213 protein-coding genes, 4 tRNA genes and 1 riboswitch (2 of these 218 running past the window's edge) are annotated in these 225,896 nt (G+C 62.2%); of the genes, 148 read left to right on the top strand and 69 right to left on the bottom strand.

The window, feature by feature from the left end; all coding sequences use genetic code 11:
• The 3 genes in view from HV765_RS17120 to HV765_RS17110 are tightly spaced (at most 47 nt apart) and all read right to left on the bottom strand, a layout consistent with a single transcriptional unit that may run on beyond the window.
• Positions 1-408 carry the 5' portion of an ABC transporter permease subunit gene (locus HV765_RS17120; protein ID WP_054420866.1) on the bottom strand. Its footprint begins 1,275 nt before the window's first position, so 408 of the gene's 1,683 nt are visible here — the first part of the coding sequence; the start codon lies at positions 406-408; the stop codon falls past the left edge of the window.
• Positions 409-430: 22 nt separating this feature from the next.
• Complete coding sequence (locus tag HV765_RS17115) at positions 431-1,438, bottom strand: ABC transporter ATP-binding protein (RefSeq protein ID WP_175170422.1); 1,008 nt, start codon at positions 1,436-1,438, stop codon at positions 431-433.
• 47 nt (positions 1,439-1,485) lie between these two features.
• Positions 1,486-2,496: an ABC transporter substrate-binding protein gene (locus tag HV765_RS17110; protein ID WP_054420864.1), complete on the bottom strand. Its 1,011-nt coding sequence runs from the start codon at positions 2,494-2,496 to the stop codon at positions 1,486-1,488.
• 152 nt (positions 2,497-2,648) lie between these two features.
• On the opposite strand from HV765_RS17110, the gene hisN reads away from it, so the two are divergent.
• The 17 genes from hisN to rpoC all read left to right on the top strand — a co-directional run bounded on the left by hisN (position 2,649) and on the right by rpoC (position 21,463).
• Entirely contained in the window at positions 2,649-3,455 is an 807-nt protein-coding gene (hisN, locus tag HV765_RS17105) for a histidinol-phosphatase (RefSeq protein WP_054420863.1), read from the top strand.
• Between the two features lie 57 nt (positions 3,456-3,512).
• Positions 3,513-4,898, top strand: coding sequence for a glutamine synthetase family protein (locus HV765_RS17100; RefSeq protein WP_054420862.1), 1,386 nt, complete (start codon positions 3,513-3,515; stop codon positions 4,896-4,898).
• Between the two features lie 30 nt (positions 4,899-4,928).
• Positions 4,929-6,317 (top strand): aldehyde dehydrogenase family protein, encoded by a 1,389-nt coding sequence (locus tag HV765_RS17095; RefSeq protein ID WP_175170421.1) that lies wholly within the window; start codon positions 4,929-4,931, stop codon positions 6,315-6,317.
• 24 nt (positions 6,318-6,341) lie between these two features.
• Positions 6,342-7,505: an iron-containing alcohol dehydrogenase gene (locus HV765_RS17090; protein WP_175170420.1), complete on the top strand. Its 1,164-nt coding sequence runs from the start codon at positions 6,342-6,344 to the stop codon at positions 7,503-7,505.
• A gap of 112 nt (positions 7,506-7,617) precedes the next feature.
• Positions 7,618-7,704: transfer RNA gene (locus HV765_RS17085), tRNA-Tyr, on the top strand.
• 145 nt (positions 7,705-7,849) lie between these two features.
• Positions 7,850-7,923, top strand: a tRNA-Gly gene (locus HV765_RS17080).
• A gap of 12 nt (positions 7,924-7,935) precedes the next feature.
• A tRNA-Thr gene (locus HV765_RS17075) sits at positions 7,936-8,010 on the top strand.
• 56 nt (positions 8,011-8,066) lie between these two features.
• Positions 8,067-9,257: an elongation factor Tu gene (gene tuf / locus HV765_RS17070; RefSeq protein ID WP_054420859.1), complete on the top strand. Its 1,191-nt coding sequence runs from the start codon at positions 8,067-8,069 to the stop codon at positions 9,255-9,257.
• 164 nt (positions 9,258-9,421) lie between these two features.
• Positions 9,422-9,497, top strand: a tRNA-Trp gene (locus tag HV765_RS17065).
• Between the two features lie 64 nt (positions 9,498-9,561).
• On the top strand, positions 9,562-9,942 hold the full coding sequence (gene secE / locus HV765_RS17060; protein ID WP_054428143.1) for a preprotein translocase subunit SecE: 381 nt from the start codon (positions 9,562-9,564) through the stop codon (positions 9,940-9,942).
• 9 nt (positions 9,943-9,951) lie between these two features.
• A complete protein-coding gene (nusG, locus tag HV765_RS17055) occupies positions 9,952-10,485 on the top strand; it encodes a transcription termination/antitermination protein NusG (protein ID WP_006216576.1) in 534 nt (177 codons plus the stop codon).
• Positions 10,486-10,547: 62 nt separating this feature from the next.
• Positions 10,548-10,979, top strand: coding sequence for a 50S ribosomal protein L11 (gene rplK, locus HV765_RS17050; protein ID WP_046806050.1), 432 nt, complete (start codon positions 10,548-10,550; stop codon positions 10,977-10,979).
• Between the two features lie 2 nt (positions 10,980-10,981).
• Positions 10,982-11,683: a 50S ribosomal protein L1 gene (gene rplA, locus HV765_RS17045; RefSeq protein ID WP_054428142.1), complete on the top strand. Its 702-nt coding sequence runs from the start codon at positions 10,982-10,984 to the stop codon at positions 11,681-11,683.
• 274 nt (positions 11,684-11,957) lie between these two features.
• Positions 11,958-12,482, top strand: a complete 525-nt coding sequence (gene rplJ / locus HV765_RS17040; protein ID WP_054428141.1) for a 50S ribosomal protein L10 — start codon at positions 11,958-11,960, stop codon at positions 12,480-12,482.
• Between the two features lie 82 nt (positions 12,483-12,564).
• Complete coding sequence (gene rplL / locus HV765_RS17035) at positions 12,565-12,945, top strand: 50S ribosomal protein L7/L12 (protein ID WP_006216571.1); 381 nt, start codon at positions 12,565-12,567, stop codon at positions 12,943-12,945.
• A 161-nt stretch (positions 12,946-13,106) separates the two neighbouring features.
• Positions 13,107-17,219: a DNA-directed RNA polymerase subunit beta gene (gene rpoB, locus HV765_RS17030; RefSeq protein ID WP_054428140.1), complete on the top strand. Its 4,113-nt coding sequence runs from the start codon at positions 13,107-13,109 to the stop codon at positions 17,217-17,219.
• On the top strand, positions 17,219-21,463 hold the full coding sequence (gene rpoC / locus HV765_RS17025; protein WP_054428139.1) for a DNA-directed RNA polymerase subunit beta': 4,245 nt from the start codon (positions 17,219-17,221) through the stop codon (positions 21,461-21,463). The genes rpoB and rpoC overlap by 1 nt, the downstream gene beginning before the upstream one ends.
• A 128-nt stretch (positions 21,464-21,591) precedes the next feature.
• Here rpoC and HV765_RS17020 read toward each other — a convergent pair whose 3' ends face one another.
• On the bottom strand, positions 21,592-21,984 hold the full coding sequence (locus HV765_RS17020) for a TssQ family T6SS-associated lipoprotein (protein WP_054428138.1): 393 nt from the start codon (positions 21,982-21,984) through the stop codon (positions 21,592-21,594).
• Positions 21,985-22,139: 155 nt separating this feature from the next.
• Here HV765_RS17020 and HV765_RS17015 point away from each other — a divergent pair, with 155 nt between their 5' ends.
• On the top strand, positions 22,140-23,438 hold the full coding sequence (locus tag HV765_RS17015) for a serine/threonine-protein kinase (RefSeq protein WP_175170419.1): 1,299 nt from the start codon (positions 22,140-22,142) through the stop codon (positions 23,436-23,438).
• Between the two features lie 36 nt (positions 23,439-23,474).
• Here the strand turns inward: HV765_RS17015 and HV765_RS17010 are convergent, their stop codons facing one another.
• From HV765_RS17010 to HV765_RS17000, 3 genes are read right to left on the bottom strand one after another with little or no spacing between them, the layout of a single operon-like run.
• A complete protein-coding gene (locus HV765_RS17010) occupies positions 23,475-25,817 on the bottom strand; it encodes a CHASE2 domain-containing protein (protein WP_175170418.1) in 2,343 nt (780 codons plus the stop codon).
• Between the two features lie 10 nt (positions 25,818-25,827).
• Positions 25,828-26,937: a FecR domain-containing protein gene (locus HV765_RS17005; protein ID WP_175170417.1), complete on the bottom strand. Its 1,110-nt coding sequence runs from the start codon at positions 26,935-26,937 to the stop codon at positions 25,828-25,830.
• Positions 26,938-26,973: 36 nt separating this feature from the next.
• Positions 26,974-27,681 carry a response regulator transcription factor gene (locus HV765_RS17000; protein ID WP_175170416.1) on the bottom strand — a complete coding sequence of 236 codons (708 nt, stop codon included), beginning with the start codon at positions 27,679-27,681 and terminating at the stop codon, positions 26,974-26,976.
• Positions 27,682-27,948: 267 nt separating this feature from the next.
• Here HV765_RS17000 and HV765_RS16995 point away from each other — a divergent pair, with 267 nt between their 5' ends.
• From HV765_RS16995 to HV765_RS16915, 17 genes are all read left to right on the top strand, one after another.
• A complete protein-coding gene (locus HV765_RS16995) occupies positions 27,949-28,650 on the top strand; it encodes a response regulator transcription factor (protein ID WP_054428134.1) in 702 nt (233 codons plus the stop codon).
• Positions 28,651-29,195: 545 nt separating this feature from the next.
• Positions 29,196-29,573, top strand: coding sequence for a 30S ribosomal protein S12 (rpsL, locus tag HV765_RS16990; protein WP_005017264.1), 378 nt, complete (start codon positions 29,196-29,198; stop codon positions 29,571-29,573).
• Between the two features lie 166 nt (positions 29,574-29,739).
• A complete protein-coding gene (gene rpsG, locus HV765_RS16985) occupies positions 29,740-30,210 on the top strand; it encodes a 30S ribosomal protein S7 (RefSeq protein WP_050450091.1) in 471 nt (156 codons plus the stop codon).
• An 18-nt stretch (positions 30,211-30,228) separates the two neighbouring features.
• Positions 30,229-32,331 carry an elongation factor G gene (gene fusA / locus HV765_RS16980; protein WP_054428133.1) on the top strand — a complete coding sequence of 701 codons (2,103 nt, stop codon included), beginning with the start codon at positions 30,229-30,231 and terminating at the stop codon, positions 32,329-32,331.
• Positions 32,332-32,406: 75 nt separating this feature from the next.
• Complete coding sequence (gene tuf / locus HV765_RS16975) at positions 32,407-33,597, top strand: elongation factor Tu (protein WP_054420859.1); 1,191 nt, start codon at positions 32,407-32,409, stop codon at positions 33,595-33,597.
• A 74-nt stretch (positions 33,598-33,671) separates the two neighbouring features.
• Positions 33,672-33,983, top strand: coding sequence for a 30S ribosomal protein S10 (gene rpsJ, locus HV765_RS16970; protein WP_003806903.1), 312 nt, complete (start codon positions 33,672-33,674; stop codon positions 33,981-33,983).
• Positions 33,984-34,462: 479 nt separating this feature from the next.
• Positions 34,463-35,152 (top strand): 50S ribosomal protein L3, encoded by a 690-nt coding sequence (gene rplC / locus HV765_RS16965; protein WP_054420858.1) that lies wholly within the window; start codon positions 34,463-34,465, stop codon positions 35,150-35,152.
• A gap of 4 nt (positions 35,153-35,156) precedes the next feature.
• Positions 35,157-35,777, top strand: coding sequence for a 50S ribosomal protein L4 (gene rplD, locus HV765_RS16960; RefSeq protein WP_054420857.1), 621 nt, complete (start codon positions 35,157-35,159; stop codon positions 35,775-35,777).
• Positions 35,774-36,070 carry a 50S ribosomal protein L23 gene (gene rplW / locus HV765_RS16955; RefSeq protein ID WP_006216557.1) on the top strand — a complete coding sequence of 99 codons (297 nt, stop codon included), beginning with the start codon at positions 35,774-35,776 and terminating at the stop codon, positions 36,068-36,070. The genes rplD and rplW overlap by 4 nt, the downstream gene beginning before the upstream one ends.
• On the top strand, positions 36,071-36,898 hold the full coding sequence (rplB, locus tag HV765_RS16950; protein ID WP_006216556.1) for a 50S ribosomal protein L2: 828 nt from the start codon (positions 36,071-36,073) through the stop codon (positions 36,896-36,898). It begins immediately after the preceding gene.
• Positions 36,899-36,910: 12 nt separating this feature from the next.
• Entirely contained in the window at positions 36,911-37,186 is a 276-nt protein-coding gene (gene rpsS / locus HV765_RS16945; RefSeq protein WP_006216555.1) for a 30S ribosomal protein S19, read from the top strand.
• Between the two features lie 3 nt (positions 37,187-37,189).
• Positions 37,190-37,519 carry a 50S ribosomal protein L22 gene (gene rplV / locus HV765_RS16940; protein ID WP_006227021.1) on the top strand — a complete coding sequence of 110 codons (330 nt, stop codon included), beginning with the start codon at positions 37,190-37,192 and terminating at the stop codon, positions 37,517-37,519.
• 9 nt (positions 37,520-37,528) lie between these two features.
• The gene (rpsC, locus tag HV765_RS16935) at positions 37,529-38,323 is read left to right on the top strand and encodes a 30S ribosomal protein S3 (RefSeq protein ID WP_006216553.1); all 795 of its coding nucleotides are present in this window, start codon (positions 37,529-37,531) and stop codon (positions 38,321-38,323) included.
• Between the two features lie 2 nt (positions 38,324-38,325).
• The gene (rplP, locus tag HV765_RS16930; RefSeq protein ID WP_006216552.1) at positions 38,326-38,742 is read left to right on the top strand and encodes a 50S ribosomal protein L16; all 417 of its coding nucleotides are present in this window, start codon (positions 38,326-38,328) and stop codon (positions 38,740-38,742) included.
• An 11-nt stretch (positions 38,743-38,753) separates the two neighbouring features.
• The gene (gene rpmC, locus HV765_RS16925) at positions 38,754-38,945 is read left to right on the top strand and encodes a 50S ribosomal protein L29 (RefSeq protein ID WP_003806912.1); all 192 of its coding nucleotides are present in this window, start codon (positions 38,754-38,756) and stop codon (positions 38,943-38,945) included.
• Between the two features lie 2 nt (positions 38,946-38,947).
• Positions 38,948-39,229, top strand: coding sequence for a 30S ribosomal protein S17 (gene rpsQ / locus HV765_RS16920; RefSeq protein WP_006216549.1), 282 nt, complete (start codon positions 38,948-38,950; stop codon positions 39,227-39,229).
• Positions 39,230-39,335: 106 nt separating this feature from the next.
• Positions 39,336-39,932 carry a hypothetical protein gene (locus tag HV765_RS16915; RefSeq protein WP_254600615.1) on the top strand — a complete coding sequence of 199 codons (597 nt, stop codon included), beginning with the start codon at positions 39,336-39,338 and terminating at the stop codon, positions 39,930-39,932.
• Between the two features lie 30 nt (positions 39,933-39,962).
• On the opposite strand, the gene HV765_RS16910 is transcribed toward HV765_RS16915, so the two are convergent.
• From HV765_RS16910 to HV765_RS16885, 6 genes are read right to left on the bottom strand one after another with little or no spacing between them, the layout of a single operon-like run.
• On the bottom strand, positions 39,963-41,030 hold the full coding sequence (locus HV765_RS16910; protein WP_175170415.1) for a branched-chain amino acid ABC transporter permease: 1,068 nt from the start codon (positions 41,028-41,030) through the stop codon (positions 39,963-39,965).
• A gap of 10 nt (positions 41,031-41,040) precedes the next feature.
• Positions 41,041-42,051: a branched-chain amino acid ABC transporter permease gene (locus HV765_RS16905; RefSeq protein ID WP_054420855.1), complete on the bottom strand. Its 1,011-nt coding sequence runs from the start codon at positions 42,049-42,051 to the stop codon at positions 41,041-41,043.
• On the bottom strand, positions 42,048-42,800 hold the full coding sequence (locus tag HV765_RS16900) for an ABC transporter ATP-binding protein (protein WP_054420854.1): 753 nt from the start codon (positions 42,798-42,800) through the stop codon (positions 42,048-42,050). The genes HV765_RS16905 and HV765_RS16900 overlap by 4 nt, the downstream gene beginning before the upstream one ends.
• Positions 42,797-43,567: an ABC transporter ATP-binding protein gene (locus HV765_RS16895; RefSeq protein WP_175170414.1), complete on the bottom strand. Its 771-nt coding sequence runs from the start codon at positions 43,565-43,567 to the stop codon at positions 42,797-42,799. The genes HV765_RS16900 and HV765_RS16895 overlap by 4 nt, the downstream gene beginning before the upstream one ends.
• 14 nt (positions 43,568-43,581) lie before the next feature.
• Positions 43,582-44,754 (bottom strand): substrate-binding domain-containing protein, encoded by a 1,173-nt coding sequence (locus tag HV765_RS16890; RefSeq protein WP_175170413.1) that lies wholly within the window; start codon positions 44,752-44,754, stop codon positions 43,582-43,584.
• 16 nt (positions 44,755-44,770) lie between these two features.
• Positions 44,771-45,667, bottom strand: a complete 897-nt coding sequence (locus HV765_RS16885; RefSeq protein ID WP_175170412.1) for an alpha/beta fold hydrolase — start codon at positions 45,665-45,667, stop codon at positions 44,771-44,773.
• A 161-nt stretch (positions 45,668-45,828) separates the two neighbouring features.
• On the opposite strand from HV765_RS16885, the gene HV765_RS16880 reads away from it, so the two are divergent.
• Positions 45,829-46,788, top strand: a complete 960-nt coding sequence (locus tag HV765_RS16880; protein WP_054420850.1) for an AraC-like ligand-binding domain-containing protein — start codon at positions 45,829-45,831, stop codon at positions 46,786-46,788.
• Between the two features lie 56 nt (positions 46,789-46,844).
• Here the strand turns inward: HV765_RS16880 and HV765_RS16875 are convergent, their stop codons facing one another.
• Both HV765_RS16875 and HV765_RS16870 read right to left on the bottom strand, forming a co-directional pair.
• The gene (locus HV765_RS16875; protein ID WP_175170411.1) at positions 46,845-49,013 is read right to left on the bottom strand and encodes a metallophosphoesterase; all 2,169 of its coding nucleotides are present in this window, start codon (positions 49,011-49,013) and stop codon (positions 46,845-46,847) included.
• Positions 49,014-49,199: 186 nt separating this feature from the next.
• The gene (locus HV765_RS16870; RefSeq protein WP_050728383.1) at positions 49,200-50,627 is read right to left on the bottom strand and encodes an NAD-dependent succinate-semialdehyde dehydrogenase; all 1,428 of its coding nucleotides are present in this window, start codon (positions 50,625-50,627) and stop codon (positions 49,200-49,202) included.
• A gap of 203 nt (positions 50,628-50,830) precedes the next feature.
• On the opposite strand from HV765_RS16870, the gene HV765_RS16865 reads away from it, so the two are divergent.
• From HV765_RS16865 to rplQ, 19 genes are all read left to right on the top strand, one after another.
• Complete coding sequence (locus HV765_RS16865; protein WP_254600614.1) at positions 50,831-51,598, top strand: aspartyl/asparaginyl beta-hydroxylase domain-containing protein; 768 nt, start codon at positions 50,831-50,833, stop codon at positions 51,596-51,598.
• A 354-nt stretch (positions 51,599-51,952) separates the two neighbouring features.
• Positions 51,953-52,321 (top strand): 50S ribosomal protein L14, encoded by a 369-nt coding sequence (rplN, locus tag HV765_RS16860; protein ID WP_046807446.1) that lies wholly within the window; start codon positions 51,953-51,955, stop codon positions 52,319-52,321.
• A gap of 11 nt (positions 52,322-52,332) precedes the next feature.
• Entirely contained in the window at positions 52,333-52,653 is a 321-nt protein-coding gene (gene rplX, locus HV765_RS16855; RefSeq protein ID WP_054420847.1) for a 50S ribosomal protein L24, read from the top strand.
• 12 nt (positions 52,654-52,665) lie between these two features.
• Positions 52,666-53,205, top strand: a complete 540-nt coding sequence (rplE, locus tag HV765_RS16850) for a 50S ribosomal protein L5 (protein WP_054420846.1) — start codon at positions 52,666-52,668, stop codon at positions 53,203-53,205.
• Positions 53,206-53,217: 12 nt separating this feature from the next.
• Positions 53,218-53,523, top strand: coding sequence for a 30S ribosomal protein S14 (rpsN, locus tag HV765_RS16845; protein ID WP_006216527.1), 306 nt, complete (start codon positions 53,218-53,220; stop codon positions 53,521-53,523).
• A gap of 10 nt (positions 53,524-53,533) precedes the next feature.
• Positions 53,534-53,929, top strand: a complete 396-nt coding sequence (gene rpsH, locus HV765_RS16840; protein WP_006216525.1) for a 30S ribosomal protein S8 — start codon at positions 53,534-53,536, stop codon at positions 53,927-53,929.
• 12 nt (positions 53,930-53,941) lie between these two features.
• Positions 53,942-54,475, top strand: a complete 534-nt coding sequence (gene rplF / locus HV765_RS16835) for a 50S ribosomal protein L6 (RefSeq protein WP_050728385.1) — start codon at positions 53,942-53,944, stop codon at positions 54,473-54,475.
• A gap of 21 nt (positions 54,476-54,496) precedes the next feature.
• The gene (gene rplR / locus HV765_RS16830) at positions 54,497-54,862 is read left to right on the top strand and encodes a 50S ribosomal protein L18 (protein ID WP_054420845.1); all 366 of its coding nucleotides are present in this window, start codon (positions 54,497-54,499) and stop codon (positions 54,860-54,862) included.
• Between the two features lie 15 nt (positions 54,863-54,877).
• The gene (rpsE, locus tag HV765_RS16825; protein ID WP_006216521.1) at positions 54,878-55,399 is read left to right on the top strand and encodes a 30S ribosomal protein S5; all 522 of its coding nucleotides are present in this window, start codon (positions 54,878-54,880) and stop codon (positions 55,397-55,399) included.
• Between the two features lie 3 nt (positions 55,400-55,402).
• A complete protein-coding gene (rpmD, locus tag HV765_RS16820; protein WP_006216520.1) occupies positions 55,403-55,588 on the top strand; it encodes a 50S ribosomal protein L30 in 186 nt (61 codons plus the stop codon).
• Between the two features lie 9 nt (positions 55,589-55,597).
• Positions 55,598-56,038, top strand: coding sequence for a 50S ribosomal protein L15 (gene rplO, locus HV765_RS16815; RefSeq protein ID WP_013397002.1), 441 nt, complete (start codon positions 55,598-55,600; stop codon positions 56,036-56,038).
• 14 nt (positions 56,039-56,052) lie between these two features.
• A complete protein-coding gene (secY, locus tag HV765_RS16810) occupies positions 56,053-57,378 on the top strand; it encodes a preprotein translocase subunit SecY (protein WP_054420844.1) in 1,326 nt (441 codons plus the stop codon).
• An 8-nt stretch (positions 57,379-57,386) separates the two neighbouring features.
• Positions 57,387-57,605, top strand: coding sequence for a translation initiation factor IF-1 (gene infA / locus HV765_RS16805; RefSeq protein WP_003806927.1), 219 nt, complete (start codon positions 57,387-57,389; stop codon positions 57,603-57,605).
• A gap of 34 nt (positions 57,606-57,639) precedes the next feature.
• Positions 57,640-57,753 (top strand): 50S ribosomal protein L36, encoded by a 114-nt coding sequence (gene rpmJ, locus HV765_RS16800; RefSeq protein ID WP_003806928.1) that lies wholly within the window; start codon positions 57,640-57,642, stop codon positions 57,751-57,753.
• A 43-nt stretch (positions 57,754-57,796) separates the two neighbouring features.
• On the top strand, positions 57,797-58,162 hold the full coding sequence (rpsM, locus tag HV765_RS16795) for a 30S ribosomal protein S13 (protein WP_006216517.1): 366 nt from the start codon (positions 57,797-57,799) through the stop codon (positions 58,160-58,162).
• Between the two features lie 15 nt (positions 58,163-58,177).
• Entirely contained in the window at positions 58,178-58,579 is a 402-nt protein-coding gene (rpsK, locus tag HV765_RS16790) for a 30S ribosomal protein S11 (RefSeq protein ID WP_006216516.1), read from the top strand.
• Positions 58,580-58,590: 11 nt separating this feature from the next.
• Positions 58,591-59,214: a 30S ribosomal protein S4 gene (gene rpsD / locus HV765_RS16785; protein ID WP_054420843.1), complete on the top strand. Its 624-nt coding sequence runs from the start codon at positions 58,591-58,593 to the stop codon at positions 59,212-59,214.
• A gap of 214 nt (positions 59,215-59,428) precedes the next feature.
• Positions 59,429-60,415: a DNA-directed RNA polymerase subunit alpha gene (locus HV765_RS16780; RefSeq protein ID WP_006216514.1), complete on the top strand. Its 987-nt coding sequence runs from the start codon at positions 59,429-59,431 to the stop codon at positions 60,413-60,415.
• A 184-nt stretch (positions 60,416-60,599) separates the two neighbouring features.
• The gene (gene rplQ, locus HV765_RS16775) at positions 60,600-60,992 is read left to right on the top strand and encodes a 50S ribosomal protein L17 (RefSeq protein WP_006216513.1); all 393 of its coding nucleotides are present in this window, start codon (positions 60,600-60,602) and stop codon (positions 60,990-60,992) included.
• Positions 60,993-61,138: 146 nt separating this feature from the next.
• Here the strand turns inward: rplQ and HV765_RS16770 are convergent, their stop codons facing one another.
• The gene (locus tag HV765_RS16770; RefSeq protein WP_054420842.1) at positions 61,139-61,576 is read right to left on the bottom strand and encodes an HIT family protein; all 438 of its coding nucleotides are present in this window, start codon (positions 61,574-61,576) and stop codon (positions 61,139-61,141) included.
• A gap of 122 nt (positions 61,577-61,698) precedes the next feature.
• Here HV765_RS16770 and cutA point away from each other — a divergent pair, with 122 nt between their 5' ends.
• The 3 genes from cutA to HV765_RS16755 all read left to right on the top strand — a co-directional run bounded on the left by cutA (position 61,699) and on the right by HV765_RS16755 (position 64,985).
• Positions 61,699-62,046 (top strand): divalent-cation tolerance protein CutA, encoded by a 348-nt coding sequence (gene cutA / locus HV765_RS16765; protein ID WP_054420841.1) that lies wholly within the window; start codon positions 61,699-61,701, stop codon positions 62,044-62,046.
• Between the two features lie 59 nt (positions 62,047-62,105).
• On the top strand, positions 62,106-63,974 hold the full coding sequence (gene dsbD, locus HV765_RS16760) for a protein-disulfide reductase DsbD (protein WP_175170512.1): 1,869 nt from the start codon (positions 62,106-62,108) through the stop codon (positions 63,972-63,974).
• A 129-nt stretch (positions 63,975-64,103) separates the two neighbouring features.
• Positions 64,104-64,985, top strand: a complete 882-nt coding sequence (locus tag HV765_RS16755; RefSeq protein WP_054421365.1) for a DMT family transporter — start codon at positions 64,104-64,106, stop codon at positions 64,983-64,985.
• Positions 64,986-65,043: 58 nt separating this feature from the next.
• Here the strand turns inward: HV765_RS16755 and hemB are convergent, their stop codons facing one another.
• Positions 65,044-66,060 (bottom strand): porphobilinogen synthase, encoded by a 1,017-nt coding sequence (gene hemB / locus HV765_RS16750; protein ID WP_175170410.1) that lies wholly within the window; start codon positions 66,058-66,060, stop codon positions 65,044-65,046.
• Positions 66,057-66,680 carry a ribosome biogenesis GTP-binding protein YihA/YsxC gene (gene yihA / locus HV765_RS16745; RefSeq protein WP_006216506.1) on the bottom strand — a complete coding sequence of 208 codons (624 nt, stop codon included), beginning with the start codon at positions 66,678-66,680 and terminating at the stop codon, positions 66,057-66,059. The genes hemB and yihA overlap by 4 nt, the downstream gene beginning before the upstream one ends.
• A 223-nt stretch (positions 66,681-66,903) precedes the next feature.
• On the opposite strand from yihA, the gene HV765_RS16740 reads away from it, so the two are divergent.
• From HV765_RS16740 to ccsB, 3 genes are all read left to right on the top strand, one after another.
• Entirely contained in the window at positions 66,904-67,605 is a 702-nt protein-coding gene (locus HV765_RS16740; protein ID WP_100857537.1) for a c-type cytochrome, read from the top strand.
• Between the two features lie 119 nt (positions 67,606-67,724).
• The gene (locus tag HV765_RS16735; protein WP_054420839.1) at positions 67,725-69,803 is read left to right on the top strand and encodes a cytochrome c biogenesis protein ResB; all 2,079 of its coding nucleotides are present in this window, start codon (positions 67,725-67,727) and stop codon (positions 69,801-69,803) included.
• An 8-nt stretch (positions 69,804-69,811) separates the two neighbouring features.
• On the top strand, positions 69,812-71,179 hold the full coding sequence (gene ccsB, locus HV765_RS16730) for a c-type cytochrome biogenesis protein CcsB (protein WP_054420838.1): 1,368 nt from the start codon (positions 69,812-69,814) through the stop codon (positions 71,177-71,179).
• Between the two features lie 107 nt (positions 71,180-71,286).
• On the opposite strand, the gene lysA is transcribed toward ccsB, so the two are convergent.
• A complete protein-coding gene (gene lysA, locus HV765_RS16725) occupies positions 71,287-72,579 on the bottom strand; it encodes a diaminopimelate decarboxylase (protein ID WP_175170409.1) in 1,293 nt (430 codons plus the stop codon).
• The gene (lptM, locus tag HV765_RS16720) at positions 72,576-72,731 is read right to left on the bottom strand and encodes an LPS translocon maturation chaperone LptM (protein ID WP_082386926.1); all 156 of its coding nucleotides are present in this window, start codon (positions 72,729-72,731) and stop codon (positions 72,576-72,578) included. The genes lysA and lptM overlap by 4 nt, the downstream gene beginning before the upstream one ends.
• A gap of 55 nt (positions 72,732-72,786) precedes the next feature.
• On the opposite strand from lptM, the gene cyaY reads away from it, so the two are divergent.
• Positions 72,787-73,116 carry an iron donor protein CyaY gene (gene cyaY / locus HV765_RS16715; RefSeq protein ID WP_054420836.1) on the top strand — a complete coding sequence of 110 codons (330 nt, stop codon included), beginning with the start codon at positions 72,787-72,789 and terminating at the stop codon, positions 73,114-73,116.
• A 127-nt stretch (positions 73,117-73,243) separates the two neighbouring features.
• On the opposite strand, the gene HV765_RS16710 is transcribed toward cyaY, so the two are convergent.
• Positions 73,244-73,924 (bottom strand): GntR family transcriptional regulator, encoded by a 681-nt coding sequence (locus HV765_RS16710; protein WP_054421363.1) that lies wholly within the window; start codon positions 73,922-73,924, stop codon positions 73,244-73,246.
• Positions 73,925-74,242: 318 nt separating this feature from the next.
• On the opposite strand from HV765_RS16710, the gene hydA reads away from it, so the two are divergent.
• The 6 genes from hydA to HV765_RS16680 all read left to right on the top strand — a co-directional run bounded on the left by hydA (position 74,243) and on the right by HV765_RS16680 (position 82,398).
• On the top strand, positions 74,243-75,691 hold the full coding sequence (gene hydA / locus HV765_RS16705; RefSeq protein WP_175170408.1) for a dihydropyrimidinase: 1,449 nt from the start codon (positions 74,243-74,245) through the stop codon (positions 75,689-75,691).
• Positions 75,692-75,739: 48 nt separating this feature from the next.
• Entirely contained in the window at positions 75,740-77,182 is a 1,443-nt protein-coding gene (locus tag HV765_RS16700; RefSeq protein ID WP_054420834.1) for an amidohydrolase family protein, read from the top strand.
• Between the two features lie 69 nt (positions 77,183-77,251).
• The gene (locus tag HV765_RS16695) at positions 77,252-78,889 is read left to right on the top strand and encodes an ABC transporter substrate-binding protein (protein ID WP_254600613.1); all 1,638 of its coding nucleotides are present in this window, start codon (positions 77,252-77,254) and stop codon (positions 78,887-78,889) included.
• Positions 78,890-78,895: 6 nt separating this feature from the next.
• Complete coding sequence (locus HV765_RS16690; RefSeq protein WP_175170407.1) at positions 78,896-79,837, top strand: ABC transporter permease; 942 nt, start codon at positions 78,896-78,898, stop codon at positions 79,835-79,837.
• A 10-nt stretch (positions 79,838-79,847) separates the two neighbouring features.
• Positions 79,848-80,744, top strand: coding sequence for an ABC transporter permease (locus HV765_RS16685; RefSeq protein ID WP_054420832.1), 897 nt, complete (start codon positions 79,848-79,850; stop codon positions 80,742-80,744).
• A gap of 1 nt (position 80,745) precedes the next feature.
• Positions 80,746-82,398 carry an ABC transporter ATP-binding protein gene (locus HV765_RS16680; protein ID WP_254600612.1) on the top strand — a complete coding sequence of 551 codons (1,653 nt, stop codon included), beginning with the start codon at positions 80,746-80,748 and terminating at the stop codon, positions 82,396-82,398.
• A gap of 58 nt (positions 82,399-82,456) precedes the next feature.
• On the opposite strand, the gene HV765_RS16675 is transcribed toward HV765_RS16680, so the two are convergent.
• Positions 82,457-84,904 carry a penicillin-binding protein 1A gene (locus HV765_RS16675; protein ID WP_054420830.1) on the bottom strand — a complete coding sequence of 816 codons (2,448 nt, stop codon included), beginning with the start codon at positions 84,902-84,904 and terminating at the stop codon, positions 82,457-82,459.
• Positions 84,905-85,018: 114 nt separating this feature from the next.
• Between HV765_RS16675 and HV765_RS16670 the strand changes: the two genes are divergently transcribed.
• Genes HV765_RS16670 through HV765_RS16660 form a run of 3 tightly spaced genes read left to right on the top strand, consistent with a single transcriptional unit; the run spans position 85,019 to position 87,884 of the window.
• Positions 85,019-85,660, top strand: a complete 642-nt coding sequence (locus HV765_RS16670) for a shikimate kinase (RefSeq protein ID WP_420840123.1) — start codon at positions 85,019-85,021, stop codon at positions 85,658-85,660.
• A complete protein-coding gene (gene aroB, locus HV765_RS16665; protein WP_054420828.1) occupies positions 85,657-86,733 on the top strand; it encodes a 3-dehydroquinate synthase in 1,077 nt (358 codons plus the stop codon). The genes HV765_RS16670 and aroB overlap by 4 nt, the downstream gene beginning before the upstream one ends.
• A 23-nt stretch (positions 86,734-86,756) precedes the next feature.
• Positions 86,757-87,884 (top strand): deoxyguanosinetriphosphate triphosphohydrolase, encoded by a 1,128-nt coding sequence (locus tag HV765_RS16660; protein WP_175170406.1) that lies wholly within the window; start codon positions 86,757-86,759, stop codon positions 87,882-87,884.
• A gap of 33 nt (positions 87,885-87,917) precedes the next feature.
• Here the strand turns inward: HV765_RS16660 and HV765_RS16655 are convergent, their stop codons facing one another.
• Positions 87,918-88,580, bottom strand: a complete 663-nt coding sequence (locus HV765_RS16655) for a glutathione S-transferase family protein (RefSeq protein WP_054420827.1) — start codon at positions 88,578-88,580, stop codon at positions 87,918-87,920.
• Positions 88,581-88,716: 136 nt separating this feature from the next.
• A complete protein-coding gene (gene uvrA / locus HV765_RS16650) occupies positions 88,717-91,575 on the bottom strand; it encodes an excinuclease ABC subunit UvrA (RefSeq protein WP_054420826.1) in 2,859 nt (952 codons plus the stop codon).
• Between the two features lie 179 nt (positions 91,576-91,754).
• Between uvrA and HV765_RS16645 the strand changes: the two genes are divergently transcribed.
• The 11 genes from HV765_RS16645 (at position 91,755) to HV765_RS16595 (ending at position 104,772) form a co-directional block, all read left to right on the top strand.
• The gene (locus HV765_RS16645) at positions 91,755-92,939 is read left to right on the top strand and encodes an MFS transporter (protein ID WP_054420825.1); all 1,185 of its coding nucleotides are present in this window, start codon (positions 91,755-91,757) and stop codon (positions 92,937-92,939) included.
• A 325-nt stretch (positions 92,940-93,264) separates the two neighbouring features.
• Positions 93,265-93,786 (top strand): single-stranded DNA-binding protein, encoded by a 522-nt coding sequence (gene ssb, locus HV765_RS16640; protein WP_046802916.1) that lies wholly within the window; start codon positions 93,265-93,267, stop codon positions 93,784-93,786.
• 134 nt (positions 93,787-93,920) lie between these two features.
• Complete coding sequence (locus HV765_RS16635; RefSeq protein ID WP_175170405.1) at positions 93,921-95,177, top strand: tyrosine-type recombinase/integrase; 1,257 nt, start codon at positions 93,921-93,923, stop codon at positions 95,175-95,177.
• On the top strand, positions 95,152-96,696 hold the full coding sequence (locus tag HV765_RS16630; RefSeq protein ID WP_175170404.1) for a site-specific integrase: 1,545 nt from the start codon (positions 95,152-95,154) through the stop codon (positions 96,694-96,696). The genes HV765_RS16635 and HV765_RS16630 overlap by 26 nt, the downstream gene beginning before the upstream one ends.
• Positions 96,693-98,702: an integrase gene (locus tag HV765_RS16625; RefSeq protein WP_175170403.1), complete on the top strand. Its 2,010-nt coding sequence runs from the start codon at positions 96,693-96,695 to the stop codon at positions 98,700-98,702. The genes HV765_RS16630 and HV765_RS16625 overlap by 4 nt, the downstream gene beginning before the upstream one ends.
• Positions 98,699-99,133: a hypothetical protein gene (locus HV765_RS16620; RefSeq protein ID WP_175170402.1), complete on the top strand. Its 435-nt coding sequence runs from the start codon at positions 98,699-98,701 to the stop codon at positions 99,131-99,133. Before HV765_RS16625 ends, HV765_RS16620 begins: the two co-directional genes overlap by 4 nt.
• 565 nt (positions 99,134-99,698) lie before the next feature.
• Positions 99,699-100,178: a hypothetical protein gene (locus HV765_RS16615; RefSeq protein ID WP_175170401.1), complete on the top strand. Its 480-nt coding sequence runs from the start codon at positions 99,699-99,701 to the stop codon at positions 100,176-100,178.
• A 20-nt stretch (positions 100,179-100,198) separates the two neighbouring features.
• Positions 100,199-101,548, top strand: coding sequence for a protein kinase domain-containing protein (locus HV765_RS16610; protein WP_175170400.1), 1,350 nt, complete (start codon positions 100,199-100,201; stop codon positions 101,546-101,548).
• A gap of 17 nt (positions 101,549-101,565) precedes the next feature.
• Entirely contained in the window at positions 101,566-102,729 is a 1,164-nt protein-coding gene (locus HV765_RS16605) for an ATP-binding domain-containing protein (protein ID WP_175170399.1), read from the top strand.
• A complete protein-coding gene (locus HV765_RS16600; RefSeq protein ID WP_175170398.1) occupies positions 102,726-104,078 on the top strand; it encodes a hypothetical protein in 1,353 nt (450 codons plus the stop codon). The genes HV765_RS16605 and HV765_RS16600 overlap by 4 nt, the downstream gene beginning before the upstream one ends.
• A gap of 490 nt (positions 104,079-104,568) precedes the next feature.
• A complete protein-coding gene (locus tag HV765_RS16595; RefSeq protein ID WP_175170397.1) occupies positions 104,569-104,772 on the top strand; it encodes a hypothetical protein in 204 nt (67 codons plus the stop codon).
• 12 nt (positions 104,773-104,784) lie between these two features.
• Here HV765_RS16595 and HV765_RS16590 read toward each other — a convergent pair whose 3' ends face one another.
• Positions 104,785-105,054, bottom strand: coding sequence for a type II toxin-antitoxin system TacA family antitoxin (locus tag HV765_RS16590; protein ID WP_175170396.1), 270 nt, complete (start codon positions 105,052-105,054; stop codon positions 104,785-104,787).
• Between the two features lie 1,127 nt (positions 105,055-106,181).
• Here HV765_RS16590 and HV765_RS16585 point away from each other — a divergent pair.
• The 4 genes from HV765_RS16585 (at position 106,182) to HV765_RS16570 (ending at position 115,924) form a co-directional block, all read left to right on the top strand.
• Positions 106,182-107,660 (top strand): type I restriction-modification system subunit M, encoded by a 1,479-nt coding sequence (locus tag HV765_RS16585; RefSeq protein WP_175170395.1) that lies wholly within the window; start codon positions 106,182-106,184, stop codon positions 107,658-107,660.
• The gene (locus tag HV765_RS16580; protein WP_175170394.1) at positions 107,657-108,832 is read left to right on the top strand and encodes a restriction endonuclease subunit S; all 1,176 of its coding nucleotides are present in this window, start codon (positions 107,657-107,659) and stop codon (positions 108,830-108,832) included. Before HV765_RS16585 ends, HV765_RS16580 begins: the two co-directional genes overlap by 4 nt.
• 35 nt (positions 108,833-108,867) lie before the next feature.
• A complete protein-coding gene (locus HV765_RS16575; protein WP_175170393.1) occupies positions 108,868-112,323 on the top strand; it encodes a DEAD/DEAH box helicase family protein in 3,456 nt (1,151 codons plus the stop codon).
• Positions 112,324-113,113: 790 nt separating this feature from the next.
• Complete coding sequence (locus HV765_RS16570) at positions 113,114-115,924, top strand: two-partner secretion domain-containing protein (RefSeq protein ID WP_175170392.1); 2,811 nt, start codon at positions 113,114-113,116, stop codon at positions 115,922-115,924.
• Between the two features lies 1 nt (position 115,925).
• Here HV765_RS16570 and HV765_RS16565 read toward each other — a convergent pair whose 3' ends face one another.
• Positions 115,926-116,825 (bottom strand): LysR family transcriptional regulator, encoded by a 900-nt coding sequence (locus tag HV765_RS16565; protein ID WP_175170391.1) that lies wholly within the window; start codon positions 116,823-116,825, stop codon positions 115,926-115,928.
• Between the two features lie 112 nt (positions 116,826-116,937).
• Here HV765_RS16565 and HV765_RS16560 point away from each other — a divergent pair, with 112 nt between their 5' ends.
• Entirely contained in the window at positions 116,938-118,104 is a 1,167-nt protein-coding gene (locus HV765_RS16560; RefSeq protein ID WP_175170390.1) for a mandelate racemase/muconate lactonizing enzyme family protein, read from the top strand.
• 62 nt (positions 118,105-118,166) lie between these two features.
• On the opposite strand, the gene HV765_RS16555 is transcribed toward HV765_RS16560, so the two are convergent.
• Positions 118,167-120,389: a TonB-dependent siderophore receptor gene (locus tag HV765_RS16555; RefSeq protein ID WP_175170389.1), complete on the bottom strand. Its 2,223-nt coding sequence runs from the start codon at positions 120,387-120,389 to the stop codon at positions 118,167-118,169.
• Positions 120,390-120,634: 245 nt separating this feature from the next.
• Here HV765_RS16555 and HV765_RS16550 point away from each other — a divergent pair, with 245 nt between their 5' ends.
• The 5 genes from HV765_RS16550 to HV765_RS16530 all read left to right on the top strand — a co-directional run bounded on the left by HV765_RS16550 (position 120,635) and on the right by HV765_RS16530 (position 124,182).
• A complete protein-coding gene (locus HV765_RS16550) occupies positions 120,635-121,612 on the top strand; it encodes a helix-turn-helix domain-containing protein (protein WP_175170388.1) in 978 nt (325 codons plus the stop codon).
• 51 nt (positions 121,613-121,663) lie between these two features.
• Positions 121,664-122,395 (top strand): class I SAM-dependent methyltransferase, encoded by a 732-nt coding sequence (locus HV765_RS16545; protein WP_175170387.1) that lies wholly within the window; start codon positions 121,664-121,666, stop codon positions 122,393-122,395.
• 337 nt (positions 122,396-122,732) lie between these two features.
• Positions 122,733-123,041, top strand: coding sequence for a DUF4148 domain-containing protein (locus HV765_RS16540; RefSeq protein WP_054420818.1), 309 nt, complete (start codon positions 122,733-122,735; stop codon positions 123,039-123,041).
• A gap of 101 nt (positions 123,042-123,142) precedes the next feature.
• Entirely contained in the window at positions 123,143-123,451 is a 309-nt protein-coding gene (locus HV765_RS16535) for a DUF4148 domain-containing protein (RefSeq protein WP_175170386.1), read from the top strand.
• 128 nt (positions 123,452-123,579) lie between these two features.
• The gene (locus tag HV765_RS16530; protein ID WP_054420816.1) at positions 123,580-124,182 is read left to right on the top strand and encodes a TetR/AcrR family transcriptional regulator; all 603 of its coding nucleotides are present in this window, start codon (positions 123,580-123,582) and stop codon (positions 124,180-124,182) included.
• Between the two features lie 90 nt (positions 124,183-124,272).
• On the opposite strand, the gene HV765_RS16525 is transcribed toward HV765_RS16530, so the two are convergent.
• The 3 genes from HV765_RS16525 to HV765_RS16515 form a co-directional block, all read right to left on the bottom strand.
• Positions 124,273-125,130, bottom strand: a complete 858-nt coding sequence (locus tag HV765_RS16525; RefSeq protein ID WP_175170385.1) for a cysteine hydrolase family protein — start codon at positions 125,128-125,130, stop codon at positions 124,273-124,275.
• A gap of 245 nt (positions 125,131-125,375) precedes the next feature.
• Entirely contained in the window at positions 125,376-125,993 is a 618-nt protein-coding gene (locus HV765_RS16520; protein WP_054421360.1) for a TetR/AcrR family transcriptional regulator, read from the bottom strand.
• A gap of 127 nt (positions 125,994-126,120) precedes the next feature.
• Complete coding sequence (locus tag HV765_RS16515; protein ID WP_175170384.1) at positions 126,121-128,295, bottom strand: malate synthase G; 2,175 nt, start codon at positions 128,293-128,295, stop codon at positions 126,121-126,123.
• A gap of 239 nt (positions 128,296-128,534) precedes the next feature.
• On the opposite strand from HV765_RS16515, the gene glcC reads away from it, so the two are divergent.
• The gene (glcC, locus tag HV765_RS16510; RefSeq protein WP_054420813.1) at positions 128,535-129,299 is read left to right on the top strand and encodes a transcriptional regulator GlcC; all 765 of its coding nucleotides are present in this window, start codon (positions 128,535-128,537) and stop codon (positions 129,297-129,299) included.
• A gap of 73 nt (positions 129,300-129,372) precedes the next feature.
• On the opposite strand, the gene HV765_RS16505 is transcribed toward glcC, so the two are convergent.
• From HV765_RS16505 to HV765_RS16485, 5 genes are all read right to left on the bottom strand, one after another.
• Positions 129,373-130,491: a saccharopine dehydrogenase family protein gene (locus tag HV765_RS16505; RefSeq protein ID WP_175170383.1), complete on the bottom strand. Its 1,119-nt coding sequence runs from the start codon at positions 130,489-130,491 to the stop codon at positions 129,373-129,375.
• A 201-nt stretch (positions 130,492-130,692) separates the two neighbouring features.
• Positions 130,693-131,085, bottom strand: a complete 393-nt coding sequence (locus HV765_RS16500) for a DUF4148 domain-containing protein (RefSeq protein WP_175170382.1) — start codon at positions 131,083-131,085, stop codon at positions 130,693-130,695.
• A 316-nt stretch (positions 131,086-131,401) separates the two neighbouring features.
• Complete coding sequence (locus HV765_RS16495; protein WP_175170381.1) at positions 131,402-131,806, bottom strand: DUF1090 domain-containing protein; 405 nt, start codon at positions 131,804-131,806, stop codon at positions 131,402-131,404.
• 151 nt (positions 131,807-131,957) lie between these two features.
• On the bottom strand, positions 131,958-132,884 hold the full coding sequence (ubiA, locus tag HV765_RS16490; protein ID WP_054421359.1) for a 4-hydroxybenzoate octaprenyltransferase: 927 nt from the start codon (positions 132,882-132,884) through the stop codon (positions 131,958-131,960).
• Between the two features lie 133 nt (positions 132,885-133,017).
• The gene (locus tag HV765_RS16485) at positions 133,018-134,220 is read right to left on the bottom strand and encodes an aminotransferase-like domain-containing protein (protein WP_054420809.1); all 1,203 of its coding nucleotides are present in this window, start codon (positions 134,218-134,220) and stop codon (positions 133,018-133,020) included.
• A 158-nt stretch (positions 134,221-134,378) separates the two neighbouring features.
• Between HV765_RS16485 and HV765_RS16480 the strand changes: the two genes are divergently transcribed.
• The 12 genes from HV765_RS16480 (at position 134,379) to clsB (ending at position 147,528) form a co-directional block, all read left to right on the top strand.
• Positions 134,379-134,864 (top strand): GAF domain-containing protein, encoded by a 486-nt coding sequence (locus HV765_RS16480; protein WP_054420808.1) that lies wholly within the window; start codon positions 134,379-134,381, stop codon positions 134,862-134,864.
• Between the two features lie 384 nt (positions 134,865-135,248).
• Complete coding sequence (dapA, locus tag HV765_RS16475) at positions 135,249-136,142, top strand: 4-hydroxy-tetrahydrodipicolinate synthase (RefSeq protein WP_054420807.1); 894 nt, start codon at positions 135,249-135,251, stop codon at positions 136,140-136,142.
• A 134-nt stretch (positions 136,143-136,276) separates the two neighbouring features.
• The gene (locus HV765_RS16470) at positions 136,277-137,053 is read left to right on the top strand and encodes a sterol desaturase family protein (protein WP_054420806.1); all 777 of its coding nucleotides are present in this window, start codon (positions 136,277-136,279) and stop codon (positions 137,051-137,053) included.
• Positions 137,037-137,942, top strand: coding sequence for a fatty acid desaturase (locus tag HV765_RS16465; RefSeq protein WP_082386896.1), 906 nt, complete (start codon positions 137,037-137,039; stop codon positions 137,940-137,942). The genes HV765_RS16470 and HV765_RS16465 overlap by 17 nt, the downstream gene beginning before the upstream one ends.
• A 33-nt stretch (positions 137,943-137,975) precedes the next feature.
• Complete coding sequence (locus tag HV765_RS16460) at positions 137,976-139,967, top strand: iron-containing redox enzyme family protein (protein ID WP_175170380.1); 1,992 nt, start codon at positions 137,976-137,978, stop codon at positions 139,965-139,967.
• On the top strand, positions 139,964-140,860 hold the full coding sequence (locus HV765_RS16455) for a DUF6999 family protein (protein WP_175170379.1): 897 nt from the start codon (positions 139,964-139,966) through the stop codon (positions 140,858-140,860). Before HV765_RS16460 ends, HV765_RS16455 begins: the two co-directional genes overlap by 4 nt.
• A 157-nt stretch (positions 140,861-141,017) precedes the next feature.
• Positions 141,018-142,301, top strand: coding sequence for a putative Na+/H+ antiporter (locus HV765_RS16450; RefSeq protein ID WP_054420802.1), 1,284 nt, complete (start codon positions 141,018-141,020; stop codon positions 142,299-142,301).
• A gap of 211 nt (positions 142,302-142,512) precedes the next feature.
• Positions 142,513-142,830, top strand: coding sequence for an FmdB family zinc ribbon protein (locus tag HV765_RS16445; protein ID WP_054420801.1), 318 nt, complete (start codon positions 142,513-142,515; stop codon positions 142,828-142,830).
• A 15-nt stretch (positions 142,831-142,845) separates the two neighbouring features.
• On the top strand, positions 142,846-143,511 hold the full coding sequence (locus HV765_RS16440) for a DUF502 domain-containing protein (RefSeq protein WP_054420800.1): 666 nt from the start codon (positions 142,846-142,848) through the stop codon (positions 143,509-143,511).
• A gap of 40 nt (positions 143,512-143,551) precedes the next feature.
• A complete protein-coding gene (gene aspS / locus HV765_RS16435) occupies positions 143,552-145,339 on the top strand; it encodes an aspartate--tRNA ligase (RefSeq protein WP_054420799.1) in 1,788 nt (595 codons plus the stop codon).
• Between the two features lie 114 nt (positions 145,340-145,453).
• Entirely contained in the window at positions 145,454-146,320 is an 867-nt protein-coding gene (locus HV765_RS16430; RefSeq protein ID WP_054420798.1) for an endonuclease/exonuclease/phosphatase family protein, read from the top strand.
• The gene (gene clsB, locus HV765_RS16425) at positions 146,317-147,528 is read left to right on the top strand and encodes a cardiolipin synthase ClsB (RefSeq protein WP_054420797.1); all 1,212 of its coding nucleotides are present in this window, start codon (positions 146,317-146,319) and stop codon (positions 147,526-147,528) included. The genes HV765_RS16430 and clsB overlap by 4 nt, the downstream gene beginning before the upstream one ends.
• On the opposite strand, the gene HV765_RS16420 is transcribed toward clsB, so the two are convergent.
• From HV765_RS16420 to HV765_RS16405, 4 genes are all read right to left on the bottom strand, one after another.
• Positions 147,525-148,397, bottom strand: coding sequence for a DMT family transporter (locus HV765_RS16420; protein ID WP_175170378.1), 873 nt, complete (start codon positions 148,395-148,397; stop codon positions 147,525-147,527). The two genes, clsB and HV765_RS16420, sit on opposite strands and share 4 nt — an antisense overlap.
• Positions 148,398-148,444: 47 nt before the next feature.
• Positions 148,445-149,797, bottom strand: coding sequence for an MFS transporter (locus tag HV765_RS16415; RefSeq protein ID WP_054420795.1), 1,353 nt, complete (start codon positions 149,795-149,797; stop codon positions 148,445-148,447).
• Positions 149,798-149,895: 98 nt separating this feature from the next.
• Positions 149,896-150,465 (bottom strand): SRPBCC family protein, encoded by a 570-nt coding sequence (locus tag HV765_RS16410; protein WP_175170377.1) that lies wholly within the window; start codon positions 150,463-150,465, stop codon positions 149,896-149,898.
• Positions 150,466-150,520: 55 nt separating this feature from the next.
• Positions 150,521-151,798, bottom strand: a complete 1,278-nt coding sequence (locus HV765_RS16405) for an O-antigen ligase family protein (protein ID WP_175170376.1) — start codon at positions 151,796-151,798, stop codon at positions 150,521-150,523.
• Positions 151,799-152,476: 678 nt separating this feature from the next.
• On the opposite strand from HV765_RS16405, the gene HV765_RS16400 reads away from it, so the two are divergent.
• From HV765_RS16400 to galE, 10 genes are all read left to right on the top strand, one after another.
• Entirely contained in the window at positions 152,477-153,604 is a 1,128-nt protein-coding gene (locus HV765_RS16400) for an MraY family glycosyltransferase (RefSeq protein ID WP_175170375.1), read from the top strand.
• The gene (locus tag HV765_RS16395; protein ID WP_175170374.1) at positions 153,601-154,725 is read left to right on the top strand and encodes a glycosyltransferase; all 1,125 of its coding nucleotides are present in this window, start codon (positions 153,601-153,603) and stop codon (positions 154,723-154,725) included. The genes HV765_RS16400 and HV765_RS16395 overlap by 4 nt, the downstream gene beginning before the upstream one ends.
• A complete protein-coding gene (locus tag HV765_RS16390; protein ID WP_175170373.1) occupies positions 154,715-155,500 on the top strand; it encodes a glycosyltransferase family 2 protein in 786 nt (261 codons plus the stop codon). The genes HV765_RS16395 and HV765_RS16390 overlap by 11 nt, the downstream gene beginning before the upstream one ends.
• A 19-nt stretch (positions 155,501-155,519) precedes the next feature.
• Positions 155,520-156,347 (top strand): ABC transporter permease, encoded by an 828-nt coding sequence (locus HV765_RS16385; protein ID WP_175170372.1) that lies wholly within the window; start codon positions 155,520-155,522, stop codon positions 156,345-156,347.
• Positions 156,337-157,638, top strand: coding sequence for an ABC transporter ATP-binding protein (locus HV765_RS16380; RefSeq protein ID WP_175170371.1), 1,302 nt, complete (start codon positions 156,337-156,339; stop codon positions 157,636-157,638). The genes HV765_RS16385 and HV765_RS16380 overlap by 11 nt, the downstream gene beginning before the upstream one ends.
• Positions 157,635-159,176, top strand: coding sequence for a glycosyltransferase (locus HV765_RS16375; protein WP_175170370.1), 1,542 nt, complete (start codon positions 157,635-157,637; stop codon positions 159,174-159,176). Before HV765_RS16380 ends, HV765_RS16375 begins: the two co-directional genes overlap by 4 nt.
• 135 nt (positions 159,177-159,311) lie before the next feature.
• Positions 159,312-160,499 (top strand): glycosyltransferase family 4 protein, encoded by a 1,188-nt coding sequence (locus tag HV765_RS16370; RefSeq protein WP_175170369.1) that lies wholly within the window; start codon positions 159,312-159,314, stop codon positions 160,497-160,499.
• A 1-nt stretch (position 160,500) separates the two neighbouring features.
• A complete protein-coding gene (gene glf / locus HV765_RS16365; protein WP_175170368.1) occupies positions 160,501-161,679 on the top strand; it encodes a UDP-galactopyranose mutase in 1,179 nt (392 codons plus the stop codon).
• Positions 161,676-162,767 (top strand): glycosyltransferase family 2 protein, encoded by a 1,092-nt coding sequence (locus HV765_RS16360; RefSeq protein WP_175170367.1) that lies wholly within the window; start codon positions 161,676-161,678, stop codon positions 162,765-162,767. The genes glf and HV765_RS16360 overlap by 4 nt, the downstream gene beginning before the upstream one ends.
• Before the next feature lie 23 nt (positions 162,768-162,790).
• Positions 162,791-163,840 carry a UDP-glucose 4-epimerase GalE gene (gene galE / locus HV765_RS16355; RefSeq protein WP_175170366.1) on the top strand — a complete coding sequence of 350 codons (1,050 nt, stop codon included), beginning with the start codon at positions 162,791-162,793 and terminating at the stop codon, positions 163,838-163,840.
• A gap of 44 nt (positions 163,841-163,884) precedes the next feature.
• Here the strand turns inward: galE and wecB are convergent, their stop codons facing one another.
• Positions 163,885-165,018, bottom strand: a complete 1,134-nt coding sequence (gene wecB, locus HV765_RS16350) for a non-hydrolyzing UDP-N-acetylglucosamine 2-epimerase (RefSeq protein WP_175170365.1) — start codon at positions 165,016-165,018, stop codon at positions 163,885-163,887.
• A 194-nt stretch (positions 165,019-165,212) separates the two neighbouring features.
• On the opposite strand from wecB, the gene waaC reads away from it, so the two are divergent.
• Together waaC and HV765_RS16340 are read left to right on the top strand one after the other, a co-directional pair.
• The gene (waaC, locus tag HV765_RS16345; protein ID WP_175170364.1) at positions 165,213-166,250 is read left to right on the top strand and encodes a lipopolysaccharide heptosyltransferase I; all 1,038 of its coding nucleotides are present in this window, start codon (positions 165,213-165,215) and stop codon (positions 166,248-166,250) included.
• A gap of 1 nt (position 166,251) precedes the next feature.
• Positions 166,252-167,550: a 3-deoxy-D-manno-octulosonic acid transferase gene (locus tag HV765_RS16340; RefSeq protein ID WP_175170363.1), complete on the top strand. Its 1,299-nt coding sequence runs from the start codon at positions 166,252-166,254 to the stop codon at positions 167,548-167,550.
• 88 nt (positions 167,551-167,638) lie between these two features.
• Here the strand turns inward: HV765_RS16340 and HV765_RS16335 are convergent, their stop codons facing one another.
• Genes HV765_RS16335 through HV765_RS16325 form a run of 3 tightly spaced genes read right to left on the bottom strand, consistent with a single transcriptional unit; the run spans position 167,639 to position 169,470 of the window.
• On the bottom strand, positions 167,639-167,803 hold the full coding sequence (locus HV765_RS16335) for a hypothetical protein (protein ID WP_175170362.1): 165 nt from the start codon (positions 167,801-167,803) through the stop codon (positions 167,639-167,641).
• Between the two features lie 12 nt (positions 167,804-167,815).
• Positions 167,816-168,622, bottom strand: a complete 807-nt coding sequence (locus HV765_RS16330; RefSeq protein WP_175170361.1) for a type III pantothenate kinase — start codon at positions 168,620-168,622, stop codon at positions 167,816-167,818.
• The gene (locus HV765_RS16325; RefSeq protein ID WP_175170360.1) at positions 168,619-169,470 is read right to left on the bottom strand and encodes a biotin--[acetyl-CoA-carboxylase] ligase; all 852 of its coding nucleotides are present in this window, start codon (positions 169,468-169,470) and stop codon (positions 168,619-168,621) included. Before HV765_RS16325 ends, HV765_RS16330 begins: the two co-directional genes overlap by 4 nt.
• A gap of 95 nt (positions 169,471-169,565) precedes the next feature.
• On the opposite strand from HV765_RS16325, the gene HV765_RS16320 reads away from it, so the two are divergent.
• The 10 genes from HV765_RS16320 to HV765_RS16275 all read left to right on the top strand — a co-directional run bounded on the left by HV765_RS16320 (position 169,566) and on the right by HV765_RS16275 (position 178,150).
• Positions 169,566-170,696, top strand: a complete 1,131-nt coding sequence (locus tag HV765_RS16320; RefSeq protein WP_175170359.1) for an MlaE family ABC transporter permease — start codon at positions 169,566-169,568, stop codon at positions 170,694-170,696.
• Positions 170,696-171,535 carry an ABC transporter ATP-binding protein gene (locus HV765_RS16315; protein WP_054420772.1) on the top strand — a complete coding sequence of 280 codons (840 nt, stop codon included), beginning with the start codon at positions 170,696-170,698 and terminating at the stop codon, positions 171,533-171,535. The genes HV765_RS16320 and HV765_RS16315 overlap by 1 nt, the downstream gene beginning before the upstream one ends.
• Positions 171,522-172,478 carry an MlaD family protein gene (locus HV765_RS16310; protein WP_054420771.1) on the top strand — a complete coding sequence of 319 codons (957 nt, stop codon included), beginning with the start codon at positions 171,522-171,524 and terminating at the stop codon, positions 172,476-172,478. Before HV765_RS16315 ends, HV765_RS16310 begins: the two co-directional genes overlap by 14 nt.
• Positions 172,475-173,176, top strand: a complete 702-nt coding sequence (locus tag HV765_RS16305; RefSeq protein WP_175170358.1) for an ABC-type transport auxiliary lipoprotein family protein — start codon at positions 172,475-172,477, stop codon at positions 173,174-173,176. The genes HV765_RS16310 and HV765_RS16305 overlap by 4 nt, the downstream gene beginning before the upstream one ends.
• 33 nt (positions 173,177-173,209) lie before the next feature.
• Positions 173,210-173,866, top strand: a complete 657-nt coding sequence (locus HV765_RS16300; protein WP_054420769.1) for an alpha/beta hydrolase — start codon at positions 173,210-173,212, stop codon at positions 173,864-173,866.
• A 153-nt stretch (positions 173,867-174,019) separates the two neighbouring features.
• The gene (locus HV765_RS16295) at positions 174,020-175,282 is read left to right on the top strand and encodes a D-alanyl-D-alanine carboxypeptidase family protein (RefSeq protein WP_156336314.1); all 1,263 of its coding nucleotides are present in this window, start codon (positions 174,020-174,022) and stop codon (positions 175,280-175,282) included.
• A gap of 130 nt (positions 175,283-175,412) precedes the next feature.
• The gene (locus HV765_RS16290) at positions 175,413-176,279 is read left to right on the top strand and encodes a D-amino acid aminotransferase (RefSeq protein WP_175170357.1); all 867 of its coding nucleotides are present in this window, start codon (positions 175,413-175,415) and stop codon (positions 176,277-176,279) included.
• A 161-nt stretch (positions 176,280-176,440) separates the two neighbouring features.
• Entirely contained in the window at positions 176,441-176,713 is a 273-nt protein-coding gene (locus HV765_RS16285; RefSeq protein WP_006216435.1) for a YbeD family protein, read from the top strand.
• An 11-nt stretch (positions 176,714-176,724) separates the two neighbouring features.
• The gene (gene lipB, locus HV765_RS16280; RefSeq protein ID WP_175170356.1) at positions 176,725-177,444 is read left to right on the top strand and encodes a lipoyl(octanoyl) transferase LipB; all 720 of its coding nucleotides are present in this window, start codon (positions 176,725-176,727) and stop codon (positions 177,442-177,444) included.
• Positions 177,431-178,150: a tetratricopeptide repeat protein gene (locus HV765_RS16275; protein WP_054420766.1), complete on the top strand. Its 720-nt coding sequence runs from the start codon at positions 177,431-177,433 to the stop codon at positions 178,148-178,150. Before lipB ends, HV765_RS16275 begins: the two co-directional genes overlap by 14 nt.
• 76 nt (positions 178,151-178,226) lie before the next feature.
• Here the strand turns inward: HV765_RS16275 and HV765_RS16270 are convergent, their stop codons facing one another.
• Positions 178,227-179,039, bottom strand: a complete 813-nt coding sequence (locus tag HV765_RS16270; protein ID WP_054421356.1) for a substrate-binding domain-containing protein — start codon at positions 179,037-179,039, stop codon at positions 178,227-178,229.
• A gap of 327 nt (positions 179,040-179,366) precedes the next feature.
• Between HV765_RS16270 and lipA the strand changes: the two genes are divergently transcribed.
• Complete coding sequence (gene lipA, locus HV765_RS16265; RefSeq protein ID WP_175170355.1) at positions 179,367-180,377, top strand: lipoyl synthase; 1,011 nt, start codon at positions 179,367-179,369, stop codon at positions 180,375-180,377.
• On the opposite strand, the gene rfbC is transcribed toward lipA, so the two are convergent.
• Genes rfbC through HV765_RS16240 form a run of 5 tightly spaced genes read right to left on the bottom strand, consistent with a single transcriptional unit; the run spans position 180,378 to position 184,375 of the window.
• Positions 180,378-180,920 carry a dTDP-4-dehydrorhamnose 3,5-epimerase gene (gene rfbC / locus HV765_RS16260; protein ID WP_175170354.1) on the bottom strand — a complete coding sequence of 181 codons (543 nt, stop codon included), beginning with the start codon at positions 180,918-180,920 and terminating at the stop codon, positions 180,378-180,380.
• A complete protein-coding gene (gene rfbA, locus HV765_RS16255; protein ID WP_054420763.1) occupies positions 180,920-181,804 on the bottom strand; it encodes a glucose-1-phosphate thymidylyltransferase RfbA in 885 nt (294 codons plus the stop codon). The genes rfbC and rfbA overlap by 1 nt, the downstream gene beginning before the upstream one ends.
• A complete protein-coding gene (gene rfbD / locus HV765_RS16250; protein WP_175170353.1) occupies positions 181,801-182,709 on the bottom strand; it encodes a dTDP-4-dehydrorhamnose reductase in 909 nt (302 codons plus the stop codon). Before rfbD ends, rfbA begins: the two co-directional genes overlap by 4 nt.
• A 1-nt stretch (position 182,710) precedes the next feature.
• A complete protein-coding gene (rfbB, locus tag HV765_RS16245; RefSeq protein WP_054420761.1) occupies positions 182,711-183,772 on the bottom strand; it encodes a dTDP-glucose 4,6-dehydratase in 1,062 nt (353 codons plus the stop codon).
• 48 nt (positions 183,773-183,820) lie between these two features.
• Positions 183,821-184,375: a cob(I)yrinic acid a,c-diamide adenosyltransferase gene (locus tag HV765_RS16240; RefSeq protein ID WP_175170508.1), complete on the bottom strand. Its 555-nt coding sequence runs from the start codon at positions 184,373-184,375 to the stop codon at positions 183,821-183,823.
• 211 nt (positions 184,376-184,586) lie between these two features.
• Here HV765_RS16240 and HV765_RS16235 point away from each other — a divergent pair, with 211 nt between their 5' ends.
• The gene (locus tag HV765_RS16235) at positions 184,587-184,892 is read left to right on the top strand and encodes a copper-binding protein (RefSeq protein ID WP_006216414.1); all 306 of its coding nucleotides are present in this window, start codon (positions 184,587-184,589) and stop codon (positions 184,890-184,892) included.
• Positions 184,893-185,132: 240 nt separating this feature from the next.
• On the opposite strand, the gene hslU is transcribed toward HV765_RS16235, so the two are convergent.
• The 5 genes from hslU to HV765_RS16210 all read right to left on the bottom strand — a co-directional run bounded on the left by hslU (position 185,133) and on the right by HV765_RS16210 (position 189,800).
• Positions 185,133-186,467, bottom strand: coding sequence for an ATP-dependent protease ATPase subunit HslU (hslU, locus tag HV765_RS16230; protein WP_175170352.1), 1,335 nt, complete (start codon positions 186,465-186,467; stop codon positions 185,133-185,135).
• A gap of 82 nt (positions 186,468-186,549) precedes the next feature.
• Positions 186,550-187,089 carry an ATP-dependent protease subunit HslV gene (gene hslV / locus HV765_RS16225; protein WP_006216412.1) on the bottom strand — a complete coding sequence of 180 codons (540 nt, stop codon included), beginning with the start codon at positions 187,087-187,089 and terminating at the stop codon, positions 186,550-186,552.
• A 132-nt stretch (positions 187,090-187,221) separates the two neighbouring features.
• The gene (gene dksA / locus HV765_RS16220; protein WP_006216410.1) at positions 187,222-187,686 is read right to left on the bottom strand and encodes an RNA polymerase-binding protein DksA; all 465 of its coding nucleotides are present in this window, start codon (positions 187,684-187,686) and stop codon (positions 187,222-187,224) included.
• Positions 187,687-187,811: 125 nt separating this feature from the next.
• Positions 187,812-188,933, bottom strand: a complete 1,122-nt coding sequence (locus HV765_RS16215; protein ID WP_175170351.1) for a CobW family GTP-binding protein — start codon at positions 188,931-188,933, stop codon at positions 187,812-187,814.
• Positions 188,934-189,296: 363 nt separating this feature from the next.
• Entirely contained in the window at positions 189,297-189,800 is a 504-nt protein-coding gene (locus HV765_RS16210) for a Fur family transcriptional regulator (protein WP_054420757.1), read from the bottom strand.
• Positions 189,801-190,238: 438 nt separating this feature from the next.
• On the opposite strand from HV765_RS16210, the gene HV765_RS16205 reads away from it, so the two are divergent.
• The 5 genes from HV765_RS16205 to HV765_RS16185 are packed head-to-tail and all read left to right on the top strand — an operon-like array spanning position 190,239 to position 194,619.
• The gene (locus tag HV765_RS16205; RefSeq protein WP_054420755.1) at positions 190,239-190,961 is read left to right on the top strand and encodes a metal ABC transporter ATP-binding protein; all 723 of its coding nucleotides are present in this window, start codon (positions 190,239-190,241) and stop codon (positions 190,959-190,961) included.
• Positions 190,958-191,824: a metal ABC transporter permease gene (locus HV765_RS16200; protein WP_175170350.1), complete on the top strand. Its 867-nt coding sequence runs from the start codon at positions 190,958-190,960 to the stop codon at positions 191,822-191,824. The genes HV765_RS16205 and HV765_RS16200 overlap by 4 nt, the downstream gene beginning before the upstream one ends.
• Before the next feature lie 19 nt (positions 191,825-191,843).
• Complete coding sequence (locus HV765_RS16195; RefSeq protein ID WP_175170349.1) at positions 191,844-192,896, top strand: metal ABC transporter substrate-binding protein; 1,053 nt, start codon at positions 191,844-191,846, stop codon at positions 192,894-192,896.
• A complete protein-coding gene (locus tag HV765_RS16190) occupies positions 192,857-193,540 on the top strand; it encodes a DUF1007 family protein (RefSeq protein ID WP_175170348.1) in 684 nt (227 codons plus the stop codon). Before HV765_RS16195 ends, HV765_RS16190 begins: the two co-directional genes overlap by 40 nt.
• A complete protein-coding gene (locus HV765_RS16185) occupies positions 193,531-194,619 on the top strand; it encodes a nickel/cobalt transporter (protein WP_254600610.1) in 1,089 nt (362 codons plus the stop codon). The genes HV765_RS16190 and HV765_RS16185 overlap by 10 nt, the downstream gene beginning before the upstream one ends.
• A gap of 4 nt (positions 194,620-194,623) precedes the next feature.
• Here HV765_RS16185 and xerC read toward each other — a convergent pair whose 3' ends face one another.
• Genes xerC through HV765_RS16160 form a run of 5 tightly spaced genes read right to left on the bottom strand, consistent with a single transcriptional unit; the run spans position 194,624 to position 199,095 of the window.
• The gene (gene xerC / locus HV765_RS16180) at positions 194,624-195,613 is read right to left on the bottom strand and encodes a tyrosine recombinase XerC (RefSeq protein WP_054420751.1); all 990 of its coding nucleotides are present in this window, start codon (positions 195,611-195,613) and stop codon (positions 194,624-194,626) included.
• 60 nt (positions 195,614-195,673) lie between these two features.
• The gene (locus tag HV765_RS16175; RefSeq protein WP_175170347.1) at positions 195,674-196,351 is read right to left on the bottom strand and encodes a DUF484 family protein; all 678 of its coding nucleotides are present in this window, start codon (positions 196,349-196,351) and stop codon (positions 195,674-195,676) included.
• 4 nt (positions 196,352-196,355) lie between these two features.
• Positions 196,356-197,267 (bottom strand): diaminopimelate epimerase, encoded by a 912-nt coding sequence (dapF, locus tag HV765_RS16170; RefSeq protein WP_175170346.1) that lies wholly within the window; start codon positions 197,265-197,267, stop codon positions 196,356-196,358.
• A gap of 32 nt (positions 197,268-197,299) precedes the next feature.
• Complete coding sequence (locus HV765_RS16165) at positions 197,300-198,190, bottom strand: lysophospholipid acyltransferase family protein (protein ID WP_175170345.1); 891 nt, start codon at positions 198,188-198,190, stop codon at positions 197,300-197,302.
• Between the two features lie 32 nt (positions 198,191-198,222).
• Entirely contained in the window at positions 198,223-199,095 is an 873-nt protein-coding gene (locus tag HV765_RS16160) for a lysophospholipid acyltransferase family protein (protein ID WP_175170344.1), read from the bottom strand.
• A 275-nt stretch (positions 199,096-199,370) separates the two neighbouring features.
• Here HV765_RS16160 and metK point away from each other — a divergent pair, with 275 nt between their 5' ends.
• On the top strand, positions 199,371-200,534 hold the full coding sequence (gene metK / locus HV765_RS16155) for a methionine adenosyltransferase (protein WP_054420746.1): 1,164 nt from the start codon (positions 199,371-199,373) through the stop codon (positions 200,532-200,534).
• A gap of 82 nt (positions 200,535-200,616) precedes the next feature.
• On the opposite strand, the gene HV765_RS16150 is transcribed toward metK, so the two are convergent.
• Together HV765_RS16150 and HV765_RS16145 are read right to left on the bottom strand one after the other, a co-directional pair.
• The gene (locus HV765_RS16150) at positions 200,617-202,047 is read right to left on the bottom strand and encodes an amidase (RefSeq protein ID WP_175170343.1); all 1,431 of its coding nucleotides are present in this window, start codon (positions 202,045-202,047) and stop codon (positions 200,617-200,619) included.
• 75 nt (positions 202,048-202,122) lie between these two features.
• Positions 202,123-203,442, bottom strand: coding sequence for an MFS transporter (locus HV765_RS16145; RefSeq protein ID WP_054420744.1), 1,320 nt, complete (start codon positions 203,440-203,442; stop codon positions 202,123-202,125).
• Positions 203,443-203,524: 82 nt separating this feature from the next.
• Here HV765_RS16145 and HV765_RS16140 point away from each other — a divergent pair, with 82 nt between their 5' ends.
• Entirely contained in the window at positions 203,525-204,529 is a 1,005-nt protein-coding gene (locus tag HV765_RS16140; protein WP_175170342.1) for an Lrp/AsnC family transcriptional regulator, read from the top strand.
• Positions 204,530-204,615: 86 nt separating this feature from the next.
• Here HV765_RS16140 and HV765_RS16135 read toward each other — a convergent pair whose 3' ends face one another.
• From HV765_RS16135 to HV765_RS16125, 3 genes are read right to left on the bottom strand one after another with little or no spacing between them, the layout of a single operon-like run.
• Positions 204,616-207,105, bottom strand: coding sequence for a branched-chain amino acid ABC transporter ATP-binding protein/permease (locus HV765_RS16135; protein ID WP_175170341.1), 2,490 nt, complete (start codon positions 207,103-207,105; stop codon positions 204,616-204,618).
• Positions 207,105-207,983: a branched-chain amino acid ABC transporter permease gene (locus HV765_RS16130; RefSeq protein ID WP_175170340.1), complete on the bottom strand. Its 879-nt coding sequence runs from the start codon at positions 207,981-207,983 to the stop codon at positions 207,105-207,107. Before HV765_RS16130 ends, HV765_RS16135 begins: the two co-directional genes overlap by 1 nt.
• 27 nt (positions 207,984-208,010) lie before the next feature.
• On the bottom strand, positions 208,011-209,201 hold the full coding sequence (locus HV765_RS16125; RefSeq protein ID WP_175170339.1) for an ABC transporter substrate-binding protein: 1,191 nt from the start codon (positions 209,199-209,201) through the stop codon (positions 208,011-208,013).
• Between the two features lie 371 nt (positions 209,202-209,572).
• On the opposite strand from HV765_RS16125, the gene HV765_RS16120 reads away from it, so the two are divergent.
• The 3 genes from HV765_RS16120 to HV765_RS16110 all read left to right on the top strand — a co-directional run bounded on the left by HV765_RS16120 (position 209,573) and on the right by HV765_RS16110 (position 212,107).
• Positions 209,573-210,502, top strand: coding sequence for a polysaccharide deacetylase family protein (locus HV765_RS16120; RefSeq protein WP_175170505.1), 930 nt, complete (start codon positions 209,573-209,575; stop codon positions 210,500-210,502).
• 155 nt (positions 210,503-210,657) lie between these two features.
• Positions 210,658-211,464 carry a GntR family transcriptional regulator gene (locus HV765_RS16115; RefSeq protein WP_175170338.1) on the top strand — a complete coding sequence of 269 codons (807 nt, stop codon included), beginning with the start codon at positions 210,658-210,660 and terminating at the stop codon, positions 211,462-211,464.
• Position 211,465: 1 nt separating this feature from the next.
• Positions 211,466-212,107, top strand: a complete 642-nt coding sequence (locus tag HV765_RS16110) for a flavin reductase family protein (protein WP_054420737.1) — start codon at positions 211,466-211,468, stop codon at positions 212,105-212,107.
• A gap of 7 nt (positions 212,108-212,114) precedes the next feature.
• Here HV765_RS16110 and HV765_RS16105 read toward each other — a convergent pair whose 3' ends face one another.
• Positions 212,115-213,038 carry a LysR family transcriptional regulator gene (locus tag HV765_RS16105; RefSeq protein ID WP_175170337.1) on the bottom strand — a complete coding sequence of 308 codons (924 nt, stop codon included), beginning with the start codon at positions 213,036-213,038 and terminating at the stop codon, positions 212,115-212,117.
• 135 nt (positions 213,039-213,173) lie between these two features.
• Between HV765_RS16105 and HV765_RS16100 the strand changes: the two genes are divergently transcribed.
• The 9 genes from HV765_RS16100 to metF all read left to right on the top strand — a co-directional run bounded on the left by HV765_RS16100 (position 213,174) and on the right by metF (position 221,943).
• Positions 213,174-214,154, top strand: a complete 981-nt coding sequence (locus HV765_RS16100) for a tripartite tricarboxylate transporter substrate binding protein (RefSeq protein WP_175170336.1) — start codon at positions 213,174-213,176, stop codon at positions 214,152-214,154.
• Positions 214,155-214,339: 185 nt separating this feature from the next.
• Entirely contained in the window at positions 214,340-215,761 is a 1,422-nt protein-coding gene (gene leuC / locus HV765_RS16095) for a 3-isopropylmalate dehydratase large subunit (protein ID WP_175170335.1), read from the top strand.
• On the top strand, positions 215,758-216,423 hold the full coding sequence (gene leuD, locus HV765_RS16090) for a 3-isopropylmalate dehydratase small subunit (protein WP_175170334.1): 666 nt from the start codon (positions 215,758-215,760) through the stop codon (positions 216,421-216,423). The genes leuC and leuD overlap by 4 nt, the downstream gene beginning before the upstream one ends.
• A gap of 26 nt (positions 216,424-216,449) precedes the next feature.
• Complete coding sequence (locus HV765_RS16085) at positions 216,450-217,337, top strand: alpha/beta fold hydrolase (protein WP_175170333.1); 888 nt, start codon at positions 216,450-216,452, stop codon at positions 217,335-217,337.
• Positions 217,338-217,415: 78 nt separating this feature from the next.
• Complete coding sequence (locus HV765_RS16080) at positions 217,416-217,652, top strand: DUF1289 domain-containing protein (protein ID WP_054420731.1); 237 nt, start codon at positions 217,416-217,418, stop codon at positions 217,650-217,652.
• Positions 217,653-217,868: 216 nt separating this feature from the next.
• The gene (locus tag HV765_RS16075; protein ID WP_175170332.1) at positions 217,869-218,909 is read left to right on the top strand and encodes a glycosyltransferase family 4 protein; all 1,041 of its coding nucleotides are present in this window, start codon (positions 217,869-217,871) and stop codon (positions 218,907-218,909) included.
• Between the two features lie 74 nt (positions 218,910-218,983).
• Positions 218,984-219,122: riboswitch (S-adenosyl-L-homocysteine riboswitch) on the top strand.
• A gap of 100 nt (positions 219,123-219,222) precedes the next feature.
• The gene (gene ahcY / locus HV765_RS16070) at positions 219,223-220,641 is read left to right on the top strand and encodes an adenosylhomocysteinase (protein ID WP_175170331.1); all 1,419 of its coding nucleotides are present in this window, start codon (positions 219,223-219,225) and stop codon (positions 220,639-220,641) included.
• Between the two features lie 124 nt (positions 220,642-220,765).
• Positions 220,766-221,101, top strand: a complete 336-nt coding sequence (locus HV765_RS16065) for a phage holin family protein (RefSeq protein WP_006224804.1) — start codon at positions 220,766-220,768, stop codon at positions 221,099-221,101.
• Positions 221,101-221,943 carry a methylenetetrahydrofolate reductase [NAD(P)H] gene (metF, locus tag HV765_RS16060; protein ID WP_054420728.1) on the top strand — a complete coding sequence of 281 codons (843 nt, stop codon included), beginning with the start codon at positions 221,101-221,103 and terminating at the stop codon, positions 221,941-221,943. The genes HV765_RS16065 and metF overlap by 1 nt, the downstream gene beginning before the upstream one ends.
• A gap of 116 nt (positions 221,944-222,059) precedes the next feature.
• Here the strand turns inward: metF and HV765_RS16055 are convergent, their stop codons facing one another.
• The 4 genes from HV765_RS16055 to HV765_RS16040 form a co-directional block, all read right to left on the bottom strand.
• The gene (locus tag HV765_RS16055; protein WP_054420727.1) at positions 222,060-223,058 is read right to left on the bottom strand and encodes a tripartite tricarboxylate transporter substrate-binding protein; all 999 of its coding nucleotides are present in this window, start codon (positions 223,056-223,058) and stop codon (positions 222,060-222,062) included.
• A 128-nt stretch (positions 223,059-223,186) separates the two neighbouring features.
• On the bottom strand, positions 223,187-223,978 hold the full coding sequence (locus HV765_RS16050; protein ID WP_175170330.1) for a DUF3800 domain-containing protein: 792 nt from the start codon (positions 223,976-223,978) through the stop codon (positions 223,187-223,189).
• 323 nt (positions 223,979-224,301) lie between these two features.
• The gene (locus HV765_RS16045) at positions 224,302-225,165 is read right to left on the bottom strand and encodes a proteasome-type protease (RefSeq protein WP_054421354.1); all 864 of its coding nucleotides are present in this window, start codon (positions 225,163-225,165) and stop codon (positions 224,302-224,304) included.
• 78 nt (positions 225,166-225,243) lie between these two features.
• A protein-coding gene (locus tag HV765_RS16040; RefSeq protein WP_054420726.1) for a transglutaminase family protein crosses the window boundary here: on the bottom strand, positions 225,244-225,896 show its 3' portion. Its footprint extends 151 nt past the window's final position; the window shows 653 of its 804 coding nt (coding positions 152-804); its start codon lies off the right edge, out of view — the gene reads right to left on this strand; the stop codon is at positions 225,244-225,246.

Below are 225,896 nucleotides of genomic sequence, written 5' to 3'. Positions count from 1 at the left end.
GATGAAGATCAGGCCCAGCCCTTGTACGAGCGACGGCGCCAGTAATGGCAACACGAGCGCAAGCCGCACGATGCCCTTGCCGCGCATGCAGCTGCGGTCCAGCCCATACGCGATGGCGAAGCCCGCGGTGATGCTGATAAGCGTCGTCGCCGCGCTCATCACAAGGCTATTCACCGTGGCGGTCAGGATGCCGCGGGTCGCGAAGACCTCGGCGTAGTTGCCCAGGCCGATTGAGCCGTCTTTTTCGACCAGGCTGCGCCACGCGACGGTGGCCAGCGGATACAGGAAGAAGAGCGCCAGCCCGGCTAGCGGAATGGCGACGCAGGTCCATAGCAACAGCCGGTCGGCGGACCAGGGCGCGCGTCCGGCGGGCGTGGCGATGGCGGCGCCGGCTTGTAGCGTGCTCATGCGGACATTCCGCTTGGCGAAGTCATACCGCCACCCAGGCGCAGTGGCCGGGCTCCATGTCCAGCCGCACGGCTGCGCCGCGCGACAGGCCGGCCGCGCCATGTTGTTCCACCACCAGCTCACGGCCCAGCCAGGCGACGCGCAAGCGGGTCAGATTGCCCATGAACGTCATGTCCTGTACGCGTCCGGGGCCGTGCGCATCGGCGGCGATGCGCAGGTTCTCGGGCCGCAGGCAGGCCTCGTAGCGTTCGCTGGCGCCGTCGGGCCGCGTTGCCAGCAGTTGCGGCATGGCGTCGCGCACCCAGTCGGTGGGCAGCAGATTGCTCAGCCCCACGAAGTTGGCCACGAAACGGGTGCGGGGCCGCAGATACAGATCGGACGGCGACCCCACCTGCTCGATGCGCCCATCGTTCATGCAGACAATCTTGTCGGCAAGCGTCAGGGCTTCCTCCTGGTCATGCGTCACCATGATTGTGGGAATTTTCAGGCGGCGTTGCACCTCGTGTATTTCCGCGCGCATGTCCGTACGCACGCGGGCGTCCAGCGCCGACAGCGGTTCGTCCAACAAGATCAGCGCCGGGTCCACTGCCAGCGCGCGCGCCAGTGCCACACGCTGCTGCTGGCCGCCCGACAACTGGTGTGGATAACGCGCCGCATAGTCGGGCAGCTTGATGAGCGTCAGCAATTCGTCCACACGCGCCGCGATGCGGTCGCGCGGCTCGCCTCGGATGCGCAGCCCGTAGCCCACGTTTTCGGCCACCGTCATGTTGGGAAATAGCGAGTACGACTGGAACACGATGCCAAAGCCGCGCTTGCGGGCAGGCAGCCCGCTTAGGTCGCGTCCGCCCAGCGTGATGGCGCCGCTGTCAAAGGGAAGCAGCCCGGCCACGATGCGCAGCAAGGTCGTCTTGCCGCAACCGCTAGGCCCCAGCAGGCAGACGAATTCGTGCTCGCCAACGGACAGGTCGATATCTTCCAGCGCCACGGACGCGTCGAAGGTTTTCCGTATCCCGCGCAATTCCAGATACATGAGGTCTCCCGGGCGGATGGCGGCGGGCGGCGCCCGCCGCGCAGGCGTCAGCGCTTGATGGTGTTTTGCCAGGTCTTGATGGTGGCGTCGCGCTCGGCGGCAGACGTCTGGAAGTTCACCGGATACAGCACCGTCGTCAGATCTTTTGGCAAGCCCGCGGCCTCGGCCGCTTTGTTGGGGGCGGCGCCGGGCAGGGTGACGAGCTCCTTGTACTGGCTGTACAGGGCGCCAGCTTGCGGCGATAACGTCCAGTCCAGGAAGCGCTTGGCGTCGGCGGGATTCTTCGCCGCCTTCATCAGCCCGGATGCCTCAAGCTCGTATCCGACCCACTGTTTGGGAATCACCATCTTGACGGGGTAGCCCTCGTCGATGGATTGCATGGCGGGGAAGGCGAACGACACGCCGATGGCATATTCACCGGCGCGCGCCATCTTGCAGGGGCGGGACCCGGATGGCGTGTATTGCGCCACGTTCTTGTCCAGGTCCTTCAACAATGCCCAGCCTTTCTCCTGGCCCAGTCCTTGCAACAGGGCGACGATCTGCAAGTAGCCAGTGCCGGACGCAGCGGGGCTGGGGATAACGATTTCGCCCTTGTAGACCGGCTTGGCCAGATCCTCCCAAGACGTCGGCATCGGCAGGTTCTTGGATTTCAGCCGATCAGTGTTCACACAGAATGCGGCGACGTAGCCGGTCGCGGCGAACCACTTGTTGTCTGCGCCTTTGTACTGGGCGGGCAGGGCGTCGATGCCCTTGGCCGCGTAGGGCTCCAGCAGATTCTGCAAGCGCGGGTCCAGCATGTTGCTGACGGCAAAGCCCCAGATCAGATCCTGCTGGGGGTTGGCCGCCTCGGCGATCAGGCGCGCGCCCAGGTCGCCGGTGGACAAGCGCAGCACGTTGACCTTCACGTCCGGCATGGCCGCGTTGGCCGCCTTCAGGTAGGCGGCAATCTCGTCTTCTTCCAGCGCGGTGTAGACGGTGATGGCGCCGGCGTGGACCGCCTGTGCACAACTTAGGGAAATTACTGCAACCACAACGCTAAGCTTCTTCATACATTGCATGATGGAACTCCGGTAGGGAATACACGGCAACGGTGGCGAGCTGCGAATGCGTACGGCGACTTCATATGACAACGGTGAAGTTGCAGTTTTAGGTATATTTGCAAATTTGGGGCAACGTGTCTAGACTGGAAAAACCCCCTGGGAGCTCACTGATGCAAACGTCCGCCGCCCTGTCGGCGCAGCAATTGGCCGAATATTCCTCGTTCGCGCAAACCCTCGCGGATCAGGTTCGGCCGTTGTCCCGCAAGTGGTTCCGCCACCCGCTGTCTATCGACACCAAAGCCGACGAAAGCCCGGTCACGCAAGCTGACCGCGAAGTCGAGTCCGCCTTGCGCGAGGCCATCGCGCAGCACTATCCCCAACATGGCATCTTCGGTGAAGAGTTCGGCGCCCAGCATGCCGAAGCCGATTTTGTGTGGTCGCTCGACCCCATCGACGGGACCCGTGCCTTCATTTCGGGCAACCCGTTGTGGGGCACGCTGCTGGCGCTGCTGCATCGCGGCCGCCCGGTGTTGGGCCTGATCGACATCCCCATGCTGGAAGAACGCTGGATCGGCGCGTCCGATTCGCCCGCCCGTCTGAACGGCGAGACCTGTCAGGTCAGTGGCTGCACCGAATTGCGCAACGCCATCCTGTACGCCACCTCGCCCGATATCTTCGAAGGCGCCGAACTGGCGGCGTTTGACGCCCTGACCGGCGCCGCGCGCATGCGCCGCTACGGGGGCGACTGCTACAGCTATGGTTTGCTGGCCAGCGGCCATGTCGACCTGGTGGTCGAAGCCGGCTTGCAACCGTATGACTATCTGGCGCTGATGCCCGTGATTGAAGGCGCGGGCGGCGTCATTACCGATTGGTCGGGGCAGCCGCTCAGCCTCGAATCGCAGGGCCGCGTCGTCGCGGCCGCCACGCCGCAGCTGCATCGCCAGGCGATGCGGGTGCTGGGGGCGGCCATGACCTGAACGCCGCGCCGCCCGCCCGCAGTTCAACGCAACGCTTCAGCCACAAGGTGAACAAGCATGCATGCACTTGGGGTAGCAACGGTGGAAGACGCGGAGCGGCTGGTGCAAACCAGCCCGCTCTCGCATATCAAGGTGGGCCTGTCCGACGTCGACGGCGTCATGCTGGGCAAGTATTTGCGGCGCGACAAGTTTCTGGGCGCGTTGCGTTCTGGCCTGGCGTTCTGCGATGTGGTGTTTGGCTGGGATCTCGATGACCAGCTCTACGACAACACCAAATACACCGGATGGCACACCGCCTATCCCGATGCGAAGCTGCGCATCGTGCCGCAAAGCGCACGCCGGTTGCCGCTTGAGCAAGGCCCGGGCGGCGAAGACATGCTGCTGTTCCTGGCCGAGTTCGAAGGCGATGCGGGCAACATCTGCCCCCGCCGGCTGCTGCATCGCACGCTGGATCGCGCGGCAGGTATGGGTTTTGACGTCTATGCCGCGCTGGAATACGAGTTCTTCATGTTCCGCGAAACGCCCCACTCGGTGCGCGCCAAGCACTACCGCAACATGGAAAACTGGACGCCCGGCAATTTCGGCTATTCCATGTTGCGCAGCACGGTCGAAGGGGACTTCTACCGCAAGCTGCTGGATATGTGCGAACGCATGGATATGCCCATCGAAGGGCTGCACACCGAGACCGGCCCGGGCGTGCTGGAAGCGGCCCTCGCCGTGGATCAGGCGGCGGATGCTGCCGACAAGGCCTTTCTGTTCAAGACCTTTACCAAAGCACTGGCGCAGCAAAACGGCTTGATGGCGACGTTCATGGCCAAGTGGTCGCACGACCATCCCGGGCAAAGCGGCCACATCCATCTTTCGCTGCGTGACAAGAAGAGCGGACGCTCGGCGTTCTATGACGAATCCCAACCGCATGGGATGAGCGCGGCGCAGGTCTCGTTCATGGCGGGCGTGCAGCGCTATCTGCCGGAGTTCATGGCGCTGTATGCGCAGACGATCAACAGCTATTCGCGCCTGGTGCCTGGCTACTGGGCGCCGCTGGACGCGACCTGGGGCATGGAGAACCGCACCACTGCGTTGCGGCTGATTCCAGGCAGCGACAAATCCCAGCGCGTCGAAGTGCGCATCGGCTCGGCGGACGCCAACCCCTATTTGGCGCTGTCCGCCGCGTTGGCCTCGGGACTGTATGGCATCGAACAAGGCCTGAAACCCGAACCCATGGTGCAAGGCAACGCATACACACAGCAGTTTCCCGCCCATCTGCGTTTGCCCACGACGTTGTGGGAGGCTGCGCAGCGCTTGCGCGAGTCCGAAGCCGCAAATCATCTGTTTGGCGCGCCGTTCGTCGAGCACTATGTTGCGACCCGTGAATGGGAAGAACGCCAGTTCCGCCGCCACGTGACCGACTGGGAGCTGGCGCGCTATTTCGAAATCATCTGATCCCCGTCCACCTGTTTGCATAGGGCCGATATGACCCAGGAACTCATCACCATCAGTCCCATCGACGGGCGCGAGGTTGTTCGGCGAGCCTATGCCAGTGAAGCGCAGATTGCGCAGGCGCTGGCGCAGGCTAAGGCTGCGCAGCCCGCGTGGCAGGCGTTGGGCATTGCGGAACGGGGGCGCATCGTGTCGGCGGCGGTCGACCGCTTTGTGGCCGCACGCGATGACATTGCGCGGGCCATCACCATCCAGATGGGCAGGCCGTTGCGCTATACGCCGGGCGAGGTCAGCGGCTTCGAATCGCGCGCGCGCCACATGATCGCGATTGCCGAGGAGGCCCTGGCCCCCATTCGTGTGCCTGAACAAGCCGGCTTTACCCGTTTCATCAGCCGCGAACCGATCGGCGTGGCGCTGACGATCGCGCCGTGGAACTATCCCTTGCTGACGGCGGTGAACAGCATCGTGCCGGCTCTGATGGCCGGCAACACCGTAATCCTGAAGCACTCGGATCAGACGCCGTTATGCGCCGAGCTGATCGAACGGGCGTTTAGAGACGCTGGCGCGCCCAAGGGCGTGTTCCAGTACCTGCATGCGAATCACGACACGGTGCAGCGCCTGATCCGCGCACCCGAGATCGGCTACGTGTCCTTCACGGGTTCCGTGCGCGGCGGCCGCATCATCGAAGAAAGCGCGGCGGGGCGATTTATCGGCGTGGGACTCGAGCTGGGCGGCAACGATCCGGCGTATGTGCGGGCGGACGCCAAACTGGAACACGCCGTCGAGACCTTGGTGGATGGCGCATTTTTCAACTCGGGCCAGTCTTGCTGCGGTATTCAGCGCATTTACGTCGCGCGGCCGGTGTTTGACGAGTTTGTTGAACGCGCCGTGGCGTTGACGAACGATTACGTGCTGGGCAATCCGCTGCATGCCGATACGACCTTGGGGCCGGTGGTTCGCGCCCGCGCGGCGGCTGAGATTCGCGAGGTTATTGCCGAAGCCGTTTCGGCCGGCGCCCAAAACCTGATTGATCCCTCACATTTCAAGAATGCGAGTGAAAGCTCGCCTTACGTTGCACCCGCTTTGCTTACGCGAGTAAACCATCGCATGCGCATCATGAGTGATGAGTGCTTTGGTCCGGTGGTTGGCATCATGCCGGTAGAGACCGATGATGAAGCCGTGGCGTTGATGAACGACAGTCCCTATGGTTTGACGGCGGCGGTGTTCACGCAGGACGAAAGCGCCGCGCTGGCGCTAGGCCGCCAAGTGCAGACCGGCACCTTCTTCATGAATCGCTGCGATTACCTGGACCCGGCGCTGGCCTGGACTGGCGTGAAGAACACGGGGCGGGGCGTGTCTCTGTCCGTCGTCGGCTACGAGCAACTTACGCAAGCGAAATCCTTCCATCTGCGCAGCGTCTGACACGACGCATTCAGGAATCGAATCATGACTGTGCCCAGCGTCAATTGGAACTATCCCACTGCCATCAAGGCCGGCCCCGGCCGCGTTAAAGAACTGCCTGATTGGTGCCGCGAGCTAGGCATGCAGCGGCCGCTGCTTGTCACGGACCCAGGCTTGGCCGCTTTGCCGATGGTGGGCGACACCGTGCGTGCTTGCCGCCAATCCGGGCTGGAATGCGGGCTGTTCCACGAGGTCAAGGGCAACCCCACCGGACGCAACGTGGAGGACGGTGTGGCGGCTTATCAACAGGGCCGGCACGATGGCGTCATTGCATTTGGGGGCGGGTCGGCGCTGGATGCGGCCAAGGCGATTGCATTGATGGTGGGACAAAAGCGTCCCTTATGGGACTTCGAAGACATTGGCGACAACTATCAGCGCGTGAATGTGGCCGGCATGGCGCCGGTCGTGGCGGTGCCGACCACGGCGGGTACGGGGTCGGAAGTGGGGCGGGCGTCGGTCATCACGGACGAGGCCGCCGAGGTCAAGCGCATCATTTTCCACGCGCGCATGCTGCCCGCAATTGTGATTCTTGATCCGGAACTTACGGTGGGCCTGCCGCCCAAGATCACCGCCGCAACCGGCATGGATGCGCTGTCCCACAATCTGGAGGCGTACTGTTCGCCGTTCTTTCATCCGATGGCGGCCGGCATCGCCATTGAAGCCATGCGGATGATCAAGGAATACCTGCCGCAAGCGGTGGCTGATGGCGCGGATTTGCAGGCCAGGCAGCAGATGCTGGTTGCGTCCTGCATGGGCGCCACGGCATTTCAACGCGGCTTGGGCGCCATGCACGCGCTGGCGCATCCGCTGGGCGCGCTGTACGACGCGCATCACGGCATGTTGAACGCGATCCTCATGCCCTATGTGTTGAAAGCCAACCAGCATGCGGTCGCGCCGCGGCTGGAAGCGCTGGCGCGGTACCTGGATCTGCCGGCGACGGGGCCGGGGGCCGTGCTGGATTGGGTGCTGCGCCTGCGCGAGACGGTGGGCATCCCTCATACCCTTGCCGAGATCGGCATCGACGAGGGCCAGGCCGAGCGGGTAGGGCGCATGGCCAGTGAAGATCCGTCAGGCGGAACCAACCCCATTATTTTCACGGCCGACGACTATTCGCAGCTTTTGCGTGCATCAATTCGCGGAAACCTGTAAGATTCGGCCCCTCTGCGCGGAAACGCGAGTGGTTGAACAAAAGTTTTGAATATTTTCATCCGAAGGGTTTGACACCGGATTCGAAAGTGTTCATAATCTCAAGTTCTCCGCTGGAGGGGTGCCCGAGTGGTTAAAGGGGGCAGACTGTAAATCTGTTGGCCTTGCGCCTACATTGGTTCGAATCCAATCTCCTCCACCAGAGACCCAACTCTATATCCAGGCGATGTCTGCCTGGATTTTAAAATTAGGCCTAGGGAACTGGGCGGCCTTTGCAAAAAAGGCTGTAAGGTTCCCCAGGCCTTGATTTTGAAGAGTCTGGGATGAGAGAAGGTGATGGGTATGCCGCGGGTGTAGCTCAATGGTAGAGCAGAAGCCTTCCAAGCTTACGACGAGGGTTCGATTCCCTTCACCCGCTCCAAGATTTTTAAATGCCCATGTGGCTCAGTGGTAGAGCACTCCCTTGGTAAGGGAGAGGTCGCGCGTTCGATCCGCGCCATGGGCACCACAAATTTCCAAGTTCTTTTCTTCAGTCTGAAGCGCAATCCAGGTCAGGAGTCAGCCATGGCAAAAGGCAAGTTTGAACGTACCAAGCCGCACGTGAACGTGGGTACGATTGGTCACGTTGACCACGGCAAAACGACGTTGACGGCAGCTATCACGACCGTTCTGTCGAACAAGTTCGGTGGCGAAGCCAAGGGCTACGACCAGATCGATGCGACTCCTGAAGAAAAGGCTCGCGGCATCACGATCAACACCGCCCACGTCGAGTACGAAACGCAAGCGCGTCACTACGCGCACGTTGACTGCCCGGGCCACGCTGACTATGTGAAGAACATGATCACGGGCGCCGCTCAAATGGACGGCGCTATTCTGGTTGTGTCGGCCGCTGACGGCCCGATGCCGCAAACGCGTGAACACATCCTGCTGAGCCGCCAAGTTGGCGTGCCGTACATCATCGTCTTCCTGAACAAGGCTGACATGGTTGACGACGCCGAGCTGCTCGAGCTGGTGGAAATGGAAGTTCGCGAACTTCTGTCGAAGTACGACTTCCCGGGTGATGACACCCCGATCGTCAAGGGTTCGGCCAAGCTGGCGCTGGAAGGCGACAAGGGCGAACTGGGCGAGCAAGCCATCATGGCTTTGGCCGATGCGCTGGATTCGTACATCCCGACGCCTGAGCGCGCTGTGGACGGCGCGTTCCTGATGCCGGTTGAAGACGTGTTCTCGATCTCGGGTCGCGGCACGGTGGTTACCGGCCGTATCGAACGCGGCATCGTGAAGGTCGGCGAAGAAATCGAAATCGTGGGCCTGGTGCCGACGGTCAAGACGACTTGCACCGGCGTTGAAATGTTCCGCAAGCTGCTGGACCAAGGTCAAGCTGGCGACAACGTGGGCATTCTGCTGCGCGGCACCAAGCGTGAAGACGTCCAGCGCGGCCAAGTTCTGGCCAAGCCGGGCTCGATCACGCCGCACACGGACTTCACGTCCGAGGTGTACATCCTGTCCAAGGAAGAAGGCGGCCGTCACACTCCGTTCTTCCAAGGCTATCGTCCCCAGTTCTACTTCCGCACGACGGACGTGACGGGCACGATCGAGCTGCCGGCCGACAAGGAAATGGTTCTGCCGGGCGACAACGTGGCCATGACGGTCAAGCTGTTGGCTCCGATCGCCATGGAAGAAGGTCTGCGTTTCGCCATTCGTGAAGGCGGTCGTACCGTCGGCGCCGGCGTCGTCGCCAAGATCCTGAAGTAAGCAATACCCAAGTGGGTAGAGAGGACGAAAAGTCCCTCTACCCATTTTTGCCGTAAAAGTGGTATGATGTTTGGCTCCGTAACCTTTCGCAGTGAACAGCGCTAGAAGCTGATCATGTGAAGGCCCGGAAAGCCAGTGAATGTAGTGCAAGCCAGTAGTGTTTTAGGGGCATAGCTCAATTGGCAGAGCGTCGGTCTCCAAAACCGAAGGTTGTAGGTTCGATTCCTACTGCCCCTGCCACCGCCAGGATAAACCCGCGGGAGATCATCGCGAGTTACGCATTCACGGCGGCTCGCGTCGCAATATGTCTAATACCAGCGTAGAAACCGTAACCAGTACCGCCGACCGGCTCAAGCTCGGGCTGGCGGTTCTCGTCGTTATTGCTGGCATCGTCGGGTTTTCCGTGCTTAGCGCACAGCCGATGCCTGCTCGTATCGGCGTGTTTGTCGGTGGCCTCGTCATCGCAGCCGTCATTGCCTGGTTCAGCGAACCCGGCCGCCGCACCTTGAGCTTTGCCAGCGAGTCCTACAACGAAGTCAAGCGTGTCGCATGGCCCACCCGCAAGGAAACGACCCAGATGACGGGTATCGTTTTTGCGTTCGTGGCTGTCATGGGCATTTTCATGTGGGTGCTCGACAAGGGCATCGAATGGATTCTTTACGGCCTGTTGTTGGGCTGGAAATAAGGACGGCGAATGAGTAAGCGTTGGTATGTCGTCCATGTGTACTCCGGCATGGAAAAGAGCGTTCACAAGGCCCTAGTCGAGCGCATCGAGCGCGCGGCCTTGCAAACCTCTTTTGGCCGAATCCTTGTGCCCTCCGAAGAAGTCGTCGAGGTCAAGGGTGGACAGAAGTCGATCACCGAACGCCGCATTTTCCCCGGTTATGTCCTGGTTGAAATGGACCTGACCGACGAAACGTGGCATTTGGTCAAAAATACGAACCGCGTCACCGGCTTTTTGGGTGGCTCGGGTAACCGTCCGACCCCGATTTCCGAGAAGGAAGTCGAGAAGATCCTCTCCCAGATGGAAGAGGGTGTCGAGAAACCCCGCCCCAAGATTCTGTTCGAAGTGGGCGAGATGGTTCGGGTCAAGGAAGGTCCGTTTGCAGACTTCAACGGCAACGTCGAAGAAGTCAATTACGAAAAGAGCAAGGTGCGCGTGTCGGTCACCATTTTTGGTCGCGCCACACCCGTCGAACTCGATTTCAGCCAGGTCGAAAAGACCTGATTTCAACCCCGGGGAGCCCAGGCCAGTAAGGCCGGGGCGTTATAACCCGCAAGGAGCAAAGCATGGCGAAGAAAATCGTCGGCTTTATCAAGCTGCAAGTACCGGCTGGTAAGGCTAACCCCTCCCCCCCGATTGGCCCGGCACTGGGTCAACGTGGCCTGAACATCATGGAATTCTGCAAGGCGTTCAACGCCAAGACCCAAGGCATGGAGCCTGGTCTGCCGATTCCGGTGGTGATCACCGCTTTCGCGGACAAGAGCTTCACCTTCATCATGAAGACCCCGCCCGCGACGGTCCTCATCAAGAAGGCTGCTGGCGTGCAAAAGGGTTCGCCCAAGCCGCATACCGACAAGGTCGGTACGCTGACGCGCGCTCAAGCTGAAGAAATCGCGAAGGCCAAGGGCCCCGATCTGACCGCCGCTGATCTGGACGCCGCTGTGCGCACGATCGCTGGCAGCGCCCGCAGCATGGGCATCACGGTTGAGGGGATCTAATCATGGCAAAACTGTCCAAGCGCGCCGCCGCTATTGCACAAAAGATCGACCGTACGAAGCTGTACCCGGTCGCTGACGCCCTGACCCTGGTCAAGGAAACGGCTGTCGCCAAGTTCAACGAATCGATCGACGTTGCTGTGCAGCTCGGCATCGACCCGAAGAAGTCGGACCAACTGGTTCGCGGTTCGGTCGTTCTGCCCGCCGGCACCGGCAAGTCGGTCCGCGTGGCCGTGTTCGCCCAAGGCGAAAAGGCTGAAGCTGCCAAGGCTGCTGGCGCCGACATCGTTGGCCTGGACGACCTGGCTGACCAGATCAAGGCCGGTCAAATGGACTTTGACGTGGTCATCGCTTCGCCCGACACGATGCGTGTCGTGGGTGCCCTGGGTCAAATCCTGGGTCCCCGTGGCCTGATGCCGAACCCGAAGGTCGGCACCGTGACCCCGGACGTCGCTACCGCTGTGAAGAACGCTAAGGCCGGTCAGGTTCAGTACCGTACCGACAAGGCTGGCATCATCCACGCAACGATCGGCCGCGCGTCGTTCGACGTGGCTCAGCTGCAATCCAACCTGGCTGCTCTGGTCGACGCCCTGCAAAAGGCCCGTCCCGCAGCTGCCAAGGGCATTTACCTGCGCAAGCTGGCCGTCTCGTCCACGATGGGCGGCGGTGCTCGCGTTGAAATTGCCTCGCTGTCGGCTTCCAACTAAGCCAACAGCAGTAAACGTACTTTGGGCTGCATCCGGATTCCTCCGGATGTTGCTGTCAAAGACCGCTGGAGCAAGGGTAGTGGAAGGGTTCTCCCTTCTGTACAGAAAGCAGCATCCCCGCTGCCCTGCTTAATCCCGAAGCTCATCTAGTTCGGATCCAGCGTAGACGGCGTCCCCAGGAAGATTTCTTTACAAGAAGAACTCGACCAGGCGCCGCATTCGGTTGACGCGCAAGGCTCAGGCCCCAGGCGTCTTTTGATGGAGTGTTCAAACCGTGAGTCTCAATCGTCAAGAGAAAGCGGTGGTAATCGAGGAAGTCTCGGCTGAAGTCGCCAAGGCCCAATCGATTGTTATCGCTGAGTACCGTGGTCTGGACGTCGCCTCTGTCACCGTACTGCGCAAAACTGCGCGTGAATCGGGCGTGTATCTGCGTGTTCTGAAGAACTCGCTGGCCCGTCGTGCTGTTGCCGGCACGGCTTTCGAGCCGTTGGCTGAGCAACTGACCGGTCCGCTGATCTATGGCATCAGCACTGATCCGGTTTCGGCGGCCAAGGTCATCGCAGGTTTCGCGAAAAGCAACGACAAGCTGGTCATCAAGGCGGGCGCATTGCCCAATAACCTGCTGACCGAAGAGGGTGTGAAGGCCTTGGCCACCATGCCGTCCCGCGAAGAGTTGCTGTCGAAACTGCTTGGCACCATGCAAGCCCCCATCGCGCAATTCGTGCGTACGCTCAACGAAGTTCCGACCAAGTTCGCCCGTGGCCTCGCGGCTGTGCGCGACCAAAAGGCAGCGGCCTAATCGCCCTGCTTGTCCGGAATTCGCTGAACGACGAAGCGACACCCAAACCCTGGCATTACCAAAATATTTGGAGTTCTGAAAAATGGCACTTAACAAAGCTGAAATCCTTGACGCCATCGCTGGCATGACCGTGCTCGAGCTGTCCGAGCTGATCAAGGAAATGGAAGAGAAGTTCGGCGTGTCGGCTGCTGCCGCTGCTGTCGCTGTTGCTGCTCCCGCCGCTGGTGGCGCTGCCGCCGCTGCTGAAGAGCAAACCGAGTTCAACGTCGTCCTGCTGGAAGCCGGCGCGAACAAGGTTAGCGTCATCAAGGCCGTGCGCGAGCTGACCGGTCTGGGTCTGAAGGAAGCCAAGGACCTGGTTGACGGCGCTCCGAAGCCCGTCAAGGAAGCTGTGGCCAAGGCTGACGCCGAAGCCGCCAAGAAGAAGCTGGAAGAAGCTGGCGCCAAGGTCGAAGTCAAGTAAGACCTGCGTCAACTGCCCGGGGACAGCACAGTTTGCAGTCCCCGGGCTTTTGCGTTTCCAGGAAACCCCTACTGGGGTCATGCCCTTTCAGAGGGGTTTCCTGGAGTCGTATCACCTAGGGCCGTGGTTGACGGCCCATGCAACCTCGAGTCGGAGTGCTCATGCCTTACTCGTACACCGAAAAAAAGCGCATCCGCAAAAGCTTCGCCAAGCGTGAAGACGTTCAAAACGTTCCTTTCCTTTTGGCGACACAGCTTCAATCCTACCTAACTTTCCTGCAGGCGGATACCGCCCCGTCCGATCGCGTAGCCGACGGTTTGCAGGCGGCGTTCTCGTCGATTTTCCCGATCGTTAGTCACAACGGTATGGCGCGCTTGGAGTTCGTGAGCTACGTGCTCGGCGAACCGGTGTTCGATGTCAAGGAATGTCAGCAACGTGGTCTGACCTATGCCTCGCCCCTGCGAGCCAAGGTCCGCCTGGTGCTGCTTGACCGCGAAGTCAGCAAGCCGACCGTGAAGGAAGTGAAGGAACAGGAAGTCTACATGGGCGAAATTCCGCTCATGACGGGCACGGGTTCCTTTGTCATCAATGGCACCGAGCGTGTCATCGTGTCGCAGCTGCACCGTTCGCCTGGCGTGTTCTTCGAACACGACCGCGGCAAAACGCACAGCTCCGGCAAGCTCCTGTTCTCGGCCCGCGTGATTCCTTACCGCGGTTCGTGGCTGGACTTCGAATTCGACCCGAAGGACGTCCTGTTCTTCCGCGTCGACCGTCGTCGCAAGATGCCTGTCACGATCCTGTGCAAGGCCATCGGCATGACGCCGGAATCCATCCTGGCCAACTTCTTCGACTTCGATAACTTCGAACTGAAGAGCGAAGGCGCGATGATGGAATTCGTGCCCGAGCGTTGGAAGGGCGAAATGGCCCGCTTCGACATCTCGGACCGCGATGGCAAGGTCATCGTCGAAAAAGACAAGCGCATCAATGCCAAGCATTTGCGCGACCTGGCTGCCGGTGGCATCCAGCGCATCTCCGTGCCGGAAGACTTCCTGTACGGCCGCGTGCTGGCCAAGAACATCGTTGACGAAGATACCGGCGAAGTCATCGCCAACGCCAACGACGAAATCACGGAAAGCGTGCTGGGCGCTCTGCGCGCAGCCAACGTCTACGACATCCAGGCGCTCTACACGAACGATCTGGACCGTGGTCCGTACATTTCGCAAACGCTGCGCACCGATGAAACCGCCGACCAGATGGCCGCGCGTGTTGCCATCTACCGCATGATGCGTCCTGGCGAGCCGCCCACGGAAGAAGCGGTGGAAGCGCTGTTCCAGCGTCTGTTCTATAGCGAAGAGACGTACGACCTGTCGCGCGTTGGCCGCATGAAGGTCAACAGCCGTCTGGGCCGTGGTGAAGACATCACCGGCCCGATGACGCTGACCAACGAAGACATCCTTGAAACCATCAAGGTGCTGGTTGAGCTGCGTAACGGCCGTGGCCAGATCGATGACATCGATCACTTGGGTAATCGTCGCGTGCGTTGCGTGGGCGAACTGGCCGAAAACCAGTTCCGCGCCGGTCTCGTGCGTGTCGAGCGCGCCGTCAAGGAACGTCTGGGCCAAGCCGAGACCGAAAACCTGATGCCGCACGACCTGATCAACTCCAAGCCGATCTCGGCAGCCATCAAGGAGTTCTTCGGTTCGAGCCAGCTGTCGCAGTTCATGGACCAAACCAACCCGCTGTCGGAAATCACGCACAAGCGTCGTGTTTCCGCACTGGGCCCGGGCGGTCTGACCCGCGAGCGCGCCGGCTTTGAAGTCCGTGACGTGCACCCGACCCACTACGGCCGCGTCTGCCCGATCGAAACGCCGGAAGGCCCGAACATCGGTCTGATCAACTCCATGGCGCTGTACGCTCGTTTGAACGAGTACGGCTTCCTGGAAACGCCTTACCGCAAGATTATCGACGGCCGCGTCAGCGAGCAGATCGATTACCTGTCGGCCATCGAAGAAAGCCACTACGTCATCGCGCAGGCTAACGCCGCGCTGGACGAGGAAGGCGCTTTCGTTGACGACCTGGTCGCTTGCCGTGAAGCAGGCGAAACGATGTTGACCTCGCCGGCCAACGTGCACTACATGGACGTTGCCCCGTCGCAGATCGTGTCGGTTGCTGCTTCGCTGATTCCGTTCCTGGAACACGACGACGCGAACCGCGCACTGATGGGCGCCAACATGCAACGTCAGGCCGTGCCTTGCCTGCGTCCGGAAAAGCCGGTCGTGGGTACGGGTATCGAGCGCACCGTGGCCGTTGACTCGGGCACGACCGTGCAGGCACTGCGTGGCGGTCTGGTCGATCACGTTGACGCCGAGCGCGTCGTGATTCGCGTGAACGACGAAGAAAACGTCGCCGGCGAAGTCGGTGTCGATATCTACAACCTGATCAAGTACACGCGTTCCAACCAGAACACGAACATCAACCAGCGTCCTATCGTCAAGCGTGGCGACAAGGTTGCCAAGGGTGACGTGCTGGCTGACGGCGCATCGACCGACCTGGGCGAACTCGCCCTGGGTCAGAACATGCTGATCGCGTTCATGCCGTGGAACGGCTACAACTTCGAAGACTCGATCTTGATCTCCGAAAAGGTTGTGGCTGATGACCGCTACACCTCGGTGCACATCGAGGAACTGACGGTTGTTGCTCGCGACACGAAGCTGGGTCCGGAAGAAATCACGCGCGACATCAGCAACCTGGCTGAGACGCAACTGAACCGTCTGGACGATTCGGGCATCACGTACATTGGCGCCGAAGTCAGCGCCGACGACGTGCTGGTCGGCAAGGTCACGCCGAAGGGCGAAACCCAGCTGACGCCGGAAGAAAAGCTGCTGCGCGCCATCTTCGGTGAAAAGGCGTCCGACGTTAAGGACACCTCGCTGCGCGTGCCTTCGGGCATGACCGGCACCGTGATCGACGTGCAAGTGTTCACGCGTGAAGGCATCGTGCGCGACAAGCGCGCCCAGTCCATCATTGACGATGAACTGCGCCGCTATCGCCAAGACCTGAACGACCAGCTGCGCATCGTTGAAAACGACCAGTTCGACCGTATCGAAAAGATGCTGGTCAACAAGACCGTCAACGGCGGCCCGCGCAAGCTGGCCAAGGGCGCCACGATCACCAAGGCTTACCTGGCTGATCTGGACCGCTGGCAGTGGTTCGACATCCGTCTGGCCGATGAGCCGCACGCTGTCGTGCTGGAGCAAGCCAAGGAATCGCTGGAGCAGAAGCGTCACCAGTTTGATCTGGCCTTCGAAGAGAAGCGCAAGAAGCTGACGCAGGGCGACGAGCTGCCCCCGGGCGTGCTGAAGATGATCAAGGTCTACCTGGCCGTGAAGCGTCGTCTGCAGCCGGGTGACAAGATGGCAGGCCGTCACGGTAACAAGGGTGTGGTCTCGCGCATCACCCCGGTGGAAGACATGCCGCACATGGCTGACGGCACGCCGGCCGACATCGTTCTGAACCCGCTGGGCGTGCCCTCGCGGATGAACGTTGGCCAGGTGCTGGAAGTGCACTTGGGCTGGGCTGCCAAGGGCGTGGGCCACCGCATTGCCGATCTGCTGCGCGACGAGCGCACGGCGCAGGTCAAGAACGTCCGTGCTTACCTGGACAAGGTCTACAACACGACCGGTTCCGGCGCCCGCATCGACGAGCTGACCGACGAAGAAGTCATGGAAATGGCCCAGAACCTCAAGAACGGCGTGCCGTTCGCGACGCCCGTCTTCGACGGCGCGACCGAAGAGGAAATCACCACGATGCTGGAGCTGGCCTATCCGGACGACGTCGCCGAGCGCATGGCACTGACGCCTTCGCGTACGCAGGCATGGCTGTTTGACGGCCGCACGGGCGAGAAATTCGAGCGCCCCGTGACCGTCGGCTACATGCACTACCTGAAGCTGCACCACTTGGTCGACGACAAGATGCACGCGCGTTCGACGGGTCCGTACTCGCTGGTCACGCAGCAGCCGCTGGGTGGTAAGGCGCAGTTCGGTGGTCAGCGTTTCGGGGAAATGGAAGTGTGGGCGCTGGAAGCATACGGCGCCGCGTACACCCTGCAAGAAATGCTGACGGTGAAGTCGGACGACATCACTGGCCGTACGAAGGTATACGAAAACATCGTCAAGGGCGACCACGTCATCGACGCCGGCATGCCGGAATCGTTCAACGTGCTGGTGAAGGAAATCCGCTCGTTGGCCCTGGACATGGATTTGGAGCGTAACTAATGAAAGCGCTACTCGACCTATTTAAGCAAGTCTCGCAAGACGAGCAATTCGATGCCATCAAGATCGGCATCGCCTCGCCCGAGAAGATCCGTTCGTGGTCTTACGGCGAAGTTCGCAAGCCCGAGACCATCAACTACCGCACGTTCAAGCCTGAGCGTGACGGTTTGTTCTGCTCCAAGATCTTTGGCCCGATCAAAGACTACGAGTGCTTGTGCGGCAAGTACAAGCGCTTGAAGCATCGTGGCGTGATCTGCGAAAAGTGCGGCGTTGAAGTCACCGTCGCCAAGGTTCGCCGTGAACGCATGGGCCACATCGAGCTGGCCAGCCCCGTCGCGCACATCTGGTTCCTGAAGAGCCTGCCGTCGCGTCTGGGCATGGTGCTCGACATGACCCTGCGCGATATCGAACGCGTTCTGTACTTCGAAGCCTGGTGCGTGATCGAACCTGGCATGACGCCGCTCAAGCGCGGCCAGATCATGTCGGATGACGATTTCCTCGCCAAGACCGAAGAGTACGGCGACGACTTCCGTGCCCTGATGGGCGCGGAAGCCGTGCGCGAACTGCTGCGCACCATCGACATCGACCGCGAAGTGGAAACGCTGCGCGGCGAACTGAAGGCCACCAGCTCGGAAGCCAAGATCAAGAAGATTTCCAAGCGCCTGAAGGTGCTGGAAGGCTTCCAGAAGTCGGGCATCAAGGCCGAGTGGATGGTCATGGAAGTGCTGCCCGTGCTGCCGCCGGACCTGCGTCCGCTGGTGCCGCTGGACGGCGGCCGCTTCGCGACCTCCGACCTGAACGACCTGTACCGCCGCGTCATCAACCGCAACAACCGCTTGAAGCGCCTGCTGGAGCTCAAGGCGCCGGAAATCATCCTGCGCAACGAAAAGCGGATGCTGCAGGAAGCCGTTGACTCGCTGCTGGACAACGGCCGCCGTGGCAAGGCCATGACGGGCGCCAACAAGCGCCAGCTGAAGTCCTTGGCCGACATGATCAAGGGCAAGAGCGGTCGTTTCCGTCAGAACTTGCTGGGCAAGCGCGTCGACTACTCGGGCCGTTCGGTCATCGTGGTGGGCCCGCAGCTGAAGCTGCACCAGTGCGGTCTGCCCAAGCTGATGGCCCTGGAACTGTTCAAGCCGTTCATCTTCAATCGTCTGGAGATGATGGGCCTGGCCACGACCATCAAGGCTGCCAAGAAGCTGGTGGAAAGCCAGGAACCGGTGGTTTGGGACATCCTGGAAGAAGTCATCCGCGAACACCCGGTCATGCTGAACCGTGCGCCTACGCTGCACCGTTTGGGCATCCAGGCGTTCGAGCCGGTCCTGATCGAAGGCAAGGCCATCCAGCTGCACCCGCTGGTTTGCGCGGCGTTCAACGCCGACTTCGACGGTGACCAGATGGCTGTTCACGTGCCGCTGTCGCTGGAAGCCCAGCTGGAAGCGCGCACGCTGATGCTGGCGTCGAACAACGTGCTGTTCCCGGCCAACGGCGAACCGTCGATCGTGCCGTCCCAAGACATCGTGTTGGGTCTGTACTACACGACGCGTGAGCGCATCAACGGCCGCGGCGAAGGCATCTTCTTCACCGACGTCGCTGAAGTGCAACGCGCCTACGACAACGGCGAAGTCGAGCTGCAATCCCGCGTGACCGTGCGTCTGAAAGAGCACGAGCGCGACGAGGCTGGCGAATGGCAACCGGTTATCCGCCGTCACGAGACGACGGTTGGCCGCGCGCTGCTGTCCGAAATTCTGCCGAAGGGCCTGCCCTTCACGGTGCTGAACAAGGCACTGAAGAAGAAGGAAATCTCGCGCCTGATCAACCAGTCGTTCCGCCGTTGCGGCCTGCGCGACACGGTGATCTTCGCCGACAAGCTGATGCAGTCCGGCTTCAAGCTGGCCACGCGCGGCGGTATCTCGATCGCCATGGGCGACATGCTGATCCCGACCGCCAAGGAAGGCATCCTGGCTGAAGCCAGCCGCGAAGTGAAGGAAATCGACAAGCAGTACTCGTCGGGTCTGGTCACGTCCCAAGAGCGCTACAACAACGTTGTGGACATCTGGGGCAAGGCTGGCGACAAGGTCGGCAAGGCGATGATGGAACAACTGGCTACCGAGCCGGTTGTGAACCGTCACGGCGAAGAAGTTCGCCAGGAATCGTTCAACTCGATCTACATGATGGCTGACTCGGGCGCCCGCGGTTCGGCCGCCCAGATCCGCCAGCTGGCTGGTATGCGCGGCCTGATGGCCAAGCCGGACGGCTCGATTATCGAAACGCCCATTACCGCGAACTTCCGTGAAGGTCTGAACGTGCTTCAGTACTTCATCTCGACTCACGGCGCGCGTAAGGGTCTGGCTGATACGGCACTGAAGACCGCAAACTCGGGTTACCTGACTCGTCGTCTGGTCGACGTGACGCAAGACTTGGTGATTACCGAGGACGATTGCGGTACGTCGCTGGGCTACAACATGAAGGCCCTGGTGGAAGGTGGTGAAGTCATCGAACCGCTGCGCGACCGCATCCTGGGTCGTGTTGCCGCCGTGGACATCATCAATCCGGACACGCAGGAAACGGCTATCGTCGCCGGCACCCTGCTGGACGAAGATCTGGTCGACACCATCGACCGCATCGGCGTGGACGAAGTCAAGGTCCGCACCCCGCTGACGTGCGAAACGCGTCACGGTCTGTGCGCACACTGCTACGGCCGCGATCTGGGTCGCGGTTCGCCGGTCAACCAGGGCGAAGCAGTTGGCGTTATCGCTGCTCAGTCCATCGGTGAACCGGGCACGCAGCTCACGATGCGTACGTTCCACATCGGTGGCGCGGCGTCGCGTTCGGCTCTGGCCAGCGCGGTGGAAACCAAGTCCAGCGGTCTGGTCGGTTTTGCCAGCACGATGCGCTATGTCACGAACGCCAAGGGCGAACGTGTGGCGATTTCGCGCTCGGGCGAACTGGCGATCTTCGACGACAACGGCCGCGAACGCGAACGCCACAAGATCCCGTACGGCGCGACCGTGCTGGTGGGCGATGGCGAAGCCGTGAAGGCTGGCGCACGTCTGGCGACGTGGGACCCGCTGACCCGTCCGATCGTGTCGGAATACGGTGGCGCCGTCCGCTTCGAGAACATCGAAGAAGGCGTGACCGTTGCCAAGCAGGTGGACGAAGTCACCGGCCTGTCGACGCTCGTCGTCATCACGCCGAAGACCCGTGGCGGCAAGATCGTCATGCGTCCGCAGATCAAGCTGGTCAACGAGAACGGCGAAGACGTCAAGATCGCCGGCACCGATCACTCGGTGAACATCTCGTTCCCGGTGGGCGCGCTGATTACCGTGCGCGACGGCCAGCAGGTTGCCGTGGGTGAAGTTCTGGCGCGTATTCCGCAAGAATCGCAAAAGACCCGCGACATTACCGGCGGTCTGCCGCGTGTGGCCGAACTGTTCGAAGCCCGTTCGCCGAAGGACGCCGGCATGCTCGCCGACGTCACTGGTACGGTCTCGTTCGGTAAGGACACGAAGGGCAAGCAGCGTCTGGTCATCACCGACCTGGAAGGCGTGAGCCACGAGTTCCTGATTCCGAAGGAAAAGCAGGTTCTGGTGCACGACGGCCAAGTGGTGAACAAGGGCGAAATGATCGTGGACGGCCCGGCCGATCCCCACGACATTCTGCGCCTGCAAGGCATCGAGAAGCTGGCGACGTACATCGTCGACGAAGTGCAGGACGTGTACCGTCTGCAGGGCGTGAAGATCAACGACAAGCACATCGAAGTGATTGTTCGTCAGATGCTGCGCCGTGTGAACATCGTTGATGCTGGCGATACCGAGTTCATCCCGGGCGAGCAAGTCGAGCGCTCCGAACTGCTGAACGCCAACGACCGTATGACTGCCGAAGAGCGTATCCCGGCTACGTACGACAACGTGCTGCTGGGTATCACGAAGGCCTCGCTGTCGACCGACTCGTTCATCTCGGCCGCATCGTTCCAGGAAACCACTCGTGTCCTGACCGAAGCCGCCATCATGGGCAAGCGCGACGACCTGCGTGGCTTGAAGGAAAACGTCATCGTCGGCCGCCTCATCCCGGCGGGTACCGGCCTGGCTTACCACCATGCACGCCGCGACAAGGAAGAGCTGGAGGCAGCGGAACGCGAAGCCGCTCGCCAGCAGGCCAACCCGTTCGAAGACGCACCGGTTACGGTGGGTGCGGACGAGCAAGCCCCGGCTGCCGACCTTGGCACCGAGGACTCCGCCGAATAAGCGGAATTCCGGACCCTTACCGATCCCCGCGCGCCGTACCGGCGTGGGGACGGTAAACAAAAAGGCCGCTGATGCGAATCAGCGGCCTTTTTTTTGCCCGATTTATGGGCGAGTGTCGCGCGCGTAGACTACTTCGCGGTTTGCGCCCGGGCGCGCTGAAAGGCGGGGCCCCAGGACGGATGGCCCGCTTCGTTCGGCGCAAGTTCGAATGAGGAGTCCAACGTCAGAATGCGCACGAAGCTGTCTTCGCACAACTGCGCGTAGCGGGTGACGCAATAGCTGAACGCTTGCAGCTTGTACGCTTCGATACGCACCGCTTTGGTGGATGTTGCCAAGGTGTCCGAGGTGGCGACAGTGCGAATGACCTCGCCGTAACGCCCGGCGCCGTAGGTGTCGCGGACTTGTTGCAATTGCGCCAGCGCTTCGGGCGTGGCGGGGGTTTCCGGTTGCTGTTGGACGCCGGCGCAGCCCGCCAGGACCATCGACGCGCCGAGCAGACTGCTCAGAAGGCGAATTTTCATAGCTTATTAGGGGAAATAGGGGGGTGGGCGATGCGCTATCGTGCCACAGCCTGATGCGCTCGGACATTTTCGGCAATGTCCTGGTGTTGCGGATTGGATAATATTCAACCTATTCAACCTTTGCACGATTTTCGCGCATGAGCGCAATTCCGATCATGTCCTCCCCCACCGGCCTGCTGACGCCGCGTGGCCCCTTCTCAGGAGCCGCGCCGTTAGCGCTGCGTCCATTGAGCGCGATCGCCGCCAGCACGGCGGGCGGCGTGCCGGAAACGCGCATCAAGCGGCTGCTGTCCGATTTACTGCCGTCGCTGATCGCCTTGCATGCACAGGGTGAGATCTGTGGGGATATTTCGCTGGATACGGTGGGTATGGATGAGGGCGCTCGCGCCCACCTGCTGCCCGAGCTGGTCGTTGCGCGGTCGCGGCGCTCCAGCCGCAGCCCGACGCCCGGTTTCGCGCCGTTCGAGCTGTATACCGATTCCATTGATTGGCCGCGCGGCCCCTGGAGCGACATCTACGCGCTGTGCGCCGTGATGCACGCACTGGTGACCGGGCACCGCCCGCCGCCCGCGCCCGAACGCCGCGCCACCGATACCTACGAGCCCTTAACGTCGCTGGGCCTGTCCAAGTACAGCCCGGAGTTCTTGCGCGTCATCGATGCTGGCCTGGTCATGACGCCGGCCGACCGGCCGCAAACGCTGGCCGAACTGGCTGCCTTGTTGGGCGTTGCCGCCTATATCGAGCCTGCACCCGCCGAAGCGGATACTGCCGCTGGTGGCGCCTATGCCGCCCCGGCTGCCTCTGCACCGGTACGCAGACCCGTTCGACGAAGTCGTCCCCTGTTGGCGCTGCTGGGCTTGGTGGCGTTGATCGGCATCGGCACGTATGGGTGGTTTCAGTGGGGTGTGCATACGCCCAACGCACTGATCACCCGTTCTGAGGTCGTGACGCCAAATCCACCGGCGGACCATCCCCTTGCGCCACCCGCCGTCACGACGCCACCGCCTGCTGCGCCGCCTGTCGTTGCCGCGACCTCGTCGTTGCCAACCGCGCAGTGGCAACCTCCGGCGTCACCTGCGGCGCAGGGTGAGTCTTCGTCGTCCACGCAGTTGGCGGCGCAAAATGGCCTTGGCGCGTCTGCCGACCCGTCGGCGTTGCGCAGCGAGCCGGCAGCGCCTGCCGTGCAAGAGCCCGCGATTCCCGTCGCGCCCACGGAGGACGTCGCCAAACCCAAACCCTTGGCTGTGCCGGTCACGGTGCGGTTGGACATTCGCCCTTGGGGTGAGGTCTGGGTAAACGGCATTGCGCGCGGCATCAGCCCGCCCGTCAAGGAATTGCGGCTGATCCCGGGCAAGTACCAGGTGGTGCTGCGCAACGCGGATTTGCCGCCGTATCGAGGCACGCTGGAGATCAAGGCGGGCAAGCCCGCAGTGATCTCTCACGTCTTCCAGTAGGCATCCAAAGCGAAGCAAGGATAGGCAGGCGCGGCGTCAGCCCGCTTGCGCGGCTTCCTGCGGGTCTTGCGATTCGGGCGCGATGGGCAGGCACAAGGTGAAGACTGAGCCCGCGCCTAGTTCACTTTGCACTTCCACTGATCCGCCATGGCGTTCGGCCACCGTGCGCACAAACGCCAGGCCGAGTCCCGCCCCGCCCACGTCGCCCTTGGTTTCAACCGCGACTCGGGCGAAGGGCTCGAACAACTGCGCCAGATCGGCATCGGCAATACCCTGACCCTGGTCTCGGATGCTGACGCGCCAGAAGCCGGCCGCTTCGTCGATGCCGCATTCGATACGCGTGTGCGCGGGGCTGTATTTGATGGCGTTGTCGATCAGGTTGCACAACGCGCGCATCAGCAAGGTCTGATCTCCGCGCGAGTAAGCCGCGGGCAGCGGCATCCGCAAGCCGAGCGTGATATCGCGCTTGTGGGCCGACGCCCAGAATTCGTCCACACCGTCTTGCAGCAGGCTGCCCAGATCCAGCTCGACCGCGCTGATCGTCATGGATTCCGCGCGCGTCAAATGCACGAAGTCATCGACCAGATGCAGCGTGCGGTTGGCCAGCATGGCAATGCGCGACAGCGTCTCGCTCTGGCCATCCGGCGCGCCGCTTTCCTGCTTCATTTCCACCAGCGCAAGAATGGAGCTTTGCGGCGCGCGCATGTCGTGCGAGATGAAGCGCAGGGTCTCTTCGCGCTGGCGCTCGGCTTGCCGGATGCGGGAAATATCGGTCAGGGTCGCGACGGTGCCTGCGAACCGGCCTTCGGCGGTATGGATGGGGGCGCACTTCAGGATCAGGTCGCGGCCCGCGTAGTCACGCACTTCCAGGTCAGCGGTCCAGGGAGACGAGTCCTCCGTCGAACGCTGGCCATTTAGTGCTTCGGCCACGCGCTGCCGCGTCAGGTCGTCAGAGATGGTTTTTTCCAGCAAATGGGTGGCCGGGTGGCCGACGCGCGGCGGCCGCATGCCCAAGCGCTGGAAATACATCACCGCGGCCTGGTTGCGGAATTGCATGCGGCCGTCTTGATCGAAGACGAGCGTGGCGTCGGGCATGCCGTCCAATCCATCGGCCAGGAAGCGGCGCAGGTTGCGTACGCGTTCCAGCGCACGCTGCAATTCGCCGACCCGGCTTTCCAGCGATGCGCTCGGCCCGGTTTGCTGTGCGCGTGCTTCGTTCAGCACCGGCGGATATTCCCGTTGAAGGCGCCGCAGTTCGTGATCCATGTAGCGCAGCGCGGCCTCTTGGCTACGCCAGCTCCAAAGCGGGTAGCAGAGGGCGACTCCCACTAAGGCCGAGGTCGGCGCAAACCACAAATAGGCGTAAGCCAGCAGCAGCCACGACACGAGCAGGATGCAGGCAAACAGCGCAATGCTGACAAGCAGCGCGCGCTTGGGCGACAAGCGCCACAGCGCCAGGCAGGCCAGCAGCACGGGCAGGGCGGAGAACAGCGCGTTCCAAGGCGCGGCGGGGCGCTGGTATGAAATGTCGTCGCGCGCCGCTTGCAACAGGTTGGCGATGATCTCCACACCGGACATGCCGCTGAGATCATGCGATACCGGCGTGGGGTAGGCATCGCCCAGTCCCGTCGCCCAGGCGCCGACCAGCACGTATTTTCCCCGCAGCTCGTCGGGCGAGACCTCGCCGCGCAGCACCGACAGATACGAAACCGTGCGCATGTGCGCGGTGGACCCGGAGTAGGGAATGAGGATGGTGCCGTCGGGGCCTGCTCGTTGCAGCAGCCGTTGCGCTTGTTCGCTCTGGCCGCCGACTTCCAGCATGGAGATGGCCAGGTGATATTGGCGGTCACTGGCGTAGTGCGTCATCAGCGTGGCTTCGCGGACGACGCCATCCGGGTCGATTCGCGCATTGATGAAGCCGCTGCCCGCCGCGGCATTGGCCAGGCCGGGGATGGGCGCACCGATCGCCGAGGGATGATTGAGCCGGTCCAGCACGATCGGCAAAACGGTTTTCCCGTTGCGCCGGATGCTATTGGCAAGGATCAGGTCGTCGTTGGGATTGACCGTATCGCTTTCCGCGAAGATCAGGTCCAGCCCAACCGCGCGGGCGCCTTGCAGCCGGTCCAGTATCGCTGCGTGGATGGCGCGGCGCCACGGCCACCGTCCCAGCGTGTCGATACTGGTGTCGTCGATGGCGACGATCAGAATGTCGGGGTCGGCGGGGCGCCCGGTCAGGGTCACGGCGCGATCGTAAAGAATCTGATCGACCCGGCCCAGTCCATTGAACGAGCCCAGCACGGCCGCCAGCACTGCCAGCATCACCGTCAGCCACAGCCCTGAGCGCGAGGTCCGGTCAAGGGCGTCGGTGGCGTCGGCCATGAGGCGGTCTCTAGTACTCGGTCAACGTAATGAGTCCGCCCGTGCCGCTGGCGACTCCCAGGCCGAATGAGGTCATCAGCTGGTTCGCGCCCTCAAACGTGGCGACGGCGTCCTGGCCGCTCAAGCCCAGGTCGTCGATGGCGCGCACCGACACGTAGTAGGTGCCGGGGCCGGGGGCGGTGAAGTGGATGGCATTCGTGGGAAAACTCACGGACGAAACGGGCAGGGCGCCCTCGGCGTCGCGCGATACACGCACCACATAACTTTGCGCTCCGGCAATGGGGGCGAAGGCGCTGGTCCATGCGCCGCCGCCCGAGCGTTCGGGCGTGCCCAGTTGCGGCGCGGCCAGCAGCTCGCGCACGCCTGCCACGCTGCCGTCATTGTGGACCGCTGCGCCATAGCCGCGCGCGACGGCAACCGGTTTGGCGGGGGCGGTGCCTGGCGCGTGAGCTTGCAGGCGCACACTGCCTTCCAGCACTTCGCTATGCACGCCGCCCGCACCGCTTTGCACACGGAAGCGGGTGCCGCGCACGCCGGTCACCGCGACCGGTGTGCGCACTTCAAAGCGGCCCACGCCTTGCCCGGTGGGCGCGACGGTGGATTCAACGCTGCCGCGTTGCACGTGAATGACGGAGTCGGTCAGCTCGGTGCCTTCAAACTGGCGCAGGCGCGTCAATTCGACGGAGCCGCCGGCGGGCAGGGTGAGCTTCGATCCGTCGGCCAATTCCAGCGTCACAAAGCCGTTGGGCGACGTCACCACGGTGCTGCCTTCGGCCAGGTTCGCGCCCGCTTGCAAGGCCTTTCCATCGGTGTTGGCCTGGCCGCTGACGTGAACCACGCGCGCCTGCGCGGCGCGTTCAGGAATCATCGACAGCGGAATACGCAGTTCCAGCCCGATCGGCAAGCGTTCCGGCGTAACCACCTTGTTTAACGTTTGCAATGACGCCCAGTTGGCCTGGTTGCGCGTGTACTGCGTGGCCAGGTTGATCAGCGTGTCGCCTTGGCGGACGCGATAGATGAAGTCTTCACCCAGTGCGCCAGCGGGCTGGCTGAGCGCGGGCGCGGAAAGCAGTGCGCAAGACAGCAGGACAGGCAAAGAAAGCGCGCGACAGCGGCTCATAACGATCGGTTCTCCAGAGGGGGGCGCGCGTCGTGTTCAGGACGGGCTGTCTTCGGTGGCGCTGATCAGCTCAAGCCGATATCCAAGGGCATAGGACGAACTCAGGCGCACGCCGTTTTCGGGACGCAGTTGCAGCTTCTGGCGAATGTTCGACAAGTGCGTATCCAGCGTCCGGGAGGTGGCGGGAATTTCCCGGTTCCACACGCATTCGGCCAACACATCGCGCGACATCAAGCGGCCCAGATTGCGGAAGAACAGCAGCGCCAGTTCGAATTCTTTTGGCGCGAGCGTGACCGCATTTCCATCAAGCGAGATCGTGCGTGCCGCAGGTTCGATGCGGTAGCGCGCAATGTCGAAGGTATCGTTGGCCGGTTCGGCGATCTGGCTGCGGCGCAGCAGCGCCGCGACGCGCGCCAGCAACTCCAGGGGGCGCAGCGGCTTGACGATGTAGTCGTCGGCGCCAGCGCGCAGGCCTTCCACCAGATCGTCCTCGCTTGCGCGATTGGTCAGAAAGATCACGGGAATGCGGGGTCCGATATTGGCGCGCAACCAGCGCACCACATCGTCGCCATCAATATCGGGCAGATGCCAGTCCAGCAGCACGAGATCGAAGCTCTCAGTGCGCAACGCGGCCAGCAGGTCACGGCTCTGGTGATAACTGGTGCAGGTGTATCCCGCGGCGGTCAGCACTTGCTGGATGCGCCGGGCTTGATCAAGGTCGTCTTCCAGCGACGCGATTTTCATCAGACGTGTTCTCGCGAAGGCTTGCTACGCAAGCGCGCCCTGTGGCGCCCTACTGCAAGAGGGGTGAGCAAAATTGTGTAAACGAATGATAACTCGCAGAAAGGCAACGCTGGCAACGTTATGGCAAGAACTGTCAAACATTGCAAAGTTAACGAATCTTGACTGGAGTTGTTGCGTAACAACGCGCCACACTGTCTCAACTGTCCTGCCCGCTGATGTCACAAATTGGCGACGCGGTGCAGTTTCGGGTTAGAGGTGGAAATAGCTATGAATCAATTGCGCATACTTATGATGTCGCCGGACGAAGTGGTTCGAAACGCCGCTGTGTCCGCCCTGTTGCAAGCAGGGATCTCCGCTCGGGGCTGTTCGACATCGCTGGAGCTGTTCGGATTGCTCAATAGCGGCACCTACGATGCCGTGGTCCTGGATGTGGGGACGTTGGGCGAAATTGGTTATGCGCTGGTCGCGCGGCTGCACGGCTCGTCCTCTATGGGAATTGTGGTGACGGGCCGCTCCATGACCGTGGACAGCCGTCTGCGCTGCCTGCAAAGCGGCGCGGACGCTTGTCTGACTGAACCGCAGGACCCGCGTGAACTGGCGTGCATTCTGCTGGCCCTGGCGCGGCGCTTGCCCGCCGGCCAGGACGCGCCGATTCCCGAAGAAGCCATCAGTGGCCAATGGGAATTGCGGGATCAGGGCTGGACGCTCGTCGCGCCGTCGGGGGCGACCATCTCACTGTCGGCCAATGAACGGCTGATCGTGCGTTCCCTGCTGGAAGTGGCGGGCCGCGCCGTCGGGCGTTCGGAATTGGGCGACGAACTGCGGGTGGAGGGCGGCGGCGTGCGTTCCAGCGGTTCGCGCAGCATTGATGTGATCGTCAGCCGCCTGCGCCGCAAGGCCGAACTGGCGGGCGTGATGTTGCCGATCCGCACGGTGTACGGCAGCGGTTACTTATTCGCTGACCAATAGCCGGGCCGCGCGCGTAAAATTCCGCGGGTGCGCCTCCAGCACGCCTTGCGCAATCCGCCAGGGATTACCCGGGCCGGCGCCCTGAATGCCGCCTTGGCAGGTTTCCGGATCTGCACGGATACGTGGCCCCATTTTTCACGACCCGCGCCTAATTGCCCGCTTTCTGCCGGCAACGCGCGGCGTCGTGGGGCTTACAAATTTCTTTGACAGTGCGCCCAGATCTCAGTTATGCTAAAGGGCTTACTGCTTTATTTCGCGCGCAAAATCTGTACGCTAAAAGGTAAACAGTTCAAGACCTGTCCAGGGCCTGGAACCAAGGTGCGTCACGAGCCTTTGTTTTTGGGTCCATCTTTCCCGATATGTCCTGACTGCCCCGGCCGCATCCAGTTTTGTGCGTTTGTCATAGTTTGTTGGCAAGCCCGCTCTTTTACGTATATGAACGTTTGAGGCGGTTTTGCGCGAACTGCCTTCTCCGAAAGATCACTGCTTGAGGAGACGAGTACGTAAGTACTTACCAGTGGTACGTAAAAGGGATTTCAAAGGTCATGCCTACCATTAGCCAACTCGTGCGCAAGCCGCGCGAAGTCAGCATCATCAAAAGCAAGAGCCCCGCGCTCGAAAACTGCCCGCAACGCCGCGGCGTGTGCACTCGCGTGTACACCACCACCCCCAAGAAGCCGAACTCCGCTCTGCGTAAGGTTGCCAAAGTGCGTCTGACCAACGGTTACGAAGTCATTTCGTACATCGGCGGTGAAGGCCACAACCTGCAAGAGCACTCGGTGGTTCTGGTGCGTGGCGGTCGTGTGAAGGACTTGCCCGGTGTGCGTTATCACATCGTGCGCGGTTCCCTCGACCTGCAAGGCGTCAAGGATCGTAAGCAAGCCCGCTCGAAGTACGGCGCCAAGCGCCCGAAGAAGGCTTAATAACGAGTCAGCAGTACCCCCGTGTGGCGGAAGTCCGTCACTAGGGAAGTGCGACCGCGCCCTCCGGTTTCTGGGATGGAGCGCGGCACGTAAGGGGTCGTCCCAATGGGCGGCCATGGCCGTGTAATGAAACACGGTTCAACTGAACAGACACAAGGAAGCAACAATGCCCCGTCGTCGCGAAGTACCCAAGCGCGAGATTCTGCCCGATCCCAAGTTCGGCAGCGTCGAACTCGCCAAGTTCATGAACGTCGTCATGCTGGACGGCAAGAAGGCCGTCGCCGAGCGCATCGTTTACGGCGCCCTCGAGCAAGTGCAAACCAAGACCGGCAAAGAGCCGATCGAAGTTTTCAGCCTGGCGATCAACAACATCAAGCCGATCGTCGAAGTCAAGAGCCGCCGCGTTGGCGGTGCCAACTACCAAGTGCCGGTTGAAGTGCGCCCCGTGCGCCGCCTGGCCCTGGCTATGCGTTGGCTCCGTGAAGCCGCTAAGAAGCGTGGCGAAAAGTCGATGGATCTGCGTCTTGCTGGCGAACTGATCGACGCCGCTGAAGGTCGTGGCGCCGCGATGAAGAAGCGCGAAGACACGCACAAGATGGCAGAGGCCAACAAGGCCTTCAGCCATTTCCGCTGGTAATTTAAGGACTAATCCACCATGGCCCGCAAAACCCCGATCGAGCGCTATCGCAACATTGGTATCTCTGCGCACATCGATGCAGGGAAAACCACCACGACCGAACGTATCCTGTTCTACACCGGCGTCAATCACAAGATTGGCGAAGTGCATGATGGCGCAGCCACCATGGACTGGATGGAACAAGAGCAAGAGCGTGGCATCACCATTACGTCGGCAGCTACGACGGCGTTTTGGCGTGGCATGGCGAAGAACTATCCCGAACACCGCATCAACATCATCGACACCCCGGGTCACGTGGACTTCACCATTGAGGTGGAACGTTCCATGCGCGTCCTGGACGGTGCTTGCATGGTTTACTGCGCGGTGGGTGGTGTTCAGCCCCAGTCCGAAACCGTGTGGCGCCAAGCCAACAAGTACGGCGTGCCGCGTCTGGCCTTCGTCAACAAGATGGACCGCACCGGCGCCAACTTCTTCAAGGTCTATGACCAGCTGAAGAACCGCCTGCGCGCCAATCCCGTGCCGATCGTGATCCCGATCGGTGCCGAAGACACGTTCCAAGGCGTGGTCGACCTGGTCAAGATGAAGGCGATCATTTGGGACGAAGCCAGCCAAGGCATCAAGTTCGACTACCACGAGATTCCCGCTGAGCTGGAAGGTCTGGCCAACGAATGGCGTGAGAAGCTGGTTGAAGCCGCCGCTGAGTCGTCGGAAGAGCTGATGAACAAGTACCTGGAAACGGGTTCCTTGGACGAAGCCGAAATCAACCTGGCCATCCGTCAACGCACCATCGCTGGCGAAATCCAGCCGATGCTGTGCGGCACCGCCTTCAAGAACAAGGGCGTGCAGCGCATGCTGGACGCGGTCATCGACTACCTGCCTTCGCCCGTGGACATTCCCGCGGTTGACGGCCAGGACGACGATGGCAATCCCGTCACGCGTGAAGCCAACGACGACGAGAAGTTCTCGGCGCTGGCATTCAAGCTGATGAGCGATCCGTTCGTGGGTCAATTGACCTTCGTGCGCGTTTACTCGGGCGTTCTGAAGTCGGGCGATACGGTCTACAACCCCATCAAGGGCAAGAAGGAACGTATCGGCCGCATTCTGCAGATGCACGCGAACAACCGCGAAGAAATCAAGGAAGTGTTGGCAGGCGACATCGCCGCTGTGGTGGGTCTGAAAGACGTGACCACCGGCGAAACGCTGTGCGACATCGACTCCCACATCTTGCTCGAACGCATGATTTTCCCCGAGCCCGTGATTTCGCAGGCCGTGGAACCGAAGTCGAAGGCTGACCAGGAAAAGATGGGTCTGGCGCTGTCGCGTCTGGCTCAGGAAGATCCGTCGTTCCGCGTGCGCAGCGACGAAGAATCCGGCCAAACCATCATTTCCGGTATGGGCGAGCTTCACCTGGAAATTCTGGTCGACCGCATGAAGCGTGAGTTCGGCGTTGAAGCCAACGTCGGCAAGCCGCAAGTGGCCTACCGTGAAACCATCCGCAAGACCTGCGAAGAAGTTGAAGGCAAGTTCGTCAAGCAGTCGGGCGGCCGTGGCCAGTACGGTCACGTGGTGCTGAAGGTCGAGCCGTTGGCTCCTGGCGGTGGCTACGAATTCGTGGACGCCATCAAGGGCGGTGTGGTTCCTCGCGAATACATCCCCGCGGTGGACAAGGGCATCCAGGAAACGCTGCCTTCGGGCGTGTTGGCTGGCTACCCGATCGTCGACGTCAAGTGCACGCTGTTCTTCGGTTCGTACCACGATGTGGACTCGAACGAAAACGCGTTCAAGATGGCCGGCTCCATGGCATTCAAGGAAGGTCTGCGCAAGGCCAGCCCCGTGCTGCTGGAACCGATGATGGCCGTTGAAGTCGAAACGCCGGAAGACTACGCTGGTACCGTGATGGGCGATCTGTCCTCGCGTCGCGGCATGGTCCAAGGTATGGATGACATGGTTGGTGGCGGCAAGACCATCAAGGCTGAAGTGCCCCTGGCCGAGATGTTCGGTTACGCCACGAACCTGCGTTCGCTGACGCAAGGTCGTGCCACGTACACGATGGAATTCAAGCATTACTCCGAGGCCCCCAAGAACGTCGCTGACGAAGTCATCGCCGCTCGGGCCAAGTAAATAACCCTAGCCAGGTCCGCTCATCCGGGCGGCCTGGCAGATTCAAGTTTCCTTGAAAGTTAAAGGATAGAGATCATGGCAAAAGGCAAGTTTGAACGTACCAAGCCGCACGTGAACGTGGGTACGATTGGTCACGTTGACCACGGCAAAACGACGTTGACGGCAGCTATCACGACCGTTCTGTCGAACAAGTTCGGTGGCGAAGCCAAGGGCTACGACCAGATCGATGCGACTCCTGAAGAAAAGGCTCGCGGCATCACGATCAACACCGCCCACGTCGAGTACGAAACGCAAGCGCGTCACTACGCGCACGTTGACTGCCCGGGCCACGCTGACTATGTGAAGAACATGATCACGGGCGCCGCTCAAATGGACGGCGCTATTCTGGTTGTGTCGGCCGCTGACGGCCCGATGCCGCAAACGCGTGAACACATCCTGCTGAGCCGCCAAGTTGGCGTGCCGTACATCATCGTCTTCCTGAACAAGGCTGACATGGTTGACGACGCCGAGCTGCTCGAGCTGGTGGAAATGGAAGTTCGCGAACTTCTGTCGAAGTACGACTTCCCGGGTGATGACACCCCGATCGTCAAGGGTTCGGCCAAGCTGGCGCTGGAAGGCGACAAGGGCGAACTGGGCGAGCAAGCCATCATGGCTTTGGCCGATGCGCTGGATTCGTACATCCCGACGCCTGAGCGCGCTGTGGACGGCGCGTTCCTGATGCCGGTTGAAGACGTGTTCTCGATCTCGGGTCGCGGCACGGTGGTTACCGGCCGTATCGAACGCGGCATCGTGAAGGTCGGCGAAGAAATCGAAATCGTGGGCCTGGTGCCGACGGTCAAGACGACTTGCACCGGCGTTGAAATGTTCCGCAAGCTGCTGGACCAAGGTCAAGCTGGCGACAACGTGGGCATTCTGCTGCGCGGCACCAAGCGTGAAGACGTCCAGCGCGGCCAAGTTCTGGCCAAGCCGGGCTCGATCACGCCGCACACGGACTTCACGTCCGAGGTGTACATCCTGTCCAAGGAAGAAGGCGGCCGTCACACTCCGTTCTTCCAAGGCTATCGTCCCCAGTTCTACTTCCGCACGACGGACGTGACGGGCACGATCGAGCTGCCGGCCGACAAGGAAATGGTTCTGCCGGGCGACAACGTGGCCATGACGGTCAAGCTGTTGGCTCCGATCGCCATGGAAGAAGGTCTGCGTTTCGCCATTCGTGAAGGCGGTCGTACCGTCGGCGCCGGCGTCGTCGCCAAGATCCTGAAGTAATTCGGATCACTTAAGCAGCAAACAAACAGCGAGGGCGCCTCGTCGCCTTCGCCTCTCGTTCTTTAGGAAACGCCATGAAAAACCAAAAGATCCGTATCCGCTTGAAAGCCTTCGATTACAAGCTGATCGATCAATCGGCCGCTGAAATCGTCGACACCGCCAAGCGTACGGGCGCCGTTGTCCGCGGCCCGGTGCCGCTGCCCACGCGTATCCGTCGTTACGACGTTCTGCGTTCGCCGCACGTCAACAAGACGTCGCGTGACCAGTTCGAAATCCGTACCCATCAGCGCTTGATGGACATCGTTGATCCCACCGACAAGACCGTTGACGCTCTGATGCGTCTGGACCTGCCGGCCGGCGTCGACGTCGAAATCGCGCTGCAGTAAGGCGTACCGAGCCTGCCACCTTCGCCGGTAGGCTCGAAAAAAATGGCCGTATTCCTCAGGGAGTGCGGCCATTTTGTTTTGGACGGTGCCAGTGTTGTAGATGCGTCGCCTGGCCGTCACTTGGCCGTCGCTAGGGGTGAGCGAACACTTACTGTTCGGCTGACGTCCGCCCGCTTGGCGGGGCAGTTCCGCGACGAAGCCAGTGTCGCAAAATTGCCTGCTTGCGCTGAGCCAAAGTGCGCTAAGTACTTGTACCGCCTGAAAAAATCATGCTAATATGTAAAGCTTGCCATTTTGTGGCAAGTCTAACTATGGGCGGAATGACCTGAACCATAACGCTGTACCGCAGATTCACGCGGGGATTTACAGCTACGACGGGCTCAGGCAATACCAACCAGGTTGAACATAGTCGTAGGGCAAAGGCCGTTACCTTTTGCCTGATTAGCCCTGACCAATCGCAGTCAGGAATGGAGAAAACGATGTCGAATTCGACACCCACGCCCGCCGCTCACCGGCTGGGGCTGGTGGGTCGCAAGGTCGGCATGACCCGCATTTTTACCGAGGAAGGTGAATCCATCCCGGTAACCGTGCTGGACGTGTCTAACAACCGCGTGACCCAAGTTAAGTCGCTGGAAACCGACGGCTACGCCGCGATCCAAGTGACTTATGGCACTCGTCGTGCCTCGCGTGTGGCTCAGCCGCAAACGGGCCACTACGCCAAAGCCGGCACTGAAGCCGGTAGCATCCTCAAAGAATTCCGCCTTGATCCCGCTCGCGCTGCTGAATTTGCAGCCGGTGCCGTGATCGCCGTGGAATCCGTGTTCGAAGCCGGCCAACAGGTCGACGTGACGGGCACGACCATTGGTAAAGGCTTTGCCGGTACCATCAAGCGTCACCACTTCGGTTCGCAACGCGCTTCGCACGGTAACTCCCGTTCGCACCGCGTCCCCGGCTCGATTGGTCAAGCACAAGATCCGGGCCGCATTTTCCCGGGTAAGCGCATGGCTGGTCACCTGGGTGATGTCACCCGCACCGTTCAAAACCTCGACGTCGTTCGCGTTGACGTTGAGCGTGGCCTGCTGCTGGTCAAGGGCGCTGTCCCCGGCCACGCTGGCGCCGACATCGTCGTGCGCCCGGCCATCAAGGCCCCGGCCAAGAAGGGAGCGTAAGTAAATGGATCTCAAGCTCCTGAACGACCAAGGTCAGGCCGCTGCTACGTTCAGCGCGCCCGATACGATCTTCGGCCGTGACTTCAACGAAGCGCTGATTCATCAGATCGTGGTGGCTTTCCAAGCCAATGCCCGTGCCGGCAACCGCGCTCAGAAGGATCGCACTGAAGTTAAGCACTCGACCAAGAAGCCCTGGCGCCAGAAGGGTACCGGCCGCGCACGCGCTGGTATGACTTCGTCGCCGCTGTGGCGTGGCGGTGGTCGGATTTTCCCGAACTCGCCCGAAGAGAACTTCACCCAGAAGGTCAACAAGAAGATGTACCGCGCCGGGATCCGTTCGATCTTGTCGCAACTGGCCCGTGAAGACCGCATCGCTGTTGTCGAATCGTTTGATCTGGAATCGCCCAAGACCAAGGCTGCTGCTGCAAAGCTGAAGAGCCTGGGCCTGGACTCGGTCCTGATCATCACCGACAGCGTTGATGAGAATGTTTACCTCGCCACCCGCAACCTGCCGCACGTTGCTGTTGTCGAGCCCCGTTATGCCGATCCGTTGTCGCTGGTCCACTACAAGAAAGTGCTGATCACCAAGCCGGCCATCGCTCAACTCGAGGAGATGCTGGGATGAACGCTGAACGCTTGATGCAAGTCATTCTGGCTCCGATCGTGACCGAAAAGGCCACGTTCGTCGCTGAGAAGAATCAGCAAGTCGCTTTCCGTGTCGTGGCTGACGCTACCAAGCCGGAAATCAAGGCTGCCGTCGAACTGCTCTTCAAGGTGCAGGTCGAGTCCGTGCAGGTCCTCAACCGTAAGGGCAAAGTCAAGCGCTTTGGCCGATTCGTTGGCCGTCGCCGTAATGAGCGCAAGGCTTACGTGTCGCTCAAGGACGGCCAGGAAATCGACTTTGCGGAGGTGAAGTAAATGGCCCTCGTAAAAGTTAAGCCGACTTCGGCTGGCCGCCGTGGCATGGTGAAGGTTGTTAGCCCGAACCTGCACAAGGGTGAGCCCTACGCGCCGCTGCTGGAAAAGAAGACCCGTGGTTCTGGCCGTAACAACAACGGTCACATCACGATCCGCCATCGCGGCGGTGGTCACAAGCAACACTACCGTGTCGTCGACTTCCGTCGCGACAAGGACGGTATCCCGGCAAAGGTTGAGCGTCTGGAATATGACCCCAACCGTACGGCGCACATTGCTCTGCTGTGCTACGCCGACGGCGAACGTCGTTACATCATCGCTCCGCGTGGTCTGGAAGTGGGTGCAACCCTGCTGTCGGGCACCGATGCTCCGATCCGCGCCGGTAACACGCTGCCGATCCGCAACATCCCGGTGGGTACGACGATTCACTGCGTTGAAATGCTGCCTGGCAAGGGTGCTCAGATGGTCCGTTCGGCCGGCGCTTCCGCCGTCCTGCTGGCTCGCGAAGGCATCTACGCTCAAGTGCGTCTGCGCTCGGGTGAAGTCCGCCGTGTGCACATCGAATGCCGCGCCACCATCGGTGAAGTCGGTAACGAAGAACACAGCCTGCGCCAAATTGGCAAGGCCGGTGCAATGCGTTGGCGCGGTATCCGCCCGACGGTTCGTGGCGTTGCCATGAACCCGGTGGATCACCCGCACGGTGGCGGCGAAGGCCGTACCGGTGAAGCACGCGAACCGGTCAGCCCGTGGGGTACTCCGGCGAAGGGTTTCAAGACCCGTCGCAACAAGCGGACGAACAATATGATCGTCCAACGGCGCAAGCGCAAGTAAGAGGCGAACACTATGTCACGTTCGATCAAGAAAGGCCCGTTTGTCGATGCTCACCTGATCAAAAAGGTGGACACGGCCGTCGCGGGCAAAGACAAGAAGCCGATCAAGACCTGGTCGCGTCGTTCCACGATCCTGCCCGAGTTCATCGGTCTGACGATCGCTGTGCACAACGGCAAGCAACATGTCCCCGTGTACATCAACGAGAACATGGTCGGTCACAAGCTGGGCGAGTTCGCGCTGACCCGTACGTTCAAGGGCCACGCTGCGGACAAGAAGGCGAAGAGGTAAGCGATGGAAACTACTGCCATTATCCGTGGGGTGCACATCTCGGCACAGAAGACGCGTCTGGTTGCGGACTTGATCCGTGGTCAGAAGGTCGGCCGTGCCCTGGAAATCCTCACCTTCTCGCCGAAGAAGGCTGCCGTCATCCTGAAGAAGGCTGTCGAGTCCGCCATCGCCAACGCCGAGCACAACGACGGCGCCGATATCGACGAACTGAAAGTCACCACGATTTTTGTGGACAAGGCTCAGTCGATGAAGCGCTTCTCCGCTCGCGCCAAGGGCCGCGGCAACCGTATCGAGAAGCAGACCTGCCATATCACGGTCAAGGTCGGAGCTTAAGGAGTCACGATGGGTCAGAAAATTCACCCCACTGGGTTCCGTCTCGCGGTCACCCGTAATTGGTCCTCGCGTTGGTTCGCCGACGACAAGGCCTTCGGCACGATGCTTGCCGAAGACATTCGCGTTCGCGAGTACCTGAAGAAGAAGCTCAAGAGCGCCTCCGTTGGTCGCGTGATCATCGAGCGTCCGGCCAAGAATGCCCGCATCACCGTCTACTCGGCTCGTCCGGGCGTGGTGATCGGCAAGCGCGGCGAAGACATCGAAAGCCTGAAGGCTGATCTGCAGCGTCTGATGGGCGTGCCTGTGCACGTCAACATCGAAGAAATCCGCAAGCCGGAAACCGATGCTCAACTGATCGCCGACTCGATCTCGCAACAGCTCGAGAAGCGCATCATGTTCCGTCGCGCAATGAAGCGCGCGATGCAAAACGCGATGCGTCTGGGTGCCCAAGGCATCAAGATCATGAGCTCGGGCCGTCTGAACGGTATCGAAATTGCTCGCACCGAGTGGTATCGCGAAGGCCGTGTGCCGCTGCACACCCTGAAGGCCAACATTGACTACGGCACCTCCGAAGCCCACACCACGTATGGCGTGATCGGCATCAAGGTCTGGGTCTACAAGGGCGACATGCTGGCTAACGGCGAATTGCCGCCGGAAACCGCTGCCCCGCGCGAAGAAGAACGTCGTCCGCGCCGCGCTCCGCGTGGTGATCGTCCGGACGGTGCTCGCACCGGTCGTCCGGGTGGTCGTGGTCGTGGTGGTCCCCGCAAGGCGGACGCTGCTCCGGCGCCTGAAGGAGAATAACCATGCTGCAACCCTCTCGCAGAAAGTATCGCAAAGAGCAGAAGGGCCGCAACACCGGTCTGGCGACTCGTGGTACCCACGTGTCGTTCGGCGAATTCGGTCTGAAGGCCACCGGCCGTGGCCGTCTGACCGCTCGCCAGATCGAAGCCGCTCGTCGTGCTATCAATCGTCACATCAAGCGTGGCGGCCGTATCTGGATTCGCATTTTCCCGGATAAGCCCATCTCGCAAAAGCCTGCCGAAGTCCGCATGGGTAACGGTAAGGGCAATCCGGAGTACTGGGTCGCTGAAATTCAACCCGGCAAAGTGCTCTACGAAATGGAAGGTGTGAGCGAAGAAATCGCACGTGAAGCTTTCCGTCTGGCCGCTGCCAAGTTGCCGATCTCGACGACGTTCGTCGCTCGTCACATCGGTGCTTAAGGAGACCTAACATGAAAGCTAGCGAACTCCGTTCGAAAGACGCCGCCGAGCTCGGCAAAGAGCTCGAAAGCCTGCTGAAGGCACAATTCGGTCTGCGTATGCAGAAGGCCACGCAGCAACTGGCCAACACCAGCCAGCTGCGCAACGTGCGTCGCGACATCGCGCGCGTTCGTACCTTGCTGACCGAGAAGGCAGGGAAATAAACATGAGCGAAACTCAAAACACCCAAGTGGCCAAGCGCCAGCGTACGCTGGTTGGCAAGGTCGTCAGCAACAAGATGGACAAGACTGTCGTTGTGCTCGTCGAGCGCCGCGTCAAGCACCCCATCTTCGGCAAGATCATCATGCGCTCCGCGAAGTACAAGGCGCACGATGAATCGAACCAATACAACGAAGGCGATACGGTTGAAATCGCTGAAGGCCGTCCCATCTCGCGCTCGAAGTCGTGGCGTGTGGTGCGTCTGGTTGAAGCCGCACGTATCATCTAAGTAAAGCAGTTCATCGGAACGGTTCGCCGTTCTGATATAAAACGGCAAGGGCTAAACCCCTTGCCGTTTTTTTTCGCGTTTCGAAAGTGGAGGATCACACGACATCATGCGCCGCTTTATGACGGGGCTCTGGTTGGGCTTGTTGAGCGCGGGCAGCGTGGCGCAGCCGCAGCCGCAAACACCCGCGCAGGTGCAAGCGCAGCCACAGACGACCCATGCCGACGCAACCCCTCGCGCTCCAAGCACTGCCGAGGCCGCGCCTGCCGCTACCGCTGCGACACCAGCTGCGGCCGCGCCCATTACGGACCATGCCTCGCTTGGACGGGCGTTGCTGAATGCGGGACCGGACGCTCGTGTGCGCCTCGATGGCTCGTCACGCGATCACGCCGCCATCTTTGGCACCGACGACGAAAATGAGCAGGCGCTGATGGACCAGGAACGGTCGCTGCAAACCCAGCGTGACCAGTTGCGCATGCTTGAGAAGCTGCTGACGGAAAGGCCCGCCGCAGCAGATCCGCATCCCCCAGCAATGATTCCGTTGAACGCCGGCGCGCCGATGAACATGCCGAAGCTAGCGCCCACGCCTTCAGGCTCGCAACTGGATCGTACCGGTAGCGATACCCGGCGCAGCGTTGACGAGATGCAACGGCGCGTCAATGGCCTGAGGCGTGATGCCGACGACTTGGGTAACCGTGGCCGTTGACGCCAGCGGCGCCGGGCAGGCGACGGCTATTCAGCGCCGCCGCGTAAATTCCCGCAGCCGCCCGGCAATACCCGTCGGGAAGTAATACACCGACACCACGAACAAAATCCCCAGCCACAGCAGCCAGCGGTCGGGTTCGAACAGCAGCGCCAGGGGTGCCACGCCCGTCACCGCATCGTGAATGATGTGCAGGCCATCTTGCAGATAGCTTTGTGCGAACACGAATAGGCTCGCGCCGACCACTGCGCCGTACATCGTGCCCATGCCGCCAATCACCAGCATCAGCAGGATGTTCAGCATGATCTCGAACGACAGCGTGGTATCCGGCCCGTCGTAGCGCAGCCATAACGCGTACATCGCGCCCGCCAGCGTGGCGAAGGCGGCGGCAAGCAGGTTTGACAGGCTGCGATACAGCACCGTGCGATAGCCAATGGCCTCGGCTCGGAACGGGTTCTCGCGGATGGCTTGCAGCACGCGGCCAAACGGCGAGTTCACGATGCGCAGCAGCATCAGGAACAGCACGACGCACACCGCGGCGATCAGGTAGTACGTGATGATGCGGCCGTCGATCGTGACGCCGAACACCGGCTCGGAAAATGGCCGGAACGCCGGTCGCAACATCTGCGGCACCTTGAAGTTCAGGCCATCTTCGCCACCCGTCAGATCTGACAACTGCGACACCAACGTCTGGAACGCCGCCGCGACGGCTAATGTGATCATTGCGTAGAAGATCGCTCGCACGCGCAGGCTGGCCAGGCCGATCAACAACGCGAACGCCAGCGACACCGCAAGGCCCGCACCCACACCCGCGAACACGGCGGTCCAGCCCGGCTCCATGCGGATGCTGGCAATCGCGACGCCATAGGCGCCGATGCCGAAGAACATGGTGTGCGCAAAGCTCACGATGCCGGTGTATCCCAGCAGCAGGTCATAGCTTGCGACCAAAATCACGAACACCAGAATCTTCGCGGCCACCGCCAGCGACTTCGGGCCGGGAAAAAGGAAGGGCGCCGTGGCAAGCAAGGCGACAATCGCGATCAGCGCCAACGCCAATAGCGGGCTGCGGGGCGGGTCGCCGGAGAGCAGGCGGAAAGACATATCGCGGCTCCTAGCGGTTCGTGACCGGATACACGCCTTGCGGCCGCCACAACAGAATGGCGACCATCAGCGCAATGTTTGAAAAGAGGGCGGCCTTGGGCAGCAGGAAGCCGGTGTAGTTGGCCATCAAGCCGACCAGCAGCGCACCGATCAGGCAGCCTACCGTCGACCCCAGCCCGCCGATCATGATGACGATGAAGATCAGCACATTGACCTGCGCACCCAGCTGCGGCACAACCGATTGCTGATACATCCCCCACAGCACACCGCCCAGCCCGGCCAGCATCGACCCGGCCACAAACACGCCGACGAACAAATGCCGGATGCGGTAGCCCAGGCTTTCCACCATTTCCCGGTCTTCGACGCCCGCGCGGATCAGCAGGCCCAGCTTGGTGCGGTTCAGCAGCCACAGCATGCCGCCCAGCACCAGCACGCCCACCACCAGCGCCACGATGCGGAATTTCTCGATGGCGGCATCGCCCAACAGGAACGCGCCGCGCAGCGCCTCGGGCAGCGGCAAGGATAGCGTCTGCGGACCCCAGATCATCTTGATGATTTCCTCACCGATGATCATCCCGCCCATCGTGATCAGGATCTGCTTCAGGTGCTGCCCATACACCGGCCGCACGATCACGCGTTCGAATGCCAGCCCGACAGCACCGGCCACGAGCATGCCGACGATCATCGCAGGCAGTACGGCCGCCAGGTTCATCCACAGGCTGCCGGATTGTGTCCAGTCGGCCATGCCGCTCAGTACCGTGGCCGCCATGTAGGCGCCGATGGCGATGAAGAGACCGTGCCCGAAGTTCAGCACGTCCATCAGCCCGAACACGAGTGTCATGCCAGAGGCCACGATGAAGATGATCATGCCCATGGCCAGGCCCGCCAGCGTCAGCGTGACCCAGGTCGACAGCGAGCCGACCAGCGGCAGCGCAATGGCGGCCAGCGCCAGCACCAGCAGCACGGGCCGCAGGTCCGCGCGCACGCGCGGCAGCGGGGTATCAATATCCACGGTGCTCATTGATGGCTTCCCAAAGACAGGCCCAACAGACTGGTTTGCAGCGCGTCGTCGTCCGCCAGCTCGCGCATGCCGCCGGCATGCACGACACGGCCGTTGTCCATGACGGCGACGTGATCGCCGACCTGCCGTGCGAAATTGAAGTTCTGCTCAACCAGCAGGATGGTGGTGGAAGCCTGCTTGAGCTCGATGAAGGCGTCGATCATGTTCTGGATGATGGCGGGCGCAAGGCCCTTGCTGGGTTCGTCGATCAACAGCAGCCGGCGCGGCTCGATGATGGCGCGCGCCACTGCCAGCATCTGCTTCTGTCCGCCCGACAGCTTGCCTGCCGGATGCAGCCAGAATTTTTTCAGCGCCGGGAAAAAGCCGAAGATCCATTCCAGCCGGGCGGTGTCGAGCTGGTCCGCGCTGCGCGCCTGGCGCGCGGCGAGCAAGATGTTTTCCTTCACCGACAAATCCGCAAAGATGCCCATGTTTTCGGGCACATAGGCCATGCCCATGCGAGCCATGTCAGGCGGTGATTTGCGTGTGCCCGGCCCGCCAATCGGGGTGCCGTCAAACGTCACCTGGCCTTGCGAGGCCCGCCACAACCCCATGATCGTGCGCAGCGTCGTGGTCTTGCCGGCGCCGTTGCGGCCCAGCAGCATGGTGACCCCAGCAGACGGCACCGCCAGGTCCACGCCGTGCAGGATGTGGTACGCGCCGATGTGGGTATGCACGCCTTGCAGTTCCAGCAGCAGCGGGGCGCTCATGCCGGCGTCTCTGTCGGGCTGATGCCCAGATAGGCCTGTTGCACGATGGGAGACGCGATGACGGTGGCCGGGTCGCCGTCCGCCATCAGCTGGCCGTTATGCAACACGACGATGCGGTCAGCCAATTCACGCACCACATCCATCTTGTGCTCCACCAGCAGAATCGTTTTCGATGAATCCGTCTTGATTTCGCGGATCAGCTCCAGCACCACGGGCACGTCGTCCACGCTCATGCCGGCCGTGGGTTCGTCGAACATGAACACTTGCGGTTCCAGCGCAATCAGCATGGCGATTTCCAGCTTGCGTTGATCGCCATGCGGCAGGTCGGCGGCGGCCTGGTCACGCCGCGCCGACAAGCGGGTGCGTTCCATTAACGCATCGGCGCGCGCGAGCAGGTTGCGGTCATCGTCCCACGTGCGCCAGAAGCGGATGCGGCGCCAGCTCATGCCTTGCTGGCGCGATTGCAGCGCCAGCCGCACGTTCTCATGCACGGTTAGGCGAGGGAACAGTTGCGTCAATTGAAAGGCGCGGCCCAGGCCGGCATGCATGCGAGCCGGGGCTGATAACGATGTGAGGTCGCGCCCGTTCAAACTCACCGAGCCTGCGCTTGCGCGCAGCTGGCCCGAGATCAGATTGAAGTAGGTCGTTTTGCCCGCGCCGTTGGGGCCAACGATGGCCGTCAGCGTGCCAGGCGCATAGCGGCAACTGACATTGTTGACGGCCACGTGCCCGCCGAAACGGATCGTGAGCGATTGGGTTTCCAGCATGTTGGTGGCGGCGTTCAGCGTTTGTTCTGGATCGGCACGTTCATCTGGTCAGGCGTGATTTCCTTGACCAGATCCTGCACAGCCCATGGCACCGACGGATCGTTCTTGATGCGGAAGTGGTACATCGATTGCATGGCTTGATGGTCTTCGGGGCGGAAGGTCATCTTGCCCTTGGGCGTGTCGAAGCTCATGCCTTCCATCGCCTTGATGAGCGTGTCGGTGTCGGAGTTGCCTGCGGTCTTGTTCAGCGCGGCCACGATCGCAATGCCCGACGACATACCGCCCGCTGTGAAGAAGTCCGGCGGCTGGCCGTAGCGCTTCTGGTGTTCGGCAACGAGCCAATCATTGATCGGATTCTTGGGGATACCGTAGTAGTAATAGGTGGCGCCTTCCATGCCCGCCAGCGACTTCAACGGCGTCATCGCGGCCAGCGTATTGCCGCCCGTGGCGATCTCGATGCCGAAGCGCTTGGGGTCCAGATCGGCGATCTTGAACGGGTTGCCCGCACCCGCCCACAAGATGAAGATGATCTTGCGGCCCGGCTTGTCTTTCAGCGCATCGAACAATCGCTGCGCGCCAGCGGTGAAGTCGGTGGCGTTGGCGGGCAGATATTCCTCGTGCACGATCTTGGCGTTCTTCAGCGCGCCCTTGAAGGCCTTCACGCCGTCGCGGCCAAAGGCATAGTCTTGCGCCAGCATGGCGATGGACGTGCCTGCCTGGTCGAACGCCACCGCGTTGGCGATGGCATCCTGCGACGAGTTGCGGCCTGTGCGGAAGATGTACTTGTTCCACTTTTCGCCCGTGATGGAATCGGCCACGGCGGGCTCCACCAGCAAGATTTTTTCGTACTCTTCGGCGATCGGCAGCATGGCCAGCGCCACACCAGACGAGGTCGGGCCGACGGCGATGTCGGCGTTATCGTCGGCGTAGGCGGACGCCAGCTGCGCACGCGCCACATCGGGCTTGCCCTGGTTGTCTTTTTCGATCACGCGAATCTTGCGGCCGGCAACCGTCATCGTGCCTTGGGTTGCGTATTCCAGGCCCAGCATCAGGCCGTTCTGCGTCTGTTTGGCGTAGGCCTCCAGCGGGCCCGTCTTGTCGTAAACATGGGCCACGACGAAGTCCTTCGCCGCGACGGCCGAATTCATGCAAAGGGCCGCCAGCGCGGCAAGCAGAATGCGATTCATGGGGAGTCTCCTGGTATCAGTGGGCGCGCGTGTCTGCCGGGGCGGCGGGCGTGGCAAGGAAGTGGCGGATGGCGTCGATCTGCGACGCCACGTTCAAGGCGGGGGCGTGGCCGCAGTCCGGGAAGTCGATGCGTTGGGCGCGCGGGCCGCGTTGCGTCATGGCGTGGGCGACGTCGGGCAACAGCAAGTCGGAATCCGCGCCGCGCAAGAGCAACAGCGGCATGCGCAGCGAGTCGTAGCCGCTCCAGCGGTTGTAGTCGTTGGGGTGGTGGCTGAACTGCCCGGCGATGGCCGGGTCGTAGTGCGCGGTGACGCGCCCATCAGGCAGGCGCCGCACCGAGGTCTCGGCCATGCGCCGCCATTGCGCATCGCTTTGCCAGCCATAGGGCTTGTAGGCAACGCGCAGCCACGCTTCCAGTTCGGTGACGGTGTCGAAGGCGGGCGGGTTGCCGACATAGGCCAGGATGCGCTCGATGGCCGGCTGCGGTAATTCCGGGCCGATGTCGTTGACCACCAAGTGCGAGATGCGGTTGCGCAAGGTTGTGGCGGCGGCGTGCATGCCGGTGGCGCCGCCCATTGACGTGCCCACCCAGCGCAAGTGGGCAAGCTGCAAGCCATCGACGAACGCTCGCGCCAGGCGCGCGTAGAAATCCAGCTGGTATTCGGCCACCGGGTCGGGACTCCATTGCGACAGGCCGCGCCCGATCGTGTCGGGACACAGGATGCGGTAGTCATCCGCCAGCGCTTGTGCCAAGTCGTCGAAATCGCGGCCGGTGCGGGCTAGCCCGTGCCACATGACGATGGGGGGCGCGTCGGGCGTACCCCATTCCATGTAGTGCAGCTCGCGACCTTCGCAGCGCAGATAGCGCGAAACAGGCGTGTGGCGGCCTGCCGTTACGGGCGCGTTTGCCATGAGTCTCCTCCCGGGTTGTCCAGGTTGTGTGCTTATCGGGCTGACTATAGACTTGCGCCAGATGCATCCACAATGCGTCGCGCACCCCAGAGCAGGGTGAGTCAAAAGGTTGTAGACGCAAGATCAAATTGCGCTTCCCGCCGCGTACAGGAGACCGCGACATGCCCGATACGGAATTCGCCATTTCGGCCAGCGCCGGCGCCGACGGGCGTGAGCAATGGCGCGCGGCTTTGTCGGACGCGTTCGGCCCGTTTGAAGTGCACCGCGGCAAGCCGGATCATTTTGCGGGACACGTGCGCTACGCCCGCCGCGCCAGCCTTCAATTCAATGACCTGCACTATCAGGGACAGAAGCTGGAGCGCACGGTGGGAAATGTGTCGCGGCTGGACCAGGAGTTCTACACCTTTGGCCTGCCGTTGTCCGGCCCGCTGGCCGTGCGCCAGCAAGGCCGTGAATTCCAGGTCGAACCGGGGTGCGTGTACCTGATGAACCAAAGCCTGCCGTATCAGGCGACGGCGTTGGGCTCATCGGGCTATCGCAGCCTGAGCGTGTCGTTTCCGCGCAGCGCCTTGTCGCAGCGGGATTCGCGTATCGGCGCGTTCCACAAGCTGCGCATCGACGACGGCTCCCCGCGCGGTGCGATGTTGGCCAGCTACATGGACCATCTGTTCAAAGGCATGGGCGGCTGGTCGGACACCGAAGTCACCGAGCTTGGCGAGCGCTTGATCGATTTGATCGTGCTGTTCCTGGTGCAGCCGGGGCAGGGGCATGCGTCTGAATCGGATAGCAGCGTTACCTTGGCGCATCGGCAGCGGGTGCTGGCGTATATCCGACAGCATCTGGCCGACCCAGCACTGTCGCCGCAACACGTGGCGCAGGGCTGTGGGGTGTCGGTGGCGTATCTGCATCGCATCCTGCGGGCAGGCGGCTTGTCGGTGGAGTCCTTCATCTTCGATCAGCGTCTGGATCGCTGCCGCGAATTGCTGCTGGACCCCAGGCATCAGCATCGCGGCATCGGCGAGCTGGCGTATCAGGTGGGCTTTACCCACCCGTCGCACTTCAGCCGCCTGTTCAAGAACCGGTTCGGCATGACACCACGGGACATGCGCGCTCGCGGTTAAGCAAACGGCTCACTGATCGTGAGCCGTTTGCCATCAACGCGCGCTTGTTGTCGGTGTTAGAAGGGTGAAGGCTGGGTCGACAGATTGACGATGCTGTTGCTGCTCAGGTCCAGCCGGATGTGTTCCGACGGAGCACCCGCAGCCAGCTTCAGCATGATCGCCATCAGCGGCTTGAAGCGCGCCTTGAACAGGTCAGCCAGCGTGTTGGCGTTGCTGACGCTGTTGCCGTTCATCTGCACCGACGCGTTCGTGTTGGCAAGCGCCTGGGCCAGCAGCTTGTACTGATTGGCGCGTTGCGCGGGGATGTCGGCAAACGCCAGGTCGCCCGCGTTGGCAATGCGCACGAAGTCACCCGCCATGTCCAACGCCTTCCACTGCGCGAAGTCCGACAGCTGCATGCCGTTGGCTTGCGCCAGCGCTTGTGCACGGGCTTGGGCGTCCGCCAGGTTGCCGGCATACGCTGCATTGCTGGCGCCGCTGCCGCCTCCGTCGGAGAGGCAAGCGAAGAAGGCGGAAGTCAGATTGTTCTGATTGCCGGTGTTCGCCAGTTCCTTCAGCGTGACGGTGGTTTGCAGTTGCGACAGCGTCAGCAGATCAGCGCCGGTGAGCGGACTCTTGACCAGTTCACGCATCTCGCAGCGCCAGTCGTCATTGAGCAGGCGCAGGCGCACCAGTTCGCTCATGTAGCGATAGGTGAAGTCGCCGTAGTCCTTGGCGTCCAGAATCGACACGTCCCAGCGCGCGGGCGTTGTGTAGGCGTTCTCGGCGCGGTACAGGTCGAACAGTTCGTCAAAGCGCGGCACCTTGTCCAGACGGATGGTTTGCACTTCGATCTCGTCCGCGCTTTGCAGCGTCATCAGCTTGTAGGCCGGCACGTAGGCCGCCATGGACGGCGCCTGGATGTTGAACAGCGCCGTGTCCGCGCCGTAGTTGCGCGCCGCCATGTCGTTGAAGTGCATGTGGCCGCCCACGTGCACCTTCAAACCGGTTTCGGCCAGCGCGCGCGTGGTGTTCTCGGCCGGGCGGCGGATCATCTGCATCTTGTTGGCGCCCAGCAGCGCTTCGATATCGTCCGACGCACCGTTGAAGAATTCCGACATCGGGAAGTGGCTGAAGGCGATGACCTGCTTGCCCTGCGCCTTGCCGCGCGCAACCACGTCCTTCAGCCATTTGATGACGTGCGCCTTGTGCGTGAGCATCTTGTTGTAGCCCTGGTCGCCCGAGCCGGTGAAATCATTCGCACCGGTACCGGTGGGCACATAGACGTTGGCGTCGATGCCGACCAGCCACACGCCCTTGACCGGTTCCACCACGTAGGACGTATCGGGCACCATCTTGCACAGCATGTAGTTCTGCGGCTTGTTCGGGCCGCCCGTGCCTTCGGCGCAGATTTCGTACTGGCGATTGATCCAATTGGCCTGGTCTCGCGCAGTGGTGTAGTCGTAGTCTTCGTACTTGTAGGTGCTGTACGGCGTTTCGTAATAGACGTTTTGCGGCTGCGGCATGAAGCCGTGCTGCTTCAATGCGTCGGTGATGCCCGCGTACCCCATGTGCAGGACTTCTTCGGTGCAGTACGTGCTGCCGACCAGCGCCCAGTCACCGCTGTAGGGCGTGCTGCACGCGGCATTGCCGCCGCGGCTGTAGATCGGTTGCGAGAAGCCGATGGCGCCGGTGGCCGGGTCCAGGCCCAGGTAGTCGCTCTTGCCGGCGGCCTGGTTGAAGGGGCGGTTGGGGTCATGGTTGCCCGGGGCCGCAAAGAACTGGATGCCATGCTTCTTCGAATACTCGTCCATGATCTTGACCAGGCCCCGCATGTGCACGGGCTGGCCATCATCCGAGAAGTCGCCGGGCAGGGCGATGTACTTCACGCCGCGCGATACGGCGTCATCCAGCGCGGCCAGGAACGCGAAGTAGTTTTCGTTGAACAGGCGGGTCGACGTCAGTTGCGCGTACATCGTCCGGATGGTGGCGTTGTCGCCATGCTTCGGATTCGGAATGCCAGGAAACGAGCCATCTTTGAAGTCGGCGTAGACGTCATGAAAGTGGATGTCGGGCATGAACGCGACTTGCACGGGGGCGGGCGGTGCGGCCGGCGTTTCCGTGACAGGCGGGGGCGTCTCGGCGACGGGGGAGTTGTTGTCGTCATCGTCGCCGCCACAAGCGGCGAGCAGCGCCACGAGGGTGGCGGCGCCGGCCGTGCGGGCGAAGCGGGAGAGGGCATTCATTGCGCGTACATTTCCGGGAAAGTGGGCCAGGCAGTGCCTTGCTCAAGGTCAGCTGCCTGTCAGCGAGGCGCAATGTTCCCGGACGCCTGTGACACCATCATGAAACGCATCGCCGTGCATGCCGCCGCTTGGTGCGGGGCGAAAAAAAGCCCCTTGCGGGGCTTTTTGGCTGACGGTCGGAACCGGTCAGATGTGCGTGATGAATTTCGTGACGAGGTAGCCGTCAAACGTTTCCAGGCCGCCTTCGCTGCCGATGCCGCTGTCCTTGATGCCGCCAAACGGCGTCTCGGCCAGCGCGCTGCCGAAGTGGTTGATGTTGACCATGCCGGCTTCCAGGCCGTTGGAGACCTTCGTGGCCGTCTTCAGCGAGTTCGTGAACACGTAGGACGACAGGCCGAACGGCAGGCTGTTGGCGCGGCGCAGGACTTCGTCAGTGTCCTTGAAGCGGACGACCGGTGCGACGGGGCCGAAGGGCTCTTCGGTCATCAGCATGGAGTTGTCCGGCAGATCGGTCACGACGGTGGGGGCGAAGAAGAAGCCCTTGCGATCCAGCGGGCCGCCGCCAACCACGACCTTGCCGCCGTGCTTCTTGGCGTCGTCGATGAAGGCGCTCATGGCGGGCACGCGGCGTTCGTGCGCCAGCGGGCCCATGTCGGTGCCGGCTTCCAGGCCGTCGCCGACCTTGATGTTCTTCAGCACGTCCGAGAAGCGGGCCAGGAACTGTTCGTAGGCGCCTTCCTGCACGTAGAAGCGGGTGGGCGACACGCAGACCTGACCGGCGTTGCGGACCTTGAACTTGGCCAGCATTTCAGCGGCGCGGTCGATGTCGGCGTCGTCAAACACCAGCACGGGCGAGTGGCCGCCCAGTTCCATCGTGACGCGCTTCATGTGCGCGCCGGCCAGCGCGGCCAGCTGCTTGCCCACCGGCACGGAACCGGTGAACGAAACCTTGCGCACGATCGGCGAACGGATCAGGTAGTCAGAGATCTTGGCGGGTTCGCCCCAGACGATGTTCAGGCAGCCCTTGGGCAGGCCGGCATCGTGGAACATGCGCGCAATGGCCATGACGGCGCTGGGCGAATCTTCCGGACCCTTCAGCACCACCGTGCAACCGGCGCCAAGTGCGGCGGCGATCTTGCGGATGGCTTGGTTGTACGGGAAGTTCCACGGCGTGAACGCGGCGCAGACGCCGATGGGTTCACGCACGACGAACTGGCGCACGTCCGGGTTGCGCGGCGGGACCACGCGGCCGTAGATGCGGCGGCATTCTTCGGCGTGCCAGTCGGCGTGTTCAGCGCAGGAGGTGACTTCGCCCACGGCTTCGGCCAGCGGCTTGCCCTGGTCCAGCGTCATGTTGCGGCCGATTTCCTTGGCGCGTTCGCGCGACAGCGTGGCGACCTTGCGCAGGATGGCCGAACGATCCATGGGAGAAGATTTCTTCCACGATTCGAACGCGCGCTGGGCGGCGGCTAGCGCACGGTCCAGATCCGCTTCGGTGGCGTGAGGCAGCTGGCCGAGCACTTCCAGCGTGGCCGGGTTGATGACGTCCTGGGTGCGCCTGCCCTCGCCGGAGATGAATTCGCCGTCGATATACAGCGCCAACTGTTCATACATGCCTGTCTTTCCTTGCGAAATGGGAATGGAATGCGGGAGTGGAGTGCGATCGCGTATCGCCCACGCCAGTCTAAACCTTCTTTCCCGCGGCGGGGAGGTCCAATCGGCATCGCGGCCTTGGAGCCAATAGGCGTTCGTGCGCGCGGCCCGGCCGCCTTGCCAGTACGAGTCCGCTTGGACACAATAAGGCGTCCTTGGCTGCTATGTCTGAATCTATCGTGCAACCCGTTGACGCGCGTCCCGCCGGCAAGTCCAGTGTTTACTCCCGCGTGTTCTTCCGCTTCATTGATTGGTTGCGTCAGCGAATTGCGAGTGCATCGCTGGTGGGCGACCGGCCCATCTTCCAGAACAGCCAGTTTCCGTGGATTCCCGCGCTGGAAGCGCAGACGCCAGCCATCCGCGCCGAGCTGACCGAGCTGCTGGCCGAACGTCAGCACCTGCCTGCGTTCCATGAGATCTCGCCGGATGTCGGCATGATCACGTCGGACGATCAATGGAAGACCTTCCTCTTTATGGGATACGGGCTGCGTTCCGAGCGCAACCTGGCGCGCTGCCCGGCCACCGCGCGGGCGCTGGAAGGCATTCCGGGCATACGCAGCGCGTTCTTCTCCATCCTTGAACCGGGCAAGCGGATTCCGCTGCACACGGGTCCGTACAACGGCGTGCTGCGCCTGCACCTGGGCCTGGTCGTGCCAGAGCCCGCCGATCAATGCTGGATCGAAGTGGGGGGCGAACGGTACAGCTGGCGGGAAGGGCGGGCCGTGGTGTTTGACGACCTGTACCCGCACCAGGTCCACAACGACACGCCCGGGCTGCGGGCGGTGCTGTTCGTCGACTTTGAACGGCCTTGCCGCGTTCCGGTAAAATGGCTGAATCGCCTGGTGCTCAGAGCGGCCCCGTTCACGGACGAAATCCGTCGCGGCAAAGCCAATCATGACGCCTGGGAGAAGGGCTACTACCGCCAGAAATAGGGGGCAGATAGCCCGCAAACCGTTCCCCTTATAGGGGAGCGTGGTCTTTTGTGCGCCGTTCCAACAAAGTACTTGCGCTCAAAATTTAACCACGCTAGAATGATCAGCTTTCCCAGATTGTCGATTGAGTTAAGGAAAAATTAGCTCATCGAGTTGGGGGAATACCCGCAGGATTTCAACCCAGGGTCGTTGCGTTGCCAACCCGTTGCAGAGGTAGAGCGAAAGCTCTAGGTCTGCAACACAAAAGCAGGGCGGCAGACCTGACGGGACCAAAACTGGCAGGAATTGCAGAGTTCCTCGGGGGGAAAACCCCGGGAAAACAGTATTTCCAGTTAAGTTGGAACAGGAAAAATCATGATCCAAATGCAGACCACGCTGGACGTGGCCGATAACACTGGTGCGCGTCATGTCATGTGCATTAAGGTGCTCGGTGGCTCCAAGCGCCGTTATGCCGGTATCGGCGACATCATCAAGGTGAGCGTCAAAGATGCGGCTCCGCGCGGACGCGTCAAGAAAGGCGAAATTTACAATGCCGTGGTGGTTCGTACCGCCAAGGGCGTGCGCCGTAAAGACGGTTCGCTGATTAAGTTCGGTGGCAATGCCGCCGTATTGCTCAACGCCAAGCTGGAGCCCATCGGCACCCGCATCTTCGGACCCGTTACGCGTGAACTGCGTACCGAGAAGTTCATGAAGATCGTGTCGTTGGCCCCGGAAGTGCTGTAAGGAGCCCTACGATGAACAACATTCGTAAAGGCGACGAAGTCATCGTCCTGACCGGCCGCGACAAGAAGCGTCGCGGTACCGTGCTGGCTCGCGTCGATGCCGACCACGTCCTGGTCGAAGGCGTCAACGTTGCCAAGAAGCACGTCAAAGCCAACCCGATGGCTAACAACCCGGGCGGGATTGTCGAAAAGACCATGCCGATCCACATCTCGAATGTGGCGCTCTTCAACCCCGCAACCGGTCGTGCCGACCGCGTGGGCGTTCAAGAAGTCGAAGGTCGCAAGGTCCGCGTGTTCCGTTCCAATGGTGCCGTTGTCGGCGCCAAGGCGTAAGGGGCGATAGACATGTCTCGTTTGCAAGATTTCTACAAGAGCAAGGTCGCTGCCGACCTGCAGGCCAAGTTTGGCTACAAGAGCGTCATGGAAGTGCCGCGCATCACCAAGATCACCCTGAACATGGGTGTCTCGGAAGCCGTGTCCGATAAGAAGGTTATCGAACACGCGGTGTCGGACCTGACCAAGATCGCTGGCCAAAAGCCTGTCGTGACGAAGACCAAGAAGGCTATCGCCGGTTTCAAGATCCGCGAAAACTACCCGATTGGTTGCATGGTCACGCTGCGTGGTCAACGCATGTACGAATTCCTGGATCGCCTCGTTGCGGTCGCGCTGCCTCGCGTGCGTGACTTCCGTGGTATCTCGGGTCGTGCGTTTGACGGCCGCGGCAACTACAACATCGGGGTGAAAGAGCAAATCATTTTCCCCGAAATCGAGTACGACAAGATCGACGCGCTGCGTGGGCTGAACATCAGCATCACCACCTCCGCGAAGACCGACGAAGAAGCCAAGGCGCTGTTGACGGCCTTCAGCTTCCCGTTCCGTAACTAAGGGGCTGATGACGTGGCTAAACTTTCCCTCATCAATCGCGACATCAAGCGCGCCAAGCTGGCTGACAAGTTCGCTGCCAAGCGCGCTGAGTTGAAGGCGATCATCGACGACCAGTCGAAGACCGACGAAGAACGTTACCAAGCTCGGCTCAAGCTGCAACAGCTGCCGCGCAATGCCAATCCGACGCGCCAACGTAACCGTTGCGTGGTCACCGGTCGTCCGCGCGGCGTGTTCCGCAAGTTCGGCCTGACGCGTCACAAACTGCGTGAAATGGCGATGAAGGGCGAAATCCCCGGCATCACCAAGGCCAGCTGGTAGGAGATACATTATGAGCATGAGCGATCCCATCGCCGATATGCTGACCCGCATTCGCAATGCGCAGCAAGTGGACAAAGTTACGGTGAGCATGCCCTCCTCGAAGCTGAAGGCAGCTATTGCTGCTGTGCTGAAAGACGAAGGCTACATCGACAGCTTTGAAATCAAGGGCACCCAGGCCAAGCCTGAGCTCGAGATCACCCTGAAGTACTACGCTGGCCGTCCGGTTATCGAGCGCATTGAACGCGTTTCGCGCCCCGGTCTGCGTATCTACAAGGGCCGTACCAGCATTCCTCAGGTCATGAACGGCCTGGGCGTGGCTATCGTTTCGACCTCGCGCGGCGTCATGACCGACCGTAAGGCTCGCGCCAACGGCGTCGGCGGCGAAGTGCTGTGCTACGTGGCCTAAGGAGAAATTCGAATGTCACGTATCGCTAAGTATCCGGTCGAACTGCCCAAGGGTGTCGAAGCTGACATCAAGCAGGATCAGATCACTGTCAAGGGCCCGTTGGGCACCCTGACTCAAGCCCTGACTGGCGACGTCACGGTTGCGATGGACGAAGGCAAGCTCACGTTTGCCGCCGCCAACGAAACTCGTCACGCCAATGCCATGTCGGGTACCGTGCGCGCTCTGGTGGCCAATATGGTTACCGGCGTGAGCAAGGGCTTCGAGCGCAAGCTGACCCTGGTTGGCGTGGGTTACCGCGCCTCGATCCAAGGCGATGCCGTTAAGCTGCAGCTCGGTTTCTCGCACGACGTTTTGCATCAGTTGCCGGCCGGTATCAAGGCCGAATGCCCCACCCAGACGGAAATCGTCATCAAGGGCGCCAACAAGCAAGTCGTCGGTCAGATGGCCGCTGAAATCCGCGCGTACCGCGAACCCGAACCCTACAAGGGCAAGGGTGTGCGTTACTCGGACGAACGCGTCGTCATCAAAGAAACCAAGAAGAAATAACGGCGCACGCAAGGACGAATCATGGACAAAAAAGTTTCCCGTTTGCGTCGTGCGGTTCCGACCCGCCGGAAGATCAACGAGCTGCGCGTTCACCGCCTCTCGGTCTTCCGCTCGAACCAGCACATCTACGCCAACATCATTTCGCCGGAAGGCGATCGCGTTCTGGTCAGCGCCTCGACGGTGGAAGCCGAAGTGCGTGCGCAACTGGCCGGCCAAACCGGTCAGGGTGGCAACACTGCCGCTGCTTCGCTGGTTGGCAAGCGCGTGGCCGAAAAGGCCAAGGCTGCCGGTATTGAACTGGTCGCTTTCGATCGCTCGGGCTTTCGTTACCATGGCCGCGTGAAAGCGCTGGCCGATGCCGCGCGTGAAGCCGGCCTGAAGTTCTAAGCGAGGATCTGTCAAATGGCTAAAGTACAAGGCAAGAACGCCGCGGAAAAAGAGAACGATGACGGCCTCCGCGAAAAGATGATCGCGGTCAACCGCGTGAGCAAAGTGGTCAAGGGTGGTCGCACCATGAGCTTTGCCGCGCTGACCGTGGTTGGCGATGGCGATGGTCGCGTCGGCATGGGTAAGGGCAAGGCGCGTGAAGTGCCGGTGTCCGTTCAGAAGGCAATGGAACAAGCCCGCCGCGGCATGTTCAAGGTTGCGCTGAAGAACGGCACGCTGCACCACACCGTGGTTGGCAAGCATGGCGCCGCTACCGTGCTGATCTCGCCCGCTGCTGAAGGTACTGGCGTTATCGCCGGCGGCCCGATGCGCGCTATTTTTGAAGTGATGGGTGTGCGTAACGTGGTTGCCAAGAGCCTGGGCTCGAGCAACCCCTACAACATGGTTCGCGCCACGTTGAACGGTCTGCGCGCTTCCCTGACCCCGGCCGATGTTGCTGCCAAGCGCGGCAAGTCGGTCGAAGAAATCCTGGGGTAAATCATGGCTCAGAAGCAGATCAAAGTGACCCTCGTGCGCTCGGTGATCGGTACCAAGCAATCGCACCGTGATACGGTTCGCGGTTTGGGCTTGGGCCGCATCAACAGCAGCCGCGTGTTGGTCGATACGCCCGAGGTGCGTGGGATGATCCGTAAGGTGGATTATCTCGTTTCCGTCTCGGAAGCCTAAGGAATCACCATGTCGGATATGCAACTTAATTCGCTGAAGCCCGCTGAGGGCAGCAAGCACGCCAAGCGCCGCGTCGGCCGTGGCATCGGTTCGGGTCTGGGTAAAACCGCCGGCCGTGGTCACAAGGGCCAGAAGTCGCGCTCGGGCGGTTTCCATAAGGTTGGCTTCGAAGGCGGTCAAATGCCGCTGCAGCGTCGTCTGCCCAAGCGTGGTTTCACCCCGCTCGGTCAACACCTGTACGCCGAAGTTCGTCTGTCGGACCTGCAAGCCCTGCCCATCGACGAAGTCGACGTGCAAGTGCTCAAGGCGGCTGGCGTGATTGGCCAGGCGGTTCGTTACGCCAAGGTCATCAAGTCGGGTGAACTCTCGCGCAAGGTCGTGCTCAAGGGCATTACCGCGACGGCCGGCGCTCGCGCCGCCATCGAAGGCGCGGGCGGCTCGCTTGCTTGATCATGAGGTGACGAGTGGCTAACGCGCAGGCATTAGGCAAAACCGGAGCACGGTACGGTGATTTGAAGCGCCGTCTTGTGTTCCTGGTGCTCGCCCTGGTGGTTTACCGTTTGGGTACACACATCCCCGTACCGGGTATTAATCCGGATGCGCTGGCGGACTTGTTCCGTCAGAACCAGGGCGGGATCCTGGGCCTGTTCAACATGTTCTCGGGCGGGGCGCTCTCGCGTTTCTCGATTTTTGCCCTGGGGATCATGCCGTACATTTCGGCATCCATCATCATGCAGTTGATGTCGGTGGTGGTGCCGTCGCTGGAAGCGCTCAAGAAAGAGGGCGAGTCCGGACGTCGGAAGATTACCCAATACACCCGCTACGGCACAGTCGTGCTGGCGCTGGTGCAAGCAGTGGGCATTTCGGTAGCGTTGGAGTCCCAGCAGGGACTGGTGATCGATCCGGGTATGCTGTTTCGCTTCACGACCATTGTGACCCTGGTCACTGGCACCATGTTCGTCATGTGGCTGGGTGAACAGATCACTGAACGTGGTCTTGGCAACGGGATTTCCATCCTGATCTTCGCAGGTATCGTTGCGGGTCTGCCCGCGGCGCTGGCTGCACTGTTGGACCTGGTCCGCACCAACGCGATGTCCGTGCTTTCGGCACTGTTCATTGTGGCTCTGGTGGTGCTGGTTACCGCTTTTGTGGTGTTCGTGGAACGCGGACAGCGCAAGATCACGGTGAACTACGCCAAGCGTCAGGTCGGCAACAAGGTCTACGGTGGTCAAAGCTCGCATTTGCCGCTGAAGCTGAACATGGCAGGGGTGATTCCGCCGATCTTCGCATCGTCGATCATTCTGTTCCCGGCCACGATCACGAGCTGGTTTTCCAGCAGTGAGAACATGCGCTGGCTTAGCGATCTGGCTGCGGCCCTGTCGCCTCGTCAACCGCTCTACATCACGCTGTATTCCGTCGCGATTATTTTCTTCTGCTTTTTCTACACGGCTCTGGTGTTCAACAGCCGCGAAACGGCGGACAACCTGAAGAAGAGTGGTGCGTTTGTTCCGGGTATTCGTCCGGGCGAGCAAACGGCGCGCTACATCGACAAGATCCTGATGCGTCTGACGCTCGCGGGTGCCTTGTACATCACTTTGGTGTGCCTGTTGCCTGAATTCTTGGTGATGCGCTGGAACGTTCCTTTCTACTTCGGTGGTACGTCTCTGTTGATTATTGTGGTGGTGACGATGGATTTCATGGCACAGGTTCAGGCCTACATGATGTCTCACCAGTACGACTCGTTGCTCAAGAAGGCTAACTTCAAGGGCGCGGGTTTGCCGATGCGGTAAGCAAAAGAATGTCCAAGGACGACGTCATTCAGATGCAAGGCGAGGTTCTTGAGAACCTCCCGAACGCGACATTTCGCGTCAAGCTCGAAAACGGCCACGTGGTGTTGGGCCATATTTCCGGCAAGATGCGTATGCATTACATCCGGATCCTGCCGGGTGACAAGGTCACAGTGGAGCTCACGCCCTATGATCTGACGCGAGCCAGGATAGTTTTCCGCTCCAAATGAGCGGAACCGGATTACGGAAAATTAGGAGTCAACCATGAAAGTAATGGCATCGGTTAAGCGGATCTGCCGCAACTGCAAAGTTATCAAACGTCACGGCGTGGTGCGTGTTATCTGCACCGACCCGCGTCACAAGCAGCGTCAAGGCTAACTCGGGTTAGCGACTACGCAACAGATTTATTCAAGGAATAGTCATGGCCCGTATTGCTGGCATTAACATCCCGCCGCAACAGCACGCCGAGATCGGACTGACCGCCATTTTTGGCATTGGTCGTACGCGCGCTCGCAAAATTTGCGAAGCGGCAAACGTACCCTTTGACAAAAAGGTCAAGGATCTGAACGACGCTGAATTGGAACGCGTCCGCGAACATGTTGGTTTGTTCACGGTTGAAGGCGACCTGCGTCGTGAAGTACAGCTCTCGATCAAGCGTTTGATCGACCTGGGAACCTACCGCGGTATGCGTCACAAGCGCGGTTTGCCCGTGCGCGGCCAGCGCACTCGCACCAACGCCCGGACCCGTAAGGGCCCGCGTCGTGCTGCTGCGTCCCTGAAGAAATAATCGAGGAACTGGATTATGGCGAAAGCTTCCACCAGCGGCGCTTCGCGCGTGCGCAAAAAGGTTAAGAAGAACGTCTCGGACGGCATCGCGCACGTTCACGCTTCGTTCAACAACACCATCATCACCATCACCGACCGTCAGGGCAACGCTTTGTCGTGGGCCACTTCGGGTGGTGCTGGTTTCAAGGGTTCGCGTAAGTCGACCCCGTTTGCCGCGCAAGTCGCCGCTGAAACGGCTGGCCGCGTCGCGCTGGAATACGGCATCAAGACGCTGGAAGTGCGCATCAAGGGCCCCGGTCCTGGCCGCGAATCGTCTGTCCGCGCTCTGAACGCGCTGGGCATCAAGATTTCGTCCATCGCCGACATCACGCCCGTTCCGCACAACGGCTGCCGTCCGCCGAAGCGTCGTCGTATCTAAAGGGAATCCACATGGCACGTTATATTGGACCCAAATGCAAGCTCTCGCGCCGCGAGGGTACTGACCTGTTCCTGAAGAGCGCCCGTCGCTCGCTGGATTCCAAGTGCAAGCTGGATTCCAAGCCTGGCCAACACGGCCGCACTTCGGGTGCCCGCACTTCCGACTACGGCCTGCAGCTGCGCGAAAAGCAAAAGCTGAAGCGCATGTACGGCGTGCTGGAAAAGCAATTCCGCAAGTACTTCGCTGAAGCAGAGCGTCGCCGTGGCAACACCGGCGAAACCCTGATCCAGCTGCTGGAATCGCGCCTGGACAACGTCGTCTACCGCATGGGCTTCGGCTCGACGCGCGCCGAAGCTCGCCAGCTGGTCAGCCACCGCGCCATCGAACTGAACGGCCACACGGCTGACATCGCTTCGATGCTGGTCAAGGCTGGTGACGTCATCTCGATCCGTGAAAAGGCCAAGAAGCAAGGCCGTATCAAGGAATCGCTCGACCTGGCCACCAGCATCGGCATCCCCCAATGGGTGGAAGTCGACGCGACCAAGCTGACCGGTACGTTCAAGTCGGCTCCCGACCGCGCTGACGTCGCTCGCGACATCAACGAATCGATGGTCGTCGAACTGTACTCGCGTTAATCAGGTCGGCCGGCGCCTCCTTCGCAGGTGTGCCGGCTACTGGTCCCGCGACCCGTTTGCACGTCTCGCAGCAGCCCGCTTTCCGCCTTTTGGTGGGGCGGGCTTTGCGGTAAGTATCGGCTGGCGTTTTCGCGCCGCCCGAGTTTCATGTTTCACCCTGTCCATCAGCCTTATCGGTGTAACGAGCCGAGGGTATTGAAAAGGAACACAGTAAATGTCCACTCAAGGTTTCCTGAAGCCGCGCTCCATTGAAGTCGAACCGGTCGGCACGCACCATGCCAAGATCGTGATGGAGCCGTTCGAGCGTGGCTACGGTCACACGCTGGGCAACGCCCTGCGCCGCATCCTGCTGTCTTCGATGACCGGCTACGCGCCGACCGAAGTCCAGATGACGGGCGTGGTGCACGAATACTCGACCATCCCGGGCGTTCGCGAAGATGTCGTCGACATCCTCTTGAACCTGAAGGGCGTGGTCTTCAAGCTGCACAATCGCGACGAAGTGACCCTGGTTCTGCGCAAGACCGGCGCGGGCACCGTGCTGGCCAGCGACATCGAACTGCCGCACGACGTCGAGATCATCAACCCCGGCCATGCCATCTGCAACCTGACGGACGCAGGCAAGCTGGAAATGCAGATCAAGGTTGAAAAGGGCCGCGGCTACGTGCCGGGCAACGTGCGTGCGCTGTCGGAAGACCGCACCCACACCATCGGCCGCATCGTTCTGGACGCTTCGTTCAGCCCGGTTCGCCGCGTCAGCTATGCGGTGGAAAGCGCCCGCGTGGAACAGCGCACCGACCTGGACAAGCTGGTTCTGGACATCGAAACCAACGGCGTGATCTCGCCCGAGGAAGCGGTGCGCCAGTCGGCTCGCATCCTGATGGACCAGATTTCGGTCTTCGCCGCTCTGGAAGGTGCTGGCGATTCGTACGAAGCGCCGGTCCGCGGCACGCCGCAGATCGACCCGGTCCTGCTGCGTCCGGTCGACGACCTGGAACTGACCGTGCGTTCGGCCAACTGCCTGAAGGCCGAAAACATCTACTACATCGGCGACCTGATCCAGCGTACCGAAAACGAGCTGCTCAAGACCCCGAACCTGGGTCGCAAGTCGCTCAACGAAATCAAGGAAGTTCTGGCTGCACGTGGTCTGACTCTGGGCATGAAGCTCGAGAACTGGCCGCCCCTGGGCCTGGAGCGTCCCTAAGCTTTAAACGGGTGGCGCCTCAGAAATGGGGCGTCTCCTGCAACGCCCGGCAACCCCGCCGGGCGGTTTGCGAATTCGTCGTAAAATGCACCGTTTTCTACCGGACCGCGGCCTGATTGCAGGTTGATAGAAGAGCCGGCAACCCGATGGCGAACGCCATCTTTAGATTCAAAGGAAACTTATCATGCGTCACGGTAATGGCTTGCGTAAGCTCAACCGCACCAGCAGTCACCGTCTTGCCATGTTCCGCAACATGGCCGTTTCGTTGATCACCCACGAAGCCATCAAGACCACGCTGCCGAAGGCGAAAGAATTGCGCCGCGTCATCGAACCCCTGATCACGCTGGGCAAAGAGCCCACGCTGGCGAACAAGCGTCTGGCATTTGCCCGTCTGCGCGATCGCGATGCGGTGGTGAAGCTGTTTGCCGAAATCGGCCCGCGCTACGCGGCCCGTAACGGTGGCTACACCCGCGTGCTGAAGATGGGCTTCCGTCAAGGCGACAACGCTCCCATGGCTTTCATGGAACTGGTTGACCGTCCGGAAGTTGATGAAGCCGCTGCGGACAGCGCCGAGTAATTCTCGGTAGCTCGATAAGCGACAAGGGCGGGTCTTCGGACCCGCCCTTGTTTTATTTGCGCGTTCGATCCGCACGCGCGATCTGTACGAGCGATCCGTACGAGCGATTTGCTCACCCGATCTGCACGCCCGCCACGGGCTTCAAATCACGAAGCGTGCAACTCCCCCCGCAACTCGGCTGCGGTAGCCGCCAAAGCCTCCTGAGGCGGTTGGGGCGGCATCTTGAACGTCAGGTTCTGCTGTTCGATGTATTGCGTGGACGTGACGTCCTGCGTGTGATGCATCGGGATGACGTGCGCGTGCGTGTGCGCCACGTGGATGCCGGTGAACGCAAACCCTACCCGTTCCACGCCATAAAGGCGCTTCATGTGGCGCCCCAGCTTCTGCCCCAGGTTCACGATATGCCCCGCCAGGTCGGCCGGCATATCTTCGTAGTACGGGTAATGCTGTTTCGGAATGATCAGCGTATGGCCGGGACGCACGGGCTGGATGTCCAGGAAGGCCATCAGGCGGTCATCTTCGTGAATGATGTGCGCGGGAATCTCGTGCCGGGCGATCCGGCAGAACAAGCAGTTATCGGTCATGCAAGCCTCGGTGAAAACGGGTGGCATGGAGCTGAACGCGCTTCCGGCAGTTCCGGACGGCGGCGGCAATACCGATAAAATACCTCGACTACCATCCCACACGGGTATCCCAAGGAGGCTCCATGTTGCGCGATGACGACGTCGTGCTGGTCATCAGCAATGCGCCGGATCTGTTGCTGGCCAAGCGCATCGCGCATGTGCTGGTCGAAGACGGATTGGCCGCTTGTGTGAACCTTGGCGCGCCCGGCCTGTCCATCTACCTGTGGAATGGAACGGTCGAGGGGACGGAAGAAGTCCCCATCCACATCAAGACCACTTACGCGCGCCATCAAGCTGTTGTTCAGGCCCTGGCGCAGATGCATCCCTATGATGTGCCCGAAATCATCGTGCTGCCGGTCATTGGCGGCGCGGCGCCCTACCTGGATTGGGTGCGCGAGCAGACGGCCGTCACGAATAACAAGAGAGACTGATGTTGCAACTTGCCGGTATTGTCGGCGCGCCCTCGCGCCCGATTCACGCCACGCGCGCGATGCGCGCCCTGCTCAGGCACTGCCTGATGTTTTTGGCGACGGCGCTGTTGCTGCTGGGCTGGCAGGCGGCCGCCCAGGCCGACACCGAATTCCTCGAACCCGAAAAAGCCTTTGTGTTCAGCGCCCAGATGGCCGCGCCCGACACGCTGGAGCTGCGGTACAAGGTCGCCCCGGGCTACTACATGTACCGCGAGCGCTTCGGCATCACGATCAGCCCGGCTGGCGCCACGACACTGGGTGAGGCCGTCTACCCCAAGGGCGAGGTCAAGTACGACCCGACCTTCGAGAAAGACATGGAGGTCTTCCATAAGGACGTCGTGATCCGCGTGCCGGTGGGCGCGGGCAATCAACCCTTCACGCTGACCCTGACCGGGCAAGGCTGTGCGGACGCGGGCTTGTGCTATCCGCCGATGGACAGCAGCGTCAAGCTCACGCCGGTGGCGGGGGGCTACGCGGTGGCGGGCGGGGCCGCAACAGGCGGGGCATCATCGTCTGCCTCAACATCGAGCACATCGTCGGGCGGACTTGGCGCACTGTTCACCGCAGGCGACACCGGCTTGGCCGATGCGCTGGGTGGCCTGGGCTGGATCAAGACCGCCGGCGTCTTCCTGGTGCTGGGACTGTTGCTGGCGTTCACGCCCTGCGTGTTGCCGATGATTCCGATCTTGTCGTCGATTGTGCTGGGCGGCGTGGCGCAGCCCAGGCCCTCGCGCGGCCGCGGGCTGGCGTTGGCCGCCACGTATGTGCTGGGCATGTCGGTGGTTTACACCGCGTTGGGCGTGGCTGCGGGCCTAAGTGGCGCGGGGCTGGCTGCGTGGTTGCAGACGCCCTGGATTCTGACGCTGTTCGCCTTGTTGCTGACGGTGTTGGCGCTGGCGATGTTCGACGTTTTCACCTTCCAGATGCCCTCGGGCATCCAGGCCAAACTGTCTGACCGTTCCTCGCGGGTGCCTGGCGGCCGCTACACGGGCGCGCTGGTGATGGGCGCCTTGTCCGCACTGATTGTCGGGCCTTGCGTGGCCGCACCCTTGGCTGGCGCACTACTGTATATCTCGCAGACGGGTGACGTCGTGCTGGGCGCGGCGGCGCTGTTCGCCATGGCCTGGGGCATGGGCGTGCCGCTCTTGATCGTGGGCGCATCGTCCGGCGCCTTGCTGCCCAAGGCGGGCCCGTGGATGGATGGCGTCAAGCGCCTGTTCGGCATGCTGCTGCTGGGCACCGCCTGGTGGATGCTGATTCCCGTGGTGCCGACGTGGGTGCAGATGACCGGCTGGGCGTTCCTGGCGATCGTCTCCGCGGTGATGCTGCGCGCCTTTGACGCCTTGCCCGTGGGGGCAGGGGCCGCGCGTATGTTCGGCAAGGGCCTGGGCTTGCTGCTGGCGCTGGCTGCCGCAGCGTGGCTGATCGGCGCGGCAAGCGGCGGACGCGATGTGCTGCAACCGTTGTCGCACTTCGCCGCGCGCGCGGATGGCGCGGCGGGCGTGGCGGGCGCCACCGCCACAAAGGGCGATGTCCACTTTACGCGCGTGCGCAACAACGCCGAGCTGGACGCGCTGCTGGCGCAAAGCCGCCAACCGGTGATGCTGGATTTCTATGCCGACTGGTGCGTGTCGTGCCGCGAGATGGAGCGTTTCACGTTCACCGACCCCGGCGTCGCGCAACGCATGTCGGGCATGCTGCTGGTGCAGGCTGACGTGACGGCCAACAATGCGGATGACCGCGCTTTGCTCAAGCGCTTCCGCTTGTTCGGCCCGCCCGGAATCATGTTCTTCGAACCCGGCGGCAAAGAGCTGCCCGATGCGCGCGTCGTGGGTTTCCAGGACGCCAAGCGCTTCACGGAATCGCTGGATAAGGTGCTGGTGCGCTGACGCGCGGACGTATACCATGGCTGCTGCGCCGCGTGGGCGGCGCATCACCCTCCCATCAGGCCGGCGCCCGTGACGTCCCCAACAGTTGATGCAAGCCAGGACCCGCAAGGTCTTATCTACCTTCAATTGATGTTCGTCATGGCCACCTGGGGCCTGAACATCGTCTCCATCAAGTACCTCACGCAACACATGGACATCCAGGCGCTTGCCGCCGTTCGGATCGTCATTGCGTTCATCACCGTCACCCTGATCATCAAGGCGCGCCGCGGCCGCATCCCCAAGCTGGGCCGCGTGCAACTGGGCTGGGTGGCGCTGGCGGGCTTTCTGGTGGTGTACGCGCACCAGGTTGCGCTGGTGTCGGGGCTGCGCTTTTCATCGGCGGCCAACGGCACGCTGATCATGGCCACCAGCCCCTTGCTGTCGGCGTTGCTGGCGGCGCTTTTCTATCGCGAAAAACTCACGCTGGTGCGCATCTCGGGCGCCTTGCTGGGCCTGCTTGGCGTGGGCATGGTTGTGGCCGGTAGTGGCGCGCAATTCGGCCTGACGGGCTGGGGCGACGCCATCGTGTTCGTGGCCGTGCTGGTGTTCGTATTCGGCGGGCTCGTGATTCAACGCATGTCGCGTTCCATGGACCCGCTGGGCATGCTCTGGTACATGTACCTGGCGGGCGGGCTGATGCTGGTTGTGCATGCGGCGATCACGCCGTCGTCTTACCAGACCGATACGTGGCAGATGACGGGCTGGCCGTGGATCGTGCTGCTGTTCTCGGCGGTGATCGCCTCGGGGGTCAGCAACATCATCTGGAATGCCGGCATCGCGCGGCTGGGCATCAGCCGTGCGGCCTTGTTCGTGAACTGGCTGCCGATCTTCGGGCTGCTGTTTGCGTCACTGTTTCTGGACGAACACGTCACGCTGACCCATGTGATGGGCCTTGCTTGCGTGCTGGGCGGAACGTATCTGGGATTGCGCCGCAGTGCGCCTGTGGCAAGCCAGCCAGGCGACGTGCGCTGATCCCGCGCGATGACGGGACAGGCCCGGACCGCACGCCCGAGCCTGTCTTGCCGCGCAATCAGCGCTGCGCTTTCAGCAGCTTGGCCGCTTCGATCGCGAAGTAGGTCAGGATGCCGTCGGCGCCCGCGCGCTTGAACGCGAGCAGCGCTTCCATCATGACCTTGTCGTGGTCCAGCCAGCCATTGGCGGCAGCGGCCTTGATCATCGCGTATTCGCCGCTGACCTGATAGGCGAAGGTCGGCACGCGGAACGTGTCCTTCACGCGGCGCAGCACGTCCAGATACGGCATGCCGGGCTTGACCATGACCATGTCGGCGCCTTCCTGCAAGTCGGCGGCGACTTCGCGCAGCGCTTCGTCGAGGTTGCCCGGGTCCATCTGGTAAGCCATTTTGTTGGACTTGCCCAGGTTCGTCGCCGAGCCCACGGCATCGCGGAACGGGCCGTAGAACGCGCTGGCGTACTTGGCCGAGTAGGCCATGATCTGCGTGTGGATGTGGCCGTTGTCTTCCAGCGCGCGGCGCACGGCGCCAATGCGGCCGTCCATCATGTCGCTGGGCGCAACCATGTCAACGCCGGCGGCGGCTTGCGTCAGCGCCTGCTTGACCAGGATTTCAACCGTGATCTCGTTGATGACGTAGCCGTTTTCGTCGATGACGCCGTCCTGGCCGTGGCTGGTGTAGGGGTCCAGCGCCACATCGCACAGGATGCCGAGCTCGGGGAAACGCTTTTTCAGCTCACCGACCACGCGCGGAATCAGGCCGCGCGGATTGGTCGCTTCGATGCCGTCGGGCGTCTTCAAAGACAGGTCGATGACGGGAAACAACGCCATCACCGGAATGCCCAATTCCACACATTGCTCAGCCACCGGCAACAGCGTGTCCAGCGAATAGCGGACCACGCCGGGCAGCGACGGCACGGCTTGCTGCACGCCCGTGCCATCGGCGACGAAGACGGGGTAGATCAGGTCATTGACCGTCAGCGCGTTCTCGCGCACCAGGCGGCGGGTGAAGTCGTCGCGGCGCAGGCGGCGAGGGCGGGAAACCGGAAACTCGGGGGTGATGATCTGCGGGTTCATGATTCGACCTTGGGGGAAATCCAATTTTCGATATGGGCGCCGGCCTCTTCCAGACCGATGCGCTCGGGCGCCGAGAAAGGAATGGTGTGCAGGGCGCCGATATCCGCCAGGTCCTTGCGGACCGAGAAGACGGTGCGCATGCGCTGGCCATAAGGCAGTTTGTCGGCCTTGGTCAGCAGCGCCAGCACGGGGCGTCCGGTGGGGGCGATGAAGTTGGCCAGGCGGCGGTCAAGCTCGGTGACGCCGCGGCGGATGTCGATCAGCAGCACGATGCCCGCGAGCGATTCGCGGTCGCGCAGATAGCCGCCGAGAATGTCCGCCCACTTTTCTTTTTCATTGCGGGCGACAGACGCGTAGCCGTAGCCGGGCAAGTCGACGAGAAAACCGATGTGACCTTCCGGGTCCAACGGGTCGGGCAAGCCGAACATATTGATCAAGCGCGTGCGGCCCGGCGTCTTGCTGGAAAACGCAAGACGGCGCTGGTTGCACAGCACGTTGATTGCCGTGGATTTGCCGGCGTTCGAGCGGCCGACAAAGCAGACCTCGGGAGCGCCGGCGGCCGGCAACTGGTCGAGGCGAGCTGCGGAGGTAAGGAAGGAGGCGCGATGTAGGAGGGACACGGATGGGCTTTGGATACGGTTGGTTTCGAGCCCTATTGTATAATCCGGCGTTTGCAACAGTGGTCCCCGTGCGCGGAGCCGTCTTTTTTGCTTACTGTTTAGGTTGTTTTCCGCAACTTGGCAGGCAGAACGGGCAAATGAGGTTCGATACGGTATTCCAGGGTGTGCGGGGCAGGCGTGGGCGCCTTTTTGCGCCTTGATCGATGTGATCGTCGAGGTCTTCATGAAGCGTGTGCTGTCCCGGATGTTGGTTGCGAGCGGGCTGTTGCTCGGCGCCTCCGCCTTCTCTACACCCAGTTTCGCCGCTGACGGCGCTGCGGGCCCGGCCAAGCCAGATGCCGCCAAGGGCGGTCAGCTGTTTGACCAAGGCGACGCCTCAAGAGGCATCATCGCCTGTGCGTCCTGTCATGGCGCGGCGGGCAACAGCACCATCCCGGTGAACCCCAACCTGGCCGCGCAACCCCACGAATACCTGGCCAAGCAATTGGCGGATTTCCAGATCAAGCAGGGTGCGAAGCTGCCGGTACGTAACGGCGCGGGCGGCAACCCCACCCCGATGACGGCCATGGCGCAGAACCTGACGCCGGCCGACATGCAGAACATCGCGCTTTACCTGGCGCAGCAGCCTCTCAAGGAGCCCGCCACGGCAGGCCAGGAGAAACTGGTTGATCTGGGTCAGAAGATCTGGCGCGGCGGTTTGCCTGAACGCAACGTCCCGGCTTGCGCGGCGTGCCACTCTGCGAATGGCGCGGGCATGCCCGCCCAGTACCCCCGCTTGTCGGGGCAGTTCCCCATGTACATCGAAGAGCAGCTCAAGCTGTTCCGCAGCGGCGACCGCAAGAACGACATCATGTTCGCGATCGCGGATCGCATGTCGGACGCCGATATCAAGGCGGTGTCGGACTACGCGGCCGGCCTGCGGTAGGCGAAAGCCCGCAACACGCGCGGCTGGTCCGCGTTCATGCAACTTGGGCGTGACGGAACCTGATTCCGTTGCGCGCTGTCTATGAGGGGGGTAGCCGATTGCGCGGCCCCCCTTTTTTCATGAATTCAACACGAACCCATACCCGACCCTCCCTGCGCAGCCTGCCCCGCGACTTCTTCGAACTGCTGGGTTCGATGCGTTTCGCCGTCAGCCTGCTGATGTTCATCTGCGTGGCGAGCCTGGTCGGGACCGTGTTGCAGCAGAACCGCTCGTCCAACAACTACATCGATCAATTCGGCCCGTTCTGGTACGAAGTGTTCGACAAATTCTCGATCTGGCACGTCTACAACAGCTGGTGGTTCTTGGTGATCATGGGGTTCCTGGTCGTGTCGACCTCGGTCTGCCTGATCCGCAATGCGCCCAAGATGCTGCGCGATGCGCGTTCGTTCCGCGAGCATGTGCGGGCAAGCAGCCTGCGCGCCTTCCCGCATCGCGTGGAAACCCAGGAACCCACCGATGTGCCGCAAACCGCGGCCGGTTTGAAACTGCTGCTGGAACGCTTGGGTTACGCGGTGCGCCAACGGCAGGACAACGACGGCGTGCTGCTGGCGGCCAAGAAAGGCAGCGCCAACCGCCTGGGCTATGTGTTTGCGCACGCAGCCATGGTCATCATCTGTATCGGCGGCTTGCTCGATAGCGAATTGCCGGTGCGTTTGCAGGTGATGTTCGGCGGCAAGCAGCCGATTGTCGACAACATGCTGATTTCCGAAGTACCCGAAAGCGGGCGCCTGTCGGTCAATAACCCGAGCTTTCGCGCCAGCGTGCTGGTGCCTGAAGGCGGCCAGGCCAGCACGGCGGTCGTGATGGTGGGTGATGGCGCGCTGGTGCAGCCGATGCCCTTCACGCTGAAGCTGAAGAAATTCGTTGTCGACTACTACTCCACCGGCATGCCCAGCCGCTTCGCCAGCGAAGTGGAAGTGACCGACCCCGACACCGGCAAGACGTTCGATTCCACCATCGAGGTCAACGAGCCGCTGCGCTTCAAGGGCATGACCGTTTATCAGTCCAGCTTCGATGACGGCGGCAGCACGGTCGTCTTGAAGGGCTACCCGCTGGTAGGTTCCAACGCCGCCACGTTCAACGTCAACGGCACCGTGGGCAAGACCAGTGAAGTCACCGCCAGCACCACGGGCGGCCCGCGCAGCATGGGCGTCGAGATCACGGCCATGCGCCCGATCAACGTTGAAGACCTGACGCGTGGCGACCCCAAGGGCGCCAACCAGAGCTTTGCCGAGCACGTGGCGTCGGTCTCCGGCAGCGCTGCGGGCAAGAAAAACGAGAACCTGCGCAACGTGGGTCCCAGCGTCGAATACAAGCTGATCGACGACGCGGGCCAGGCGCACGAATTCCAGAACTACATGCTGCCCATGCAGCTGGATGGCGCCAGCGTGTTCCTGGCTGGCGTGCGCAACAACGCCGCCGAACCGTTCCGCTACCTGCGTATTCCGGCGGACGACGACAGCTCGATCGCCGAGTTCATGCGCCTGCGCGCCACTCTCGCCGACCCGGCAGCACGCCAGGAAGCCGCGCGCCGCTTCGCCGAGCGCAACAGCCCGTCGGGTGCCGACCGCCAGCCCTTGCAGACGGCCGCCGAGCGCGCGCTGGAAACCTTCGCATCGGGTGGCCTGCAAGCCGTGGCGGCTTTCCTGCAAGCCAATACGCCCGCCGCCGACCTGGAGCGCGCGGCGGACGTGGTGATCCGCCTGATCGGCGCCAGCATGAATGAATTGCGCGCCATTGAGCGCGAGCGCGCCGGCCTGCCCGCCGTGGCGGTCGAAGGCCCCGAAGGCGAACGCGCCGCCGTGTGGTCGCGTCTGGCCGTGGCGGCGTTGTCGGACCTGACGGTCTACCCCGCGCCCGTCTTCCTGTCGCTGGCGGATTTCAACCACGTGCAGGCCAGTGTGTTCCAAGTGAGCCGCACGCCGGGCAAGAACACGGTCTACCTGGGCAGCCTGTTGCTGGTCCTGGGGGTGTTCTCGATGTTCTATATTCGAGACCGCCGCGTCTGGATCTGGGTCAAGCCGCAAGGTAACGGCAGCAGCGTCCTGGCGGCCATGACGTCCCAGAAGCGTACACTCGACTTCAATCAAGAGTTCGAACGCTTCAAGCAGGCGCTGCTGCGCCAGAACCGGTCTTAAGGTTTTTTATGTCGACGACGACCACCACGCATCCCTCCTCACCGGACACGCTCGCCGCGTCGCCCGACACGCTCTGGCAAGACAGCTTGTCGGAAACCGGCGACAGCCGCGCCCGGCGCGGCAAGCCCGACTGGACCGATGTCGTTTTCTTCCTGTTGCTGGCAGTGGGCGCGGGTTTCGCGCTGACCCGCTACGGCAACGCGATGGATTACTACGAGAAGATCATTCTCTGCGGCACCGTGCCCGCACTGGCCTGGATGGGCTGGCTGTGGCGTCCGATGCGCCACCTGATGATCGCCTGTGCGATCTCGTCGGGGCTGGCGTTGATGCTGTACGGCAACGACCTTGCCCGCGCCGAGCAGGTGTTCTTCCTGAAGTATCTGTTCTCGTCCCAGTCAGCCATTTTGTGGATGAGCGCGCTCTTCGCGCTGGCCATGGTCTGCTACTGGATCGGCGTGTTCAGCCCCACGGCCGCATGGCTGGGGACGGCGCTGACCTGGGGCGCAGTCTTCGCGGGCGTCACCGGCCTCTTGGTGCGTTGGCGCGAAGGCCATCTGATGGGCCCGGACCTGGGCCACATCCCGGTCAGCAACCTGTACGAAGTGTTCGTGCTGTTCTCGCTGATCACGGCGCTGTTCTACCTGTACTACGAACGCAAATACGCGACCCGCGCGCTGGGCGGCTTCGTGCTGCTGGTGGTGACGTCCGCCGTCGTGTTCCTGCTCTGGTATTCGTTCACGCGGGATGCGGGGCAGATCCAGCCCTTGGTGCCCGCGCTGAAAAGCTGGTGGATGAAGCTGCACGTGCCAGCCAACTTCATCGGCTATGGCACGTTCTCGCTGGCGGCGATGGTGGGTTTCGCGTACCTCGTCAAGCAACATGGTCAGACCACGTCATGGGCCAAGCTGGCGCCGCTGTTTGTGTTGGGCGTGCTGCTGTGCGCCGAACCGATGGTGTTTCGCACCGATGGCCTGTCGGCCACCTGGATGCTGTACTTCGGCGTGGGGGCGGTGATTGTGGGCGCCATCTTGCTGGGCCGCCGCCGCATTGCGGCCGCGCTGCCCTCGCTTGAGGTGCTGGACGACATCATGTATCGCGCCATCGCGATCGGCTTCGCCTTCTTCACCGTCGCAACCATTCTGGGCGCGCTGTGGGCCGCGGATGCCTGGGGCGCGTACTGGCAGTGGGACCCGAAGGAAACCTGGGCGCTGATCGTGTGGCTGAACTACGCGGCATGGCTGCACATGCGTCTGATCAAGGGCCTGCGCGGCACCATGGCGGCCTACTGGGCGCTGATGGGGCTGCTGATCACCGGCTTCGCATTCCTGGGCGTGAACATGTTCCTGTCGGGCCTGCACTCGTACGGGCAGCTGTAATTCCGGATCGCGTCTTGCGGCTTGCCGCAGATGACGGAAAGGGAAAAGAGAAAGGCCCCGCGAGGGGCCTTTTTCATTGGGGGCAACACGCACTGCGCGGGTTGCGTTCAAGGCAGTGTGGATTCGCCGCGCAGCAGATCGTCCAGCGTCTCGCGTTGGCGCACCACGTGGTAATTGGCCCCGTCCACCATCACTTCAGCGGCGCGAGCACGCGTGTTGTAGTTGCTGGCCATCGCCATGCTGTAAGCGCCTGCGGATTCCACCGCCAGCACATCGCCTTGCTGGATGGCCAGTTTGCGCTGCCGGGCCAGCCAGTCGGCGCTTTCGCACACCGGGCCGACGATGTCGTATTCCACCTGATCGCCGGCGCGCGGGCGCAACGGTTGCACGCCATGGAACGCCTCGTAGAGCGCAGGGCGCAGCAGGTCGTTCATGGCGGCGTCGACAATGGCGAAGTTGCGCGCTTCGGCGTGCTTCAGATATTGCACCGTAGTCAGCAGCACCCCCGCATTGCCCACCAGCGAACGGCCCGGTTCCAGCACCAGGTGCAGATGCCCCTGGCCGCGCGCGTTCAGGCGTTCAAACACGCGGTCAAGCAGCGCCTGGGGTGACGGGGGCGTCTCATCCGTGTAGCGGATGCCCAGGCCACCGCCCAGGTCCAGATGGGCGATGCGGATGCCTTCCTGATCCAGCGCGTCGATCAGGTCCAGCAACTTTTCCAGCGCATCGAAATAGGGGCTGATGTCGGTCAGCTGTGAACCGATATGGCAATCGACGCCCACGATGTCCAGGCCCGGCAAAGACTGCGCGACGCGATAGACGTCCAGCGCGGATTCAATGGCAATGCCGAACTTGTTTTCTTTCAGGCCGGTGGAAATGTAGGGATGCGTCTGCGCGTCCACGTCGGGGTTCACACGCAGCGACACCGGGGCGCGCACGCCCAGTTCTTCAGCCACGTCGGACAAGCGGTGCAGCTCGGCTTCGGACTCGACGTTGAAGCACTTCACCTGGGCCGCCAGCGCAGCGCGCATTTCCCAGGCTTGTTTGCCTACGCCGGAAAACACAATCTTGGAGGGCTCGGCGCCCACCGCCAGCGCGCGCTTGAGTTCGCCGCCGGACACGATGTCAAAGCCCGCGCCCAGCCGTGCGAATTCCTTCAGCACCGCCAGGTTCGAATTGGCCTTCATGCCGTAGCAGACCAGGACGGGGCGTTGCCCAATGGCGCTGCGGTAGGTTTCCCAGGCGCCTTTGAGCGCTGCGCGGGAATAGACGTAGAGCGGTGTGCCTAGCCCATGCGCCAGATGGTCCAGCGGCACATCCTCGGCGTACAGTACGTTGTTGCGGTACTGGAAGTAAGGGTGGCCGGCCAGCTCTGGCGGCGTGGGGAAGGCGGCGGTCATGGGATCGATGGCGCGGGCGGGATTTGCGATGCCGGCGTTTGCGACCGCGTGGGCGGCTTGCCGTCAGGGGTCGGCATATACAAAGGCCCCTTGTACCCGCAGGCCGCGACCATGCCGGAGGCCACGAGCGTGGCTACAATGCGAAGAGCCATGCGGCTGAATGCCAATTGGAACACTGGGAACTCCGTAATTCTTGCAGGCTCGATTATGACCGAAACCGAATTTCTTGCGTTGATCGACCAGGTGCTGGACAGCATCGAAAGCCAGGCCGATGACTGGGCGGCTTCGCTCGACGTCGACGTTGAAACCAGCCGCAGCGGCAATGTGCTGACGATGGTTTTTGAAGACAATACCCACGTCGTCGTGAACAGCCAGGCTGCCATGCAGGAGCTGTGGGTCGCCGCGCGCAGCGGTGGCTTTCACTACCGCTATGACGGCCAGCACTGGAACGATACCCGAGGCGGCCCGCAGATGCCGGACGCCTTGTCTCAAATCTGCTCCGCCGCGGCGGGCGTGCCCGTTACGCTGAAACTATAAAGCTGGCGTGTCCGGTCAGTAAAAAATAGGCCGGCCGCCATAGTCCGGCTTTTCAGGTGCCAAGAAGCCCCGGGTTTTACACCCCGGGGCTTTTCGTTATTTTCGCTGGGGCATGGGTCAATGTGGGTCAGAATTTGAAGACTTCTTCCAGATCCACCGATTCTTCCACCGATTCCAGCTTCACGCTTTGTTCGATGTGCTCCAGATGATGCAGCGTCAGTTCCTCGGCGCGCTGGGCGTCACGCGCAGCGATGGCTTCGGTAATGAGCTCGTGTTCGTCGTCGCGGCAGCTGGTGGCGGTGGGCAGGTTGTACAGAAAGATGACCAGGCAGGTCAGCGTGGACAGCTCGCGCATGGTGCGCGCCAGTTCACCGTTGCCCGCCAGCTCGCTCAGCAGAATATGAAATTCGCCCGCCAGCCGGATGATGGCGCGCTTGTCGTCGCGCTTGCGGGCATCGTGTTCCAACAGGACGTGCTCGCGCAGGCGCGCCAGCTTCTCGGGCGTAAGGTTCTGCGTCAGGCGCCGCACGACGGCAGGCTCTATCAGCCGGCGCGCCTCGAAAACGTCACGCGCTTTTTCGATGGACGGCTTGGCGACGTAGGCGCCGCGCTGGGGGAATAGTTCGACGATCTGTTCGTGGGCCAGGCGCGCGAGAACCTCGCGGATGCGCGGCCGGCTGACTTCAAAGATTTCGGCCAGACGCTCTTCGACCAGCTTGGTGCCGGGCTTGAGGCGGTTGTCCAGGATGGCGCGGTAGATGCGCTCGTAGATGCCGGTGACCGAGTTTTCGCGTTTGTCTGATGCCATGGGCTCGTTCTTGGTTTGCGCGTGAGAAGCCAGGGCGGGATCGCCGCCGTGGGTAATGAGCGGTCGCTTGCCGCTTGTAGGCCGCATGTTGCCAGCAACATGGCGGATGAACGTGAAGATACCCGATCAGCCGCCGCCGTTGGACAAGGCCCGCCAGCCAGCGCCCAAAATAATGTTAACAATTCAGCCGTGAAATGTATATTTCAGGGTAATCACTAGCGTAATCATTTTTGTATTCGGCCTAGAATCCGCTCACAACATGCCCATCCCGCCACGCCTTCGCGGCAGGGGAAGGGCGGATCAGACGGGCTGACGCATATGACGAAGCAAGGTTTTGATCTGGTGCTGCGTGACGCGGTGCTGGCAACGGCTGGCGATACCTGTCGCGCGGATCTGGGGATCGTGGACGGCCGCATCGTGCAGATCGGCCGCGGCTTGGCGCCGGGCATGTGTGAAATCGATGTGGCCGGACGAGTGGTCACGCCCGGCGGCATCGATGCCCATTGCCACCTGGACCAGCCGATGGCGCCGCCCGTGAAGTTGGCGGATGACTTTTTTACCGGTACGCGCTCGGCCGCCTGCGGGGGCACGACCACCGTGATCCCCTTCGCGGCGCAGCGCAAGGGCGCGACGGTGCAGGCGGCCATCGACGATTACCACCAGCGCGCCGGCGGCCGAGCCTGCGTGGACTATGCGTTTCACCTGATCCTGACCGACCCTACGCCGACCGTGCTGGCTGAAGAGCTGCCGCGCCTGATAGAGGCCGGCTACAGCTCGTTCAAGCTGTATATGACGTACGACGCGCTGAAGTTGTCCGACGCCCAGATCCTGGACGTGCTGGACGTGGCGCGCGTGCATGGCGGCATGGCGATGATCCATGCCGAGAACTCCGACTGCATCGCCTGGCTGACGCGCCGGCTGGAGGCGTCGGGCCGCACGGCGCCGCGGTTTCATGCCGTTTCGCGGCCGATGCTGGTGGAGCGCGAGGGCGCGCATCGCGCGATCGCTCTGTCCGAGCTCATCGACGTGCCCATCCTGCTGGTGCACATCTCGGGCGGCGAAGCGGTTGCGCAAATCCGCGAGGCGCGCGCCAAGGGCCTGAATGTCTATGCCGAAACCTGCCCGCAGTACCTCTTGCTGACCGCCGCGGATCTTGGCACGGACGACAGCTATTTCGGCGCGCGCTGCGTGTGCAGCCCGCCGCCGCGCGACAAGTCCAGCCAGGAGCAGATCTGGCAGGGGCTGGCAGACGGCCTTTTCACGGTGTTTTCGTCTGACCACTCGCCATTCAACCTGACGGGCGAGGACGGCAAGATGCCCGGCGGCCAACAGGTGGCATTCCGTCATATTCCGAATGGCATCCCCGGCATCGAAACGCGCATGCCGTTGCTGTATTCCGAAGGGGTGTTGGCCGGTCGCATCAGCCTGAACCGCTTCGTAGAGCTGACCGCCACCCAGCCGGCGCGCGCCTATGGCCTGTACCCGCGAAAGGGCACGCTGGCCATCGGCAGCGATGCCGACCTGGTGATCTGGGAAGAGCGTGAATTCACGCTCGCCAATGAACACCTGCACCACGCGGTGGACTACACGCCGTACGCGGGCATGACGCTGCGGGCGTGGCCCGCGATGACGCTGCTGCGTGGACAAGTCGTTTGGGACGGCAAGCGCTTTACGGGCGCGCCGGGTCAAGGAAAGTTTTTGCCGCGCGGGCTGCCCAGCCTGGCGCCGCCAAGCGCCCGCAAGGGCACGCGGCCAGACTGGCGCTAACGCAACGCGCCACATGGACACTCGAAAATCATTTCGGAGGAAATTGCGTTGAAGACTACCTTGATCAAGAACGCCGAATTCGTGGTTGCCTGGGACGACACGCGCCAGCAGCACGTCTACATGAAGAACGCCGACGTGGCGTTCGCGGACGGCCGTATCACGCACGTCGGGGCGGGGGCGCAGGCGGCCACGCCGGATGCGCAAATCGTCAGCGGCAGCGGCATGATGGTGATGCCGGGTCTGGTGGACATCCACAGCCATCTGGTGCACGAACCCATCAACAAGGGCTACACGGACGAAACCGGGTCACCGGGCCTGTACAACTCGAATCTGTACGAGTACATGCCCACGATGGAAGGCGACGACGAAGCCGCGCCCGCGCAGCTGACGCTGGCCGCCGCCGAACTGCTGATGTCGGGCGTGACGACCGTCGTGGACATGTCGGTCGCGCACGAGCACTGGATCGACATCATGGTGCAAAGCGGCCTGCGGGCTTATATCGCGCCCATGTTCCGCTCGGCGCGCTGGTACACGCGCAACGGCCATGTGGTGGAGTACGACTGGAACGAGAAGGCCGGCGAGGCGGGCATGGAGCGCGCGCTGGCGCTGATCGACAAGGCCGAGGCGCACGAGTGCGGCCGCCTCACGGGCATGCTGGTGCCCGCGCAGATCGACACCTGCACGCCCGAACTGCTGAAGGCCAGTCATCAAGAGGCGAAGCGTCGCGGCATTGGCTGGCAGACACATGCCGCACAGTCGCTTCCGGAATTCCACGAAATCACGCGCCGCCATGGGCTTACACCCGTTCAGTGGCTGCACAGCCTGGGCGTGTTGGACCCCGGCAGCATCGTGGGACACGGCATCTTTGTGGACGACCATCCGAATACGCACTGGGGCACGGCGACCGACCTGTCCATCCTGTCCGAAACGGGCGCCAGCGTGGCGCATTGCCCCACGGTGTTCATGCGCCGGGGCATGGCGCTGCGCGACTTTGGGCGCTATCGACGCGCGGGCATCAACCTGGGTATCGGCACGGACACCTATCCGCACAACATGATCGAGGAAATGCGCCACGTGGGTTACCTGGCTCGCTTGATGGCGCAAACACCGCGCGCGGTCACCACGGGCGAAGTGTTCCACGCCGCGACGGTTGGGGGCGCGAAGGCGCTGGGCCGTGAAGACCTGGGCCGCATCGCGGTGGGTGCGCGCGCCGACCTCGTGATGGTGGACATGACGCATCACTTGATGCGCCCGTCGCGCGATCCGGTGCGCAGTCTGGTTTACGCCGCTGCGGACCGCGCCGTGCACACCGTGTACATCGACGGCCGCCGCGTGCTGCACGAAGGGCAGGTGCATTCGCTGGATTACCGCAAGGCCGCCGAGCAGGTGGACGAGGCCCAGCGCCGCGCCGAGGCGTTGGTGCCTTCGCGCGATCTGGTGGCCGGCCGCAGCGCCCAACAGATGTCGCCGCTGTCATTTGACGTTGTGTGACCTGATCGCAACTCCATCCGAAGGGCCGGCACAGGCCCCGTTCTTCCATAAAAACTTCAAGGGAATGACATGGCTTTTCTGAACGCTCAAAGAGTTGAATCGCGCTACGGCCTGGGCCACCTCGGCGCCGCGCTGGCTTGCGCCGCTGCCCTGGCCTGGGCGCCCGCGCTGGCTTGCGCCGCTGCCCTGGCCTGGGCGCCCGCGCAGGCGGAAACCCTGACCGTGGTGATGGCCAGCAAATTAACGGTGCTGGACCCCGTGCTGACGGCGTCGCACCAGACGCGCAACCACGCCTACATGATCTACGACACGCTGCTGGCGACGGACGCGAACAACAAGATCCAGCCGCAGATGGCGGACAAATGGGAAGTCTCGCCGGACGGCAAGACCTATACGTTCACGCTGCGCGATGGGTTGAAATGGCACGATGGCACCGCCGTGAAGGCCGAGGACTGCGTGGCTTCGATTCAGCGATGGGCACAGTCGGACAAGACCGGCCGCCAGCTCATGCCCTTGGTTGCATCGATGGACGTCATCGATGACAAGACTTTCAAGATCGTGCTGACGGCGCCGGCGGACGTGCTGTCCGCACTAGGCAAACCCAGCGGCCTGCCCAGCTTCATGATGCCCAAGCGCGTGGCGCAAACGCCGGTGGCGCAAGCCATCAGCGATTACACCGGGTCCGGGCCCTTCAAGTTCGTGCAGAAGGAATTCCAGCCGGGCGTGAAGACGGTCTACGAAAAGAATACCGACTACGTGCCGCGCAAGGAAGCGCCCAGCTGGACGGCCGGCGGCAAGGTGGTCAACGTGGACCGAGTGGAATGGGTGGCCATGGCCGACCCGATGACGACCGTCAATGCCCTGCTGGGCGGAGAGGTCGATTACATCGAGACCGTGCCTTTTGACCTGGTGCCGATGGTCAGAAGTGCACCGGACGTGACGTTGCGCGTGCTGGACAAGATGGGCTACCAGCCCATGTACCGCTTCAACCAGCTTAATGCGCCCTTCGACAACAAGCTGGTGCGCCAGGCCGCCATGTATGCGGTCGGGCAGGGCGACATCCTGAAGGCGCAGGTGGGCGATCCGGAGTTCTTCAAGACTTGTGGCGCGGTGTTCGGCTGCGGCCTGCCGTATTCCAGCGATACCCGTGCCGACATGATCGTGCCGTCCAATATCGACAAGGCGAAGGCGCTTCTGAAGGAGGCCAAGTATGACGGCGCGCCCGTCGTGATCCTGCATGCCACCGACATCGCCATGGCGTCCGCCATTCCCGTGGTGATGGCGCAGCAGTTGCGCCAGGCGGGCTTCAACGTTCAATTGCAGGCCATGGACTTCATGACCATGCTGTCGCGCCGCGCCAACCGCGACGTGCCCGCCAAGGGCGGCTGGAGCATTTTCGTGACCACGTGGCACGTCAGCGAAATCATGGACCCGCTGCGCAACTATGGCGTGTCGGCCAACGGCGAGAAGGCCTGGTTCGGCTGGCCGACCGTGCCGAAAGTCGAGGCACTGCGTGATCAGTTCCTGGTGGCGGCGACGGAACCGGAACGCAAGCAGATCGCCGACCAGCTTCAGGACGTGATGCTGGACGAAGGCGTAGCCGTCACACTGGGCCAGATCGAGACCGCCGCCGCCTACAGCAAGAAGCTGTCGGGCGTGTTGGAATCACCCGCGCCGGTGTTCTGGAACATTAAGAAAAGCCGGTAAGCCAGCATGTTCAGCTACCTACTCAGACGCATCCTTGCAACCGTTCCCGTGGTGCTGACGGTGGCCGTGCTGGTGTTTTGCCTGCTGCGTCTGACGCCGGGGGACCCGGCGCTGATGCTGGCAGGCGATGCGGCCACCGAGACGCAGCTGGCCCAGATTCGCGAGCACATGGGGCTGGACAGGTCGCTGGCCACCCAGTTCCTTCTTTGGAGCGGCCAGGTGCTGCAAGGCGATCTGGGCGTGTCGCTGCATTCGGGCACGCCCGTCACTGCGATGATCAGTGCCCGCGTGGGGCCGTCGCTGGCGCTGGCGCTGTCGACCATCCTGCTGTCCACGCTGATCGCGGTGCCGCTGGGTGTGTTCTCGGCGTGGCGGCGCGGCACCCGCACAGACCGGGCGGTGATGGCATTTTCGGTGCTGGGTTTTTCGGTGCCCATCTTTGTCACCGGCTACGCGCTGATCCTGCTGTTCGCCATGAAGCTGGGCTGGCTGCCTGTGCAAGGCTATAAGTCGCCGTCGGCGGGCTTGCTGGCCTTCGGCCTGCACCTGCTGCTGCCCACCATCGCACTGAGCACGGGCTTTGTCGCCTTGATTGCGCGCATTGCACGCAGCAGCGTGCTGGAGGTGATGGGCGAAGACTTCATTCGCACCGCGCGCGCCAAGGGCATCACCGAACGGGCCGTGATGATGGCGCATGCGCTGCGAACCGCGGCCGTTCCCATCATCACCGTGATCGGCGTGAGCATCGCGTTATTGATCAGCGGCGTGGTCGTCACGGAATCGGTGTTCAACCTGCCCGGCCTGGGCCGGCTGGTGGTCGAGTCCGTGCTGGCCCGGGATTATCCGCTGATCCAAGGGCTGATCCTGCTGTTTTCACTGGTCTACATCGGTGTGAACCTGACCATCGACGTTCTGTACTCGGTGTTCGATCCGCGCATCCGTTATTGAAGGAACTTGCATGTCCACTTCCATACACTCGATCGCGGGTGGGGCCGGCGCTGCGCCTGCCATCCGCAAGCGACCCGCGTCCGCGCTGGTTCGCACGCTGTCCACCTGGCCGGTCATGGCGGCGCTGGCTGCGCTTGCGCTTATCGTCCTGGCCGCTGTCTCGGCCAACCTGCTGGGCCTGGCTGACCCGATGGCCATCAATCCCATGCAGCGCCTGAAGGGCTTTTCCGCCGAGCACTGGTTTGGCACCGACGCCTATGGCCGCGACGTGCTGTCACGCGTGGTCCATGGCGCACGCATTTCACTGATGATCGGGGCGGGCACGGCCGTGGCCGCGTTGATACCCGGGCTGGCGCTGGGCGTGATCGCGGGCTACTTTCGCACGGCGGACATGGTCATCATGCGCGTCATGGACGGCATCATGTCCGTGCCGAGCATCCTGCTTGCCATCGCGCTGGTGGCGGTAACCGGCGCCAGCATGTTGACGGTGCTCATCGCCATTGCCGTGCCTGAGTTTCCGCGAGTGGTGCGCCTGGTACGCGGCCTGATCCTGAGCCTGCGTGACGAGCCTTATGTGGAAGCCGCTATTTCGCTGGGCACGCCCACGCACGTGCTGATGCTGCGCCATCTGGTGCCGAACACGGTGGCGCCGCTGATCGTGCAGGGCACCTTCATCTTTGCGTCCGCCATGCTGTCCGAGGCGGTCATGAGCTTCCTGGGCGTCGGTATGCCGCCAGAGTTTCCGTCCTGGGGCAACGTGATCGCCGAAGGCAGGATGTACTTCCAGATCAAGCCGGAGCTGATTCTGCTGCCAGGCGTGTTCCTGGCGCTGACCGTGCTTAGCGTGAACATGCTGGGTGACGCCATGCGCGATGCCCTTGATCCCAAGATGGCGAGAAGGGTCTGACATGAACGATTCCACAATGCCCGTGCTGCAAGTGCAGAATCTGTCGGTGTCGCTCGTAGGCGCGCCGGTGGATGAGCCACGCCGCGTGGTCGAAGGCATCAGCTTCGACATACACGCCGGTGAAACACTGTGTGTGGTCGGGGAGTCCGGATCGGGCAAATCCGTAACGTCATTTTCGGTAATGGGCCTGTTGGCGCCGGATGCGCTGCGGCCCAGCGCAGGGCGCATCCTGCTTGACGGCGAAGACGTGCTGGCGTGCACGCCGGAGCGCCTGCGCGAACTACGCGCGACCCGCATGTCCATGGTCTTCCAGGAGCCCATGACGGCGCTCAATCCGGTGCGCACGGTGGGCTGGCAGATCGACGAGGTACTGCGCACCCATAGCGCCATGGACGCGGCCTCACGCAAGCGCAAGATCCTGGACATGCTGGCGTCGGTGCGGCTGCCGGACGTGGAACGCATCTACCAGTCCTATCCTCATCAGCTTTCCGGCGGACAACGCCAACGCATCGTCATCTGCATGGCGCTGATTCTGAACCCCAAGCTGCTGATCGCCGACGAGCCCACCACCGCGCTGGACGTGACTACCCAGAAGCAAATCCTGGCGTTGATTCTGGAGTTGCAGAAGTCGCACAACACTGCGGTGCTGTTCATCACGCATGACTTCGGCGTGGTGGCGGAAATTGCCGATCGCATTGCGGTGATGAACCGCGGAAAGCTGGTCGAGGTGGGTACGCGCGACGAGGTGCTGGCGCGTCCGAAAGAGGCTTACACCCGCATGCTGGTGTCATCGGTGCCGGGGCTGGCGCCGTCGGCTCGGCAGGCGCCCACGGGCGAACCTGTGCTGGTCGTCAACGGTCTGCAAAAGACCTATAGCGAGCGCGGCTTCTTCAAGGCAAAGCGCGCGGTGCACGCGGTGCGCGATGTCAGCTTCACACTGCGCAAGAAAGAGATCGTGGGCATCGTGGGCGAATCCGGTTCGGGCAAGTCCACCCTGGCGCGCTGCATCGCTCGCCTGATCGATCCCAGTTCCGGCAGTGTGCGCCTGGATGGCACCGAGATCGCCACGGCCAGCAAACGGGCATTCCATCCTGTGCGCAAGCGCATCCAGGTGGTGTTCCAGGACCCGTACCGGTCGCTGAATGCGCGCCTTCGCGTCGGCGATTCGATCATCGAGGGCATGCGCAACTTCGGCGTGCCACAAGACGAGGCGCAAGCGCGGGCGATAGAGCTGCTGGATATCGTCGGGCTGGGCGCGGACACCATGGAGCGCTATCCGCATCAGTTCTCGGGCGGGCAACGCCAGCGCATCTGCATTGCGCGCGCCCTGGCCCTGCGGCCCGACATCCTGATCGCCGACGAGGCGGTCTCCGCGTTGGACGTGTCGGTACAGGCGCAGGTGCTGGAACTGATTGAAGACATACGCACCCGTACCGATACGGCCGTGCTGTTCATCACACACGACCTGCGCGTGGCGGCGCAGATCTGCGATTCGATTGTCGTGATGAAGTCGGGGCAGATCGTCGAAGCGGGGGAGGCGGCCGCGGTGCTGACCCGGCCGCAGGATGGCTACACGCGCCAGCTGCTGGACGCCGCGCCGGGCCGGCATTGGGATTTCAAGCGGTTCAGGCCGGCCGAAGCGGTGCTTCAGTAGAAAGCCGGCTGCCCATCAGCAACTGAAGGCCGGCCCATCACAGGCCGGCCTTTTTTCATCAGAACGGGATCTTCTGCGACCACGGGGCCGCGTTTTGCGTTCCCACGCCCGGCGCTACCTTGATCTTCGTATCTTCGTTGCTGCTGCTGCCCAAGCCATGCAGGAACTCGCCCAGCGTGTCGGCCTCGGCCAGGCCCAGGCGGGCTACGGCTTGCCCAGGCGGGAATTCCGAGAAATAGAACTCGCCGTTTTCCACGATGATGCCGTCGGGGCGCGCGCGCGGCTTTTCTTCCGGCACGCCCTTGAGCACGTCTTGCATGTAGTCGACCCAGATCGGCATGGCGACGCCGCCACCCGTTTCGCGCGAGCCCAGCGACTTCGGCTGGTCAAAGCCCAGCCACGACGTCGCAACCAGGTTCGGCGTGTAGCCCGAGAACCAGGCGTCCACGGATTCGTTGGTCGTGCCCGTCTTGCCGGCGATGTCGTTGCGCTTGAGCAGCACGCGTGCACGCGCCGCGGTGCCGTAGGTGGCCACGCCGCGCAGGATGTCGTCCATGACCCAGGCGGTGCGCGGGTCGATCGCGCGGGCAGCGGCGTCGCCCGCCACCACCGGCTTGGATTGCATGATGACCTTGCCGTTGCTGTCGGTCACGCGGTCGATCAGATACGGGGTGACGCGGTAGCCGCCGTTGGCGAACACCGAGAACGCGCCGGCCAGTTGCAGCGGCGTGACGGAGCCTGCGCCCAACGCCAGCGGCAGCACGGCCGGCTGGCGGGCCTTGTCAAAACCGAAACGGGTCAGGTAGTCCTGTGCGTACTGCGGGCTGATGGCTTGCAGGATGCGGATCGACACCATGTTCTTCGACTTGTACAAGCCCTGGCGCAACGTCAGCATCGGTTCGTACTGGTTGCCGTAGTTCTTGGGGTTCCAGGCTTTGGAGCCGGTTTGCGCGGCGGTCAGTTCGAACGGCTGGTCAGAGATTTGCGTGGCCGGCGTCAGGCCGCGTTCCAGCGAGGCGGCGTAGATGAAGGGCTTGATGTTCGAGCCCGGCTGGCGCCACGCCTGCGTCACGCGGTTGAAGTTGCCGCGATAGAAGTCGAAACCGCCGACCATGGCGCGGATGGCGCCGTCTTGCGGCGACAGGGCCACGAACGCTGCCTGCACCGAAGGCAGGTTGATGATTTCCCAGTTGTCGCCGAACTTGCGGATGTAGACCACCGAGCCGCGCTTGATGCGTTGTTCGGGCTTGGCCTTGTCGTTCAGCGCGCGGGCGACAACGCCCAGCACCTTCTTGTCGGTCACCGTGATGATTTCGCGTGAGCTGCGCGCGAGCTTCACTTCGGTGGGGCTGGCCGACAGGACCAGCGCGGTGAGCAGGTCGCCGCTATCGCTGAACTTGTCGAACACGCCGTCCAGGAATTCGTCCAGCGCCGCCGGATTGTTTTCGGTGCCGGGGGGCAGGTCCAGCTGTTCCTCGGGGCCGGGGTAGGGCGCGCGGCGCGTGTATTCCAGCACGCCTTCACGCACGGCGCGGTATGCCGCTTCCTGGTCCTTCGACTGCACGGTGGTGTAGATGTTGATGCCGCGCGAGTAGACGTTGTCTTGGTAGACGTTGAACAGCAGCTGGCGCGCCAATTCCGCCACGTATTCGCCATGAATGGAATAGCCGCCGGCCGGCGTGCCTTCCGCCGACTTCATGACGATCTGCTGTGCCATCGCCTGCTTGTATTCCGGCTCGGTCAGGTAACCCAGCGACTGCATGCGGCCCAGCACATAGCGCTGGCGCAGTTCGGCGCGGGGGCGGTTCGAAATCGGATTGAAGCGCGAAGGCGCCTTCGGAATGCCGGCCAGCATGGCGGCTTCGGCCGGCGTCACTTCCGCCAGCGGCTTGCCGAAGTACGTGCGCGAGGCGGCGGCGAAACCGTAGGCGCGGTGGCCCAGATAAATTTGGTTCATGTAGAGCTCAAGGATCTGGTCCTTGGTGAGCTCGGACTCGATCTTGAACGTCAGCAGCAGTTCGTAGAACTTGCGCGAATACGTTTTTTCCGACGACAGGTAGAAGTTGCGCGCGACCTGCATCGTGATCGTGCTGGCGCCCTGCGTCTTCGACATGTTGATCAGGTTCGTCAGGCCCGCGCGCGCAACGCCCATCCAGTCGATACCGCCGTGCTGATAGAAGCGGTCGTCTTCGGCCGCCAGCACCGCGGACTTCATGACGTCCGGAATTTCATTGAAACGCAGCACGTTGCGGCGTTCTTCGCCAAATTCGCCGATCAGGACGCGATCCGCCGTATAGACGCGCAGCGGCACCCGCGGGCGATAGTCCGTCATGGCGTTCAGGTCTGGCAGGTTGGGCCAGGCCAGCGCCAGCGCCATTCCCGCCAGCAATACGCCGCACAGGAACAGGCCGGCAAAGAGGATGCCGGTTTTTACGAAGAATCGCAGGATCGGGGAGCCGCTCTTGGCGGGCTTGTCTTTCTTGGAGGAATTCTGGGGCTTGCTCATCGCGGCGATTTTACGGGTAACTCCGGTCCCGGCTCAGCGCTCGGGATCGGTTTCTGTAACAAGATAGTTCTGTGTGGTACGCGGGCAACTGGCGGCAGATGTGATAATGCCGACATGAACTTTTCCGCCCACTCATGTCCGGAGGCTGACCCGGACCCAGCGCCCTCCGACGAGGCGCCTGAAAACTTGCCTTGCGCCATGGAGTGCACAGGCAAGACCGTGTCGTTGCCGCACGACCTGCCCGTCTTCCTGGTCGGGATGATGGGCGCAGGCAAGACCACCATCGGCCGTAGCCTGGCGCGTGCGCTGGGGCGCGAGTTTATGGATTTGGATCATGAGCTCGAGGCGCGTTGCGGCGTGCGGGTGCCGGTTATCTTCGAAATCGAGGGCGAAGCCGGTTTTCGTCGCCGAGAGTCCGCCGCCTTGGAAGAGTGTACCCAACGGCGCAACATTATTCTTGCAACCGGCGGGGGCGCGATCCTGGCGGCCGAAAATCGTCAGCGGCTGCACGAACGCGGAATCGTCGTGTATTTGAGGGCCAGTGTGGACGAATTGTTCCGCCGTACTTGCCGCGACCGTAACCGCCCCTTGCTGGCTACGGCGGACCCCCGCGGCACCCTGCGCGACCTGATGACCCTGCGGGAACCCCTCTACAAGGAAGTCGCCGACCTGGTGGTGGAAACGGGCGCGATGCCCATCCACACCCTGGTCAAGGCGTTGCTGCCGCAATTACAAGCCTTTGAGAAGCGTATATGAACGTTGTTGACGTCGACACCCCGGGCGGAAGCTATCCCATCCACATCGGCCCCGGCCGCATCGATGCCCTGGACCAATGCATCCCCGCCGACGCCACCGCGATTGCGGTCGTCACCAACCCCACGGTGGCGGCGCTGTATGGCGAACGCGCCGAAGCCGCGCTGGCTCGCACCGGTAAACGCGTGCTGCGCATTGAACTGCCCGACGGCGAGGCCTACAAAGACTGGCAGTCGCTGAACCTGATTTTTGACGCCTTGCTGACCCACCGCCTGGACCGCCGCTGCGTGCTGGTGGCCCTGGGTGGCGGCGTCATTGGCGACATGACCGGGTTCGCCGCCGCCGTCTATATGCGTGGCGTGCGCTTCCTGCAAGTGCCCACGACGTTGCTGGCGCAGGTGGATTCATCGGTGGGCGGCAAGACGGCCGTGAACCACCCGCTGGGCAAGAATATGATCGGCGCGTTTTACCAGCCGGTTGCGGTGGAAATCGATACCGATGTGCTGAACACGCTGCCTGCGCGCGAAGTGTCGGCCGGGCTGGCTGAAGTCATCAAGTACGGCCTGATCCTGGACCCCGACTTCTGGACGTGGTGCGAAGACAATGCGCAAAAATTGCGCGCTCTGGACCCGCAGGCAGTCGCCTACGCCATCCGCCGTTCGTGCGAGCTGAAGGCGCAGGTGGTGGGCAAGGACGAGCGCGAGTCCGGCTTGCGCGCCATCCTGAACCTGGGCCACACCTTTGGCCACGCCATCGAATCCGGGCTGGGCTACGGCGCCTGGCTGCACGGCGAAGCCGTGGGCTGCGGCATGGTGCAAGCGGCTGAGCTGTCCGCCGACGTGGCGGGCTTTGCCCGGGCCGACGTTGAACGCGTGCGCGCGCTGGTGGCGGCGATTGGCTGCCCGGTCGTGGCGCCCGACCTGGGCGCGGATCGCTGGCTGGACCTGATGCAGGTCGACAAGAAGACCGAAGGCGGCTCAATCCGCTACGTGCTCATGCCCCGCATTGGCGAAGCGTTCATGCGCGCCGCCCCGGACGACGCGGTGCGCGCCGTCCTGGCACGAACCACTCAGTAACCGTGATGGAGACGGTGTTGCAGATGAAAGAACTGGCTTCCTACGCATCCGACCCGTCTCAATCGCGCGGCCGGACTTATTCTGAACCGCCGCCTGAAAACCGCACCGAGTTTCAGCGCGACCGGGACCGCATCGTTCATTCCGGCGCGTTCCGCCGCCTGGAATACAAGACGCAGGTCTTCGTGAACCACGAAGGCGACCTGTTCCGCACCCGCCTTACGCACAGCCTGGAAGTGGCGCAGATTGCGCGTACGCTGGCGCGCAGCCTGGGGCTGTCGGAAGACCTGACCGAAGCCATCTCGCTTGCCCATGACCTTGGCCACACGCCGTTCGGCCATGCCGGGCAAGACGAGCTGAACGCCTGCATGCGCGAGCTTGCGCCCGAGGCGGGCGGCTTCGAGCACAACCTGCAAAGCCTGCGCGTGGTGGACGAGCTTGAGGAACGCTATGCGGACTTCAACGGCTTGAATCTTTGCTTTGAAACGCGTGAAGGCATCCTGAAGCATTGCTCGGTGGCGCACGCGCGTCAGCTGGGTGATGTGGGCGAACGCTTCCTCTCCCGAACGCAGCCGTCGCTGGAAGCGCAGTTGGCCAACCTGGCCGACGAGATCGCCTACAACAATCACGATATTGATGATGGGCTGCGTTCCGGGCTGATCACGCTTGAGCAACTGAAAGACGTGTCGATCTTCGAGCGCCATCACGCTGAAGTGCTCAGCCGCTATCCCGGGCTGGCCCAGCGCCGCGCCGTGGCCGAGACGATCCGCCGCATGATCAACACGCTGATCGTTGACCTGACGCACACTTCGCTTGCGCGCATCCGCGACGCGGCACCTGCCAGCGTGGATGATGTGCGCCGCTCACCGCCGTTGGCGGGGTTCTCGGACGAGATCCGCCGCGAAGCCGATGCGTTGAAGAAGTTCTTGTTCGACAACCTGTACCGGCACTATCAGGTGCTGCGCATGACGGCCAAGGCGCGCCGCATCGTGCGCGAACTGTTCGCGGCGTTCCTGGATGATCCGCGGTTGCTGCCGCCGGATTACCGCAGGCCCGCCTTCAATGAGCAGGCACGCGCCATTTCCGATTACATCGCCGGCATGACCGACCGCTACGCCATCCGCGAACATAAACGCCTGTTCGACATGGGTTGATCGCGGCCGGCCTGCCGCCGGCATCGCCGCGGGCTAGCGGTGCTTGCGGTACGGTTCGTCTTCGGGCACGAACGTGGCTTCGGCGCGCGCATCGCGCATCCAGTCCTGCATGGCGGGCAGCGCCAGCACCGCATCCATGTAGTCACGCACGGCACCCGCGGCGGGGATGCCATAGGTGGTGAAGCGCGACACCACCGGCGCAAAGAACGCGTCGGCAATGGAAAACGCACCGAACAGGAATGGGCCGCCCCGGCCGAATTCTGCGCGGGTGTCGTGCCAGATGGCTTGCAGCCGCGACACATCCTGCTGCGCGGCTTCCGGGAACTTGATGCCGGGCAGATGCGCTTCGATGTTCATCGGCATGGCGTTGCGCAATGCGCCGAAGCCGCTGTGCATTTGCGCCGCCAGCGAACGGGCGCGGGCACGCGCATGCGCGTCCTTCGGCCACAACTGCGCCTCGGGGCGCTGCTCGGCCACGTACTCGCAAATGGCCAGCGAATCCCAGACGGCGAAATCACGGTCCAGCAGCACGGGCACCAGGCCGGCTGGCGACACCGCACCTACCTTGCGTGAAAACTCTTCCGTGAAAAACCCGAGCTTTTGCTCAGTAAAGGCAATGCCGGTTGCGCGCAGGGCCAGCCATGGCCGTAACGACCACGAGGAATAATTCTTATTGCCGATGATCAGGGTGTACATGCCAGTCCTTACGCAGGGATTATCCAAGTCGACGTGCTGAATCACCGTTCGGCAGGTTCACCTTCTGGCAGGTTCACCTTCCGGCAGGGTCATCCTTTGCAGGATGACCTTCCAGAAGGATCATCTTCCAGCAGGATCATCTTCCAGCGTTTCGGCGCAGCAGCTTGCCCAGGTATTGCCCGGTGTGGCTGGCTTGCGTCGCCGCGACGTCTTCCGGGGTGCCTTGCGCCACCACGTAGCCGCCGCCGTCGCCGCCTTCCGGACCCATATCGATCAGCCAGTCCGCCGTTTTAATGACGTCCAGGTTGTGTTCGATGATGAGCACGGTGTTGCCGCTGTCGACCAATTGATTCAGTACTTGCAACAGTAGCTCGATATCGCGGAAATGCAAGCCGGTGGTGGGCTCGTCCAGGATGTACAGCGTGCGCCCGGTGCTGCGGCGCGACAGCTCTTGCGACAGCTTCACGCGCTGCGCTTCACCGCCCGACAAGGTGGTCGCGCTTTGGCCCAGCCGAATATAGGACAGACCGACATCGATCAACGTGTGCAGCTTGCGCGAAATGGCCGGCACCGACTCGAAATATTCCAGCGCCTGTTCGACCGTCAGCTCCAGCACTTCGCTGATGTTGCGGCCGCGATACCGAATTTCGAGCGTTTCGCGGTTGTAGCGCTTGCCGTGGCAGACGTCGCAAGGCACGTACATGTCGGGCAGGAAGTGCATCTCGACCTTGACCACGCCGTCGCCCTGGCAGGCTTCGCAGCGGCCGCCCTTGACGTTGAAGCTGAAGCGGCCGGGGTCGTAGCCGCGCGTGCGGGCTTCCGGCACGCCCGCGAAGAGTTCGCGGATGGGCGTGAACAGGCCCGTGTAGGTCGCGGGGTTGCTGCGCGGCGTGCGGCCGATGGGGCTTTGGTCCACGCTGATGATCTTGTCGAAATTCTCCAGCCCTTGCATCGACACATAGGGGGCGGGTTCGCTTTGCGCGTGGTGCAGCTGGCGCGACACGGCGACCGCCAGCGTGTCGTTGATGAGCGTGGACTTGCCGGAACCCGACACGCCCGTCACGCACACCAGCCGGCCCCCGGGCAGGCGCAGTTCGACGTCTTTCAGGTTGTTGCCGCTGGCGCCCGTCAGGGTCAGCCAGGGCAATTCGTCGTTGACCGGACGGCGGGCGGGGATGGCGATCTCGCGCGCGCCGCTCAGGTATTGGCCGGTCAGCGAGTTCGGGTCGCGCTGCACCGTTTCGGGATCGCCTTGCGCCACGACTTCGCCGCCGTGTTCGCCGGCGCCCGGGCCCATGTCCACCACCCAATCGGCCATGCGGATCATGTCTTCGTCGTGCTCGACGACGATGACGCTGTTGCCCAGGTCTCGCAGGTGCTGGAGGGTGCCGATCAGGCGGTCGTTGTCGCGCTGGTGCAAGCCGATTGAGGGCTCGTCCAGCACGTACATCACGCCCGTCAGGCCTGAGCCGATCTGGCTGGCCAGCCGGATACGCTGGGCCTCGCCGCCCGAAATTGTGTCGGCGCTACGGTCCAGCGACAGGTAATTCAACCCGACGTTGTTCAGGAAGCTGAGCCGTGCTTCGATCTCGCGCACGATGCGCTGCGCGATCTCTTGCTTGGCGCCGGTCAGGTTCAGGTTTCGGAACCAGGCCAGGCAGCTCGACAAGGGCATGGCCTCGACTTCGTAGATGGCCTGGCCGTGGCGCTCGCCGCCGCGCGGGTCGTGGCCGATCAGCACATTGCGCGCTTCGGGGCGCAGGCGCGAACCGGCACAGTCGGGGCAGGTCTTGATATTGCGGTACTTGCCGAGTTCTTCGCGCACCGTGGCCGAATCCGTCTCGCGCCAGCGGCGCTCCAGGTTCGGGATGACGCCTTCGAAGGCGTGGCGCTTGACGGTGCTGCGGCCTTTTTCGTTCAGGTACAGGAACGAGATTTCTTCTTCGCCAGAGCCATAGAGCACCTTGTCGCGCAGCGCTTCGGGCAAGTCTTCGAAGGGCGCTTCGATATCGAATTCGTAATGCGCGGCCAGGCTCGTCAGCAGCGAATGCGTGAAGGCGTTGCGGCGGTCCCAGCCTCGGATTGCGCCGGCGGCCAGGCTCAGTTCCGGGAAAGCCACGACGCGCTTCGGGTCAAAGAAGCCCACTTGTCCGATGCCGTCGCAACTGGGGCAGGCGCCCATCGGGTTGTTGAAGCTGAACAGACGCGGTTCGAGTTCGGGCAGGCTGTGGCTGCATACCGGGCAGGCGTAGCGGCTGGAGAACACCTGTTCCCGTTCGCTATCCATGTCCAGCGCCAGCGCGCGGCCATCTGCCAGCAGCAGGGCGGTCTCGAAGCTTTCCGCCAGACGCTGCTTGCTTTCCGGCTTGATGCGCAGCCGGTCGATGACGACATCGATGTCGTGCTTTTCGGTTTTCTTCAACGGCGGCATGCCGTCGATTTCCACCAATTGCCCGTCCACCCGCAGCCGCACATAACCCTGGGCTTGCAAGCTGGCGCATTCGTCTTCGAAGCTGCCCTTCTTGCCACGAGCAATCGGCGCCAGCACGGCCAGACGCGTTTCGGGCGTCCAGCCCAGCACCGCGTCGACCATCTGGCTGACGCTTTGCGCTTGCAGCGGCAGGCCGTGATCCGGGCAGTAGGGCGTGCCGACCCGCGCGTACAGCAGGCGCAGGTAGTCGTGGATCTCGGTGATGGTGCCGACCGTGGAGCGCGGGTTGTGCCCCGCGGCTTTCTGCTCGATCGAAATGGCCGGCGACAGCCCTTCGATAAGGTCCACGTCCGGCTTGTCCATCAGCTGGAGGAATTGGCGGGCGTAGGCGGAAAGGCTTTCCACATAACGTCGTTGGCCCTCCGCGTACAGCGTGTCGAACGCCAGCGAAGACTTGCCCGAGCCGGACAAGCCGGTGACGACCACCAGTTTGTGGCGCGGCAGGTCCAGCGAGACGTTCTTAAGGTTGTGGGTGCGTGCACCCCGAATGCGTATCGCGTCCATCGGGCTCTTTTAAGCGGTTTCAAAGGCCAACTTGGTACTATAGCGCGCCGAATCCCTCAGCGTTCGGGGCAGTCCGTCAAGATTGACTGAACCGGGTCCGGCGCCGCACCGCTAGATCAGACCGTGAGCGTGTGACATCCACGCGCGCGCACCGCCCTTGTCATTGTTGAAATTTCCGCATGCCGGCAGACACCAAACTGAAATTGACCCCTTCCGAGCGCCGCGCGAGCGTCGCGCTGGCCGGCTTGTTCGCTGCGCGGATGCTGGGGCTGTTCCTGTTGTTGCCGGTTTTTGCCGTCGCCGCCGCCGGCATGCCGGGCGGGGACGACCCCGCGCGCGTCGGCCTGGCGCTGGGCATGTATGGCCTGACCCAGGCGTTCATGCAGATTCCCTTCGGGCTGGCGTCTGACCGCTGGGGCCGGCGGCCCGTCGTGCTGTTCGGCCTGCTGCTGTTCGTGGCGGGCAGCATCGTCTGTGCGCAGGCCACCGATGTGTACTGGATCACCATTGGCCGCGCCATCCAGGGGGCGGGCGCCATTTCGGCCGCGGTCACCGCGTGGCTGGCCGACGCCACCCGCGACGAAGTGCGCACGCGCGCCATGGCCATGGTGGGCGGATCAATCGGCTTGTCTTTCGCGGTGTCACTCGTCTTGTCGCCCGTGCTGGTGGGGTGGTGGGGGCTGTCCGGCCTGTTCTGGACCATCGCCTGCCTGGGCGTGATCTGCCTGGCCGTGGCGCGTTTTGTCGTGCCGGTGGTGCCACGCACGCAAGCCCGGACGATGCAGTCGGCCAATCCGCGTGAAGTGCTGACCCACCGCGATCTGCTGCGCCTGAACTTCGGCGTGTTCGTACTGCATTTGATCCAGGTGTCGTTGTTTGTCGTGGTGCCTGCCTTGCTGGCCAAGGTCGGCGGGCTGGACGCGCGAGACCTGTGGAAGGTCTATCTGCCCGTCATCCTGGTGTCGTTCGTGCTGATGGTGCCGGTGGTGTTCGTGGCGGAAAAGCGCCGCGCTCATCGCGGCGCCCTGCGCGCAGCAGTCGCCGGGCTGGTGCTGGTCTGCGCCTTGCTGCCGGCGGCCAGCCATGGCTTCTACACGCTGGCCGTGGCGCTGACCGGCTTCTTCGTCGCCTTCAACGTGCTGGAAGCCTTGCAGCCGTCGCTGGTGTCCCGCGTGGCCCCGCAAGCCTACAAAGGCTTGGCGCTGGGCTTCTACAACACCGCCCAAGCGGCTGGCCTGTTTGCGGGCGGCGCGCTGGGCGGCTGGCTGGCGTCGCATTCGGGCGCAAGCGCGGTTTTCATCGGCGCGGCTATCCTGTCGGCCGTCTGGCTGGCCGTAACCTGGGCGTTGCGGCCGCTGGCTTAGGGGTCGCGGGGATGCGTCCCCGAAAGCCCGGGAAAGTCGTTGATCGCGCCGTGAACGGCGCTCAACGGATCGCAATTCGGATCACCACCAGGATCGCTTTGTCACCATTGGCGTTTGGCGCGGCAGGCGCTTTTCGTCGATAATACGTACCAAATTAGGGCTTCAAGAATTCGGGTCCGCCTTCGGGCTCCCAGGCGTCGCCGGTCATTGTCATGATGACCGGCGTGTTTCATGAAGCCGGTCTTCAACATCGCTTTTTATGTTGTTGCCGGCGCGCTCGCGGCAACGCACAGGCGCAGGCTGTCAACAACTGAGGGACATCGGCATGGCATCGGTTAACAAAGTCATTCTCGTGGGCAATCTGGGGCGCGACCCGGAAGTCCGCTACAGCCCGGAAGGGGCTGCAATCTGCAATATGTCCATCGCCACGACCTCCACCTGGAAGGACAAGGCTTCCGGCGAGCGCCGCGAAGAAACCGAATGGCACCGCGTCGTCATGTACAACCGCCTGGCTGAAATCGCCGGCGAATACCTGAAGAAGGGCCGCTCGGTCTACATCGAAGGCCGTCTGAAGACGCGCAAGTGGCAAGACAAGGACACCGGCGCTGATCGCTACAGCACCGAAGTCGTCGCCGACCAGATGCAAATGCTGGGTGGCCGTGAAGACGGCGGTGGCGGCGGCGCCAGCTACGGTGGTGGTGGCGGCTACGACGACGCTCCGTCGCGCCCGCAACAGCAACGCGCCCCGGCGCAACGCCCGGCGCCGCAACAGCGCCCGGCCCCCGCAGCGGCCCCGGCCAGCAGCGGTGCGAACCTGGCGGATATGGACGACGATATTCCGTTCTAGTTCCTACCATCCCTTATTAATGTTGATTAAGGCCTCTTCTCCTTTGGAGGGGGGCCTTTTTCTTTACCCACACCTGTTTTCGTGCTGTAGTGCCCATGTGGGCTAAACCGTACATACACAGCAGTTGTGGGTAGATGACCAAATTTGTTGCTCAACGCATCACGTTCCGAAACGGCGAGCGGCACTCCCTCTTACAGAGGGTCAATGGACTTCCGGTTCAGGAGGTCACCCTATTTCTAGGGAAGTACCGAAACAAGGGACGTGCGGCTAACACGATTCACTTCGTTTGCTGCTGCTTGGCGCTTCTGTATCGTGAGCTAGATGCAGCCGGCGTGGATCTGCTCGAGCGGCTTTTGAGTGGGCAATTCCTCACCGCCCCTGAGTTGGATCGCCTCGTGTCAGCCGCTCGCTATCGGTCCGAGGACCTTGAAGTTGCGCCGGCCAAAGGCAAATCGAATGTCATCGACATCCGGCGCATTGGCATCCGGAGGAGCCAGAAGCAGGCCGAACGCCAACCGGTCGACACTCAAACGTGCGCGTCTCGACTTCGATACATGGCGGACTACCTATCGTTCATCTCAGGCTACGTAGCAGCCTCGCTACCTCGTGGTGACCGGCGGGACCTAGAGGCTGACACCACACGTGCCATAACGGCGTTCCGGACGCACATTCCAGAAATTTCCAGGCGTGCAAAGCTGGGCGCGCGGGTGGGGCTCAGTATTGAAGAGCAGAATCGAGTGCTTGCTGTGGTTCACCCAGACTCTCCTGATAACCCCTGGGTTCGTGGTTTTGTCCGGCAGCGCAATTGGCTCATCGTGGTGCTTCTCCTTGCCAGCGGGATGCGAAGGGGGGAGCTTCTAGGCCTCCAGATCGGCGACATCCACTCGAACCAGCCAAAGCTGAACATTTTGCGTCGCTCCGACGCCGTTGAGGATCGTCGTCTCCGACAACCGAACACGAAAACCTACGACCGGACTGTGGAGCTTTCACCGTCCGTAATGAGGGCCTTACAGGCGTACTTGAAGGAGCGTCGAGGTATCAAGGTTGCACGGTCTATCCCACAGATCATCGTCTCGGAAGATGGGAATGCTCTGTCAATGCAGGCCGTGGACAAACTCTTCAAGGAGCTGCGAGCTGCGATTCCTGAACTTCCGGTAACCCTCACCAGTCACGTGATGCGTCACACGTGGAACGAGCGCTTTTCGGAACAGGCCGAGGCCATGAACCTGCCCGAGGTCGCGGAACAGCGGGCTCGCAATAGCCAGCAGGGCTGGAGCGACAACTCGAAGATCGCAGCTACCTATACGCGTCGGTACACCGACAGAAAGGGCAGGGAACTAGCCCTCAGGCTCCAGGAAGAACTCGATGACAAGCTCCGCGACGACAAATAAGAAGCAAACAGGGACACTAGCGCGCACCCTGCCAGCACGTGCTCATACGCGCAGCGGCATAGGATTCAACCCGAACGACGATCTCTGGCACTGGGTCGACGGAGTGTTCCGCATCCGGCTGGACTTTTCACGGTTGAGCATGGCGGCGACATTCCCCATTGCTTCGCTCAAGTACACCCTGCACGTCTTTGTGAAGCTGAACGCTCCAACATACGCGGGGAATCTGTTCAATGCGTTCGTACACTTCCTCGCGCTTCGTGACGGCCAAGCTCCTTTGAAGTCCGTGAGCGTCGCGGAGGTGTCCAACTATGCTGCGCGGCTTCAGGAGCATGAGAAATGGCGGCTCGGGCATCTAAACGTCCTGCTGCAGAAGTGGCATGCGCTGGATCTTCCCGGCGTCGAGGCGGATTGCGTTCAGTACCTCCGTGAACGTCGCAAGCCGGGCAATGTGAAGGGTGCGGCTGTGCGCCAGCGCGATCCGGTCGATGGGCCTTTCAGCGAGGAGGAGTACATCACCCTCTACAAGGCGGTAGACGCGGCTTACGGGACTGGTGCCATTCCGCGTTGGATCATTGTTCTTTTCCGCCTCCTGTTTGTTGCCGGGGGCCGAATTTCTCAGTACGCCTCTCTTAAGTTGAAGGACTTGGATGGAAGCACTGGCAAGTTCGTTCTTCGCTTGCCTCGCGTGAAGACTGGGCTTGAGCATTCGCGCGCGAGCTTTCTCACGTTTGACCTTTCTCCGCAGACCGGTCGCTTGGTGATGGAGCACATAGAGAGCCAGCGAATAGCTGGCCGGGACGCCGCCGCTCCGCTTTTTCCAGTTGCCGACGTCTTGACCCGAGGACCACGAGAACAACTTCGAGGTAAAGATGACATATTCTATGGGCACTGCACCAGGGACCAGTTGTCCCACACTTTCTCGCGCATTCTGAGCGAGATAGCGCCCGCAACCCCAAGGCTTGATTACGAGCAGATGCCGGTTAGTCCTAAAAGATTCCGGCCGACATTCGGCACTCGGCTCGTCGATGAGGGGGCCAGTAGGACCGTTGTCGCGCACCTTCTGGGGCACGTTGATCTGCAAAACGTAGACGTCTACTTTGAACAATCCCCCACCGGCCTTTCGAACATGAACAAGGCGATGGGCCCTAACCTTGCACCCGTTGCTCGCTGCTTTCAAGGACGCCTTATCGACGGTGAAGAGCAGGCGACCCAAAAGGACGTGCCGGGCAGCACTATCATTGACTTCAGGGTGTCGACAAAGGGTCTCGCGAGCTGTGCCGGCTCGACTCAGTCCTGCGCGTTCGACAAACCGGTCGCGTGCTATACGTGCTTTCGATTTGAGCCGTGGTTGGACGGCCCCCATGAGGCGGTCCTCGCTCGATTGGAGCAGGAGCGAAAAAAGTGGTCTGCCGACCCCAAGATGGCAACTATCAACGACGCAGCCATCATCGCGGTAAGGGAGGTCATCGCTGAGTGCGCCATGGTGCGGACCCAGCGGGCCGAAGGGAGCACCTCGTGAGCGGGACTATCCTCCATTTCGTCCCACGCGCTGAGCTCGAACCCCAGGAGAACCTTGACGCCTTCGTCGAGCTCTGCCGCCAATCCGAGGTCCTAGGAGCCCGCCTCCAGTTTGACGAGAACGTCTGGGACGCTGGGAACCGTAAGGGGCATAACGGCAGGCTTCGAGCCATATTCAGCACCATGGAGGCCGCCAGTCAGGATAAGCCGGAGCCCTCAATGCCTCCGCAGTTTCTCGATTTCGCCAAGGCCGTCCTGGTCTACCTGCAGGACAGTCGTCCGGTCACCTCGCAGGCGGTCCGAATCTCCGCGCTGCGGTACCTCGAGGCGTCGTTGCGCGAGTGGGGAAAGGGTTCGCGACCTATGGGGGTCAATGAAGAAGTGCTAGATACGGCTGTCGAACTGGCCCATAAGAACGTTTCCGCTGGTGTCGCGTATAGAGTTGCAGGCCAGCTCAAGATAGTCGCAGATCTGATGGGCTCGAAGGGCTTTATCACCCTCCGACAGCCATGGGAGCATGGGCTAAAAAAGCCACGCGAGCTGGGCTCCAGAATCTCAAAGGAAGCGTTGACAGCGCGACAATCGAAGATGCCCTCCGCCGCTGCCTTGCGGGCCCTTGGTGGCATTTTTCAGGACGCGGTTGCAGTGCGTGACGTGCTGGTATCGAGCGGCACTGCTCTCATGACTTGTGCCCCGGAGCGAATCAATGAGGTACTGCGGCTGACCCGGAACTGCGTTGAAAAGGGGGACGGTCGCTTCGCGGGCCACGTCGGGCTGCGATGGGCGGGTTCCAAGGGCGCCAACGATACCATCAAGTGGCTCCCAACCGTGATGGCTTCGGTGGCGGAGCAAGCCGTTGCGAACCTTCTGGCGGTAACCCGGCCTGCTCAAGAGATCGCAGCTTGGTACACCGAGAATCCGACGTCCATGTACCTCCATGAAGATGTAGCCCACCTTCGTGGTCGCGAGTTGCTATCGACGGCGGAGATTGGGGCCATTCTGTGGGGCGAGGACGCCCCTAGAGTCTCGACCAGCACGTGGGCGCGGAAGACGCACAAGCTGCCGAAGCACCAGCTGGATGCCAGACGTATCGCCTTCACCTTCAAGGACGTCGAGCAAGCTGTTTTGTCGATGCTACCTGATACGTTTCCCTATGTGCCAGGAGCCCCGCAGTTGCTCTGCAAGGATTCGTTGGTCGTCGTCCGGGTCGACGAGATGCACGTGACGAATAGGACCTGCCGGTGCATGTTCACTTGCGCTGACTACGGCACGATCGCCAGTGCATTGGTGCGGCACGATGGGCGGCCTAGCATCTTTGACCGATTCGGGTATACGGAGGACGATGGCTCCCCTATCGAAATGAATACCCACAGCCTTAGACACTACCTGAACATGCTTGCCCAAATGGGTGGCATGAGCAGCGCCGAAATCGCCTTGTTCTCTGGGCGGAAGGACGCGGCCCAGAACAGAGCCTATGACCACATGACTTCCGATGAGGTTCAAGCCCCCATCAGTGATGCCTTGAGCCAGGGATTCATGGGTGGGTTAGTTGCAAGGGAGCCACGCCGGTTGGTGGCCCGCACGCAGTTCTCTGAGCTGGGTGCTACAGCCGCTCACACAACGGACTTTGGGTACTGCTTGCATGACTTCGCCAGCGAGCCATGCCAGATGCACCGCGACTGCATAAATTGCGAGGAGCACGAGTGTGTCAAGGGCGAAGCGCACAAAGAGGCGAACCTTCGCGCCAGTAAGGCCGAGACGGAACAACTCCTGGAGGTGGCAAAGCAGGGGCTTACAGATGATGAATACGGGGCTGACTCGTGGGTAGCTCACCAGACGAAGACGCTCGAGCGTATCGACTCACTGCTGTCCATATATGAGGACCCCTCGGTCCCGCGCGGTGCCCAGATTCGGTTGAACGTCACCAATCCTGCCCTCATCACGCAGGAGCCAGCATCTCAACCCATCCATTTCGTCCAGACCGCAAAACGGAAATTGTTGTCATGAAGAAAACTCGCGCGCCAGATCTGACTGACGAGCGCATTCAGGCAGTCCTCGCTGCCCTGGACGGCTGGAAAGGCAAACTCACATGGGACTTGCTCATTGCTGCGGTGAAGGACTCAACAGGCATTGCTTACTCTCGATTTACCTTCTCCGGCTACCCGGAGATCGCCAACGCGTTTGCCTTCAAGAAGGAAGCCCTGAGGGGAACCTGGAGTGGCACGCCTGCCACGCCTCGCGATGAGCGGGTACGAGCGGCATTGGAGCAAGTCAATCGGCTGCAGGGCAAGGTCGACCGACTGACACAAGAGAACCGATTGCTTAAGGAGCAGTTCGTGACTTGGGCGCACAATGCAGAGCGCAAAGGGGTGACCATCATGATGCTCAACACGCCGCTGCCAAAACCGGAGCGTGAGCGATCGAAGCGCCCGAAGTAACGGCCAAGTGGCCTGCAGGGGTGGACCATCGCCCGCACGCCATATAGCTCGAACTAAGGTGGGTCGTAATGCCCGGCGTACGGCGCATTACGGTGGACATGTTGAACGTCCCGCTCCCAAAGCCGGAACACGGCGAGTCGAAAGGCATAGAAGATGCTCACTCTGCAAGCCGTTAAGTAACGCGCTGAGGTCAAAGCCTCTTCGCGAGTTCTCTTCAAGCGAATTTCGCCTCATCGCCTCATTAATTGGAAAGTGCTGGGCCAGTTTAGGCATTCCTTTATGCACCTTCCCTCAAAACTATATCGCCTGTTGTTCCTCTTCAAAAGCCAACGCAGAGTGGATCAAAATCCGTGTTTTTGTTACTTTACGTTATAGACTTCGCCTTTTCCGTCACGGGCTACGGCTCGGATGTACCTAGGGTGTTCGAAACGTAGTGGCCAATCGAGTTCGGACAATCGCACGAGGTGCTCGAAAAATTGTCGTAGCGAAGTCGGTGCGGGATAAGCTGGAAGTAAGTTCCTACTTAGGTGGCCGAAATTTCGATTATTTTCGATGTGAGAGAAAGATGAATGTAGGCGCTTCAATGCTCTTTCGAGCACATTCTAAAAAATATCTTTCAGGGATAAATGGGATTATCGCCAATCCGAACTTACAGAGAGCCAGGCAACCAAGAGATACACCCGTTGCCGTGCATGAGGTTTTAAAAGGATGGTTTGAGGACCGTTTTGGAGTCGACTATCGCGGAAGCTCGTTGTTTTGTACGGGGGACGTCGCCATTGCTGCGGGATACAAAACTCAAGCATCGGTGATAATTGCGATAGAGCCAATAGGTAATTACTCGTTGTGCTACAGCACAAAATGCAAAGATTTGTTTGCCTACTATCAATTTTATTGGCGCATAACTGATGCATCGCCAGATAAAATGCGGGCTGATATGGATTTGCTTGGGTTCATTCACCACCATAATGATGGTTTGGAAGCAGCGGCTGCCAGTGGCAATGAGGTCATGCTTGTCGCGGAAAAATTCCGGTACAGCTTAAGATAATTCTGTCTTGTGGGGGGGGGATGGACTTCGCAGAAGCAAAAGTATTCTCGGATTCGCTGTTGGCCGGCGGGGCGGTAGCTGGTTGGGAGCTAGGGAATTACTGTTCACATGGTAAGTCAGCTGTAGTGCTTCACGTCAGTAAGGGTGAGGCTAAAGCGGTTTTAAAAATATTTCATCCAGGTTTGATGGAGCAATACGGGCGGGAAGCCCAGCTAATTAGGGTTAATCGAGAGCGGGAGCTCATCGATAAGAATCACCCTAATTTGGTGCGCGTGCTCGATGCGGGTGTTTGCGAAGACACGGGACATATATTTGTCGCCATGGAAGTTGCTCCGGGCAGAAGGTTGTCCGAAACTCTCAATTTGATACCTCGCGAAAACATAGCTTCGCTTATTGAGCAGTTGGCCAGCGCAGCTATGCAGCTTGAGAATTGGGGGTTTACGCATCGTGACATCAAGCCGGACAATATTCATGTGAGTGAGGATTTAAGCTCGCTAAAGTTGCTTGACTTTGGCGTGTTGAGGCCGCCAGGCGATGATTCGGCGACTCTTCTACAGGTTTCAAAAGCTTTCGTTGGCACCCATCAGTACAGCCCAACCGAAATGATTCATGGCTGCGAAGAAGACACCTTGGATGGATGGAGAGCTATTACCTTCTATCAAATTGGAGCAGTCTTGCATGACTTGATCGTAAGGAAGCCGATTTTTCAATACGCAACCGCCAGGCACGCCGACTTAGTGAGAGCCATTGACAATGATTCTGTCGTTGTGAAGTCGGATGACGTTGATTCCCGACTTTGCAACTTAGCCACCCGGTGTCTTTTGAAAAAGCCTATCGAACGGCTCGAACTGATCCGATGGGAAGACTTCAAGCGGTCGGACTCGGTATCGCACCGGCCCACTCTTCAGGCCCGGAAAGACGCGCTGCAGCGGCAGCTTTCAATTGGCGATATCCTTGGTCGCGTTGATGCAATCGAGGACGCAGAGGCGCGGCGCCTCAAAGCCATCGCTTTACGCACGATAGTACGTGCCACTAGGGCTCAATTCGACAATGCGCTTGCCGAGCTTGGAAGGATTGTGCCAACGAGATCGACCGACCTCGTTGGCGGGCTGTATCCAAATCCCGCGATAACTTATACCTTCGTCGCCGCTCCAAACTTGGGTCTGACTCTACCATTTCGCATTCAAGTTGCTGTCGCTCTGAAAGAGGATAGTAGTCTTATCGACGTTTACGCGAGGGCATCGAAAGGCTTAGCTGAAACGGAAATCGGCTGGAATAGTCTTGGTCCTGCCATGCAGAGCCTTGATGGATTCGCCGACGTGTTTCAGGCTTGGATGCTTTCAATAATTGAAGAACTGATTAGACGGTAGAAAGGGAGGCGTTGGAAATGTCAGGGACTTGGTGGGTTGATGAGAATGATTTGCTCGAGGAGCAGCTCAAGATTCTCGGAGAAGATCTCGATAAGGATATTATTCTTTCTGGCCCTCCGGGGAGCGGTAAGACGAATCTTCTACTCCTTCGCGCCAATCATTTGTTTTTGGCGTCTCCGGATGCAGAGTTCTACATAATTTGTTTTACGAATTTATTGCAAAATTTTATTCGAACGGGGGCTGACTTATATGCATTTCCCGTCAATAGGATCATCACACAGAGAAAGTTACTGGAGCAAGTTCTAGGTGATCATGGCTGTCTGCCAGAACGAAGGGATGGCGAATCGTACAAGGAGCGAGATTCGGCATTGAAATCGGCAATGAATACCATGATGCGTTCTGGCCTGGGTCGAAATTCGTACCCGCTGTTATTCATCGATGAGGCGCAGGACTATTCAGATGAGGATCTCGAGATATTTAAGTATCTTGCAAAGAATCTTTCTTGCGCTGCAGATTTGCGACAAGGGATCTACAACATTGGATCACAGGACGGTGGCTGGCTTCAATCGCACGCGTGGAACGCATCTGTTAAGCTGAAGTATCACTATCGCGTGGCTCCAGCAATTCTGGAAGTGGCCGATAAGGTCATGGCAGGTAAATTTGGTCACGAACCTATGCTGGGGACTCACCAATATAAAGGTGACCCTGGCAATGTAGAAGTAGTGCCAAATATTCAGTTGCCTGACCAAATAGTGGAATTGATCCCCAAACTGGTTAAGCAATTGGCTGTATATCCTGGGCAGCTAATAGGCGTTTTAGTACCCGAAGATCGAAGCTTTGTTGCGACCTTGGTTGAGCAGCTTCGTGCAGTACCTGATCTTGCTGATCAAGTGACAAACGCTATGTCTAGAACTATGTTCGATCCAAAACTGCCCGTGTGGGTAAGCACAGTTCATTCGGCGAAAGGACTTGAGTTTCGGAGTGCGCATGTTATCGCAGCGGATCTTTTTCCGAAATATCAAAAGCATGAAAGGCGGGTTGTATTTATGGCAGTGACGCGAGCGAAAACTGCGCTAACTATATACCACGATAAGCCGCTTCACCCTTTCTTTGCGTCTGCACTCGCAAAGCCCAATCCGACAAAAATTGCCGTAAAGAATTTGTTTGGAAAAAAATCATGAAAGATTTCTTGATTGCGGATATTGACGCTGAAAATCTGATGCGAAATTTTGGACGGCTGGGAGAAGTGCGTGCACTCGCTCGCCCGGCTCAACGTCAAGAGGTTTGGCAAATGCTATACCCGCATCAGGTACGCGTGGTGTGGACCCGCAATAAAGGGGGGAGTGCTGACACCCCGGCGATACTTATTGGCCCGGAAGCTGTCTTGACGAAATTTTTGCCAAAGATGCTCGCGTTCCCTGGGGGGATTAGTCCAATAACGTCAGTCATGCGGACTTGGTTCACGGAGGACTTCGATAAAGCCGGTGCGTTGATTGAAAGGCCCTTAGGCACAATGGCTGCATTCGGATTTGTCGGTCTTATCATGGGGGAACTCTTGATGACTGGCGGCGGTGATACCGACTTGCGGTTCGTTGGTGGGGATGGAGTGCGCCGCACTTTGTCGTTTGTCTGCGCTCAGGCGCTTATGAGAGGCTGGCCGAGCGAATTTATCGCCGACATTCTCGGCCGTTGGCTTGAAGCGAGCGTATTGACCGCAAATGAGGTCGATGTCGAGGCACGGGTTCATATCGCCAGAATGTGCGGATTCTTGCAATCAGTTTCGGACCTGGAGGATCGTAAGGGGGCTACGGAGAGGTTTCTTGCAGAGCAAATTCAAGCATGGGCTGAGTCGCAAGTAAGTTCTAGTCAAAGGGATTTTCTTCAAAGGTCGCTTCCGCAGGTCGTACAGTCGCTAAACGGGATTCAGAGTCGAGAAAAGAGATTCGACATAATAATGGAAGCGCTTAAGCGCTCGGACGGCGAAACGCGCAACCCTTTGGAGCAAGGTTTTTTAATTAGCCTAATTGAACCGGGTTCATTTGAGTTTCTTGAGCTATCAAAGAAGTATGATGATAAAGGAGGGGCGGTCTCTGTCGCCTATTGCGCGTTTACGGTAATGTTTGGCAAAGAAGTGGCTCTTCGGCAGTTCAATGGCTTTGGCTTGGCCGTGTTGAACAATAGTCTTCAGCTTAACGGCGATGAGAATTCAGATATTTCGATATCAGAACTCCGAATCCTCCATGATATAAGACGCGCTGATCCCATTGTCTTTCGTACGCGATCACCGTGGCTGGTTGACGTAGAACTCGCGCCGATGGTTTCAGGGAGCTTTGGAAACGTCATAAAGCGAAGGGCTGCCGCCCAGAGATCGGAACAACGGTCGGACGCAGCAGAGCGTGAGGAGTTATTGCGTGAGAATCTCGGAACAGCTTTGCGTGCCCTGGAAAGTGCATACGGTCTGATTGAAGTAAGGCGGTCAAAGCCAGATTCCGCGGCAAGCTCGCGGCGGCGGCCAAAAGATATTCGTTAATATGGGAGGGGTTGATCATCACGTGGGACGGATGCTTGGGGCATAAAGCTCGAATTCATCCCGGCGGATAAGCCACAACATAACGTCCACGTCGAACGCTTCAACACCACCCACGTTAGTTCCATGTATATTGCGTCGGACGAGCGAGCGTGAATACGCGCGTCGCCCTCCTGGGCATTTACGAATCGCCCGTGCGTTAATCAATGGGACCGGTAGGAATGTAAGCGGCGGGCATCGTTGATGCTCACTCGCGTGTCGGCTGCAGCGTTAATATCGGCAAACTAAAATGCCGGGAAATCGAGGATTTTTGAGTGGTCACCTTACGAGGCCTAAACGCAGAATGTTCTTTTCCGGTTTGGCTGCGCGCGTACCGCTATAGAGGTAGTATTTATAGCGCCCACGGACGGACTTAATCATGGGAAAAAATTCTGCTGCCGCGTATCGTACGAAGGTCATTGCTCGGTACTCGAAGGTTGGCTCACGAGCCTCATTGACCGCGAAGCAGTCGGGCGCCCCCGATTTGGATCGCGAGACGGTATTGCGTGAGCGACGCCTACCTGTTCGTATTAAAGTTCTCGAGGTGGAGGTTCCAGCAGATAACCCTTACGACATTGGCATCGAAAAAACCCTCGAGGCGTTGCGACGGTCTGGTGTGCTCACCAAAAGCGGAAAGCTGGGGAAACCCTTTCGTTGACGAGCCTTCGGACTAATACCCAAAAAGTTTCTTGTGTTGCTGGGACGCCTTTTTTAAGGCTGCGTTTGGTGGAGGCGGGTCGAGCAATGACTCAACGAGCGCCTCTTGACCCGCTTTAGACAGAAAAATTAAATCATTTTTAGGCATTGCTGCCTCAGCGACACGTGTTAGCGTTTGAGCGACAAACTCTTCTAAAGTGTTGCCCTTCAGCGTGGCCGCACGTTCCAGAAGGGCATGGAGTGCTGGTGTTATTTCAATTCTGAACTGATCCGATTCGCGCATGTTTAACCTTTCGAGGTTGGAGCGGCTCCCGCAGTGTAAGCTTATCGGGTCGCTAGCCAGAAGATCGTCTGGCGCGGACGCTTCAAACCCTTCCGCGCGTCTGGGAGTGCCCGTCCGCTGGGTTCGCCTAAACGGCTACTTTCATGGCCAAACTAACGTTCGGTTGTGAATTTCCAGACTAATGCTGTGGTCGAAATGGTTAGTTCGTAGGTAGCGCGTATATCAAAAGAGAGGCTGAAAAAAATGTTGAGGCAGCAGGGGGCCGGCGGAGCATGAAGATTCCGGAAATTTTGGGAGAGGGCGGATTGGCCTCTGGCGAGCAAGGGGACCTGGGTCAAGCCTTCGAAGCTGCAGTGGATCCCAAACTTGCCTACACGACCAGGTGGAAAAGCCCATTTGGGCGAACTGACGTAAAGGAGCCAAGAGCGACAGAGGAGGCTGCGGCCGAGAAATCTGATCGGCACTCTGCGACCACGTTGCCGTAGCGTACCCATAAGCTGACGCTAGCCGTGTGGTTTCAAGGCTACCGGGGTGCCTAACTTTCGAGTTGGTGGGTGCGTATACGCAGAGGCCGTTGGACAGGGGCGGGAGCGGGTGGTGCACTTCAAGAATCGACCTTTTTGCCCAGCCCTACTTTGGCGTGTTCCATTTCTCGGCAAAACTCAAGGTGGCGTACATTGTGCAGGCCGGGTCGAGGGTTGAGAGCATGCTTTACTCCAAACTTACAGAATCGATGGATGCCGGAGTGCGGCACTTGGCAGATCGGCCGAACGTCGGTCGAGTCAGGGCGATGTCACGAATGCAGTGACACGACGCGCTCTGGTCTCGTGCGTGACTTCTAGCCATCACCCCCCTCCATCGGCGTTGTGCATGCCGTATATGTTGTGCCCATTGCGTGAGTGTTTCGTTCGTCTAGGTGCGGACCGGACGCGATCCCCTCATTGCTCTGTAGCCTGCGGCTAATCCCTCGCGCCAGCGGACGGGCGCATTAACGCGCCTAGAAGCACATCAACGTACACCGACGCCATGCACTAAGATACTTGGCCGTGAATGGCGGTAGCCCCACCCCTTGCCAGTTAATGCGCCCGCTCGCGCCTTCCGTGCGGGGCCAGTTCAGTAGAGATTAGATGATTACAGGCACTATCAAATCGCAGGTCGACCGCATCTGGGATGCATTCTGGAGCGGCGGCATCTCCAACCCCTTGGAAGTCATCGAGCAGATGACCTACCTGCTGTTCATCAAGCGCCTGGACGAAATCCACAGCGTGCGCGAGAAAAAGGCTGCGCGACTGCGCAAGCCCATAGAAGAGCCGGTTTTCGGCCCCGAGCTGCAGAACCTGCGTTGGTCGGTGTTCAAGCAACTGGGCGACGCAGCCACGCTCTACGACGTGGTTGCCAACCAAGTCTTCCCCTTCATCAAGACCTTGGGTGAGGCCGATTCCACCTACGCCACGCACATGAAGGATGCGCGTTTCACCATCCCCTCGCCCGCGCTGCTGGCCAAGGTGGTGGACATGCTGGACGCTATCCCCATGGATGACCGCGACACCAAGGGCGATCTCTACGAATACATGCTGGGTAAGATCGCCAGCGCGGGGCAGAACGGCCAGTTCCGTACGCCGCGTCACATCATCAAACTGATGGTGGAGATGATGGCCCCCAAGCCTACCGACCGCATCTGCGACCCGGCCTGTGGCACGGCGGGCTTCTTGGTGGCGGCAGCAGAGTACCTGCAGCACCATCACAGCAACGAGATCTACACCGACCAAGCAAGCGCCAAGCGCTTCAACCACGATACCTTCCACGGTTTCGATTTCGACAGCACCATGTTGCGCGTGGGCAGCATGAATATGCTGCTGCACGGCGTGGAAAATCCCGCCATCGAAAACCGCGACAGCCTGAGCGAAAGCCATGCCGGGGTAGAGGGGCAGTTCAGCCTGATCCTGGCCAATCCGCCCTTTGCTGGCAGCCTGGATTACGAAAGCACGGCTCAGGACTTGCAGCGCGTGGTCAAGACCAAAAAGACCGAGCTGCTGTTCTTGGCTTTGTTCCTTCGCCTGCTCAAGCCGGGTGGACGAGCGGCGGTGATCGTGCCTGATGGCGTGCTGTTTGGTTCCAGCAAGGCGCACAAGACCCTGCGCAAGATGCTAGTCGAAGAGCAGAAGCTCGACGCCATCGTCTCCATGCCCTCGGGCGTGTTCCGCCCCTACGCCGGCGTGAGCACGGCCATCCTACTGTTTACCAAGACCAACTCCGGTGGAACGGACAGGGTGTGGTTCTACGACATGAGCGCCGACGGCTATTCGCTGGATGATAAGCGCAATGAGCTGGGTCATGCCAAGCACGAGAACGATAACCTGCCGGATATCCTGAGCCGCTGGCAGAACCAGGCCGGGGAGGTGGGGCGCGAACGCACCGAACAGAGCTTCCTGGTACCCAAGGATGAGCTTACAGGGAATGACTATGATCTGAGCATCAACCGCTATAAGCAGGTGGTGCATGAGGTGGTCGAGTATGAGTCACCGGCGAAGATTATCGGGGAGTTGCGGGCGTTGGAGGCAGAGATCTCCAAGGGGACGGAGGAGCTGGAGGGGATGCTCGCATGAGTTTTCCACGCGTTCCATTGGGAGAAATTTTTGACATTGCACGCGGTGGTTCGCCGCGGCCTATTGATGCTTACATTACAGATGCATCTGATGGTGTCAATTGGATTTCAATTAAGGATGCATCCAATAGCTCAAAGTACATAAAGAAAACAAAAAAGAAAATTCTTCAGTCAGGAGCTCTCAAGTCTAGACGAGTAAAGCCGGGGGATTTCTTACTAACAAATTCAATGAGTTTTGGTCGACCATATATTCTTCAGACCGATGGATGTATTCATGACGGATGGCTGGTCCTTAGTGGTGATGAGAGGATTGTTGATCAAGATTTTTTCTATCATGTGCTAGGAAGCGATCATACTTATCGCCAGTTCTCGTCCATAGCAGCAGGTGCGGTAGTAAAGAATCTTAATACCACGTTGGTCAAGACGGTATTGGTTCCCTTACCACCGCTTTCTGAACAACGTCGCATCGCCGCCATCCTCGACAAGGCAGACGCCCTGCGCGCCCAGCGCCGCACCGCCATTGCAAAGTTAGATGAACTGCTGCAATCGGTGTTCGTCGAGATGTTTGGCGATCCGGTGACGAATCCGAAGGGTTGGCCGATACGTAAGATTGCCGATCTGCTCGACTCCGTGAAATATGGTTCTTCCGATAAGGCTACGCAGGAGGGTGAAATTCCCATTCTGCGCATGAACAATTTGACGTACTCGGGCCAGATTGAGTTGTCTGAGCTGAAGTACATCACGGCAAAGCAAGCAGATGAAAAGTATCTTGTTGAGCCCGGTGACATACTTTTTAATCGTACCAACAGTAAAGAGTTAGTCGGAAAAACTGCGGTTTACGAAGGCCCGATTCCGATGGCATATGCAGGTTATCTGGTTCGTGGAAGAGTCAATCAAAGCAATGCGCCGGAATATATTTCTGCTTTTTTGAATTCAGTCTGGGGCAAGGCTATCCTGCGTAATATGTGCAAAAACATCGTTGGCATGGCGAACATCAACGCTAGAGAGTTCGGCACAATAGAGTTGCCGGTTCCACCGAGCGAGTTGCAACGAAAATTTCAGCACTATGTTCGAGCGGTTAGGGCGCAAAAGCAGAGGATGCAGGAGGGGGCGAAGAAACTAGATGAACTCTTCGCCAGCCTGCAACAACGCGCTTTCTCTGGCAAACTCTGACATATCGAGTTACCAGTCCAGGCTTTCACTAGGTCATGAGCAACTTCCAGTTTCTCCGCGCGGAATTCGAATCGCTATACGATCCGGCAGTAAGCGCCGAGCATTTGGTGTATTCCGACCCGCGCGCAGCCTGCATGCGCACTCGCCACGCGCTGGAGCAGGTGGTGCACTGGTTGTACGAGCATGACCTGACCTTGCGCCTGCCGTATGACGACAGCCTGGGCGTGCTGCTGACCCAGCCAGCGTTCGAGGCCCTGGTACCACCCCAGATACGGCAAAAGACCCGCTTAATTCAGAAACTGGGGAATCGGGCCGTGCACGGCAGCGCACCCATTCGCCATGGCGACTCGCTGCATTTGGTGCGCGAGCTGTTCCACGTGATGTACTGGCTGGCGCGCACCTTTACGCGTGCCAGCGATCCCAAATCCCTCGTCGCCGACTGGGACGAAAAGCGTATTCCGCACCTGGTTAACGCCGATGAGGCAGTCGCTTTCACTCGGGACGAGCTTAAAAAGCAGGAGGCCCAGTTCAAGGAGCGCCTGCAGGCGCAGACCGCCCAGATCGAGGCGCGCGAGAAGCAGATCGCCGTCGTGGCGGCTACTTCCTCTGAGTACGAAGCGCGGCTGGCCCAACTGGATGCCGAACTGGCGCGGGCGCGTGCCGAGCTGGCCATGGCCAAGGCCGCCAATATCGCCGTCCCGGACACACACGACTATTCCGAGGCCGAGACTCGCAGACGCTTTATTGACGTGCTCCTGCGCGAAGCCGGGTGGGTAGAGGGCGACAATATGGGCGTCGAGGTGCCGCTGGTCGGCATGCCCAACAAGCCTGGCGGAGGCTTTGCAGATTACGTCTTGTGGGGGCAGAACGGCAAGCCGCTCGCCGTGGTGGAGGCCAAGCGCAGCTTCAGCGACCCGGAAGTCGGGCGGCAGCAGGCCAAGCTCTACGCCGATTGCCTGGAACAGATGAAGGGCCAGCGCCCGTTGATTTTTTATACCAACGGCCACAAGACCTGGCTGTGGGACGACAAACGCGCCGCGCCGCGCGAAGTGTCCGGCATTTACTCCCGTGACGAGCTGGAGCTGGCCATCAGCCGCCGCTCCCTGCACCAGGACCTGCGTGGTCTGGATATCAGCAGTAGCATCGTCGAGCGCGCCTACCAGACACGCGCCATCCGCGCGGTGGGCGAGCATTTCATGGCGGGGCATCGCGCCGCTTTGCTGACTATGGCTACCGGCACCGGCAAGACCCGCACCGCCGTGGCCCTGATCGACCTTCTGATGCGTGCCAACTGGGTCAAGCGCGTACTGTTCCTGGCTGATCGCGTGGCGCTGGTGCGGCAGGCCACCAATGCCTTCAAGGCGCACTTGCCGGACTCCAGCCCGGTCAACCTGGTTCAGGACAAAGACGGCCAGGGGCGCGTGTTTCTCTCTACCTATCCGACCATGATGGGTCTGATAGAGGAAATGGACGGGGTGCAGCGCAAGTATGGTGCGGGGTATTTTGACCTGATCGTCATCGACGAGGCACACCGCAGCGTTTACCAAAAATACGGCGCGATCTTTCGCTATTTTGATGCCTACCTAGTCGGCTTGACCGCCACGCCGCGTGATGAGGTGGATCGCGATACTTACCAGCTGTTTGGCCTGGAAAAGGGTGTGCCTACGGATGCCTATAGCCTGAATGAGGCGGTGGCTGACGGTTATCTGGTCAAGCCCACCATGCAATCAGTGCCGTTGAAGTTCGTGCGTGAGGGCATCAAATACGACGAGCTTTCCGGCGAAGAAAAAGACCACTGGGAGTCGTTGGATTGGGGCGACCTCGAAGCGCCCGACGAGGTGCAGGCCTCGGATGTCAACAAAAAGCTCTTCAATACCGATACCGTGGACAAGATGCTCCAGCATCTGATGCTGCACGGCATCAAGGTGGAAGGTGGGGATAGACTGGGCAAAACCATCATCTTCGCGGTGAACCAGGAGCATGCTAAGTTCATCGCCAAGCGCTTTGACCACAACTATCCGCAGTACCAGGGGCACTTTGCCCGCGTCATCACCCACGCGGTGACGTATGCCCAATCGCTGATCGATGACTTCAGCGTAGCCGCTAAGCTGCCGCAGATCGCTATCTCCGTGGATATGCTGGACACCGGTATCGATGTGCCCGAGGTAGTGAATCTGGTGTTTTTCAAGGCAGTGCGTTCCAAGGTCAAGTTCTTGCAGATGATCGGGCGTGGCACGCGCCTGTCTAAAGACTTGTTTGGCCCTGGGCTGGACAAGACCGAGTTCGTGATCTTTGATTTTTGCGGGAATTTCGAGTTTTTCAACGAAAACCCCGCTGGCGCGCCGTCACCTATGAGCGAGCCGCTGGGCAAGCGCCTGTTCAAGCGCCGCCTGGAGTTGTTGTCTCTGCTGCCTGACGCGCCACGAAGTGGAAGAGATACGCTGCAACAGGGGACGGTTGCTTACAACGCCTTGGAAGGCCTGCAAGCAGCCTTGCAGACGCAGTTGCATGATGAAGTGGCGGCGATGAACCTGGATAACTTCCTCGTGCGTGAACAGCGCGAGCACGTTAACAAGTTCACCGACAGAGGGTGTTGGAACACGCTCGGCGCAACGGATTATGTCGAACTACGTGACCACGTCGCGGGCTTGCCCAGTCAACTGCCCGAAGAAGACATCACCGCCAAGCTGTTTGACATGACTTGTTTGGGCCTGCAAATCGCCATTGTCCAGCGCAGCCAGGATTTCGTCCGTCATCGTGACCGGGTGATTGAATTAGCCATGGCGTTGGAAAACGTGCAGAGCATCCCGGCAGTCAAGCAGGAGCTGCCTTTGATCCAGGAAGTGCAGACCGAAGCCTACTGGCAGGACATCACTCTGGCGATCATTGAGCATCTGCGTAAGCATCTACGCGGCCTGATTCAGTTTATCGAGCGTAGGTCCATCGGGCCGGTCTACACCGATTTGCAGGATGTCCTCGGCGCCGCCAGTAAGGCCGAACTGCGGGATTTCAGCACGGGCATCAACACCGCGCAGTACAAGCGCAAGGTCGAGGCCTGGATACGGGCCAACGAGAATCACGTCGCCATGGCCAAGCTACGCTTTGCCAAACCCTTGACGCCGACGGATCTGACCGAGTTGGAGCGATTTGTCTACGAAGCTGAAGCGGTTGGCGGCCGGGATCGTTTTGTGCAGGAGTTTGGCGAGGTGTCGCTACCGCAGTTTATACGCTCTCTGGTAGGCCTGGATCGCAACGCGGCCAAGGAGGCCTTCGGCATCTTCCTGGATAGCACGCGTTACAACAGCCAGCAGATCCGTTTTGTGGAAATGATCATCGAGCGGCTTACTCGGCAAGGAGCCGTCGATCCCGGCCAACTTTATGACGCTCCATTCACCAGTATTCATCATGAAGGATTGGATGGCGCGTTCCGTGATGCGGACGCGGAGGCGATCGTTGGGATCCTGGATGAGCTTGCTCGGAAGGCCGCGTGAGCAAACTTATGTTGAATCGACAACGAGCCCCACTGAAGAGCTTTTAAGCGGAGACGTACATGCCCCAAGAGCCAAAGTCCCAGAATGTGTACAGAATGTTGGTGGTTAGGGGTGACAGACTTCTCTATCTCACGATGGACCCTGCCACAGGTGAAATGGGACTGACGGATCAACTAGCTGGCGCTGCACAGTTTCACCCGTCTGCAGAGTTGGCAGGAAGCAAGGTCAGGAAACGGATCGAATATCGAGCCAAGGAAAAAGGGCTGTTGCTCCCCGACGAGAAGCTATTGATGAAGCCCAAAGGGAGCATCTTTGTACGGAGAGACGCCGAAAGGTCACGTGGAGCAGACCGCGAAGCATCGGTTGACCGAACATCTACCTAAAGTAGGCTTGGTCTGCCAGTTGTGGAGGTTGGTTGTGGGGACAGCGGTGCTAGCTACCCACAAAACACGGAGAAACCCCTTAAAACGACTGAGATTGGATGGTGCTAGGCATCCTTACCAACAGTTTCGTTCAGCGGGCTCGGAATTTTTAAAGGACGTTTTGGTTTCAATCAACATTTTTTTGTGGGTATAACCGTTCTGATATTTCCGAACGAGTAAGTTGTTATTCAAATCCCCCGCAAATGCGGGGGATTTTCATTTTTAAGTCATTAAATCAATGAGAGGAATACTAAATAGTCGGCATTAATAATCATATTTTGCCGCGAAATTTTTAATCGGTATTCGGCTTTATGTGCCGTGCTAGCCTCGTCTCAATCATTTCTAATAATTCAGACGAGGAGAGAGAAATGAACCATCGCCGCCGGGTTTCCGAAAATAAAGCAGAACGACGTGAGCGTCGCGCGTTACGGAAATTAATCGTGTTGTTAGGGGGCGTCTCGTCGTGCGCATTGCTGCTTGCCGGTTCAGCCTACGCTCAGAACCTGCCCGTGGGCGGCAAGATCACCAGCGGCCAAGGCAGTATCTCGGAGCCCAACCGCCTATCAAAGAAAATCCAGCAGACCAGCTCCAAGCTGTCCATCGACTGGAACAGTTTCCATATCGCCTCGGGCAGCCGCGTGGATTTTCAGCAGCCCGACGCCAACGCCATTGCCTTGAACCGGGTTGCCGGCACCGAAGGCAGCAAGATCATGGGTCAGCTGAACGCCAACGGGCGTGTCTTCATCATCAACGCGAACGGCGTGCTGTTCGGCAAGACTGCGAAGGTCGACGTAGGCGGCTTGGTGGCGTCCACATTGAACCTGAGCAATGAAGATCTCCAAGAAGGCCGATTCCGATTTGTTGGCGATGGCCGCGCGACGCCGGCAGGCGTTATCAACGAAGGCGTGTTGATTGCCGCAGACGGCGGAACGATTGCGTTGCTGGGCGGACAGGTTGAGAACAAGGGCGTCATCCGCGCCAAACAGGGCGCCATCGCGCTGGCTTCAGGGCAGCGCATTACGCTTGGCCTTTCCGACGATGGGCTGCTCAACGTAGAGATTGATCAGGCGGAGTTGAATGCGCTGGTCAGCAACCACAATGCGCTGACGGCTCAGGGCGGCCAGGTGACGCTGCACGCCCGAGCCAGTAACGCCGTGGCGCATGCAGTCGTGAACAACCAGGGCTTGATCGAAGCGCAAACGCTGAATGGCCGCTCGGGCAAGATTGTGCTGGATGGCGGCGCGCAAGGCGCGGTAGTGGCCGCAGGCACGTTGGACAGCAGCGCGTTCAGCGGTAACGCTGGCGATATCACCGTGCAAGGCCAACGCGTGGACGTGCGCGGCAATCTGTTGGCGACGGCCGGTAGCCAAGGTGACGGCGGCAACGTTCTGGTTCAGGGCCGGCAAGTGCAGATGGAAGCCAGCGCGCAGGCTGATACGCGCGCGGCGCTGGGCAATGGCGGATGGCTGACGCTTGAAGCCGATCAAATCAGCGTCACAACGCAAGAAGTGCCGTTGGTCAGCGGCATCAGCGGCGAGCATCTGAGCCGGCAGCTGTCTAAAAACAATATCGCGCTGACGTCCACGCAAGGAGACCTTCGCGTTCTTGAAGAGATTGCTTGGGATGCGGATACGACGCTGAGCCTGGACGCAAAGAAGTCTGTGCGGCTGAATGCGAATGTCGAGGCAAGCGGGGATAAGGCCGGGTTTGTGATGAACCATGGCGCCGACGCCGACTATATCTTTGGCAAGGACGTCACGGTGACGTTGCCCGGCTCACAAGCCAGCTTGCGCATTAATGGGCAGGATTATCAACTGATCCGAAATGTGCATGAGCTGCAAGCCATCGAGAATAATCTGAGCGGCGCCTATGCACTGGCGAATGCCATTGATGCCCACGAAACGGGCTCGTGGAATGCGCGCGGGGGTTTTCGGCCCATTGGTGGAGATTACTCGAGCTCGACGCAAAGATTCGAAGGCGTATTGACTGGCATGGGGCATGCGGTCGATAGCCTGAAGATTAAGGCCGACTCGTCAAACCCAACGGGGCACGTAGGACTATTCAGCAATTCGCACGGCGTGCTCAGGAACATCGGCTTGCGGCAACTGAGCATTTCCGTTAACCAGCCTGGTCGTCATAATGTCGCGGGTGGATTGGTGGGAGTCAACGGTGGGGTGGTGAAGTATGCCTACGCCTGGGGCGAAATCCGTACGACGCAATCCAATGACTCGTTGGGCGGGTTGGTCGGCGTGAATTATGGCGACGTTTTGAATTCACACTCCCGCGGGGGCGTGCTCGGCGTTGCAGGCGGGGGTGCCTCGGTGGGTGAATTAGGCGGCTTGGTTGGCTCGAACCAGGGGCGTATCGCGCACGCCTACTCGACGACAGTCATTCGCGCAGGCGTGTCAGTTGCCGGAGGATTGGTCGGCAAAAACGAAAAAAACGGGAGCATTGAATATGCCTACGCGACGGGCGGCGCCAACGGCGAGTTCTATACGGGCGGCTTGGTTGGCGCCAACTACGGGTCCATCAGTAATAGCCACGCGATGGGTCTTATCGCCAGCGCCTATCAAACGGGCGGGCTGGTTGGGCTGAATGGCTGGACCGGAACCATTACGGATTCGCGCGCATCAGGACATGTGGTGGCGCGTTCTTACTTTAGCGGCGTGGGCGGTTTGGTAGGCGAGAACAACGGGCTAATTCTTCGCGGCCACGCGTCGGGTGACATAACGGGCAGTGGGGATAATGCCGTCGGCGGGTTAGTAGGAAGGAACCGCGGGGGGATTATTCGCCAGTCTTCGGCTACCGGCTCGGCGATAGCCGGGAGTCACAGCCCTGGGCATCCGACGGGCAGTGTGGGGGGATTGGTAGGAACGAATGCCAGCGCGAACGGAAGGACTGCCCTGATCATTGATTCCTATGCCAGCGGCAATGCGGTCGGCCGTGACGATCAAGATGCAGTGGGCGGGTTGGTAGGCATGAATACGGGCGTCATTGAACGGTCTGCATCCAGTGGCAGCGCCTACGGCAGGGGCATCCTGGGTAGCCTTGTGGGATGGAATCTTCACCCTGACGCGTATAGAACCGAGAGTGAGATCCGCCAATCCCAGGGTTCCGGCACCGTCAACGGCGATGACGGCCGCCAGGTTGGACTCGATCAAGGGAAATTCGAATGGTGATTCAACTCGGCCGCTGAAACACCTCAACCAGATAATCAATAAACGCTCGCGCCCGCGCAGTTTGATTTCTGCGTTGCGGGTAATAAACAAAAAGATCCGCGGATGGCAGTGTGTAGTCGGGTAACACCACCCGCAGCCGTCCGCTTTTCAAATACTTGGCCAGATCCCATTCCGAGCGGATCAAAATGCCGTGGCCATCCAGTGCCCAACCCAGCACGATATCGCCGTCATTACTGGACAACGCGCCGTCCACTTTGATGGCCACGCTTTCGCCTGCGTGCATGAACCGCCACACGCCGTGCGCTTCATCGTTTTGCGTATGCAGGATGCAGCGGTGCGAGGCCAGATCGGCTAGCGTGGCGGGCGTGCCGTGTTTGTCCAGATAACGGGGGGAGGCGCATAGGAAGCGGCCGTTGGACATTACGCGCCGGGCGCTTAGGCGTTTATCGGGCAGTTCGCCGAACCGGATCGCCAGATCGAATCCGCTTTCCACCAGATCAACGGGCCGGTCCGTGACCTCTAGCTGCACCTGCACGTCGGGATACCGCTTGGCGAAGTCTGACACCAGCGGGGCGATGGTCGTGCGGCCAAAACCCAGCGTGGCGTTCACTTTCAGCACGCCGCGTGGCGTGGCGCCGCTGCTGGAAACCGCGTCTTCCATGTCGCGCAAGTCCGCCAGGATCTTCACCGCGTGGGAAAGATAGGTCTCGCCTTCGCTCGTCAGGCTAAGGGTTCGAGTGCTGCGGTTGACCAGCCGCACGCCCAACCGCCGTTCCATCAGCGCCAGCCGCTTGGTGGCGGCGGGCGGTGTCAGATCCAGCTCGCGCGCGGCGGCGGACAGGCTGCCTAGCCGGGCCAGGTGGATGAAAAATTCCAGTTCGGACGCGATTTCGGTTTTCACTGAAAGTTAATAATCAAATGAATATGAGTGAATCTTAGTGCGGGTGATCGCCCCTACGCTAGGGGTTCCGCAGCCACAACGCCGCCACAGTCGGCGCATCAGGAGACCCCTCATGAAAATCGTCGAGATCCGCGAACAGACCCTTCCCATCAGCTCGCCCATTCGCAACGCGTATATCGATTTCAGCAAGATGACGCTGAGTCTGGTCGCCGTAATCACCGATGTGATCCGCGACGGCAAGCCGGTGGTGGGCTATGGCTTCAATTCGAATGGCCGGTACGGCCAGGGCAAGCTGATGCGCGAGCGTTTCATCCCGCGCATCATGGAAGCCGACCCGGAGTCGTTGCTGGACGCGACGGGCAAGAATCTGGACCCGCACAAGATCTGGAACGCCATGTTCACGAACGAAAAACCGGGCGGCCATGGCGAGCGTTCGGTGGCGATTGGCACGATCGATATGGCGGTGTGGGATGCGGTGGCGAAGATAGAAGGCAAGCCGTTGTTCCAGCTGCTGGCCGACCGCTACGGCAACGGCCAGGCCGACCGCCGCGTGTTCGTCTATGCGGCCGGCGGCTATTACTACCCGGGCCAGGACCACGGCAAGCTCAAAGACGAAATGCGCAGCTATATCGACCGTGGCTATACGGTGGTGAAGAAGAAGATTGGCGGCGCGTCGCTGGACGAAGATCTGCGCCGCATCGATTCCATCTTGAGCGTGCTGCAAGACGGGCAGAAGCTGGCGGTGGACGCCAATGGCCGCTTCGATCTGGATACGGCCATCCAGTACGCCAAGGCGCTGTCGCAGTACGACCTGTTTTGGTATGAAGAGGCGGGCGATCCGCTGGATTACGAGTTGCAGGCGACCTTGCGCAACTACTACGCGAACCCGATGGCGACAGGCGAAAACCTGTTTTCGATGCAGGATGCGCGCAACCTGATCCGCTACGGCGGCATGCGCCCCGACCGCGATTGGCTGCAATTTGATTGCGCGCTGAGCTATGGGCTGGTGGAGTATTTGCGCACGCTGGACATGCTGCGCGAGCATGGCTGGTCGGCCAGCCGCTGCATTCCGCACGGCGGCCACCAGATGTCGTTGAACATTGCAGCGGGCTTGGGGCTGGGCGGCAATGAAAGCTACCCCGACCTGTTCCAGCCGTTTGGCGGATTCCCCGATGGGGTGAAGGTTGACGGCGGCTACGTCACGATGCCGGACTTGCCCGGCATTGGTTTCGAAGGCAAGTCGGACCTGATTGCCGTCATGCGGGAATTGTCGGCATAGGCCATGACCGCGCGGGGTTTAGTCGCCATTCACCCGCCCTTCACCCGCCCATTACCCGCCCATCACCAGCGATACCGCAACGTCGCCATCACCGTGCGTTCCGCGCCCCAGTAGCAACTGACGGCTGTGCCCAGGCAGTTGGCGACGTAGCGTTTGTCGAACAGGTTGGAGACGTTCAGCGCGACTTGCGCGCCGGCAAGCGACGGGCTGGCGCGGCCCAGATCGTAGCGGATGGTGGCATCCACCAGCGTGACGGCGGGGATGGCGTAGCGGTTGTTCAAGTCGCCGTAGAAGCCCCCGCGATACGTGACGCCTGCGCCCACCCCCACGCCTTGCAGCGGGCCGTCGCGCAGGGTGTAGTCGGCCCACAGCGCGGCCTGATGACGCGGCACGAAGATCATCTGATTGCCGCGTTGGGCGGCGACATTGGTTTTCGTGACTTCGCTGTCACTCAGCGCGTACGACATCGTCAGGTCCAGGCCATTGTCAAAGCTGGCCTTGCCTTCAAGTTCGATGCCCTGCACCTGCGCTTCGCCCGTCTGCACGACAAAGCTGGTGTTCACCGGGTCCGGCGTGCTGACGTTTTTCTGCGTGATCTGGAAGGCCGACAGCGTGACGAAGCTGGCGTAGCCGTCGGGCTGGTACTTCACGCCGGCTTCGTATTGTTCGCCGGTGGTGGGTTTGAGCGGCGAGCCGTCGCGCGTGATGCCCGTCATCGGCTGGAACGACGTGGAGTAGCTGAAGTAAGGCGCGATGCCGTTGTCGAAGCGGTAGGTCACACCCGCGCGGCCGGTGAAGCGGTCGGCATCGGCAGTGCGCGATGTCCACGCCCATTGGCCGCCGCTGCCCGCGACGCCGTTGTTGGTGGTGCCTTCGGTCCAGTCGTAGCGGCCGGCGAAGGTGAAGCGCAGACGGTCAAGTTCGATCTGGTCTTGCGCGTACAGGCCCAGCTGGCTGCGCGTCATGTTGATCTTGTTGGCCGTGGCGGGGCGCGTCACGGGCGTGCCGTAGTCCGGGTCGAACACGTTGAACAGCGGCGAGGCCGGCGGCAGCATCAGGCCCAGGCTGCTCTCGTTGTAGCGGGATTTTTCGCGCAGGTAGTCCAGGCCGAAGGTGACGTCATGGCGCGTGGGGCCGGCGTTGAATTTGGCGTTCAACTGGTTGTCGATCTGGAAGGTGTGCGACGTTTCCGGAAAGGCCCAGGCGTAGCGGACGGCTTGAGTGTCCGACAGCATTGCGCCGATCTGCACGCGGCGCGTGTTGGTATCGACATTGGTGTAGCGGGCGCTTTGGCGCAGGCTCCACGTGTCGTTCATACGGTGGTCCAACGTGTAGCCGACCATCGCTTGTTCGTTGGTGAAGATGTCGTAGCCCGGCTCGCCCACGAAGCGGTCGCGCGGGATGTAGCCCGCGGTGGCGCTCTTTTCCAGCGTGCCGATGACGGGCAGCACGGGCGCGCCGCCGCCGCCGTGGCTGGTGATCTTCTGATACTGCGCGCTGAGGTTCAAGCTGGTGTCAGACGACGGGCGCCACGTGAAGCTGGGGGCGATGAATTGGCGTTCGTCGTCCACGTGCTGGTACTGCGTGTCGCTGTCGCGCAGCGTGCCGGTCAGGCGGTACAGGAATTTGCCTTCTTCGTCGGCCGGGCCAGAAAAGTCGAACGCGCCTTGATAGCGGTTGAAGCTGCCGGCTTGCAACACCACTTCATTGAAGGGTTCGGCCGTGGGACGTTTGCTGGTCATGTTGACCAGACCGCCGGGCGCGCTTTGTCCATACAGTCCCGACGACGGGCCTTTCAGGATTTCGATGCGCTCAAGGCCATAGGTGTCGATGCGCGGTTGCGAATAGCCGCGCGCGCCAAACGGCAGCAGCAGCCCATCCAGATACCGCGATGGTGTGAAACCGCGCACGGTCAGCCAGTCATAGCGCACGTCGTTGTCGCCGTATTGAGCGAACACGCCGGGGGTGTAGCGGACGGCCTGGGCGACGGAGGTCACGCCGCGCTCGTCCATTTCATTGCGGGTGATGACGTTGATGGTTTGCGGGGTGTCGATCAGCGCCGCGTCCGATTTGGTGCCCGAGCGGCTGCGCGTCGCAACGTAGTCGGCGCCGGACGTGGGCGAGGCGTCACGTGCGCCTTGCACCAGCACGGGGGCGAGCGTGGTCACGCCAGTGGCCGCCCCTGGGGCAGCTTGGCCGGTTTGAGTGGTCTGGGCGGCGGCGGGGACCGACGCGGCAAGGGCAGCCAGCAGCGCCAACGGCAGCGGCTTGACGGAAAAGGACACGGTATTTCCCCTGGGGCAATTTATAATTAACAAGAATCATTCCTGTGCGTCGGCATGATTCCAGAAGTCTTGCCGCCTGTCTGACGTTTTTTCGGCGCCGATTAACGGTTTTGCTGCCCCCCCGTTTTTCTGCGCGGTCTGGGTTGTCTTCGGGGCCGTGTTCTTCAGTGCCTTGGCCTTCAGTTCTTGGCTTTCGCGTTTCGCTTTCTCTTTGTGGTTTCGCCTTTCTCCCGCCCGCCTCTCCTATGTCCGCCCGCGCCACCGCGCCCTTGTCCCTTCCGTCTCTGCCTGACCCCAACACCACGCGCGCAAAGCCGCATGAATGGTGGCGGGGTACCTTGCCGACGGTGCCTGCCACCGACGAATGGGAAGCCATCATCGAATGCGTGTTGCGCGTCGACGACGGCGTGAGCCTGGTGGTGCTGGACGGCAGCCCCAAGCGTTCCTTGACGATTCCCGCACCGGGGGCGCCCGTCTTTGGCATGCAGGTCTGGCAGGAAGGCGAAGCCACGTTGGCGCTCGAAGGCGGTGAACCCTTGCGAGTGGCCGCAGGCGCGGCGCTGTTGTTCAACCATGAACGGCCGGTGGGCTGGGCCACGCATTTGCCCGCGAATCAGCGGGTGCGGATGGTGGATATCCGCTACACGCCCGAGGCGTTGGCGCGTGCGGGCGACACCGGGCCCGTGACGCTATTGCGGCAGCGGTTCCGGCAGGACGTCAGCGTGCCGGCGCACGGCTCGTTGGTCGCCGCGCTGGACGCGCCCGCCAGCCTGTTGGCGCTGGCCAGCAGCCTGACTCGCGATCCGCCACCCGCCGCCGAGGCGCGGCGGCTTTGGTATCGCGCCAAATCATTGGAGATGCTGTCGGGGTTTGTGCAATTGCTGTCGCTGCCGGATGCGCTGAACGGGCCAGCGGCCGACGAGCTTTCGCGGGTGCATCAGGCCTGCGCGCTGCTGCGCGAACGCTATGCCGAGCATTGGCCGCCCGGGCTGTTGGCGAAAACGGTTGGGCTGTCGGAGAAGCGCTTGCAGCAGTTGATGCGCGACAGCATGGGCCGGTCGGTGCATGCGTACCTGAGCGATATGCGGCTTGAACGCGCGTCGGACTTGCTTGCCGCCGGCATGAGCGTGACGCAGGCTGCGGGCGACGTCGGGATTTCCAGCCTGAGCCACTTCAGCAAAATCTTCAAAGCGCGGTATGGCGTGTCGCCACGGTCTTGGTAAGGTCGGCCCTGCGTGGCATGCTTGCCGCAGGCATTTGCCAGGAGCCGCAGCATGACGCAGAACATCTACGACACCCCCGAATTCTTCGAAGGCTATAGCCAGATGGCGCGGTCGGTGCACGGCCTGGCCGGCGCGCCCGAGTGGCCGGCGTTGCGTGCCTTGATGCCCGACGTGCGCGGCCGTCGCGTCATCGACCTGGGTTGCGGCTTCGGCTGGTTTTGCCGGTGGGCCGATGAGCAGGGCGCAGCCGAGGTGCGGGGCCTGGATGTGTCGCAGAACATGCTGGACCGGGCGCGGGTCACCACGCAGTCGCCCCGCATTCACTACGAGCGCGCTGATCTTGAGCACCTGCAATTGCCGGTGAGCGGGTATGACCTGGCCTATAGCTCGCTGACGCTGCACTACATCGAGCATCTGGCCGACCTGTTCGCCACCGTTCACCGTGCGTTGACGCCGGCCGGACACTTCGTGTTTTCGGCCGAGCATCCTATCTACACCGCGCCGGCGCAACCGGGGTTTGTGCAGGACGCGTCGGGCAGGCGTATCTGGCCGCTGAACCAATACGCATTGCAAGGACCGCGCACCACAGATTGGCTGGCCAAGGGCGTGGTCAAGCAGCATCGCACGTTGGGCGCCTACCTGAACCTGCTGATCCAGACGGGCTTTACGATCCGGCATGTAGAAGAGTGGGCGCCAACGCCTGAGCAACTGGCGGCGCAGCCCGCGCTGGCCGAAGAGCAGGACAGGCCGATGATGGTGCTGGTATCTGCGAGCCGGTCCTAGGCGGACTAGGGCGGCCTGGGGCGGGTAGGGCGTATAAGGGCGTATAGGGCGTATAGGGCGTATAGGGCGTATAGGGCGTATAGGGGGCGGACGTGTTGCCGCCCTGCATCATGAAATATCTGGTTTCACAAAACCGGCTTGCGCTGTCTATCTAGTAGTAGGTAAGATTCATCTATCGACGCAGCGAACCCAACAACCCGCCGCCGCCGAAACCAGAAATACAGTAGGACCGCTTTTTTATTTCCCTCGTTATCTATCTATAAGTAGATAGCTCAACGAAACCGAAGCTTAAACCTAAATCGAAATTTTTATCGAATCCCTGATCTGGAGATCAACCATGAAGACCCTCGTATCCGCCCTGATTCTGTCCGCTTCCTTCATCGGCGCCGCCCAAGCTGGCGAGTTGGACTACCCGCCCGCCCTGAACACCGCAAGCACCGTCACCCGCGCCCAAGTGCAGCAAGAATTGGCCGCCGCGCGCGCCAATGGTGAACTGGTCTCTGGCGAAGAAGGCTACGCCGCCACCGCGTTCGCTTCGACCGGCGCTGACAAGACCCGCGCCCAAGTGAAGCAAGAACTGGCTGCCGCCCGTGCCCAAGGCCTGACGGAAAGCGGTGAACTGGACTACCCGCCCGTTCAAGGCTGAGCATTTTTACACGGCTATCTATCTAGTGATAGATAGTGCAAAAAGTCGAATCCGCAGTATTCAAACCCTGTTGCCGTACTGATCCTTACTGGAGATCAACCATGAAGACCCTCGTAACCGCCCTGATTTTGTCCGCCTCGTTCATCGGCGCTGCTCAAGCTGGCGAGTTGGACTACCCGCCCGCCCTCAACACCCAAAGCACGGTCACCCGCGCCCAAGTGCAGCAAGAATTGGCCGCCGCCCGCGCCAACGGTGAACTGGTCTCGGGCGAAGAAGGCTACGCCGCCACCGCGTTCGCTTCGACCGGTGCTGACAAGACCCGCGCCCAAGTGACGCAAGAACTGGCCGCCGCCCGCGCACAAGGCCTGACCGAAAGCGGCGAGCTGGATTACCCGCCCGTCCAAGGCTAAGCAGGATGCCGGCACATGCGGACCCCGGGGGGCGGGATGTTTCCCGGCCGGGGTTCGCACGGGCTTTGGACCACAGACTAGGGCGGCTCCCGATGCCGGACCAACCTATTAGTAGGTAATATTCAGCCATGGACACTCCGACCCCCAACACCACCCGAGACCTGCTGCTGGCGCACGCCGAGAAGCTCATCCGCACGCGCGGGTGCAATGGTTTCAGCTACCGCGACCTGGCGGAGCATGTGGGCGTAAAGACGTCCAGCATTCACTACTACTTCCCGGGCAAGGACGATCTGCTTTACGAAGCGGTCGAGGCCTATAGCGCCCGCGCGCTGGGTAACGTGCGCGCCATCGACACCACGCAACCCGCGCAAGCGCAGCTGGAGCAATACCTGTCGATGATGGAATCGCGTGCTTGCGGCGCTGGCGAACTCTGTTTGGGCGGCATGTTGGCCGCAGACATCATGACGTTGTCAGATCGCGTGCGTGGCGCATTGCAGGGCTTTTTCCGTGCGCACGAAGCGTGGCTGGCCCGCGTACTGGCCGAAGGCGCCGCGCAGGGCACGTTGAAATTCAATGGCACCGCCGAGGCCGCCGGCCGCGCGGTGTTCGCCACGGTGCAAGGCTGCCTGCTGGTGGCACGCCTGTTCCAGCAGCCGCCCGCGCTGTGCGAGGCGATCAGCGCCTTGTATGTGGTTTGCGACAAGGCGGGCAAACCTGCGGCGGATGCATAACGCTGGCCCTTGTGCTCTTGCCGCCCTGACATTGTCGCTACAAAAGAAATGGCCGCCTTGCGCAAGCAGGCGGCCATTGTCGTTGGGGGATCAGGCTTGCAGTGCTCGCGCCATGTCGACGCTGGTACGTTCTTGCATGCCCAGATCGCGCATGCGTTGAAGATACGCGGTTTGCGCGTCGGCGAATCCCGCGACGGGGCTCATGCAATCGGTCAGCAGCACAATGCGCGACAGGTTGCCGCCGGGCAGGTGTTCGGCCAGATGTTCCACGGTGGCGCGCACGCAATGGCTGCCGGCTTCGCCGCCGATGATGATCAGGTCCGAGCGGTCCAGCGAGCCCAACAGGCTGCGGTTCAATTGGCTGCGAGGGTCATCGGGGTCTGGCACTTCGGCCATCAGCGCGCTGTAGTGTTCGGTCCATGGGTTCGTACCCTTTGGCACCTTGCGCACGATGAACTGGTCGGCATCTTCCCAGCGGCTGTACGCCGCGCGCACGTCTGCATGCACGTTGTGGCCCCATGTGCCAATTTCGCAATGCACGGGCCACACCATCAAGGTGTAACGCCCGCGCGCTTCCAGCTCGTCCAGATAGGTCAACGTGCGTGGCAGGTCGTCGATGTGGCGCGGATGGAAACGGCCCGCGCGTAAGTCTGCCGCCGTGATCGGCGTGAAGGGCAAGACCGGCTGGCCGTCGCCCGTGCGCCAGAACGTGGGGTGCGCCACATCCAGCCGGTGGTGCGAATCCAACGTCAAGGTGATGGAAGTCAGCGCGTGCGCGGTGGCGTCGATGAAGCGCGCCAGCCGTTGCATGTCGGCATGCGCGCCCGCCACCGGCAGCGCCGGCTGCATGGAGTGGCCGGTCAAGGGATCGGTGGGCAGGTAAGCCTGGGGCAGGTCGCAGAAATCGTTCTGCGGATCGACGATCAGTAAGTGGACGGAACGCGGCATGGCGGAATTCGAAGGGACTATGCGGAATATAGACCGGGATGCCGGTAGTTCACTAGAACAGCACCAGATGTTCGGCGCAGTCGGGCAGTTGGCGTAGCAGCGCGCGCCATTGGCGCCACAGATGCGCCAGGACGCCGGCGGCGAGGGCTGCGATCAGAATCCACATGGCTTGCTCCAGATAAAATATTCGCACGACCGTGCGAAATTAGCGTCAAGAAACGCCGGCATCAGCCGGCGCGGGTCAGTTATTCAAGGTAGGTGAAGCTGCGGTACGTGGAGATCAACCGGTCATACGCTGCCCGAACACGGGCGGGGGCGTTGGGGTCCCGCAAGAAGCGAGCGTCGTGCATCAAACCGATCATCAGGCTGTAGACCTCGAACACCAGTTGCTCAGGGTCGGTATCTGGCCGCAGATGGCCGGCTTCCAACGCCTGGTTGACGGTGCGCACCATGGACGCGCGCCAACGCCGCAAGTTGCTTTCCAGCACGGCGCGCAAGGGGGATTCCACATCGTCGTATTCAAACGCCCCGGCCACGTAGATGCAGCCCGTCAGCAGTTCGACGTTGCTGGCGCGGTCTACCCACAGCGACACCAGCGCGTTCAGCCGGGGCAGGCCCCGCGGATACGCCATGGCAGGTGTAAAGACGGCAGCGACGAAGCGGCGGTCGTACTCATCCAGCACGGCCTGCTGCAACGCTTCGAGCGAACCCACACGCGAGAACACGCCGCTTTTGCTGATGCCCAGATGCTTGGCGACCTGGCCGAGCGACAGGCTTTCCATGCCTTGCGCCGCAGCCATGTCCACGGCCGCGTCCACAATGGCCGCAAAGGTCAGTTCGCTTTTCTCGGTTTTGGCAGTCATGCGGGCAAATTTAGCACGGTCGTGCGAAAAGTGCGGGGGTTGTTTCAATTTTCCGGGAGAGGGGTACATCCAAAAAAAAACCGGACAGCCAAGCTGTCCGGTTCGGGGTTTGACGCGGTGTGGCCGTTTAGCCTTGCGCGGCCTTGAACTCCAGACGGTACTTGTGCAACAGCGGCTCGGTGTAGCCGTTGGGCTGCGTCAGGCCTTCAAAGACCAGCGCGCACGCCGCCTTGAATGCCAAAGACGTATCGAAGTTGCCGGCCATGGGCTGGTAGAGCGCATCGCCCGCATTTTGGCCATCCACCACCTTGGCCATGCGCTTGAAGGTTTCCATCACCTGATCTTTATTGGTGACGCAATGGCGCAGCCAGTTGGCGATGTGCTGGCTGGAAATGCGCAGCGTGGCGCGGTCTTCCATCAGGCCCACGTTGTGGATGTCGGGCACCTTGGAGCAACCCACGCCCTGGTCGACCCAGCGCACTACGTAACCCAGGATGCCTTGGACGTTGTTGTCCAGTTCTTGCTGGATGTCGGCGGCGGACCACTTGGACGGGTCGCCGACCGGCACGGTCAACAGGCCGCCGAGCAGGTCGTCGCGCACGCTGTCCAGCTTGGTGCGTTCCAGTTCCTTTTGAACCGATTGCACATCGACCTGGTGATAGTGCAGCGCGTGCAGCGTGGCGGCGGTGGGCGACGGCACCCACGCGGTGTTGGCGCCGGCCTTGGGGTGCGCGATTTTCTGTTCCAGCATGGCGGCCATCAGGTCGGGCATGGCCCACATGCCCTTGCCGATCTGAGCGCGGCCGCGCAAGCCCGTGTCCAGGCCGACCAGCACGTTGTTGCGTTCGTAGGCGGTGATCCAGGCGGTGGACTTCATGTCGCCCTTGCGCAGCATCGGGCCGGCTTCCATGCTCGAGTGCATTTCGTCGCCGGTGCGGTCCAAAAAGCCCGTGTTGATGAAGGCCACGCGCGAGGCGGCCGCGCCAATGCACGCTTTCAGGTTGATGCTGGTGCGGCGTTCTTCATCCATGATGCCCATTTTCAGGGTGTTGCGCGGCACCTTGATCAGGTCTTCAACGCGATCGAAAAGTTCGCTGGCGAAGGCGGCTTCAACGGGGCCGTGCATCTTGGGCTTCACGATGTACACCGAGCCGGTGCGCGAGTTCAGCTTGTTCTTGCGGTCTTGCAGCGCAGCCAGGCTGGTGACGACGGCATCCAGGATGCCTTCGGGAATTTCCAGGCCGTCGCGGTCCAGGATGGCCGGGTTGGTCATCAGGTGGCCCACGTTGCGCACGAACATCAGCGAGCGGCCATGCAGCTTCAGCGAGCTGCCGTCCGGGCGCGTGTAGACGCGGTCGGCGTTGAGCTTGCGGGTGAAGGTTTTGCCGCCCTTGGTGACGGCTTCGGTCAGGTCGCCCTTCATCAGGCCGAGCCAGTTGCGGTAGATGTGGACCTTGTCGTCGGCATCCACGGCGGCAACCGAATCTTCGCAGTCCATGATGGTGGTGAGCGCGGCTTCAACCAGCACGTCTTTCACGCCAGCGGCGTCGGTGCTGCCGATGGTGTGGGTGCGGTCGATCTGGATTTCGAAGTGCAGGCCGTTGTTCTTCAGCAAGATGGCCGTGGGGGCGGACGCGTCGCCCTGGTAGCCGGCAAACTGCGAGCCGAACTTCAGGCCGGTGACGCCGTTGGCCAGCGCCACGCGCAGTTGATCGCCTTCAATCGTGTAGCCGCGTGCGTCGGCGTGCGAGCCATTGGCAAGCGGGGCGGCCGTGTCCAGGAAGCTGCGGGCGCGCGCGATGACGGCGGCGCCGCGTTCGGGGTTGTAGCCCTTGCCCGTGTCGCCCGGCGTGGCGGGAATGGCGTCGGTGCCGTAGAGCGCGTCGTACAGGCTGCCCCAGCGCGCGTTGGCGGCGTTCAGGGCGTAGCGCGAGTTCGACATCGGCACGACCAATTGCGGGCCGGCTTGCTGCGAGATTTCGGTGTCGACGTTGTCAGTGGTGGCTTGCACGCTGGCCGGCTGCGGCAGCAGGTAGCCGATGCTTTCCAGGAACTTGCGGTACGTAGCCGGATCGGCGATGGGGCCGGGGTTGGCGCGGTGCCAGCCGTCGAGTTCGGCCTGCAGGCGATCGCGATCAGCCAGCAGCGCGCGGTTCTTGGGCGCCAGGTCGTGTACCAGGGCCGCAAACCCTTGCCAGAAGCCGTCTGCATCCAGGCCGGTGCCGGGCAGGGCTTCCTGTTCGATGAATTGATTGAGATTGGCCGCCACTTGCAGGCCGTGGTGCTGGATGCGTTGAGTCATGCGGGTCTCTAGCGGTAAGAAGGGCTGGCCGGCGCCGGGGCACCGGGCGAATCTGTCCTGACATCATCGTTCGCACCTGCGCCAATGTCCATATCAAAACCCACTGGTCATACCAGTTTATTCAGCCCTGATCTGACAAGCCCGCATTTTTTATGGTTTTATATCAGCTACTTACGGGGGTAGGCGCTGCGCGGCCGAATTCGGCGCGCGCTTGGTCATACCACTGGTCCGGAGATTGCATGTACGCGGAAACAGAAGAAAAACCCCGCCAGGTGGCGGACGAAGTCGCCGAGCGAATCGAACGTTTGATCCTCGACGGGGTGCTCAAGGCCGGGCAGGCGCTGCCGTCGGAGCGGCGCTTGACGGAAAAGCTGGGCGTGTCGCGCACGGCGCTGCGCGAAGGGTTGAAGCTGCTGCGCGCGCGCGAAATTATTCATACGTCGCAGGGCAAGGGCTCGTTCGTGGCGCATATCTCGAAGGTGGATGCCGGCCCGCTGATGCACCTGTTCAATTCGCAGCCGCGCACGCTGTACGACTTGCTGGAGGTGCGTTCGCTGCTTGAGGCCGAGTCGGCACGGCTGGCGGCCATTCGCGGCACGGAAGCGGATTTCATCATGATCCGCCGCCGCTATGACGAGATGGTGGCGGCGCAAGGCACGGCCACCGATACGGCCACGCATGCGCATCTTGATCATGCGTTTCACCTGGCAATCTGCGAAGCCTCGCACAATCCGGTGCTGGTGCATACGCTGCAATCGCTGACGGATCTGCTGCTGGGGTCGGTGTTCGCGTGCGTCAACAACCTGTATCACCGCGAACCCGAAAAGCGGCAGATCGATCGCCAGCACACGCGTTTGTTCAATGCGGTGACGGGGCGGCAGGCAGAGCTCGCGCGCAAGGCCGCGGCGGACCACGTGGACAGCGTGCGCCAGAGCCTGTCCGACATCGAACAGGAAGAGCAACGTCTGGTGCGCGCGACGCTACGCCTGGAAGGCTGGACGTAGGCCCGCAAGATTTACGCGGTGCTACGTGGCCGTCCGGTTACGAAGGCTTGGCGGACGGCCTTAGCGCATTGGTTTAACGGTCAGCCGTGGCGCAGCCAGCCAACGCCAGCGGCTTGCCCGCGTAGACGCGGCCGAAACGGTTGTTCAGCAACGCGTCCAGATCAATGGCTTCCTGGCCGACGAAGCCCTGTTGCGGCAACACACCCTGCGCCACCAGATCCAGCGCGGCGCAGATGCCGGCGGCGGTCGACAGCTGGATGGCGCTTAAGCGGTGGCCATCCACGTCCGCGCCGAACACGCGGATCGGGTAGGACTCTTCTTCCAGGCGGCCGTGGCGATGACCCGATGCCGAGGCCTGGATGACAATCACGTCCTGCTCGGTGGTGGGAATGGCCGATTCGAAAATATCTTTCAGCAGATCACGGCGATCACGCAGGCGCAGGTCATTGAGCAGCAGCTTCATGATGTTGCAGTGGCCGGGGTAGCGCACCGATTTGTAGTCCACGTTGCGCGCGCGGCCAAGCAGCGTGGTGGGCAGCGTGCCCAAGCCGCCCGAGGTGTTGAAGGCCTCGTATTCGACGCCGTCCAGTGCAAAGGTCTCGTAGCCTTCCAGCGCCGGCACGCTGGTCAGTTGCCCGTCGACAATCGCTTCGCATGGGTTGCAGTATTCGTTGATCAGCCCCTCGGTGCTCCACGTCAGGTTGTAGCGCAGGCTGTTGGAAGGGTAGCGCGGCAGGGCGCCTACGCGCATGCGCAAGTCCAGCAAGGTGTCGAAGCGGCGGGCGAGCGCATTGCCGACGATTCCGATGAAACCCGGCGCCAGGCCGCACTGCGGCATCAGCACGCTGCGCACATCTTGCGCCAGCGCCTGGATGGCGTGGGTGCTGGCCACATCTTCCGTCAGATCGAAATAGTGCACGCCGGCTTTCGCGCACAAACCCGCCACGGCGGTGGCGCGATGGAACGGCAGGGCGTTGACCACGGCGTAGGCGCCTTCGATGCAACGCGCAACCGATTCGTCGTCACTGATCTGCCGCGTTTCGCAGCCCAGCTCAGCCAGCACGCCCAAGCGGGCGGGGTCCTGGTCGGCGACAAGCACGGCATAGTCGCCGCTGCGTTCCAGCATCAGGGCAATGGCGAAACCGATTTTTCCGGCGCCCAGCAAAACGATCGGACGAGGGGTGGTGGACATGGTGCTGCTCCTGCGATGAGGGGGGATGGGTTGGCCTCATCCTATGCGTGAGCGCTGTCGATTTGTAGATCTGAAAGTGTCGTAACGGTTTAAGTTAACGTCGTTATGACTTATATAGCTGTCGAAACGTCAAAAACAAAGCCCCTCGGCTTGTGGCCGAGGGGCTTTTGAAGGGGCTGTCACGGCCTTTCGGCCGGTGAATCAGCTGGCCTTGGGCGGGTAGTCCATGTTGCCGAAAGTGACCAGGCCTTCTGCCTTGGCTTGCGCCAGTTGCGATTCCACTTGGGCGCGGGTCAGCGACGTGGCGCTTTCAGCAGCGGCGACGGGCGGGTAGTCCAGGTTGCCGAACGTGACTTCGCCGGCGTTCTTGGCTTGAGCCAGTTCAGCTTGCACTTGTTGCGAGGTCAGGCTGGACTTCTGGGCGATGGCGGCGGGGTAGCCTTCTTCGCCAAACGTGTATTGGCCCGAAACTTTGGCTTGTTGCAGTTCGGCTTGGACCTGGGCGCGCGACGGGCCTTGGTCGGCTTCGGCGGCTTGAGCGCCGGCAGCCAGAACGGACATGGACAACATCAATGCGGTTGCAAGGGTTTTCATAGCAGACCTCCGGTGTCTTGTGAGCTTGGGATCCGAACCGTCTGGCGTCATTGCCGGGGGTTCGCTTGCTGTGGTCCCGATGAGATGCATTCTGTGCTCAAACAACCTCGGGATAAACCCTTATTCCCTGAAAACATCTTTCCAAAATCCGTACTAATCGATTTGAATTCTTCCGGTTGGCACCATGGGTGGCGATATTTCCATCTGATGACGCAATAGATGGTGGTCGGGCCGGCGCCGCACGCCCGGCGCAAAAACACAACGCCCCGGGACGGGCCCGGGGCGATTGCGATGCGGCGAGGGGAATTCGGGAAGATCAGCGGTTCAGCTCAACCAGCGCGGCGTTGTATTCCGACTGCGCTTCCTCGAGCTTGCGCTGGGCCTTGTCGATTTTGTCTTGCTTGCCCTTGGCGCGCGCTTCCTTCAGCTCTTGTTCGCGTTCAGACACCTTGGTCTGCTTCTCGCGGACATCGGCTTCGCGCTGCGATTGCAGGCGGCTGTCGGTGCAGTGGGCCTTGGCTTCGGCCAGGGCTTTGCGCAAGCCGGCTTCGCGGCGGGTGTTGTTCTGCGCCTTGGCTGCGGCGATGTCGTTTTCGATTTCGCAGAACTTGGCGGCGCAACCGCGCTGGGCTGAGCAGTCGGTGGCGGCCTGAGCGGGCGCGATGCCGAACAGCGCGCATACGGCGGCGGTGGCCGCGAGGGATTTGATCAACGAGGGCATGCGGTGTCTCCGTAAGGCGTGGCGGAACGCCATGATCGCCTGAACCTGCCATGGCTGCAATGCGCAGGATCAATCAGCAACGGCCTGCTGGTTCGACCGGCAACGGTTCAACAGTGAATGGTCCGCAGGACTACCGCGGACGATCCACAGGTCACCGGATCAGCGTACCCGCCAGCGCGGCGGCCACCAGCAGCGCGCCCAGCCACAGGTTGGCGCGGAACAGCATGAAATTGCGGTCGGGACGCTGGATGTCGAACACCTTCAACTGCCACGCCAGATGCAGCGCCACGGCGGCGATGCCGACCTGATACGCCCACGACAAGCCCATGGCGTAACCGCCCCAGGACCACAGCACGACGGTGGCCAGATAGAAGCCGCCGATCCACAGCTTGCCTTGGTCGCCAAAGCGCATGGCGGTGGAATGCAGGCCCAGGCTGCGGTCGTCGCGCACGTCCACATACGCGTAGATGCTGTCGTAGCCCACCTGCCAGAGCACGGCGCCTGCCCACATGGCAATGGCGGCCAACGGCACGTGATTCTGCGTGTCGGACCAGGCCATGAGCATGCCCCAGTTAAAGCAGATGCCCAGCACCACTTGCGGCCAGTACGTGACGCGCTTGCACAGCGGATAGATGAACACAAACGGCAGCACGGCCACCGCGAGCCAGCGGCTCATGTCGTTCAGGAAGAACAGCAGCGATCCGCAGACAAGCAACTGGCCCAGCAGGAACCAGACGGCGTTCTTCATCGACAACTGGCCGCTGGTCAGCGGACGGAAACGCGTGCGCTCGACGTGCTTGTCGAAGTTGCGGTCGCACATGTCGTTGACGGTGCAGCCGATGCCGCGCATCAACAGCGCGCCCAGCGAGAAGACGATCAGGCGTTGCAAGTCGGGCAGGCCGCCTGCCGTCTGGACCAGCGCGGCGATGGCCGGCAGCAGTGTCAGCCAAGTGCCGATGGGGCGGTCCAGGCGGCACAGGCGGGCGTAGGGCCGCCACGACTTCGGGAGCCAGCGTTCGACCCAGTCGGTGAAGACGATGTCGCTTAGGTCGACGGGAGGTTGTTGCGAGGCGCTCACTGTCACGGTCAGAAAATGGTCGGGAAAGCCGACAGCATAAAACAACGGCCGGGCATTGCGCCCGGCCGTGGAAGGTCAATCGCCGTTCAGGGCGCGGTTTTCAGGCCGCATTGCCCTGCTGGCCACGGCTTGCTTAGGCCGTGTATTCCTTGAGCAGCTTGCCCAGGATGGCAATGCCGGTGCGGATCTTGTCTTCCGGCACGGTGGCAAAGCTCAGGCGCAGCGTGTTCGCGCGGCCCGCGCCGCTGTAGAACGGCGCGCCCGGCACGAAGGCCACGTTCTGGGCAATGGCCTTTTCCAGCAGCTTGGTGCTGTCGATGTGCTCGGGCAGAGTCAGCCAGATGAACATGCCGCCTTCCGGCTTGGTCCAGGTGACGGTGGATGGGAATTCCTGCTTGATCGCTTCCAGCATGCAGCTGCCTTGAGCACGATAGATTTCGCGCACGTTGGGCAGGTGCTCTTCCAGGAAGCCGTCTTTGACGATTTCGTAGACGGCCATTTGCGTCAGCGTGGGCGTGTGCAGGTCGGTGGCTTGCTTGGCTTGCACCAGCTTGTTGATCAGCGCGCGGCCGCCAGCGATGTAGCCCAGGCGCAGGCCGGGGGCCAGCACCTTCGAGAACGTGCCCAGGCGCACGACGTTGGCGCCGTATTCGGCGGCCAGCGCGATCAGGCCCGGCTGCGGCTCGCCTGCGTAGCGCAGTTCGCCGTAGGGATCGTCTTCGATGATGGTCAGGTTGAGTTCGGCGGCGCGCTTAACCAGCGCGATGCGGCGTTCCAGGTTCAGCGTGCGGCCGGTGGGGTTCTGGAAGTTGGGCAGCGCGTACAGGAAGCGTGCGCCGTCGGCCAGTTCAGGCGTGATGGCTTCAGGAATCAAGCCGCCTTCGTCGGTGGGCACCGGCACGAACTTCGGCTGGTACAGGCTGAACGATTGCAGCGCGCCCAGGTAGCTCGGGTCTTCGACCAGCACCTTGCTGTCTTTGTCGATCAGCACCTTGCCCAACAGGTCCAGCGCTTGCTGCGAACCCGAGACGATCAGGATTTGATCGGGGGCGACGTTGGCGCCTGCGCGGTTCAGATCGTCGGCAACCCATTGGCGCAGCGGCGCATAGCCTTCGGTCGGGCCGTATTGCAGGGCCGCGCGGCCGTTGGTGGCCAATACCTTGTCGAATGCAGCACGTACCACTTCTACCGGGAAGCCGCCGGGCGCCGGCAGGCCGCCAGCGAACGAAATGACTTCGGGGCGCTCGGTGACCTTGAGGATCTCGCGGATGGCGGAGCTGGTAAGTTGCTGAGCGCGTTCCGAAAAGGAAAACGCAGGTTCGAGAGGCTTGTCCATGGATTGCTTCTTGAAGAAGAAGGGTAAAAGGAAGAGGCGGTAGGGGGGACTGCAACAAAAAAGTATTGTCCCATACGGTAGCAGCCCGGCCCCTTTAACGCGCGGAACCCCTAAAATCACCTGCATCGAAAACCGCCTGTACAGTTACATTTACCGCTATGTTTGAAGCCGCTCCGATCGTCGCCGACTCCAAGGCCGCCCTGTACGCCGAACTGGCCGCGCAAGCGCGCGCCCTGCTCGAAGGCGAGCCCGACCGCATCGCCAACGCCGCCAACCTGAGCGCGCTGGCCTATCAGGCCTTGCCCGATCTGAACTGGGCGGGCTTCTATTTCTTTGATGGCACCGAACTCGTGCTGGGACCCTTCCAGGGCAAGCCGGCCTGCGTGCGCATTCCGCTGAATCGCGGCGTGTGCGGTGCAGCCGCCAGCCAGCGCCAGACGCAGCTGGTGCCGGACGTGCATGCCTTTCCCGGCCATATCGCGTGCGATGCCGCGTCGCGTTCCGAGATCGTTGTGCCGCTGGTGCATCAAGGCGAATTGATCGGCGTGTGGGATGTGGACAGCCCCGTGCCGGATCGTTTCGACGAAGACGACCGCCAGGGTATGGAAGCCCTGTGCGCGGTGTTCCTGGCCAGCCTGCGCTGACGCTGCGCGTGCTGGCGGCTCTGGGCCGCCCTGCGCCGTGAGTGACGGCCCGTGGCGGCCGTTGACACCGCGGCGCGCGCCCGGTAGATTTCCGCATCCGTCGCTTCATCTCGCGTGGCCAATCACGCGTTCGACTCATTCATTCATGAACCTTCAGGCCAACCAAACCGCTTCCTGCCTCCGCGCCCTGTGCGTGGTGCTGGCTGCCGTCGGCCTGAAATCCAAAAAACAGCCGCTCATCTGACCGGAGCATGCTGTTCCGTCAGATGGGCGACGGAACAGCGGCCTCTTGGCGGCGCATCAGCGCCTCTGCGCGCACCCCTGATATCCCGAGCACTTCTGTACGGTCCAACCACGGTCGTTACACCGAAGGAGTGTTCTCTCATGTCGACTCAACAATCTCTTTTCCAGGGCGTCTGGGTGCCGCTGGTGACGCCGTTTTCCGGCGGCGCCGTGGATGGCGGCGCCTTGCGCAGACTGGTGCGCCATTACGCCGCGGCCGGCGTGGACGGGCTGGTCGTGTGCGGCAGCACCGGCGAGGCCGCGTCGCTGGATGACGCCGAGCAACTGGCCGTGCTGGACGCCGTGCTGACCGAAGCCGGCCGGCTGCCCGTGATCATGGGCCTGGCCGGCAACCATCAAGGCCATGTGTTGCAGCGCCTGTCGGCGTTTGCCACGCGCCCGCTGGCCGGCATCCTGGCGCCCGCGCCGTACTACGTGCGTGCCGGCCAAGAGGGCGCCGCCGCCTATTTCCGCTGCCTGGCCGATGCGTCGCGCTTTCCCCTGGTGCTCTACGACATTCCCTATCGCACGGGCACAACGCTGGAGACATCGACCTTGTTGTCGCTGGCCGCGCATCCGAACATCGCCGCCATCAAGGATTGCGGCGGGTCGCTGGAGAAGACGCTGGCGCTGATCGCCGATGGCCAGATGAACGTGCTGGCGGGCGAAGATCTGCAATCGCTGTCCGTGCTGTGCCTGGGCGGCACCGGCATGATCGCCGCGGCGGCCCACATCCGGCCCGATCTGTTCGTGGCGATGCATCAGGCTGTGCGCGCGCAACAGCTCGACTTGGCCCGGCGCTTGTTCCAGGCCTTGGTGCCGGTGATCCGGCTGGCGTTCGAAGAGCCGAATCCCGGCCCGCTGAAGGCGCAACTGGGCCGCCAGGGCTTGCTGTCCGAAGAGCTGCGCATGCCGATGCCCGTTGCCAGCGCCGCGTTAGCCGCGCGCCTGGATGCGGCGGTTGCGGGCTTGAACCGCCAGTTTCCCTGCCAGTAGCCGGAAGTTAAGCCGTGATCAACGTGGCGTCCCACCCTTTGTGTTGCTCGGAATCATTTAGTAATAAATGGCTTACCGGGAAGCTGACGGATTGCTTATGATGCGGCCATTCTTCGGGGTGAAATCAAACGTTCATGGCCCAAGCTTTTGAAGCCTTATCCGCCTGGCAGGTGATGCTGGCGGGGCTGCTGTTCTTCGGCGGCATCTATCTGGTCTTCGGCGCGGCGACGTGGCTGCTGACGCAGCATGTGTTGCCGGCGTTGGGGCTAGGCCGGCCGCTGGACCCGCGCCCCTTGGCGCCGGGTCAGCTGCGGCGTGAGTTTGCGCAGTCGGGGCTGTCCATTCTGTTGTTCGGCACCGGCATGATCTTCCCGTGGGGCCTGTTGAAGCTGGGCTGGGCGCATCTGGACCCGGACCCCAGCTGGCAAAAAGTGGTGGTTGAAATCCTGGTGCTGGTGGCCTGGAACGACGTGCATTTCTGGATCAACCACCGGCTGCTGCACACCAAGCCGCTGCGCCGTTTTCATCTGCCGCATCACCGGTCGGTAGTGACCACGCCGTTCTCCACCTATAGCTTTCACCCTATCGAAGCGCTGATGCTGGGCAACGTGATCATGCTGCCCATGGTGCTGCATGATTTCAGTTTCTGGGCGCTGGCCTCGGTGCCGCTGTTCAGCCTGTTCTTCAATTGCATCGGGCATGCCAACTACGACTTCTTCCCCAAGGTCTCGTACGCGCATTGGTTCGCGGCCAGCCGCCGCCATCACCTGCACCACGCTTGCTACAACGGCAATTACGGCTTCCAGTTCACGTTCATGGACCGCCTGTTCCGCACGCGGCTGAAAGCCGAAGCGGCGGGCCCGCAGCTTGATGCTTTCCAGCGCAGAGAATCGCTTGGCGGACGGGCCTAGCCGCTTCCGGCTGCCGTCGCTGCGCAATCGTCGCGACTGGCAAAGCCTGGCGTATCTGGCCGCGCTGCCTGCGCTGGCGGCCTGGCAATGGGTCTACGGATTCTGGTGGCCGCTGTACGCGTTGATGCTGTTTTTGACACTAGGCATCGGCGTCATTCACCACAACCACACGCACATCAGAATGTGGCGCGGCCGGTGGACCAACCGCGCCACCGACTTCTGGATCACGCTGCTGCAAGGGCATCCCACGTTCGTGTTCTATCCCGCGCATGTGGCGAACCACCATCGCTTCAAGCATGGCGCACGCGATGCCGCGCGCACTTATCGTTTTGGCGGCGATACGAATCATCTGTGGGGCTATGTTTTGCACCCGTTCCAGGCTGGCTGGGTGCTGTATCCGATGTTCTTCGCGTGGCTTGGCCGCTTGCGCCGCCATTGGCCGGGCGCATGGCGCTACTGCATGGCGCAGTACGGCGTGTGGCTGGGATTGTGGGGCGGGCTGATTGCCTTGAACCCCGTGAAGGCGCTGGTGTTCGTGATCGTGCCGCAGTTGCACGGACTGCACTGGCTGCTGGCTACGAATTACCTGCAACACGCGCATGCCGACGGCGGACCCCGCCACGTCGCCGGGCTGAATTACGCGCGCAATTTCGAAGGGCTGGTCAACCCGCTGTTGTTCAACATCGGCCTGCATACCGCGCATCACGAGCATCCGCGCGCGCACTGGTCCGAACTGACCCGTCTGCATCGCGAGCACTACCGCCACCACGTCAATCCGGCGCTGAACGAAGCGGGGCTTACGCCCTACATGTTCCGCGTCTTCGTGCTGGGCGCGGTGGTGCCGCGCTTTCGCAGCCGTTCATGCATGGCGCCCGAGCACATTCGCTAGCGCCGCCATTCACCTTCCACTAGAGACCCGCCCATGCCTATCGCGTTCAATCGTGTCTATCTGGAGAGCGCCGGCTACTTCATGCCGGGCGAGCCCGTGTCCAACGACGCCATGGACAGCTACATTGCGCCGCTGAACCGGATGTCCAGCCGCATCAAGAGCCGCATCCTGGCCGAGAACGGCATCAAGCAGCGCTACTACGCCATCGACCCCGAAGGCCAGACGGTGTTCACCAACGCGCAACTGGCCGCCAACGCCATTCGCGATTGCCTGCGCCGCCACGACAGTGACCTGTCTGCCGTGTCGTTGCTGACCAGCGGCTCGTCGGGCGGAGACGCGTTGATGCCCGGGTTTTCGAACATGATCCAGGGCGAGCTTGCCGCGCAGCCGATGGAGACGCTGTCCGTGCATGGCATTTGCGCAGCCGGTGTGTCGGCCATTCAGGTGGCGGCGCAGGGCGTGGAAATGGGCGGACACGCCAGCGCGTTGGCCGTGGCCAGCGAACTGCCGTCGCGCCTGTTCAAGCGTTCGCGCTTTGCGGCGCGTGGCTACGATGCGGACTTCGATGCGCACTTCCTGCGCTGGATGCTTTCCGATGGCGCGGGCGCGCTGCTGCTGGGCAACAGCGGCCGCGCGCTGCCGGGCGCGTCAAGCGGCGTGCGCCTGAAACTGAAGTGGGTGCACCAGCGTTCGTTCTCGGGTGACTACCCGGTGTGCATGCAGCTGGGCCTGTCGGCGGACCGCAACAAGGGGCACCTGGATTACCCGTCGTGGAACGAGGCCGAGGCCGATGGCGCGCTGTCGTTGCGCCAGGACATCCGCCTGCTGCCGCACCTGTTCGACATCGGCATCCACGAGTACGCCAAGCTGGTGCGCGATGGCTGGCTGGACCCGGACAACGTGGACCATTTCCTGTGCCATTACTCGTCGGAAAAATTCATCCCGGTGGTGGAAGACCTGATGGAGAAGGCTGGCCTGGTGATCCCGCGCGAGCGCTGGTTCAGCAACCTGGCGTGGCGCGGCAATACGGGCGCGGCGTCCATCCTGATCATGCTGGCCGAATTCCTGGAAACGCGTGAGGTGAAACCGGGCGAGCAGATCTTCTGCTACATCCCCGAGTCGGGCCGCTTCATGGCGGCGTACATGCTGCTGGAGGCCGAAGCGGTGCACGCGGCGCCGGCGGGGCTTTCTGCGGCGGGGTCGGCGGGGGCTTCGGCTGCAACGTCGGATTCCTCCCCGGCTGCGGCTTACGCGGCGGCCCCGGCCACCCCCTCGCCACGACTCGACGCGCAAAGCGGAGACGCCGACGCCATCGCGCCGCCGCACGATCCCGACATGGCGCCGCAAGGCCTGGGCCAGTTGCTGACCGAACTTGCGGCGATCTGGCACGACTATCGTTCCCGCGTGTGGCGCACGCCGGTGGTGCGCCGCTTGCGCAACCGCCAGTTCCAGACGGCCGACTACCTGAACTGGATGGAGAACTGGATTCCGCAGGTGCGCGAAGGCAGCAAGTGGATGCGTGAAGGCGCGGCGTCACTGTCCGAGCAATACGCGCCGCTGGCCGGGCTGATCGACATGCATGCCGGTGAAGAGCAGAACGATTTCCAGATCCTGTTCCAGGACTACCGCAACGCCGGGGGCACGGTGGACAGCATCGACGCGCTGCGCCGCAACCCGGGCGGCGAAGCGCTGAACGCCTATCTGCACAGCCTGGCCGCCACGCGTGACCCGATCGGCCTGCTGGGCGCGATCTACATCATCGAAGGCACCGGCCAGCGCATCGTGCCCGCGCTGCTGCCGCTGCTCAAGGCCAGCCTGTCGTTGCCGCCTGACGCCTTCCGCTTCCTGGAATACCACGGCCATAACGACGAGCATCACTTGGCGCGCTGGCTGTCGGCCGTGGAACTGGCGCTGGACTGCGATGAAGACGGCCGCGCCGAACAACGCATCGTCGACACCGCGCGCCGCACGGCTGCGCTGTATCTGATGCAGTTCCACCACGTGATGGAGGGCGATGCGGCATGAGCACGGAACCCGAATTCCTGTCCAAGCCGCACGACCCGGCCGACCCCAGCCCGTGGCTGGCTTTGTACCTGGACCGCAGCACGCCGCTGCCGGACAAGGTGAAAAAAGCCTGGCTGACGGATTCCAGCTGCGCGTCGCGCCAGTACCTGCTGCCGTTCCTGCGGCCGCTGGCGCGCGCTTTCATCATCCTGATCCAGGTGGTGAAGACCTTTTTGCCGCGCCGCTGGTCGCATTCCAAGCTGCTGCATCGCATCCTGGCGTGGGGCCTGAAGCGCTTCGTGTCGCCGGAAGCGAATTGGCTGATCCTGCGCCACTTCCATCTGGGCGCGCAGGCGCTGGCCTTCATCGCTGCGAATTCGCCGGTACCCATCACGACGACGCCGCTTGAGCCGATGGAGATCGACGACCTGAAGGACGAGCTCTTCGTCAAACATGACCTGAACCTGTTCAACTTCGTCATCCGGCTGAATCAGGCGCTGCGCGAAGCGGGCGTGGAAATGCATGCGCCCCAGACAGTGGATTTCTCGATGATCCAGGACCCGCCGCTCAAGCTTGAAGACATGCCGCAGGGCAAGCTGAACTTCCTGGACCTGCAAAGCGCCATCGAACTGTTCACGCCGCTGTATCAGCTGATGCTGACCGATAACGACTTCTGGCGCGCGTGCAATTCGCTGCAACTGGACGAGACCATCGGCATCTATGCGGCCAAGCTGCTGGGCGCGCCGCAGCATCTGATCCTGGTGAACAACAACCATCCGCTGGTGCCGCTGTCGACCTTGCGCGCGGGCTACCGGCTGGTGCTGCATGGCTTGTCGACGGAAATGCTGCACAGCCTGCTGATGGAGATGAAGGCGGCGCAACAGGGCGCGGAACCGCCTGCGCCGATTGCATAGCAAAGCGGTCAGGACAGGGCACAACTTGGTGTAGACCCTGCGTTACACGGAAAAAAGCCTGCGTTATATTGCGTCCCTTGTTCGGCGAGCCGCGCCGGGCCGCGTTCGCATCGCGTGATTCTCCGTTGCGTGAGTCTTGATTCCGGAAGTGCCTCTTATGCCTCAGCCTATTGAAGTCATCGCCACCATTTTGTTCGCCGTGGCGGTTCTTCACACGTTCTCGGTGCCATTTTTTGCGCGTCTGGCGCATCGTGGCGGACCGCATGCGGGCTTCTGGCATCTATTTTCTGAAGTTGAAGCCGTGTTCGGCGTGTGGGCCTTTGCGCTGATCGTGGCCATGGCCGCGCTGTCGGGCCCGGCCAGCGCCGTCAACTACATGGACACGCGCAACTTCACCGAGCCGCTGTTCGTCTTCGTGATCATGGTGGTGGCGGCCAGCCGGCCGATCCTGGAAATGGTGGGACTGATCGTGCGCATCGTGGCGCGCGGGCTGCCGCTGCCGCGAGAACTGGCCACGTTTTTCGTGGTGATGGCGCTGGTGCCGCTGGGCGGTTCGTTCATCACCGAGCCGGCCGCCATGACGCTGGCCGCCATCCTGCTGCGCGACGCCTACTTCCGCACGAGCGGCCGCGCGGGCTTCAAGTACCTGACGCTGGGTGTGCTGTTTGTGAACGTGTCGATTGGCGGGGTGCTGACGTCCTACGCCGCGCCGCCGGTGCTGATGGTGGCGTCTACCTTCGGCTGGGATTCGACCTTCATGGTGCAGCACTTCGGCTGGCGCGCGGCCATTGCCGTCTGCCTGAATGCCGGTCTTTTGACCTTCATCTGCCGCAAGGCGCTGATGGAGCGCTCGGTGGGTACGGGCGGTGGTGTGGATGCGCCGGAAGGGGCGGATGCGCGCCCGCCAGTGCCGGCCATCGTCATCCTGGTGCACATGGTTTTTCTGGTGGCCGTGGTGCTGACCGCGCACCATCCTGCGATCTTCATGGGTCTGCTGATGATGTTCATCGGCTTTTCGGAAGCGTACAAGCGCCATCAGAACCGCCTGCTGATCAAGGAAGGCCTGATGGTGGGCTTCTTTCTGGCCGGTCTTGTGGTGCTGGGCGGCCTGCAGAAGTGGTGGTTGCAGGACTTGCTGGGCGGACTGGAACCCTTCGTGCTGTTCTGGGGCGCCACCGCACTGACGGCCATTACGGACAACGCCGCGCTGACCTACCTGGGGTCGCTGGTCGAAGGCACCAACGAAGCCTGGCGCTACATGCTGGTGGCGGGCGCCGTGACGGGCGGCGGGTTGACCGTGATTGCCAACGCGCCCAACCCGGCGGGTTTCGCCATCCTGAAGAACCACTTCCCGGACGGCAGCATTTCGTCGGGCCGTTTGTTCCTGTCGGCCCTGGGGCCGACGCTGGTGGCGGCGGTGATGTTCCTGCTGCCGGTTTGAGCTGACCCGCCCTGGCGGACCGGGGGGCGGCGCCCCTCGGATCGGCCCCGGGGCCGCCTCGACGGACACGACACCGACGGTTCATGAAAAACCGCTAAAATTCAAGACTTTCCCGTATTTTTTTCCGGCCTTGCCCGACCGCCGCCCCGGACCCTTGCGCCCGGCGACCGACGGCTTTTGATTTTTCCGGGCCCGCGCCTGGGAGCCCCTGATGCCCATCTACGCTTATAAGTGCAGCGCCTGCGGCCACGCCAAAGACGTCTTGCAGAAGATTTCCGATGCGCCGCTTTCGGTTTGCCCCGAATGCGGTGAAAGCACGTTTTCCAAGCAGGTGACCGCGGCTGGATTCCAGCTCAAGGGTTCCGGCTGGTACGTCACCGATTTCCGCGGTAACGGTTCTGGCGGCGCTGCGCCCGCCAGCACGGCCGCGTCGTCGGACAGCGCCGCGCCCGCCGCGGCGCCGGCGGCTTCGGCTCCTGCGGCAGCCCCCGCCACCCCCGCGCCGGCTGGCGGAACGTCCGCCACCTAGGCCTACGCGATGCGGATGCGCCTGATCAAAAAGTACTTCATCACTGGCCTGCTGATCTGGGTTCCCCTGGTCATCACGGTGTGGGTGCTGGGTTTGCTGGTCGCCACCCTGGAAGGGTTCGTGCCTGGCTTTCTGTCGTCCGAATCGCTGTTCGGCATCGACATCCCCGGCTTCCGCTTCGTCCTGGTCATCGTGGTGGTACTGTTGACGGGCGTCTTCGCGGCCAACCTGATCGGCCGTACGATGGTGGACCAGTGGGAAAACCTGCTGGGCCGTATCCCGCTCGTGCGCTCCATCTACAACTCGGTCAAGCAGGTCAGCGATACCGTGCTTGCCCCGAACGGACAGGCGTTTCGCCGCGCGGTGCTGGTGCAGTATCCGCGCGCGGGTTCCTGGACCATTGCTTTTGTCACCGGCACGCCCAGCGGTGAAGTGGCCAGCCTGATGCCAGGCGACCACATCAGCGTGTATGTGCCGACGACGCCGAACCCCACGTCCGGCTTCTTCCTGATGATGCCTCGCGCTGATGTGATTGATCTTCAGATGAGCGTGGACGCGGCTTTGAAGTACATCGTTTCCATGGGCGTGGTCGCCCCGGCCCAGGCGCTTGCGCCCGAGGACCGGCCGGCCCCGCTCTCTCCGGCGGCTGGCGCGCAAGACGCGCCGCGCGCCGATTCGTAACCCTTACGCTCAAACTAAGCACACAACGGAGTCATCCCGCATGCGTACCTGCTACACCGGCCAGGTTTGCCGTGACCATCTCGGCCAGACCGTCACCCTGTACGGCTGGGTGAACCGCCGCCGCGACCACGGCGGGGTCATCTTCATCGACTTGCGCGACCGCGCGGGCCTGGCTCAGATCGTGTTCGATCCGGACAATGCCGCCTTCGCCACCGCCGAGCGCCTGCGCAACGAATTCTGCGTCCGCGTCACCGGCCTGGTGCGCGAGCGTCCGGCTGGCACCGCGAACAGCGAACTGGCCTCGGGCGAAATCGAAGTGCTGTGCAAGGAAGTCGAAATCCTGAACGCGTCGGTCACGCCGCCGTTCCAGCTGGATGACGACAACCTGTCGGAAACGACCCGCCTGACGCACCGCGTGCTGGACCTGCGCCGCCCGCAGATGCAGCGCAACCTGATGCTGCGCTACCGCGTGTCGATCGAAACGCGCAAGTTCCTGGATCAGCTGGGCTTCATCGATATCGAAACCCCGATGCTGGCCAAGAGCACGCCCGAAGGCGCGCGCGACTATCTCGTGCCCTCGCGTGTGAACGCCGGCCACTTCTTCGCGCTGCCGCAATCGCCGCAGCTGTTCAAGCAGATGCTGATGGTGTCGGGCTTTGACCGCTACTACCAGATCACCAAGTGCTTCCGCGACGAAGACCTGCGCGCTGACCGTCAGCCCGAATTCACCCAGATCGACTGCGAAACCTCGTTCCTGAACGAATTCGAGATCCGTGAAATCTTCGAAAACCTGATCCGCCACGTGTTCAAGGTGGTGCAGGGCGTTGATCTGGCCCAGCCGTTCCCGATCATGCCGTGGACGGAAGCGATGCGCCGTTACGGTTCGGACAAGCCGGACCTGCGCGTGAAGCTCGAATTCACCGACATCACCGACGTGATGCGCGATGTGGACTTCAAGGTGTTTGCCGCCGCCGCCACGGCGCCCGGCAGCCGCGTGGTCGCCTTGCGCGTGCCGGGCGGTGCTGAAATGTCGCGTAGCGAAATCGACGGCTACACGCAATTCGTCGGCATCTACGGCGCCAAGGGCCTGGCCTACATCAAGGTCAACGAAGTGGCCAAGGGCCGCGACGGCCTGCAATCGCCCATCGTCAAGAACCTGCACGACGCTGCCCTGGCCGAACTGGTCAAGCGCACCGGCGCGCAAGACGGCGACATCATTTTCTTCGGCGCGGATCGCGAGAAGGTCGTCAACGACGCCATCGGCGCGCTGCGCGTGAAGATCGGCCACAGCGAATTCGGCAAGAAGACCGGCCTGTTCGAAGCCGGTTGGCAGCCGCTGTGGGTGGTTGACTTCCCGATGTTCGAATACGACGAGGAAGACGGCCGCTACACCGCCGCTCACCACCCGTTCACCAGCCCGAAGGATGGCCACGAAGACTTCCTGGAAACCGATCCCAGCAAGGCGTTCGCCAAGGCTTACGACATGGTGCTGAACGGTTGGGAAATCGGCGGTGGCTCGGTCCGTATTCACCGCGAAGAAGTGCAGAGCAAGGTGTTCCGCGCGCTGAAGATTGGCGCCGAGGAAGCGCAGGAAAAGTTCGGCTACCTGCTGGACGCGCTGCAATACGGCGCGCCTCCGCACGGCGGCATCGCTTTCGGCCTGGACCGCATCGTGACGATGATGACCGGCGCTGAATCGATTCGCGACGTGATCGCCTTCCCGAAGACGCAGCGCGCTCAGGATCTGCTGACGCAAGCGCCGTCGGAAGTCGACGAAAAGCAACTGCGCGAATTGCACATTCGGTTGCGTAACGTCGAGCCGAAATGAAGTAATCTGGCGTAGCGCCGCCGCTTGTCGCGGCGGTGCTCAGCCAGCCAATCCTCTCGGGGGGCACGCCAGAAGTTTGGCGTTTCCCCGATGTCGAAAGGCGCCATATCCTCTATGTCGCTTATCCGTGTCGTCAGCTACAACATTCACAAGGGCCGTTCGGCATTAGGCCGGCGCGACTCCTTGAATGAACTGCGCTTAGGTCTTTACGGCCTGCGCCCTGATCTTGTCTTCCTGCAGGAAGTTCAAGGCCGCAACGAGCAGAAATCCCTGCTCGACGCTCAACACGAATCGCTTGCCGCCGCCCTGCGGCTGGATGTGGCTTATGGCCGCAACGCCATCCGTCATGCGACGGACCACGGCAACGCGCTGCTGTCGCGCTATCCCATTCTTGACCACGAAAACCTGGACATCTCCGACCACCGGCTGGAGCAACGCGGCCTGCTGCATGCGCGCATCGAACTCGATGGCCGCGCGGTGCATTGCTTTGTCGTGCATCTGGGTCTGTTCGCCGGTAGCCGCACCCGCCAGGTGCTGGCGCTGACCGAGCGTATCCGGCGCATGGTGCCGGACGGCGAGCCCATTCTGATCGCAGGGGATTTCAACGATTGGAACGACCGCCTGGCGCCGCTGTTCGTGCAGCAGCTGGGCCTGTATGAAGTGTTTTCCCACGCCCCGCGCAGCCATGGCGGCGAACTGCCGCGCCTGCGCGATTCCGTCAAACGGCTAAGCAACGCGCTGCGCGGGCTGCCCAACGGCGGCTTGTCGGTGATGGAACGCACCAATCAGCTGGGCATGGAAGGCAGCTCGCGCCTGCTGCTGCCGCCGCCGCGCACGTTCCCTGCCGTGTTCCCGTGGTTTCGTCTGGACCGCATCTATCAGCGCGGCTTTGCCGTGCGCAGCGCGCGCGTGTTGCGCGGCCGGGAATGGGCGCGCTTGTCCGATCACTCTCCCTTGCTGGCCGAGCTGGAACTTCCGTGAAGGCCGAGCAGGTCAAGCTTGAATGGACGGACGGCAACAACATCCGCTTGTTGCAGAATGGGTCCGACTTTTTTCCCGCGCTGTGCGCGGCCATCGATGCCGCGCAAGTCAGCGTGCATCTGGAAACCTACATTTTCATGGTGGACCGCACCGGTTCGCAGGTGCTGGAATGCCTGACGGCGGCGGCGCGGCGTGGCGTGAAAGTGCGGGTGGTGCTGGATGGTTTCGGCAGCGCCATGAGCGTTGAGCATGTGCGCGCAATGCTGCTGGACGCAGGCGCCCAATGCCGCATCTTCCGGCCTGAGCCGCGCTGGTTCGCGCGCTTTATTCCGTCGCGCAGTCGGCTGCGACGGCTGCATCGCAAGGTCACGATTGTGGATGGACGCATCGCGTTCATCGGCGGCATCAACATCATCGACGACTACGATGACCTGGACCCCACGGACGGCATCTCCGCGCCGCGCTTTGATTTCGCGGTGCAGGTGGAAGGCCCGCTCGTCACCGAAGCAGCCTATGCGCAGGACTTGCTGTGGGTGCGCTTGAACTGGGCGCGATTGCGGCGCCATCCGCGCGACTGGAGCCGCATGCGCTTGACCAAGCCGCATCATGCATACGTTGAACCTTGCGGCACATTGCGCGCAGCGCTGGTGCTGCGCGACAACCTGCGGTATCGGCAGACCTTTGAACGCGCGTATCTGTACGGCATCACGCAGGCGCGCCGCGACATCCTGATCGCCAACGCGTATTTCTTTCCGGGGCGCCAGTTCCGCCGCGCCCTGGCAAAAGCCGCGGCGCGCGGCGTGAAGGTGCGCTTGCTCTTGCAAGGCAAGGTCGAATACCGCATGCAATACCACGCCACGCGTTCGCTGTATGACCAGCTGCTGCGTGACGGTATCGAGATCTACGAGTACATGCCGAGCTATCTGCACGCCAAGGTGGCGGTGATTGATAACGTGGCGACGGTGGGCTCGTCCAACCTGGACCCCTTCAGCCTGCTGCTGGCGCGCGAGGCCAATGTGGTCGTGGACGACCAACCCTTTGCGTGGGACTTGCAAGAGCGCCTGGAGACGGCCATCCGCGAAGGCGGCCGCTTCATCCGCCCGCTGGAATATCACCGCCGCGGATGGGTGCGGCGCTGGGTGGACGCGGTGTCGTACACGCTGCTGCGCATTGGCGTGGCGTTGACGGGTACGTCGGATAAGTACTAAGCGCGGCGGCGCTTGACCAGCCCCAGCGCCAAGGCGGTGCCCACCAGAATGATGGCGGCGCCGATCGCGATGGATGGCGTGATGCTTTCATCCAGGAACCACCCGCCCCACACAACACCAAAGATCGGCACCAGAAACGTGACGCTGACGGCCGCAGTGGGGCCGACGTTGGCGATCAGGCGGAAGAAGATGATGTACGCCGCGCCGGTGCAGACGACGGCCAGCAAAATGGTCGAGATCCACGCCGCCATTGATGCCGGGGCGTCTGGCCAGGCCGAAATGGCCAGCGGCAGCAACACCAGCGACGCCGCAATCATGCTGCCCGTGGCGCTGGCCAGGGCATCCACACCTGTCAGAAAACGCTTCGTCCAGTTTGCGGCGATGCCGTAGAAGACAGGCGCCGATACCGCCGCCAACACGGCGGGGCCGGTGCCGCCGGCCTGGAAATTCAGCTTGTCCCACACCAGCACGATGATGCCCAGGAACCCGATCAACAACCCCAGCGACCGCATCCAGGGCAGCCGGTCTTTCAGCCACAGCCATCCCACCACGGCGCCCCACACCGGCGTCACGGCATTGGCCACCGACAGGAAACCCGCGCCCAGCGATTGGGCGGCGTAGGCGTAGAGCAGGAACGGGATGGCGGCGTTCAGCGTGCCAACGACCAGCAGCGCCTTCCAGTGCCGTGCGATCACCGGCAGCTTGCCGCGCCACAAGGCGGCGGGCAGCAAGAACAGCGCGGCCAGACCCACGCGCAATTCGATCAGGGCGATGGGGCCGAACTCCTTGACGGCGACCCGCATGAACAGGAAGGAGCCGCCCCAGACCGCTGCCAGCAGCAGCAAGTCCAGCAAATTGCGTTGACGCATGATTGTCTCGATGACCCTTCGGCCGGTTTCTTATTCTTGGCCGTGGCTTATTTGCGGCTGGTGACGAGGTTCTTCATCTTGACCCGATGCGCCAGCAACGCACAGGTCAGCGACAGCACAATACATAGGCCGAGGCCGGTCCGCACTCCGTTTAGTACCGTGCTGTGCGAAATGATGATGCCCACTACCGCCGTACCCAGCGCGCTGCCGATGGCGCGGGTCGTCTGCACCAACGCGGACGCCACGCCCACGTCGCGGCGCTCGCTCAGCATCTGCATGAAGAGCGTCAGGTTGGGTAACAGGAAGCCCAACGCGCAGCCATTGACGAAGAAGGCGGCAAGAATCCACCAGGCCGATGTGCCTGGCGAAATCAGCAGCACCATCAGGCTGCCGCCTGCCAGCAACAGGCCGCCGAACACCATCAGGCGCTGCGGCTCGGTCTGCTTGGGAAACAGCCGGCCGTTGATGATGCTGCCCACCGAAATCGCCGCTACCAGGGGCGTCAGCAGCAGCCCGGCCTCGCTGGGGGTGTAACCCAGTACCTGCTGCAACAACAGCGGGCTGTAGAAGATCAGCACAAACATCACCGCGCCGACCATCATCGCCGACAGATTCAGCAGGCGGGAATCGCGTCCCGACAGCACGCGCAGCGGAAAGATGGGCGACTTCACCCGGCGTTCGGTGGGAATCAGGATGGCGATGGCGGCCACGCCAATCAAGGCCAGCATGCCGCCCAGCAGCGGGTGCGCATGTTCACCGCGGGCGAAGGCCAGCTCCAGCGCGGCCAGCGGCGCGCCCACGGCCAGCACCAGCAGAATGGCGCCCACCCAATCAATCTTGCGGCTGCCGTCATGCATGGGCCGGATGCGGGGAAAGTAGCGCGCCAGCAGAAAGAAGGCGCCGGCGGCTGCGATAGGCGAAATGAAGAATGCCGCGCGCCAGCCCAGCGCCTGCGTCGCCGCGCCGCCCAGCACCGGGCCGATGCCGCTGGCCATGGCAAATGCTGCCGACACCAGCGCCATCCATCGCACCCGCTGCTTGGCGTCCGGGAACAGGTCGGCCGGGGCCGCGAAAGCAGTCGCAATCATCATGCCGCCGCCCACCCCTTGCAGGGTGCGGAACACGATCAATTGGGTCATGGACTGCGCCAGTCCACAAGCGATGGAGCCGAGCGCGATGATCAGCACGGACACGAGCATCAGCGGCTTGCGGCCGAACATGTCGCCCAGCCGGCCGAAGATCAGGATAGAGGCCGCGGTGGCCAGCAGATAGCCCGTACCGACCCAGGCATAGAGCGCCATGCCGTCCAGCGCCTCGGCCACGCGCGGAAGCGTAGTGCTGATGATGGTGGAGTCCAGCGCCGCCAGAACGACCGTGGCGGACACCCCCGCCATGGCCATCAACAGGTCCCGTCGAGAGTGGGCGGGGTCAGTCGATGGCGGGGCTGGTGGCGGTGGCGGAGTCATCCGCCAAGGATATCACCAGCCCACTAGGGTTTTCACTTGTAAAACGAGTGGTATCCCCAGAACACCGCGATGACTAGAACCACTAGCGCCCATGACCATCGGGAATTGGACAGGCCGCGGGGTTCGGGTTCGGGCGGTGGGGGCGGCGGCGCGATGCGCGGTTGCGCTGCCATGTGGTCGATGAAGGCGGCGAAGAACTTCTCGATGATCTTTTCGCCCGCTTTCAGCAGCAAACCTTCGCCGCACTCGGCGAGCTTGCCACCCGCCATGCCGGCCACGGTGTAGGCGACACGGGTGCCTTGGTCCTTGGTGCTGAGATTGATCTGGGCGGTGCCAATCGCCAGGCAGGCCGCGCGGCCTTTGCCTTCGAACACCAGCGTGCAACTGTCGGGAGCGTTGACATCGGACATCAGGATCTCGCCTTCGTAGTCCGTGTCGATCCCGGCGATCTTGGCCCGCAGGGTGATGGCATATTCCGTGGCGCTGCGCATGGCCACCTCCACGCAGCCCGGAATGCACTTCTGCAAGACTCTCGGGTCGGTCAACGCATCCCATGTCTGGTGTTGCGTCGAAGGAATCCATTGGGCATCGGCAATGCGCATGGCTGTCTCCTTGGAAGAGTTATGCGGACATTGTGGCCCTAGTTGCGAAGTTTGACTATGGGGGCGTCCCAAGACGCCAGTTGCCTGCCCGGACGCCGGAATTCTTGTCGCTCAAAGCCAGGAGCCAAGCCACTAACGTCACGTACAAGGATATGTTCTGCATTGAACGGAACATGAGTTCGGTCAATCCGAATATTGCGAATCCAAGCGTAAGGGCCAAGCCCATGGCCGCCGCGATGCGGATCGGCATCGGGCTCTGTGCGGCCAAGCGGCGGAAATAGACATAGGCCGGAGCGGCGTAGAGCAGCATTAAGCCCAGGCTGCCGAGCAGGCCGTAGGTGGTCTGTATTTGCAGTATGTCATTGTGAGGCTCTCCGAAATCCTGGGCGACAAATGGCGAGACGACACCGGTCGCCACTCTGGCTTCCAACTCGGGGACGAATCGCTCTGGCGACCCGAGACCGAAAACGGGCTCCGCTTCGATCATCTGAAGGCTGGCTCTCCAGAGCTGCAGTCGGATGCACATGGAAGTATCTGCTGTTGCTTGGCTTCCATGGCATTCTTGTACCTCCTGGATTCCTTGAGCCACGCGTGCCCGCAGCGCCTGGTTTGAGGAACCCAGCGCGACCAGGATTGCAAGGCTCCCAGCCAGCAAGCCAATTGCCTTGAGCGGTTGGCGGGGCTTGCCAAAGAGCCACAATGCAATGAGCACGAAGAGTGGAATAGCCAGCCACCCTGTTCGCGTCTGCGTCAGCACAAAGCCGGCAAAGGCGCTGACGATGATCAACCCCGTGACACACTTTTCAAGCTGCGGCCGTTTTGTCAGCGCCCAATTCCAGGCATAAACGATGAAGACGAGCCACAGCAATAAAAGATTGCCATAGCCCACTGCGTTGTATTGAGGCGTATCAGGGCGGTTCCAACGGGGGAAAACCAACCAGAACACGATAGCGGCCGACGCCAAGGCGGCCACCGATATGCCACCGGCGGCATACCGTAGCAGCTTGGCATCAATGCTCAGCATTGCGCCAAGAATAATCGGGAAGGCAAGGGAAATGCGCAGGCCTCGTTCAATCGAAGCACTGTGAAAACTGCCGTGGGCGAGCTGGCTAAGCACAATTGCACAGATAGGCACGGTAAGCGCGCCGATGACATAGCGATAGGGCGTCAGGTCATGCAGCGTCTCCCTCCATCCCCCGGGCCGATGTACGCACCGGATCAAGCATGCCAGGACGATTGCGTAAAACAGCGTGCTGGCACCGCCAAGGGTCATGGCTGCCACAGGCAGAACTGTTAGCAATGTGACAATGAGTTGGGGCAGAAGGGGGAGCATGGCGGAGGCTCGAGCCCGAGAGGGCACGTGCACTTGAATTGCGGGTTGGCGGTTGCGTGCTTAGGTAAATCTTAGGCTCTCCCCGCAGTCGAGACTAGCGGGGATGGGAATTGTAACAAATATACAGAGTGACCTTGTATCTTTATCTAGTCGCCTCGGGCCGGACGCCGAAAAATGGACCAAATCGTCACCAAAATGTAATTTACTATAAATAGTTCTTATTTCTAATGGGGCCGCCATTGATCGACCGGTTTTGGTTGTGTCCTCAAAATCGCAATGCCTCGGTACCGGGAAATGGGGGTGGCGTCCCCTAATTCATGAAGGATTCTTTGCCAAGTATCTACTCCTTATTACGCTCACCTACAATGGTGAAAGTGCGATAATTACGCCTGCGCAGGTTTACGCGCGCAACGCAAGGGTAGTGAGCCAAGCGGTGGCGTCCAAGAGGCGAAGCCCAATTTTGGCAAGCACCGATTCCGCCCCGTATAATCTAAACGGTGAGGCGTCAGCAGGATAAGTAGCGCATCAAATTTTTACTTGGCACTGCGCGGGCTGGTTTTAATGCTAGAAAATTAAGCGTGGCTAAAAGCTGGACCGCTTTGGATTTTTTTAAAAAATTACCACAGCGGCGGGCAAGATATCTAAATACTCATTACGTAACAGCGCTTATATAAAAATATGCTTTATTTGCTTGTGGCGTTCATCGCGTCCTTGGGTTTTACGTTGCTGGTGCTTAGGTTTAATGCGATTCATGGAAAATTTACCGCCGACCATGAAACCAAGGGGGTTCAAAAATACCACGACAAGCCTGTGCCGCGAGTTGGGGGGGTATCCCTTGTGTTCGCGATGGCTTGCATTTTTATATTGGCGACTTTTCGCGAATCCTCGTTGCGCGACGAGCCATTGATTTTACTGGCGGTGGCGATGCCTGCATTCTTAGGGGGGTTGGCTGAAGATATCACCAAGCGCGTAAGGGTATTGCAGCGGCTGTCTTTGGCAATGCTGTCTGGCATGGCTGCATATTATTTCCTCGGTGCGGAATTGACGCGGCTGGATATAATCGGAATCGATTGGCTTCTGCAGTTCGGTCCCATCTCGTTTATTGTCACCGCGGTGGCCATTGCTGGCGCCGCCAACGCAATCAATATCATTGACGGATATAACGGTCTGGCTGCCGTTGTCTCTGCAATGATCTTTGCGGGCTTTGCATACGTATCCTATTACCTTGGCGATCGCCTGCTGCTCGTCACCTGTGTGGGAATGATAGGCGCAATTTTCGGCTTCTTGTTATGGAATTATCCGCGTGGTCTGATATTCCTGGGGGACGGGGGGGCTTATTTTATCGGTTTCATGATCGGAACTGTTTCCGTACTCATGCTCGCCCGGCACCCCAACGTTTCCGCATGGTTCCCCTTGTTGCTCTGCATTTATCCCGTGTTTGAGACTTTGTTCTCGATCTATCGAAAAAAATGGCTTCGAGGGGTTTCTCCCGGCGCTCCCGATGGCGTGCACTTGCATATGCTAATTTATAAGCGCGTGGTGCGATGGGCAGTGGGTTCCAGCGAACTGCGGCATCGGAACCAGCGCAATTCCATGACTTCGCCATATCTCTGGCTGCTATCGTCCATGGCTGTTATTCCGGCGGTCCTCTTTTGGCAAATGCCATACGTGCTGATGGCGTGTGCGGCAGGCTTCTCGGTCACTTATGTGCTCCTATACCGAAAGTTGGTGTTGTTCCGCATGCCGCGCTGGATGATCCTCAAGAAACGCGGCCGTTACGGTTCAGGGCGCTCTTTGCGTAAATGATATTTTTTATTCGCTCCTACATTGCTGATTTTGACGCCCGCATGGGAAAGTACTTCGATGCGTTAACCGATGCGGAAATTCCATTCTGCTTCATCGGCTGGAACAAGGACGGCCGGCCGGCATCGGCCCGGCGGGGGTTTCGCTATTTTTCCAAGATTGCCAAATTGGGGGGTGGGTGGCGCAACGCCATCGCTTTGCTGTGGTGGAACGCCTATGTCTTTTGGCAGCTGATCAAAGCGCGGCGTCAGGTCCGCGTCGTGCATGCGGTGGACCTGGACTCTGGCTTCGCAGCCTGGCTGTTTTGCCAGATGTTCAGGCGCCCGTTGGTGTTGGATCTGTACGATAAGTACACCGCCGTGCGGAACATCGGAGGCATACTTGGCAAGGCGATTGACGCCTTGGAGCGGATGATCGCCAAATCCGCCGCGTTGGCAATCATTGCAAGCGCTGAGCGTTATTCTCAGCACGGTTTGCAGCCAAATGAGGCCAAGGTGCTTGTCTTGGAAAACGTTCCGCATCCTGGAATCGAGCGCATTGCACCCTGGGAAGTAAGACGGCCTTGGAAGATTGGTTATTTTGGCGTACTTGAGGCGCAGCACCGCGGGCTGGAAGATCTGCTTTCCGCCTGCACGGGACGACTTGACGTCCAACTGCACGTCGCGGGATATGGTCGACTAGCGCCACAGTTTTCCGCTGCGTCCGAGAATTTGCCGAACATTCATTTTCACGGGGCGAGAGAAAGCGCTGCCGGGCTGCGGCTGATGGCCACGATGGACATCATGGTGGGTTTGTATTATCTATCGGTGCCGAATCACCGGCACGCCTCTCCAAATAAATACTATGAACATTTGATGCTCGGCCGTCCCTTGCTGACGACCGACGGGACGCCGCCTGGGGCGAGGGTTGATCAAGACGTTTCGGGATGGGCTATCGGCGAAGGGGCGCAAGCCATCACAGCGTGGCTGGATGCGCTTACCGAGCCCGCCGTTACCGAACGGGGCAAACGCGCCGCGCAGTTGTGGAGCGAACGTTACGAATCGTATTACCTCACGCATTACTGCGGTGAGTACGTTGCGAGGGTGAAGCAGCTGTACGTTGGTGGGCGAGCCGATGGCCTTTGAGACTAGACCCGTCGTTTCGATCGTGATGCCGGCCTACAACGCAGGGCAGTTCATTGTCGATGCCATCACGTCCGTGCTGAGTCAGACGTATGAAGCCTGGGAACTGCTGGTCGTCGACGATGCTTCGGTCGACAATACGGCAGCGCTCGTCGAGGCGTTCCAGCAAGATGACCCGCGGATTCAGTACCGCCGCAATTCCACCAACATGGGCGTCGTCCACAGCCGCAATTGCGCGCTGGCCATGGCCAGCGGTCAGTACGTGGCATTTCTCGACGCGGACGATGTATGGGCGCCTTTCAAGCTGGAGCGGCAGGTTTCCTTCATGCAAGAGACGGGTGTGCCGATCTCCTATGGAGATTATTTCCGGATTGATGGCGATGGCCGGGTTGTTGGCAAGGTGCTAGCGCCGCGGGTGTTGCGATACGAGGATATGTTGAGGTCGAATTTCATCGGCAATCTAACGGGAATATTTCGCCGGGCAGACTTGGTCAGCCTGAAGTTCGAAGACATCAAGCACGAGGATTACCTATTCTGGTTGCGAGCGCTTGAGCGTTCGGGCGTGGCCCGCGCTACGCCCTCAAGCGAGCCTCTTGCCAAATATCGCGTCAGCGCCAGCTCATTATCCGCGAACAAGCTTAAAGCGGCACGCTGGCAATGGGGAATTTATCGCTCAGGCCTTGGTTTGTCCGTTTTTCGCAGTGCGTTTTTTTTCCTATGCTACGCGTGGCATGCGGTAATGAAGCGCGGAGTATGGCGAAAGCTCAATCATGATTAATTTGTAGGGATTATTGCGCGTGTCTCAAAAATCAAAACACAGTGCATCTCCGCTGTCGCTAGTCAAAAGCTTGGCCAGGAATCGCCAGCTCACTTGGAATCTCATAAAGCGGGAGGTCGTCGGCCGATATCGTGGTTCGGCCTTGGGCCTGTTGTGGTCATTCTTCAACCCCGTTTTCATGTTGCTGGTCTACACCTTTGTGTTTAGCGTAGTTTTCAAGGCGCGCTGGCCGGGGGGGTCCGAATCCAAAGCGGAATTTGCTTTGGTGCTTTTTGCCGGCCTTATTGTGTTCAATATGTTCGCCGAGTGCATAAACCGCGCCCCGTCATTGATCTTGGGTAATGTCAATTATGTCAAAAAGGTCGTGTTCCCTTTGGAAACGCTTCCTTGCGTATCCTTGGGTGCGGCGCTCTTCCATATGCTGATCAGTCTTCTGGTTTGGGTGATCTTTTACCTGATCTTGTTTGGCGTTCCGCATTGGACCGTTGTGCTGTTCCCGCTGGTAATTTTGCCTTTGGCCATCATCATATTGGGATTCAGCTGGTTCCTTGCGGCGCTGGGTGTATATCTGCGGGACGTTACGCAATTCATTAGCATCATTACAACCGTTCTCATGTTTCTCTCACCCATATTTTATGCGGCAGAGGCGATTCCAGAGAGATTTCGTCCATTCCTCCATATCAGTCCGCTGACCCTCATTATCGAGCAAAGCCGGAACGTTCTGTTCTGGGGGAAAACGATTGAGTGGGATGTTTGGGCAATCTATATGGTGGTGGCGATGGTCGTTGCGGCATTGGGTTTTTCATGGTTCCAAAAAACAAGGAAGGGGTTTGCCGATGTTCTCTGAGAAAGTCATTTCGGTAGAGAACGTCTCCAAGCGGTTTGAGATGTACTCGCAACCGCGGGATCGTTTGCTGCAATTTCTCTCGCTAGGGCGACGCCAATATTTCAAGGAATTCTGGGCGCTCCGTAATGTCACGCTGGACGTAAAAAAGGGCGAGACAGTAGGAATTCTTGGCCGTAATGGCAGCGGCAAGAGTACGTTGTTGCAGATTATTGCCGGCACGCTGGCGCCTACGTCGGGGGAGGCCACCGTCAACGGCAAGCTTGCTGCGCTATTGGAGTTGGGTTCCGGTTTCAACCCGGAGTTCACGGGACGCGAGAACGTCTACCTGAACGGTTCTATTTTGGGCTTCTCCAAAGACCAGATGGACGAGCGAATCGACGAGATCATAGCTTTTGCGGACATCGGGGAGCACTTGGAGCAGCCTGTCAAGACGTATTCAAGCGGTATGTATGTGCGCTTGGCGTTTGCGGTACAGGCATGCGTCCAGCCTGACGTATTGATCGTCGATGAAGCGCTGTCTGTCGGGGATGAGAAGTTCCAGCGCAAGTGTTTTGATTACATCGAACGTTTGCGAGCCGGCGGTTGCGCCATCTTGATCGTTACCCACGCAACCTCAACCGTGGAGAAATTCTGTCAACGCGCGGCCTTGCTGCATCGGGGCGAATTGCATGGGTTGGGTCCGGCCAAAGAAGTCGTCGACCAATACCACGCGTTGCTTTACTCCGACGAGCGGACCTATTTGCGCTATTTGAACGCAAATGTGTCGTCGGGTGAGGCGGCGGCCGATGAACAGAGGGCCGTTTCGGAGCAAGTGGCGACATCGGGAGCGATTGAGCCGGGTCCGGATGACGATCCCGGTATGCGGGCGCTGATCCGCGGCTGGCGAGCCTTGGATGAGGCTGGCGAGCAGTGCGAGGCTTTTGAGATAGGACAGAAGGCCCGAATCGAGGTGGATGTCGAGGTGTTCGCGCCAATCTCGATGATGCAGGCGGGCTTGCTTATTAGAACGGTCGAGGGCGTTTCCGCCTTTGGCACGAGTACGCTCTATCACGATTCCAGCTATGCAGATGCCAAACCTGGGGATCGCCTGCGGGTCGTTTTCGATCTGGAGCTGGCTTTGTGCGAAGGCAGCTATTTTGTCACGCTTGCCATCGCCGAAGAGGTTACTAAAGCGGGGATGGACTATCTCGACCGAAAGACCGACGTAATCATTCTTAAGGTGAGCCATCGCCGTACGTTGGGCAGCGGAATTGCCGCGCTTGCGTCGAAAGCCCGGGTAGAGAAGCTGTGAGCGGCAGATCACCCTCTATTCTTATCGTTACCGAGAGCTACGACGTTGGCGGTCTGGAAACATACATAGCCGGTCAAGTGAGAGTCATGGCTGCCGATGGCTGGGCGGTGCATCTGGCTTGCGGTTCCGAGCCGATCGCCGAGTTTTTGCCGCCCGGCTTGGCTACGCTTCGCACCGGACTGCGGCTGGGGCCGGATTCTACCGTCACCGATTTGGTGGCGACTGTGGAAAATTTGCGCGCACTCATTCGGGAAATGGCGGTCACGCATGTGCATGCGCATCCGTTCACCAGTCTTTTCCCTGCGATGCTGGCGGCAGCGCTGGAAGGCGTGCCTTTTATTCTCACTTTGCATGGTCCGGCGTCATTGAGCTCCGGATACGGTCCGTTCAACGACTACCTTTCGGCAGCGTTGGTCCTGCCCACGGCAAATGCCGTGCTTGCCGTATCCGAGGAGGTCCGCGACCTGTCGGCGCCTTACGTTCCTGGCGGGCAGCTTTGCATACAATACAACGCGATTGATGTTAACCGGTTTGGGCATTCCGATTCGTTGATGCCCAATGACGCGCCGTGGTTGGTCGTCAGCCGACTTGATGCGGTCAAGATCCATGGCATCCGGCAGTTCGTAAACCAAGCGCATGCGCTTGGTTTCACCCACATCGATATCGTCGGGGATGGGCCTGGTCGAGTGACGCTGGAAGAATGGCTGCAGTCGGATGGCGTTGATCACATCGCCCGGTTCCTGGGGGCGCGTTCAGATGTTCATAACCTGATGCACTCGAGCGCCGGCGTCGCGGGGATGGGCCGGGTGTTGCTGGAAGGCGTGGCCTGTGACAAGCCGGTGTGCATGGTCGGCTACGACGGGGTCAAAGGCTTTGTCGGCCCCGACCTGTTTCGGCGCGCTGCGTCCGCCAATTTCTCCGGACGTAATCTGCCTAACTTGTCGACCGAAGATCTTGTCAGTCAACTTGAAGGCGGGCCGGCAAGAACGGCGGAACTGTTGGAGATGATGCGGCGGCACCACTCTGAGGACGCGGTCTGGTCCTCGTTTGCGAAGCAAATATCTGCTTATACTTACAGCGGATCGCCGTTGGTTCGGGCAATATACAGTGTGCTTCAGGCTGAGGAGACTGCCGCCTCGCAGGTGCCATATCTTCAATCAGAGGAGTTGTTCTACCGTATCGGGCGCGTGTTGCACTCCGCAGCGTACTTTTCCCCCGCAGCCGTTGAAGGTTTCCGATTTTACGAGTCGCGCATGAACGCTCTTCGTTGGGGCAGGGAGCAGGCGCAAGTTGCTGCCACGCAGCGGGAGATCCTCTCGGGCATGGCGCACGCCGAAGAGCATCGTTCGCAAGTGATGAAACAGATGTTGAACGAATTGCGGGATCTTAATGCTGAGGGTCGGCGCGAGGTCGAAGAGCTAGCTCAGTCGATCAAGGCGCTTGAGGGTGCTCTCAGCAGGCTTGATATCCGCCTGCAGCAGCAAAAGACATGGCGAGAGCGGATTTCAGACGCTGTTCGGAGCCGCTTGGGCCGCTGACCTAATCGGCGTGCGAAAACAAGGCGATTCATCGCGAATTTCCCGCCTCCGAAAACTTATTCGTACTGTCTATAATAGACGTCGCTCCTCGTAAAATTTGGCCGGAAGAGGCTTAAAGCATATATTAGCTTCATAATGAAAAAACTTAACGGTTTTGCCCCCTCTTGGTTTTTTGCGCCCTATATAGGGTCTGCGGATCTAGATTTTTTCAAACGAATCAAAGACACTGATTTTTCCTACACGGTCGTCCAGGTTGCGCGCGATGCGCGCGACGACGGAATCATGGCTTTCGCATCCGCGCCGATTAAACGAATTGAGGTCAAGGATGCCGATCATACGCAGCCGCGTACGCGCGATGCCCGTGCTAAGTTCATCGAGGGTGTGGTAAAGGCATTCGAAGAATCGAACGAGAAATTTGATTTCATCATCTCGCATTCGAATGAGCTCGTAAGCCATGAAGCCGCAGCGGCGATTAAGAAAAAGCATCCGGAAATGCCCTGGATCAGCTATTTTGGTGACCTCTTTATTAAGAATCCGTATGTCAAGTACATTGCCGGGTACCCCCTGATCGAGGAGGATTGCGCTATTGAGCGAGCCACCCTGCGGAACGCCGATCTTGTTATTCTGAATAACGAGTATCAACGGGACCTCATGTTCACCGGTGATCTGGCTGCGTTGAAAGCCAAGGCGGTGGTGGTGCCTCACTGCTTTGATCAGAAGATGTACCGCGCTCCCCGGGAACGAGGGGATGAGAAATTTGTTTTTTCGCATTTGGGCACGCTTTATCACGTGAAGCGCACCGCTGAGCCGGTGTTAAAGGCGGTTGATCGGCTGCTGGAGATATATCCTGAATACAAAGGCCGCTTTGAACTCCGATTCTATGGCGGCGCACCTTGCGAAAATGACAGAGCCGCCCATTCTTCCATGCGCCATCCGTCACATGTGAGTTTCCTGGGGCCGGTCGCCTACTCCGAGAGCTTGCGTTTGATGGCGGAGGCCGACGCGCTTCTCCTGATTGACGGCATGTTCACGAGGGAAGAGGATGGTTTGGACTGCAATCCCTTCTTTCCGGGAAAGCTGACGGATTACATGGGGGCGCGTAAGCCCATCGCGTCGATCACGATGGCCAAAGGGCCTACGGCAGACATTATGGTAAAGGCGAAAAATCTAGTTGCGGATAGCAGACTGGATCGAATCGCCTATGTGCTGAAGCGCTATATCGACAAGAAAATAAATCCTGACTATTCAGTATACGAAGAGTACTCCGTCGAGAGGGTATCGCGCCTCATGGAAGATGCAATTCGATCAGTTATAAAGGTGTGATATGAATAATTATGACGTAGTGATTGTTGGAACCGGTTTTGCTGGATCCATCCTCGCGGAGCGCCTGGCCTCCCAAAGCAATAAGCGGGTTCTGTTGATCGAGCAGCGGGATCATATCGCCGGTAATATGTATGATTACCGCGATGATCATGGGGTCATGGTTCATAAATACGGTCCCCATCTGTTTCGGACCAATAGTCCCCGTGTGCTTTCCTATATTTCGCAATTCACGGACTGGGAGCCCTACCAGCATCGCGTGCTGGCGCATGTGCAGGGCCAGTTGGTGCCGGTTCCGTTCAACCTGACGTCCCTCGAGAAATTGCTGCCTGAACAAGCAGCAGACTTGAAGCAACTGCTGATTTCGGAATTCGGCATGGATGTGAAGGTTCCGGTTTCCGTGCTTCGCAAGCATAGCGACTCACGTGTGCGCGACCTTGGTGAGTTTATTTTTCAGAATATTTATCTGAACTACACCACAAAACAGTGGGGCGACAAACCCGAGAATCTCGATTTCGAGACAATTACCGCCCGCGTGCCCGTGCATCTGTCCTACGACGACCGCTACTTCCAGGAGAGCCACCAGGCTTTGCCGAAGAAAGGCTACACGGCCATGTTCGCAAATATGCTGTCAAGCCCCAATATCGAAGTTCGCTTGAATACGAAGGCGCATGACGTGTTGCGGTTTGACGTAGACACGGGAAAGATCCTGCTCGAGGGCGAAGAATTCACCGGCGATGTGATCTATACCGGAGCTGTGGACGAACTGTTCAATTATGCCTACGGAGAGCTGCCATACCGGTCGCTAAGGTTCGACCTCGAAACGCATGACATGGATCTGTATCAACCGACTGCCACGGTGAACTATCCGAACTCGGAAGAATTCACCCGTATTACGGAATACAAGCACCTGATGGGAGAAAAGCCGGAAAAGACGACCATCATGAAGGAGTATCCGCAGGAATATGATCGTAACGTGCCCTCGAAGAGCATTCCTTACTATCCCATCCCCAAGGATACCAACGCCGAACTGTATGCCCGTTACGTGGAGCTGGCCGAGACTTTTGCCAATTTGAAATTGGTTGGTCGATTGGCTGAATATCGCTACTACGATATGAACAACATCATTGAGCGTGCTTTGGATGTGTTTGATTCCGATTTTGACGAGAACAAAAAGAAATGAGGCCTAAAGTCAGTGTTGTTGTTCCGGTATACAACCTGGAATTCTATGTTGAAAGGTGCCTGGCGTCGCTTGCGAATCAAAAGTGCAAGGACATCGAGGTGCTTGTCGTCAATGATGGGGGGACGGATGACAGTCAACTTATCATTGACGAGTATGTAGAGAAGTGGCCTGGTATCTTTAAGTCGTTCATCAAGGAGAACGGTGGTCATGGCGCGGCGTGTAATTACGGCATTGACCGGGCAACCGGCGAATACATAATTATTGTCGATGGCGATGATTTTCTTGATGATGATGCCATCGAATTCATGTACGCCAAGGCGCAAGAGACCGGGGCGGATCTGTTGATCGGTAATCTGCGTTATTACTTTACCGGCTATACGTCGCAGTTCAAGCCAATCCCGATCGATTCCGAGCGCGAATTGACGACGACGGATCGCGACCTGTTGTACCGGAACTGGGCGACGCCATGCGGCCGGATTTATCACCGTTCGATATTTGATGATCCAGATGTCCGGCTTTTGCCGGGGATCATGTTTGCCGATGCGAATTTCGTGCCCAAGAGCTATCTTGTCGCGAAAAAAATCTATTACGTGGACAAGGAACTGTACAACTACGATATTACGCGTCCGACCCAGTCAATGAAGCAGACGGACAAGCGGATCCTGAATATCGTGCCGGCGCTGAACGACATGCTTGCTTTCTACAGAAAGAAGGGCGCGTTTGACAGTTACCGAAAGCAGCTGATGTGGTATGTCGCAATTCACTGCGTTTCGTGGATTCGACGTGTGAGTACGCTCTCTGACTATCCGAAGCTAAAGGCGCTCCAAGAGATTTTTGCAGTCGCAGATAAGAACTTCGGTTCTGCTTGGCTGAAAACCGGAATCATCTGGGATATGTTTGGCAAAAAAGTACATCGCGGTATCAAGATCGCCAGAATGTTCCACTACGTGCCTATTGCTGCGTATTGGCGCTTGCTGGGGCCTTGCGCTCGGTTGGATACCTCGTTTGAAAATCTTCTTGGCTTGCCGTTGCGTGGATATAGGCGAGTGAAGCGCGCCGTCCGCGGCCGCCTTGGTGTCATGCCTTGAAGTAGCACTGGAACAGAGTAGCCATGGAAAACACGATTTTGGTCGCCGGGGGTGCGGGGTATATAGGCACGCACACTCTCGTCAGCCTGATTCAAGCAGGTTACCGACCGGTGGTCTTCGATAACTTTTCCAATAGCGGCATTGTCGCTCTTGAACGTGTCGAACAGATTACAGGCGTGGCGGTCGAGTGCGTTAAGGGAGACATCCGGGACGCAGACGCATTGAGTGCCGTCTTCCAGCAGTGCGCCGATCGAGGGGCGCCTGTCATTTGTGTGCTCCATCTTGCTGCCTTGAAGGCCGTGGGGGAGTCCAATAGCAAGCCACTCGAGTACTACGACAATAACGTGGCAGGCACTCTCGTTCTGCTGACGGCGATGCGCCGTGCGGGCGTGGATACTATCGTGTTTAGTTCCTCGGCGACCGTCTATGGCGAGCCCGAATTTTTGCCGTTCGTAGAGGGGCATCGAATTGCCCCGACCAACCCCTACGGCTGGACTAAGGCGATGGTCGAGCAGATTCTGCAAGATCTTTGCGCATCGCATTCCGCAATAAAGGCCATATGCCTGCGGTATTTCAATCCTATTGGTTCGCATGAAACGGGATTGATTGGAGAGGATCCCCGGGGCGAGCCCAACAATCTTTTTCCGTACATAACGCGTACCGCTATAGGCCGTGCAGATCGCCTGCGCATCTTCGGGGATGACTACGATACCCCTGACGGCACAGGCGTGCGGGACTATGTCCATGTTGCAGATTTGGCGGATGGGCACGTCAAAGCAATTGAATATGCTCTGTCCTCGCGTAGCGAGCAGGGGTTTGCGGCGTTTAACCTGGGTACCGGGCGGGGTACCTCGGTGAAGGAATTGATTGCCGCGTTCGAGGGGGTCAGCGGCGTTGCCGTACCGCATCAGGTCACGTCGCGCCGGGCAGGCGATATCGGAGAGGCGTGGGCGGATCCCTCTCGGGCGAATCAAGTGTTGGGCTGGGTCGCCAAGCGGACTGTCGACGAAATGTGCCGAGATGGCTGGAAATGGCAAAAAAACAATCCTGATGGCTATCCCGAAAAGAAATAGGCTTTCGGGATAGCTGGATAGCAATCAGGACTTGGGCAGGCGAATCAGTCTGAAAATTTCTCCGTCTGGCGGAGGGTATCTACGATGCGCTTGCTTGCCAGCCCATCGCCATAAGGATTATGCGCGATGCTCATCTTTTGATATTCGCCGTTCTGCGAGAGCAGCATGGCGATTTGCTCTGTGATCGTGTTCACATCCGTCCCGACCAACCGCACCGTGCCCGCTGTGACGGCCTCAGGGCGTTCGGTCGTATCGCGCATGACCAGCACTGGCTTGCCTAACGACGGGGCCTCTTCTTGAATGCCGCCGGAATCTGTCAAGATGATGTGAGATCTGTCCATTAAATAAACAAAGGGCAGGTAATCCATCGGTTCGACCAGAAAGACATTTTTCAGGCCTTTCAGCCACCGGTTTACCGGCTCACGGACGTTCGGATTCAAATGGACCGGATAAACAAAATCGTGATCAGGAAACCGTGCGGCGGAGGTCGCGATGGCCTGGCAGATTCTTTCAAATCCGGAACCAAAGCTCTCCCGGCGATGTCCGGTAATCAGCACGATGCGCCGATCGTCGCTCAAGAAGGGCATTTGCGCCGCAATTGAGTTGCGCAAATTTTGATCGGCAATCAGTTTTTGCTTTACCCAGAGAAGCGCATCGATGACGGTATTGCCCGTCACAATGATATTTTCGGTTGGCACTCCCTCGCGCAGCAGATTCGTCCGGGAAGTTTCGGTCGGCGCAAAGTGCAAGTTTGCCAATGCTCCCGTCAGTTTGCGATTCGCCTCCTCGGGCCATGGCGAATAGATGTTGCCGGTGCGTAGTCCGGCCTCCACATGCCCGACAGGGATCTTGTGATAATACGCGGCCAGTGTTGCAGCAAAGGTGGTGGCCGTGTCGCCATGCACAACAACGTAATCTGGCTGGAAGTGCTGAAATACACGTTTCATGCCATTCAGAATGGCGCTGGTGACATCGGTGAGATCTTGGCTGGGCCTCATGATATTCAGATCGAAATCGGGCTGAATATCAAACAAGCCAAGAACTTGGTCCAGCATTTCCCTGTGCTGCGCGGTTACGCACACACGCGCCTCAATGGCGGGCTCTTGTGCCAGCGCATGCACCAGAGGCGCCATTTTTATGGCCTCAGGACGAGTGCCAAATACCGTTAGAATTTTCATCGCGGACAGATGCTTTGCCGATAGACGGCAATGGTCGGTGAAATGAGGATGCCATTTTGCGGCAACGCGGGTGGAAAGCTCCGCATGAAATGAATTCTACCTTGCATAGTCAGTTCGACGCGGCAGGGCAGTCTGCCCCTCGGGCCTTGATGTGTTGTACATTCGCTCCTTCAATTGCACGATCATCAGTGTTGATGCCCACCCGCATTCTCATCGTTCGCACGTCCTCCCTGGGCGACCTCGTCCACATGTTGCCGGCTATCACCGACATAGCCCGGCACGTCCCGGACGCACAGATCGACTGGATCGTCGAGGAAGCATTCGCCGAAATCCCGTCCTGGCATCCGGCCGTCAACGAAATCATCAAGGTCGCGCATCGCCGCTGGCGTAAGTCGTGGTGGTCGTCGCAGGTGCGCGCCGAGCGCAGGGCGTTGAAAGAGCGTCTGCGTTCCACCCAATACGACATCGTTCTGGACATGCAGGCGCTGCTCAAATCCGCGTGGCTGGTACGCCAGGCCCGCGGCGTTCGCCACGGCCTGGATTGGCGCTCGGCGCGCGAGCCGCTGGCCTCGTTGTTCTACAACGTGCGTCATCGTGTGGAATTCTGGCAACCCGCCGTGATCCGCCAACGCAAGCTGGCGGGGCTGACGTTTGGCTACCAGCATGCGGGCTTGCCGGACTTTGGCCTGCAAGCCTTCGCGCGCCAAGCGACGCAGGCCCCCGAACCCGTACTCGAAATCGGCAGCGCCGGCCTGAACGCCACCGAACTTCCGCGCCTGCATCACCTGGATACCGACCGCGGCTACGCCGTGATCATGCCGTCGGCCAGCCGCGACGACAAACTCTGGCCGGAAGACGACTGGCGCGCGGTGTTCCGCCGTCTGCGCGAGGCCGGTTGCACGCTGAAGCTGCTGGCGGGCAACGAGTCTGAAGCGCAGCGCGCCGGCTTGTTGGTGGCGGGCATGGATGGCGCCGAAGTCATGCCCCGCATGGACCTGACCTCGGTCGCGCGCCTGTTGGCCGGTTCGCGCCTGATGGTGGGTCTGGACAGTGGCCTGACCCATTTGTCGGCCGCCCTGGGCCGCCCCACCATCGGCATCTACCGCGCTTCCACGCCGGTCCGCACGCCGCTGGTCGGCTCGAACTACACCGCCAGCCTGGGCGATCGAGGCGCATCGCCATCGCGCGAAGCGGTCATGGCCTCCGTCGAACAGGCGTTGGCCGCGCAGTGATATGAACCGCGGCGTCTATACGCTGGCATTGCGGGCGTTGGCGCCGCTGTTGTGGCTGTGGATGGCGCGTCGCGCCAAACGCGCCGGCGGCCAATGGGACGTCTTTTCGCGCGAACGCTTCGGCCATCTGCCTGATCCTGCTGCTTCGGCTACGCCTCCCGCTTCCGAATTCGAAGGGGTCGCACCCGTCTGGGTGCACGCCGTCAGCCTGGGCGAGACGCGCGCCGCGCAGCCGCTGCTGCAGGCCCTGCTTGACCGTGGCCTGCCGGTGCTGCTGACTCACATGACCGCAACCGGCCGAGCCGAGGGCCAGCGCTTGTTTGCGGACGCCATCGCCCGTGGGCAACTGCGTCAGGTGTGGCTGCCGTACGACTTTCCTGGCGCGACCCGCCGCTTCATGCTTGGCCACCAACCGCGCTGCGGCCTGCTGATCGAACGCGAGATCTGGCCGAATCTGCTCGCCGCCGCGCGTCGCGCAAGGGTGCCGATGGCGCTGCTCAGCGCCCGGTATTCCGAGTCGTCGCTGCGCCAGGCAAGGCGCATGGGCAGTGTGATGCGTGAGGCGTTGGCCGGCCTGGATCAGGTGCTGGCGCAGACTTCCGAGGACGCGGGGCGGCTGGCGCAGGCCGGTGCGCCCACGCCTGTGGTTACGGGAAACCTGAAGTTCGACCTGATGCTGCCCGCCACGCAGGTCCAGGCGGGCCGGGACTGGCGCGCGCGGCTGGGTCGGCCGGTCATCGCCATTGCCAGTACGCGCGAGGGCGAGGATGCGCCGTTCATCGATGCGATCAAACGTCACCAAGGCCAACCGGGTGCCCCGCTGTTCATCCTGATCCCGCGCCACCCGCAACGCTTTGACGAGGCGGCTCAAATGCTTGCCGATGCCGGGTTGCCGTTTGTTCGGCGCAGCAGCGGCGCTGGACCCGACCCGCAAACGGCGGTGCTGCTGGGCGATACGCTGGGCGAGATGGCCTTCTATTACGCCGCGGCGGACGTCGCCATCGTGGCGGGCAGCTTTGCGCCGCTGGGCGGACAGAATCTGATCGAGGCTTGCGCGGCGGGCGTGCCGGTCGTGGTGGGACCACACACGTTCAATTTCAAGCAGGCGGCGGAAGACGCGATGGCGGCGGGCGCGGCCTTGCGGGAGGCCGATCCCGCGCAGGCCGTGGATGCGGCGTTGGCCTGGTTGCGGGATGAGGGCAGCCGCGCCAGCGCAAGCCGCGCGGCGCGTGCCTGGTTTGAATTGCATGCCGGCGCAACACGCCGGACCATGGAGGCGCTGGCGCCCTGGTTGGGCTGATCACGCGATCAGACGCGATGCGAAACCCTCGACGGGAACGGGTTCACGCCAACCGGTCAAGGCGCCGCGAGCGGCGCTGGACGGCCCGCTAAGGCGTCTTGCGCGGCACCAGCGTCACCGCGCCCGGGTTCAGCTCCTGGCTGAACCTGCGCGTATCGCGCCCCTCATCCTCAGGCCGCACGCCGATCCAGCCTTGGCCCAGGGCCAGCACCCATAAATTTGCCAGCAGGATCAGGATGAAGAGCACTCGCATGGCGGGCCTTGCTCAGGGGTTGGCGTCCAGGGTGGCGCGCGCGACGGCGGCCAGGCCGTCCAGGACGGGGTGATCCAGGTAGACCGGCACGGGCGCGGCGCCGAATGCGCCGCCGGCGTCTGCCAGCAAGCGTTCAATTTCCTGATGCACTTCGGGCCATCCGCCGCCCGCCGCATAGATCTGCGGCGTTTGGCCGTAGCGTTGGCGGCCGGCCAGCCATTGGCGCACCACCGCGCCCGCCTGGGCTGCGGCAATGCCCGAGGCAATGGCCTCGTGCGTGTCGACGGGGTAGGCCACGACCTGGCCGTTGGCGATCGGCAGGTTGGCGGTGCCGTGGGCCAGCGCGTTGCGCATCATCGCGGGGCCGGGCAGGATCAGGCCGCCCGCGAACACGTTGTCGGGGCCGACGGTGTCGATGGTGGTCGCGGTGCCGAAACTGGCCAGGACGAAGGGCGGGTGCGCGCCGGGCAGGCGCGACAGCACGCCCAGCAGCGAGGCCCAGCGGTCGGCGCCCAGTTGCGTCGGCACGCGGTAGCTGTTGACCAGCCCCAGCGTTGTCGCCTGCGACGGCGACCAGGTGACGGCGCAACCATGTTTTTGCAGAATGGCGGCGATGGCCGTGCCACGGGCTTCACCCGCCACGTTCACGCCCAGCGCGCGCAAGGGGCGGCGCGGCAGGGCGGTCAGCCAGCCATCCAGCGCATCCAGATCCAGTCCGTCGAAGGCGATTGCCGCCGGTTCGCGAGGCATGTCGGGGTTGCTGGCGTCCAGCCAACCCACCTTGAGACGGCTGTTGCCGGAGTCGATAAGAATAATCATGCTTGGCGTCGAATCGAAATTTCACCGACCGAGATCGGTGTGGCGCCCTCGGGCGTTTGCACCAGCAGGCGGCCTTGTTCGTCCACGCCACAGGCGGGGCCGCTCAGTAGGATATCGCCTTTTTCCAGCACGTTGACCAGGCGGCCCGCCAGCGCGTCCACCTGATCAAAGCGGTGTCGGAATGCGGCGAACCCCTCGCGTTCCAGTGTTTGAACGGCGTCATGCCAGGCGGTGGCGCTGGCGCAGATCAGGTCGGCAGCGGTGGTTTGGCGGTCGGATTGCGCTTGCACCTGCTGCCAGTCAGCCACGTCGCGGCCCAGCGAGCGGGACAGCTCGGCGGCGTCGGTCAGGTTCACGCCCATGCCGATGACGACGGTGTAGCCAGCCTCGCGGCCGCCGGGGTTGCGGGTCGTCTCGACCAGCACGCCCGCCAGCTTGGCGTCGTGCCATTGCACGTCGTTGGGCCATTTCATGCACAGGCCCGCCGCTTGCGGGCCGGCGACGGCGCGCAGCGCCTCGCAGGCGGCCACGCCCGCCAAGGGCGACAGCGCGGGCAGTTGCACGGCGGGCAGATGCACGTCAAACGCGCACGAAAACATCAACGTCGACCCCTCTCTGTTCTGCCAGGGCCGTCCGGCGCGTCCGCGGCCGGTTTCTTGAAGATGGGTGCCCAGCAGCCAGGGTTTGCCGGCCGTGGCGCCCGAGCGGGCACGGGCCAGCAGGTCGGCGTTGGTCGAGCCGGTGCTGCGGGTCCAGGCGATGTCTTGGAAGGCAGGCAGGCGGGAACCTAGCTCCCGGGCCAGGGTTTCCGGCGCGGGCAGGTCGATAGGGCGGACGTGATCGGGCATGGCGGCGATTGTAGGGCACGCGGCCAGACCTCGCGGTCTTTCGGCCCTCAAGCGTTTATCATTGGCGATACATTTTGCATCGGTGTCCCGCCTTCATGCCGCATTCCGCTTCACGCGCGTCCGCCGCCGCCCCGTTCCGTCAGGACGGGAACGTCTGCCATGTGGCGGGCGACTGGAGCGTTCTGGCCCTGGCCGAGGCCGGCGAAGTCGAACGCCGCCGCACGGCGATGGCCCGCGCTGCCCAGGATGGCGCGCGCTGGGACTTGCACGGCATCAGCCGGCTGGACACCATCGGCGCCTTGCTGATCTGGCAAGCCTGGGGCGAAAAGCTGCCCGAGCGCGTGCGTTGGTCGGCCGGCCAGCAAGACGTGTTCAACGCGCTGGCCCTGAACAAGGGCGAGATGCAGGCGGCCCCACCGCAGCCAGAAACCTTGGGCTGGGTCCGCGCGTTGGGCGGCGCCATCTTGCAGGCCGCCGAAAACGGGCGCGCGCTGCTCATCATGCTGGGCCAGCTGATTCTGGACTTTGGCGGCATGCTGCGCCGGCCGCGTCTGGGGCCGTGGCGCGAGATTTCCGCGCAGGTGTACCGCACCGGCGCGCAGGCGCTAGGCATCACAGCGCTGGTGGGCTTTCTGATTGGCGTCGTGCTGTCTTATCTTTCCGCGCAGCAACTACAGATGATTGGCGCTGACCGCTTCATCGTGCGGCTGCTGGGCGTGTCCATCGTGCGCGAATTGGGCCCGGTTCTGGCCGCCATCCTGGTGGCGGGGCGGTCCGGCTCGGCCATCACTGCGCAGATCGGCGTGATGCGGGTCACGCAGGAATTGGACGCCATGCTCGTCATGGGGATTTCGCACGGGCAACGGCTGATTCTGCCGCGCGTGGTGGCGCTTGCCGTCACCATGCCGCTGCTGGTGTTGTGGACGGACGCCATGGCCATCCTGGGCGGCATGCTGGCCGCGCAGATGCAGCTGGGCGTGTCCGCGCAATGGTTCCTGACGTCGCTGCCCGACGCCATTTCACTGACCAATTACTGGATCGGCATCCTGAAGGGCGTGACCTTCGGCATCCTGATTGCGCTGATCGCGTGCCACTTCGGCTTGCGCATTCAGCCCAATACCGAAAGCCTGGGGCGCGGCACCACCACGTCGGTTGTGACCTCGATTACCGGCGTGATCCTGCTGGACGCGCTGTACGCCATCATCTTCAGCTCGGTGGGCATTTGATGAGCAACGCCGCCCAGAACCGCCTGTTTAACGAAGACAGCGTCACGGTTGAACCTGTGATTTCGGTGCGTGGACTGCGCACGGCGTTCGGCGACCACGTGGTTCACGACAATCTGGACCTGACCGTCTTCCCCGGAGAAATCCTGGTGCTGGTGGGCGGATCGGGCACGGGCAAGACGGTGCTGCTGCGCCAGATCATCGGCCTGGACCGGCCCGCGGCCGGCATGGTGAAGGTGCTGGGGCATTCGCTGTTTGACCTGTCGCCCAGTGAACGCCGGCGCCTGTCGTACCGCTGGGGCATGCTGTTTCAGGCGGGGGCGCTGTTCTCGGCGCTGTCGGTGTTCGACAATGTGGCCTTGCCGCTGCGCGAATTGCGCACGGTGCCTGAAGATTTGGTGTGCGACGTTGTCATGTGCCGGCTGGCCATGGTGGGGCTGACGGCGAAAGATGCCGACAAGCGGCCGTCGGACTTGTCTGGCGGCATGGTCAAGCGTGTGGCGCTGGCGCGCGCGCTGTCGCTGGACCCGGAACTGGTGTTTTTGGACGAGCCCACGGCGGGTCTGGACCCGCTGCGCTCGGATGAATTCGTGGACCTGGTGCGCAGCCTGCACCGGCAGTTGGGATTTACCGTCGTCATGGTGACGCACGATCTGGACACGCTGCTAGCGTTGGCCACGCGTGTCGCCGTGCTGGCGGACAAGCGGGTGATCGTGTGCGACACGGTGCCGGAAGTATTGAAGGTCGACCACCCGTTCATTCACACATTCTTCCTGGGCGAACGCGGTTTGCGCGCGCTTGGGGATCTGGCGCCGAAGGGATTGCATCATGGAAAACCGTAGTCATGCGCTCATGGCCGGTATCTTCACGCTGGTCTTGCTGGCCGCCGCCGCGTTGGTGGCCGTCTGGATCGGACGGGACCGGACCAAGCTGCAACCGTACGAAATCATCTCGGCCACGGCGGTCAGCGGGCTGAACCCGCAGTCGGCCGTGCGCTATCAAGGCGTGCCCGTTGGCAAGGTGCAGTCGCTGGCGCTGAACCCCGACAAGCCGGGCCAGGTGCGCATCCGCATCGGCGTGGCGCCCAATACGCCGATCACCGAATCGACGTGGGCGGAACTTGGCGTGCAGGGCGTGACCGGCATGGCCAACGTGGAACTGCGCGATGATGGCTCGTCGCTCAAGCGGCTGGCGTCGTCGGCCGAGCACCCGGCCGCCATTCCGCTGCGCCCGGGCTTTCTGGACCGTATCGAGCAACGCGGCGGCAAGCTGATATCTAACGTGGAAGAAGCCACCGAACAACTGCGCCGCGTGTTGAGCGAGCAAAACGTGCAGGCGCTGACGGCCACTCTGCAAAACGCGACTGACATCTCGCAGTCGCTGCGCGAGGCCAGCCGCAATCTGGGGCCCACGCTGGCCAAGCTTGGGCCTTTGGTGGATTCGCTGGGCAGCACGTCGCGCCAGGCCGATCGCGCCGCGCGCGAAATCGCTGACCTGGCGCAGCAGTCGCGGCAAGCGCTGGCGCGGTTGAATGCGCCTGATGGCCCCTTGTCGGTGGCCACCCGCAGCTTGAACGACATCGCGCTAGCCGCGGCCCGGCTCGATGGCGAGACCCTGCCCGCCGTCACCAACATGGCCGCCAACGTCAGCGCAGCTGCGCGCGGCGCCACCAACACCCTGCGCCGTGTGGACAGCACGCCGCAATCGTTCTTGTTCGGCCCGGCGCCCGTTGCGCCCGGACCCGGCGAAGCCGGATTTGCCGGTTTCGGGAGACAGCCCAAATGAAGATGCGCCGCGCCGTACTGATCCTGACCCTGACAATGACCTCGGCCCTGGCGGGCTGCAGCATTGGCCGCGTCAACGCGCCGCCCTCGGTGTTCGACCTGGGGTTGGACGCCAAGCCTGTGCCTGCGTTGCCCGCACGCGCGCCAATCGCCATGAGCCTGCAAGCCGCGCCCGCTCTGTCGGACACCAGCATGATCTGGCGCGTGGGCGACAGCGCCGCGCCCAAGGCGTACGCGACGGTCCGCTGGGCCTCGTCGCCGACGGAGCTGGTGCGCCAGCGCATCACCGACCGTCTGTCGCGCCAGGGGCCGGTACTGGCTGATCGCGTCAACCTTCAGATGCCGCAGTTGCAGCTGTCGTTGATGCAGTTCGAACAGGTGTTTGCCGAAGACGGCCAGTCCAGCGAAGGCCGCGTCGTGTTGCAGGCGGTGCTGCTCAACGGCCGTGCGGTTGTTGACCAGAAGCGCATCCAGGTGCAGGCGCCCGCGCCCACGCAAGACGCGGCCGGCGGCGTTGCAGCGCTGCGGCAAGCCACGGATGAGGCCGCCGATCAGCTGGCGCAATGGCTGGCCGGGGTGGTGCAAGGCGCACCCGAATCCACTCCTCGACGCGGGTTCGGCCCCCGGCCCGGGCCTTCATACGAACCGGCGTTCGATACTCCCGCCAAATCCTCGGCCCCCTCGCGGTCCGCCAACTGAATCGATTTTCTTTTTTGCACGTTGAGTCCTGCCATGTCCTCCGCTCGTACTGATACCCACGCCTTTACCGGGGCCGCCGGCCGCATTGATTGCGCTGTCGACTGGCCTGCCGGCACACCGCGAGGCTGGGCCCTGGTCTTGCATCCGCATCCGCTGCAAGGCGGCGCGCGCGAAAACAAGGTCGTCACCACGCTGTCGCGCGCTTGCGTGCAGCATGGCCTGGTGGCGGTGCGCCCCAACTTTCGTGGCGTCGGCCAGTCGGAAGGCGAGTTCGATAAATCGGTAGGCGAAACGCAGGACATGCTGGCGGTGGTCGCGCAAATGCGCGAGCTGCATCCGGAACTGGCTGCGGCCCCGTGGGTGCTGGCGGGCTTTTCGTTCGGTACCGCGGTCGCAGCGCAAACCTACGCGGCGCTGGCCGAGGCGGGCGATGCCGTGTTGCCGTCCGCGCTGATGCTGATGGGTCCGGCGGTGAACCGTTTCCAGTCGCACGAGGTGCAGGTTCCTGACGATACGCTGATGGTGCACGGCGAAGAAGACGAAGTCGTGCCGCTGTCCGAAGCCATGGACTGGGCGCGTCCGCGTTCGATTCCGGTGGTGGTGGTGCCGGGCGCATCCCACTTTTTCCACGGCAAGCTGCTGGTGCTGCGCCAGCTGGTGCAAGCCCGCCTGAAGGTCGCGCTGGACTGAACCCGCGTTGCGGCCAGGCCGCAGGTTGCATCAGGTTGCATGATTTAAATGCGGCAGGAACCCCCGGCGGGCCGGGGCGGTCCAATGGCCTGCCTATAATTGTCAGCCATTAGCCCCGCGCCGGCGGGCGTCTTTCCTGGACCCACGTTGCCGATGAAGAATTTGCCTTACTCCGCTCAATCCCCCGCTGTGTTTGCCCGCCGCCTGTTGTCTGGCGCGGTGCTGTCAGCGATGCTCGCGGCTTCCATGCCGGTCTGGGCGCAAACGGCGCCCGCAGCCGCTCCGGCCGCCGCAGGCGCCACGGCGCCCGCGCCGACGGCCTCGGGGGCGGTGCCGGTGGGTGATGTGTCGGCGGTGCCGGCGCCCACCATCGCAGCCAAGGCGTGGATCGTCATCGACGTGAACAGCGGTCAGACGCTGGCCGCGTCCAACCCCGACATGAAGGTTGAGCCGGCCTCGCTGACCAAGATCATGACGGCCTACGTCGTGTTCAACGCGCTGGAAGAAAAGCGCCTGACGCTGGAGCAGACCGTTCCGGTGTCCGAACACGCCTGGCGCACGGGCGGCTCGCGCATGTTCATCGAACCGCGCAAGCCCGTCACGGTAGATGAGCTCAACCAGGGCATGATCGTGCAATCGGGTAACGACGCGTCCGTGGCGTTGGCCGAAGCCGTCGGCGGCAGCGAATCCGCCTTCGCCTCGCTGATGAACCAGGAAGCCGAACGCCTGGGTATGAAGAACACGCACTTCATGAACGCGACCGGCCTGCCGGACCCGCAGCACATGACGTCCACGCGCGATCTGGCCACGCTGTCGTCGCACCTGATCACCGATCACCCGGACTTCTTCCACTACTACAAGCAGAAGAGCTACACGTACAACAAGATCACGCAGCCCAACCGCAACCGCTTGCTGTGGGCTGACCCGTCCGTTGACGGCATGAAGACGGGTCACACCGATTCGGCCGGCTACTGCCTGGTGTCGACCGCCGTGCGCGGCGACCGCCGCATCCTGGTCGTTGTTGTGGGCACCGACAGCGAAGCCACGCGCGCCGAAGAAAGCTTGAAGCTCTTGAACTGGAGCTTCCAGAACTTCGACACCGTGAAGCTGTTCGACAAGAGCCAGCCGGGTATCGACGCACGCGTCTGGGAAGGCACGGCTGAAAACGTCAAGCTGGGTCCGCCGAAGCCGGTGTCGATTGCGGTGCCGCGTGGCAAGGCTGGCGACTTGAAGCCGGTGGCGCAGCGCACTGACCCGCTGATCGCGCCGCTGGCCAAGGGCCAGCAAGTGGGCACGCTGCAATTCACGCTGGATGGCAAGGTGCTGCGCACCGAACCGCTGGTGGTGCAAGACGCCGTCGAACGCGCCGGCTTCTTCGGCCGCATGGTCGACACCGTCAAGCGCTGGTTCCAGTAAGCGGAGCGCGCCACGCGCGCCGCCGCAGGTGTAAGCTAGCAACGGGCGTTTCGTGCGCGAAACGCCCGTTTTCCATTCTGGGGCGGACCGGGCGGTTCGTCCCTTACTTTTGAAAATTCAGGAGTGCCTCATGATTCCGGGCGTACCGGGCGAAAGCCAGGTGTATCTCAATGGTGAGTTCCTGCGTGTAGACGAGGCCAAAGTATCCGTCCTCGACCGCGGCTTCATTTTCGGCGATGGCATTTACGAAGTCGTGCCCGTGTACCAAGGCAATGCGTTCCGCATGGCCGAACACTTGAACCGCCTGGACCGCAGCCTGGCCGCGTTGCGGATCGCGCAGCCGTTTGACCGCGAGGGCTGGATCAACCTGATCGAGCAGTTGCTGGCCCGCACCAGTCTCGACACCTGCATCGTGTACCTGCAAGTGACGCGTGGCGTGGCCAAACGCGACCACCAGTTCCCGGCGACGCCGGTCACGCCCACCGTGTTCGGCATGATTTCGGCATGGTCGCCGCCCTCTGCCGAGCAGCGCACGCAAGGTCTTGCCGCCATCAGCATTCCCGACGAACGCTGGCTGCACTGCGAGATCAAATCCGTGTCGCTGCTGGGCAATGTGTTGGCGAAGCAGCAGGCGGTGGATGCCGATGCCGACGAAGTCGTGCAGTTCCGCGATGGCTATCTGACCGAAGGATCGTCGACCAATATCTGGGTCGTGTCCGGTGGCAAGCTGCTGGCGCCGCCCAAGAACAACCTGATCCTGGAAGGCATCCGCTACGGCTTGATGGGCGAGCTGGCCGCCGAGGCCGGCATCCCGTTCGAGGCGCGCCGCATCACGCAGGCAGAGGTGGAATCCGCCGACGAGCTGATGCTGTCGTCAGCCACCAAGGAAGTGCTGGCGATTGTTTCGCTGGACGGCAAACCGGTCGGTTCCGGCAAGCCCGGCCCTGTTTTTCAGCAATTGCGAGCGGGTTATGATGCCCGGATTGCGGCGCTGTAACCCCTCAGCAACCGATAAGCGACGCTGCCCAGGCGACGCCGTTGTTCGAGTCACCGGGCGGCTGATATTACCGCCGCCCGTCGTTCCGGCGGCACTTGCCTGAGCGCAGCTTGCCCCCATATAAGAACGTTCAGGGGCAACCACTTCCCTAGGTAAATCTCATGCATATTCCGCCCGAAGAATCGCTTATCGAATATCCCAGCGACTTTCCCATCAAGGTCATGGGCAAGCAGCATCCCGAGTTTGCGCAGACGCTGACTGACGTCGTGCTGCAATTCGACCCCGGCTTTGACGCCGCGACCGTCGAGATGCGTCCCAGCAAGGGCGGCAACTACATGGGCCTGACGTTCATCGTGCGCGCCACTTCGCGCGAGCAGCTGGACAACCTGTACAAGGCCCTGCACGGTCATCCGATGGTGTCCATCGTTCTGTAATCGGAATTGCCGTGATCAAGTGGCTCGCTCGGCCGGCGGACTACCTGCCGGTCTGGCAGGACATGCAGGCCTACACCAACCAGCGTGGCGCCGATACGCCTGATGAAATCTGGCTGTGCGAGCACGCGCCGGTCTACACGCTGGGCCAGGCAGGCTTGCCGCAGCATGTGCTCAACCCCGGCAATATTCCCATCGTTCATTGCGACCGCGGCGGCCAGGTGACGTATCACGGCCCCGGGCAAGTGATGGCGTACGCGCTGTTCGACCTGCGGCGCGTGGATATGTATGTGAAGGAATACGTCACGCTGCTGGAGGACGCGGTCATCGACACCTTGACCCAGCATGGCGTGGCGGGCGCTTGCCGCAAGCCCGGCGCGCCGGGCGTGTATGTGCCGGACCCTGCCGTGGATTGCCCGTTGAACGCCGCGTTGGACCCCTCCTTGGACCCCACCTCGGACCCCGCCTCGAATCCTCACCGTGGCGAGCTGGCGAAAATTGCCGCGCTGGGCATCAAGATCCGCAACGGCCGCGCCTATCACGGCGTGTCGCTGAACGTGCAGATGGATCTGACGCCTTTTCTGGGCATCAACCCCTGTGGTTACGAAGGGCTGCGCACCGTCGATATGGCGGCCTGTGGCGTCACGCGCACGCCCACCGACGTGGGCGATGCGCTGGCCCGGAATCTGGCGGATGCCTGGCGCCGCAGAGGGAATCAACATGAAAACGTATAGCGCGGCGGACGTCGCCGCGACCTCGCCCGAACAGCTGGCCCGATTGCGCGAGGGACCGGCTGAAGACTACGCCGCCTGGATACATGCTGCGGCTGAGCTCGGGCTGGTCGAGGCGCAAACCATTTATGGCCAGATGCTGCTCGACGGCGTAGGCGTTGACCGCCAGCCCGAAGAAGGCCTGGCGTGGTTCAAGCGCGCCGCCAATAAAGACCACGCGATGGCCATCAACATGGTGGGCCGTTGTTACGAAAACGGCTGGGGCGTGCCCGCCGACGATACCGTCGCCGCCTACTGGTTCCGCTTGGCTGCCGACCGCGGCCTGGACTGGGGCATGTACAACTACGCGCACATGCTGCGCAGCGGCCGGGGCGGCGTTACGCAGAACAAGGCCGCCGCGCTGGCGCTGTACCAGCAGGCAGCGCAGATGGGCCACGTGAAGTCCATTGGCGTGGTCGGACGCTTCTACGAAGCGGGCGACGTGGTCGAGCAAGACATGCAACGCGCGTTCGACTGCTACCAGCGCTGTGCCGAAGGCGGCGACTTCCGCGGCATGTTCCATCTGGGGCGGCTGTTGCTGCTGCGCGGCAAGAAGGAAGAAGCCGTGCAGTGGCTGGTTCGAGTCCCGGAAACGTCAACGCCGGCGTTTTTGAACGAGGCGAATAGGATGCTGCAGGATTGCGGCTTTCCGGCCTTGTATGAGGGGTGAGGGGACGGGCGGGTGTGAGGGGACGGGCGCTCACGCGCTTAGCCGCGTATCAAAGTAGGCGCTCAGCCGCGTTCAATTACGTGCTTAGCCGCGTCTCAAACGTGACATCCAGCGTTTGATGCTGGCCGGGCGCCAGTTCGCCCTGCAGGCGGTCCAGCAGCACTTGCGCCGCACGCCGGCCTAGCTCGGCGGCATCCACGCCCAGCGTCGTCAGCCCCTGCGCCCATTGCGCGGCGCTGCCGTCGTCCGTAAACCCCAACACCGCCAGGTCTTGCGGCACGTGCAAGTCGCGGTTGTGCGCTTCTGACACCGCGGCCGCGGCCAGCAGGTCCGACGTGCAAAACACCGCGTCGAAGATCGTATTGGTGGCCAGCAAGCGCAAGAAGGCCATGCGGCCGTCATTCATCTGCAGCACTTCGGGCTGCACGATATCCGCCACCCGATCCAGACCCAGCCCGGCCGCCGCGCTGATGAAACCCTGGCGCCGCGCGCGTTCCCACGGATTGTCAGCGCTGATGCAAGCCACCATGGCGTGCCGCTTTTCGGCCAGATGGCGCGCAGCGGCCCGGCCCGCCTCTTCGTTGTCGATGACAACTGCGGTGTCCAGGGGATGCGCCGAGGCGTTCCAGGTTTCCACCACCGGTATTTCCAGCGCAGCCAGTCCGGCGCGCAAGGCCGGCTCGTCCAGCGGACCCATGACGAGTGCGGCGGCCGGTTGCAAGGCGGCCAGCTGCGGCAGCATGGCGGGGTCGTGCCAGGGGCCCGCCGCAAGGAAATAGCCCTCGGGCGCCAACCGTTCCGCACAGGCCTGAATGGCCCGGCTCATGGGGCCGGTATCCAGGCGGGGGGCGATCAGGGCGACGAGGCGGGGCGGGGGAAGAAGAGACATCAGATCGGAAAAGAGGGGGGATTTCAGCGGATTGGTCAGGCAAGACGATAACCCAGCCTGCGGGGGACGCCGACGCTGGGTGCACGTCGGGCGCCCAGCGCCCGTAGCCCCTAGCCCGTCGCGCATCGCCTTACGCCCCTAGCCCCTAGCTCCGGACCCCAGGCCCCACGCCCCAAGCCCCAAGCTCCAAGCCCCAAGCTCCAAGCTCCAAGCTCCAAGCTCCGGACCCCTGGCCCCACGCCTTCGGGCGTACTCGGGCGGCGAAGGGTAAAATGCCTTTTTTGTCTCAGACCGGGCCGCTTTGCGCACCGGTTTTGAAGGTGCCCAATGTCCACGCTCGCCGAGTCCCCTGTCCCCTCGAACGAATCCGCCGCTGCGGCCGCTCCCGCGGAAGCCGTCTACGATCCGACGCAAAAACAGAAATCGCAGGCCAAGACGGCACGCATCCCCATCAAGATCGTTCCGGCCGAGCGCCTGAAGAAGCCTGAGTGGATTCGCGTGAAGGCCGCCGCGCCCGGCTCGCGCTTCTACGACATCAAACGCATCCTGCGCGAGCACAACCTGCACACGGTGTGCGAAGAAGCGTCCTGCCCCAACATCGGCGAATGCTTCGGCAAGGGCACTGCCACGTTCATGATCATGGGCGACAAGTGCACCCGCCGCTGCCCGTTCTGTGATGTGGGCCATGGCCGCCCCGACCCGCTGGACACCAAAGAACCCGAGAACCTCGCGCGCACCATCGCCGCGCTGAAGCTGTCGTATGTGGTCATCACCTCGGTTGACCGCGACGACCTGCGCGACGGCGGCGCCGGCCACTTCGTGGACTGCATCACGCGCATCCGCGAACTGTCGCCCACAACCCGTATTGAAGTGCTGGTGCCCGACTTCCGCGGCCGCCTGGACCGCGCACTGACCATCCTGAACGCCGGCCCCCCGGACGTCATGAACCACAACCTGGAAACCGTGCCGCGTCTGTACAAGCAGGCACGCCCGGGTTCGGACTACATGCACTCCCTGAAGCTGCTGGCCGAGTTCAAGAAGCTGCATCCTGAAGTCGCCACCAAGTCAGGGCTGATGCTGGGTTTGGGTGAAACGGATGAGGAAATCCTGGAAGTGATGCGGGATATGCGCGAACACAACGTGGATATGCTGACGATCGGCCAGTATCTGCAGCCGTCAGAGCATCACTTGCCCGTGCTGCGGTATGTGCACCCGGATACATTCGCGATGTTTGAACGTGAGGCGTATGCGATGGGGTTCTCGCATGCGGCGGTGGGGGCGATGGTGCGGTCTTCGTACCATGCGGATGAACAGGCGCATGCGGCTGGGGTGAATTGATCAGCCCAGTTGGGCATTTTTCAGCGATACGCCGTGGCGGTCCTTTTGGGACAGCAGCGGCGTTTCGCTGCCGGGCCACGCGATAGCCAGATCGGGGTCATCCCAGCGGATGCAGCGTTCAAATTCCGGAGCATAGTAGTTCGTGGCCCGGTATAGCACTTCGGCAGATTCCGACAACGTCAGAAAGCCGTGTGCGTACCCTTCGGGTATCCACAACTGGCGCTTGTTCTCGGCGCTAAGATACGCGCCGGCCCATTGCCCGAACGTGGGCGACCCGCGCCGCACGTCTACCGCAACATCAAAGATCTCTCCCACGCAGACGCGCACGAGTTTTCCCTGCGGCTGTTCAAGCTGATAGTGCAAGCCGCGCAGTACGCCTCGAATCGAACGTGAGTGATTGTCCTGCACGAAGTGGCGCTGCAACCCCGTGGCGGCTTCGAACGCTCGCTCATTGAAGCTCTCGAAGAAAAAACCACGTTCGTCGCTGAACACACGGGGTTCCAGTAGCAAGACCTCTGGCAGCGCTTGCGGGAAGGCTTTCATCAGAACACCACCTTGTCCTTGAGGACGCGATTCAGGTATTCGCCGTAGCCGCTTTTCGATAACGGCGCAGCTAGCCTCGCCAGCGCCTCGGCGGTAATCCATTGCTGCCGATAGGCGATTTCTTCCGGGCATGCCACTTTCAACCCTTGGCGGTGCTCAAGGGTCGCAATGAACTGGCTGGCTTCCAGCAACGATTCGTGCGTGCCCGTATCCAGCCAGGCGAAGCCGCGGCCCATGATTTCCACGGCGAGCGAGCCCTGTTCAAGGTAGCGCTGGTTCACGTCGGTGATTTCGAGCTCGCCGCGCGCGGATGGCCGGATGCTGCGGGCGATATCGATCACATGGTTGTCGTAGAAATATAGGCCGGTCACGGCGTAGTTGGAACGCGGCTGGGCAGGTTTTTCTTCAATGGACAGTACCTTGCCATCCTGGTTGAACTCGGCCACGCCATAGCGTTGCGGGTCCTGGACATGGTAGGTGAATACGGTTGCGCCTTCCGTTCGCGCATTGGCGCGTTGCAGCAGTTTGGGCAGTTCGTGGCCATAGAAAATGTTGTCGCCCAATACCAGCGCGCAAGGCCCTTGGCCAATGAAAGAGGCACCGATCAGAAAAGCCTGAGCCAGGCCCTCAGGCGACGGCTGGACGGCATATTGCAGGTTCAAACCCCATTGCGACCCATCTTGCAGCAGTTGCTGAAAACGAGGGGTGTCCTGCGGGGTGGAGATGATCAAAATATCGCGCACGCCTGCCAGCATCAGGGTGGTGAGCGGGTAGTAGATCATTGGCTTGTCGAAGACGGGCAGCAATTGTTTGCTGATCGCGAGCGTAGCCGGATGCAGGCGGGCGCCGGAACCGCCTGCCAGGACGATGCCTTTGCGTGTCATGGGTTGTGTGCGCCGCATTTTGCTCGTTCTGAAAGTTGATCCAACAAGCCGTCAACCCCTTGCGTCCAGTCCGGTAATTGCAGGCCTAGCGCGCCGGTAAGCAGGGAGGTGTTCAGCCGGGAATTATGAGGGCGGGTTGCTGCGGCACGGTAGTCTGCCGACGTGACGGCGCGGATGCTGTCGGGTGACAGCCGTAACGGCATCCCGCGTGCGGCTGCGCCCGCAACCAGGTACTGTGCGTAAGCGTGCCAGCTTGTCGCGCCGCTTGCCGCCAGGTGATAGATGCCACTTGCCAGCACATTTCGGCGACGCCCTTCGATGGCGCGCTGGGTGATGGCCGCGATGAGTGCCGCAGATGTGGGTGTGCCGATTTGATCCGCAACGACCTCCAGCCTGTCGCGCTCGCGCGCGAGGCGCAAGATCGTGTTCGGGAAATTCTGACCGTGCATCGCATAGACCCAGCTGCAGCGCAAAATCAGCGCATCGCATGTGCTGGCCGCGATGGCGGCTTCCCCGGCAAGCTTGGTGACGCCATACACATTTAGGGGCGATGGCGTGTCGGTCTCGGTATAAGCCGCAGTGCTGGCGCCGTCGAACACATAGTCGGTGGAATAGTGAACCAGCAGGGCGCTCGCGTCTTTGGCGTAGCGGGCCAGCGTGGCGACGGCCTGGGCATTGACCAAATCGGCAGTTTCCCGATGCGATTCCGCCAGATCAACGGCGGTGTAGCCCGCCGCGTTGACGATGACATCAGGCTGGTGGGCCGACATCGCGTTGCGAAGGGCTTGCTGATTGCACAAATCAACATTTTCGCGTCCCAGAGACACGAACTCCCCCAGGGCGGGCAAGGTGCGCCGCAATTCCCGGCCAATCTGCCCCGCCTTGCCCAGCAACAGGATCTTCACGCTAGCTCCCGTTGCAAGGCACAGGGAACTTGCGATAGGCGCCACTGGCGACATTGGCGACCCACTGAGTCTCTTGCAGATACCACTGCACCGTCTTTTCGATGCCTGACTCGAATGTTTCTGCCGGCATCCAACCTAGTTCGCGTTGCAGTCGCGAGGCATCGACCGCGTAACGGCGATCGTGACCCGCCCGATCGGGGACGAGGACGAGTTGATCCGCATAGGGCTTTCCATCGGCTCGCGGCCGCAATTCGTCCAGACGCCGGCAAAGTCCGCGCACCAGGTCCAGATTGGTCATTTCGTTCCATCCGCCTACGTTGTACGTGGCGCCGGGCGTGCCAGCCTCGAGCATTCTGCGGATGGCGTCGCAATGATCGGAGACGTACAACCAATCCCGCCGCTGCAAGCCATCTCCATAGATCGGCAGGGGTTTGCCGGCGAAGGCATGGTGGATGATCAGCGGGATCAGTTTTTCCGGAAACTGCCGAGGGCCGTAATTGTTGGAGCAATTGGACGTCAGTACGGGCAGACCGTAGGTCTGATGATAGGCGCGAACGAAGTGATCGCTGGCGGCCTTGCTGGCGGAATACGGGCTATTGGGCGCGTAGCGGGTCTGTTCGGTGAATGGCGTACCGTCGTCTTCCAGCGAGCCATAGACTTCGTCGGTCGAGACATGCAGGAAGCGGAATTCATTCCTGCCTGCTGCATCCAAGGTGGACCAGTAGCTGCGCGTGGCTTCCAATAGATGGAAGGTGCCCAGCACATTGGCTTGGATGAATGCCTCCGGATCGGCGATGGACCGGTCGACATGGGTTTCGGCGGCGAAATTGATCAGCGCCCGTGGGCGATGCGTATACAGCAGATTCAGGACGGCTGTCTGATCGGCGATGTCGCCGTGGACGAAGCGATGGCGAGGGTCACCCGCCAATGAGGCCAAATTGTCCAGATTGCCGGCGTAGGTCAGTTTATCCAGGGTGATGACGGGTTCGTCGCTGCGCGCGAGCCAATCCAAGACGAAATTGGACCCAATGAAGCCGGCCCCGCCGGTGACAATAATGCTCATATGCCTCAAACCCTTGGCCGATGGCGTCCGGCGTATGCCGGCCGCAACCTATCGGCGCGCCTGAGCGCTTGCCCAGAACGTATCTTTTTGTCCCGCATGTTGGTTTATACATCTCGCCAACACAAACATCAGATCCGACAGCCGGTTCAAATACTGCCGCACCGGCGGGTTCACCGCCTCAACTCCCGCTAACGCCACCACGGCCCGTTCGGCTCTTCGGCAAACCGTCCGCGCAACATGCGCCTGCGCCGCGGCCCGCGTGCCGCCGGGCAGGATGAACTCGCGCAAGGGCGTCAGCGACCCGTTGTAATGCGCCAGGCGCGCGTCCAGGCGGGCGACCTGTTCGTCGCTGACAGCCGTGTGCCCCGGGATGCAGAGTTCCGCGCCCATGTCGAACAGGTCGTGCTGGATCGCCATCAGATCAATCGAGATCTCGGGCGGCAGCGGTTCCGCCAGCAGCACGCCGATGACGCTGTTCAGCTCATCCACATCACCCAACGCAGCGATGCGCGGCGCGTCCTTGGGAGTGCGTGATCCGTCCCCCAGCCCGGTGGTGCCGTCGTCTCCCGTGCGGGTGGCAATGACAGATAAGCGGTTGGCCATGGGAAACGTCCTGAATTGGATAAATGTGGGGGGTTGCGTCCAGCGGTAAGCGGGCGCCCAGGAGAGAGGGGCCGGTTCGCAATCAACCGTCAGGATTGTTGCGTTCTGCCGCAGGAACTGTTTCATAACGGCGGTATCCTAGCATTGTGGAAAGCGGGAAGGGCGGTGTGTTCCGGCTCTTTGGCTTTCGCTGTCAATGGAGGATGCCTGTATGGCTTTTGACCGCAAATATGCAATGCCCATGGCTGTCGCGACCGCGATGGCCGTTGTGTCGCTGGCGACGCCGCTGGCGTTTGCGCAGCAGGCCGACGCCAGCGGGGAAGTGCGGCGCGTGGACCCGGCGGCGGGCAAGGTGACGATCAAGCACGATGAGATCAAGGCGCTGGACTTGCCGGCCATGACGCTGGTGTACGACGCCGATCCGGCCTTGCTGGCCAAGATCAAGGCGGGCGACAAGGTGCGCTTCACCGCGACGCGCAAGGATGGCAAGTACGTGGTGACGGCGATTACGAACTGAAGATCACAAATTGGGGCTCGCGGTCTTGAAGATATCGGTCTGAAGATTACGACCTGAGAACGGCGACCTAAAAGCGACGACCTAAACATCGACGACCTAAACATCGACGACCTGAAGACCGCGACCTGACCCCGCTCCCATAAAAAAGCCGCTTACCGCAATCACGCGGCAAGCGGCTTTTTGCCGATGGAGGGTCGGGGCTGATTGAATCGTAAGACCCGGCCCCGTGCCCATCCCGGCTTACAGCACGTAGCGCGCCAGATCCTGGCTGCTGGCGGCTTCGGCCAATTGCGAATTGACGTAGGCCGCGTCGATGGTGACGTGCTTGTCCTGGCTGGAGGTGGCGTCGAATGACAGCTCGTCCAGCAGCTTCTCCATCACCGTGTACAGGCGGCGGGCGCCGATGTTCTCGGTGGTTTCGTTGACGTCGTAGGCCAGTTCGGCCAGGCGGCGCACGCCTTCATCCGTGAATTCCAGCTGCACGTCTTCCGTCGCCATCAAGGCGGTGTACTGCTTGGTCAGCGAGGCGTCCGTGTCGGACAGGATGCGCACGAAGTCTTCGGCGGTCAGCGATTCCAGTTCGACGCGAATCGGGAAGCGGCCTTGCAATTCCGGGATCAAATCCGACGGGCGGGCCAGGTGGAAGGCGCCCGACGCGATGAACAGGATGTGGTCCGTGCGGACCATGCCGTAGCGCGTGTTGACCGTGGTGCCTTCAACCAGCGGCAGCAGGTCGCGTTGCACGCCTTGGCGCGACACGTCGGCGCCGCCCGATTCCTGGCGGGCAGCGATCTTGTCGATTTCGTCCAGGAAGACGATGCCGTTCTGTTCAACGTTGTTGATCGCGACGGTGCGCAGGTCTTCTTCGTTGACGCGTTTGGCGGCTTCTTCGTCGACGATCAGTTTGAAGGCTTCACGCACCTTCATCTTCTTGGATTTCTTCTTGTCGCGAGCCATGCCGGCGAACATGCCGCGCAGTTGCTCGGCCATTTCTTCCATGCCGGGAGGCGTCATGACGTCCATTTGCGGCGCGGCTTGGGCGATTTCGATCTCAATTTCCAGATCGTCGATCTTGCCTTCGCGCAGGCGCTTGCGGAAGGTCTGGCGGGCGCTGTTGTCTTCGCCGCGTTCCGGCTCGCCAGAGGCGCTGCGGGCGGGCGGGACCAGGGCGTCCAGGATGCGGTCTTCGGCGGCGTCTTCAGCCTGGGTGCGCACGCGGCGCATTTCCAGTTCACGCGTTTGCTTGATCGAGTATTCGGTCAGGTCGCGGATGATGGTGTCGACGTCGCGGCCCACATAGCCCACTTCCGTGAACTTGGTGGCTTCGATCTTGATGAAGGGCGCGTTGGCCAGCTTGGCCAGGCGGCGGGCGATTTCGGTCTTGCCCACGCCGGTGGGGCCGATCATCAGGATGTTCTTGGGGTGGATTTCGTGGCGCAGCGGTTCCGCGACCTGCTGGCGGCGCCAGCGGTTGCGCAGGGCGACCGCCACCGCGCGCTTGGCGCGGTTCTGGCCGACGATGTATTTGTCGAGTTCGGAGACGATCTCTCCGGGCGTCATGTTGGATGCGGACATGAGGGCGAATCCTTGAAGCTAGAGCGGGCTGGGGAAGCGGCCGCGGCGCGAGGGGCGTGCCCCGCGCGCCGCGTGTCGGGCGTCAGTCGCCCAGCGTTTCGATGACGTGGTTCTGATTGGTGTAGATGCAGAGGTCGCCGGCGATTTCCAGCGATTGCTTGACGACGGCCTCGGGCGACAGCTCGGTGTTGCGCAACAGCGCCAGCGCGGCTGACTGGGCATACGCGCCGCCGGAGCCGATGGCGGCCAGGCCGTGTTCGGGTTCCAGGACGTCGCCGTTGCCGGTGAGCACCAGCGTGTGCTCGGTGTCGGCCACGATCAGCATGGCTTCCAGGCGGCGCAGGACGCGGTCGGTGCGCCAGTCGCGGGTGAGTTCAACCGCAGCGCGCATCAGGTTGCCCTGATGCTTTTCAAGTTTGGCTTCGAAGCGTTCCTGCAACGTGAATGCGTCGGCGGTGGCGCCGGCGAAACCGGCCAGGATCTTGTCGTGGTACAGGCGGCGGATTTTGCGGGCCGTGCCCTTGACGACGATGTTGCCCAGGGTGACCTGGCCATCGCCTCCGAGCGCGACGCGGTTGCCGCGGCGCACACACACGATGGTGGTGGCGTGAAATTGTTCCATGCGTTCCTTCCTTTGAAAGGACTAGCTGGGGGCAGATCCAGGGAAATCAAGCGGGCGGGTGACCGCAAGTAAAAAAGGCCATGCTGGAAACCAGCATAGCCTTTCAGGGCATGGCGTGAATAACGGGACGGATCAGTCGCCGTACAGCTTTTGGCGCATTTCACGGCGTTCCTGCGCTTCAAGCGACAGGGTGGCCGTGGGGCGGGCCAACAGGCGGGGTACGCCAATCGGTTCGCCGGTTTCTTCACACCAGCCGTATTCGCCGCTGTCGATGCGGGCGATGGACTGTTGCACCTTTTTCAGCAGCTTGCGCTCGCGGTCACGGGTGCGCAGCTCCAGGGCGTGTTCTTCCTCGATGGTGGCGCGGTCGGCGGGATCGGGCACGAACTGCGTTTCGCGCAGGTGCTCAGTGGTCTCGCCGGCGTTGGCCAGGATGTCCTGTTCGAGTTGTTTGAGCCGTTCCTTGAAGAAAGCCAATTGGCGTTCGTTCATATAGTCGGACTCGGGCATGGCCAGCAATTCCTTCTCGCTGGGCAGATCAATCGCCGTATCGCTCGTCGACTTGCTTGATTTTTTGGTTGCTGCCTTGGTAGCCATGAAAACACTCCACTATGAATCGATCCTGGCGCGGGCGTCCTTTCCCGGTCGTGTTGCTGGTTGCTTACGCTATTCGTACCTCACAGTACTGCCTTCGTCGCATCGCGTCACGTCAGGAAGGGGGATTACCCCGCCAGGCACTGCTCCAAGCCCCGGGTGAAAATCTCCTGGGGCAGCTTACGTCCAATGAACACCATCTTGGTGGACGGTTTTTCGGCCGCGGTCCACGGCTTGCCGGGTTCGGCGCCCATCATCATGTGCACACCCTGGAACAACATGCGGCGGTTGATGCCCTTCATGTACAGGATGCCCTTGTAGCGCATCAGGTCGGGGCCATAGACCTGAACCACGCCGCCCAGGAATTCCTCAAGGCGCGCGGGATCGAACGGCTTGTTGGAACGGAACACGAACGCGCCAATTTCGTCGTCGTGCTGGTGGTGGTGATGGTGGGCATGATTGCAATGCGCCCCGCAATCGCCGTCGTGATCATGGTCGTGATCGTGGCCATGGCCGTGATCGTGTCCGTGGTCGTGCCCATGCTCGTGCGAGTGGGCGGCGTCGGGGTGTTCATCGGCCAGGAATTCCGGGTCGATGTCCAAAATGGAATTCAGGTTGAAGCCGCTGATGTCGATGATCGACTTCAGGTCGACTTCGCCGAAATTGACCGGCGTGATCGGCGCGCGCGGGTTCATGTGAACCAGGCGGTGGCGCAGCGCTTCGTAGTCAGCTTCGTTGACCAGATCGCGCTTGGAGATCAGGATGCGGTCGGCGAAACCGACTTGCTTCTGGGCTTCAGGCTGTTCGTCGAGCGTGGACATGCCGTGCTTGGCGTCGACCACGGTCACCACCGCATCCAGGCGGTAGTACTCGGCGATGTCGTCATCCATGAAGAACGTCTGGCAGACGGGGCCAGGGTTGGCCATGCCGGTCGTCTCAAGAATGACGCGTTCGAAATTCAGTTCGCCAGCTTCGCGCTTGACGCGCAGCTCGGACAGGGTGCGCATCAGGTCGCCACGCACCGTGCAGCACACGCAACCGTTGGACAGTTCGATGATTTCTTCATCGCTGTCTTGCACGAGCAGGTCGTTGTCGATGCTTTCCGGTCCGAATTCGTTTTCGATGACCGCAACGCGGCGGCCGTGGAATTCGGTCAGGATGCGTTTGAGCAGGGTGGTCTTGCCCGCACCGAGAAAGCCGGTGAGGATGGTGACGGGAACCATTTTGTCCAAACTGCGCGGGGTGTTCATGGCGAAGCTGCTAGCGTGAGGTCAAGGCTGAAGTCTAGGCATTCAACCCACAGGCCTGACAGGGGATTTTCCCGTGCAGGATGAGGTTTGCCACAGGCTGCGAAGGCCGCCAATAGCGGCCGGACGCAGGATTACAGCACAGTCGGGGGCAGGGGGCAAACCCCGGGTCAACCCAGGGGCCATAGCCGTCCGGATCGCGGCTGTACGCCGTCAAGTATCGGGCGATATCACTATTTTGGGGCGGTCTGCCGGATTTCAAGAGCGTCATGCGCCGGGGTCAGGCGGGCGCATGACGGCGATGGAATGACGGTTTTGAAATCCGGATGATGCGCCGGCGGACATACCCGTCCGGCGGATCAGGACTTAGTGATGATGGTGCTGATGGCCGGCGTCAGCGGGTTGCTTCTGCTGGCATTGGGGACACAACGCGCGAATTTCGGTTTCGTGCGTGGCCAGGGCGTAACCCGTTTGGGCGACGCGTTCGGCCAATTGGCGGCTCATGGCGGGGTCGGACACTTCGGCCACGGCGCCGCAGCCGGTGCAGACCACCAGCAGATCGTGCGGTGCGCCGCCTGCGTCGTGACAGGCGCTCCAGGCGTTGACGGCGTCCAGGCGGTGGATCAGGCCTTCGTCCATCAGGAAGTCCAGCGCGCGGTACACGGTGGGGGGCGCGGCGCCGGGGTGCACTTCGCGCATGGCGTCCAGCAATTCATAGGCCTTCAGGCTGCGCCCGTGGCGCAGCAGCAGCTCAAGCACCTTGCGGCGGATGGGCGTCAGGCGGCGTCCGCGCTGTTCGCACAACGTCTCGGCGACGCTGAGCTGGGCGCCGACGGTGTCGCTGCGGGGGGAACGGGGCGGAGCGGGCATGGCGGGCTTTATCTGAATGGAAGACGCGCGCGACGCGCGCGAGATGCCTGGAAGGTAGCAGAAAACATGGATATGCGGGCGAGGTGGGCGGATTCAAGCGCAATTAGTTATGATATAACATATTAAAACTGCGATTCCGAGCGTCGGCGCCGTCGCATTCCTTCGGGTTTCGGCCTTCGTCTTCGTTCTTGGTTTCTTGTCTTCCCCCCTTCGTCCCTCGCCTTTCGTCGTTACGTTTTCCATGTCCCATTTCTCGCTTCTGCCTGCGCGGCCCGGCGCCGCCTCCCGGCAAAGCACGCCGCCTCGTTGCACGGCGCCTCGCCACACCGCGCCCCGTTCCGCTTTTCTGGTTTCCGCCTGGCGCCGCATGGCTTTTGCCCTGGTGGCGGCCGCTTCGCTGTGGGCGCTGACCGGCTGGGCCTTGGACTGGTGGCCGCGATGAGCGCGTCGCCAGTCACGATTGAACTGTCGGACGCCTCTTTCGGCTGGCATGGTCACCCCGCACTGAAGTCGGTGTCGGGGCGCTTCGCCGCCGGCGGAATGACGGCCGTGGTGGGGCCCAACGGGGCGGGCAAATCCACGTTGATCAAAGGCATCATGGGTGTGCTGCGCCCCATGACCGGCAGCGTGCGCATCAGCGGCGCGGGGCGGTCGGAGCTGGCATGGCTGCCGCAGGCGGCGGAGCTGGACCGGTCGTTTCCCGTTTCGGTGCTGGACCTGGTCGCCATGGGCGCGTGGCGCCGCGTGGGCGGATGGCGCCGCTATCGCAACGATGAACTCGACCGCTGCATGGATGCGCTGGAAACCGTTGGTCTTGCCGATGCCGCCGCGCGCGGCGTGGACACGCTGTCGGGCGGGCAGATGCAGCGCACGTTGTTCGCGCGGATGCTGGTGCAGGATGCGCCCGTGCTGCTGCTGGACGAACCCTTCGCCGCGGTCGACAGCCATACCGCCGACGACTTGATGGCCCTGCTGTGCGGCTTGCACGGCCAGGGCCGCACCGTGATCGCCGTGCTGCACGACCTGGATCTGGTGCGCGATCACTTCCCCGATTGTCTGTTGCTGTCCGGCTCGGTCGTGGCCTGGGGCGGCACGGCCGACACCTTGAACGACGCGCATCTGAAGACCGCGCGGCAATGGCACGCGAGGGCTTACGCATGAGCTTGGCGCAATGGGTGGTCTCGCCCTTTCTGGATTACGGCTTCATGCGGCGCGCGCTGGCGGGCGCGTGCGCCTTGTCGCTGGGCGCCGCGCCGCTGGGCGTGTTTCTGGTGCTTCGGCGCATGAGCCTGATGGGCGACGCGATGTCGCACGCGATCTTGCCGGGGGTGGCGGCGGGGTTCCTGCTGTCGGGCCTGTCGCTGGGCGCGATGATGCTGGGCGGCATCGCCACCGGCCTGGCGGTCGCGCTGCTGGCAGGCTTGGTCGCACGGCTGACGCCGCTGCGTGAAGACGCCAGTTTCGCGGCCTTCTATTTGATCTCGCTGGGGCTGGGCGTGCTGCTGGTGTCGTTGCGCGGCTCGAACATGGATCTGTTGCATGTGCTGTTCGGCACGGTGCTGGGCCTGGATGACGCGTCGCTGCTGCTGGTGACCATCATCGCAAGCGTGACCTTGGTGGTGCTGGCGGCCATCTACCGGCTGCTGGTCGCCGAATGCCTGGACCCGGGCTTCTTGCGCGCAAGCGGCGGCGGGGGCGGGTGGGTGCACATGGGCTTCCTGGTGCTGGTGGTTGTCAATCTGGTGGCGGGCTTCCAGGTGCTGGGCACTTTGATGGTCGTCGGGATCATGATGCTGCCCGCCGCGGCCGCCCGGTTCTGGGTGCGGTCGGCGGCTCGCCAGATTCCGCTGGCGGCCAGTTTCGGCGTGCTGGCGTCCGCGAGCGGGTTGCTTGTGTCCTATCACTTCAACGTGCCGGCCTCGCCGTCGATCATTTTGGCGGCCGGCGTCTGCTATCTGTTTTCCATCGTTGGCGGCCCGCAAGGCGGGCTGCTGCGGGCCCGGCGCGGCATGCGTCCGGCCTGACTTCCCAAGGAGATTCGTTATGCGTTCCAATCTGCCGCTGCGCCGGCGCGCGTTGCTGGCCATGGCTGGCGTGTGCCTGTCGGCCGTGTTCGGCGTGTCGCATGCCGCCGAGCCGCTGAAGGCCGTGGCCAGTTTTTCCATCCTCGGCGACATCGTGCGCGAGGTGGGAGGCAACGACGTGAGCCTGACGACGCTGGTGGGGCCGGACGGCGACGCGCACGAATACGAACCCACGCCGGGCGACGCGAAGAAGCTGTCCGCCGCGCGCGTGCTGTTCGTGAACGGGCTGGAGTTTGAAACCTGGCTGCCCAAGCTGACGAAGGCATCGGGCTTTGCGGGCCAGACCGTGGTGGCGTCGCAAGGCATCACGCCGCGCAAGTTCGCGGGCGATGGGCATGGCGACAAGCACGACGAGCATGACCATGGCCATGATCATGATCATGATCACAAAGAGGATCACAAAGACGGCCCCAAAGACGGCCCCAAGGACGGCCACAAAGACGGCCACAAAGACGGTCAGCAAGACGGCCATCATCACCACGGCGACGCGGACCCGCATGCCTGGCAATCGTTGGCCAACGGCGTGATCTACGCGCGCAACGTGGCCGAGGGTCTGGCCGCTGCCGACCCCGCGCACGCCGACGCGTACCGCCAGCGCGCCACCGCCTACATCGCCAAACTTGAAGCGCTGGATGCCCGTGCAAAACAGACGTTCGGCGCCATTCCCGCCGAGCGCCGCAAGGTCGTGACTTCCCACGACGCGTTCGGGTATTTCGGCGATGCGTATGGGGTGACATTCATCTCGGCAATGGGCGTGTCGACGGACGCCGAACCGTCTGCCGGCGAAGTCGCGCGCATCATCGAACAGGTCAAGCGTGACAAGGTGCCGGCGGTGTTCATCGAGAACATCACCAGCCCGAAACTGGTGCAGCAGATTGCACGCGAGACCGGCGCCAAGGTGGGTGGTACGCTTTATTCCGATGCGCTGTCCAAGCCCGGACAGCCCGGCGCTACCTATCTGGAAATGTTTGAATGGAACGTACGTCAGCTCGCCGCGGCCTTGCAGCCCTGACCGCCGCGACGGCACTGCTGGCGGCCGGTGCCGCCAGCGCGCACCCGCATATGTGGATCGACGCCCGCGCGGTTATCGACGTCGATGCGCAGCACCGCATCACGGCCGTGCGCCAGGTCTGGCTGTTTGATGAAATGTTTGGCGCCTACGCCACGCAAGGCCTGAAGAAGGGCAAGGACGGCTCCTTGTCCGCCGATACGCTCAAGGGCATGGCGAACGACTGGATGACGGCGCTGGGTGAACCGATTTCGCATTACTTCACCCGCGTGACGGTGGATGGCAAGATGGCCGCGTTTGCCGCGCCGCGCGATGCGCGTGTTGACTGGAATCCGAAGACCACGCGCTTGACGCTGTCGTTCACCTTGCCCTTGGCCACGCCCGTGGCGCCGGGCGCGGACGGCGCGCAGGTGGATATCTACGATCCCACCTATTTCGTGGCGTACGCCTTTGATGAAAAGGGCGCGGTATCGCTGGGCGGCCCGGATGCCGCCGCGTGCACGTCCGCCTACCGCAAGCCCAAGGAACTGGATTGGAAGACCATGCAGCAACTGGCCGCGATCCCGGCCGATCCGGACGCGTTGCCGGACGAACTCTTTGCCATCACCAAGGGGCTGACGCACCGCATCGAGGTGCGATGCCCGTAGCGCGGCGTCATCCCGCGATGCTGTGGCTGGCGGCGGTGCTGCTGCTGAGCGGCATGGGCGCGGCGGCGGCGCAAGGCGCGCATCCTTTCGGCGTGCCCGAAAGCAGCGCGGGTATGGGTGGCCCGGGCTGGCTGGCCAGCTTCTTCGGGCAAGTGTCGGTCTGGCAAAGCCATTTCTATCGCCAGCTGACGGGCGCGGTGCGTGCCTGGCAAGCGGAAGGTGGCGCGGCGTGGACGTTGATCGGCCTGTCATTCGCGTATGGCGTGTTTCATGCGCTGGGACCCGGGCACGGCAAGGCGGTGATCTCTTCCTACGTGCTGGCCAACCGGCAGACGGCGCGCAACGGTGCGCTGCTGGCCTTGGCGTCCGCGCTGATCCAGGCGCTGGTGGCGATTGCAATGGTGGCGGTGCTGGCGGTGGTGTTCAACGCCACCGCCGCCACGATGAACCAGGCCACGCGTTGGCTGGAGCTGGCGTCCTATGCATTGGTGACGTTGCTGGGTGCGTGGCTGGTGTGGATCAAGGCGATTCGGCCGTTGCTGCGCCGCCGGCGTGAGCGGGTTGCGGCGACGCCCGCCGCAGAGCCGGCGTTGAAGGGCGCCGCGGCGTTGCGTGCGATTGCCGTGCATGCGCCCACGCCGCATGCACATGTTCACCACCACCATCAACACGATCCTGATCACGATCACGATCACGATTGCGGTTGCGGCCATGCGCATGTGCCCGCACCTGACCAGGTGGCGGGCGCCTTGAACTGGCGGCGCGCCGGCTCGGCCATTCTGGCGGTGGGATTGCGTCCGTGCAGTGGCGCGCTGATCGTGCTGGTGTTCGCCTTGTCGCAAGGCTTTTTTCTGGCGGGCGTTGCGTCGGCGTTGGCGATGGGGCTGGGCACCGGGTTGACGGTGGCGGCGCTGGCTTGTCTGGCGGTGGCCGCGGGCGGCGCGGCCACGCGTATCGGCAACCGCTTGTCCAGCGCGGGCGCGGCGCGCTTGCGTTATGGCGTTGAGGCGCTGGCGGCGTTGGCGGTGCTGTTGTTGGGCGTCATGCTGCTGGGCGGCATGGTGGCCGGGGGCGGCTAGGCGCTCAGGATTTGCGGCCGGCGCGCGGATGCGCCTGGTCGTAGGCCTTGGCCAGATGCTGGAAGTCCAGCCGGGTGTAGACCTGGGTGGTAGAGATATTGGCGTGGCCCAGCATCTCTTGCACCGCGCGCAGATCTTGCGCCGATTGCAGCACATGGCTGGCGAAGCTGTGGCGCAAAACGTGGGGATGCACGTGGGTCGGCAGCCCCGCCTGTTGCGCGATCTGCGCCAATTGCAGCTGCACCACGCGTGGCGAAATGCGTTTGCCGCGCGCGCCCAGGAACAGCGCGGCGGCATCTTGCGGGGCGGGGTTGGGCGGCGCCAGCTGTGGCCGCACCGCGATCCACTTCTGCAAGGCGGCAATGGCTGCCTGACCCACCGGCACCGAGCGGCGCTTGCCGCCCTTGCCCAGCACTTCGACCTCGGCTTCGTCCAGCTTTAACCAGCCGCGCGATTCATAGTCGGCCGACCGTGTGTAGCGCAAGTCCAGCCCCACCAATTCCGACAGCCGCAAGCCGCTGGAATACAGCAATTCAAGCATCGCCTGATCGCGCAGCGCGGCGGGTTCGTTGGCGACCTTGGCGGGCGGCCGGTCCAGCAGCGCCTGCGTCTGTTCCACGGACAACGCCTTGGGCAAGCCGCGCGGTGCCTTGGGGGCACGCACGCCTGCCACGGGGTTGCCTGCCAAGTTGATGGATGGCGCCCACCATTGATAGAAGCCGCGCCAGGCGGCCAGCGTTCGGGCCAGGCTGCGCGGGCCGCGGCCCTGCGCGTGCAGGCGCGCCACGAATTGCCGGATGTGGCCGTTGGCGATCTTGTCCAGCGGCAGGCGGGCGCGGTCGGCAAGGTCGCGCAGGAAATGCAGCTCGCGCCGATAGCCGTCCAACGTGTGGGGCGAATAACGGCGGTTGGTTTCCAGATGACGCAGCCAGGCGTGCATTGGATCAGGCAGCGGCGTGGCGTCTTGAGTAGTGCTGTCCGGTGCCTGATTCATGTCCGCTCGTCGTTGAGGTAGACCCGTTTGGGCAGATCCGATGCGATAGATGCTGCTGCGTCAGACCTTCGGCGAGGCCGGGTTCAAACGATGCAGCGCTGCGGAGGCCAGTTGGCCGATGGATTCCAGAAACGCCGTGCCCATTTCGGGCGTGAAGCGCTCGGGATCGTCAGAACCCAGCACCAGCAGGCCGACGGCCGCGCCGTCGGCTTCCAGGCGCAACGGCACCAGCGCCAGCGACTTCGGCTTGCTGTCGAGCCAGCCGGCCGCTTCGAAGTCGGTGTCGGTGCCGACGTAAGGCGTCTTCAGGCTGTCGGTGAACGTGCGCACGTCTTGCGAGACGGGTTCGCCGTAGCCGGTGGCGGGCAATTCCGACAAGTCCCACAGGCGCAGCGCCACGTGGTTCAGTTCGAATTGTTCGGCCAGACCCAGTGCGATTTCGCCCGGCACGCGCTGCGGGTCGTTTTCAGACAGCAGGCGGCTGCACCATTTGGCCACATGCGTGCCGATGCTTTCATTGGCGGTGGCGTTGCGCACGAGTTCTTGCAGGCGCCATTCCAGTTCGCGGTTGCGTTCGCGCAGCGTCAGAATCTGGCGCTCGCCCAGCGAGATGGCGCGCGTGCCGTGTGGATGCGGCACCTGCATGGCGGCGAACACGTCGGCGTGTTCGTCGAAGAAGCCGGGGTGGTCTTGCAGGAAAGCGGCGATGTCCTGGGCGGTGAAGGTGGTATCAGTCATAGGGTCAGCGATTCAGCGCCATGGAGAAGACGAGCTTGTCGATGTCGACCTGCCCCGTGAACACGGATTCGGCCGGGCCGGTCATGCGCAGTTGTTCGCCGTTCCAGGCAATGGTGAGCACGCCGCCGCGCGTTTGCACGCGCACGGGCGATTCCAGCAGGCCGCGGCGGATGCCGGCAGCCACCGCGGCGCAGGCGCCCGTGCCGCAGGCCAGCGTTTCGCCCGCACCGCGTTCGAAGACGCGCAGGCGGATGTTGTGGCGGTCAACGATTTGCATGAAGCCCGCGTTGACGCGGCGCGCAAAGCGCGGATGGGTTTCGATCAGCGGGCCCTGGATGCCGACAGGCGCGGTGTCGACGTTGTCGACGACCTGCACCGCGTGCGGATTGGAAATGGCCACGGCGGACAGCAGCACCTTGTTGGCGACGCCAGTGGGCGCGTCAAGGTCCAGCTCCCAGAGCGCGTCTTCGCCTTCGCGTTGCGAGGCCAGGCCGGTGGTGTCGAATGGCAGCGCGGCGGGGTCGAAGCGGGTGCTGCCCATTTCAACGGTGACCTGTTCGTCGTCGCCTTCGTCCAGGACGAGGATGCCGGTGGCGATTTCGGCGCGCAGCGGGTTGCGGTCGGACAGGCCTTGCTCGTGCACGAAGCGCACGAAGCAGCGCGCGCCGTTGCCGCAGTGTTCGACTTCGCTGCCGTCGGAATTGAAAATGCGATAGCGGAAATCAGCGTCCGGACGGGTGGCGCGTTCGACCAGCAGGATCTGGTCGGCGCCAATGCCGAAGTGCCGGTCGCCCAAGGCGCGCGCCCGTTCGGGCGTCATGTCGATGGTCTGGCGGACCCCGTCGAGCACGACAAAGTCGTTGCCCGCGCCATGCATTTTGGTGAAGTTCCAGTTCATCCGGCGATTATCGCCCATTATTTGGGCGGCCGGCGGCCCAGCGCCAGGCCTCAATAGAGTTTGGGTTCGCCCGGGGGACGGGTCTTGAAGCGGCGGTGCACCCAGTAGTACTGGCTGGGGCAGCGGCGCACCCAGGATTCCAGCTCGCGGTTCAGACGCGCTGTGGCGTCTTCCAGCGACGCATCGCCCGGGAAGTTCTCAAGCGGCGGCAAGACATCGATATGGTAGCGGCCGGTATCCGGGTTCCAGAAACCCACGATGGGCAGCACGGCGGCGTCCCATTTCTTGGCGAGCTGGGCGGTGGCCAGCAACGTGGCCGCCTGCACGCCGAAGAACGGCACGAACACCGAACCCTGGCGGCCGAAATCCATGTCGGGCAGGTAATACACCGGACGGGGCGCGCGCAGATGGCGGATCAGGTCGCGCACGCCGTCCTTGCGGCTGACCAGGAACACTTCGTTGAAACGGGCGCGTCCGGCCGCCACGACGGCATCAATGTGCGGGTCGCTTTGCGGGGTGTACATGGAGGCGGAGCTGGGCACTTCCATGGTCAGGCGGGTGCCGGCGGCGTCCATCGCGATAAAGTGCGGCGCCAGCAGAATCACCCGGCGGCCCTCGGCGATCAGCGCATTGATGCGGTCGGCCCCGGTCTGCGTGACCATGTCCTTGACGGCCTCGGGGGTGCCGTACCAGAGCACGCCCCGGTCGACGATGGACTGCGCCAGCGCGCGGAAATGGTCCGCTACCCATTTCTCACGCACGGATTCGGGCTGATCGGGAAAGCAGAGTTCAAGATTGCGGCGCACGATGCGCGCGCGGGACTTGGCCAGCCGCGGGGCAAGCCACCCCAGGACGGCGCCGATGCGCAGACGCGTGGACGGCTTGATGCGGCCGAACCATTTCAACAGAGTGACCAGCGTGCGTGTTTTTGAATTGTTCATCGTGTGGGGAAAAAGACCGGTCGGCGGTGGCGTCAGGGGGCCGGGGGCGGTGAAGCCGGGGCGGTGTCGGGCGCCCGGGGCGCGCCGCGCGGGGTCTTGTAGCGGTTGTAGCTCCACAGGTATTGCTCGGGGCAGCGGCGGATCAGCGTTTCCATTGCGGCGTTGATCAGGGCGGCTTGGGCTTCAGGCTCGGCCGGCAGCGGTTCTGGCACCCGGACGTAATGGATGCGCCAGCCCCGGCCCTTGGGCAGGCGTTCGCCGGCGGTCAGGATGATTGGCACATTGGTTTGCGTCGCCAGTTTGCTGGGCAGCGTCATCGTGTAGGCCAGACGGCCGAAAAACGGCACCCATACGCCGTCGCCCACGCTGGGCGCCTGGTCGGGCAGCATGCCGACTGACTCGCCCCGGCGCAGCGCCCGCACGAATTCGCGTACGCCCTGCATGGTGGCCGGCACGGCGTTGACGGCCGAACTGTTGCGCGCCGTCTCAAGCAGTGGCGCCAGCACGTCCTTGCGCGGGGGGCGGAACATCACCGTCATGGGCATCTGGCGGGCCAGATAGCGGGCGGTGATCTCGAAGCAGCCCAGGTGCGGCGTCAGAAACAGAATGCCGCGGCCTTCGGCCCGGGCGGACGCGACCACGTCGTTATCGTCCGACACCACTTGGGCCAGGCTTTGCTCGTTCTTGAACCAGACGCGCGGGTTCTCAAGAATCATCGCGCCGGTTTCGGCCGCTGCATGGCGGGCGAACGCCGCGCCCGGGTAGCCGGCCTGCGCCGCATTGGCCTGAAGCCTGCGCCGGTACTTGCCCGGCCAGGCGTACACGGCAAGCCCGGCCGCGCGCCCGATGGCGTGCGCAACGGGTAGCGGCAAGGCGGCAAAAAGGCGGAACAGAGCGAGCAGCATGCGGCAAATGGATAAGGACGGGCAGGGTCATGCCGGTGTTCAGGAATATGTTTACACCCCCGGCGCGGGCATAAGACCGGCATTTTCGCTTAAAATCCGCTCAGTCGCCGAGTTAACCGACAACTTGCGGGGCGACGGCAAGGGCACAGCGCTATGCGCGGCCCATGCCAAATCCGCTAAAGCGTCGCACCCAGATAGCGTATGACATGCATTCCGGGGTGCAACGCGCCTCGTGAACCTATGAGCCGGTCAAGCCGGACACTAAGGACGCATCTGTGGCCAATAACGATTTTCTCTTCACCTCCGAATCCGTCTCTGAAGGGCACCCCGACAAGGTTGCCGATCAGATTTCCGACTCGATTCTGGACGCCATCTTCACGCAGGACCCCAACGCGCGTGTCGCAGCCGAAACGCTGTGCAACACGGGCCTGGTCGTTCTGGCCGGTGAAATCACCACTACCGCCAACGTCGACTACATCCAGGTTGCGCGGGACACCATCCGCCGCATCGGGTACGACAACACCGAGTACGGGATCGACTACAAGGGTTGCGCCGTGCTGGTTGCTTATGACAAGCAATCGCCGGACATCGCCCAAGGCGTGGACCGCAGCTCGGAAGACTATCTGAACCAGGGCGCGGGCGACCAAGGCCTGATGTTCGGCTACGCGTGCGATGAAACGCCCGACCTGATGCCGGCTCCGATCTGGTACGCGCACCGCCTGGTGCAGCGCCAGAGCGAACTGCGCAAAGACGGCCGCCTGCCGTGGCTGCGCCCGGACGCCAAGTCGCAAGTGACCTTCCGCTACATCGACGGCCGCCCGGCGGAAGTCGACACCGTGGTGCTGTCGACCCAGCACGCGCCGGAAGTCACGCAGGACACCATCCGCGAAGCGGTGATCGAAGACATCATCAAGCCGAGCTTCCCCGAAGGCCTGATCACGCCGAACACGAAGTTCCTGGTCAACCCGACCGGCCGCTTCGTTATCGGCGGCCCGCAAGGCGATTGCGGCCTGACCGGCCGCAAGATCATCGTCGACACCTACGGCGGCGCATGCCCGCACGGTGGCGGCGCGTTCTCGGGCAAGGACCCGTCCAAGGTTGACCGTTCGGCCGCCTACGCCGCCCGCTACGTGGCCAAGAACATCGTGGCCGCCGGTTTGGCGCGCCAGTGCCAGGTGCAGGTCAGCTACGCCATCGGCGTGGCCGAACCCATCAACATCACCGTGTACACGGAAGGCACCGGCGTCATCCCCGACGACCAGATCGCCAAGCTGGTTCGCGAACACTTCGACCTGCGTCCGAAGGGCATCGTGAACATGCTGGATCTGCTGCGCCCCATCTACGCCAAGACCGCCGCCTACGGCCACTTTGGCCGTTCCGAGCCGGAATTCTCGTGGGAAGCCACGGACAAGGTTCAGGAACTGAAGAAAGCGCTGTAAAGAAGGCGCCGCAAGGCGAGTCTTCACGGCAAAAAGCCCCTGCAAAATCTTTGCAGGGGTTTTTTTTATAGCGCCGGAGTGTTCACAACCCCCAGGACGACAGATCCGGCACGCGCGCCACTGGCGCGAGCACGGGTTCCAGCACCGCCGCGCAATCCAGCAAGGCGGCGTCGCCACCGGCGGGGGCCAGCAGTTGCACCGACATGGGCATGCCTTCGGCGTCGAATCCCGCGGGCAGCGCGATGGCGGCCGCGCCCAGGAAATTGGCCGGGCGCAGCAATTTGCCCAGACCCACATGGCGTAGGTCGTCTTCGTCCAGCGCTTGCGCGGCCTGGTCGCACGCGGGCATCAGCAAGGCGTCCTGCCCCTGCATGGCGCTGGCGAAGGCGGCCATGTCGGCTGCGCGCCGCAGCAGCGCCGCTTCGTAATCGGCTTGCGCGATCCGGCCGCCCGCCGCGATGCGCGCCCGCACCACTTCCCACAAGGGCGCGGCGGGGTTTTCCGCCAGCGCGCCGTAGTAGCGATAGGCCTCGTAGGCCAGCACCAGCGAGTTGTCGTCGGCCATGCGCGAGAACGACAGGCCGGCGGGCGGGTGCCACGCGGTGGGCGTGAGCCCGGCCGCTGCCAGCCGTTCCTGCGCCTGGTGCCAGGTTTGCAGCCCCGCTTCGGTCAACGCTGCGGGCCAGGCTTCCGGCGCCAGCACGGCGACCGCATTCGGCCGACGGGTGGCAGGATGCCGAAGCGCGGTGAAGCGGGCGGCGGGCAAGGCCAAGGTGGCCCCGTCGTCCACATCGGGGCCGGCCAGCAATTGCGCCAGCAGGCGGGCATCGGCCACGTTGCGGGCAATCGGGCCCAGCACGTCCAGCGTGTCTGACAGCGGCAGGCAGCCCGCGCGGCTGATCAACCCGGACGACGGTTTGTAGCCGACCAGTCCGTTCAAGGCCGCCGGCGCGCGTACCGAACCACCGGTGTCGCCGCCCAGCGCAATCGGCGCCAGCCCGGCCGCCACGGCCACGCCCGCGCCGCTGGAAGACCCGCCCGGCGCGCGGGCGACCTTCGCATCCCAGGGATTGCGCGCCGTGCCTTGGGTGGGATTCTGGCCCGACAGCCCGAACGCGAACTCCGTCATGCGCGTCTTGCCCAGAATCACCATGCCCTGGGCCGACAAGGCGCGCACCGCCGTCGACGTTTCACCGCTGATGACCCCGCGCCGGGTCTGCGAGCCGCCGGTGGTGGGCGTGCCTTGCCATTGAATGCTGTCCTTCACCGCCACCGGCACGCCGTGCAACGGCCCCATCAACAGGCCCGCGTCTTGCAGGCGGTCGGCGGCGTCGGCCTGCGCCAGCGCGCGTTCCGCGGTGATCTCGCTGTAGGCGGCAAGCGGGGCCGCACGTTCGATGCGGTCCAGAAAGTGCGTGGTGACCTGGCGCGATGTCAGTTCGCGTTGTCGGATGGCGCGGGCAAGTTCGCGGGCGTCTCGGAAATGCAGGGCGGTGTGGTCTTGTTCTGGCATGGATCTCATGGAAAAAGAAAAAGCCTTCCGGCCGTGGCGCAGCCGGAAAGCGTTTACACGGGGTGCTTGATCGTTTTACTTCAGCGTCTGGCCCTTCGTTTCGGGCATGCGGATGAAGGTGATCAGCGTGATCACGGCGCCCGCCAGCACGTAGTAGAAGAACCAGCGCTCCATGCCCTTGCTTTGCAGCCAGGTCAGCAGGTAGGGCGTGGTGCCGCCCAGCAGCGCAACAACCAGGTTGTACGGCGTGCCGATACCGACGGCGCGCACGCTGGTGGGGAACTGCTCCGACATGATGGCCGGCGCAATCGCCGTGTACATGGCGTAGAGCACCAGGCCGAACAATTCCACCGCCAGGATCGAACCGAAGGACGGCCCAAGCGTCGTCATCACCGGATAGAAGAACACCAGGTAGCCAGCGGCAAAGAAAATCAGCTGCGGCTTGCGCCCGATGCGGTCGGACAAGATGCCGAACAGGGGCTGCACCACCATGAAGACGATCAGCGCGACGGTGTTGGCGGCGAACGCGGTCTTGGGGTCGGCGCCTACCTGGCGGATGGCGTAGGTGGGCACGTAGGCCACGAAGATGTAGAACGCGAACGTGGTCAGCACCGAGAAGCCCACGATGCGCAGCACTTCACGCGGGTGGTCGCGCAGCAGCGTGCGCAGCGGCTGCTTTTCGACGCCGGCCTTCTTGGCGTGCGAGAACGCTTCGGTTTCCGGGATGGCGCGGCGAATCCACATGCCGGCCAGGCCGCCCAAGGCGCCCAGCAGGAACGGAATGCGCCAGCCCCAGGACGCCATGTCGGCCTTGGTAAGCGTCGACGTCAGAATCCAGCCCACGGCGGACGCGGCCAGAATGCCGACGGCGGCGCTGAAGAACACAAAGCTGGAATAGAAGCCGCGCTTCTCAGGCGGCGCCATTTCCGCCAGAAAGGTCGTGGCCGAGGCATACTCTCCGCCCAGCGACAGGCCTTGCAACAGGCGTGCGCCGGTCAGCAGCAGCGGGGCGGCCAGGCCGATCGTGGCGTAGGTGGGGGTGATGGCGATGATGAGCGAACCGCCCGCCATCATCAGAATCGTCAGGCCCAGCGCGGCTTTGCGGCCGTAGCGGTCAGAGAAAATGCCCAGCACCCAGCCGCCAACCGGCCGCATGAAGAAGCCCACGGCGAAGATGCCGAACGTGGCCAGCAGTGCGGTGGTTTCGTTGCCCGGCGGGAAGAACTGGCTTGAGAAGAAGATGGCGAACGAGGCGTAGATGGTCCAATCGAACCACTCGACCGCATTGCCTACACTACCGGCCAGGATGGTGCGGGCGCGGGATACGGGCGCAGCGCTGGCGGGCGCGGCGCTTGCCCCTTGCTTGCTGCGCAAGGTCGCGGATGGGCTGCTCATGACGTCCTCAAAATAAGAATTTATTTTTGGTCAAAAAGACCGTTTAATTTTGTGTTTTTATCAATGCGCGAACGTTAGATTAATGAATATGGTCACGTCAAGTAAGGGTAAGCCCCTAATGCCAGCGCTCGATGACACCGATCTGGCCTGTCTGATTGCGTTGCAGGCAGACCCCCGCGCTTCCTGGCGCGAGCTGGGCGCGGCCACCGGCATTGCCGAGCGGACCGTGGCGCGCCGCATCCGCCGCCTGATGGACGCCGACGCGCTGCGCGTCATTGCCGAACCTGATCCGCTGGCCATGGGCCAGGGCGTGGTGCTGCATGCGTGGGTGCGCTGCCGGTCGGGCCGGGTGCCGGATGTGGCCGATCAACTGGCGCGGCTGGACATCTGCCAACTGGTCGTCACGCTGGCGGGCACCGCCGATCTGATGGCCGAGCTGACCTTGGCGGACGCGGCCGACCTGCCCGACGTCGTGACCCGCGTGCTGCCGTCGATTGATGGGGTCGAGCATGTGGAAGCGCGCCTCGTCTTGCGGCCGTTTCGCCGCGCCGGGCAATGGCGCATTCAGGCGCAACCGGACGCTGTGGTCGAGACGCCATCCGCGTCGCCACCCGTCGCGCTGACCGAGCCCGAGCAGCGCATGGTGGCGCATCTGATGCGCGATGGGCGCGCCAGCCTGGCGGAATTGGCCGAGCAGGCCAACGTCAGCGAACCGACTGCGCAGCGGCTATTGCAGCATCTGGTGGAGCGTCGCGCGTTGAGCTTTCGTGTGGAAGTCGAGCCCGCGCTGGTCGGCTTTCCTGTGGAAGCCGTGATCTCGGTGCAGGTGCGCCCGCAAGCGGTTGACGCGCTGGCCGCGCATCTGGCGCTGGACCCGCACACGCGCTGCCTGTTCGGCACCAGCGGCGCGTCGCAATTGTTCTGGCACGTGCTGTGCCGCGACAGCCTGCACTTGTGGGAAGTGGTGACGCGCCGTCTGGGTGAACTGGACGGCGTGCTCAATAGCGAAGTCGGCGTGGTGATGCGCGCCCACAAGCGTTGCGGCATCGTGCGCGCCGGCGCGCGGCTGGGCGCGGACGAGGGCTGATGTGCGCTGATGGGGGCGATGCTTGGGGGGCAATGCTTGGGGCGCAATGCTTAGGGGCGCAATGCTTAGGGGACAGCGCCCCGATCTCATGCCCCCAGATACGCCCGCGCCAGCGCCCCGTCCTGCGCGATCTCTTCCGCCGTGCCTTGCGCCGCCACACGGCCCGATTCCAGCACATACGCGCGGTCGGCCAGCGACAGCGCCAGCGCGGCCATCTGGTCCACCAGCAAGATCGTCATCGACTCGGCGCGCAGGCGGTCCAGCGCGTCGAACAATTCATCGATGATCTTCGGCGCCAGCCCCAGCGACGGTTCGTCCAGCAGCAGAATCACAGGCTTGGACATCAGCCCGCGCGCAATCGCCAGCATCTGCTGTTCACCCCCCGACAACAAGCCCGCGCGTTGATGCAGCCGTTCGCGCAAGCGCGGAAAGCGCGTCAGCATTTCTTCGACGCGCGCCTCGCGGTCTTGGGGATGCAGGAAAGCGCCCAGCCGGATGTTGTCCAGCACGCTCAAGCCCGGGAACACCTGCCGGCCTTCCGGCACCAGCACCAGCCCACGCCCCACGATGCGGTCGGCGGCAAGACCATTCAGTTCCAAGCCCTGCAAATGCATGCCGCCTTGCACGGGCCGATGCAGCCCCGCCAGCGTGCGCATCAACGTCGACTTGCCCGCGCCATTGGCGCCCAGCAGCGCCACCATTTCGCCCTGGCGCACTTGCAGGTCGATGCCGTGCAGCACGGGGTTCGCGCCATAGCCGGTCACCAGGTTGCCCACCCCCAGCACCTCGGGTGCGATGGCCGTTCCTGCCGCACGTTGCCGCGCGGCGGGCGCGCGCCGGGCGCTTTCATCGCCCAGATACGCCTGACGCACGGCGGCCGATTGTTGAATCTCGGCGGGGGTGCCTTGCGCCAATTCGCGCCCGGCATCAATGGCGACGATGTGATCCGACACGCCCATCACCAGCGCCATGTCGTGCTCTACCAGCAGCACGCCCGCACCCGCCTCGGCGATGCGCCGCAGCAGGCCGGCCAGGCGCGTCTTGTCTTCGCGCGACAGGCCGGCGGCGGGCTCGTCCATCAGCAGAATGTCGGCGTCGGTGGCCAGCGCGCGCGCAATCTCCACCAGCCGGCGGTCCACGTGGGGCAGGTCGGCGGCAGGCGTGTCCAGCGCGCCTTCATAGCCGCAGAACGCCAGCAGGGCGCGCGCGCGTTCGCGCACGTCCGGCGCCAGAAAGCGGCGCGACGCCAGCAGCCCGCCCAGCCGGCCGCGCACCATGCCCAGCGCCACGTTGTCTTCCACGCTTAGCGTGTCGAACAGTTGCGACGTTTGATAGGTGCGGGCGATGCCGCTGCGCGCAACCCGGTAAGCGGGCAGTGCGGCCAAGGGCGCGTCGCCCAGCGCCACCGCGCCGCTGGTGGGCTGGTAGTAGCCGCTAAGCATGTTGATGACGGTGGACTTGCCCGCACCGTTCGGGCCAATCAACGCTGTCACGGCAGCGGGCGGCACGCTGAACGACACCGACTGCACCGCGCGTACGCCGCCAAACGTCATGGTCAAGGCATCGGCGCGCAACACGCCGCGGGGGCGTGCGCCCATGGCCATGCCGCCTTGGCGTGGCGCCAGCGCATGCGTGTCCGAGTTGCGCCGCCACCGCGACAATAAGCCGGCCACGCCATCCGGCGCAGCCCACAGCACCACCAGCAAAAAAGCGCCGAAAAACAGCAGCCGGTATTCCTCCAGGCTGGACAGCATTTCCGGCAGCAGCCCCACCACCACCGCGCCCAGCAAGGGACCGGCGAGCGATCCCGCGCCGCCCAGCGTCACCGCCAGCACGAACAGGATGGACTGCATGAAGTTGAAGTTGTGCGGCGTGATCATGCCGGCCTGCGGTGCGTAGAGCCCGCCCGCCAAGCCCACCACCGCCGCCGACACCATGAACGCCACGGCCTTGACCGTCAGCGGATTGATGCCGATGGATTCGCTGGCCGTCTCGCTGTCTTTCACGGCGCGCATCGCCGCGCCCCACGTGCCACGCGACAGCAGCGCGTACGCCGCCAGCGCCACGAACACGGCCACGATGGCCAGCATCGCCACGCCGCGATCGCCGCCAATGCCGGCGAATTCTGGCTGCACGATGCCCATCAGCCCGTTCTGTCCGCCGGTGACGTCACCGCCTTCAATCAGCGCGTGCTCGACGATGAAGCCGAACGCGATGGTGATCATCGCCAGGTACGGCCCTTTCACGCGCAGCGCGGGCAGCGCCAGCAGCAAGCCAAACGCGCCCGCCACCAATGCGGCCGCGGGCCAGGCCAGCCAGAAACTCCAGCCCGCCTGCCCCGTCAGAATGGCGACGGTATAGGCGCCGATGGCGTAGAAGCCCGCGTGGCCGAATGACATCTGCCCGGTCAGCCCCAGCAGCACATTCAGCCCGATGCCGGCCAGCGCCAGCAGCGCCACGTTGCCCAGCACGAACACGTAATAGCCGTTGACGGTGGCCGCCAGGGCCAGGCCCGCCACGGCCAGCAGCGCGTAAATCGCCAGCGGCAGCCAGCGTGATGCAAGTCGCTTATTCATCAGACCTTCCTGACATCGGCGCGTCCGAACAGTCCATTCGGACGCACGGCCAACATGACGATCACCAGCGTGAAGCTGATGATCTGGGTGTATCCGGAGCCCAGGGCAACGGTGATCAACGCTTCGACCACGCCAAACAGCAGGCCCGCGATCATCACGCCCCAGGCGCTGGTGATGCCGCCCAGAATGGCGACCACAAAGGCCTTCAGCCCGAACAGCGTGCCCATGTCCGCTTGCACGTTGAACAGCGGCGCAACCAGCGCGCCCGCCACGCCTGCAAACAGCGTGGACACGGCAAAGGCGGCCATGATGGCGTGGCGCACGGGAATGCCCATCAGCCGCGCCGCGTTCGGGTTCTGCACCACTGCCAGCAGCGCCACGCCCCAGCGCGTGCGGCGCGACAAGGTATGCAGCGCCGCCGCCAGCACCAGGCCTATGATCGGAATCAGCAGTTGCAGCGGGTAGATGCCCAGCCCCAGGCCGCCGATTTCAAGCGGCGCTTGCGCAAGCGGCGACGGCAGGCTGCGCGGTTCCTTGCCGAAGGTGAACATCACGACGTTGTCCAGCACGATGCCAAGCGCCACCGTGGACATCAGCCACGCATTGGAGCCACGGCTGGCGAATGGCCGCACGGCCAGCCGCTCAACCACCAGCCCATACACGCCGCACAGCGCCAGCGCTACCAGCAAGGCGGGCGCAAGCGGCCAGCCCAGCGTCTGCGCGAACGTGTAGGTCAGCACGGCGCCCAGCATCATGGAACTGCCCTGGGCGAAGTTCACCGTGCCTGATACGGCGTAGGTCAGGTAAAAGCCCAGGGCCATCAGTCCGTACATGCTTCCCAGACCCAGGCCGCTGACGATGGCGGACATCAACAACATGCGCGTCTCCCGCGTGATTCAGCTGATTTACTGCGCGCCCTTGACGGGCAGGATGCGGTTGTCGATGAACTGCGTCCACACGTAGTCGTTCTCGCGCAGCGCATCGTGCGAGGCCGGCGTGAAGGGCTGCTCATACGTCTTGATCAGGCCGTCGTACTTGCCGATCTTGTAGAAGCCCTGGCGCACCGCGTCGCCATCGGTCGAGCCGGCCTGCGCGATGGCCAGCGCCGCCAGCTGCATGCCGTCATACGCGTTGGCCACGCCGACGGCGGGCGTGATGTCTTGCGGGCCTTTGATGTCGGAATACTTGGTCTTCAGCGCCTGCATCACCTTGTCGCCCACCGGCCCTTGCTTGCCGAAGAAGCTGTAGGTCTGCACGAAGTGCACGTTCTTGGCGTTGGGGCCGGCAAGCTCAGTAAAGCGGCCGCCCGCAGGGCCCCAGTGCGACACGATCGGCACCTTCCAGCCCATGCGGTCCAACGACTTCACCACTTGCGCCGACGGGCCCACGTTGCCCACCAGGAACAGCGTGTCCGCACCTGCGGCCTTCAGGCGGCTTAGTTGCGGCACCACGTCCAGGTCGTTGGGCTGGAATTTTTCAACGCCTGCGGGCGTGACCTTGGCGGCTGCAAGCGCAGCGTTCAGGCCTTTCTCGTTGGATTCGCCCCAGGGGTTATTCACCAGAATCATGCCGGGCTTGGCGCTTTGGAACGTCTTTTGCGCGTACTGAACCATGGCGCTGTCGACGATCTCGTCCATGGCCGACACGCGGAACACGAAGTTCGGGTTGCCCTTGTTCTGCGTGATGGCCGTGCCGGCCGCCCACGGACCCATGAACGGCACCTTCTCCTGATTCACGATGGGCACGATGGCCATCGAGACCGGCGTGTCCAGGCCGCCAAACAGCACGGCCACTTTTTCCTTGAAGATCAGCTCGCGCGCGGCGGCCATGCCCTTGGCGGGGTTGCCTTCGTCGTCGCGCCGCACCAGCACGATCTGGCGGCCACCCAACAGCCCGCCCTTGGCGTTGATTTCGTCGATGGCGATGGTCATGCCGCGCGTCAGCGCTTCGCCCGCGCGGGCCGACTCGCCCGACAGCGCGGTGATCAAGCCGATCTTGATGGGGTCGGCGGCAAGCGCCGGTTGCAGGGCGAGGCCGGCCGTGAAGAGGGCGGCGGCGGTGGCGCGAAGCAGAAAGGAACGGCGGGTCGGGACCATCGGGCACTCCTGGAAAAGTGGAACGGATCTTGCATGGGGTTAAGTGCTGCTTGCCTACCCCATGCAAGATCCATGCCACCTGATCCGGCCCGGCCGCAGGTTGCGGCGATCACGGCGTTACCAGGGGGATGCGGCGTGTTTTGCCTGCACTTTGTGTGCGTCAACGCCAAATTTTGTTTTCAAAGCAGCAGGAATTTTGTTAACAATCATGCATCAGGATTTGCACCAAAATGAATCCATCCTTGCTTTCAAGCACTAATCCGGGGCGTGCCGATGCGTCCGGGTCGATGTCCACCTCGATGGCTGGGTCGATGTCCGGGTCTATGCCCGGGTCGATTCCCGGGTCGATTCCCGGGTCGATTCCCGGGGCGATGTCCGCACCCGGCTCCGCCTGGACGCCCGAACCCCTGGCCTGCCATGGCCGCTTCGCCTACCAGCCCATCTCTGGCCGGGCCGACTACACCTGGCCGAACGGCGCGCGTCTGGCCGTGTACCTGGGGTTCAACATCGAACACTTCGCGTTTGGCGAAGGGCTGGGCGCCGAGTTGGGGCCGGCATCTCCGCATCCCGACGTGCTGAACTACGCCTGGCGCGAATACGGCAACCGCGTGGGCGCGTGGCGCTGCCTGGAACTGTTCGACGAATTGCGCCTGCCCGCGGGCGTGCTGATCAACACCGCTTTGTATGACCACTGCCCCGGCCTGATGGACGCCTTCCTCGCGCGCGGTGATGAATTGATCGGCCACGGCTACAGCAACGCGCACCGGCAGGGCGGCCTGGCCGAGGCCGAGGAAAGCGCGCTGCTTGCGCATTGCCGCGACCGCATCCGTCAGCACACGGGTGACGCGCCTGCGGGCTGGCTGTCGCCATGGATTTCGGAGTCCCGCGCCACGCCCGATCTCTTGGCCGAAGCCGGCTACCGCTACACGCTGAATTGGTGCCATGACGACCAGCCGATGCGCATGCGCACCCGCGCGGGCGACCTCTGGGCCATTCCGTATCCGCAAGAGCTCAACGACATCCCGATGATCATGGGGCGCAAGATGGACGCGCGCGACTTTGCCGATATGATTCTTGACCAGTTCGAAGAGATGCGCGTGCAGGCCACCCGCCAGCCGCTGGTCATGGGCATTGCGCTGCATCCGTATATCGTCGGGCAGCCGTACCGCTTGCGGCACCTGCGCCGCGCGCTGGCGCCACTGGCCGCCGCGCGCGACCGGGGCGAGATCTGGTTCACCACGCCGGGTGAGATCTGCCGTCATGTCGATAGCCTGCCAGCGGGCGTGATTGCTGCGCTATGAGGCCTGGCCGCTACCGGCCCGGCTCCGAGCGATCCCGCCGCCGTAGCCGGTTAACTGTCTTACCCGTTCAACTGCCTTACCCGTTTAACCGCCGTACCCGTCTCACTGCCGCACCCGTTTAACCGCCGCACCCGTTTAACCTTTTCGAGTTCAGCATGCCCAGCCGAAGCCCCGCCAAACCCCGCGCCAAGCCTGCCCCCCGCAGCAAGATCGCCGTGGAGTCTGCTGTTATGGAACGCGCCAGCGTCGCGTCCGCTGCCCCGCGCGACGCCGGCCCCGCCGACGGCACGCCCGACAGCGACATGGAGCGCCGCATCTGCGAGGCCGTCTACGAAAGCGTGATGAGCCAGCGGCTGACCCCCGGCACAAAGCTGCCCGAGGCCGCCATCTGCGACTTGTTCGGCGTGTCGCGATCCGTGGCGCGCAAGGCCTTGCAACGCCTGGCGCACGAGCACGTGGTTGACCTGCATCACAACCGTGGCGCCGTGGTGGCCGAGCCCACGCCCGAAGACACGCGCCAGATCTTCCAGGCGCGCCGTGCGCTGGAAGCGGCGCTGCTGCCGCTGGCCGTGGCGCGCGCCACCAAGGCCGACTACGCGTCGCTGCGCAAGCAGTTGCGCGACGAACACGCCTTGCTGCATCGCGCCGGCCAACCCGCATGGGCGCGTCAGGCCAGCGCCTTTCATGTGCGGCTGGGCGAGCTGTCGGGCAACGCCATTCTGCACGGCTATCTGGCCGAACTGGTGTCGCGCTGCTCGCTCATCGTGGCGCTGTACGAGCCGCCCGGCAACGCCGCCTGCGAACACGGCGAGCACGTGCTGATCGTCGACCTGATGGAACGCGGCGACGTGGCCGAAGCCGTGAAAATCAATGACAACCACCTTGCGGACCTGGAGCGGCGTATCAGCCTTGAACGCCCGCAACCCGCGCAAACCCTTGCCCAGATGCTGGGACTGGCCTGATATGGAAATCGACTTCGACGCAATCACCGAATACCAGCGCTACAAGCTGATGGCCAGCCTGATCGTGCCCCGCCCGATCGCGCTGATCACCACCTTGTCGGACACCGGCGTGGTCAACGCGGCGCCCTTCAGCATGTTCAACATGCTGGGCGAAGACCCGCCGATTGTCATGGTCAGCATCAACCGGCTGGAAGACGGCGGCCTGAAGGACACGGCGCGCAACATCGCCCGCGACAAGGAGTTCGTGGTGCACCTGACCGACGAAGCCATGGCGGAAAAAATGCACCGCTGCGGCGACCGCCTGCCGGCGGACGTCAGCGAACTGGCCCACGCTGGCCTGGACGCCGCGCCCAGCCACCACGTCAAGCCGCCGCGCATCGTGCAAGCGCCCGTGGCATTCGAATGCACGCTCTACGAAACCATGGAAACCGCCAGCCGCCAGATCTTCATCGGCCAGGTGCGCTGGCTGCACGCGCGCGACGGCCTGATCGACACGGAAACCTGGCGCGTGCGTCTACAGGATTACTTTCCGGTGGGCCGCTTCGGCGCCAGCTTCTACGTCACCACGCGCGACCGCTACGCGATCGGCGCAGGGGACGCGCCGGCGGGCGCGACGGCGAGTACGGCGATTGATGAGATTTGAGCGTCCCTCACCAAACTCCCCCCGTCCCGCCCGGCGCCCTGAGATGCCGCGCGAAGCGTTGGGACAGGAACTCCACGAACGCCACGGTCTTGGCGGGCAGGTTCAATCGTTCGGGATAGAGCGCGTGGATGTCGGCGGGGGGTGTGCGCCAATCGGTCAGCACTTCACGCAGCCGGCCCTCGCGCAAATAGGCGGCGGTTTCCCATTCGGATCGCATGACGATGCCGTGGCCGTCTAGCGCCCATTCCAGTGCGCTTTGGCCGTCGTTGGAACTGACGGGGCCGCGCACCTTGACCGTCTCGGCGCGTTGGCCGGATTCCAGCCGCCAGGTGCCGTAGGCGACGTCGTTCTCGCGCACGACGATGCAGCGATGGCGTTGCAGATCACTGGGCGTGCGCGGTTCGCCATAGGTGTCCAGGTAGCGGGGGGATGCGCAGAGCAGCCGCCGGTTGGAGGCGATTTTGCGGGCGGTCAGCCGGGCGTCGGGCAGGTCGCCGAAGCGCACGGCCACATCGAAGCCTTCTTCGATCAGGTTCAGCGGCCGGTCGGTTAAGCGCATCAGCACTTCCACGTCAGGATATTGGCGCGCGAAGTCCGAGACGGCCGGCACGATGTGCGCACGGCCGAAGCCGAAAGTGGCGTTCAGCCGCAGCAGCCCCTGGGGTTGGGCGCGGGCGCTTGAGACCGACCGTTCCAGCGCTTCCAGATCCGCCAGGATGCGTCCGCCTTCCGCCAGATACAGCTCGCCTTCCTGGGTGACGCTGACGCGGCGCGTGGTGCGGTTCAAGAGGCGCACGCCCAGGCGCTGCTCCAGCCTGGCCAGCCGCGCGCTGATGGCGGGCGGCGTCAGGCCGAGTTCGCGCGCGGTGGCCGACAGGTTGCCGTGTTTGACCACGAGCGCGAAGAAGGCGAGATCGGAAAGGGCATCCATGGCGCAAGCCTGATTGATAAATCTAATTTAATAAAGATTTAGTTTGAACGGGAATTATAAGAATTAAACCCGCTTATACACTGGGTTCACCGATATAGAGCCACATCCACGTGGCCAACCGAGGAGACCCGAAACATGAAGATCAAACCCTTGGCCACCGCCTTGTGCGCGGCCTTAGCTGCATCCTGTTGGGCCGTGCCGGCAGCCGCCGCGAACAATTTTCCCGAACGCGCAGTCACGCTCGTCGTGCCTTTTGCGCCCGGCGGTAGCGTGGACATTGCCGCGCGGCTGATCTCGGAAGCGTGGGGCCGCGCGTTGGGCCAAAGCGTGATCGTCGAGAACCGCGCGGGCGCGTCCGGCAACATCGGCATGGCCGCCGTGGCGCGCGCCCAGCCCAATGGCTACACGCTGGCGATCAACACGATGTCATTGGCGATCAACCCGGCGCTGTTCAAGGACATGCCGTTCGACACGACGAAGGATCTGCGTTCGGTGGGCACGGTCGGAACGTCGCAACACGTGCTGACGGTGACGAACGCGTTGCCCGTCGCCAATGTGAGCGAACTGCTTTCCTATGTGCGCGCGCGGCCCGCCAACGAGCTGAGCTTCGGTTCCGCTGGCACGGGCAGCACGTTCCACATGGCCGCGGAATTGTTCAAGTCGGTCTCGAAGACGCAGATTCTGCACGTGCCGTACAAGGGCGGCGGCCCCGCCATGGTCGACACCATCAGCGGGCAAGTGCAGATGAGCTTTCCGGTGCTGTCCGCCGCCAAGCCGCAGGTGGATGGCAAGAAGCTGCGGGCGCTGGGCGTAACGGGCACGACGCGTTCGCCCTTGCTGCCGGACGTGCCGACCATCGCGGAGTCCGGCTTGCCGGGCTACGAGTTCAACACGTGGTTTGTCGTCAGCGCGCCTGCCGGTACGCCGCAAGCGGTGATCGACACGTTGAACACGAAGCTGGCCGAAGCGTTGCAGTCGCCTGCGCTGAAGGCGCGCATGCAGCAGGAAGGTTTCGATCCGCTGATCTCCACCCCCGCCAAAACGGACGACATGGTGGCCGCTGAAATGACGCGCTGGGCGGGCGTCGTGAAGGATGCTGGCATCCAGGCGAACTAAGCGGAGCGGCGGCGCAACCGCGACAGGCAATCGCAAATAAGCGACGGCAACGAGTGATCGCAACAAGCAACCGCACAAAGCAATCGCAATAAGCAACCGCAACAAGCGACGGCAGCAACAGCCGCAACCAGCAACCGAAAGACCGCCCGCCGCCGCCGCGGGCGCCCCATTCAAGGAAGCAAGACATGCCCGGCATGACGCTGTACGACAAACTGGTGGCCAGCCATGAGGTGGCCCGCATCGATGACGAGCACATTCTGCTGTACGTCGATCTGCACATCATGAATGAATACACCAGCCCGCAAGCCTTCAGCGGCCTGGCTGCGCGCGGCAGGAACGTGCTGCGCCCAGGCCAGCAGATGGCGGTGGTGGACCACATCATTCCCACGCATCCGGTGGCGCCCGCGCTGCGCGTGATTGCGGACGATGCCTCAGCGCGCCAGGCCGTGAACCTGAAACGCAATTGCGACGCGCAGCACATCGCGCTGTTCGACACGACCGACCCGCTGCAAGGCATCGAACATGTGATCGCGCCCGAGCACGGCATGATCTTGCCCGGCATGGTGGTGCTGTGCGGCGACAGCCATACGACGACGTATGGCGCGTTGGGCGCGCTGGGTTTCGGCATCGGCACGTCCGAGGTGGAGCACATCCTGGCCACGCAGACGCTCGTGTATCGCGTGGCCCGCAACATGCGCATCCGCGTGGACGGCGCGTTGGGGGCGGGCATGTCGGCCAAAGACCTCGTCATTTATGTTGTGCATCGAATCGGCGCGCAGGGCGCGCGCGGGCATGCGGTGGAGTTCTGTGGGGACGCCATCGACGCCTTGTCCGCTGAAGGCCGCATGACCCTGTGCAACATGACGGTGGAAGCGGGCGCGCGCGCCGCGCTGATCGCGCCGGACGCGACGACCGACGCCTACGTCACCGCGCACGCGCCGCAGCTGCATGGCGAACTGCTGGCCCAGGCGCGCGCGTATTGGGCCACGCTGCGCACCGATGCGAATGCATCCTTTGATGTGGAACACGTGTTTAACGCCACGGACATCGCGCCGTTCGTCACCTGGGGCACCAGCCCCGATCAGGCCATGCCGGTGACGGGCCATGTGCCGGACCCGCAGGCCGAGCCCGATCAACTGGCCCGGCTGGCGTTGGAAAAGGCGATGGACTATATCGGCCTTGCGCCTGGCGCGCCGATTGCCGGCGTGCCGATTGACCGCGTGTTCATTGGCTCTTGCACCAATGGCCGCATTGAAGACTTGCGCGTGGTGGCGGGGCTGGCGCGCGGCAGGAAGGTGGCGGCGGGCGTGCGCGCGATGATCGTGCCGGGCTCGGGCGCGGTGCGGGCGCAGGCCGAAGCGGAAGGGCTGGCGGCCGTGTTGATGGAAGCGGGCTTCGAATGGCGCCAGCCGGGCTGTTCGATGTGCCTGGCCATGAATGACGATGTGCTGCGTCCCGGCGAACGCTGCGCGTCCACCACCAACCGCAATTTCGAAGGCCGTCAGGGGCGGGCAGGGCGCACGCATTTGATGAGCCCGGCGATGGCCGCCGCCGCCGCGTTGGCCGGCCGCATCGTCGATGTCCGTGAATGGGAGCAAGCCAAATGAATCCGTTGATCGAAGGCATCGCCGCGCCGCTGCCATTTTCCAATCTGGATACTGACCAGATCATGCCCAAGCAGTTTCTGCGCATCATCGACAAGGCGGGGCTGGACCGTGGCCTGCTGTACGACTTGCGCTTTGACGAGCACGGCGCGCAGCGCCCCGGCTTCGTACTGAATCAGGCTGCGTATGCAGGCACGTCCGTGCTGGTGGCGGGGCCTAACTTCGGCTGCGGTTCCAGCCGCGAGCACGCGGTGTGGGGCTTGCAGCAGTTCGGCATCCGCGCCGTGATTGCGCCCAGCTTCGGCGAGATCTTCTACTTCAATGCGGTGAATAATGGCCTGCTGCTGGTGAGCCTGCCCGCCGCCGAGGTCGACGCCTTGCTCGAGCGGGTGTCCAATGTCGGGGTGTCTGATTCTCAACAACCGGCTGGCAACCGCGTGGCCATCGACGTGATGGCAGGGCAGATTCGTGCGGCGGATGGCTGGACGGCAAGCTTTGCGTTGCCCGAGCGCCATCGCCGCATGTTCGCCCAAGGGCAGGACATGGTGGGCGCGTCGCTGCTGCAACTGCCCGAAGTGGAACGCTTCGAAGCCGCCCACTGGGCGCGCCACCCGTGGATGAAGGATGTGGCGCGCACGGTGCGCGACCGCCTGAATGCCGCATGACCGTAACGCACAAGGAGACTTCCCCCATGACCGCATTCTTCGACTTGCCCGTGCGCCGCATTCCGGCCAATGGCATGGACATCGCCGCGCGCATCGACGGGTCGGGGCCGCCGTTGCTGTTGTTGCACGGCCATCCGCAAACGCATGCCATCTGGCACCGCGTGTGGCCCGAACTGACGCGGCATCGCACGTGCATCGCGGCGGATCTGCGCGGCTATGGCGACAGCGCCAAGCCCGCCGCCTCGCCGGACCACGCGGCGCATTCCAAGCGCGAGATGGCGGCCGACATGGTCGGGCTGATGCGTGCGCTGGGCCACGAACGCTTCGACGTACTGGCGCATGATCGCGGTGCGCGCGTGGCGCATCGGATGGCGCTGGACCATGCCAGCGCCGTGTCGCGCATGATGCTGCTGGACATCGCGCCCACGCTAGACATGTACGAAGGCACGACGCGCGCATTCGCGCAGGCGTACTTCCATTGGTTCTGGCTGATCCAGCCCGCGCCCGGCCCGGAAACGATGATCGAGCATGATCCGGTGTTCTACCTGCGTTCGGTAATGGGCGGCCGGCCCGGCGGCCTGGCGCATTTTTCCGCCGAGGCGATGGCGGAATATGAACGCGCGGCGCAATTGCCCGGCTGGGCAACCGGCATCTGCGAAGACTACCGCGCGTCCGCCACGCTGGATCTGGAGCATGATCGCGCCGGCCGCGCCGCGGGCGAGCGCCTGCGCATGCCGGTGCGGGTGCTGTGGGGCGAACGGGGCGCGGTGGGCAAGAATTTCGATGTGCTGGATTTGTGGCGCGCGGTCGCCGATGACGTCTCGGGCGGGCCGCTGCCGGGGGCGCATTACCTGGCCGAAGAGACGCCGGAGGCGCTGTTGGCGGACGCAGGTGCGTTCTTTGGATGGCGGTAGCGCGGGCTGTCAATCAAGCCAGGACGGGCGATAGGGCTATCCAAAAAGGGACACAGCCCGGGTGGTAATCTTCGGCCCATGAATCGTTACTTCGCCGACCTGTCCGAATTGCCTGACCCCGACGACGCGCAACGCGTCTTCAAAGCGACCGACTCCCCCTGCGTGGCCGTTTGCTCGACCCTGTTCGACGATATCTGCCGCGGTTGCGGCCGCACGGCCATGGAAGTCGCCAATTGGGTGTTCATGACGGATGAGGAAAAGCGCGAAGTCTGGGTGCGCATCAAGGCGCAAGGCTATCCCCGCCGCAACAACTAAGCCGCAACAACTAAACCGCAACAATTCAGTCGCAGCAATTCAGTCGCAACAACTAAGCCGCAACAACTCAGGCGCAGCAACAGAGGCACAGCAGGCTAGCGCGCAACAACTCAGGCGCGCGGCCGGCCAGAAATTTTCGGCCGAATTTTCCAGGCGTCTTGGGCATGTCATATCGGCCGGGCTAAATCGCGGTATCGCCCACTTCCGGCCCCCCTCATGCGCATCGTTCTGGTTACGGATGCCTGGCATCCGCAAGTCAACGGCGTCGTCCGCACCTGGACGACCATGCAGCAGATTCTGTCTGAATGGGGCCACGAGCTGATCGTGGTGAACCCGCAGGGCAGCCGGACCATACCGGCCCCGTCCGAGCCAGACCTGCGGCTGTGCCTGCAACCCGGCCGGCAATTGCGCCGCATCCTGGGCGACACCATTCCCGACGCGCTGCACATCGCCACCGAAGGCCCGCTGGGCCTGGCGGCGCGGCGCATGGCGCTCGCACGCGGCTGGCAGTTCACGACCTCGTTTCACACGATGTTCCCCGACTACCTGCAAGCGCGCATGGGCATCCCCGCAGCCTTGCCGTGGCGCTATCTGCGCTGGTTCCATCGGCCGTCGCAATGCGTGCTGGTGCCTACGCCCACGGTGCGCGACGTTCTCGTGCGGCGCGGTCTGGCGAACCTGCGCGTCTGGTCGCGCGGCGTGGACCCCCGCAAATTCCAGCCGGCCGACAGCCAGGCGTTCGCGCATCTGCCGCGCCCGGTCTACTTGAGCGTGGGCCGCGTGGCGCGTGAAAAGAACCTGGATGCATTTCTGTCGCTGGACCTGCCCGGCAGCAAGGTGGTGGTGGGGGCAGGGCCGGACGAGGCGCGGTTGAAGAAGCGGTTTCCAAATGCGGTGTTTCTGGGCATGCAGCAAGACGACGCGCTGCCCGGCTTCTATGCTGCGGCCGACGTGTTCGTGTTTCCCAGCCTGACCGATACGTTCGGTCTGGTGATGCTGGAGGCCATGGCAAGCGGCACCCCCGTGGCGGCGTTTCGCAGCGAGGCGCCGCTGGCGGTGGTGACGCCGGGAGTGACGGGCTGCCTGGATGATGACCTTGCCCACGCGTGCCGCGCGGCGCTGCCGCTGGATCGCCACGCCGTGCGCGCGCATGCGCTGACGCGCAGCTGGGATTCGGTGGCCTCCGACCTGCTGGCCTCGCTGGTTCCCTTGGTGCCGGATGCTTCTTCGCGGACAACGTTGGCCGGGGCGGGGTGACCGGAAGAAATCCTGTGGGTTTTATTTCGGGGACGGATTTCCGCGCAGGCGGTCAAACCGGTACAATGCCCGGCAATCCTGAGGAGCGTTGCGACGACCCTGCGGTTTCCGTCTTGCCAAGGCAAGGCGCGCGAACCCCGGCTCGCCAGGCTCAGGAATCCTTGTTCAAGCGCCGCGCCCCGCGCGTCGCTACAGCAACGGCGCTCACCTTTGTCGCATATGGCGGGAAAGGCGAGCACTCGACTGTCGTGGTGTATTCGCGTTGTCCGGCCATATCGTGCGCCGTTCGACATTCACGTGGAGCCTACACACCATGAACGCTGTGACTGATAAATCCTTCTCCGATTACCTGGTTGCCGACCTGTCGCTGGCAGGCTGGGGCCGTCGCGAACTGGCTATTGCCGAAACCGAAATGCCCGGCCTGATGGCCATCCGCGACGAATTCGCCGCCGCGCAGCCGTTGAAGGGCGCGCGCATTGCCGGCAGCCTGCACATGACCATCCAGACTGGCGTGCTGATCGAAACGCTGGTGGCGCTTGGCGCCGAAGTGCGCTGGGCCTCGTGCAACATCTTCTCGACCCAAGACCACGCCGCCGCCGCCATCGCGGCATCGGGCACGCCGGTCTTCGCCGTCAAGGGCGAAACGCTGGAAGAGTACTGGCAGTACACCCACAAGATCTTCGAATGGCCCAATGGCCAGAACGCCAACATGATCCTCGACGACGGCGGTGACGCCACGTTGATGCTGCACCTGGGCACCAAGGCTGAGAAAGACCTCTCGGTGCTGGCCAACCCGGGCAGCGACGAAGAGCGCATCCTGTTTGCCGCCATCAAGGAAACCTTGAAGCGTGATCCGAAGTGGTATTCGACCCGCCTGGCGCTGATCAAAGGCGTGACGGAAGAAACCACCACCGGCGTGCATCGCCTGTACCAGATGTCGCAAAAGGGCGAGCTGGCCTTTGCCGCCATCAACGTCAATGACTCGGTCACCAAGTCCAAGTTCGACAACCTGTACGGCTGCCGCGAATCGCTGGTGGACGGCATCAAGCGCGCCACCGACGTGATGGTTGCCGGCAAGATCGCCGTCGTGGCCGGTTACGGCGACGTAGGCAAGGGCTGCGCCCAGGCGCTGGTCGCCCTGCGCGCGCAAGTCTGGGTCACGGAAATTGATCCGATCTGCGCCCTGCAAGCCGCGATGGAAGGCTTCAAGGTTGTCACGATGGAAGAAGCTGCCGTCCATGGCGACATCTTCGTCACCGCCACCGGCAACTACCACGTCATCACGCGTGAGCACATGAACGCCATGAAGGACCAGGCGATCGTCTGCAACATCGGCCACTTCGACAACGAAATCGACGTCGCCGGTCTGGCCGATTGCCAGTGGGAAGAGATCAAGCCGCAAGTCGACCACGTGATCTTCCCGGACGGCAAGCGCATCATCCTGCTGGCGCAAGGCCGTCTGGTGAACCTGGGCTGCGCCACGGGCCACCCGTCGTTCGTGATGTCGTCGTCGTTCGCCAACCAGACCATCGCTCAGATCGAGCTGTTCACGCGTAACGAAGCCTACAAGTCGGGCGAAGTCTACGTGCTGCCCAAGCACCTGGACGAGAAGGTTGCCCGCCTGCATCTGAAGAAGCTGGGCGTGAAGCTGACCACGCTGCGCAAGGATCAGGCCGACTACATCAACGTGCCGGTCGAAGGCCCCTTCAAGCCCGAGCACTACCGTTATTGATGGGTTGAAAGCACAATAGGAAACTACCGCGCCATGTTGGCGCGGGTTTTCCGAACCGCGGGTTCCCCTGTTTTTGTCTGTTGAAGGCAGGGCCGCGGAGCGTCAATACAGGAGTTCGAACATGGTGACATTGATACTCGTCTGGATTCTGAACGCGGTGGCCCTGCTGGCTGTTGCTTACCTCTTGCCCGGCATTGCCGTGGCCAGTTTCGGTTCGGCGCTGATCGCCGCGCTGGTGCTGGGTCTGGTGAACATGCTGGTCAAGCCCGTGCTTGTGCTGCTGACCTTGCCCATCACGATCGTCACCCTCGGGCTCTTCCTCATTGTCATCAACGCCTTGTTGTTCTGGTTCGTCGGCTCCGTGCTGAAGGGCTTCCAGGTCAACGGGTTCTGGTGGGCCGTGGGCGGTGCCATTCTGTACAGCATCATCTCTGGCCTGCTTACCAAACTGATTCCCTAATGTCTGACTCGACTTCCCCCGCTTTCAGTCTGGAGTTCTTTCCCCCGCGCGACCTGGCCGGCCAAGAGCGGCTGGTCCGCGCGGCCAAGCAGATGCTGGCCATCCAGCCCAAGTACGTCAGCGTGACGTTCGGCGCGGGGGGTTCCACGCGTGCCGGCACGGCGGACGCCGTGCGCACGCTGGGCAACCTGGGCTGCGATGCGGCGCCTCACTTGTCGTGCGTGGGCGCCACGCGCCAGGAATTGCGGGACATCCTCCAGACCTACAAGAACGAAGGCGTGCGGCGCGTGGTTGCATTGCGCGGCGACCTGCCTTCGGGCATGGGCGGTGATGCGGGCGAACTGCGCTACGCCAATGAGCTGGTCTCGTTCATCCGCGAGGAAACGGGCGACTGGTTTCACATCGAAGTCGCGGCCTATCCCGAAATGCATCCGCAAGCCACGAACCCGTCGGCCGACCTGGACCATTTCGTGGCCAAGGTGAACGCCGGCGCCGATGCGGCCATCACGCAGTATTTCTTCAACGCCGACGCCTACTTCGACTTTGTCGACCGGGCCCAGGCCAAGGGCGTGCGCGTGCCGATCGTGCCGGGCATCATGCCCATCACGAACCACACGCAGCTGCTGCGTTTTTCGGAAATGTGCGGCGCGGAAGTGCCGCGCTGGATTCGCCTGCGGCTGGCGGAGTTTGGCGACGACAAGGCTTCCATCCGCGCGTTCGGCGTGGATGTCGTGACCGAGCTGTGCCAGACCCTGCTGGACAACGGCGCGCCGGGCCTGCACTTCTACACCTTGAACCACGCGGAAGCCCCGCTTGCGGTGTGGAAGGAACTGGCGAAGTAATCGCTGCTTCCAGTGACGACAAAGGCCGGCATCGAAAGATGCCGGCCTTTTTTTTCCTGCGTTGTTGTAGCGGCGTTGTTGCAGCGGCAGTTTTGCAGCGGCAGTTATCGTTGACCTCAGTCCGCGTACACGCCCGCCTTGCGGATCACGCCGCCCCACTTGTCCACCTCGGATTGCAACCAGGTCTGCAAGCCTTCCGGCGTCTGCTTCGCTTCCGGCACGATTTCTGCGCCCAGCTCGGCCATCTTCTGCGTGAACGCCGGGTCTTTCAGCGCCGCGCGCAACGCCGCATTGAACTTGGCAACGGCTTCCGGCGGCGTGCCCTTGGGCGCGTAAACGCCGTGCCACACCTTGACCTCAAAGCCCTTCAACCCGCCTTCCTGCAAGGTCGGCGCATCGGGCAGCGCCTTGATGCGCTCCAGCGTGGTGACGCCAAACAGTTTCACGCGATCGCCCTTGATCTGCGGAATGGTCTGCGTGGTCTGGTCGCACAACACGTCCACCTGACCGCCCAGCAGCGCCGTCATCGCCGGGGCCGTGCCGGCATACGGCACGGTCGTGAACTGCACGCCCAGCGACTCTTGCAGCAACATGCCGCACAGTTGCGACACCGCGCCCAGCCCGGCGTTGGCCAGGTTGATCTTGTTGCCGTTTTCCTTGGCGTACTTGACGAAGCCCGCCATGCCATCGGCCGGCAGGTCCTTGCGGCCCAGCAATGTCATGGGCACATCCGCCACCTGGCCGACGTAGGCAAAGTCCGTCAGCGGGTTGAACGACAGCTTGCGGTACAGCGCAGGCGCCGTCGCCATGCCGTTGTGATGGATCAGAAAGGTGTAGCCATCCGGCGCCGAACGCGCCACATGCTGCGAGGCCAGCGTGCCGCCCGCACCCGTGCGGTTTTCAATGATGACGCTTTGCCCCAGCGTCTTGGCCATGGACGCCCCAAGGCTGCGCGCCACCACATCCGTCGGCCCGCCCGCCGCAAACGGGACGACGAGCGAAATGGGATGGTTGGGATAAGCGCCTTGCGCACTGGCGGAACCCCAGGCCAGGCAGGACAAGGCCAACATCGGCCAGGCAGCACGCGTTGCCGCGCGCGCGAAAAAAGAGGGCATGTCTCGCTCCTTGTGATTGTTCTGGTGCCCCGCGAACAGCACGCGGGCAGATACCAGTGTGGCCCGAGGGCCCAAGGATGAGAATTCGCCGTTTCACAAGCCGGGTTTCGGCAAGGGGAAAGGGGGGGTTACGCTGTATTTGGCGAACGGGTGAGCGATGAGGGCATCGCGCGGGCAAGTCCGCTGCAAGGTAGCGCTACGGCTTCCATGCGGTCATGAAAGTACCGATGAAATATTTCCCAGTCTTCATATTGATTTGCTGCGACCCGATAAGCGCATAGCCTGCCGATCAGGCCGCATATCCAGTCTGCGCACTGAAGGGTTTGAAAGAGATAGCTCTCGCCTTGGATCGGGGGTTCGATCAGCATTCGGCATTTGTCAGTCGTGGCCTCAAACATGGCGAGCGTGCACGCCTCGACATGCATTTCGCGCCAGGAGTTTCCTGCCTGCTGTTCGTCTAGCAGCAACATGAATGTGGCTTGTCGAGCCGAGCAGAACTGATCGGCCTGCCGGATGAGCCGCAACAGATGGTGTTGAAACACCTCTGCCGGCCGGTGAGCCGCCGCGTCAGCCGTTTTGTGTTCCCCGCTATAGATGACGTGCCCGCCCAGCCGGGTTATCTGGTTAAGCAGCCGGGCTGTTGCGGTACGGAGCTCTCGATACTTTTGCACGTTGCGCACGGTATAGAGTTGCGCGCCCTTTTTTTCCCATCGATAGGCCGGGCTGCCCTGGCGTTCCAGTTCCAACTTCAACAGGCGGCACTTCAGTTGGTAAAAATAGATCGCGAAGTCTCGTACCGCTTCCACGGGCAAGACGAATCCCCCGAATCCGAAGACGGGGCTGGTCTTGTGTGTTTCATGATTGCGGGAGATGAAGGGGCCGATATGGCCGAACTCGTCCAGATACACGACGTAATGCATGACGACATCCTCTGCGCACCTCGTGCGGGCCTTTGATGCCAGGCAGTGTAGGACGCATGCCCCTGCGCAGTTTTCAGACTGTGCGCGGAAATGTCACGCTTCACATCGAGACGGAAGTCATTGCTGGCGTTCAAGAACACGAAAGCCCGCAGCAATACATTGCGGCGGGCCTCGGAGGGTGGGCATGTGACTGGCACATGCGTTGAAAGGACTTTAGGCCAAGCGAGCGCGGTTGCGCAATCGGTTTCGCCTTGAATTGGCGACAACGGTGATCGGAACCGCGTCTATCAGACTGAATTACCCACGTCGTAGTGAATGCCTGTTTAACTCGCCTGATCCTTCCCCGGATCTTCGGCCAGCACTTGCGGGGTGGGGTAGTTCGGTTGTGGCGCGTTGACCGGTTCGATGCGCAGCGGCTGATGCACGCGGGACAGCGGCACCAGTGAGCCGGGGTCATCGGGGTTGGTCCACAGCGGGTCGGGGATTTCGGCGAAGACCTGGCGCAGGCGTTCGCCCCAGGTGCCGCGGATCATGCGGAAGTACTCGTTGTTTTCGTCGATGCAGGCGAAGTGCGTGACGCGCAGCGCGTCGGTGTCGTAGACCAGCAGGTCCAGCGGCAGCCCTACCGAGATGTTCGAGCGCAGCGTGGAGTCCATCGAAATCAGCGCGCACTTGGCGGCTTCGTCCAGAGACGTGTCGGGGCGCAGCACGCGGTCCAGGATGGGCTTGCCGTATTTGGCTTCGCCGATCTGGAAGTATGGGCATTCCTGGCTGGCTTCGATGAAGTTGCCCGCGGAATACACCTGGAACAGGCGGCAGCGTTCGCCGCCAATCTGTCCCCCGAAAATAATGCTGACGTTGAAGTCCACGCCTTGCTCGTGCAGCGCGGGGGCTTCGCGGTGGTAGACCTCGCGCACGGCGGCGCCGACGCAGCGGGTGGCTTCGAAGAGATCGGCGGCGTTCCAGATGGTGTCGCCGCCATCGTCGTGCTGGCGGGCCAGTGCGTGCAGCACGGCCTGGCTGACGGCCAGGTTGCCTGAAGTCATCAGGACCATGACGCGGTCGCCCGGGCGCTCGAAGACGGTCATTTTTCGGAAAACGCTGATCTGGTCGACGCCCGCGTTCGTGCGGGAGTCAGAGAGGAAAACCAGGCCGGCGTCGAGGCGGGCGGCTACACAATAGGTCATGATTGAAAATTCGGAAAAACCACGCCGCATTGTATTGCGGCGCGGGCACCGGCGTGCTGACCGGTGCGGGCAGGGCGTTTACTGCTGGCCGGACGTCTGCACCTGCACGCTGATCTCCATGGATTCTTCGCCGCCGCCGCTGCGCACGCCGCGTATTGGGGACGCCGAGTCGTAGTCGCGCGCCACGGCCAGCCGGCAATGGCTGTCAGAGGCGAATTGGCGGTTGGTGATGTCGACGCTGGTCCAGCCAATGTCGGCCAGCCAGACGTCGGCCCAGGCGTGGCTGGCCGAGTGTTCGGTGGTGGTGTGGACGTAGCCGCTGACGTAGCGGGCCGGCACGCCCAGGCCGCGCACGCAGGCCAGGAACAGGTGGGCGTGGTCTTGGCAGACGCCATGGCCCATCGCCAGCACCTGGTTGGCGGCAGTGGTGACGTCGGTGGTGCCGGGCTCGTAGGCCACCCGGTCGCTGATGGCGTTGGCCAGCGCCAGGATGTCGTCCGGCGTGGTCAGTCCGTTGGGCAACACGTTTCGAACGAAGGCCATGATGGTGTCGTCGGCCTGCGTCAGCGGCGTCTGCACGCAATAGGCGTGTACCGGCAGGCGGCTGTCTTCACTGCCCAGCACCCCGCGCATCAGCGGCGCAACCTGCACCTGGCCCGTCACGCGCAATTCGATGTCGGTGTGCGGGTGGTTCAGGGTCAGCGTGTGCGTGATGTTGCCGTACGCATCCA

Origin of the sequence: Achromobacter kerstersii (genome assembly GCF_902859595.1) — a bacterium.
Taxonomy (GTDB): Bacteria; Pseudomonadota; Gammaproteobacteria; order Burkholderiales; family Burkholderiaceae_B; genus Achromobacter; species Achromobacter kerstersii.
This window is presented reverse-complemented; position numbering and strand designations above follow the sequence as displayed.

Excerpts from the sequence above, each read along its gene's own strand:
- HV765_RS17115 (WP_175170422.1), bottom strand. The coding sequence starts at position 1,438 with ATGTATCTGGAATTGCGCGGGATACGGAAAACCTTCGACGCGTCCGTG.
- HV765_RS17110 (WP_054420864.1), bottom strand. The coding sequence starts at position 2,496 with ATGCAATGTATGAAGAAGCTTAGCGTTGTGGTTGCAGTAATTTCCCTA.
- hisN (WP_054420863.1), top strand. The coding sequence starts at position 2,649 with ATGCAAACGTCCGCCGCCCTGTCGGCGCAGCAATTGGCCGAATATTCC.
- HV765_RS17100 (WP_054420862.1), top strand. The coding sequence starts at position 3,513 with ATGCATGCACTTGGGGTAGCAACGGTGGAAGACGCGGAGCGGCTGGTG.
- HV765_RS17095 (WP_175170421.1), top strand. The coding sequence starts at position 4,929 with ATGACCCAGGAACTCATCACCATCAGTCCCATCGACGGGCGCGAGGTT.
- HV765_RS17090 (WP_175170420.1), top strand. The coding sequence starts at position 6,342 with ATGACTGTGCCCAGCGTCAATTGGAACTATCCCACTGCCATCAAGGCC.
- tuf (WP_054420859.1), top strand. The coding sequence starts at position 8,067 with ATGGCAAAAGGCAAGTTTGAACGTACCAAGCCGCACGTGAACGTGGGT.
- secE (WP_054428143.1), top strand. The coding sequence starts at position 9,562 with ATGTCTAATACCAGCGTAGAAACCGTAACCAGTACCGCCGACCGGCTC.
- nusG (WP_006216576.1), top strand. The coding sequence starts at position 9,952 with ATGAGTAAGCGTTGGTATGTCGTCCATGTGTACTCCGGCATGGAAAAG.
- rplK (WP_046806050.1), top strand. The coding sequence starts at position 10,548 with ATGGCGAAGAAAATCGTCGGCTTTATCAAGCTGCAAGTACCGGCTGGT.
- rplA (WP_054428142.1), top strand. The coding sequence starts at position 10,982 with ATGGCAAAACTGTCCAAGCGCGCCGCCGCTATTGCACAAAAGATCGAC.
- rplL (WP_006216571.1), top strand. The coding sequence starts at position 12,565 with ATGGCACTTAACAAAGCTGAAATCCTTGACGCCATCGCTGGCATGACC.
- rpoB (WP_054428140.1), top strand. The coding sequence starts at position 13,107 with ATGCCTTACTCGTACACCGAAAAAAAGCGCATCCGCAAAAGCTTCGCC.
- rpoC (WP_054428139.1), top strand. The coding sequence starts at position 17,219 with ATGAAAGCGCTACTCGACCTATTTAAGCAAGTCTCGCAAGACGAGCAA.
- HV765_RS17020 (WP_054428138.1), bottom strand. The coding sequence starts at position 21,984 with ATGAAAATTCGCCTTCTGAGCAGTCTGCTCGGCGCGTCGATGGTCCTG.
- HV765_RS17015 (WP_175170419.1), top strand. The coding sequence starts at position 22,140 with ATGTCCTCCCCCACCGGCCTGCTGACGCCGCGTGGCCCCTTCTCAGGA.
- HV765_RS17010 (WP_175170418.1), bottom strand. The coding sequence starts at position 25,817 with ATGGCCGACGCCACCGACGCCCTTGACCGGACCTCGCGCTCAGGGCTG.
- HV765_RS17005 (WP_175170417.1), bottom strand. The coding sequence starts at position 26,937 with ATGAGCCGCTGTCGCGCGCTTTCTTTGCCTGTCCTGCTGTCTTGCGCA.
- HV765_RS17000 (WP_175170416.1), bottom strand. The coding sequence starts at position 27,681 with ATGAAAATCGCGTCGCTGGAAGACGACCTTGATCAAGCCCGGCGCATC.
- HV765_RS16995 (WP_054428134.1), top strand. The coding sequence starts at position 27,949 with ATGAATCAATTGCGCATACTTATGATGTCGCCGGACGAAGTGGTTCGA.
- rpsL (WP_005017264.1), top strand. The coding sequence starts at position 29,196 with ATGCCTACCATTAGCCAACTCGTGCGCAAGCCGCGCGAAGTCAGCATC.
- rpsG (WP_050450091.1), top strand. The coding sequence starts at position 29,740 with ATGCCCCGTCGTCGCGAAGTACCCAAGCGCGAGATTCTGCCCGATCCC.
- fusA (WP_054428133.1), top strand. The coding sequence starts at position 30,229 with ATGGCCCGCAAAACCCCGATCGAGCGCTATCGCAACATTGGTATCTCT.
- tuf (WP_054420859.1), top strand. The coding sequence starts at position 32,407 with ATGGCAAAAGGCAAGTTTGAACGTACCAAGCCGCACGTGAACGTGGGT.
- rpsJ (WP_003806903.1), top strand. The coding sequence starts at position 33,672 with ATGAAAAACCAAAAGATCCGTATCCGCTTGAAAGCCTTCGATTACAAG.
- rplC (WP_054420858.1), top strand. The coding sequence starts at position 34,463 with ATGTCGAATTCGACACCCACGCCCGCCGCTCACCGGCTGGGGCTGGTG.
- rplD (WP_054420857.1), top strand. The coding sequence starts at position 35,157 with ATGGATCTCAAGCTCCTGAACGACCAAGGTCAGGCCGCTGCTACGTTC.
- rplW (WP_006216557.1), top strand. The coding sequence starts at position 35,774 with ATGAACGCTGAACGCTTGATGCAAGTCATTCTGGCTCCGATCGTGACC.
- rplB (WP_006216556.1), top strand. The coding sequence starts at position 36,071 with ATGGCCCTCGTAAAAGTTAAGCCGACTTCGGCTGGCCGCCGTGGCATG.
- rpsS (WP_006216555.1), top strand. The coding sequence starts at position 36,911 with ATGTCACGTTCGATCAAGAAAGGCCCGTTTGTCGATGCTCACCTGATC.
- rplV (WP_006227021.1), top strand. The coding sequence starts at position 37,190 with ATGGAAACTACTGCCATTATCCGTGGGGTGCACATCTCGGCACAGAAG.
- rpsC (WP_006216553.1), top strand. The coding sequence starts at position 37,529 with ATGGGTCAGAAAATTCACCCCACTGGGTTCCGTCTCGCGGTCACCCGT.
- rplP (WP_006216552.1), top strand. The coding sequence starts at position 38,326 with ATGCTGCAACCCTCTCGCAGAAAGTATCGCAAAGAGCAGAAGGGCCGC.
- rpmC (WP_003806912.1), top strand. The coding sequence starts at position 38,754 with ATGAAAGCTAGCGAACTCCGTTCGAAAGACGCCGCCGAGCTCGGCAAA.
- rpsQ (WP_006216549.1), top strand. The coding sequence starts at position 38,948 with ATGAGCGAAACTCAAAACACCCAAGTGGCCAAGCGCCAGCGTACGCTG.
- HV765_RS16915 (WP_254600615.1), top strand. The coding sequence starts at position 39,336 with ATGCGCCGCTTTATGACGGGGCTCTGGTTGGGCTTGTTGAGCGCGGGC.
- HV765_RS16910 (WP_175170415.1), bottom strand. The coding sequence starts at position 41,030 with ATGTCTTTCCGCCTGCTCTCCGGCGACCCGCCCCGCAGCCCGCTATTG.
- HV765_RS16905 (WP_054420855.1), bottom strand. The coding sequence starts at position 42,051 with ATGAGCACCGTGGATATTGATACCCCGCTGCCGCGCGTGCGCGCGGAC.
- HV765_RS16900 (WP_054420854.1), bottom strand. The coding sequence starts at position 42,800 with ATGAGCGCCCCGCTGCTGCTGGAACTGCAAGGCGTGCATACCCACATC.
- HV765_RS16895 (WP_175170414.1), bottom strand. The coding sequence starts at position 43,567 with ATGCTGGAAACCCAATCGCTCACGATCCGTTTCGGCGGGCACGTGGCC.
- HV765_RS16890 (WP_175170413.1), bottom strand. The coding sequence starts at position 44,754 with ATGAATCGCATTCTGCTTGCCGCGCTGGCGGCCCTTTGCATGAATTCG.
- HV765_RS16885 (WP_175170412.1), bottom strand. The coding sequence starts at position 45,667 with ATGGCAAACGCGCCCGTAACGGCAGGCCGCCACACGCCTGTTTCGCGC.
- HV765_RS16880 (WP_054420850.1), top strand. The coding sequence starts at position 45,829 with ATGCCCGATACGGAATTCGCCATTTCGGCCAGCGCCGGCGCCGACGGG.
- HV765_RS16875 (WP_175170411.1), bottom strand. The coding sequence starts at position 49,013 with ATGAATGCCCTCTCCCGCTTCGCCCGCACGGCCGGCGCCGCCACCCTC.
- HV765_RS16870 (WP_050728383.1), bottom strand. The coding sequence starts at position 50,627 with ATGTATGAACAGTTGGCGCTGTATATCGACGGCGAATTCATCTCCGGC.
- HV765_RS16865 (WP_254600614.1), top strand. The coding sequence starts at position 50,831 with ATGTCTGAATCTATCGTGCAACCCGTTGACGCGCGTCCCGCCGGCAAG.
- rplN (WP_046807446.1), top strand. The coding sequence starts at position 51,953 with ATGATCCAAATGCAGACCACGCTGGACGTGGCCGATAACACTGGTGCG.
- rplX (WP_054420847.1), top strand. The coding sequence starts at position 52,333 with ATGAACAACATTCGTAAAGGCGACGAAGTCATCGTCCTGACCGGCCGC.
- rplE (WP_054420846.1), top strand. The coding sequence starts at position 52,666 with ATGTCTCGTTTGCAAGATTTCTACAAGAGCAAGGTCGCTGCCGACCTG.
- rpsH (WP_006216525.1), top strand. The coding sequence starts at position 53,534 with ATGAGCATGAGCGATCCCATCGCCGATATGCTGACCCGCATTCGCAAT.
- rplF (WP_050728385.1), top strand. The coding sequence starts at position 53,942 with ATGTCACGTATCGCTAAGTATCCGGTCGAACTGCCCAAGGGTGTCGAA.
- rplR (WP_054420845.1), top strand. The coding sequence starts at position 54,497 with ATGGACAAAAAAGTTTCCCGTTTGCGTCGTGCGGTTCCGACCCGCCGG.
- rpsE (WP_006216521.1), top strand. The coding sequence starts at position 54,878 with ATGGCTAAAGTACAAGGCAAGAACGCCGCGGAAAAAGAGAACGATGAC.
- rpmD (WP_006216520.1), top strand. The coding sequence starts at position 55,403 with ATGGCTCAGAAGCAGATCAAAGTGACCCTCGTGCGCTCGGTGATCGGT.
- rplO (WP_013397002.1), top strand. The coding sequence starts at position 55,598 with ATGTCGGATATGCAACTTAATTCGCTGAAGCCCGCTGAGGGCAGCAAG.
- infA (WP_003806927.1), top strand. The coding sequence starts at position 57,387 with ATGTCCAAGGACGACGTCATTCAGATGCAAGGCGAGGTTCTTGAGAAC.
- rpmJ (WP_003806928.1), top strand. The coding sequence starts at position 57,640 with ATGAAAGTAATGGCATCGGTTAAGCGGATCTGCCGCAACTGCAAAGTT.
- rpsM (WP_006216517.1), top strand. The coding sequence starts at position 57,797 with ATGGCCCGTATTGCTGGCATTAACATCCCGCCGCAACAGCACGCCGAG.
- rpsK (WP_006216516.1), top strand. The coding sequence starts at position 58,178 with ATGGCGAAAGCTTCCACCAGCGGCGCTTCGCGCGTGCGCAAAAAGGTT.
- rpsD (WP_054420843.1), top strand. The coding sequence starts at position 58,591 with ATGGCACGTTATATTGGACCCAAATGCAAGCTCTCGCGCCGCGAGGGT.
- HV765_RS16780 (WP_006216514.1), top strand. The coding sequence starts at position 59,429 with ATGTCCACTCAAGGTTTCCTGAAGCCGCGCTCCATTGAAGTCGAACCG.
- rplQ (WP_006216513.1), top strand. The coding sequence starts at position 60,600 with ATGCGTCACGGTAATGGCTTGCGTAAGCTCAACCGCACCAGCAGTCAC.
- HV765_RS16770 (WP_054420842.1), bottom strand. The coding sequence starts at position 61,576 with ATGACCGATAACTGCTTGTTCTGCCGGATCGCCCGGCACGAGATTCCC.
- cutA (WP_054420841.1), top strand. The coding sequence starts at position 61,699 with ATGTTGCGCGATGACGACGTCGTGCTGGTCATCAGCAATGCGCCGGAT.
- dsbD (WP_175170512.1), top strand. The coding sequence starts at position 62,106 with ATGCGCGCCCTGCTCAGGCACTGCCTGATGTTTTTGGCGACGGCGCTG.
- HV765_RS16755 (WP_054421365.1), top strand. The coding sequence starts at position 64,104 with ATGTTCGTCATGGCCACCTGGGGCCTGAACATCGTCTCCATCAAGTAC.
- hemB (WP_175170410.1), bottom strand. The coding sequence starts at position 66,060 with ATGAACCCGCAGATCATCACCCCCGAGTTTCCGGTTTCCCGCCCTCGC.
- HV765_RS16740 (WP_100857537.1), top strand. The coding sequence starts at position 66,904 with ATGAAGCGTGTGCTGTCCCGGATGTTGGTTGCGAGCGGGCTGTTGCTC.
- HV765_RS16735 (WP_054420839.1), top strand. The coding sequence starts at position 67,725 with ATGAATTCAACACGAACCCATACCCGACCCTCCCTGCGCAGCCTGCCC.
- ccsB (WP_054420838.1), top strand. The coding sequence starts at position 69,812 with ATGTCGACGACGACCACCACGCATCCCTCCTCACCGGACACGCTCGCC.
- lysA (WP_175170409.1), bottom strand. The coding sequence starts at position 72,579 with ATGACCGCCGCCTTCCCCACGCCGCCAGAGCTGGCCGGCCACCCTTAC.
- lptM (WP_082386926.1), bottom strand. The coding sequence starts at position 72,731 with ATGGCTCTTCGCATTGTAGCCACGCTCGTGGCCTCCGGCATGGTCGCG.
- cyaY (WP_054420836.1), top strand. The coding sequence starts at position 72,787 with ATGACCGAAACCGAATTTCTTGCGTTGATCGACCAGGTGCTGGACAGC.
- HV765_RS16710 (WP_054421363.1), bottom strand. The coding sequence starts at position 73,924 with ATGGCATCAGACAAACGCGAAAACTCGGTCACCGGCATCTACGAGCGC.
- hydA (WP_175170408.1), top strand. The coding sequence starts at position 74,243 with ATGACGAAGCAAGGTTTTGATCTGGTGCTGCGTGACGCGGTGCTGGCA.
- HV765_RS16695 (WP_254600613.1), top strand. The coding sequence starts at position 77,252 with ATGGCTTTTCTGAACGCTCAAAGAGTTGAATCGCGCTACGGCCTGGGC.
- HV765_RS16690 (WP_175170407.1), top strand. The coding sequence starts at position 78,896 with ATGTTCAGCTACCTACTCAGACGCATCCTTGCAACCGTTCCCGTGGTG.
- HV765_RS16685 (WP_054420832.1), top strand. The coding sequence starts at position 79,848 with ATGTCCACTTCCATACACTCGATCGCGGGTGGGGCCGGCGCTGCGCCT.
- HV765_RS16680 (WP_254600612.1), top strand. The coding sequence starts at position 80,746 with ATGAACGATTCCACAATGCCCGTGCTGCAAGTGCAGAATCTGTCGGTG.
- HV765_RS16675 (WP_054420830.1), bottom strand. The coding sequence starts at position 84,904 with ATGAGCAAGCCCCAGAATTCCTCCAAGAAAGACAAGCCCGCCAAGAGC.
- HV765_RS16670 (WP_420840123.1), top strand. The coding sequence starts at position 85,019 with ATGAACTTTTCCGCCCACTCATGTCCGGAGGCTGACCCGGACCCAGCG.
- aroB (WP_054420828.1), top strand. The coding sequence starts at position 85,657 with ATGAACGTTGTTGACGTCGACACCCCGGGCGGAAGCTATCCCATCCAC.
- HV765_RS16660 (WP_175170406.1), top strand. The coding sequence starts at position 86,757 with ATGAAAGAACTGGCTTCCTACGCATCCGACCCGTCTCAATCGCGCGGC.
- HV765_RS16655 (WP_054420827.1), bottom strand. The coding sequence starts at position 88,580 with ATGTACACCCTGATCATCGGCAATAAGAATTATTCCTCGTGGTCGTTA.
- uvrA (WP_054420826.1), bottom strand. The coding sequence starts at position 91,575 with ATGGACGCGATACGCATTCGGGGTGCACGCACCCACAACCTTAAGAAC.
- HV765_RS16645 (WP_054420825.1), top strand. The coding sequence starts at position 91,755 with ATGCCGGCAGACACCAAACTGAAATTGACCCCTTCCGAGCGCCGCGCG.
- ssb (WP_046802916.1), top strand. The coding sequence starts at position 93,265 with ATGGCATCGGTTAACAAAGTCATTCTCGTGGGCAATCTGGGGCGCGAC.
- HV765_RS16635 (WP_175170405.1), top strand. The coding sequence starts at position 93,921 with ATGACCAAATTTGTTGCTCAACGCATCACGTTCCGAAACGGCGAGCGG.
- HV765_RS16630 (WP_175170404.1), top strand. The coding sequence starts at position 95,152 with ATGACAAGCTCCGCGACGACAAATAAGAAGCAAACAGGGACACTAGCG.
- HV765_RS16620 (WP_175170402.1), top strand. The coding sequence starts at position 98,699 with ATGAAGAAAACTCGCGCGCCAGATCTGACTGACGAGCGCATTCAGGCA.
- HV765_RS16615 (WP_175170401.1), top strand. The coding sequence starts at position 99,699 with ATGAATGTAGGCGCTTCAATGCTCTTTCGAGCACATTCTAAAAAATAT.
- HV765_RS16610 (WP_175170400.1), top strand. The coding sequence starts at position 100,199 with ATGGACTTCGCAGAAGCAAAAGTATTCTCGGATTCGCTGTTGGCCGGC.
- HV765_RS16605 (WP_175170399.1), top strand. The coding sequence starts at position 101,566 with ATGTCAGGGACTTGGTGGGTTGATGAGAATGATTTGCTCGAGGAGCAG.
- HV765_RS16600 (WP_175170398.1), top strand. The coding sequence starts at position 102,726 with ATGAAAGATTTCTTGATTGCGGATATTGACGCTGAAAATCTGATGCGA.
- HV765_RS16590 (WP_175170396.1), bottom strand. The coding sequence starts at position 105,054 with ATGCGCGAATCGGATCAGTTCAGAATTGAAATAACACCAGCACTCCAT.
- HV765_RS16585 (WP_175170395.1), top strand. The coding sequence starts at position 106,182 with ATGATTACAGGCACTATCAAATCGCAGGTCGACCGCATCTGGGATGCA.
- HV765_RS16580 (WP_175170394.1), top strand. The coding sequence starts at position 107,657 with ATGAGTTTTCCACGCGTTCCATTGGGAGAAATTTTTGACATTGCACGC.
- HV765_RS16575 (WP_175170393.1), top strand. The coding sequence starts at position 108,868 with ATGAGCAACTTCCAGTTTCTCCGCGCGGAATTCGAATCGCTATACGAT.
- HV765_RS16570 (WP_175170392.1), top strand. The coding sequence starts at position 113,114 with ATGAACCATCGCCGCCGGGTTTCCGAAAATAAAGCAGAACGACGTGAG.
- HV765_RS16560 (WP_175170390.1), top strand. The coding sequence starts at position 116,938 with ATGAAAATCGTCGAGATCCGCGAACAGACCCTTCCCATCAGCTCGCCC.
- HV765_RS16550 (WP_175170388.1), top strand. The coding sequence starts at position 120,635 with ATGTCCGCCCGCGCCACCGCGCCCTTGTCCCTTCCGTCTCTGCCTGAC.
- HV765_RS16545 (WP_175170387.1), top strand. The coding sequence starts at position 121,664 with ATGACGCAGAACATCTACGACACCCCCGAATTCTTCGAAGGCTATAGC.
- HV765_RS16540 (WP_054420818.1), top strand. The coding sequence starts at position 122,733 with ATGAAGACCCTCGTATCCGCCCTGATTCTGTCCGCTTCCTTCATCGGC.
- HV765_RS16535 (WP_175170386.1), top strand. The coding sequence starts at position 123,143 with ATGAAGACCCTCGTAACCGCCCTGATTTTGTCCGCCTCGTTCATCGGC.
- HV765_RS16530 (WP_054420816.1), top strand. The coding sequence starts at position 123,580 with ATGGACACTCCGACCCCCAACACCACCCGAGACCTGCTGCTGGCGCAC.
- HV765_RS16525 (WP_175170385.1), bottom strand. The coding sequence starts at position 125,130 with ATGCCGCGTTCCGTCCACTTACTGATCGTCGATCCGCAGAACGATTTC.
- HV765_RS16520 (WP_054421360.1), bottom strand. The coding sequence starts at position 125,993 with ATGACTGCCAAAACCGAGAAAAGCGAACTGACCTTTGCGGCCATTGTG.
- HV765_RS16515 (WP_175170384.1), bottom strand. The coding sequence starts at position 128,295 with ATGACTCAACGCATCCAGCACCACGGCCTGCAAGTGGCGGCCAATCTC.
- glcC (WP_054420813.1), top strand. The coding sequence starts at position 128,535 with ATGTACGCGGAAACAGAAGAAAAACCCCGCCAGGTGGCGGACGAAGTC.
- HV765_RS16505 (WP_175170383.1), bottom strand. The coding sequence starts at position 130,491 with ATGTCCACCACCCCTCGTCCGATCGTTTTGCTGGGCGCCGGAAAAATC.
- HV765_RS16500 (WP_175170382.1), bottom strand. The coding sequence starts at position 131,085 with ATGAAAACCCTTGCAACCGCATTGATGTTGTCCATGTCCGTTCTGGCT.
- HV765_RS16495 (WP_175170381.1), bottom strand. The coding sequence starts at position 131,806 with ATGCCCTCGTTGATCAAATCCCTCGCGGCCACCGCCGCCGTATGCGCG.
- HV765_RS16485 (WP_054420809.1), bottom strand. The coding sequence starts at position 134,220 with ATGGACAAGCCTCTCGAACCTGCGTTTTCCTTTTCGGAACGCGCTCAG.
- HV765_RS16480 (WP_054420808.1), top strand. The coding sequence starts at position 134,379 with ATGTTTGAAGCCGCTCCGATCGTCGCCGACTCCAAGGCCGCCCTGTAC.
- dapA (WP_054420807.1), top strand. The coding sequence starts at position 135,249 with ATGTCGACTCAACAATCTCTTTTCCAGGGCGTCTGGGTGCCGCTGGTG.
- HV765_RS16470 (WP_054420806.1), top strand. The coding sequence starts at position 136,277 with ATGGCCCAAGCTTTTGAAGCCTTATCCGCCTGGCAGGTGATGCTGGCG.
- HV765_RS16460 (WP_175170380.1), top strand. The coding sequence starts at position 137,976 with ATGCCTATCGCGTTCAATCGTGTCTATCTGGAGAGCGCCGGCTACTTC.
- HV765_RS16455 (WP_175170379.1), top strand. The coding sequence starts at position 139,964 with ATGAGCACGGAACCCGAATTCCTGTCCAAGCCGCACGACCCGGCCGAC.
- HV765_RS16450 (WP_054420802.1), top strand. The coding sequence starts at position 141,018 with ATGCCTCAGCCTATTGAAGTCATCGCCACCATTTTGTTCGCCGTGGCG.
- HV765_RS16445 (WP_054420801.1), top strand. The coding sequence starts at position 142,513 with ATGCCCATCTACGCTTATAAGTGCAGCGCCTGCGGCCACGCCAAAGAC.
- HV765_RS16440 (WP_054420800.1), top strand. The coding sequence starts at position 142,846 with ATGCGCCTGATCAAAAAGTACTTCATCACTGGCCTGCTGATCTGGGTT.
- aspS (WP_054420799.1), top strand. The coding sequence starts at position 143,552 with ATGCGTACCTGCTACACCGGCCAGGTTTGCCGTGACCATCTCGGCCAG.
- HV765_RS16430 (WP_054420798.1), top strand. The coding sequence starts at position 145,454 with ATGTCGCTTATCCGTGTCGTCAGCTACAACATTCACAAGGGCCGTTCG.
- HV765_RS16420 (WP_175170378.1), bottom strand. The coding sequence starts at position 148,397 with ATGCGTCAACGCAATTTGCTGGACTTGCTGCTGCTGGCAGCGGTCTGG.
- HV765_RS16415 (WP_054420795.1), bottom strand. The coding sequence starts at position 149,797 with ATGGCCATGGCGGGGGTGTCCGCCACGGTCGTTCTGGCGGCGCTGGAC.
- HV765_RS16410 (WP_175170377.1), bottom strand. The coding sequence starts at position 150,465 with ATGCGCATTGCCGATGCCCAATGGATTCCTTCGACGCAACACCAGACA.
- HV765_RS16405 (WP_175170376.1), bottom strand. The coding sequence starts at position 151,798 with ATGCTCCCCCTTCTGCCCCAACTCATTGTCACATTGCTAACAGTTCTG.
- HV765_RS16400 (WP_175170375.1), top strand. The coding sequence starts at position 152,477 with ATGCTTTATTTGCTTGTGGCGTTCATCGCGTCCTTGGGTTTTACGTTG.
- HV765_RS16395 (WP_175170374.1), top strand. The coding sequence starts at position 153,601 with ATGATATTTTTTATTCGCTCCTACATTGCTGATTTTGACGCCCGCATG.
- HV765_RS16390 (WP_175170373.1), top strand. The coding sequence starts at position 154,715 with ATGGCCTTTGAGACTAGACCCGTCGTTTCGATCGTGATGCCGGCCTAC.
- HV765_RS16380 (WP_175170371.1), top strand. The coding sequence starts at position 156,337 with ATGTTCTCTGAGAAAGTCATTTCGGTAGAGAACGTCTCCAAGCGGTTT.
- HV765_RS16370 (WP_175170369.1), top strand. The coding sequence starts at position 159,312 with ATGAAAAAACTTAACGGTTTTGCCCCCTCTTGGTTTTTTGCGCCCTAT.
- glf (WP_175170368.1), top strand. The coding sequence starts at position 160,501 with ATGAATAATTATGACGTAGTGATTGTTGGAACCGGTTTTGCTGGATCC.
- HV765_RS16360 (WP_175170367.1), top strand. The coding sequence starts at position 161,676 with ATGAGGCCTAAAGTCAGTGTTGTTGTTCCGGTATACAACCTGGAATTC.
- galE (WP_175170366.1), top strand. The coding sequence starts at position 162,791 with ATGGAAAACACGATTTTGGTCGCCGGGGGTGCGGGGTATATAGGCACG.
- wecB (WP_175170365.1), bottom strand. The coding sequence starts at position 165,018 with ATGAAAATTCTAACGGTATTTGGCACTCGTCCTGAGGCCATAAAAATG.
- waaC (WP_175170364.1), top strand. The coding sequence starts at position 165,213 with ATGCCCACCCGCATTCTCATCGTTCGCACGTCCTCCCTGGGCGACCTC.
- HV765_RS16340 (WP_175170363.1), top strand. The coding sequence starts at position 166,252 with ATGAACCGCGGCGTCTATACGCTGGCATTGCGGGCGTTGGCGCCGCTG.
- HV765_RS16335 (WP_175170362.1), bottom strand. The coding sequence starts at position 167,803 with ATGCGAGTGCTCTTCATCCTGATCCTGCTGGCAAATTTATGGGTGCTG.
- HV765_RS16330 (WP_175170361.1), bottom strand. The coding sequence starts at position 168,622 with ATGATTATTCTTATCGACTCCGGCAACAGCCGTCTCAAGGTGGGTTGG.
- HV765_RS16325 (WP_175170360.1), bottom strand. The coding sequence starts at position 169,470 with ATGCCCGATCACGTCCGCCCTATCGACCTGCCCGCGCCGGAAACCCTG.
- HV765_RS16320 (WP_175170359.1), top strand. The coding sequence starts at position 169,566 with ATGCCGCATTCCGCTTCACGCGCGTCCGCCGCCGCCCCGTTCCGTCAG.
- HV765_RS16315 (WP_054420772.1), top strand. The coding sequence starts at position 170,696 with ATGAGCAACGCCGCCCAGAACCGCCTGTTTAACGAAGACAGCGTCACG.
- HV765_RS16310 (WP_054420771.1), top strand. The coding sequence starts at position 171,522 with ATGGAAAACCGTAGTCATGCGCTCATGGCCGGTATCTTCACGCTGGTC.
- HV765_RS16305 (WP_175170358.1), top strand. The coding sequence starts at position 172,475 with ATGAAGATGCGCCGCGCCGTACTGATCCTGACCCTGACAATGACCTCG.
- HV765_RS16300 (WP_054420769.1), top strand. The coding sequence starts at position 173,210 with ATGTCCTCCGCTCGTACTGATACCCACGCCTTTACCGGGGCCGCCGGC.
- HV765_RS16295 (WP_156336314.1), top strand. The coding sequence starts at position 174,020 with ATGAAGAATTTGCCTTACTCCGCTCAATCCCCCGCTGTGTTTGCCCGC.
- HV765_RS16290 (WP_175170357.1), top strand. The coding sequence starts at position 175,413 with ATGATTCCGGGCGTACCGGGCGAAAGCCAGGTGTATCTCAATGGTGAG.
- HV765_RS16285 (WP_006216435.1), top strand. The coding sequence starts at position 176,441 with ATGCATATTCCGCCCGAAGAATCGCTTATCGAATATCCCAGCGACTTT.
- HV765_RS16275 (WP_054420766.1), top strand. The coding sequence starts at position 177,431 with ATGAAAACGTATAGCGCGGCGGACGTCGCCGCGACCTCGCCCGAACAG.
- HV765_RS16270 (WP_054421356.1), bottom strand. The coding sequence starts at position 179,039 with ATGTCTCTTCTTCCCCCGCCCCGCCTCGTCGCCCTGATCGCCCCCCGC.
- lipA (WP_175170355.1), top strand. The coding sequence starts at position 179,367 with ATGTCCACGCTCGCCGAGTCCCCTGTCCCCTCGAACGAATCCGCCGCT.
- rfbC (WP_175170354.1), bottom strand. The coding sequence starts at position 180,920 with ATGAAAGCCTTCCCGCAAGCGCTGCCAGAGGTCTTGCTACTGGAACCC.
- rfbA (WP_054420763.1), bottom strand. The coding sequence starts at position 181,804 with ATGACACGCAAAGGCATCGTCCTGGCAGGCGGTTCCGGCGCCCGCCTG.
- rfbB (WP_054420761.1), bottom strand. The coding sequence starts at position 183,772 with ATGAGCATTATTGTCACCGGCGGGGCCGGCTTCATTGGGTCCAATTTC.
- HV765_RS16240 (WP_175170508.1), bottom strand. The coding sequence starts at position 184,375 with ATGGCCAACCGCTTATCTGTCATTGCCACCCGCACGGGAGACGACGGC.
- HV765_RS16235 (WP_006216414.1), top strand. The coding sequence starts at position 184,587 with ATGGCTTTTGACCGCAAATATGCAATGCCCATGGCTGTCGCGACCGCG.
- hslU (WP_175170352.1), bottom strand. The coding sequence starts at position 186,467 with ATGTCCGCATCCAACATGACGCCCGGAGAGATCGTCTCCGAACTCGAC.
- hslV (WP_006216412.1), bottom strand. The coding sequence starts at position 187,089 with ATGGAACAATTTCACGCCACCACCATCGTGTGTGTGCGCCGCGGCAAC.
- dksA (WP_006216410.1), bottom strand. The coding sequence starts at position 187,686 with ATGGCTACCAAGGCAGCAACCAAAAAATCAAGCAAGTCGACGAGCGAT.
- HV765_RS16215 (WP_175170351.1), bottom strand. The coding sequence starts at position 188,933 with ATGAACACCCCGCGCAGTTTGGACAAAATGGTTCCCGTCACCATCCTC.
- HV765_RS16210 (WP_054420757.1), bottom strand. The coding sequence starts at position 189,800 with ATGCCCGCTCCGCCCCGTTCCCCCCGCAGCGACACCGTCGGCGCCCAG.
- HV765_RS16205 (WP_054420755.1), top strand. The coding sequence starts at position 190,239 with ATGAGCGCGTCGCCAGTCACGATTGAACTGTCGGACGCCTCTTTCGGC.
- HV765_RS16200 (WP_175170350.1), top strand. The coding sequence starts at position 190,958 with ATGAGCTTGGCGCAATGGGTGGTCTCGCCCTTTCTGGATTACGGCTTC.
- HV765_RS16195 (WP_175170349.1), top strand. The coding sequence starts at position 191,844 with ATGCGTTCCAATCTGCCGCTGCGCCGGCGCGCGTTGCTGGCCATGGCT.
- HV765_RS16190 (WP_175170348.1), top strand. The coding sequence starts at position 192,857 with ATGGAACGTACGTCAGCTCGCCGCGGCCTTGCAGCCCTGACCGCCGCG.
- HV765_RS16185 (WP_254600610.1), top strand. The coding sequence starts at position 193,531 with ATGCCCGTAGCGCGGCGTCATCCCGCGATGCTGTGGCTGGCGGCGGTG.
- xerC (WP_054420751.1), bottom strand. The coding sequence starts at position 195,613 with ATGAATCAGGCACCGGACAGCACTACTCAAGACGCCACGCCGCTGCCT.
- HV765_RS16175 (WP_175170347.1), bottom strand. The coding sequence starts at position 196,351 with ATGACTGATACCACCTTCACCGCCCAGGACATCGCCGCTTTCCTGCAA.
- dapF (WP_175170346.1), bottom strand. The coding sequence starts at position 197,267 with ATGGGCGATAATCGCCGGATGAACTGGAACTTCACCAAAATGCATGGC.
- HV765_RS16165 (WP_175170345.1), bottom strand. The coding sequence starts at position 198,190 with ATGAACAATTCAAAAACACGCACGCTGGTCACTCTGTTGAAATGGTTC.
- HV765_RS16160 (WP_175170344.1), bottom strand. The coding sequence starts at position 199,095 with ATGCTGCTCGCTCTGTTCCGCCTTTTTGCCGCCTTGCCGCTACCCGTT.
- HV765_RS16150 (WP_175170343.1), bottom strand. The coding sequence starts at position 202,047 with ATGCCAGAACAAGACCACACCGCCCTGCATTTCCGAGACGCCCGCGAA.
- HV765_RS16145 (WP_054420744.1), bottom strand. The coding sequence starts at position 203,442 with ATGAGCAGCCCATCCGCGACCTTGCGCAGCAAGCAAGGGGCAAGCGCC.
- HV765_RS16140 (WP_175170342.1), top strand. The coding sequence starts at position 203,525 with ATGAATATGGTCACGTCAAGTAAGGGTAAGCCCCTAATGCCAGCGCTC.
- HV765_RS16135 (WP_175170341.1), bottom strand. The coding sequence starts at position 207,105 with ATGAATAAGCGACTTGCATCACGCTGGCTGCCGCTGGCGATTTACGCG.
- HV765_RS16130 (WP_175170340.1), bottom strand. The coding sequence starts at position 207,983 with ATGTTGTTGATGTCCGCCATCGTCAGCGGCCTGGGTCTGGGAAGCATG.
- HV765_RS16125 (WP_175170339.1), bottom strand. The coding sequence starts at position 209,201 with ATGGTCCCGACCCGCCGTTCCTTTCTGCTTCGCGCCACCGCCGCCGCC.
- HV765_RS16120 (WP_175170505.1), top strand. The coding sequence starts at position 209,573 with ATGTCCGCACCCGGCTCCGCCTGGACGCCCGAACCCCTGGCCTGCCAT.
- HV765_RS16115 (WP_175170338.1), top strand. The coding sequence starts at position 210,658 with ATGCCCAGCCGAAGCCCCGCCAAACCCCGCGCCAAGCCTGCCCCCCGC.
- HV765_RS16110 (WP_054420737.1), top strand. The coding sequence starts at position 211,466 with ATGGAAATCGACTTCGACGCAATCACCGAATACCAGCGCTACAAGCTG.
- HV765_RS16105 (WP_175170337.1), bottom strand. The coding sequence starts at position 213,038 with ATGGATGCCCTTTCCGATCTCGCCTTCTTCGCGCTCGTGGTCAAACAC.
- HV765_RS16100 (WP_175170336.1), top strand. The coding sequence starts at position 213,174 with ATGAAGATCAAACCCTTGGCCACCGCCTTGTGCGCGGCCTTAGCTGCA.
- leuC (WP_175170335.1), top strand. The coding sequence starts at position 214,340 with ATGCCCGGCATGACGCTGTACGACAAACTGGTGGCCAGCCATGAGGTG.
- leuD (WP_175170334.1), top strand. The coding sequence starts at position 215,758 with ATGAATCCGTTGATCGAAGGCATCGCCGCGCCGCTGCCATTTTCCAAT.
- HV765_RS16085 (WP_175170333.1), top strand. The coding sequence starts at position 216,450 with ATGACCGCATTCTTCGACTTGCCCGTGCGCCGCATTCCGGCCAATGGC.
- HV765_RS16080 (WP_054420731.1), top strand. The coding sequence starts at position 217,416 with ATGAATCGTTACTTCGCCGACCTGTCCGAATTGCCTGACCCCGACGAC.
- HV765_RS16075 (WP_175170332.1), top strand. The coding sequence starts at position 217,869 with ATGCGCATCGTTCTGGTTACGGATGCCTGGCATCCGCAAGTCAACGGC.
- ahcY (WP_175170331.1), top strand. The coding sequence starts at position 219,223 with ATGAACGCTGTGACTGATAAATCCTTCTCCGATTACCTGGTTGCCGAC.
- metF (WP_054420728.1), top strand. The coding sequence starts at position 221,101 with ATGTCTGACTCGACTTCCCCCGCTTTCAGTCTGGAGTTCTTTCCCCCG.
- HV765_RS16055 (WP_054420727.1), bottom strand. The coding sequence starts at position 223,058 with ATGCCCTCTTTTTTCGCGCGCGCGGCAACGCGTGCTGCCTGGCCGATG.
- HV765_RS16050 (WP_175170330.1), bottom strand. The coding sequence starts at position 223,978 with ATGCATTACGTCGTGTATCTGGACGAGTTCGGCCATATCGGCCCCTTC.
- HV765_RS16045 (WP_054421354.1), bottom strand. The coding sequence starts at position 225,165 with ATGACCTATTGTGTAGCCGCCCGCCTCGACGCCGGCCTGGTTTTCCTC.